Annotated in this window: 230 protein-coding genes, 3 tRNA genes, 2 pseudogenes and 2 riboswitches (2 of these 237 cut by a window edge); of the genes and pseudogenes, 107 read left to right on the top strand and 128 right to left on the bottom strand. The window is 57.6% G+C overall.

The window, feature by feature from the left end:
- A protein-coding gene (locus ABWV79_RS04275; RefSeq protein ID WP_353390578.1) for a valine--tRNA ligase crosses the window boundary here: on the bottom strand, positions 1-1,827 show its 5' portion. The gene continues 1,326 nt to the left of window position 1, outside the view; only the first 1,827 of its 3,153 coding nucleotides appear in the window; it begins with the start codon at positions 1,825-1,827; its stop codon lies off the left edge, out of view.
- A 78-nt stretch (positions 1,828-1,905) separates the two neighbouring features.
- Positions 1,906-2,637, bottom strand: a complete 732-nt coding sequence (locus tag ABWV79_RS04270; protein ID WP_353390577.1) for a dienelactone hydrolase family protein — start codon at positions 2,635-2,637, stop codon at positions 1,906-1,908.
- Positions 2,638-2,753: 116 nt separating this feature from the next.
- Here ABWV79_RS04270 and ABWV79_RS04265 point away from each other — a divergent pair, with 116 nt between their 5' ends.
- The 3 genes from ABWV79_RS04265 (at position 2,754) to ABWV79_RS04255 (ending at position 6,901) form a co-directional block, all read left to right on the top strand.
- Positions 2,754-5,045 (top strand): xanthine dehydrogenase family protein molybdopterin-binding subunit, encoded by a 2,292-nt coding sequence (locus tag ABWV79_RS04265; protein WP_353390576.1) that lies wholly within the window; start codon positions 2,754-2,756, stop codon positions 5,043-5,045.
- Positions 5,023-6,099 carry a T6SS phospholipase effector Tle1-like catalytic domain-containing protein gene (locus ABWV79_RS04260; protein WP_170354986.1) on the top strand — a complete coding sequence of 359 codons (1,077 nt, stop codon included), beginning with the start codon at positions 5,023-5,025 and terminating at the stop codon, positions 6,097-6,099. The genes ABWV79_RS04265 and ABWV79_RS04260 overlap by 23 nt, the downstream gene beginning before the upstream one ends.
- Before the next feature lie 340 nt (positions 6,100-6,439).
- A complete protein-coding gene (locus tag ABWV79_RS04255; RefSeq protein WP_353390575.1) occupies positions 6,440-6,901 on the top strand; it encodes a GNAT family N-acetyltransferase in 462 nt (153 codons plus the stop codon).
- A 242-nt stretch (positions 6,902-7,143) separates the two neighbouring features.
- On the opposite strand, the gene ABWV79_RS04250 is transcribed toward ABWV79_RS04255, so the two are convergent.
- Complete coding sequence (locus ABWV79_RS04250) at positions 7,144-7,722, bottom strand: GcrA family cell cycle regulator (RefSeq protein WP_170354987.1); 579 nt, start codon at positions 7,720-7,722, stop codon at positions 7,144-7,146.
- Between the two features lie 126 nt (positions 7,723-7,848).
- Here ABWV79_RS04250 and ABWV79_RS04245 point away from each other — a divergent pair, with 126 nt between their 5' ends.
- The 3 genes from ABWV79_RS04245 (at position 7,849) to ABWV79_RS04235 (ending at position 10,279) form a co-directional block, all read left to right on the top strand.
- On the top strand, positions 7,849-8,652 hold the full coding sequence (locus ABWV79_RS04245; protein WP_353390574.1) for an ABC transporter permease: 804 nt from the start codon (positions 7,849-7,851) through the stop codon (positions 8,650-8,652).
- 101 nt (positions 8,653-8,753) lie between these two features.
- A complete protein-coding gene (locus tag ABWV79_RS04240) occupies positions 8,754-9,863 on the top strand; it encodes a Hint domain-containing protein (RefSeq protein ID WP_353390573.1) in 1,110 nt (369 codons plus the stop codon).
- Positions 9,860-10,279, top strand: coding sequence for a NusA N-terminal domain-containing protein (locus ABWV79_RS04235; RefSeq protein ID WP_353390572.1), 420 nt, complete (start codon positions 9,860-9,862; stop codon positions 10,277-10,279). Before ABWV79_RS04240 ends, ABWV79_RS04235 begins: the two co-directional genes overlap by 4 nt.
- Here the strand turns inward: ABWV79_RS04235 and ABWV79_RS04230 are convergent.
- Positions 10,251-11,159 (bottom strand): DMT family transporter, encoded by a 909-nt coding sequence (locus ABWV79_RS04230; protein WP_353390797.1) that lies wholly within the window; start codon positions 11,157-11,159, stop codon positions 10,251-10,253. The two genes, ABWV79_RS04235 and ABWV79_RS04230, sit on opposite strands and share 29 nt — an antisense overlap.
- A 288-nt stretch (positions 11,160-11,447) precedes the next feature.
- On the opposite strand from ABWV79_RS04230, the gene ABWV79_RS04225 reads away from it, so the two are divergent.
- Positions 11,448-12,635 carry an aspartate aminotransferase family protein gene (locus tag ABWV79_RS04225; protein WP_353390571.1) on the top strand — a complete coding sequence of 396 codons (1,188 nt, stop codon included), beginning with the start codon at positions 11,448-11,450 and terminating at the stop codon, positions 12,633-12,635.
- Positions 12,636-12,663: 28 nt separating this feature from the next.
- Positions 12,664-13,590: an ornithine carbamoyltransferase gene (gene argF, locus ABWV79_RS04220; RefSeq protein ID WP_353390570.1), complete on the top strand. Its 927-nt coding sequence runs from the start codon at positions 12,664-12,666 to the stop codon at positions 13,588-13,590.
- On the opposite strand, the gene ABWV79_RS04215 is transcribed toward argF, so the two are convergent.
- Both ABWV79_RS04215 and ABWV79_RS04210 read right to left on the bottom strand, forming a co-directional pair.
- Positions 13,587-14,183, bottom strand: coding sequence for a ferric reductase-like transmembrane domain-containing protein (locus ABWV79_RS04215; RefSeq protein WP_353390568.1), 597 nt, complete (start codon positions 14,181-14,183; stop codon positions 13,587-13,589). The two genes, argF and ABWV79_RS04215, sit on opposite strands and share 4 nt — an antisense overlap.
- A gap of 3 nt (positions 14,184-14,186) precedes the next feature.
- On the bottom strand, positions 14,187-14,666 hold the full coding sequence (locus ABWV79_RS04210) for a peptidase associated/transthyretin-like domain-containing protein (RefSeq protein ID WP_353390567.1): 480 nt from the start codon (positions 14,664-14,666) through the stop codon (positions 14,187-14,189).
- 149 nt (positions 14,667-14,815) lie between these two features.
- Here ABWV79_RS04210 and ABWV79_RS04205 point away from each other — a divergent pair, with 149 nt between their 5' ends.
- From ABWV79_RS04205 to ABWV79_RS04195, 3 genes are all read left to right on the top strand, one after another.
- The gene (locus ABWV79_RS04205) at positions 14,816-15,658 is read left to right on the top strand and encodes a phytanoyl-CoA dioxygenase family protein (protein ID WP_353390566.1); all 843 of its coding nucleotides are present in this window, start codon (positions 14,816-14,818) and stop codon (positions 15,656-15,658) included.
- Between the two features lie 119 nt (positions 15,659-15,777).
- Complete coding sequence (locus ABWV79_RS04200) at positions 15,778-16,740, top strand: pirin family protein (protein ID WP_170354995.1); 963 nt, start codon at positions 15,778-15,780, stop codon at positions 16,738-16,740.
- Positions 16,741-16,807: 67 nt separating this feature from the next.
- Positions 16,808-17,776: a 2-dehydropantoate 2-reductase gene (locus ABWV79_RS04195; protein WP_353390565.1), complete on the top strand. Its 969-nt coding sequence runs from the start codon at positions 16,808-16,810 to the stop codon at positions 17,774-17,776.
- A gap of 8 nt (positions 17,777-17,784) precedes the next feature.
- Here ABWV79_RS04195 and ABWV79_RS04190 read toward each other — a convergent pair whose 3' ends face one another.
- From ABWV79_RS04190 to hrpB, 3 genes are all read right to left on the bottom strand, one after another.
- Positions 17,785-19,263 carry an inorganic phosphate transporter gene (locus tag ABWV79_RS04190; RefSeq protein WP_353390564.1) on the bottom strand — a complete coding sequence of 493 codons (1,479 nt, stop codon included), beginning with the start codon at positions 19,261-19,263 and terminating at the stop codon, positions 17,785-17,787.
- A 92-nt stretch (positions 19,264-19,355) separates the two neighbouring features.
- Positions 19,356-19,814 (bottom strand): NUDIX hydrolase, encoded by a 459-nt coding sequence (locus tag ABWV79_RS04185; protein WP_170354998.1) that lies wholly within the window; start codon positions 19,812-19,814, stop codon positions 19,356-19,358.
- A 139-nt stretch (positions 19,815-19,953) separates the two neighbouring features.
- Complete coding sequence (hrpB, locus tag ABWV79_RS04180; RefSeq protein ID WP_353390562.1) at positions 19,954-22,386, bottom strand: ATP-dependent helicase HrpB; 2,433 nt, start codon at positions 22,384-22,386, stop codon at positions 19,954-19,956.
- A gap of 153 nt (positions 22,387-22,539) precedes the next feature.
- Here hrpB and meaB point away from each other — a divergent pair, with 153 nt between their 5' ends.
- The 5 genes from meaB (at position 22,540) to ABWV79_RS04155 (ending at position 26,517) form a co-directional block, all read left to right on the top strand.
- Entirely contained in the window at positions 22,540-23,529 is a 990-nt protein-coding gene (meaB, locus tag ABWV79_RS04175; protein WP_170355071.1) for a methylmalonyl Co-A mutase-associated GTPase MeaB, read from the top strand.
- A 109-nt stretch (positions 23,530-23,638) separates the two neighbouring features.
- The gene (locus tag ABWV79_RS04170; protein WP_353390560.1) at positions 23,639-24,790 is read left to right on the top strand and encodes a Hint domain-containing protein; all 1,152 of its coding nucleotides are present in this window, start codon (positions 23,639-23,641) and stop codon (positions 24,788-24,790) included.
- A 159-nt stretch (positions 24,791-24,949) separates the two neighbouring features.
- Entirely contained in the window at positions 24,950-25,237 is a 288-nt protein-coding gene (rpmB, locus tag ABWV79_RS04165) for a 50S ribosomal protein L28 (protein ID WP_008756960.1), read from the top strand.
- A 414-nt stretch (positions 25,238-25,651) separates the two neighbouring features.
- Complete coding sequence (locus ABWV79_RS04160) at positions 25,652-26,002, top strand: hypothetical protein (RefSeq protein ID WP_353390559.1); 351 nt, start codon at positions 25,652-25,654, stop codon at positions 26,000-26,002.
- Between the two features lie 41 nt (positions 26,003-26,043).
- Positions 26,044-26,517, top strand: coding sequence for a copper chaperone PCu(A)C (locus ABWV79_RS04155; RefSeq protein WP_170355002.1), 474 nt, complete (start codon positions 26,044-26,046; stop codon positions 26,515-26,517).
- Between the two features lie 80 nt (positions 26,518-26,597).
- Here the strand turns inward: ABWV79_RS04155 and ABWV79_RS04150 are convergent, their stop codons facing one another.
- Together ABWV79_RS04150 and ABWV79_RS04145 are read right to left on the bottom strand one after the other, a co-directional pair.
- Complete coding sequence (locus tag ABWV79_RS04150; protein ID WP_170753866.1) at positions 26,598-27,206, bottom strand: HdeD family acid-resistance protein; 609 nt, start codon at positions 27,204-27,206, stop codon at positions 26,598-26,600.
- A gap of 60 nt (positions 27,207-27,266) precedes the next feature.
- Complete coding sequence (locus ABWV79_RS04145) at positions 27,267-27,962, bottom strand: NAD-dependent deacylase (protein WP_353390558.1); 696 nt, start codon at positions 27,960-27,962, stop codon at positions 27,267-27,269.
- Between the two features lie 28 nt (positions 27,963-27,990).
- Here ABWV79_RS04145 and ABWV79_RS04140 point away from each other — a divergent pair, with 28 nt between their 5' ends.
- Positions 27,991-28,434 carry a low molecular weight protein-tyrosine-phosphatase gene (locus ABWV79_RS04140; protein ID WP_353390557.1) on the top strand — a complete coding sequence of 148 codons (444 nt, stop codon included), beginning with the start codon at positions 27,991-27,993 and terminating at the stop codon, positions 28,432-28,434.
- Here the strand turns inward: ABWV79_RS04140 and ABWV79_RS04135 are convergent.
- From ABWV79_RS04135 to ABWV79_RS04125, 3 genes are all read right to left on the bottom strand, one after another.
- Complete coding sequence (locus ABWV79_RS04135; protein WP_353390556.1) at positions 28,431-29,372, bottom strand: LysR family transcriptional regulator; 942 nt, start codon at positions 29,370-29,372, stop codon at positions 28,431-28,433. The two genes, ABWV79_RS04140 and ABWV79_RS04135, sit on opposite strands and share 4 nt — an antisense overlap.
- Before the next feature lie 66 nt (positions 29,373-29,438).
- A complete protein-coding gene (locus ABWV79_RS04130) occupies positions 29,439-29,747 on the bottom strand; it encodes a hypothetical protein (RefSeq protein WP_170753872.1) in 309 nt (102 codons plus the stop codon).
- Positions 29,748-29,813: 66 nt separating this feature from the next.
- A complete protein-coding gene (locus tag ABWV79_RS04125; protein ID WP_353390555.1) occupies positions 29,814-30,077 on the bottom strand; it encodes a hypothetical protein in 264 nt (87 codons plus the stop codon).
- On the opposite strand from ABWV79_RS04125, the pseudogene ABWV79_RS04120 reads away from it, so the two are divergent.
- From ABWV79_RS04120 to lepA, 3 genes and pseudogenes are all read left to right on the top strand, one after another.
- Positions 29,982-30,206: pseudogene (locus tag ABWV79_RS04120) on the top strand (RNA ligase family protein); the annotation flags it as partial. The gene ABWV79_RS04125 and the pseudogene ABWV79_RS04120 overlap by 96 nt on opposite strands.
- A 38-nt stretch (positions 30,207-30,244) precedes the next feature.
- Positions 30,245-30,535: an RNA ligase family protein gene (locus tag ABWV79_RS04115; protein ID WP_353390554.1), complete on the top strand. Its 291-nt coding sequence runs from the start codon at positions 30,245-30,247 to the stop codon at positions 30,533-30,535.
- Between the two features lie 86 nt (positions 30,536-30,621).
- Positions 30,622-32,421, top strand: a complete 1,800-nt coding sequence (gene lepA / locus ABWV79_RS04110; RefSeq protein ID WP_353390553.1) for a translation elongation factor 4 — start codon at positions 30,622-30,624, stop codon at positions 32,419-32,421.
- A gap of 34 nt (positions 32,422-32,455) precedes the next feature.
- On the opposite strand, the gene ABWV79_RS04105 is transcribed toward lepA, so the two are convergent.
- Positions 32,456-33,403, bottom strand: a complete 948-nt coding sequence (locus ABWV79_RS04105) for an aldo/keto reductase (RefSeq protein WP_353390551.1) — start codon at positions 33,401-33,403, stop codon at positions 32,456-32,458.
- 191 nt (positions 33,404-33,594) lie between these two features.
- On the opposite strand from ABWV79_RS04105, the gene ABWV79_RS04100 reads away from it, so the two are divergent.
- Both ABWV79_RS04100 and ABWV79_RS04095 read left to right on the top strand, forming a co-directional pair.
- On the top strand, positions 33,595-33,909 hold the full coding sequence (locus ABWV79_RS04100) for a hypothetical protein (RefSeq protein WP_353390550.1): 315 nt from the start codon (positions 33,595-33,597) through the stop codon (positions 33,907-33,909).
- A 116-nt stretch (positions 33,910-34,025) separates the two neighbouring features.
- Positions 34,026-34,475, top strand: coding sequence for a hypothetical protein (locus ABWV79_RS04095; protein WP_234899443.1), 450 nt, complete (start codon positions 34,026-34,028; stop codon positions 34,473-34,475).
- A gap of 384 nt (positions 34,476-34,859) precedes the next feature.
- Here the strand turns inward: ABWV79_RS04095 and ABWV79_RS04090 are convergent, their stop codons facing one another.
- The 4 genes from ABWV79_RS04090 to ABWV79_RS04075 all read right to left on the bottom strand — a co-directional run bounded on the left by ABWV79_RS04090 (position 34,860) and on the right by ABWV79_RS04075 (position 37,097).
- Positions 34,860-34,997, bottom strand: a complete 138-nt coding sequence (locus ABWV79_RS04090; protein ID WP_209194128.1) for an entericidin A/B family lipoprotein — start codon at positions 34,995-34,997, stop codon at positions 34,860-34,862.
- A 74-nt stretch (positions 34,998-35,071) separates the two neighbouring features.
- Positions 35,072-35,866 carry a metal ABC transporter permease gene (locus ABWV79_RS04085; protein WP_353390549.1) on the bottom strand — a complete coding sequence of 265 codons (795 nt, stop codon included), beginning with the start codon at positions 35,864-35,866 and terminating at the stop codon, positions 35,072-35,074.
- The gene (locus ABWV79_RS04080) at positions 35,866-36,621 is read right to left on the bottom strand and encodes an ATP-binding cassette domain-containing protein (RefSeq protein WP_331251797.1); all 756 of its coding nucleotides are present in this window, start codon (positions 36,619-36,621) and stop codon (positions 35,866-35,868) included. Before ABWV79_RS04080 ends, ABWV79_RS04085 begins: the two co-directional genes overlap by 1 nt.
- On the bottom strand, positions 36,618-37,097 hold the full coding sequence (locus ABWV79_RS04075) for a Fur family transcriptional regulator (RefSeq protein ID WP_170355013.1): 480 nt from the start codon (positions 37,095-37,097) through the stop codon (positions 36,618-36,620). Before ABWV79_RS04075 ends, ABWV79_RS04080 begins: the two co-directional genes overlap by 4 nt.
- 92 nt (positions 37,098-37,189) lie before the next feature.
- Between ABWV79_RS04075 and ABWV79_RS04070 the strand changes: the two genes are divergently transcribed.
- The gene (locus ABWV79_RS04070; protein WP_353390548.1) at positions 37,190-38,248 is read left to right on the top strand and encodes a zinc ABC transporter substrate-binding protein; all 1,059 of its coding nucleotides are present in this window, start codon (positions 37,190-37,192) and stop codon (positions 38,246-38,248) included.
- A 15-nt stretch (positions 38,249-38,263) separates the two neighbouring features.
- On the opposite strand, the gene ABWV79_RS04065 is transcribed toward ABWV79_RS04070, so the two are convergent.
- Positions 38,264-38,605, bottom strand: a complete 342-nt coding sequence (locus tag ABWV79_RS04065) for an ArsR/SmtB family transcription factor (RefSeq protein WP_170355015.1) — start codon at positions 38,603-38,605, stop codon at positions 38,264-38,266.
- Positions 38,606-38,943: 338 nt separating this feature from the next.
- On the opposite strand from ABWV79_RS04065, the gene ABWV79_RS04060 reads away from it, so the two are divergent.
- The 6 genes from ABWV79_RS04060 (at position 38,944) to ABWV79_RS04035 (ending at position 42,693) form a co-directional block, all read left to right on the top strand.
- Positions 38,944-39,576: an ATP-dependent Clp protease proteolytic subunit gene (locus tag ABWV79_RS04060; protein ID WP_170753885.1), complete on the top strand. Its 633-nt coding sequence runs from the start codon at positions 38,944-38,946 to the stop codon at positions 39,574-39,576.
- 135 nt (positions 39,577-39,711) lie between these two features.
- Positions 39,712-40,977: an ATP-dependent Clp protease ATP-binding subunit ClpX gene (clpX, locus tag ABWV79_RS04055; RefSeq protein ID WP_170355017.1), complete on the top strand. Its 1,266-nt coding sequence runs from the start codon at positions 39,712-39,714 to the stop codon at positions 40,975-40,977.
- A 63-nt stretch (positions 40,978-41,040) separates the two neighbouring features.
- Positions 41,041-41,400 carry a RidA family protein gene (locus ABWV79_RS04050; RefSeq protein WP_170355018.1) on the top strand — a complete coding sequence of 120 codons (360 nt, stop codon included), beginning with the start codon at positions 41,041-41,043 and terminating at the stop codon, positions 41,398-41,400.
- A 79-nt stretch (positions 41,401-41,479) separates the two neighbouring features.
- Entirely contained in the window at positions 41,480-41,863 is a 384-nt protein-coding gene (locus tag ABWV79_RS04045; RefSeq protein ID WP_170355019.1) for an NADH:ubiquinone oxidoreductase subunit NDUFA12, read from the top strand.
- A gap of 12 nt (positions 41,864-41,875) precedes the next feature.
- Positions 41,876-42,325: an outer membrane lipid asymmetry maintenance protein MlaD gene (gene mlaD / locus ABWV79_RS04040; protein ID WP_170753891.1), complete on the top strand. Its 450-nt coding sequence runs from the start codon at positions 41,876-41,878 to the stop codon at positions 42,323-42,325.
- Positions 42,325-42,693, top strand: coding sequence for a DUF2155 domain-containing protein (locus tag ABWV79_RS04035; protein WP_170753893.1), 369 nt, complete (start codon positions 42,325-42,327; stop codon positions 42,691-42,693). The genes mlaD and ABWV79_RS04035 overlap by 1 nt, the downstream gene beginning before the upstream one ends.
- Here ABWV79_RS04035 and aat read toward each other — a convergent pair.
- From aat to ABWV79_RS04015, 4 genes are all read right to left on the bottom strand, one after another.
- Complete coding sequence (gene aat / locus ABWV79_RS04030) at positions 42,648-43,280, bottom strand: leucyl/phenylalanyl-tRNA--protein transferase (RefSeq protein ID WP_209194136.1); 633 nt, start codon at positions 43,278-43,280, stop codon at positions 42,648-42,650. The genes ABWV79_RS04035 and aat overlap by 46 nt on opposite strands.
- 48 nt (positions 43,281-43,328) lie before the next feature.
- Positions 43,329-44,678 (bottom strand): acetyl-CoA carboxylase biotin carboxylase subunit, encoded by a 1,350-nt coding sequence (gene accC, locus ABWV79_RS04025; protein ID WP_353390546.1) that lies wholly within the window; start codon positions 44,676-44,678, stop codon positions 43,329-43,331.
- A gap of 9 nt (positions 44,679-44,687) precedes the next feature.
- The gene (gene accB / locus ABWV79_RS04020) at positions 44,688-45,185 is read right to left on the bottom strand and encodes an acetyl-CoA carboxylase biotin carboxyl carrier protein (protein WP_170355024.1); all 498 of its coding nucleotides are present in this window, start codon (positions 45,183-45,185) and stop codon (positions 44,688-44,690) included.
- A gap of 150 nt (positions 45,186-45,335) precedes the next feature.
- A complete protein-coding gene (locus ABWV79_RS04015) occupies positions 45,336-45,872 on the bottom strand; it encodes a LuxR C-terminal-related transcriptional regulator (protein ID WP_353390544.1) in 537 nt (178 codons plus the stop codon).
- A gap of 206 nt (positions 45,873-46,078) precedes the next feature.
- Here ABWV79_RS04015 and ABWV79_RS04010 point away from each other — a divergent pair, with 206 nt between their 5' ends.
- From ABWV79_RS04010 to ABWV79_RS03990, 5 genes are all read left to right on the top strand, one after another.
- Complete coding sequence (locus ABWV79_RS04010) at positions 46,079-47,374, top strand: helix-turn-helix domain-containing protein (RefSeq protein WP_353390543.1); 1,296 nt, start codon at positions 46,079-46,081, stop codon at positions 47,372-47,374.
- Between the two features lie 78 nt (positions 47,375-47,452).
- Positions 47,453-47,833 (top strand): response regulator transcription factor, encoded by a 381-nt coding sequence (locus ABWV79_RS04005; RefSeq protein WP_170355027.1) that lies wholly within the window; start codon positions 47,453-47,455, stop codon positions 47,831-47,833.
- Positions 47,830-48,132 carry a hypothetical protein gene (locus ABWV79_RS04000; RefSeq protein ID WP_170355028.1) on the top strand — a complete coding sequence of 101 codons (303 nt, stop codon included), beginning with the start codon at positions 47,830-47,832 and terminating at the stop codon, positions 48,130-48,132. The genes ABWV79_RS04005 and ABWV79_RS04000 overlap by 4 nt, the downstream gene beginning before the upstream one ends.
- Positions 48,132-50,810, top strand: coding sequence for an ATP-binding protein (locus ABWV79_RS03995; protein WP_353390542.1), 2,679 nt, complete (start codon positions 48,132-48,134; stop codon positions 50,808-50,810). The genes ABWV79_RS04000 and ABWV79_RS03995 overlap by 1 nt, the downstream gene beginning before the upstream one ends.
- Before the next feature lie 77 nt (positions 50,811-50,887).
- Entirely contained in the window at positions 50,888-51,964 is a 1,077-nt protein-coding gene (locus ABWV79_RS03990; protein WP_353390540.1) for a FliM/FliN family flagellar motor C-terminal domain-containing protein, read from the top strand.
- A gap of 6 nt (positions 51,965-51,970) precedes the next feature.
- Here the strand turns inward: ABWV79_RS03990 and ABWV79_RS03985 are convergent, their stop codons facing one another.
- Genes ABWV79_RS03985 through ABWV79_RS03970 form a run of 4 tightly spaced genes read right to left on the bottom strand, consistent with a single transcriptional unit; the run spans position 51,971 to position 54,148 of the window.
- On the bottom strand, positions 51,971-52,402 hold the full coding sequence (locus tag ABWV79_RS03985) for a protein tyrosine phosphatase family protein (protein WP_170753907.1): 432 nt from the start codon (positions 52,400-52,402) through the stop codon (positions 51,971-51,973).
- Positions 52,403-52,411: 9 nt separating this feature from the next.
- Entirely contained in the window at positions 52,412-52,843 is a 432-nt protein-coding gene (locus tag ABWV79_RS03980; protein WP_353390539.1) for a DUF6691 family protein, read from the bottom strand.
- Positions 52,843-53,265, bottom strand: a complete 423-nt coding sequence (locus ABWV79_RS03975) for a YeeE/YedE family protein (protein WP_353390538.1) — start codon at positions 53,263-53,265, stop codon at positions 52,843-52,845. Before ABWV79_RS03975 ends, ABWV79_RS03980 begins: the two co-directional genes overlap by 1 nt.
- Before the next feature lie 19 nt (positions 53,266-53,284).
- Positions 53,285-54,148, bottom strand: coding sequence for an MBL fold metallo-hydrolase (locus ABWV79_RS03970; RefSeq protein ID WP_170355034.1), 864 nt, complete (start codon positions 54,146-54,148; stop codon positions 53,285-53,287).
- A gap of 255 nt (positions 54,149-54,403) precedes the next feature.
- Here ABWV79_RS03970 and ABWV79_RS03965 point away from each other — a divergent pair, with 255 nt between their 5' ends.
- Positions 54,404-54,619 carry a hypothetical protein gene (locus ABWV79_RS03965; RefSeq protein WP_170355035.1) on the top strand — a complete coding sequence of 72 codons (216 nt, stop codon included), beginning with the start codon at positions 54,404-54,406 and terminating at the stop codon, positions 54,617-54,619.
- Between the two features lie 9 nt (positions 54,620-54,628).
- Here the strand turns inward: ABWV79_RS03965 and ABWV79_RS03960 are convergent, their stop codons facing one another.
- Complete coding sequence (locus tag ABWV79_RS03960; protein WP_170355036.1) at positions 54,629-54,847, bottom strand: hypothetical protein; 219 nt, start codon at positions 54,845-54,847, stop codon at positions 54,629-54,631.
- Between the two features lie 162 nt (positions 54,848-55,009).
- Here ABWV79_RS03960 and ABWV79_RS03955 point away from each other — a divergent pair, with 162 nt between their 5' ends.
- The gene (locus tag ABWV79_RS03955; protein ID WP_170355037.1) at positions 55,010-55,279 is read left to right on the top strand and encodes a DUF2312 domain-containing protein; all 270 of its coding nucleotides are present in this window, start codon (positions 55,010-55,012) and stop codon (positions 55,277-55,279) included.
- A 127-nt stretch (positions 55,280-55,406) separates the two neighbouring features.
- Here ABWV79_RS03955 and ABWV79_RS03950 read toward each other — a convergent pair whose 3' ends face one another.
- Positions 55,407-56,282: a hypothetical protein gene (locus ABWV79_RS03950; RefSeq protein WP_353390536.1), complete on the bottom strand. Its 876-nt coding sequence runs from the start codon at positions 56,280-56,282 to the stop codon at positions 55,407-55,409.
- 184 nt (positions 56,283-56,466) lie between these two features.
- Between ABWV79_RS03950 and ABWV79_RS03945 the strand changes: the two genes are divergently transcribed.
- The 7 genes from ABWV79_RS03945 to ABWV79_RS03915 all read left to right on the top strand — a co-directional run bounded on the left by ABWV79_RS03945 (position 56,467) and on the right by ABWV79_RS03915 (position 61,781).
- A tRNA-Thr gene (locus ABWV79_RS03945) sits at positions 56,467-56,542 on the top strand.
- A gap of 164 nt (positions 56,543-56,706) precedes the next feature.
- Positions 56,707-57,912 carry a tyrosine-type recombinase/integrase gene (locus ABWV79_RS03940; protein ID WP_108861800.1) on the top strand — a complete coding sequence of 402 codons (1,206 nt, stop codon included), beginning with the start codon at positions 56,707-56,709 and terminating at the stop codon, positions 57,910-57,912.
- Positions 57,905-58,924 carry a hypothetical protein gene (locus ABWV79_RS03935; protein ID WP_353390535.1) on the top strand — a complete coding sequence of 340 codons (1,020 nt, stop codon included), beginning with the start codon at positions 57,905-57,907 and terminating at the stop codon, positions 58,922-58,924. The genes ABWV79_RS03940 and ABWV79_RS03935 overlap by 8 nt, the downstream gene beginning before the upstream one ends.
- Before the next feature lie 116 nt (positions 58,925-59,040).
- Positions 59,041-59,241 carry a helix-turn-helix transcriptional regulator gene (locus tag ABWV79_RS03930; protein WP_170753919.1) on the top strand — a complete coding sequence of 67 codons (201 nt, stop codon included), beginning with the start codon at positions 59,041-59,043 and terminating at the stop codon, positions 59,239-59,241.
- Between the two features lie 60 nt (positions 59,242-59,301).
- The gene (locus ABWV79_RS03925; protein ID WP_353390533.1) at positions 59,302-59,718 is read left to right on the top strand and encodes a helix-turn-helix transcriptional regulator; all 417 of its coding nucleotides are present in this window, start codon (positions 59,302-59,304) and stop codon (positions 59,716-59,718) included.
- 429 nt (positions 59,719-60,147) lie between these two features.
- Positions 60,148-61,149: an adenylate/guanylate cyclase domain-containing protein gene (locus tag ABWV79_RS03920; RefSeq protein WP_353390532.1), complete on the top strand. Its 1,002-nt coding sequence runs from the start codon at positions 60,148-60,150 to the stop codon at positions 61,147-61,149.
- Positions 61,150-61,421: 272 nt separating this feature from the next.
- Positions 61,422-61,781 carry a group I truncated hemoglobin gene (locus ABWV79_RS03915; protein ID WP_170782782.1) on the top strand — a complete coding sequence of 120 codons (360 nt, stop codon included), beginning with the start codon at positions 61,422-61,424 and terminating at the stop codon, positions 61,779-61,781.
- A gap of 114 nt (positions 61,782-61,895) precedes the next feature.
- Here ABWV79_RS03915 and ABWV79_RS03910 read toward each other — a convergent pair whose 3' ends face one another.
- The gene (locus tag ABWV79_RS03910; RefSeq protein WP_353390530.1) at positions 61,896-62,822 is read right to left on the bottom strand and encodes a DMT family transporter; all 927 of its coding nucleotides are present in this window, start codon (positions 62,820-62,822) and stop codon (positions 61,896-61,898) included.
- A gap of 1,127 nt (positions 62,823-63,949) precedes the next feature.
- On the opposite strand from ABWV79_RS03910, the gene ABWV79_RS03905 reads away from it, so the two are divergent.
- Positions 63,950-64,035: transfer RNA gene (locus ABWV79_RS03905), tRNA-Leu, on the top strand.
- Between the two features lie 336 nt (positions 64,036-64,371).
- Here the strand turns inward: ABWV79_RS03905 and ABWV79_RS03900 are convergent.
- Positions 64,372-64,869 (bottom strand): hypothetical protein, encoded by a 498-nt coding sequence (locus ABWV79_RS03900; protein ID WP_170752270.1) that lies wholly within the window; start codon positions 64,867-64,869, stop codon positions 64,372-64,374.
- The gene (locus ABWV79_RS03895; RefSeq protein ID WP_353390529.1) at positions 64,862-65,602 is read right to left on the bottom strand and encodes a helix-turn-helix transcriptional regulator; all 741 of its coding nucleotides are present in this window, start codon (positions 65,600-65,602) and stop codon (positions 64,862-64,864) included. The genes ABWV79_RS03900 and ABWV79_RS03895 overlap by 8 nt, the downstream gene beginning before the upstream one ends.
- Positions 65,603-66,201: 599 nt before the next feature.
- Between ABWV79_RS03895 and ABWV79_RS03890 the strand changes: the two genes are divergently transcribed.
- From ABWV79_RS03890 to ABWV79_RS03870, 5 genes are all read left to right on the top strand, one after another.
- Complete coding sequence (locus ABWV79_RS03890; RefSeq protein ID WP_170752272.1) at positions 66,202-68,661, top strand: beta strand repeat-containing protein; 2,460 nt, start codon at positions 66,202-66,204, stop codon at positions 68,659-68,661.
- 139 nt (positions 68,662-68,800) lie between these two features.
- Entirely contained in the window at positions 68,801-70,738 is a 1,938-nt protein-coding gene (locus ABWV79_RS03885; protein ID WP_353390528.1) for a type I secretion protein, read from the top strand.
- A 179-nt stretch (positions 70,739-70,917) separates the two neighbouring features.
- Positions 70,918-73,002 carry a type I secretion system permease/ATPase gene (locus ABWV79_RS03880; protein WP_502949848.1) on the top strand — a complete coding sequence of 695 codons (2,085 nt, stop codon included), beginning with the start codon at positions 70,918-70,920 and terminating at the stop codon, positions 73,000-73,002.
- Complete coding sequence (locus ABWV79_RS03875; RefSeq protein WP_353390526.1) at positions 73,002-74,354, top strand: HlyD family type I secretion periplasmic adaptor subunit; 1,353 nt, start codon at positions 73,002-73,004, stop codon at positions 74,352-74,354. Before ABWV79_RS03880 ends, ABWV79_RS03875 begins: the two co-directional genes overlap by 1 nt.
- Positions 74,355-74,434: 80 nt before the next feature.
- Complete coding sequence (locus ABWV79_RS03870) at positions 74,435-74,812, top strand: rhodanese-like domain-containing protein (protein ID WP_353390525.1); 378 nt, start codon at positions 74,435-74,437, stop codon at positions 74,810-74,812.
- Positions 74,813-74,887: 75 nt separating this feature from the next.
- Here the strand turns inward: ABWV79_RS03870 and ABWV79_RS03865 are convergent, their stop codons facing one another.
- On the bottom strand, positions 74,888-75,646 hold the full coding sequence (locus ABWV79_RS03865) for an alpha/beta fold hydrolase (RefSeq protein ID WP_353390524.1): 759 nt from the start codon (positions 75,644-75,646) through the stop codon (positions 74,888-74,890).
- A 91-nt stretch (positions 75,647-75,737) separates the two neighbouring features.
- On the opposite strand from ABWV79_RS03865, the gene ABWV79_RS03860 reads away from it, so the two are divergent.
- Positions 75,738-76,112: a hypothetical protein gene (locus ABWV79_RS03860; protein ID WP_353390522.1), complete on the top strand. Its 375-nt coding sequence runs from the start codon at positions 75,738-75,740 to the stop codon at positions 76,110-76,112.
- A gap of 48 nt (positions 76,113-76,160) precedes the next feature.
- On the opposite strand, the gene glyA is transcribed toward ABWV79_RS03860, so the two are convergent.
- Entirely contained in the window at positions 76,161-77,456 is a 1,296-nt protein-coding gene (gene glyA, locus ABWV79_RS03855; RefSeq protein ID WP_353390521.1) for a serine hydroxymethyltransferase, read from the bottom strand.
- 166 nt (positions 77,457-77,622) lie between these two features.
- Between glyA and ABWV79_RS03850 the strand changes: the two genes are divergently transcribed.
- Complete coding sequence (locus ABWV79_RS03850; RefSeq protein ID WP_234899338.1) at positions 77,623-78,384, top strand: NAD kinase; 762 nt, start codon at positions 77,623-77,625, stop codon at positions 78,382-78,384.
- Between the two features lie 259 nt (positions 78,385-78,643).
- Here the strand turns inward: ABWV79_RS03850 and ABWV79_RS03845 are convergent, their stop codons facing one another.
- The 3 genes from ABWV79_RS03845 to ABWV79_RS03835 all read right to left on the bottom strand — a co-directional run bounded on the left by ABWV79_RS03845 (position 78,644) and on the right by ABWV79_RS03835 (position 84,611).
- The gene (locus ABWV79_RS03845) at positions 78,644-80,083 is read right to left on the bottom strand and encodes an amidase family protein (protein WP_353390520.1); all 1,440 of its coding nucleotides are present in this window, start codon (positions 80,081-80,083) and stop codon (positions 78,644-78,646) included.
- A gap of 81 nt (positions 80,084-80,164) precedes the next feature.
- Positions 80,165-82,057, bottom strand: coding sequence for a propionate-CoA ligase PrpE (prpE, locus tag ABWV79_RS03840; protein WP_170354722.1), 1,893 nt, complete (start codon positions 82,055-82,057; stop codon positions 80,165-80,167).
- A gap of 280 nt (positions 82,058-82,337) precedes the next feature.
- Entirely contained in the window at positions 82,338-84,611 is a 2,274-nt protein-coding gene (locus tag ABWV79_RS03835) for an NADP-dependent malic enzyme (RefSeq protein ID WP_353390519.1), read from the bottom strand.
- Between the two features lie 185 nt (positions 84,612-84,796).
- Here ABWV79_RS03835 and ABWV79_RS03830 point away from each other — a divergent pair, with 185 nt between their 5' ends.
- From ABWV79_RS03830 to upp, 7 genes are all read left to right on the top strand, one after another.
- On the top strand, positions 84,797-85,465 hold the full coding sequence (locus tag ABWV79_RS03830) for a hypothetical protein (RefSeq protein WP_353390517.1): 669 nt from the start codon (positions 84,797-84,799) through the stop codon (positions 85,463-85,465).
- Entirely contained in the window at positions 85,440-86,531 is a 1,092-nt protein-coding gene (locus ABWV79_RS03825) for a cupin domain-containing protein (RefSeq protein WP_353390516.1), read from the top strand. Before ABWV79_RS03830 ends, ABWV79_RS03825 begins: the two co-directional genes overlap by 26 nt.
- 89 nt (positions 86,532-86,620) lie before the next feature.
- Positions 86,621-87,007, top strand: coding sequence for a cytidine deaminase (locus tag ABWV79_RS03820; RefSeq protein ID WP_353390515.1), 387 nt, complete (start codon positions 86,621-86,623; stop codon positions 87,005-87,007).
- Between the two features lie 3 nt (positions 87,008-87,010).
- A complete protein-coding gene (locus ABWV79_RS03815) occupies positions 87,011-88,318 on the top strand; it encodes a thymidine phosphorylase (protein WP_353390514.1) in 1,308 nt (435 codons plus the stop codon).
- Positions 88,315-89,526, top strand: a complete 1,212-nt coding sequence (locus ABWV79_RS03810; protein WP_353390513.1) for a phosphopentomutase — start codon at positions 88,315-88,317, stop codon at positions 89,524-89,526. Before ABWV79_RS03815 ends, ABWV79_RS03810 begins: the two co-directional genes overlap by 4 nt.
- Positions 89,523-90,509 carry an adenosine deaminase gene (locus ABWV79_RS03805; protein WP_353390512.1) on the top strand — a complete coding sequence of 329 codons (987 nt, stop codon included), beginning with the start codon at positions 89,523-89,525 and terminating at the stop codon, positions 90,507-90,509. The genes ABWV79_RS03810 and ABWV79_RS03805 overlap by 4 nt, the downstream gene beginning before the upstream one ends.
- On the top strand, positions 90,506-91,138 hold the full coding sequence (gene upp / locus ABWV79_RS03800; protein WP_353390511.1) for a uracil phosphoribosyltransferase: 633 nt from the start codon (positions 90,506-90,508) through the stop codon (positions 91,136-91,138). The genes ABWV79_RS03805 and upp overlap by 4 nt, the downstream gene beginning before the upstream one ends.
- Before the next feature lie 6 nt (positions 91,139-91,144).
- Here upp and ABWV79_RS03795 read toward each other — a convergent pair whose 3' ends face one another.
- Complete coding sequence (locus ABWV79_RS03795) at positions 91,145-92,158, bottom strand: hypothetical protein (protein ID WP_353390510.1); 1,014 nt, start codon at positions 92,156-92,158, stop codon at positions 91,145-91,147.
- Positions 92,159-92,306: 148 nt separating this feature from the next.
- Between ABWV79_RS03795 and ABWV79_RS03790 the strand changes: the two genes are divergently transcribed.
- Both ABWV79_RS03790 and ABWV79_RS03785 read left to right on the top strand, forming a co-directional pair.
- Positions 92,307-93,242, top strand: coding sequence for a DMT family transporter (locus ABWV79_RS03790; RefSeq protein ID WP_170752302.1), 936 nt, complete (start codon positions 92,307-92,309; stop codon positions 93,240-93,242).
- A 23-nt stretch (positions 93,243-93,265) separates the two neighbouring features.
- A complete protein-coding gene (locus ABWV79_RS03785) occupies positions 93,266-93,898 on the top strand; it encodes a sulfotransferase family 2 domain-containing protein (protein ID WP_353390509.1) in 633 nt (210 codons plus the stop codon).
- 83 nt (positions 93,899-93,981) lie between these two features.
- Here ABWV79_RS03785 and ABWV79_RS03780 read toward each other — a convergent pair whose 3' ends face one another.
- The 8 genes from ABWV79_RS03780 to ABWV79_RS03745 all read right to left on the bottom strand — a co-directional run bounded on the left by ABWV79_RS03780 (position 93,982) and on the right by ABWV79_RS03745 (position 101,768).
- A complete protein-coding gene (locus ABWV79_RS03780; RefSeq protein WP_170354710.1) occupies positions 93,982-96,183 on the bottom strand; it encodes a 3-hydroxyacyl-CoA dehydrogenase NAD-binding domain-containing protein in 2,202 nt (733 codons plus the stop codon).
- The gene (locus ABWV79_RS03775; protein ID WP_353390508.1) at positions 96,180-96,665 is read right to left on the bottom strand and encodes a cupin domain-containing protein; all 486 of its coding nucleotides are present in this window, start codon (positions 96,663-96,665) and stop codon (positions 96,180-96,182) included. Before ABWV79_RS03775 ends, ABWV79_RS03780 begins: the two co-directional genes overlap by 4 nt.
- A complete protein-coding gene (locus tag ABWV79_RS03770) occupies positions 96,665-97,876 on the bottom strand; it encodes an acetyl-CoA C-acetyltransferase (protein ID WP_353390507.1) in 1,212 nt (403 codons plus the stop codon). Before ABWV79_RS03770 ends, ABWV79_RS03775 begins: the two co-directional genes overlap by 1 nt.
- 10 nt (positions 97,877-97,886) lie before the next feature.
- Positions 97,887-98,525, bottom strand: a complete 639-nt coding sequence (locus tag ABWV79_RS03765; protein WP_170354707.1) for a glutathione S-transferase family protein — start codon at positions 98,523-98,525, stop codon at positions 97,887-97,889.
- A gap of 79 nt (positions 98,526-98,604) precedes the next feature.
- Positions 98,605-98,817, bottom strand: coding sequence for a hypothetical protein (locus ABWV79_RS03760; RefSeq protein ID WP_170354706.1), 213 nt, complete (start codon positions 98,815-98,817; stop codon positions 98,605-98,607).
- A gap of 53 nt (positions 98,818-98,870) precedes the next feature.
- Entirely contained in the window at positions 98,871-100,652 is a 1,782-nt protein-coding gene (locus ABWV79_RS03755; protein WP_353390506.1) for an acyl-CoA dehydrogenase C-terminal domain-containing protein, read from the bottom strand.
- 50 nt (positions 100,653-100,702) lie between these two features.
- Positions 100,703-101,104, bottom strand: coding sequence for a MerR family transcriptional regulator (locus ABWV79_RS03750; protein WP_170354704.1), 402 nt, complete (start codon positions 101,102-101,104; stop codon positions 100,703-100,705).
- 295 nt (positions 101,105-101,399) lie between these two features.
- A complete protein-coding gene (locus tag ABWV79_RS03745; protein ID WP_170354703.1) occupies positions 101,400-101,768 on the bottom strand; it encodes a MerR family transcriptional regulator in 369 nt (122 codons plus the stop codon).
- 113 nt (positions 101,769-101,881) lie between these two features.
- On the opposite strand from ABWV79_RS03745, the gene ABWV79_RS03740 reads away from it, so the two are divergent.
- The 3 genes from ABWV79_RS03740 to ABWV79_RS03730 are packed head-to-tail and all read left to right on the top strand — an operon-like array spanning position 101,882 to position 104,142.
- A complete protein-coding gene (locus ABWV79_RS03740; protein WP_353390505.1) occupies positions 101,882-102,301 on the top strand; it encodes a PaaI family thioesterase in 420 nt (139 codons plus the stop codon).
- On the top strand, positions 102,301-102,819 hold the full coding sequence (locus ABWV79_RS03735; protein WP_353390504.1) for a PaaI family thioesterase: 519 nt from the start codon (positions 102,301-102,303) through the stop codon (positions 102,817-102,819). The genes ABWV79_RS03740 and ABWV79_RS03735 overlap by 1 nt, the downstream gene beginning before the upstream one ends.
- Before the next feature lie 6 nt (positions 102,820-102,825).
- Positions 102,826-104,142, top strand: coding sequence for an MATE family efflux transporter (locus tag ABWV79_RS03730; RefSeq protein WP_353390503.1), 1,317 nt, complete (start codon positions 102,826-102,828; stop codon positions 104,140-104,142).
- Here the strand turns inward: ABWV79_RS03730 and arsC are convergent.
- The 4 genes from arsC to ABWV79_RS03710 are packed head-to-tail and all read right to left on the bottom strand — an operon-like array spanning position 104,139 to position 106,298.
- Complete coding sequence (gene arsC / locus ABWV79_RS03725) at positions 104,139-104,480, bottom strand: arsenate reductase (glutaredoxin) (protein ID WP_353390502.1); 342 nt, start codon at positions 104,478-104,480, stop codon at positions 104,139-104,141. The two genes, ABWV79_RS03730 and arsC, sit on opposite strands and share 4 nt — an antisense overlap.
- A complete protein-coding gene (locus ABWV79_RS03720; RefSeq protein ID WP_353390500.1) occupies positions 104,477-105,535 on the bottom strand; it encodes a quinone-dependent dihydroorotate dehydrogenase in 1,059 nt (352 codons plus the stop codon). Before ABWV79_RS03720 ends, arsC begins: the two co-directional genes overlap by 4 nt.
- On the bottom strand, positions 105,532-105,963 hold the full coding sequence (locus tag ABWV79_RS03715; protein ID WP_353390499.1) for a DUF1330 domain-containing protein: 432 nt from the start codon (positions 105,961-105,963) through the stop codon (positions 105,532-105,534). The genes ABWV79_RS03720 and ABWV79_RS03715 overlap by 4 nt, the downstream gene beginning before the upstream one ends.
- The gene (locus ABWV79_RS03710; RefSeq protein WP_353390498.1) at positions 105,960-106,298 is read right to left on the bottom strand and encodes a DUF952 domain-containing protein; all 339 of its coding nucleotides are present in this window, start codon (positions 106,296-106,298) and stop codon (positions 105,960-105,962) included. Before ABWV79_RS03710 ends, ABWV79_RS03715 begins: the two co-directional genes overlap by 4 nt.
- A 108-nt stretch (positions 106,299-106,406) precedes the next feature.
- Between ABWV79_RS03710 and ABWV79_RS03705 the strand changes: the two genes are divergently transcribed.
- Positions 106,407-107,990, top strand: coding sequence for a bifunctional metallophosphatase/5'-nucleotidase (locus ABWV79_RS03705; protein WP_353390497.1), 1,584 nt, complete (start codon positions 106,407-106,409; stop codon positions 107,988-107,990).
- 50 nt (positions 107,991-108,040) lie between these two features.
- Here the strand turns inward: ABWV79_RS03705 and ABWV79_RS03700 are convergent, their stop codons facing one another.
- The gene (locus tag ABWV79_RS03700; protein ID WP_353390495.1) at positions 108,041-109,840 is read right to left on the bottom strand and encodes a tetratricopeptide repeat-containing sulfotransferase family protein; all 1,800 of its coding nucleotides are present in this window, start codon (positions 109,838-109,840) and stop codon (positions 108,041-108,043) included.
- Between ABWV79_RS03700 and ABWV79_RS03695 the strand changes: the two genes are divergently transcribed.
- Positions 109,749-110,414 (top strand): SOS response-associated peptidase, encoded by a 666-nt coding sequence (locus ABWV79_RS03695; protein ID WP_353390493.1) that lies wholly within the window; start codon positions 109,749-109,751, stop codon positions 110,412-110,414. The two genes, ABWV79_RS03700 and ABWV79_RS03695, sit on opposite strands and share 92 nt — an antisense overlap.
- A gap of 44 nt (positions 110,415-110,458) precedes the next feature.
- Complete coding sequence (gene mnmH / locus ABWV79_RS03690; RefSeq protein ID WP_353390491.1) at positions 110,459-111,511, top strand: tRNA 2-selenouridine(34) synthase MnmH; 1,053 nt, start codon at positions 110,459-110,461, stop codon at positions 111,509-111,511.
- On the opposite strand, the gene selD is transcribed toward mnmH, so the two are convergent.
- The 7 genes from selD to ABWV79_RS03655 are packed head-to-tail and all read right to left on the bottom strand — an operon-like array spanning position 111,506 to position 119,586.
- The gene (selD, locus tag ABWV79_RS03685) at positions 111,506-113,662 is read right to left on the bottom strand and encodes a selenide, water dikinase SelD (RefSeq protein ID WP_353390489.1); all 2,157 of its coding nucleotides are present in this window, start codon (positions 113,660-113,662) and stop codon (positions 111,506-111,508) included. The genes mnmH and selD overlap by 6 nt on opposite strands.
- Positions 113,663-113,667: 5 nt before the next feature.
- Positions 113,668-114,054, bottom strand: a complete 387-nt coding sequence (locus ABWV79_RS03680; RefSeq protein WP_170354691.1) for a Na+/H+ antiporter subunit G — start codon at positions 114,052-114,054, stop codon at positions 113,668-113,670.
- A 7-nt stretch (positions 114,055-114,061) separates the two neighbouring features.
- Positions 114,062-114,331 (bottom strand): K+/H+ antiporter subunit F, encoded by a 270-nt coding sequence (locus tag ABWV79_RS03675; protein ID WP_170354690.1) that lies wholly within the window; start codon positions 114,329-114,331, stop codon positions 114,062-114,064.
- Entirely contained in the window at positions 114,328-114,828 is a 501-nt protein-coding gene (locus tag ABWV79_RS03670; protein ID WP_174821829.1) for a Na+/H+ antiporter subunit E, read from the bottom strand. Before ABWV79_RS03670 ends, ABWV79_RS03675 begins: the two co-directional genes overlap by 4 nt.
- Positions 114,825-116,360, bottom strand: coding sequence for a monovalent cation/H+ antiporter subunit D (locus ABWV79_RS03665; RefSeq protein ID WP_353390486.1), 1,536 nt, complete (start codon positions 116,358-116,360; stop codon positions 114,825-114,827). The genes ABWV79_RS03670 and ABWV79_RS03665 overlap by 4 nt, the downstream gene beginning before the upstream one ends.
- On the bottom strand, positions 116,357-116,716 hold the full coding sequence (locus tag ABWV79_RS03660; RefSeq protein WP_209194186.1) for a Na+/H+ antiporter subunit C: 360 nt from the start codon (positions 116,714-116,716) through the stop codon (positions 116,357-116,359). The genes ABWV79_RS03665 and ABWV79_RS03660 overlap by 4 nt, the downstream gene beginning before the upstream one ends.
- Positions 116,716-119,586, bottom strand: coding sequence for a monovalent cation/H+ antiporter subunit A (locus tag ABWV79_RS03655; RefSeq protein WP_353390484.1), 2,871 nt, complete (start codon positions 119,584-119,586; stop codon positions 116,716-116,718). The genes ABWV79_RS03660 and ABWV79_RS03655 overlap by 1 nt, the downstream gene beginning before the upstream one ends.
- A 221-nt stretch (positions 119,587-119,807) precedes the next feature.
- On the opposite strand from ABWV79_RS03655, the gene ABWV79_RS03650 reads away from it, so the two are divergent.
- Together ABWV79_RS03650 and ABWV79_RS03645 are read left to right on the top strand one after the other, a co-directional pair.
- Positions 119,808-120,281, top strand: a complete 474-nt coding sequence (locus ABWV79_RS03650) for a rhodanese-like domain-containing protein (RefSeq protein ID WP_353390482.1) — start codon at positions 119,808-119,810, stop codon at positions 120,279-120,281.
- A complete protein-coding gene (locus ABWV79_RS03645) occupies positions 120,278-121,102 on the top strand; it encodes a CE1 family esterase (protein WP_353390480.1) in 825 nt (274 codons plus the stop codon). The genes ABWV79_RS03650 and ABWV79_RS03645 overlap by 4 nt, the downstream gene beginning before the upstream one ends.
- Here the strand turns inward: ABWV79_RS03645 and mdoH are convergent, their stop codons facing one another.
- From mdoH to ABWV79_RS03610, 7 genes are all read right to left on the bottom strand, one after another.
- On the bottom strand, positions 121,103-122,971 hold the full coding sequence (mdoH, locus tag ABWV79_RS03640) for a glucans biosynthesis glucosyltransferase MdoH (protein ID WP_353390478.1): 1,869 nt from the start codon (positions 122,969-122,971) through the stop codon (positions 121,103-121,105).
- Positions 122,968-124,467, bottom strand: coding sequence for an OpgD/OpgG family glucan biosynthesis protein (locus ABWV79_RS03635; protein WP_353390476.1), 1,500 nt, complete (start codon positions 124,465-124,467; stop codon positions 122,968-122,970). The genes mdoH and ABWV79_RS03635 overlap by 4 nt, the downstream gene beginning before the upstream one ends.
- Positions 124,464-125,681, bottom strand: a complete 1,218-nt coding sequence (locus tag ABWV79_RS03630) for an OpgC family protein (RefSeq protein ID WP_353390475.1) — start codon at positions 125,679-125,681, stop codon at positions 124,464-124,466. Before ABWV79_RS03630 ends, ABWV79_RS03635 begins: the two co-directional genes overlap by 4 nt.
- Positions 125,682-125,712: 31 nt before the next feature.
- Positions 125,713-127,083: a tetratricopeptide repeat protein gene (locus ABWV79_RS03625; protein WP_353390473.1), complete on the bottom strand. Its 1,371-nt coding sequence runs from the start codon at positions 127,081-127,083 to the stop codon at positions 125,713-125,715.
- Between the two features lie 180 nt (positions 127,084-127,263).
- Positions 127,264-128,448 (bottom strand): CaiB/BaiF CoA transferase family protein, encoded by a 1,185-nt coding sequence (locus ABWV79_RS03620; protein ID WP_353390471.1) that lies wholly within the window; start codon positions 128,446-128,448, stop codon positions 127,264-127,266.
- Positions 128,435-130,054: a thiamine pyrophosphate-binding protein gene (locus ABWV79_RS03615; RefSeq protein WP_353390469.1), complete on the bottom strand. Its 1,620-nt coding sequence runs from the start codon at positions 130,052-130,054 to the stop codon at positions 128,435-128,437. The genes ABWV79_RS03620 and ABWV79_RS03615 overlap by 14 nt, the downstream gene beginning before the upstream one ends.
- A gap of 78 nt (positions 130,055-130,132) precedes the next feature.
- Entirely contained in the window at positions 130,133-130,591 is a 459-nt protein-coding gene (locus ABWV79_RS03610; RefSeq protein WP_353390467.1) for a DUF302 domain-containing protein, read from the bottom strand.
- Between the two features lie 127 nt (positions 130,592-130,718).
- Between ABWV79_RS03610 and ABWV79_RS03605 the strand changes: the two genes are divergently transcribed.
- Positions 130,719-131,075, top strand: a complete 357-nt coding sequence (locus tag ABWV79_RS03605) for a DUF1636 family protein (protein WP_353390465.1) — start codon at positions 130,719-130,721, stop codon at positions 131,073-131,075.
- On the opposite strand, the gene ABWV79_RS03600 is transcribed toward ABWV79_RS03605, so the two are convergent.
- The 9 genes from ABWV79_RS03600 to cbiE all read right to left on the bottom strand — a co-directional run bounded on the left by ABWV79_RS03600 (position 131,072) and on the right by cbiE (position 137,927).
- A complete protein-coding gene (locus ABWV79_RS03600; protein ID WP_353390463.1) occupies positions 131,072-131,566 on the bottom strand; it encodes a hypothetical protein in 495 nt (164 codons plus the stop codon). The genes ABWV79_RS03605 and ABWV79_RS03600 overlap by 4 nt on opposite strands.
- 65 nt (positions 131,567-131,631) lie before the next feature.
- On the bottom strand, positions 131,632-132,330 hold the full coding sequence (locus ABWV79_RS03595; protein ID WP_353390461.1) for a CbtA family protein: 699 nt from the start codon (positions 132,328-132,330) through the stop codon (positions 131,632-131,634).
- A gap of 4 nt (positions 132,331-132,334) precedes the next feature.
- Positions 132,335-132,505: a CbtB domain-containing protein gene (locus ABWV79_RS03590; protein ID WP_170354675.1), complete on the bottom strand. Its 171-nt coding sequence runs from the start codon at positions 132,503-132,505 to the stop codon at positions 132,335-132,337.
- 36 nt (positions 132,506-132,541) lie between these two features.
- Positions 132,542-132,746: riboswitch (cobalamin riboswitch) on the bottom strand.
- A 43-nt stretch (positions 132,747-132,789) separates the two neighbouring features.
- Positions 132,790-133,533, bottom strand: a complete 744-nt coding sequence (cobF, locus tag ABWV79_RS03585; protein ID WP_353390459.1) for a precorrin-6A synthase (deacetylating) — start codon at positions 133,531-133,533, stop codon at positions 132,790-132,792.
- Positions 133,526-134,254, bottom strand: a complete 729-nt coding sequence (gene cobA / locus ABWV79_RS03580; RefSeq protein ID WP_353390457.1) for a uroporphyrinogen-III C-methyltransferase — start codon at positions 134,252-134,254, stop codon at positions 133,526-133,528. Before cobA ends, cobF begins: the two co-directional genes overlap by 8 nt.
- A complete protein-coding gene (locus ABWV79_RS03575) occupies positions 134,251-135,579 on the bottom strand; it encodes a cobyrinic acid a,c-diamide synthase CobB (protein ID WP_353390455.1) in 1,329 nt (442 codons plus the stop codon). The genes cobA and ABWV79_RS03575 overlap by 4 nt, the downstream gene beginning before the upstream one ends.
- Positions 135,572-136,366 (bottom strand): precorrin-4 C(11)-methyltransferase, encoded by a 795-nt coding sequence (cobM, locus tag ABWV79_RS03570; RefSeq protein ID WP_353390454.1) that lies wholly within the window; start codon positions 136,364-136,366, stop codon positions 135,572-135,574. The genes ABWV79_RS03575 and cobM overlap by 8 nt, the downstream gene beginning before the upstream one ends.
- On the bottom strand, positions 136,363-136,731 hold the full coding sequence (locus ABWV79_RS03565; RefSeq protein WP_353390452.1) for a cobalamin biosynthesis protein: 369 nt from the start codon (positions 136,729-136,731) through the stop codon (positions 136,363-136,365). The genes cobM and ABWV79_RS03565 overlap by 4 nt, the downstream gene beginning before the upstream one ends.
- Positions 136,728-137,927 (bottom strand): precorrin-6y C5,15-methyltransferase (decarboxylating) subunit CbiE, encoded by a 1,200-nt coding sequence (gene cbiE / locus ABWV79_RS03560; protein WP_353390450.1) that lies wholly within the window; start codon positions 137,925-137,927, stop codon positions 136,728-136,730. The genes ABWV79_RS03565 and cbiE overlap by 4 nt, the downstream gene beginning before the upstream one ends.
- Here cbiE and ABWV79_RS03555 point away from each other — a divergent pair.
- Positions 137,926-138,675: a cobalt-precorrin-6A reductase gene (locus ABWV79_RS03555; protein WP_353390448.1), complete on the top strand. Its 750-nt coding sequence runs from the start codon at positions 137,926-137,928 to the stop codon at positions 138,673-138,675. The two genes, cbiE and ABWV79_RS03555, sit on opposite strands and share 2 nt — an antisense overlap.
- Here the strand turns inward: ABWV79_RS03555 and cobJ are convergent.
- From cobJ to ABWV79_RS03520, 7 genes are read right to left on the bottom strand one after another with little or no spacing between them, the layout of a single operon-like run.
- Positions 138,648-139,400: a precorrin-3B C(17)-methyltransferase gene (cobJ, locus tag ABWV79_RS03550; protein ID WP_353390446.1), complete on the bottom strand. Its 753-nt coding sequence runs from the start codon at positions 139,398-139,400 to the stop codon at positions 138,648-138,650. The genes ABWV79_RS03555 and cobJ overlap by 28 nt on opposite strands.
- Positions 139,397-140,122 (bottom strand): precorrin-2 C(20)-methyltransferase, encoded by a 726-nt coding sequence (locus ABWV79_RS03545; RefSeq protein ID WP_353390444.1) that lies wholly within the window; start codon positions 140,120-140,122, stop codon positions 139,397-139,399. Before ABWV79_RS03545 ends, cobJ begins: the two co-directional genes overlap by 4 nt.
- Positions 140,119-140,748, bottom strand: coding sequence for a precorrin-8X methylmutase (locus ABWV79_RS03540; protein WP_353390443.1), 630 nt, complete (start codon positions 140,746-140,748; stop codon positions 140,119-140,121). Before ABWV79_RS03540 ends, ABWV79_RS03545 begins: the two co-directional genes overlap by 4 nt.
- Positions 140,748-141,869, bottom strand: coding sequence for a ferredoxin-like domain-containing protein (locus tag ABWV79_RS03535; RefSeq protein WP_353390441.1), 1,122 nt, complete (start codon positions 141,867-141,869; stop codon positions 140,748-140,750). The genes ABWV79_RS03540 and ABWV79_RS03535 overlap by 1 nt, the downstream gene beginning before the upstream one ends.
- Positions 141,866-145,159: a cobaltochelatase subunit CobN gene (gene cobN, locus ABWV79_RS03530; RefSeq protein ID WP_353390439.1), complete on the bottom strand. Its 3,294-nt coding sequence runs from the start codon at positions 145,157-145,159 to the stop codon at positions 141,866-141,868. Before cobN ends, ABWV79_RS03535 begins: the two co-directional genes overlap by 4 nt.
- A gap of 3 nt (positions 145,160-145,162) precedes the next feature.
- A complete protein-coding gene (gene cobW / locus ABWV79_RS03525; protein ID WP_353390437.1) occupies positions 145,163-146,218 on the bottom strand; it encodes a cobalamin biosynthesis protein CobW in 1,056 nt (351 codons plus the stop codon).
- Between the two features lies 1 nt (position 146,219).
- Complete coding sequence (locus ABWV79_RS03520) at positions 146,220-146,594, bottom strand: DUF1636 family protein (protein ID WP_170354662.1); 375 nt, start codon at positions 146,592-146,594, stop codon at positions 146,220-146,222.
- A gap of 85 nt (positions 146,595-146,679) precedes the next feature.
- A riboswitch (cobalamin riboswitch) is annotated at positions 146,680-146,888 on the bottom strand.
- 111 nt (positions 146,889-146,999) lie between these two features.
- Here ABWV79_RS03520 and ABWV79_RS03515 point away from each other — a divergent pair.
- Entirely contained in the window at positions 147,000-147,992 is a 993-nt protein-coding gene (locus ABWV79_RS03515) for an NAD(P)-dependent oxidoreductase (protein WP_353390435.1), read from the top strand.
- 778 nt (positions 147,993-148,770) lie between these two features.
- Here ABWV79_RS03515 and ABWV79_RS03510 read toward each other — a convergent pair.
- Positions 148,771-148,844: transfer RNA gene (locus ABWV79_RS03510), tRNA-Cys, on the bottom strand.
- A 227-nt stretch (positions 148,845-149,071) separates the two neighbouring features.
- Here ABWV79_RS03510 and ABWV79_RS03505 point away from each other — a divergent pair.
- The 3 genes from ABWV79_RS03505 (at position 149,072) to ABWV79_RS03495 (ending at position 152,034) form a co-directional block, all read left to right on the top strand.
- Positions 149,072-149,725 (top strand): protein-L-isoaspartate O-methyltransferase family protein, encoded by a 654-nt coding sequence (locus tag ABWV79_RS03505; protein ID WP_170354660.1) that lies wholly within the window; start codon positions 149,072-149,074, stop codon positions 149,723-149,725.
- A 96-nt stretch (positions 149,726-149,821) separates the two neighbouring features.
- Positions 149,822-151,240 (top strand): TolC family outer membrane protein, encoded by a 1,419-nt coding sequence (locus tag ABWV79_RS03500; protein ID WP_353390433.1) that lies wholly within the window; start codon positions 149,822-149,824, stop codon positions 151,238-151,240.
- A gap of 74 nt (positions 151,241-151,314) precedes the next feature.
- On the top strand, positions 151,315-152,034 hold the full coding sequence (locus tag ABWV79_RS03495) for a hypothetical protein (RefSeq protein WP_353390431.1): 720 nt from the start codon (positions 151,315-151,317) through the stop codon (positions 152,032-152,034).
- Between the two features lie 3 nt (positions 152,035-152,037).
- Here the strand turns inward: ABWV79_RS03495 and ABWV79_RS03490 are convergent, their stop codons facing one another.
- Positions 152,038-153,495 (bottom strand): cobyric acid synthase, encoded by a 1,458-nt coding sequence (locus ABWV79_RS03490; RefSeq protein ID WP_353390429.1) that lies wholly within the window; start codon positions 153,493-153,495, stop codon positions 152,038-152,040.
- Between the two features lie 61 nt (positions 153,496-153,556).
- Here ABWV79_RS03490 and ABWV79_RS03485 point away from each other — a divergent pair, with 61 nt between their 5' ends.
- The gene (locus ABWV79_RS03485) at positions 153,557-154,126 is read left to right on the top strand and encodes a cobalamin biosynthesis protein CobQ (protein WP_170354656.1); all 570 of its coding nucleotides are present in this window, start codon (positions 153,557-153,559) and stop codon (positions 154,124-154,126) included.
- Between the two features lie 74 nt (positions 154,127-154,200).
- On the opposite strand, the gene ABWV79_RS03480 is transcribed toward ABWV79_RS03485, so the two are convergent.
- Positions 154,201-154,521 (bottom strand): DUF6280 family protein, encoded by a 321-nt coding sequence (locus ABWV79_RS03480; protein WP_108785849.1) that lies wholly within the window; start codon positions 154,519-154,521, stop codon positions 154,201-154,203.
- 218 nt (positions 154,522-154,739) lie between these two features.
- Here ABWV79_RS03480 and efp point away from each other — a divergent pair, with 218 nt between their 5' ends.
- A complete protein-coding gene (gene efp / locus ABWV79_RS03475; RefSeq protein WP_170354655.1) occupies positions 154,740-155,303 on the top strand; it encodes an elongation factor P in 564 nt (187 codons plus the stop codon).
- Positions 155,304-155,354: 51 nt separating this feature from the next.
- Here the strand turns inward: efp and ABWV79_RS03470 are convergent, their stop codons facing one another.
- On the bottom strand, positions 155,355-156,299 hold the full coding sequence (locus ABWV79_RS03470) for an ABC transporter transmembrane domain-containing protein (protein ID WP_353390426.1): 945 nt from the start codon (positions 156,297-156,299) through the stop codon (positions 155,355-155,357).
- 105 nt (positions 156,300-156,404) lie between these two features.
- The gene (gene ygfZ, locus ABWV79_RS03465; RefSeq protein WP_170354653.1) at positions 156,405-157,142 is read right to left on the bottom strand and encodes a CAF17-like 4Fe-4S cluster assembly/insertion protein YgfZ; all 738 of its coding nucleotides are present in this window, start codon (positions 157,140-157,142) and stop codon (positions 156,405-156,407) included.
- A gap of 73 nt (positions 157,143-157,215) precedes the next feature.
- On the opposite strand from ygfZ, the gene ABWV79_RS03460 reads away from it, so the two are divergent.
- Positions 157,216-157,890 (top strand): TIGR04283 family arsenosugar biosynthesis glycosyltransferase, encoded by a 675-nt coding sequence (locus ABWV79_RS03460; RefSeq protein WP_353390423.1) that lies wholly within the window; start codon positions 157,216-157,218, stop codon positions 157,888-157,890.
- 10 nt (positions 157,891-157,900) lie between these two features.
- On the opposite strand, the pseudogene ABWV79_RS22290 reads toward ABWV79_RS03460, so the two are convergent.
- Together ABWV79_RS22290 and ABWV79_RS03455 are read right to left on the bottom strand one after the other, a co-directional pair.
- A pseudogene (locus tag ABWV79_RS22290) lies at positions 157,901-158,653 on the bottom strand (hypothetical protein); the annotation flags it as partial.
- Positions 158,654-158,729: 76 nt separating this feature from the next.
- Positions 158,730-159,599 carry a MurR/RpiR family transcriptional regulator gene (locus ABWV79_RS03455; RefSeq protein WP_170752392.1) on the bottom strand — a complete coding sequence of 290 codons (870 nt, stop codon included), beginning with the start codon at positions 159,597-159,599 and terminating at the stop codon, positions 158,730-158,732.
- Between the two features lie 155 nt (positions 159,600-159,754).
- On the opposite strand from ABWV79_RS03455, the gene ABWV79_RS03450 reads away from it, so the two are divergent.
- From ABWV79_RS03450 to ABWV79_RS03410, 9 genes are all read left to right on the top strand, one after another.
- Complete coding sequence (locus tag ABWV79_RS03450) at positions 159,755-160,510, top strand: N-formylglutamate amidohydrolase (RefSeq protein ID WP_353390421.1); 756 nt, start codon at positions 159,755-159,757, stop codon at positions 160,508-160,510.
- Complete coding sequence (locus tag ABWV79_RS03445) at positions 160,507-161,091, top strand: TRAP transporter small permease subunit (RefSeq protein WP_170354650.1); 585 nt, start codon at positions 160,507-160,509, stop codon at positions 161,089-161,091. The genes ABWV79_RS03450 and ABWV79_RS03445 overlap by 4 nt, the downstream gene beginning before the upstream one ends.
- Complete coding sequence (locus tag ABWV79_RS03440) at positions 161,088-162,407, top strand: TRAP transporter large permease (RefSeq protein WP_170354649.1); 1,320 nt, start codon at positions 161,088-161,090, stop codon at positions 162,405-162,407. The genes ABWV79_RS03445 and ABWV79_RS03440 overlap by 4 nt, the downstream gene beginning before the upstream one ends.
- 51 nt (positions 162,408-162,458) lie before the next feature.
- Entirely contained in the window at positions 162,459-163,493 is a 1,035-nt protein-coding gene (locus ABWV79_RS03435) for a TRAP transporter substrate-binding protein (protein WP_170752398.1), read from the top strand.
- Positions 163,494-163,641: 148 nt separating this feature from the next.
- Positions 163,642-165,327 (top strand): Na/Pi cotransporter family protein, encoded by a 1,686-nt coding sequence (locus ABWV79_RS03430; protein WP_353390419.1) that lies wholly within the window; start codon positions 163,642-163,644, stop codon positions 165,325-165,327.
- 56 nt (positions 165,328-165,383) lie between these two features.
- Positions 165,384-166,745: a glutamine synthetase family protein gene (locus tag ABWV79_RS03425; RefSeq protein ID WP_170354646.1), complete on the top strand. Its 1,362-nt coding sequence runs from the start codon at positions 165,384-165,386 to the stop codon at positions 166,743-166,745.
- A gap of 92 nt (positions 166,746-166,837) precedes the next feature.
- A complete protein-coding gene (locus ABWV79_RS03420; RefSeq protein WP_353390416.1) occupies positions 166,838-168,220 on the top strand; it encodes an aldehyde dehydrogenase family protein in 1,383 nt (460 codons plus the stop codon).
- Positions 168,217-169,362, top strand: coding sequence for an iron-containing alcohol dehydrogenase (locus ABWV79_RS03415; protein ID WP_353390415.1), 1,146 nt, complete (start codon positions 168,217-168,219; stop codon positions 169,360-169,362). Before ABWV79_RS03420 ends, ABWV79_RS03415 begins: the two co-directional genes overlap by 4 nt.
- 58 nt (positions 169,363-169,420) lie before the next feature.
- The gene (locus ABWV79_RS03410) at positions 169,421-170,200 is read left to right on the top strand and encodes an alpha/beta hydrolase (protein WP_353390413.1); all 780 of its coding nucleotides are present in this window, start codon (positions 169,421-169,423) and stop codon (positions 170,198-170,200) included.
- On the opposite strand, the gene ABWV79_RS03405 is transcribed toward ABWV79_RS03410, so the two are convergent.
- From ABWV79_RS03405 to parE, 4 genes are all read right to left on the bottom strand, one after another.
- Positions 170,190-170,471, bottom strand: coding sequence for a hypothetical protein (locus ABWV79_RS03405; RefSeq protein WP_353390411.1), 282 nt, complete (start codon positions 170,469-170,471; stop codon positions 170,190-170,192). The two genes, ABWV79_RS03410 and ABWV79_RS03405, sit on opposite strands and share 11 nt — an antisense overlap.
- A 286-nt stretch (positions 170,472-170,757) precedes the next feature.
- Complete coding sequence (locus tag ABWV79_RS03400; protein WP_353390410.1) at positions 170,758-171,150, bottom strand: hypothetical protein; 393 nt, start codon at positions 171,148-171,150, stop codon at positions 170,758-170,760.
- A complete protein-coding gene (locus ABWV79_RS03395) occupies positions 171,147-171,467 on the bottom strand; it encodes a hypothetical protein (RefSeq protein WP_353390409.1) in 321 nt (106 codons plus the stop codon). Before ABWV79_RS03395 ends, ABWV79_RS03400 begins: the two co-directional genes overlap by 4 nt.
- A gap of 60 nt (positions 171,468-171,527) precedes the next feature.
- Positions 171,528-173,486, bottom strand: a complete 1,959-nt coding sequence (gene parE, locus ABWV79_RS03390; RefSeq protein WP_353390408.1) for a DNA topoisomerase IV subunit B — start codon at positions 173,484-173,486, stop codon at positions 171,528-171,530.
- A gap of 172 nt (positions 173,487-173,658) precedes the next feature.
- Between parE and ABWV79_RS03385 the strand changes: the two genes are divergently transcribed.
- Positions 173,659-174,471 carry a class I SAM-dependent methyltransferase gene (locus ABWV79_RS03385; protein ID WP_170354639.1) on the top strand — a complete coding sequence of 271 codons (813 nt, stop codon included), beginning with the start codon at positions 173,659-173,661 and terminating at the stop codon, positions 174,469-174,471.
- A 91-nt stretch (positions 174,472-174,562) separates the two neighbouring features.
- Positions 174,563-175,171 (top strand): carboxymuconolactone decarboxylase family protein, encoded by a 609-nt coding sequence (locus tag ABWV79_RS03380; RefSeq protein WP_353390407.1) that lies wholly within the window; start codon positions 174,563-174,565, stop codon positions 175,169-175,171.
- A 4-nt stretch (positions 175,172-175,175) separates the two neighbouring features.
- Here ABWV79_RS03380 and ABWV79_RS03375 read toward each other — a convergent pair whose 3' ends face one another.
- The gene (locus tag ABWV79_RS03375) at positions 175,176-176,051 is read right to left on the bottom strand and encodes an alpha/beta fold hydrolase (RefSeq protein ID WP_353390406.1); all 876 of its coding nucleotides are present in this window, start codon (positions 176,049-176,051) and stop codon (positions 175,176-175,178) included.
- Between the two features lie 128 nt (positions 176,052-176,179).
- On the opposite strand from ABWV79_RS03375, the gene ppk2 reads away from it, so the two are divergent.
- Entirely contained in the window at positions 176,180-177,088 is a 909-nt protein-coding gene (gene ppk2, locus ABWV79_RS03370; protein WP_170354636.1) for a polyphosphate kinase 2, read from the top strand.
- 105 nt (positions 177,089-177,193) lie between these two features.
- Complete coding sequence (locus ABWV79_RS03365) at positions 177,194-178,555, top strand: MATE family efflux transporter (RefSeq protein ID WP_353390405.1); 1,362 nt, start codon at positions 177,194-177,196, stop codon at positions 178,553-178,555.
- Here ABWV79_RS03365 and ABWV79_RS03360 read toward each other — a convergent pair.
- Positions 178,552-178,953: a hypothetical protein gene (locus ABWV79_RS03360; protein ID WP_170354634.1), complete on the bottom strand. Its 402-nt coding sequence runs from the start codon at positions 178,951-178,953 to the stop codon at positions 178,552-178,554. The two genes, ABWV79_RS03365 and ABWV79_RS03360, sit on opposite strands and share 4 nt — an antisense overlap.
- A gap of 13 nt (positions 178,954-178,966) precedes the next feature.
- Complete coding sequence (locus ABWV79_RS03355) at positions 178,967-180,169, bottom strand: pyridoxal phosphate-dependent aminotransferase (RefSeq protein ID WP_353390404.1); 1,203 nt, start codon at positions 180,167-180,169, stop codon at positions 178,967-178,969.
- A 91-nt stretch (positions 180,170-180,260) separates the two neighbouring features.
- Here ABWV79_RS03355 and ABWV79_RS03350 point away from each other — a divergent pair, with 91 nt between their 5' ends.
- The 3 genes from ABWV79_RS03350 (at position 180,261) to ABWV79_RS03340 (ending at position 181,483) form a co-directional block, all read left to right on the top strand.
- Positions 180,261-180,653, top strand: coding sequence for a helix-turn-helix domain-containing protein (locus tag ABWV79_RS03350; protein ID WP_170354632.1), 393 nt, complete (start codon positions 180,261-180,263; stop codon positions 180,651-180,653).
- Positions 180,650-180,907 (top strand): succinate dehydrogenase assembly factor 2, encoded by a 258-nt coding sequence (locus tag ABWV79_RS03345; RefSeq protein ID WP_353390403.1) that lies wholly within the window; start codon positions 180,650-180,652, stop codon positions 180,905-180,907. Before ABWV79_RS03350 ends, ABWV79_RS03345 begins: the two co-directional genes overlap by 4 nt.
- 78 nt (positions 180,908-180,985) lie before the next feature.
- A complete protein-coding gene (locus ABWV79_RS03340; protein ID WP_353390402.1) occupies positions 180,986-181,483 on the top strand; it encodes a MarR family winged helix-turn-helix transcriptional regulator in 498 nt (165 codons plus the stop codon).
- On the opposite strand, the gene ABWV79_RS03335 is transcribed toward ABWV79_RS03340, so the two are convergent.
- The 3 genes from ABWV79_RS03335 to ABWV79_RS03325 are packed head-to-tail and all read right to left on the bottom strand — an operon-like array spanning position 181,484 to position 183,332.
- Positions 181,484-182,206, bottom strand: coding sequence for a DUF1194 domain-containing protein (locus ABWV79_RS03335; RefSeq protein WP_353390401.1), 723 nt, complete (start codon positions 182,204-182,206; stop codon positions 181,484-181,486).
- Positions 182,203-182,907 (bottom strand): DUF1194 domain-containing protein, encoded by a 705-nt coding sequence (locus ABWV79_RS03330; protein WP_353390400.1) that lies wholly within the window; start codon positions 182,905-182,907, stop codon positions 182,203-182,205. Before ABWV79_RS03330 ends, ABWV79_RS03335 begins: the two co-directional genes overlap by 4 nt.
- Complete coding sequence (locus tag ABWV79_RS03325; RefSeq protein ID WP_353390399.1) at positions 182,904-183,332, bottom strand: VOC family protein; 429 nt, start codon at positions 183,330-183,332, stop codon at positions 182,904-182,906. The genes ABWV79_RS03330 and ABWV79_RS03325 overlap by 4 nt, the downstream gene beginning before the upstream one ends.
- 177 nt (positions 183,333-183,509) lie before the next feature.
- On the opposite strand from ABWV79_RS03325, the gene thyX reads away from it, so the two are divergent.
- Together thyX and ABWV79_RS03315 are read left to right on the top strand one after the other, a co-directional pair.
- Entirely contained in the window at positions 183,510-184,421 is a 912-nt protein-coding gene (thyX, locus tag ABWV79_RS03320) for an FAD-dependent thymidylate synthase (protein ID WP_170752439.1), read from the top strand.
- A gap of 87 nt (positions 184,422-184,508) precedes the next feature.
- Positions 184,509-184,781, top strand: coding sequence for a hypothetical protein (locus ABWV79_RS03315; protein ID WP_353390398.1), 273 nt, complete (start codon positions 184,509-184,511; stop codon positions 184,779-184,781).
- A 76-nt stretch (positions 184,782-184,857) separates the two neighbouring features.
- On the opposite strand, the gene ABWV79_RS03310 is transcribed toward ABWV79_RS03315, so the two are convergent.
- Positions 184,858-185,064 carry a cold-shock protein gene (locus tag ABWV79_RS03310; RefSeq protein WP_008758035.1) on the bottom strand — a complete coding sequence of 69 codons (207 nt, stop codon included), beginning with the start codon at positions 185,062-185,064 and terminating at the stop codon, positions 184,858-184,860.
- A 50-nt stretch (positions 185,065-185,114) separates the two neighbouring features.
- Between ABWV79_RS03310 and ABWV79_RS03305 the strand changes: the two genes are divergently transcribed.
- Genes ABWV79_RS03305 through ABWV79_RS03295 form a run of 3 tightly spaced genes read left to right on the top strand, consistent with a single transcriptional unit; the run spans position 185,115 to position 186,007 of the window.
- Positions 185,115-185,249: a hypothetical protein gene (locus tag ABWV79_RS03305; RefSeq protein ID WP_269149578.1), complete on the top strand. Its 135-nt coding sequence runs from the start codon at positions 185,115-185,117 to the stop codon at positions 185,247-185,249.
- Positions 185,250-185,279: 30 nt separating this feature from the next.
- Entirely contained in the window at positions 185,280-185,597 is a 318-nt protein-coding gene (locus tag ABWV79_RS03300; RefSeq protein WP_353390397.1) for an ArsC/Spx/MgsR family protein, read from the top strand.
- Positions 185,598-185,638: 41 nt separating this feature from the next.
- Positions 185,639-186,007, top strand: a complete 369-nt coding sequence (locus ABWV79_RS03295) for a hypothetical protein (protein ID WP_170752445.1) — start codon at positions 185,639-185,641, stop codon at positions 186,005-186,007.
- Position 186,008: 1 nt separating this feature from the next.
- Here the strand turns inward: ABWV79_RS03295 and ABWV79_RS03290 are convergent, their stop codons facing one another.
- The 7 genes from ABWV79_RS03290 to ABWV79_RS03260 all read right to left on the bottom strand — a co-directional run bounded on the left by ABWV79_RS03290 (position 186,009) and on the right by ABWV79_RS03260 (position 191,802).
- On the bottom strand, positions 186,009-186,527 hold the full coding sequence (locus ABWV79_RS03290; RefSeq protein ID WP_170354610.1) for a DoxX family protein: 519 nt from the start codon (positions 186,525-186,527) through the stop codon (positions 186,009-186,011).
- Entirely contained in the window at positions 186,524-187,285 is a 762-nt protein-coding gene (locus ABWV79_RS03285; RefSeq protein ID WP_353390396.1) for an HvfC/BufC family peptide modification chaperone, read from the bottom strand. Before ABWV79_RS03285 ends, ABWV79_RS03290 begins: the two co-directional genes overlap by 4 nt.
- Positions 187,282-188,139, bottom strand: a complete 858-nt coding sequence (gene bufB / locus ABWV79_RS03280) for an MNIO family bufferin maturase (RefSeq protein ID WP_353390395.1) — start codon at positions 188,137-188,139, stop codon at positions 187,282-187,284. The genes ABWV79_RS03285 and bufB overlap by 4 nt, the downstream gene beginning before the upstream one ends.
- A 72-nt stretch (positions 188,140-188,211) precedes the next feature.
- Positions 188,212-188,514, bottom strand: coding sequence for a BufA1 family periplasmic bufferin-type metallophore (locus ABWV79_RS03275; protein ID WP_170354607.1), 303 nt, complete (start codon positions 188,512-188,514; stop codon positions 188,212-188,214).
- Between the two features lie 221 nt (positions 188,515-188,735).
- Complete coding sequence (gene thrS, locus ABWV79_RS03270) at positions 188,736-190,694, bottom strand: threonine--tRNA ligase (protein ID WP_353390394.1); 1,959 nt, start codon at positions 190,692-190,694, stop codon at positions 188,736-188,738.
- A gap of 183 nt (positions 190,695-190,877) precedes the next feature.
- The gene (locus ABWV79_RS03265) at positions 190,878-191,252 is read right to left on the bottom strand and encodes a hypothetical protein (RefSeq protein WP_353390392.1); all 375 of its coding nucleotides are present in this window, start codon (positions 191,250-191,252) and stop codon (positions 190,878-190,880) included.
- A gap of 154 nt (positions 191,253-191,406) precedes the next feature.
- The gene (locus tag ABWV79_RS03260; RefSeq protein ID WP_353390390.1) at positions 191,407-191,802 is read right to left on the bottom strand and encodes a hypothetical protein; all 396 of its coding nucleotides are present in this window, start codon (positions 191,800-191,802) and stop codon (positions 191,407-191,409) included.
- 260 nt (positions 191,803-192,062) lie between these two features.
- Between ABWV79_RS03260 and ABWV79_RS03255 the strand changes: the two genes are divergently transcribed.
- A complete protein-coding gene (locus ABWV79_RS03255; protein WP_353390389.1) occupies positions 192,063-192,737 on the top strand; it encodes an SOS response-associated peptidase in 675 nt (224 codons plus the stop codon).
- 142 nt (positions 192,738-192,879) lie between these two features.
- Here ABWV79_RS03255 and ABWV79_RS03250 read toward each other — a convergent pair whose 3' ends face one another.
- Positions 192,880-193,824 (bottom strand): aldo/keto reductase, encoded by a 945-nt coding sequence (locus tag ABWV79_RS03250; protein WP_353390388.1) that lies wholly within the window; start codon positions 193,822-193,824, stop codon positions 192,880-192,882.
- A gap of 270 nt (positions 193,825-194,094) precedes the next feature.
- Between ABWV79_RS03250 and ABWV79_RS03245 the strand changes: the two genes are divergently transcribed.
- Positions 194,095-195,327, top strand: a complete 1,233-nt coding sequence (locus ABWV79_RS03245; protein ID WP_353390387.1) for a flavin-containing monooxygenase — start codon at positions 194,095-194,097, stop codon at positions 195,325-195,327.
- Between the two features lie 55 nt (positions 195,328-195,382).
- On the opposite strand, the gene ABWV79_RS03240 is transcribed toward ABWV79_RS03245, so the two are convergent.
- Complete coding sequence (locus ABWV79_RS03240; protein WP_170425575.1) at positions 195,383-196,255, bottom strand: LysR family transcriptional regulator; 873 nt, start codon at positions 196,253-196,255, stop codon at positions 195,383-195,385.
- A gap of 183 nt (positions 196,256-196,438) precedes the next feature.
- Here ABWV79_RS03240 and ABWV79_RS03235 point away from each other — a divergent pair, with 183 nt between their 5' ends.
- From ABWV79_RS03235 to ABWV79_RS03220, 4 genes are all read left to right on the top strand, one after another.
- Positions 196,439-196,849, top strand: a complete 411-nt coding sequence (locus ABWV79_RS03235; protein ID WP_170425572.1) for a GFA family protein — start codon at positions 196,439-196,441, stop codon at positions 196,847-196,849.
- A 31-nt stretch (positions 196,850-196,880) separates the two neighbouring features.
- Positions 196,881-197,075 (top strand): DUF1059 domain-containing protein, encoded by a 195-nt coding sequence (locus ABWV79_RS03230; RefSeq protein ID WP_170425569.1) that lies wholly within the window; start codon positions 196,881-196,883, stop codon positions 197,073-197,075.
- A 217-nt stretch (positions 197,076-197,292) separates the two neighbouring features.
- Positions 197,293-197,928 (top strand): DUF1326 domain-containing protein, encoded by a 636-nt coding sequence (locus tag ABWV79_RS03225; protein ID WP_353390386.1) that lies wholly within the window; start codon positions 197,293-197,295, stop codon positions 197,926-197,928.
- Between the two features lie 28 nt (positions 197,929-197,956).
- Complete coding sequence (locus tag ABWV79_RS03220) at positions 197,957-198,727, top strand: DUF2182 domain-containing protein (RefSeq protein ID WP_171126091.1); 771 nt, start codon at positions 197,957-197,959, stop codon at positions 198,725-198,727.
- A 181-nt stretch (positions 198,728-198,908) separates the two neighbouring features.
- Here the strand turns inward: ABWV79_RS03220 and ABWV79_RS03215 are convergent, their stop codons facing one another.
- From ABWV79_RS03215 to ABWV79_RS03195, 5 genes are all read right to left on the bottom strand, one after another.
- Positions 198,909-200,618, bottom strand: a complete 1,710-nt coding sequence (locus ABWV79_RS03215) for an adenylate/guanylate cyclase domain-containing protein (RefSeq protein ID WP_353390795.1) — start codon at positions 200,616-200,618, stop codon at positions 198,909-198,911.
- 193 nt (positions 200,619-200,811) lie between these two features.
- Positions 200,812-201,432 carry a class I SAM-dependent methyltransferase gene (locus ABWV79_RS03210; protein WP_170558291.1) on the bottom strand — a complete coding sequence of 207 codons (621 nt, stop codon included), beginning with the start codon at positions 201,430-201,432 and terminating at the stop codon, positions 200,812-200,814.
- Between the two features lie 364 nt (positions 201,433-201,796).
- Entirely contained in the window at positions 201,797-203,053 is a 1,257-nt protein-coding gene (locus ABWV79_RS03205; RefSeq protein WP_353390385.1) for an adenylate/guanylate cyclase domain-containing protein, read from the bottom strand.
- Positions 203,050-203,436 (bottom strand): response regulator, encoded by a 387-nt coding sequence (locus ABWV79_RS03200; RefSeq protein WP_170385089.1) that lies wholly within the window; start codon positions 203,434-203,436, stop codon positions 203,050-203,052. The genes ABWV79_RS03205 and ABWV79_RS03200 overlap by 4 nt, the downstream gene beginning before the upstream one ends.
- Complete coding sequence (locus ABWV79_RS03195) at positions 203,433-207,017, bottom strand: PAS-domain containing protein (RefSeq protein ID WP_353390384.1); 3,585 nt, start codon at positions 207,015-207,017, stop codon at positions 203,433-203,435. The genes ABWV79_RS03200 and ABWV79_RS03195 overlap by 4 nt, the downstream gene beginning before the upstream one ends.
- Before the next feature lie 462 nt (positions 207,018-207,479).
- Between ABWV79_RS03195 and ABWV79_RS03190 the strand changes: the two genes are divergently transcribed.
- Entirely contained in the window at positions 207,480-208,085 is a 606-nt protein-coding gene (locus ABWV79_RS03190; protein ID WP_353390383.1) for a histidine phosphatase family protein, read from the top strand.
- Positions 208,086-208,231: 146 nt separating this feature from the next.
- Here the strand turns inward: ABWV79_RS03190 and ABWV79_RS03185 are convergent, their stop codons facing one another.
- The 6 genes from ABWV79_RS03185 to ugpB all read right to left on the bottom strand — a co-directional run bounded on the left by ABWV79_RS03185 (position 208,232) and on the right by ugpB (position 213,902).
- Entirely contained in the window at positions 208,232-208,681 is a 450-nt protein-coding gene (locus tag ABWV79_RS03185; RefSeq protein ID WP_353390382.1) for an NUDIX hydrolase, read from the bottom strand.
- Positions 208,682-208,786: 105 nt separating this feature from the next.
- Positions 208,787-209,734 (bottom strand): glycerophosphodiester phosphodiesterase family protein, encoded by a 948-nt coding sequence (locus tag ABWV79_RS03180; protein ID WP_171123591.1) that lies wholly within the window; start codon positions 209,732-209,734, stop codon positions 208,787-208,789.
- Positions 209,734-210,789 carry a sn-glycerol-3-phosphate ABC transporter ATP-binding protein UgpC gene (gene ugpC, locus ABWV79_RS03175; protein ID WP_171125965.1) on the bottom strand — a complete coding sequence of 352 codons (1,056 nt, stop codon included), beginning with the start codon at positions 210,787-210,789 and terminating at the stop codon, positions 209,734-209,736. Before ugpC ends, ABWV79_RS03180 begins: the two co-directional genes overlap by 1 nt.
- 3 nt (positions 210,790-210,792) lie before the next feature.
- A complete protein-coding gene (gene ugpE, locus ABWV79_RS03170; RefSeq protein WP_171123913.1) occupies positions 210,793-211,629 on the bottom strand; it encodes a sn-glycerol-3-phosphate ABC transporter permease UgpE in 837 nt (278 codons plus the stop codon).
- Positions 211,630-211,649: 20 nt separating this feature from the next.
- Positions 211,650-212,531 carry a sn-glycerol-3-phosphate ABC transporter permease UgpA gene (gene ugpA / locus ABWV79_RS03165; protein ID WP_353390381.1) on the bottom strand — a complete coding sequence of 294 codons (882 nt, stop codon included), beginning with the start codon at positions 212,529-212,531 and terminating at the stop codon, positions 211,650-211,652.
- A gap of 60 nt (positions 212,532-212,591) precedes the next feature.
- Positions 212,592-213,902, bottom strand: a complete 1,311-nt coding sequence (gene ugpB, locus ABWV79_RS03160) for a sn-glycerol-3-phosphate ABC transporter substrate-binding protein UgpB (RefSeq protein WP_171123596.1) — start codon at positions 213,900-213,902, stop codon at positions 212,592-212,594.
- 179 nt (positions 213,903-214,081) lie between these two features.
- Between ugpB and ABWV79_RS03155 the strand changes: the two genes are divergently transcribed.
- Positions 214,082-214,996, top strand: coding sequence for a LysR substrate-binding domain-containing protein (locus ABWV79_RS03155; protein WP_171123598.1), 915 nt, complete (start codon positions 214,082-214,084; stop codon positions 214,994-214,996).
- Between the two features lie 401 nt (positions 214,997-215,397).
- Here the strand turns inward: ABWV79_RS03155 and ABWV79_RS03150 are convergent, their stop codons facing one another.
- Positions 215,398-216,804, bottom strand: a complete 1,407-nt coding sequence (locus ABWV79_RS03150) for a metal-dependent hydrolase family protein (RefSeq protein WP_271950340.1) — start codon at positions 216,802-216,804, stop codon at positions 215,398-215,400.
- A gap of 170 nt (positions 216,805-216,974) precedes the next feature.
- Here ABWV79_RS03150 and ABWV79_RS03145 point away from each other — a divergent pair, with 170 nt between their 5' ends.
- The gene (locus ABWV79_RS03145; protein ID WP_353390380.1) at positions 216,975-218,039 is read left to right on the top strand and encodes a helix-turn-helix domain-containing protein; all 1,065 of its coding nucleotides are present in this window, start codon (positions 216,975-216,977) and stop codon (positions 218,037-218,039) included.
- Positions 218,040-218,362: 323 nt separating this feature from the next.
- Here the strand turns inward: ABWV79_RS03145 and ABWV79_RS03140 are convergent, their stop codons facing one another.
- From ABWV79_RS03140 to ABWV79_RS03110, 7 genes are all read right to left on the bottom strand, one after another.
- Positions 218,363-218,806, bottom strand: a complete 444-nt coding sequence (locus ABWV79_RS03140; RefSeq protein ID WP_353390379.1) for a hypothetical protein — start codon at positions 218,804-218,806, stop codon at positions 218,363-218,365.
- Positions 218,807-218,976: 170 nt separating this feature from the next.
- A complete protein-coding gene (locus tag ABWV79_RS03135; RefSeq protein ID WP_353390378.1) occupies positions 218,977-220,512 on the bottom strand; it encodes a primase-helicase family protein in 1,536 nt (511 codons plus the stop codon).
- On the bottom strand, positions 220,509-221,882 hold the full coding sequence (locus ABWV79_RS03130; protein WP_353390377.1) for a hypothetical protein: 1,374 nt from the start codon (positions 221,880-221,882) through the stop codon (positions 220,509-220,511). The genes ABWV79_RS03135 and ABWV79_RS03130 overlap by 4 nt, the downstream gene beginning before the upstream one ends.
- Before the next feature lie 317 nt (positions 221,883-222,199).
- Positions 222,200-222,421 carry a helix-turn-helix domain-containing protein gene (locus ABWV79_RS03125; protein WP_353390376.1) on the bottom strand — a complete coding sequence of 74 codons (222 nt, stop codon included), beginning with the start codon at positions 222,419-222,421 and terminating at the stop codon, positions 222,200-222,202.
- Positions 222,418-222,705 carry a helix-turn-helix domain-containing protein gene (locus ABWV79_RS03120; RefSeq protein WP_353390375.1) on the bottom strand — a complete coding sequence of 96 codons (288 nt, stop codon included), beginning with the start codon at positions 222,703-222,705 and terminating at the stop codon, positions 222,418-222,420. The genes ABWV79_RS03125 and ABWV79_RS03120 overlap by 4 nt, the downstream gene beginning before the upstream one ends.
- A 100-nt stretch (positions 222,706-222,805) precedes the next feature.
- A complete protein-coding gene (locus ABWV79_RS03115; RefSeq protein ID WP_353390373.1) occupies positions 222,806-223,237 on the bottom strand; it encodes a hypothetical protein in 432 nt (143 codons plus the stop codon).
- Positions 223,234-224,062, bottom strand: the 3' portion of a protein-coding gene (locus tag ABWV79_RS03110) for a tyrosine-type recombinase/integrase (RefSeq protein WP_353390372.1). Its footprint extends 473 nt past the window's final position; only the last 829 of its 1,302 coding nucleotides appear in the window; its start codon lies beyond the right edge, outside the window; the stop codon is at positions 223,234-223,236. Before ABWV79_RS03110 ends, ABWV79_RS03115 begins: the two co-directional genes overlap by 4 nt.

Genomic DNA, 224,062 nt, shown 5'->3' with positions numbered 1-224,062 from the left:
CGGATAGACCAACTTGGTCGGGTCTTGTTCGACCGCGTAATGGGCAAGGCTTTCAGCGAACTGATGGATCGCTTCATGCTTGTCTGCGACTTCGATGACCGTCGCGTGGCTCAAAGGGCTAGGAATGTCAGCGTTATCGTCGAGGAATTTTTCAGTGACGGCTTCAAGGCTTGCGGCACATTCCATGACATTGCCACGATGCAGCATGCCGCCTTCGTTCAGCAAACGGCCCAATTCGACCAGATCAAGGTTGCCGTCGTTTTCGTCATCCTTGAAGTTCTTGGCCGACAGATCGAGCCCATACCAAACCGGAATCTGATGGCCCCACCACAGCTGACGCGAGATGCACCAGGGCTCGATGTTTTCCAGCCAGTGGTAATAGGTCTTCTCGCCCGACTCCGGGATGATCTTGACCGTACCGTTCTTGACTGCATCCAGCGCAGGGCCGACGACCTTTTCGGCATCCACAAACCATTGGTCGGTAAACATCGGCTCAATCACCACCTTCGAACGATCGCCGAAGGGCTGCATGATCGGTTTGCTTTCGACCAGCGGGACCAGCGCCGCCGGGTCGTCATCCTCGCCCAGCTTGGTGCCCAGACGCGGATCATCGGCGCGGGTCATGACGGCCAGACCGTCGGCGGTGATTTCCTCAACGACTTTCGCACGCGCTTCGAACCGATCGAGGCCGCGCAGGTGATCGGGGATCAGGTTGATCGCGTCGATCTCGTTCTCGGTGAATTCGCGACCACGCGCGTATTCCTGTGCCTTGTCGGCCTCATCGGCATAAGGCGCGCCATCGGCCCGCATCGCGCCTTTGGTGTCCATCAGGCGGTACATCGGAATGCCGCCGCGCTTGGCGACCATGTTGTCGTTGAAGTCATGCGCGCCGGTGATCTTCACCGCGCCCGAGCCGAAATCGGGATCGGGATACTCATCGGTGATGATCGGAATCTGGCGGCGATGTTCTTTCGGGCCAACCGGGATTTCGCAGAGTTTCCCGATGATTGGGGCGTAACGCTCATCCGACGGATGAACCGCAACCGCGCCGTCTCCCAGCATGGTTTCGGGGCGGGTCGTGGCGATCGAGATATAGTCGCGGTCTTCCTCCAGCACGACGTTCCCATCCTCGTCCTTTTCGACATAGGTATAGGTCTCACCCCCGGCCAGCGGGTATTTGAAGTGCCACATGTGGCCGGGCGTTTCGATGTTCTCGACTTCCAAATCCGAGATCGCAGTCTCGAAATGCGGGTCCCAGTTGACCAACCGCTTGCCGCGATAGATCAGGCCCTTTTCGTACATATCGACGAAAACCTTGATGACCGCGTCGTGAAAGTTCGCAGAATTTTCGTGGCCGGTACGCGGATCACGCGGTGCGCCCGCCATGGTGAAGGCGTTGCGCGACCAGTCGCAGGAGGAGCCCAGACGCTTCAGCTGTTCGATGATCGTGCCGCCGTATTCGCCCTTCCATTCCCAGACCTTGTCGAGAAACGCCTCGCGCCCCAGTTCGCGGCGACCGGGTTGCTGGGTGGCGGCCAGCATCTTTTCCACCTGCATCTGCGTGGCGATGCCGGCGTGGTCCTGACCAGGCTGCCACAGCGTGTCGAACCCGCGCATCCGGTGCCAGCGGGTCAGGATGTCTTGCAGGGCGTTGTTGAACGCGTGGCCCACGTGCAAAGCGCCCGTCACGTTGGGCGGCGGGATCATGATGGTAAAGCTTTCGTCGCGCGAGCGGTTCGCGCCTGCCTTGAAGGCTCCGGCCTGTTCCCAGGCCTCGTAGATGCGGGCCTCGGCCTCGGCCGCGTTGAATGTCTTTTCCATCGCCATGGGGTGCGTCCTGCGTCATCAATCTCGGGTCAGCGATTGCAATAGCGAATGGAGGCGGGAAGGGGAAGGGTGCGTGTGCTATCCGGCCTGTGCAAAACGGGCGTGGAAGTAGTCCTGCACCCTCTGATAGGCCGGTTCGTGGAAATCCAGCGTCAGCAGAGAGTGATCCTTGCCCTCATATTCCTGCGTTTCAAGGTCGTCACCAAAGGCGTCTTGCAGAGCACACATCAGACGTTTCGGGGCCAGCTTGTCATCCGCATAACGCATCGCAAGCCCAGGGCCTTTGGCAGCCATGCCCCCGCGGGCTTGTGCGATGTCATCGGGGCTCATGTGCAGTTCATCGCCGCCAAAGATCGGCAGGGCGGGCTGACTGGCAACGCCGCCCACAACCGCATCCTCGGCCATCAGGGTCAGGGCAAAGCTTCCGGTCAGGCACATACCGATGACACCCACGCCTGCTGCGTTGTCGCGGGACTTGATTTCGGCCGCCAGCGACCGCATCCAGCCTGCGATTGGGCTTTGGCGACCTTTGAGGAACATGTTGAACTCGCGCCGGACGCAAAACAAGCGAGCCATGTTGCGGCCCATTGTGACTTTGCCATAGGTGCCGAACATATGCGGCAGGTAGACACGAAACCCCGCCCCGTTCAGGCGTTTGGCCACATCCAGCGTTTCCGGCCCAATCCCGGGCAATTCCTGCAGGATCAGGATGGGTGGGCCTTCGCCCCCGGCATAAACGTCATGGGTTGCGGTCTTGCCGCTCGTCATCGCGGCAGAGAAAGGGAAAACGGTATCATGTGTCCAGGTCATGGGGTCTGAGGCTATCGGAATCCCGCAGAACTTAAAGTCCAAACCCCTGTCTTTTTCTGGACATCGCCCACACGCGGGCTAGGGTCGCCTTCGGAACCGCGCAGGAGGGTCGCCCCATGGAAAAATTCGGCAGAAGCCAGCCCGTCAAACGGACCGAGGATCAGAGGTTTCTGACCGGGCAGGGGCACTACATGGACGATGTCGTGCCAGATGGTGCCCTGCGCGCCGTGTTTGTCCGCTCGCAGGTGGCAAATGGAGTGATCACGGCGCTTGATCTGGACGCGGCGCGCGCTGCTGATGGGGTTCGGCTGGTGATGACGCTGGAGGATCTGAAAGAGGCCGGGATTGACACCGTGATCAACGCGACGACGGTCAAGAACCGGGACGGCTCGCCCGCAGCAGCGCCTGCGCGTCACATGCTGTCGACCGACCGCGTGCGCTTTGTTGGCGAACCGATCGCGGTGGTCATTGCTGACAATCAAGCCCAGGCCCGTGACGCCGCCGAACTGGTCTTGGTCGAGATTGACGAACGCCCCGCCAAGCTGGACGTGGACGCGGGTGGAGAGACCTTGCACCCCGAAGCGCCGGATAATCGCGCCTTTGACTGGGGTCTGGGCAACGAGGCCGCGACCAAGGCCGCGTTTCAGGCTGCGGCGCATACTGTATCGCTCAATGTGGTGGATAATCGGGTCATCATTGCCTCGATCGAGCCGCGCGGCTGTCAGGCCAACTGGGTCGATGGTCGCCTGCATTTTGCCTATGGCGGACAGGGGGTTTGGGCCATGCGCGCTCAACTGGCGCAAAAGCTGCGGGTCGAGCCTGAAGACATCCGCGTCACCACTCCGGATGTGGGTGGCGGCTTTGGTATGAAGGTGATGCCCTACCCGGAATATTTCTGCACGGCCGTTGCGGCGAAGAAGCTGGGAAAACCCGTGCACTGGATTTCCGACCGGTCCGAGGCGATGCTGTCTGACCATCATGGCCGCGACCTGACCTCGCTGGCCGAACTGGCGTTTGATGCCGATCACCGGATCACGGCCTATAGCGTTCACAGCAAGATCAATCTGGGGGCCTATAACAGCCATTTCGGGCAGGCGATTCAGACAAGCCTGTTTAGCAAGGTTTTGATGGGCGTTTACGACGTCCAGACGACCTATCTGCGGGTTGAAGGGTTCTTTACCAACACCACACAGGTCGATGCCTATCGCGGTGCGGGCCGCCCCGAGGCGATTTATGTGCTGGAGCGCGTCATGGACCGCGCCGCGCGCGAATTGGGCGTGGACCCGTGGGAGCTGCGCCGCAAGAATTTCATCCGCCCCGAGGCGTTTCCCTACACTTCTGCCACGGGCGAGACCTACGATGTGGGCGACTTCAATATGATCCTGTCCCGCGCGGGCGAACAGACTGAGGGGTTTGCTGCCCGCAAAGCAGCCGATGCCGAACGCGGCCTGATCCGGGGGCAGGGGCTGTGTTACTATATCGAAAGTATTTTGGGTGATCCTTCCGAAAACGCGAAAGTGGAGTTCTGCGAGGGTGGCACCGTGAACCTCTATGTCGGCACCCAATCGAACGGGCAGGGGCATGAGACGGTTTATGCCCATTTCCTGTCAGATCAGACCGGGATTCCGGCGGACCGGATTAATGTGGTGCAGGGCGACAGCGATCAACTTCCTCATGGTGGCGGTACTGGTGGGTCTCGGTCCGTTACGGTGCAAAGCACGGCCACACTGGCGACAATCGACGTCATGATCGCCGCATTCACGCCCTATCTGGCCGATAAGATGGGGGTGGAGGAAAGCGATGTGACATTCGATCACGAAACCTTTCGCGCGCCGGGGTCGAACCTGACGCCCACCCTGACCGAGGCCGCGGATATGGCCCGCGCCGATGGCCGCACTGATCTGCTGCAACATCACGCGCGCGCCAACCTGGATGCGCGCAGCTATCCCAATGGCGCACATGTTGCCGAAATCGTCATTGATTCTTACACCGGAGAAACCTGGGTCGACCGCTATACAGTGGTCGATGATTTTGGTAACCTTATCAACCCGATGCTGGCCGAAGGGCAAGTACATGGTGGTGTGGTCCAGGGGATCGGACAGGCGCTGACCGAGCGTGTTGTGCATGATGCGCAGGGGCAACTGCTCACGGCTTCGTTGATGGACTATGCCTTGCCGCGCGCCGCCGAGATACCCATGATTAAGTTTACCTCGGCGCCGGTTCCGTCAACTTCAAACCCGATGGGTATGAAGGGATGCGGTGAGGCAGGCACCGTGGGCGCGCTGGCCGCAGTGGCAAATGCGGTTCAGGATGCGCTCTGGGATCACGGGGTGCGACAGGCGGATATGCCTTTCACACCTCAAAGAGTATGGGAGTTGCTGACGCATGGATCTGTCGCGGCTGAGTAGAAAGGTACTGGGATGGCTCGGACGGCCTCTGCGGTCCGAACACTCAGCCGAATCGCGCCACCGTGAACCGATCAGCCATGTGATTATCCTCGACGGGACCATGTCGACGCTGGAACCGGGGTATGAGACCCACGCAGGCCAGACCTTGCGCCTGTGTTGTGAAATGGGCAGCAAGGTTTCTGTCTTTTACGAATCCGGGGTGCAGTGGGAAAGCTGGAAGTCCTCGCTGGACGTGATGATGGGGCGGGGGATCAACCGCCAGATCAGGCGTGCTTATGGCTATCTGGCATCGCGCTACAAACCAGGCGACCGGATTTATTTCATCGGCTATTCGCGCGGGGCATACGGCGTGCGCAGCCTTGCCGGGGTGATCGATTTGATCGGGTTGCTCAAGGCCGAACACGCGACCGAGCGGAACATCAAACAGGCCTATCGCCACTATGAATGCAACGCCAACGGCAAAGCGGCGGCTGAATTCCGGCAAGCCTTCTGCCACGAGGATGTGGCGATAGAAATGGTTGGTGTCTGGGACACGGTTAAAGCGCTGGGCCTGCGCCTGCCGCTGTTGTGGCGCTGGGCCGAAGAACGCCACTCCTTCCACAACCATCAGCTCGGCCCCGCCACCCGCCACGGCTATCACGCCATGGCGCTGGATGAGACCCGCGAGGTGTTCGAACCGGTTTTGTGGAAATGTACCCCCGATTTCAAGGGTCATGTAGAGCAGGTCTGGTTCCGCGGTACGCACGGGGACGTCGGCGGCCAGTTGAACGGGTTCGAAGAGGCCCGTCCGCTCAGCAACATTTCCCTGATCTGGATGCTGGACAAGGCCGAGATGCACGGCCTGCCTCTACCTGACGGGTGGCGCGAGCGGTTCCCGACCGATACATCGGCGCGGTCGGTGGGCACATGGCGCGGCTGGGGCAAGATTTTCCTGCTGCGTAAGTACCGAAAAGTGGGGCGCGACCGGTCCGAGCGACTGCATGTCTCGGTCTCGCCGGATGATCTGCCGGGGTGGGTGCCGATTCCGGATTTGCCGTCACATCCGGCGCAGTGAAAGTTTGAAGTTGGGCCAGTGCCTCTAAGATTACCGGAACCTCAATGTCGGGGTTTATCCCAATCTTACTTCGCCTTGCTCGTAAGCTACTGTACTGATACCCTAACTATACGCTTGGCACTTAAGCTGGGCAGTGGAGATTTCATGTTTACGATTGCGGGAAACCGCTAAGTCCTGAATGCAGGACGACCAAGCCAAATAGTGCCTGCACGAAAGTGTTAGGCTTTCATTTTCGCATGGCTCGTGAACGCTCAAATTAACATCACCGATGCATGAGCTTTGCGCCCGTCACATCACGCGTATTTGCTTGATTGACGGCACGAAGAAAGACGGAAAATCAATGAAAATTCGACTAACAAAGCAAAACGATATCGCTGCCTTACAGGAGGTGCTTAACGGCACAGAGCTTTTCCCCAGTGAAATGCTCCCTGACATGGTGGATGGATTTCTATCCGACGGTCAAAGCCTCGAGATTTGGCTGACATGTGAAAAAAACAGTAAGGCTGTTGGGTTTTGCTATGCTGTCCCCGAGGAACTTGCCGAAGGTGCATGGAACATGCTCGCCATCGCAATTCTGCCAACCGAGCAGGGTAAAGGTTTTGGCGGCGCAATCATTAAGCATCTAGAAGTCGAACTCAAGAAGCGTGGACAACGCATTTTGATAGCCGACACTTCGGGTTCAGACGAGTTCGCAAAGACACGCGCGTTCTATCGCAAAAACGGCTACAGCGAGGAAGCTCGTATCAGGGATTTCTGGGCGGCGGGGGATGACAAAGTCGTTTTCTGGAAGTCGCTGATCTAATCCTCAGGTGTCGTTCTTGACCTGTCCTCAAACAGGTCAGTTTCACGTGTTTGCCCAACTTGGTAACGGCAGTTACGTCATGCACGTCCGACGCCTTGATTTGAAACACCCTCGCAGCTTTCTGCGAGGGTGTCTTCCTAGAAAGAGTCCGTGATTTTGCGAAACTGCCGATAAGAGGGTCGGAGAAACGGCTAAAGCCTTTCCACATCCTACAATACAGATTTGGGTTCTGTCGTTCCCAATCACCGCCGCCGGTCGCGGCGTGAACTCATGGGCTGGAACGCCACGCCCACATGCGCCTCGCAATAGGGTTTGCCGGCTTCAACCGGCAGGCCGCAGAACCAGAAATCCTCGGTCGCGGGGTCGCCGACGGGCCATTTGCACGTCTTCTCGGTCAACTCCATCAAGGTCAGCTTCTTGGCCTTTTTCTCGACCTCGTTGACCTTGGCCAGTGCCTCGGGGCTGATCTCATTGGCTGAGGGCTGCGGTGGCAGGGGCTGACCGGCCGGGATGATCTGACGGCGGGCGGGCACGGCGGGCTTCGCCTCGGCCGCTGGGGCAGGCGCAGGGCGCGCGGGTTCGGTCTTTGGTGCAGGTTTCGGCTTGGCCTCGGCCTTAGGGGCTGCGGGGGCTGGTTTTTCCTTGGGCTCGGCCTTGGCGGGGGTGGCTCCGGTGGCGCGGTTCGACAGACCCAGACGGTGGACCTTGCCAATAACCGCATTGCGGGTCACACCGCCCAGTTCCTTGGCGATCTGGCTGGCCGACTGGCCCTCGCCCCACATCTTTTTAAGCAGCTCTACACGCTCGTCAGTCCAGGACATCATTTGCCTTTCAAAAGCGGAAAGCGGCCCCGGATTCGGGCCGCCTTGGGAAATCGTCTCAGCCCCCTATTTTAATCACTGCCGCCCGAGTTACAAGCGGTCTTCGAATCAGGTCAGAGGCAGAGCATGCAGATTCCCGCAGAACACACCGAACGTCGCTTTGGCAGGGTCAACTGGATGGGGCTTTACACGCTGTCCAGACGTGAGACTCTGAGGTTCATGTCTGTTTGGACCCAGACTTTACTTGCCCCGTTGGTCACTGCTGGATTGTTTCTGCTGATCTTCAATATTGCCATCGGCCCCAGTCGATCAGCAGTGATGGGGGTACCGTTTTTAACTTTTCTGGCGCCAGGGATCATGATGATGACGGTGATCCAGAACGCATTTGCCAATACTTCCTCTTCGATGATGGTTGCTAAAGTACAGGGCAACATCGTTGACACCCTCATGCCACCTCTGTCGCCGTTGGAAATCCTTCTGGGCTATCTGGCCGGAGCCATCGTGCGCGGGGTGCTTATCGCATCGGTCGTGGCCATTGCGCTGGCTTTGGTGTTGGGAATCGTGCCGAAGTATCCTCTGATCGTGCTGGTATTTGTTGTCTTCGGTGGAGCATTGATGGGTGCTTTGGGCTTATTGGCCGGGATTTTTGCCAACAAGTTCGACCAGATGGCCGCGATTACTAACTTCATCGTGACGCCTTTGGCCTTCCTGTCAGGCACGTTTTACTCGGTTCAGGCATTGCCACCAGTGCTGAATGTCCTCAGCCATGCAAACCCGATTTTCTACCTGATCGACGGATTGCGCTTTGGAATGATCGGGGTTTCTGACAGCCCAGTATGGGTAGGGGTGGTGATCTGCGGTGTGGCTACGCTCGTGATTGGCGGTTCCGCGTGGACAATGCTGCGGACAGGTTACAGATTGAAGTCGTAGAAGCGGAAAAATCTTTAAAGTGAGAAAATTTGGTTAAATGTTAACGGCTTGTGTGTTAGGCGGTCGTTGCAGATAACAAGGCGCGGTCTGAAAGGCTGAACATGCAGGAATTGATTGTTGGGGGCGACTTTGAAAGCCCCGGTATTTCGAATGCCAGCAATTTCCAGATTTTCGGATCCTATGGGTCATGGACAGGCACGGAAATTGAGGTTGGCCGCGAAAACCTGTTTCTGAACACAGGCGATACGACGAACTTGGTTCTGGAACTGGATGGTAACCGAAACGAAACCTCTGTCGCGGAACAAACCTTTACAGTCACTGGTGACAACAAATCCGCAACACTGAGCTTCGATATCGCAGCTCGTCAAACCGGCAGCGGTGGTCCTTTTGATGATCCTGTGTTGGTCGAAGTTCTCGATTCCAATAACAACGTTATTTTTACGCAGACCGTGACGCCCACTTCTGACGGGTCATTCACGCGGGTAGAGTTCAATTTCGATTTTGGCGCCGAAGACGACTATACTTTGCGATTTACCGAAGGGGGGGATGACAACAGCCTTGGCAGTATCCTCGATAATATTTCGCTTATGGTCTGTTTTGCCGCCGGCACGCGGATCAAAACACCGCGCGGTGATGTAAAAGTCGAAGACTTGCGGGTCGGTGATCTTGTGTCGACGTTGGAAGGTGAAGCAAAACCGATCCGGTGGATTGGCTCTAGAACCCTGGATCGGTTTGATCTTTTGGCCAATCCGAACATGCGTCCGGTTCTGATCCGCCAGGGCGCTCTGGGGCAAGGGATGCCCAATCATGATCTGAAAGTGTCACCACAGCACCGGTTGATGTTGCGATCCAAGGTGGCTCAACGGGTTTTGGGCGACGCGGAGGCGCTGGTTCCTGCCAAAAAGCTAACTCACCTGCCCGATATCGACGTTCAGGCGGACTGCACTGAAGTCCAATACTTTCATTTTGTGCTTGAAGAGCATTCGATCGTCATTGCTGAACACGCGTACACCGAGTCGCTGTACACCGGACGCGAAGCGCTAACGATGCTGGGTCCTGACGCTTTGGAAGAGCTGGCATTCCTTTTCCCGGATCTGGCCGTTACCCAACCGACACCTGCAAGCCCATTGCACTCGCGCGGCAAGCTAATCGAAAAGATGTGCCTGCGGCTTGTGCAAAACCAGAAACCGGCGGTGGAGCTTGCGCAATGACCTCATCGTCTCTTGTCGAAGGCGGCACCACGATAACGCTTGAGACGGACCGGACGCTGCTGACCTTGGCTGCCAAGCTCGCTGAGAAACAAAGGATGTCGGCGCAGGACGCCATTGGCGAAATCGAGCAGGCCTATACACGTGCCGCCGAGGCCGAGCACGGCCCCGAATATCTGTTCTGGGCAAAGATTGGAAAAGATGGTGCGATTTCTGTCGCTCAAGTCCTAAAAATTGTTGAGGTATTGACTGACCAATACCGCGAAGTTGCTCTTTCAGACGTAAGAAACAATTTCCCGGATGCGCAGATTGGCCAGTTTGTTGTCAATGCAATTGACCCGGTCCACCCACCTAAGGTCGCACATTGGCTCAGCCCGCGCGCCACGGATATCAGCGGTTTGGATCTTTCCTTGACGTGATCGGGGGGGCGGTACGCGCCTCGCGCCAGACCAGCACCAGTCCACCGAACAGGATGATGGCAGAGCCGGTCAGGCTGATATGATCCGGCACTACGCGAAACACGGTAAAATCGTAAAGCGCAGCGAACACCAGGGTGGCATAGCTGATCGGCGCCACAAACGACGCATCGGCGCGTGCCATGCCATTGACGAAGCACGCTTGCGCGCAGGCCATCAACACGCCGATTCCCGCCAATGCTGCCCATTGTTCTGATGTAGGCGTTCGGAAAACAAAACTGACTGCGACTGAGGCGATCGTTAGTCCCATCGCGTTGTTGATCAGCAGGATCTGCAATGGCACCTCGCGACCCGCAAGTTTTTTAATGAAAATTAGTTCCATCCCGATTGATGCAGCAGCTGCCAGCGCCAACAAGGCCGCAGGTTGAAAGCTGTCGGGCGTAGGGCGCAGCAGAACGAGAGCCCCGGCCAGAGCGACGGCGGCGGCGAGCCAGCGCCACGGGCCAATGCTCTCTTTTAGGAGTGGTATGGCCAGGATCATCGCAAAAACCGGGTTCAGGAACGAGATCGCCGTGGCATCCGAGATTGGTATATACGCAACGGAAGCAAACATCAGCGTGATGCCGACCCACCCAAAGCTGGTGCGCCCGATATGTAGACCCCAATGTGGACGACTGAGGCGCGGACGCAAAACGCCAACTGTGCAGGCGATCACCAGAAATGCGAACAGAAAGCGGCCGTGGCTGATCTGCATCGGGTGCAGGGGCGGGCCAAGCTCGTCGGTTCCAAGGGCTTTGGCCAGGAGGGTTGTTCCTGCCAACAGCGCACTGGCGGCAAGGATCAGAAGTGCCGCAAGGGGCGGGTTGTGGCGCGCAGGTGTCATGCTCAAGCGGTGGGGCACTCTTGGTCAAATGACAAGTGTCAATTTCACACAACAATCGCATTTTGAGCCGTGCGCAATTTTGGGGTTCCCTGACCGGGCGCGCGCCGTTATACGACGGGCATGATCAAAAACGCGCATATTCTGCTACTCCGACGCCGACGCATCGCTGCGTAACCGGCCAGTTTGATCTATTGCGCTGTAAATCCGCGCAAACCTCACCAAATCAGTTGACGACAAGGGCCTTCGTGTATCACTCACGGGGCTTAACATATCGAAAAGGATGATCCGATGATCCCGTCCGTTCTGCCGACCTATAACCGCGCGCCCCTTACCTTTGTGAAGGGTGAAGGCGCTTGGCTGACCGAGGCGGATGGCCGACGTTTTCTGGACTTGGGCGCCGGGATCGCGGTGAACGCGCTGGGGCACGCGCATCCGGCACTGGTCAACGCGCTGACGGAACAGGCGCACGCGCTGTGGCATGTTTCGAACCTTTATCACATCCCGCAACAGCAGGCGCTGGCCGACAAGCTGGTTGAACATACCTTTGCCGATACGGTGTTCTTCACCAATTCCGGGACGGAATCGTGCGAGTTGGCCGTAAAAATGGCGCGCAAGCATTTCTACGACAAAGGCCAGCCCGAGCGGGTCGAGATCATCACCTTTGACGGCTCGTTCCACGGTCGGTCTTCGGCCGGGATCGCAGCGGCCGGGTCCGAGAAGATGACCAAGGGCTTTGGCCCTCTGCTGCCCGGTTTCGTACATGTCACGTTCGGCGATCTCGACGGTGTGACCAACGCAATCACCGCCCAAACTGCTGCGATCATGATCGAGCCGGTGCAGGGTGAGGGCGGTATTCGTCCCGTGCCAGATGGAGAACTAAAAGCCCTGCGCCAGATTTGCAACGACAACGGCCTGTTGCTGATCTTTGACGAAGTGCAATGCGGTGTTGGCCGCACCGGCAAGCTGTTCGCCCATGAATGGGCAGGTGTGACGCCGGATGTCATGATGGTCGCCAAAGGCATTGGCGGAGGCTTCCCCTTGGGTGCCGTTCTGGCTACCGAGGATGCGGCCAATGGCATGACTGCGGGCACGCATGGGTCGACCTATGGCGGCAACCCACTGGGCTGCGCCGTGGGGTGCGCGGTGATTGACCAAGTATCGACGCCTGCATTCCTTGAGGGTGTGAACCGCAAGGCGGGCCTGCTGCGGCAAAAGCTGGAAGGTCTGATCGCCGATCATCCTGATGTATTCGAAGAGGTGCGTGGCGCTGGCCTGATGTTGGGTCTGAAGTGTAAGCCGGTCAATATCGACGTGGTGAACGCATGTTATGACAACGAAGTTATCACCGTGCCTGCCGCCGACAACGTGATCCGCCTGTTACCACCGCTGACCCTGACCGAGGACGACATCGCGCAGGCCGTGATCCGTCTGGAAAAAACGGCCGCGCAGGTTGCTGCAAACATGGCCTCGGCCTGAGAGATACTTGAATAAAAAGTGACATGATATGAACCACTTCCTTGATATCCACAAAACCGACGCCGCCGCGCTGCGTGGCATGATTGATCAGGCCAGCGCGATGAAACAGGCGCGCCTTGGGCAGCCCAAGGCGGCGCAGGATGATGAACAACCGCTCAAAGACCGTATGGTCGCGCTGATCTTTGAAAAACCCTCGACCCGAACACGTGTGTCTTTTGATGTGGGCGTGCGCCAGATGGGCGGGCAGACAATGGTGCTGTCCGGAAAGGATATGCAGCTGGGTCATGGCGAAACGATCGCCGACACCGCCCGCGTGCTGTCGCGCTATGTGGACATGATTATGATCCGTACATTTGACGAGACGATCCTGACCGAAATGGCCGAATATTCGGACGTGCCCGTTATCAACGGCCTGACCGATCGTACCCACCCCTGCCAGATCATGGCCGACGTCCTGACGTTTGAGGAACACCGTGGCCCCATCGCGGGTAAAAAAGTGGTCTGGACCGGCGACGGCAATAACGTCTGCGCATCGTTCCTGCACGCGGCGGGTCAATTCGGCTTCAACCTGACCTTCACTGGCCCTGCGCAGTTCGATCCCGAGGAAGAATTTATGGGATTTGCCCGTCAGAAGGGGTCGCGGATCGTTGTGGAACGTGATCCGTTCAAAGCGGTTGAGGGGGCCGATCTGGTCGTAGCTGACACTTGGGTCTCGATGCATGACAGCCAATCCGCCAAAGAGCGTCGCCACAATCTGCTACGCCCCTATCAAGTCAATCCCGAACTGATGTCCCATGCCAAGCCCGATGCACTTTTCATGCACTGCCTTCCTGCCCACCGTGAGGAAGAAGCCACGTCAGAGGTCATGGACGGTCCGAATTCGGTGATTTTCGACGAGGCCGAGAATCGCCTGCACGCGCAAAAGGCAGTCATGCGCTGGTGTCTGGGCGTTTAACGTCTGGAAACATCCCAGACGCGTAATCTGACGAGCGTTCGCGCGCTCGTCAGTAAGATCAAAACGCAGAGTATGATCTTGCTCATGATCTCCATCGTGCCTTCGATCAGTAGCGCGTGGATGATGCTGCCTGCGATAGTTACTGATGCCAGCGTGGTGTGTGTCAATCGCCAGACTCGAAATCGAAGGGCTGTGCGCTGACGCAATATCCCCAACGCAGCGGCCGCGAACGCCGTCCACATCGCGATCACGCCCCAAGCCGAGAATGGCGTAGGCGACGTGAAGGTGAGGGCATCAACGACGTCCGGCGGGCTGGTGATCCATAATCCTCCGACGTGGATCACAATCGCGCCCACCAATGCCAACCCAACCCAGCGATGCAGATGGCGGCTGAAAACAGGCGTAAGACCGGGCAAGTCTTTTGCGGCCAATAGTGGCTGCAACAATAAAAGGCTCAGGCAGGCGACACCCGCAAAACCCGCCGCGATATAGACCGGATCCCGCCACGCGAGGTATGGGCTGAACCCAGCGGCAATGACCGGGATCAAAACGACGGCGATCAGAACCGCCCAAATCGCCGTGATCTGACGCATGTATCAGGCAGGTTGAAGTACGAAATGTGCGGCAAGTGTTTTGTCCCTCGCACTGGACATCACCGGGCGCAGGAACACCGTTTTGAATTCGCCGCTGTCATAGGCAAGATGGCCATGCGGTTGGCCAAATGCAGGCACAATCTGCGGCATCTCCAGCCGAAACTCTCCGTTAGCATCTGTCAACGTGGCCCCGTGGCTTTGAGGGTCGCGTTCATGGCCTTCGGTTGTGTGGGCCCAGATCTGGATGCGCTGACCGGGCAGGGGCGCGCCATCGCCGGCGCGGCGTACAGTTCCGGTCATCCAGAACCCGCCGCCTCCGATCCGTTCAACGATCGGCGCGCCCGCGCGATAGTTGTTGGACCCGCCCCTCATGGAGGGTGTTGCCGCCAAGCCCTTTGCCCGAGCAGGCACAAACAGACCCGAGGCCAACACGGCCCCTCCGCCCGCGATCAGAGAGCGACGGTTGAGTGATGAACGGGTCATGGAAACCTCCTGAAGCCAGCAACCGTGTAATAGATAGCACGCTTGCCATCCATTCCGAGGGCTGTTTGCGAATTGTGAATTCCTTTGACGGATGGCCAGTCGGCTGCAATCGTGACCTAAAGGACGTTGTTGCCCATGAGGCCCGCCACATGACCCAAACAGATCGCATCACCTCAGACGAAATTGCCGCTTTTCAGCGCGATGGGGCAGTTGTTCTTAGATCCAAGTTCTCGACCAATTGGCTTGATCTTTTGCGCGCCGGGATCGATGCCGATCTGGCCAACCCGACCGACAATTTTGCCCGTCATACCAAAGACCTGCGTGCGCCCGCGTATTTCGAGGATTACTGGGCTTGGAACAAGATTCCTCAATTCCGGGATTTCGTCCAAAACTCGCCCTGTGCGTCGCTTGCTGCACAGCTTTTGGACGCCGAAGCGATCAATCTGGTCATGGACAACTGGTTCCTGCGAGAGGCGGGATCCACCTCGCGTCCACCGTTTCATCAGGATTTGTCCTATTTCGATTTCGAAGGGACAATGTGCGTTTTGTGGCTGCCGCTTGAACCCGTCACCAAGGAAAACGGTATTGCCTTCGTCAAAGGCTCGCATTTATGGGACAAACTGTTCATGCGCGTTCGTTTTGCTGACGGCCACCCAAGTTATGAACCGACCGAAGTTGCCGGACGTACATATCATCCACCGCCCGACGTAAACGCGGACCCAGATGCTTTTGAACTGTTGCAATGGGATATGGCGCTTGGGGATTGTATCTTTTTTGACATGCGAACTCTGCATGGTGGGCTGTCCTCGGTCACACCAACCCAGACGGTTCGGCGGTTTACTTTGCGAATGACGGCACCGGACGGGGTGATCCGGTATCGTGGGGACTGGGCCAAAGGCGAACGCGCACAGTTCGAGGCCGCAGGATATCGCGAGGGTGATCGCATCGCGGGGCCGTTTTTTCCGCAGTTGTGGCCTGGTCAGGCTAGCTGATCTCATCAACTGGGGTGGGGGCCGGCGCACTGGTGGTGTGCGTATAGGATGATATTATTGCCAATCAATGTGTCGTACATTGCAAAAATGCACGAAACTCAGATCGCAGGAGCATAGCAATGAGTTGGAACCCGACCCACAGCCCCGAATGCATGTCCGAAAACACCTCTCTTGAGACGTTGATCATTCCTCGCGCGCGTGATCTGGGCGGGTTCGAGGTGCGCCGGGCTTTGCCCTCGGTCCAGCGGCAGCTTGTGGGGCCGTTCATTTTCTTCGATCAGATGGGCCCGGCTGAATTCATAACCGATGGCGGCATCGATGTGCGCCCGCACCCTCATATCGGGTTGGGCACTGTGACCTATCTGTATCAGGGAGAATTTGAACATCGCGACAGTCTGGGCACCCATCAGATGATCTATCCCGGTGAGGTCAACTGGATGGTGGCCGGGCGCGGCGTGACCCATTCCGAGCGGACAAGCGACCAGACTCGCGGTACACGTCACAGCCTGTTCGGCATCCAGACCTGGATCGCCTTGCCTGAACAACACGAGGATATGGCGCCGGATTTTGAACATCACAAGCAAGGCGCGCTGCCCCATATCCAGGATCACGGCGTGTCCGCCCGCTTGATTCTGGGTTCGGCCTATGGAGAGACCAGCCCTGTGACGATGCTGTCCGAAACGTTTTATCTGGATGTGCAGCTAGATCCGGGCGTGTCCTTTCCCTTGCCAGATGATCATGAGGACCGAGGGGTTTATGTCACCCAAGGCGCGGTCGAGATCGCAGGCGATACATTTGATGCGGGCCGCATGATGGTGTTCCGCCCCGGCGACCGGTTGTCTGTGAAGGCCGGCCCGACCGGCGCGCGCCTGATGCTGCTGGGGGGCGCAACGCTGAACGAGGATCGTTACATCTGGTGGAACTTCGTGTCGTCCTCGAAAGAAAAGATCGAGGTCGCGACACGGGAATGGAAAACGGCAGATTGGGCGAACGGGGCGTTCCACCTGCCTCCCGGCGATGATCAAGAGTACATTCCGATCTCGGCCGAGCTGGAACGCACCCGCCCAAGGCTTGCGCGCTGACGAGGCGTCAGGGGGTCTTGTCCACGACTTCGATCCCGGCGATCTTTACCGAAAGGGGAGGGTCGCCATGAAAATTGTGATCGCTGGCGCGGGCAGTATCGGGTGTTATTGCGGGGCTTTGCTGTCTCAGGGCGGCCACGATGTCACACTGCTTGGACGTGCGCGCGTCTTTGCTCCGATCAAGGACCGAGGTCTGACGGTCACCGACTTCTCGAGTCTGCAGCAACATGTCTCGGACCTGACCCTGTCCGAGGTTCCGGACTGTCTTGCAGATGCCGAAGCCGTCATCGTGACTGTCAAAACCCCGGCGACGGCCGAGATGGCTGCATTGATCGCGCGATACGCACCGTCGTCAGCGCCAATATTGTCGTGGCAGAATGGGATGGAAAACATCCGGACTCTACGCGCGGCCCTGCCGGGGCGGGATGTGCGGGCCGGGATGGTTCCGTTCAATGTGGTCCCGACCGACCCCGGCAGTTTCCACCGAGCGACTTCGGGAGAGATTATGATCGAGAGCGGTGCCAGCGCGCTGGGGCAAAAGCTGAGCAGTCCGAACCTGCCAGTTATTGAAAGCGATCAGATCGAGGCGGTGCAATGGGGCAAGTTGCTGATCAACCTCAATAATGCGCTGAATGCCTTGTCGGGACTGACGTTGAAGGACCAGCTTTTGGATCGGGAATGGCGTAAGCTGATGGCCGATCAGATGGCCGAAGCCCATGCGGTTCTGAAATCAGCAGGTCTTTCCGTGGCCTCGACCACACCGCTTCCGGCTTGGATGACGCCCTTCATCCTGCGCCTGCCGACCCCGCTGTTTAGTCGAATAGCCGCCCGGATGTTGACGATTGACCCTTCGGCGCGCACATCCATGGCCTATGATCTGATGGACGGCAGACCAACCGAGATTGACAGCCTGCAAGGTGAGATCATTCGCCTCGCAGCTGTCCAGGGCCGGGCTGCGCCGATTTGCCAGAAGGTTCGCGACCTTATCGAAGGTCGACCCACCACGTCGATGACCCCACGGCAAATCAGGGGTTGAGCATTGCTTTATTGAAAGGCCGTCAGCATCCAGAAGATCACGGCTGACATAGCAGCAGCAGCCGGAACCGTAACAACCCATGCCGCGATAATGGTCATGAAATGCGAACGCCGCACCAGTTTGCGCCGTTTATGCTCTTCTCGCGCCAAACGACGCTGGGGCGGTCGCTGCTGGTTCGAGGCTTTCCAACGGCGATCTGAATGCCATTCACGATAAAAACCAACGCCGAACACAGCGCCAACAGCGATATGTGTCGAACTGACGGGCAGACCCAGCCAGCTTGCCACGATCACAGTAATAGCAGCCGATAGGGCAACGCAAAACGCGCGCATCGGGTTCAGCTTGGTGATCTGGCTGCCAACCATGCGGATCAGTTTGGGACCGAACAGGAACAGGCCGAAAGATATCCCGAAGGCCCCGATCACCATAACCCATGTCGGAATCGCAACTTTCGAAGCAAAGTCACCGAACTCGGCCGCGTGCACGATTGCGGCCAAGGGGCCGACTGCGTTGGCGACATCGTTGGCGCCGTGGGCGAAGCTCAGGAATGTAGCCGAGATGACCAGCGGCAAACCGAACAAGGACTTCAGTGATTTGGTCCGGTTTTCCAGCCCTTCGGATTTGCGGCGCACCCATGGAATAGTTGCCGACCACGCCAAAATTCCCGACAGCAGCCCAACCAGTAGTGCGATTTCCAGATCGACTTTCACGATCCGCTTCAGCCCTTTAACGGCCAAATATGTCGCGAATGCTCCGGCCATGACGCCGACCAGAATGGGAACCCATCGCCGTGCAGCAGCGATCTTGTCATCCTGATATTGAATTTTGGCCTTGATCAACCCAAGGAAACCCGCAGCAATCACCCCACCCAATACCGGAGAGATGACCCAGCTTGCCGCAATGGCGCTCATGGTTGCCCAGTTGACGGCGCTTAGACCGGCTGCGGCAATACCTGCGCCCATAACCCCACCCACGACCGAATGTGTGGTCGAAACCGGAGCGCCAACCCAAGTGGCAAGGTTAACCCACATCGCCGAAGAAATCAGCGCAGCCATCATAGCCCAGATAAACACGTTGCTTGTCTGAACCGAGGCCGGGTCGATGATGCCTTTCGAAATCGTGGAAACCACGTCTCCTCCGGCGAGCAATGCTCCAGCGCTTTCGGCAATCGCTGCGATAACAATGGCGCCACCCATGGACAGCGCATTGGCGCCGACGGCTGGGCCCATGTTGTTGGCCACGTCATTGGCGCCGATGTTGATTGCCATGTAAGCGCCGAACGCGGCTGCTGCGACTACGACTAGTCCACCATCTGCCTGGCCAAACAGAACTGCCGCCGACAAACCGGCAAGGGCAATAAAAGCCAGCGCAATCCCCGGCGCCAGCATGGGGCGTGCCACGTGGACATTCGCGGTTTCAACGCGTGAGATACGATTCAGATCGCTGTCCAGCGTTTGCCATCGGGTTTTTGAGCTTTGGTCTGACATAGTGTTTCATACCGAAAATCGGATCGACGCATGCCGCTATCCGGTTTCCGGTTCAAGGACAACACCAGTGTCATCAATTTGTCGCTAAATTGTTACAATCGTCTCAGCAAGTCACGCAACTCGGGCTCATGCACCCTCTCGGCTGCGGTCGTGGGCGATACCCACTCGCGTGTGCGCTGGTCTTTTTCTGGGAAATCTTCGGCCAGGTCCTGAACCTCGATGCGGAAAACCGTCGTCAGAACGGGTTGTGCCGAGCCATCCTTGAGGATTTTCTCGTATGCAAATTGCCCGACGGGTTTTTCCTGAACGGTTCGCGCCCTTACCCCGGCTTCTTCCCAGGCTTCCTGTCTTGCGGTCTGTGCACCATTGAGCCCGTCAATCGGCCAACCTTTTGGTATGATCCAACGTCCGGTATCGCGGCTTGTAATCAGCAAAACCTGCACGCCTTCGTTTGTATTCCGGGTGCACAACGCGGCAAATTGCACCCTGCGCGGGCGCAGGATCAGAGGTCTTGCGACCTCTTCCCAAATATTGTGCAGCCATTTTGTCATGCTCTTACGCCCTGTGGTCAGGGCGCCTCCTCAGAGCAGCACATAACAACGAAATGGTATATGTTCAATGAACGGGTGAAGGTTTGATCCGTGTTGGCGGTCTTTGTGCCCGGAAAAGGATCAGACTGTCACAAGCGGATCAACGTCGGCGTTTTGCGCGCAGTGTCGGATCAGCTTGGGTTGGATCCTCTGGCCACGGGTGTTTGGGATATTGGGCGCGCATATCTTTGCGAACGTCTGCGTATGAGCCGGCCCAGAACCCCGGTAAGTCCCGTGTGATCTGGATTGGGCGCTGGGCGGGGGACAGCAGAGTGATCTTGAGGGGCTCGCCGCCCACGATCGGATGGCGGGTTACTCCGAACAGCTCCTGCAACCGGACCGAGATTTCGGGGGCCGCACCGCCGTAGTCAATCGGCACTTTCCGACCCAAAGGTGTTTCGAATGATCCGGGTGCGCGCCGGTCCAGTTCCTGTGTCTGGTTCCAATCCAACCGGGCGCGCAATGCAGGTAGCAGGTCGAACTTTTTCCAGTCGTCAGCCGATCGCACGCCCGAGAGCATCGGCAGCAACCAGTCCTCTAACGACGCAGCCAGCCCGTCAGGTGAGAAATCGGGCAGGTCGACGCCCTCGGCCCTGACCAATTCGACCCGCGCGGCCAGACGCGCCGATGCGCCGTTCAAGCGCAGACCCAGATCGTGCACTCCGTCCAGCATTGCCATAGCCAGGATGTCTTCGGGCACGTCTTTCCAAATGCGGTCGTCCAGAGTTATGGCACCCAACCGCTCTTGACGACGCGCAATAACGCGGCGGTCCCGTTTGGACCAGACGCAGCTATCAACCCAGTCGATCTGATCCGCGAACAGATCGCGAATTTCGCGCTCGGATATTTGCGCGGCCATGCGCACACGCGCCTCACGTGGGTTGCTGTCGGTGTCTGTGACAACCAGATAAGGGCTCGCTGCCAAAGTGTCGGCACTGTCCAACACTACACCTTTTCCGCCAGACAAAACATATCGCGGATCGTCACCCTTGCGACGCTGGCCGATACGGTCGGGGTAGGCCAGCGCAGCCATGGCTGCGGGGCTCAGATCAGATGGCTTTCCATTTCGGCGCAGCCGCTTGGCTTCGGCCTTTATGCGGTCAATCGCCCCCGAACTCACTTGCCAGATGCGATTGCGTTGAAAGGCGCGCAGATCGCGTAGTGCTTCTAGCCGCAGCAACATATCGGTCGGCGCGCCGCGCAGCGGGTCTCGTTCGGCCATCAGCGCAGCCAGAGAGGATGCGTCCGGCCCGGCACGCTCTAGCATGTGGCCTAACCGGGGATGCAGGGGCAAGGCCGATAGGGCGCGTCCGTGATTGGTGATCCGCCCCTTGCCGTCCAAAGCGCCCAACATGGTCAACAAGCTGCGGGCTTCGGCCATGGTGCCTTCTGGCGGAGGGGTCAGAAAGGCGAGGTCGTTTGATTCAGCCCCCCAAAGCGCAAGCTCCAACGCCAGACCGGTTAGGTCGGCGGCTTCGATCTCGGCTGGGGGGTAGGCCGCGAGCGCGCCCTCTTCCCCTTTGGACCAAAGGCGATAGCAGACCCCTTCTGCCACGCGCCCCGCGCGGCCTGCGCGCTGGGTGGCCTCGGCACGTGTGACGCGTTCGGTTACCAACCTGGACATCCCCGAGCCCGGATCAAACCGCGCGCGTCGCGCCTGCCCCATATCGACCACAACACGAATATCTGGAATGGTCAGAGAGGTTTCGGCAATCGACGTGGCAAGAACGATCTTACGCCCGTCCTCAATCGGAGCTATGGCCTTGCGTTGTGCTGCAAAGGGCATTGCGCCGAACAAGGGGCGCAGCGTGCATCCGTTAGGCAAGCGTCCGGCCAAAGCGGTCTCGGCGCGGCGAATTTCACCTTCCCCCGGCAGGAACACAAGCATCCCACCTGCCGTTTCACGCTCGGCCTGAACCACCAGATCGACCAACGCGTCCAACCGCCGTGCTTGCGGACCAAGCGGGCGGTCCAGCCAGCGTGTCTCGACCGGAAAACTGCGGCCCGCAGACGTCACTAGCGGAGCGCCCATCAACTGTCCGACCGGTTCAGCGTCCAATGTCGCGGACATTGCCAGCAGGATCAGATCGTCGCGCAGCGCGTCCATCACTTCGAGGCAAAGCGCCAGCCCTAGATCGGCATTTAAGGACCGTTCGTGGAATTCATCAAAGATCACTGCGTTGACGCCGGGCAAGTCGGGGTCGGATTGCAGCATCCGGGTCAGAATGCCTTCGGTCACAACCTCGATCCGGGTGGATTTGGAAACTTTTGCCTCGCCACGCACCCGATAACCTACAGTCTCCCCCGCGCGCTCGCCCAGCGTTTCGGCCATGCGTTCCGCTGCGGCACGGGCAGCCAGCCGACGGGGTTCCAGCATCACGATCTTGTCAGCGCACAGCCCCGCCTCGAGCATTGCTAAAGGCACACGAGTCGTCTTGCCCGCGCCCGGGGGCGCTTGCAGCACGGCGCGCCCCGAAGCTCGTAGGGCGTCCAGCAGATCGGGGATGGCGTCTTCAATGGGCAGGCGAGTCATCCGGGCTTTATCCGCCAAGCATCGGGCCGCGTCCAGTTCTGTGGTTTGCAGGTGACGACCTGCTTACATCCAAACGGATTCCGGCGCAGTCCGGTCTGGACAAATCGGCTTCAGCGACGGCAAGTAGTCGTGCCGCAAAAGATCGGGGTTAAAATGGAAATAGACAGCCTGAGTGACAGGATTTTAAACGGAGATCGGCGCGCGCTGGCCCGTGCGATAACCTTGGTAGAAAGCGGCCGCGCCGATCATCGAGCGCAGGCCAGCGAATTGCTGGCGCGTCTCGCAGGCGCGGGGAAACAGGCATTGCGGATTGGGCTGTCAGGTACGCCGGGCGTCGGTAAATCCACGTTCATCGAAAGCTTTGGCATGATGCTGATCGGTCAGGGATTGCGCGTGGCGGTTCTGGCCGTCGATCCCAGTTCGACCCGTTCTGGGGGCTCGATTTTGGGCGACAAGACCCGGATGGAGCGCCTAAGCCGGGAACCTGCCGCCTTTATCCGACCTTCCCCCAGCCAAAGCCATCTGGGCGGTGTTGCGCGTCGAACGCGTGAAGCCATCGCCCTGTGCGAGGCAGCTGGGTTTGATGTGGTTTTGATTGAAACGGTTGGAGTAGGGCAGTCGGAAACCGTGGTGTCCGAGATGTCAGACCTGTTTCTTTTGCTGCTGGCCCCTGCAGGTGGGGACGAGCTGCAAGGGGTCAAGCGCGGTATTATGGAGATGGCCGACATCATCCTTGTCAACAAGGCGGATGGAGATCTCAAGGCAACGGCCACACGGACCTGTGCCGACTATGCCGGAGCGCTGCGTTTGCTGAGAAAGCGCCCGCAGGACCCTGAAGGTTTCCCCAAGGCCATGACGGTCTCTGCGGTTGAAGAGCATGGGCTTGAGCAATCCTGGGACGAAATGCGCTCTTTAACAAATTGGCGCAAGGAAAGCGGGTATTGGTCCACGAACCGAGCGGAGCAGGCGCAGTTCTGGTTTGAACAGGAAGTGCGTACAGCGCTCTTGTCGCGGCTTGCGACCCCACAGGCCCGCGCCGAGATGGAACGGCTGGGCAACGCGGTTCGAGAAGAGGGACTAAGCCCGTCAGTGGCGGCAGAAACACTGTTATCGAACCTGATGCCGGGCCAGGGATACTCCTGAAGACAAGAATTGCGTGATGTGAAACCGAGTTTCCCGTGCTGCGTGCGGGGGGCTGTCGAATGCGCGTAAAGATGGTATCCTGATCGTATAAATCGCAGGACCTGAGACTATGCCTCGTATCAATGGGACCAACAGTGGCGATGATATTGACGTCACAAACGACAGCGGGACGCTGAACGGCACTCCGCAAGGGTCTCCTATTGATAACATTCGCGGTCGAGGCGGCGATGACGATATCACGGTCACGGACAGCACGATTTCCGACAACGTTGTTGGGAATACGGGTAACGACAACATTGTCATTTCCAATAGTACTGTGATTGGACGAGTCTCGGGCGGTGCAAATTCCGATACGATAACAGTCAGCGGGTCTAATGTCGGCTCTATCAGGCTTGGGGCGGGTAATGACACGCTCAATTTCAGCAGTACGACCGTCAGCGACGACGTCGTCGGCGGAAGCGGTACAGACACGCTGAACCTACCAGAAGGCACGGTCGTTAACGACGCCACATTCGGTACGTTCACGGTTGAGGCCGGGGTTGCCTATTCGGTGTCCAGTGGCACGTTCACGCTGCCGTCGGGCACAACCGTCACATACAGTGCTTTCGAAAACGGGTCGGGCGTGCCGTGCTTTACTCGAGACACCAAGATTTTGACGACCAAAGGTGACCGTTGCATCCAGACGCTGAGGGTTGGGGACGAAGTTCTGACGCTGGGACAAGGCGTGCAAGCGCTGCGATGGATTGGGCGACGCAGCATTTTCAAGGCAAATTTACAGGCCAACCCTCGTCTGCGACCAGTTCGTATATCAGCAGGGGCGCTTGGTGATGGCCTGCCGCACGAAGACCTTTTGGTATCGCGACAGCATCGAATGCTAGTGCGGTCCCGGATCGCGCAGCGAATGTTTGGTGCGCCTGAAGTTCTTGTTGCCGCGATCAGACTTGTTGATACGCCCGGAATTTTCGTTGACGAGAACGTGGATGAGGTAGAGTATTTCCACCTGCTGTTTGATGAGCATCAAGTTGTTTTTGCCGGAGGAGCGCCGACTGAAAGCCTTTTCACCGGTGTTGAGGCGTTGCGGGCGTTGGACCCCAATGCGCGGCGTGAGATTTTCGAGATTTTCCCAGACTTGGCCAAGGGTCTTCCCACACGAGAAACCGCCAGATTGATACCTGAGGCACGGCAGCAAGCCCGGTTGTTGGAACGCCATCGTAAAAACGGTAAACCGCTTTTGTGGTCGCAATCGGGACCTGCTGGCTGACAAACGAAGTTGGCGTAAAGATTCCGCGCGATCCGTCTTGACCCTTCCGGCGATTCCCACTAAACGCATCCAACCAGTTTTCGGGCGCGACTTCGGGTTGCGCCCCTTGTGATTTGGCCGAGGTGTTATGCCGGGCCTCCAGAAACAAAGGAAAAAACCATGTCGCGCCGTTGCGAACTGACCGGAAAAGGCCCGATGACTGGCAACAATGTCAGCCACGCCAAAAACAGAACTCGTCGTCGTTTCCTGCCGAACCTGAACGACGTTACCCTGCAGTCGGAAACCCTGGGTCGTGGCGTAAAGCTGCGTATCTCGGCGGCTGCTCTGCGCTCGGTCGACCACCGCGGTGGTCTGGACGCGTTCCTGGCCAAAGCCAAGGACGACGAACTGTCGGCTAACGCGCTGAAAGTGAAAAAGGAAATCGCCAAGGCACAAGCCTCGGCCTAAGCCGTTTTCACATGCAAAATATTCGGCCCTGTACCCATGATGGCGCAGGGCCTTTTCTATTGCATCAAAGCCAAAAATCGCGATTTGGTGACAATCCGTGGATATGGAGTGATTTTGTTCACATACCTCCGCTCTGAATGACGTTATGTTTAAGCATATTCATCCGACGGAGATCATTCTCATGTCTTTCAAATCTCTCGAGTCTTTCTCCCTGTTGGCCGCTTTTTTCGGCAAAACCTTTGGGACATGTTTTCGGATGCAACGTCAGGTGAACAGGTTGCATACAAGCCTGACCAAAGGGTCCGTCAAGCGTACCGAACGGGACGGTTGATACTTTCCTCCTGACCCACGGGCTTCAAGCGTATTCGATTGCGCTTGAAGCCCTCTTAACGTCCGGCCTATATCAAGGGCGAAATGAAAGCTGTTCTGCATAAGACGTTGCCTTTTGTATTGTCGCTGCTTGTCTTGCTCACCGGGCAAGGAGTAGCCGCGTCAAGGGGCATGGAAACTGCCGTTGGGCAGATGATCTTGTGTACCGGAGACGGCCCTGTGGTCGTCTATACGGATGCGGATGGACAACCCACGCAGCCTCCGCATTTCTGTCCGGACTATGCGATGACGTTGCTTGGGGCGGTCCTTGATGTTTCGTCCCGCGTGCCCGAAGCGCCAAAGCCCGATCAGGTTCAACCCGCACGGACACGCCGCAACCTGATTGCGGCACCAATTCCACATCACCCTGCGCGGGCTCCTCCTGTCGTGTTCTGACAATCAACTTATTCTCAGACACTTAAAGCAGGAGAAGCCAGATGCGCTTTTCATTCAAACTATTGGCCACTCTGGCCGCCGCCACCATTGCAACCGCTGCGGTGGCACAGGATTCGATTGCAGTCGAAGATGCTTATGCGCGTTCGTCCGGCAAGACTGCCAAAGCCGGTGCGGCGTTCATGATGATCGAAAACACCGGTGACGCAGATGACCGGTTGATCGCCGTTGAATCTGAGGCTGCGGCGCGGGTTGAACTGCACACGCATGAGGTTGATGCCAACGGCGTTGCCAAGATGATCCATGTCGAGGAAGGGTTCGTGATCCCGGCGGGTGAAGCTCGTGCGCTGAAACGCGGAGGGGACCACGTCATGTTCATGGGGCTGACGGCGCCTTTCGAAGAAGGATCCACTGTCCCCGTCACTTTGATCTTCGAAAAGGCAGGTGAGGTCGAGGTCGACATTCCGGTTGATCTGAAGCGTCACGACGCTGGTGGGCACGGGTCGCATTCGCACTGAGGCTACGCGCGTCTTCGCGCCGCTTTGCGGCGGTCATCCACGCGTCAGGCCGGGCTGAGCCCGGCCTGTTTGCGTCGAGTCTAGCGGTTGACGACGCGCATCGAAACGCGGTCGCGGGCGGATTTGAAACGCAATGCGAGGAAGATCATGACCCCCGAGAAGGCCAGCGCCGAGAACGCAATGGCCCAGCCCAGTGCCACCATTCCGCTGCCCGGCCAGAACATCAGAACCAGCCCAATCAGCAACGCGACGATCCCTGAATTGCGGAAGGTTGCCGAATCTGGATGCTGATCCGGTATTTGTCGCCACGCCGCCAGCGAACCGACGCCAACAATCAGGGCCCATGCACCCAAAAGGAAGAAGGTCAGTCGCGCCACGCCCTCGGGCCAGATCAGAAGGACCAGCCCAATAAGCAAAGCGCCTATTCCGAATCCTCCGATCAGGCCGCGTCGACCGAACCCAAACAGGGTGACGCCGCCGTCAAGCACCAGTAGCAGACCGACTAGACGCAACAGAAGCGAAATGCTGCCCGTCGGCCAGAACAACGCTGCAACCCCCAACACACCGGCGAGAATGCCGCGCAACAAAAAAGTCCACCACAGATTGGCCAGCTGCTCTCCCATCGCTTCGCGACCGTCCAGGCTGTGGCTATCAAGGATTTCTTCGTGCGGCGTATGAGGGTCGGTCATGTGGGCCTCCGGTTGTGGTCGCGGGTTCAGTATACAATAAATCTCTTTTGTATCTGGCGTCTATTGTTGCCCCAGCAGGTCGTCGACCCAGCGTGGCACTGTCTCCGACGCCGGGCCGAGGATGACCGTTTCAAAGCTGGATGCGCCATCCGAGGGTTCAAGGTTTAATTCGACGGTCCGTGCACCAGCTATGGCAGCCTCGTGCACGAAAGCGGCGGCCGGATAGACCTGCCCAGAAGTGCCGATCGAAGCAAAGATCGCAGCCTCGGAAAGGTGATCGTAGATGGTTTCCATGTGATAAGGCATCTCTCCGAACCAAACTACGTCGGGTCTGGCAGACGGTGCGGCACATGCGGGACAGGATTCACCCACGGACATCTCCGGGGGGGCAACCCAGCGGTGGTCGCACGCGGTGCAAAGCGCCCCTGCAAGGGTTCCGTGCATATGAATAACGTTTTTGGCCCCGCCGGCTTCGTGCAGGCTATCTACGTTTTGGGTCACGATCACAACATCACCGGGCCAGTTGCGTTGCAACCGGGTCAGCGCTTGATGGGCCGGATTAGGTTGCGCGTTCGCCGCCTGAATGCGGCGGGCATTGTAGAACCCCTGTACCAAGGCCGGGTCACGTGCAAACCCTTCGGGTGTAGCGACATCTTCTATCCGATGCTGAGACCAAAGCCCGCCTTCGTCCCGAAATGTGCCCAACCCGCTTTCGGCCGAGATTCCTGCTCCGGTCAGGATGACAATCTTTTCCATTCCTACCTCACACGTTACACCTTGGTGCATGAGCCACCGTATCCTGTTTGTCTGTTTGGGCAATATCTGCCGTTCACCCGCTGCCGAGGGCGTGTTTCGCGCCCGAGCACCACATTATGCGACTGATAGCGCCGGGACCTCGGGCTGGCATATCGGCGACCCGCCCTATGGGCCGATGCAGAAGGCAGCAATGGTACGGGGGGTAGCACTGGGCGATTTGCGCGCCCGGAAATTTGTGGCCGAGGATTTCAATCGGTTTGATTTGATCCTTGGCATGGATGCCGACAACATCGCCAATATCGAGGATCTGCGCCCCGAGGGCAGCGACACTCCGGTCCGCTTGCTGACCGATTTTGCCCCAGAAACCGGCGCGGACCATGTGCCCGACCCCTATTACACCCGTGATTTTGACGGAGCTTTGGACTTGATCGAGGCCGCTGTGGAAGGCCTCGCCGCTCATCTGCGTGGTTAGGCCATCACCTTAAGCCGACCGTCCAGCCAAGGCAGTTGCGTCAAGGCCGGGTCCACGATCTGGCTGCGCATCAATCGGCGCATCATATCGGCCACCTCTTGCGGAACCTGATCGGACCAGTCGGTGCGGGTGAACAGCGAGATCATTCGAGAAAAGTCCCCAAACGGGGCAGGGTGCGCCTCAAGCCCGTCGTGGAACCGGGCGGCGCGCATGAAACCCAAGGGCGTGGTGATGGCCCAGCCAAGGCCGCGCGCTACCATTGCCATCAACGCAAGGTGCGAACCGATCTCGAACCGTTCCTCGAACTCTAGTTTCTGGCGGGCCAGATGTGCCTCGATCTGGCGGCTGATAAGCTGTTCACGGGCGTAGCGCAGAAAGGGTAAGGTCTGCACTGCATCCTGCGCTCCTTTAGGGGTGACCAGAATGAACGGGTCCTGCACCAGCGGGTATTCGGCAACGCCTTCAAGCACTTCACCTGAATGGGCTGATACGGCCATGTGCAGGCGCTGTGCCTCGAGATCGGCGAACAGATCAAGGCTGGGCAGGGTGATCAGCTTGAATTTCGAACGCGTCAGGCTGTCGGCCAGCAATGTCGCCAGTCTGGGTGTCAGGTCATTGTCGAAATCGTCGATCAGCCCGATGGACAGGGTAGTCAGATGGCCCAGATCCATCACGGTCAATTCGCTCTGGGCCATTTGCAATTCGGCCAAAACCGTCTCAGCGCGGGCCAGAAAGCTGCGCCCGGCCTGCGTCAGCCGCATTGGGCGGCGTCCGTGGTCGACCAGTTCGGTGCCCAACGCGTTTTCTAGATTGCGTAATTGCTGGCTTACCGATGGCTGGCTGAGCCCGGTGATCTCGGCCGCCTGCGCCACCGAACCGGTGCGCGCCAAGGCCTCGAACACTTCAAGGCCCCGCAAAGTCAGCCCTTTTATCACCATCGCACACCCCTTTCACTGCGCCTTTTCTGCGGCGCAGGACGGGTCAGGTCAAGGATGCTGAGGTGTTTAGCTACAGATCGCCTGCGCCATCTGGCCAAAATTCTGATATCGATCCCATAGCGCATCATCCCGCGCGGTGCGTGACATTTTCAGCTCCTGCGCCTGATGGGGGTCAGCGAACCATTTCGAGACGGTCTTTTGGTCGCTGCGCGTCAGCGCCTGATCGGCCACGCGTTGAATGCAACTGCACCGATCCCGCGTCGCAGCCGAACGGTCCGACGCCAGACACGCCCGCTTGATTTGCGCGGCCTCAACCGCCAACGGAGAACTTGCCACAGACGCAGCACAGAATGCTATTAAGAGGAACTTTTTCATGCTCGAGCCTCGTTTTTGCCTGCCCGGAGGGATCTGCGCCCCTCTCGGCCTTTCGCGGAGTATGAATCAAACTGGTTTCGGGATCAATCGGGGGGTGCGAAAATGTGATTGGGCAGTGGAGCAAAGTCGCATTTGCTTAGGCAAACCAACGAATTTGAAAACAAAATGCTTAAGAAATACGGCCGCACATTCCATTTGCCACAATCCCCTGGGGCTAGCAGCGATGACAAAATCATGCGCAGTGTCGACGGGCTGGTTGCCGCCGATGAGGTGGTCTTCACCGAGAAAATGGACGGTGAGAATACGACTATTCACAACCAGGGCTGCCATCCACGCAGCCTTGATGCCCGATACCATCCGTCGCGCGATTGGATGAAAGCTTTTGCGGCTGGCATCTCACCTCAACTGGCCGAGAATGAGCGTATTGTTGGCGAGCATCTCTTTGCACCCCACTCTATCGTGTATCGCGCTTTACCATCCTATTTTCTGGGTTTTGTATGGATCAAACAAGAGGAGTTCAGGCCTGGGACGCGACTCTCTTTCGCTTTGCCGAACTTGGGATCGCGCCGGTACCAGAACTGCATCGCGGGCCGTTTTCGGATCAGGTTGTTAGCACTGTTCTTTCCAACCTCGATCTCGATAGGCAAGAGGGTTTCGTGGTTCGTGATATGGCTGCATTTTCGGAACAGGATATACCAACCCGCCTGGCCAAGTATGTGCGCGAAGATCATGTGCAAAGCGACACGCATTGGATGAATGCTGAACTGATCAAAAAAGAGCTTGCATGACATCCGACAAGCCACGCGAACAAAGGCGTTCGCATGGGGCTGTCCCACCTTGACCAGCGACTGTTTTCGAACCATATCCCGTCGCTATGACAGACCTCGCTCATATCCGCAATTTCTCCATCGTCGCGCATATCGACCATGGCAAATCCACCCTTGCTGACCGGCTCATCCAAGAGACCGGAACGGTCAAGGATCGCGACATGAAGGAACAGCTGCTCGACAGCATGGATATCGAGCGGGAACGTGGCATCACCATCAAGGCCAACACGGTCCGCATCGACTATACCGCGGACAATGGCGAGGCATATGTGCTGAACCTGATCGACACCCCCGGCCACGTGGACTTTGCCTATGAGGTCAGCCGGTCGATGCGCGCGGTCGAGGGCTCGCTGCTGGTTGTGGACTCGACCCAAGGGGTCGAGGCGCAGACGCTGGCGAATGTGTACCAAGCCATTGACGCCGATCATGAGATCGTGCCGGTGCTGAACAAGATCGACCTGCCCGCGTCCGATTGTGACCGCGTGGCGGAACAGATCGAGGACGTGATCGGCATCGACGCGACCGACGCCATTCAGGTCAGCGCCAAGACGGGGCAGGGTATCCATGAGACGCTTGAGGCTATCGTCCAGAAACTGCCCGCACCACAAGGCAATCTGGACGCGCCGCTCAAGGCGATGCTGGTGGATTCTTGGTACGACGCCTATCTGGGAGTGATCGTTCTGGTCCGCATCATGGACGGCACGCTGAAAAAGGGGATGCGGGTCAAGTTCATGTCGAACGGGACCCTCCATCATGTGGACCGCGTCGGCGTCTTCCGCCCCGAGATGGAGATGGTCGACAGCCTCGGCCCCGGTGAGATCGGCTTTCTCACCGCTTCAATCAAACAGGTCCGCGACACCCGCGTTGGTGACACTATCACCAATGATCGCAATGGGACTGAAGACGCGCTGGACGGGTTCAAACCCGCGCAGCCGGTGGTGTTCTGTGGCCTCTTTCCCGTCGACAGTTCCGAATTCGAAGACCTGCGGGATGCGATCGACAAACTGGCGCTGAACGACGCCTCGTTCTCGTTTGAAATGGAAACATCGGCGGCACTTGGTTTTGGCTTCCGCTGCGGCTTCCTTGGGCTATTGCACCTTGAGGTCATCCGCGACCGCATCGAACGCGAATATGATATCGAGCTCATCACCACTGCGCCGTCGGTGATCTATCACGTCTACATGAAAGACGGTGAGATGATCGAGCTGCACAACCCCGCCGATATGCCCGACCCTTCGAAGGTCGATCATATCGAGGAACCGCGCATCAAGGCGACCATTCTGGTGCCCGACGAATACCTCGGCGACGTGCTGAAACTGTGCCAGGACCGCCGTGGCATCCAGCTGGACCTGACCTATGCCGGGTCACGTGCGATGGTCGTCTATGACCTGCCGCTGAACGAGGTCGTGTTTGACTTCTACGACCGTCTGAAATCGGTAACCAAGGGCTATGCGTCCTTCGACTACCAGATGACCGGCTATACCGAGGATAATCTGGTCAAGATGTCGGTGCTGGTGAATGACGAACCGGTCGATGCGCTATCAACCATGGTTCACCGCGACCGGGCCGAGATGCGCGGCCGTGCGATGTGCGAAAAGCTCAAGGACCTGATCCCGCGCCACATGTTCAAAATCCCGATCCAGGCCGCCATCGGAGGCAAGGTCATCGCCCGCGAGACCCTCTCGGCGCTGCGTAAGGACGTGACCGCGAAGTGTTACGGCGGCGACGCCACGCGGAAACGCAAGCTGCTGGACAAGCAGAAGGCGGGTAAGAAGAAGATGCGTCAGTTCGGGAAGGTCGATATCCCGCAGGAAGCGTTTATTTCGGCGCTCAAAATGGACAGCTAAGGCTGTCCATTTCTTCCTCTTGGTTTGTCTAAGTTTACGCGGATTCTGGATCGGCGTCCGATTGTGCGAGGTCGGTGAGTTCAGTCCAGACCGCCTCAGGTATGTCCCAATCGGCCCACTCAAGCGTTTGGTTTACATGCTGGGGCCACGTCACCCCGCAAACTGTTGAAGCAATGTTTGCATCTCGAAGCGAGAATTGCAGCGCCAGCGCGCCCATTGGAACGTCGTATCGGGCACAGATATCTTCGACCGCGCGCACAGGCGCGAGCATTTCTTCTGTTGCTGGCCGGTAAACGTAAAAGTGGTGAACCGCGCTACCTCTTGCCAGAATTCCTCCCGCGTAGGGTGCTGCATTTAAGACGGTGACACCCTTGGAAACGGATTGTTCGATTAGGGGCGAAGCATTCACGTTTACAAGTGTGTGCCGGTTATGCGTCATCACAACATCGAAGTCCCAGTCGCGCAACATAGGCGACAGGACGTCCAGCCGTCCGCCGGCCAAACCAACGGCAGTTGCAAGGCCTTCCTCTTTGATTTTGAACAATTCGTCCAGCGCACCTCCGCTGCGCGTGATTTCTGAAATATCACCAGCGTATTCCGGGTCGTGGAGGTGAAGGATGTCGACGCTGTCTACGCCGAGTGCCATCAGGCTTTGCTCTAGCGACCGCCTAGCTTGATTAGCGTCGAACACGCTCGTCTCCATGTCTCGGTCGATTTTCGTGGACAATACACAGCCTTCTGGCAAACCACCGAGTTCACGAATTACGCTCCCAATGCGGTCCTCACTTCGGCCCATAGCATAGCCGCGGGCGGTATCGATAAACCCGTCGGGGCGGGTAAGTATTGTGCGCAAGGTTTCTCGCGCCCTATTCTCATCAACTTCGTAACCATAGATTTGCGGAATGCTACCTATCCCTGTTGACCCAAAACCAATTCGAGGAATTCGCACCCCGGTTAGACCGATTTCGTGAAACGTCGTCATTGCTCCCCTCCCTGAAAATTCGAATCAGAATATATGAATATTCTGCGGGACCGTTATGCACTTCAAGCTTGAGGGCTGAGTAAAATCACTTGAAACCCAAACAGGATATCCGAATCTGTGATCCAGCTCACAGCCCAACTTTTTAAAACTTGTTAGTGTTGACCTAGCGGCAACTTCGGCAGGAGGCCCCTATGTCCATGGTCCCCATAATCGCCCTCGGATCGGCAAGTCTCTATTCCATTGCCATGATCTCGATGAAGTTCTGGTGGAAAATCCCCGGCCTCGGCCTTAGCCTGTTGATCGTGGCAACCCTGCTGGCCGCCGCAACGCTGGAGCTTGCCGCGCTGCGCGAGGAGCGGTTGGGCATCATCTATACCGGCATTCTGGGGGCCGAGGTTGTGCTGATCGCCACCGCCTCGTTCTTCTTGTTCGGTGAAGACTTTTCGATGCGGGAAGGGGTTGGGATTGCCTTAGTTGTCGCCGGAACCGCCTTGGCGTGGGCCTGATTAACCGCAGTCTAAACCCTTCATGAAGCTTCCTTCACAAATGTTGTAACGCGTCTGCACCCTCCCAATCTGTTCAGCAGGCCAGCACCGGCCTGGACAAAACGGAGGAAGAGACAATGACCAGATTTATGACTGCCGGAGCAGCCGCTCTGGCCACGAGCCTTACTCTTGCAACAACAGCCATGGCCGACACGCCCGACCTGCGCGGCACGTGGGTGGGCAGCTATACTGCCGTCGGCCCGAACCGGACAACGACCGGCGATGTGCCCCGGTTCAACAACGCCGAGTGGGTGCTGGATATCCAAAAACAGCAAGACAATGTGTTCTGGGGGCCCAGCAAGTGGCGGTCGAGTGCCGCTCAGGACTGGCGAATGCTGGATGCTACTGGGACCATCAGCCTGGACGACCCAACCCGGATCAGCATCGTTGAAAGCTCGGCCAACCCCGAGATCGGTGTGAACGCATTGATCGATGCCCGGTATGAGGACGGCAAGATTTATGCGGATTTCCGTAGCCTGCGTCGCGGAACGACCTACAGCACCGTTCTGGAACGTCAGGTGAACTGAAGCGTTTCCGGTCCGGTTGGGCTGTAGGGGGTACCGGCTGTAGTTAATCTGCAGCGCTTAGTGGGTAATTCCGGCCGGGTCGGAGCGCTTCTCAAATTGGTCTCCACAGGGAGGAGACGGGTCGGGCGGTGGTTGGATCGCTCGCGATAAGGGCAGGATGGTCCGATGTCGGAATGTGTCCCCGGCATCGGTTTCCTAACCCGTGCGGACCTTCAGCGCAGCCTCGTGTGGCGAAACGAAGCCGCTGTCCGACCCAACTTGTTGAAAATCCTGAAAATGGTGCGGCTGCGCGTTCGCCAGATTTTTGGTTGCCCCGGCGATCGCGTCACCGAGTGTAGAGAATGCGCTGCTGTATCACCGGCTTCAGATCACAAGCCGCAGTCGTTAAATAGCCTGCTGTACGTCACTTGCAGTGTTGCTAATCGCGTCGCCAGCTTTGCCGATGTCTTTCCCGACACCTTTTGCCGTTTCACACGCTGTCAAAGTCAATAGGGCGGCCCCAATCAGTAGAGTGCGGATCATCGTTTGCTCCATAGGTTTTGTTCTCTGAGCGTCGTAGCAGTTTTTCCCATATGTAACCAGCGGTTTGGGCGGTTTCAGTTTCGGTAAAGATAGGGGCCGCTTACCCCGGTTACCAGAAACACCAGGGCCGCGGCGCAGACAATGCTGGGACCGGCGGGCGTATCGGCCATATAAGCCCCCGCCAACCCACCCAACGCCGCCAAAGAGCCAAGGATCGCAGCGCAGACAGCCATGGCTTCGGGGGTTCGGACCAAAGATCGCGCAGCCGCTGCAGGGATGACCAGAAGCGCCGCAATCAGCAGAATACCCACGACTTTGATCGCCACGGCCACAGCCAGGGCCATAGCCAATGTCAGCCAGAGTTCCTCGCGTTTGGGATCAATTCCAGACGCATAGGCCAAGTCTGGATTAAGTGTGGAAACCAGCAGGGCAGACCATCTCTGAACCATCACGGCCAGAATAAGAGCGCCACCGACCCAGATCGTCAGCAAGTCTGTTTTTGCCACGGCCAAAATGTCGCCGAACAGAAAAGCATCCAGATCAAGCCGGACGTCCGACAGAAGTGCGACGCTCACAAGTCCGGCCGCCAGTGCGGTATGGGCGATGACTCCTAACAGAGTATCCATCGCGAAGCCTTTTCCCCTCAGCAGCGTTACGGTTAGTCCCATTGTAAGGGCTGAAACGATGATCGCGGGCAAAATTGGCAGGGAAAATGCGAGGGCCAGAGCAATTCCCAACACAGAAGCGTGCGCGGTTGCTTCGCCCAAGTAAGCCATGCGGCGCCAAACCACGAAACATCCAAGCGGAGCGGCTGCGATGGCTACTCCGACACCAGCGAGGGCCGCGCGTACCATAAAGTCATCCAGCATCAGTCTGCCTTTTCCTGCGAGAGTGTCGAGCCGTGATCATGGTCGTGTGAATGACTATGTTGGTGTTGGTAAAGCGCCATTGTTCCCTTCGTCCCACTTCCGAACAAGGCGCGGTATTCCGGTGCGTCTGCGACCGAGCGCGGAGAGCCCTCGCAGCAGATATGCCCGTTCAGACACAACACACGGTCTGAGGCCGCCATAACGACATGCAAGTCGTGGCTGACCATTACGATCGCGCATCCCAGATCGTGTCTAACCTGCTCGATACGTTGATAAAACGCGGCGGCACCCGGCTGGTCTAGCCCCTGGGTTGCCTCGTCCAGAAGAAGCAATTGCGGCTTCTCCAGCAACGCGCGCGCCAAAAGGACACGCTGAAACTGGCCGCCGGACAGCTTGGTCATCTGACGGTTTCGCAAGTCAGGTACACCCGCATGGTCCAACGCGGTTATGGCGTCACGTGCGGAAACGCGGCGGGGCAGGCTGAGGAACCGTTGAACCGTCATGGGCAAAGCCGCGTCCAGTGCCAGCTTTTGCGGAACATAACCAATCCGCAGGTTTTTGGCCTGTTTGACAGTCCCATGTGCGGGCAAAGCCGCCCCGATCATCGCGCGCAGTAACGTTGACTTACCTGATCCGTTTGGCCCGACAATCGTTACGATCTCACCTTCCGAAACAGTTGCGTTTACATGTTCAAGGATAGTTCTGCCGTCCGCGCGGATCGACAGGTCTTTCAGCGTAATCAGAGTTCTTTTCACGCCTGCAATCCTATGCATTCGGGGCACAGACCCTCGGCTTCGACAACGACGCGTTCGATCTGGAAGCCCGAAGTGTTCGCGGCAGCGCCCAGCCTGCCCTGAGTCAGTTCGGTTTCTGTTTCCGCGACGGCCTTGCAAGCCCGGCATATCAGGAAGGCCGGCACATGGTCGTGTGTCGGATGTGCGCAGGCAGCATATGCATTAAGTTGTTCGATACGGTGGACAAACCCGTTTTGAACCAAAAAATCCAGGGCTCGATACGCGACAGGCGGTTGCGACCCCATCCCTTCGGTGGATAGCACTGCAAGGATTTCATAGGCTCCCATGGCCTTATGTTTTTCAAGCAGGATCTCTAGGACGCGCCGCCTGACAGGCGTAAATTGCAAGCGTTTCGCTTTGCATTTTGCCTCGGCTTGCGCAAGGGCAGTCTGAACGCAATGCGTGTGATCATGTTGCCTGAAACCGACTGTACTCATTAGGGGCTCCGTCATTTTGTGGCTTGATATGTTATAACGTGGGGCATATCAAGCGACCAGTAAATGTAATAACATATCATTCAGGAGGCATTATGCTGCGTTCCACGCTATGCGTTCTTGGCGCTGTTATGGCTAGTCAGGTTGTTGCGGAACCCCCCAAAGTAGTTGCTGATATTGCGCCGGTTCATTCGCTTGTTGCGCGCGTTATGGATGGTGTCGCGGAGCCGGTACTGATCGTGCCGCCTGGGGCGTCGCCTCACAGCCACGCGATGCGCCCGTCCGAGGCGCGCGCGTTGCAATCTGCTGACATTGTCTTTTGGGTTGGTGAGGATTTGACGCCTTGGATGGACAAACCGCTGAGCACTTTGTCGGCAGAATCAAAAAAGATCTCATTGCTGGAGGTTGACGGTACGATCCTGCATGAATACCGCGATGTTGTTGAAGAGAGTGGTCATGAAGACCACACGGATCACGACGACCATGGTCATGAAGACCGCACGGATCACGACGACCATGCTGGTCACAAGGACCACGACGACCATGGTCACGAGGACCACGCGGATCATGATGACCATGCTGATCACAAGGACCACGACGAACATGGTCATGAAGATCATGCTCATGACCACGACGGAGTAGACCCACATGCGTGGCTTGATCCGGAGAATGCGCGGACATGGGCTTTTGCGATTGCCAATATTCTTGCCGAGGTCGACATCGAAAATGCGCAGGCATACCAAGACAATGCCAAAGCGTTCGACAATGAATTGACTCTGCTTGGCGACCAGATCAACGCAGATTTGGCCGACATGAAGGCGCATCGTTTCATCACGTTCCACGACGCCTATCAGTATTTCGAAAAGCGTTTTGGGTTGGAAACATCAGGCTCTGTCAGCTTGGGGGACGCGGCCAACCCCGGTCCCGCGCGCTTGGCAACGCTTCGGGAAAAAGTTTCAGAAGATCAAATAGACTGCGCTTTTGCCGAGCCTCAATACGACACCCGGCTGGTAGAGACCGCGATTGAGGGGGCAGGCGCCACGATCCTTGATCTGGACCCTGTCGGAATCGCTGTTGATCCAGGTCCGAAGCTCTATCCCACGTTGCTGCAGGCTATGGCACAGAGCTTTCTGGTTTGCGCAAACGGGTCGTGATTTTAACAGTTCGGCTCAGGCTGTCTGTTCCTCACAAAACAATTCATAGACCACTTCGAGCATGCGTTTGGGGCGGTCATCAGCAAGGCGGTAATAGATCGCCTTGCCCTCGCGGCGCGGCATAACAAGCCCTTCAAGGCGAAGTCGTGACAACTGTTGTGACACAGCAGCCTGACGCGCTGACAGCAACTCTTCTAGCTCTGTCACAGATTTTTCGCCGGATATAAGATGACATAGGATCATCAGCCGTCCTTCGTGGCTGATCGCCTTCAGAAAATTCGAAGCCCGCGTCGCGCTTCCTGCAATGAGCTCGATGTTATCGTTTGGTATGTCCTGCTTAACCTGCGCCAGTGCCATTATCTTGTCCTTTATGCCCAGTCGGGCGATGGTCTACGTAAAATCCGGACTCGGTTACTCGAGCCGCTTAAGTGCACATACTGACCAAATCTGTCCATATGCATGAATCAAAATGACGTGATGGGAAAGAGAGCATCCGCAGACAAAAGAAGCCCCTAGTTGAAAACGGGCAGTGGCGGTGTCGCGCCACGCAGAAACAACTGCCGATGGCCGACAAAAAGCAATGTGTTGATCAGAAGTCTCCGGCCCCCCTTGCAGCCCCTCTATGGCAACACTAAGACTCAGGTAACGTTTCTTCGGGTAAAGTCCCGATCCATAGCAAAGCAGGCAGGTTCCTAATGTTTGATCCCGTTGATACCTACATGAATACGCTCGTCCCCATGGTCGTTGAGCAGACCAGCCGGGGTGAGCGCGCCTATGATATTTTCTCGCGCCTGTTGAAAGAGCGGATCATTTTTATCAATGGCCCGATCCATGACGGAATGAGCCATCTGGTGGTGGCTCAGTTGCTGCATCTTGAGGCCGAGAATCCTAACAAAGAAATCTCAATCTACATCAATTCGCCTGGCGGTGTCGTGACAAGCGGTTTGTCGATTTACGATACAATGCAGTATATTAAACCTAAGTGTTCGACATTGGTGATCGGTCAGGCGGCCTCGATGGGGTCGGTTCTGTTGGCCGGGGGCGAGAAAGGAATGCGCTTTTCGCTGCCCAACAGCCGCATCATGGTGCACCAGCCCAGCGGCGGATATCAGGGGCAGGCGAGCGATATCATGATCCACGCCGCCGAGACGCAAAAGCTGAAAGATCGACTGTATGACATCTATGTGCGTCATACAGGGCAGACAAAAAAGGCTGTTGAGAAAGCATTGGACCGCGACAACTTCATGAGCCCGGAAGAAGCAAAAGACTGGGGTCATATCGACGAAATCGTCGAAAATCGTGCGAAAATGGACGGCGAAGAGAGCTGAGAATAAGTCCTCGCGTGACGTGCGCGAGGTACATTTTTGAGATTGTAGCCGCCTCAGTGGTGGCCTAAGCTGCAGCAACATGCGGCAAGCGCGGCCCCGGGCGGGGCCGCAGGGACGAAGCCCGAAAGGTAGAACATGGCGACGAATTCAGGCGGTGACGGCAAAAACACGCTCTACTGCAGCTTCTGCGGCAAGAGCCAGCATGAGGTGCGCAAGCTTATTGCCGGACCCACAGTGTTTATCTGTGACGAATGCGTCGAACTGTGCATGGACATCATCCGCGAAGAGACAAAGGCCAGCGGCCTGAAATCCAGCGACGGAGTGCCGACGCCCAAGGATATCTGCGAAGTGCTGGACGATTACGTGATCGGTCAGGCCACGGCCAAGCGGGTCCTGTCGGTGGCCGTGCACAACCACTACAAGCGTCTGAACCACGCGCAGAAGGCGGGCAGCGATATTGAGCTTGCCAAGTCCAACATCCTGCTGATTGGCCCCACGGGTTGCGGCAAGACGCTGCTGGCCCAGACACTGGCGCGGATTCTGGATGTGCCGTTCACCATGGCGGATGCGACGACACTGACCGAAGCGGGATACGTGGGTGAGGACGTCGAAAACATCATTCTGAAACTGCTGCAGGCGTCCGAATACAATGTCGAACGTGCGCAGCGCGGCATCGTCTATATCGATGAGGTCGACAAGATCACGCGCAAATCCGAAAACCCGTCGATCACGCGCGACGTATCGGGTGAGGGTGTACAGCAGGCGCTGCTGAAGCTGATGGAAGGCACCGTGGCCAGCGTTCCGCCGCAGGGCGGGCGTAAGCATCCGCAGCAGGAGTTCCTGCAGGTGGACACGACCAACATCCTGTTCATCTGCGGCGGTGCATTTGCCGGTCTGGACAGGATCATTGCGCAGCGCGGCAAAGGCTCGGCCATGGGTTTCGGGGCAGACGTGCGTGACAATGATGAGCGTGGCGTCGGTGAGATTTTCAAGGATTTGGAACCTGAGGATCTGTTGAAATTTGGCCTGATCCCTGAATTTGTTGGACGTCTGCCGGTTCTGGCAACGCTTGAGGATCTGGACGAGGATGCTTTGGTCACGATCCTGACCAAGCCCAAGAACGCGCTGGTCAAACAATATCAGCGCCTGTTTGAACTGGAAGATGCCGAGCTGGCCTTTACCGATGACGCGCTCAAGGCGATTGCCAAGAAAGCCATCGAACGGAAAACCGGGGCACGTGGTTTGCGCTCGATTCTGGAAGACATCCTGCTGGATACGATGTTCGAGCTTCCGGGTCTTAAAAACGTGACCGAAGTTGTGGTCAACGAAGAGGCCGTGACATCTGAATCGCAGCCGCTAATCATTTATGCGGATGCGGCCGAATCTGCTTCGGCGGGTTAAGACCTTACAGATCTGATCCATGCGGCGCGGTTCTCCGCGCCGTTTTCTTATGAGGATACTGAAATGATCAAGCGCATCTCATCAGGTGGCGAATTTGAACCTAAGCTAGGGTATTGCCGCGCCGTGGTTGCCGGAGGTTGGGTGCACGTCTCTGGTACTGTCGGGCAGGGTGATACCGTGGTCGAGCAGTGCCGCTCGGCGCTGACGGTGATTGAAAAGGCGCTGATCGAAGCTGGTGCAGGCTTTTCAGACGTCGTTCGTGTAACTTACATGTTACCCGACAAGGCTGAGTTTGAGCCATGCTGGCCAATTTTGAGCGAGACATTTGGTGCGAATCCTCCGGCCGCAACAATGATCGAATGCGATTTGATCGACCCGAAATACCGAATTGAAATAGAAGTGACCGCGTATTTGCCGGAATAGGGGGTGCGGTCCTTGTGACACTGGACCTTGGCGCGCCTTTGGTCCATATCTGCGGAAACAGAATTGCCGGAGGCAGCCCATGGGGATCCTGAACAGTCTTTTGCGAGCCGTGACCTGGTGGAACGGGGCCACTCTGAACACGCAGATTTACACCGCGCGCAAGGGTGAAAAAGTCGGCGAGGACAACCAGGGCAATGTGTTCTACCGCAATGCGGATGACAGCAAGCGCTGGGTCATTTTCAATGGCGAAGCCGAGGCGAGCCGCGTCGACCCTGACTGGCATGGTTGGCTGCACCGTACATGGGACGAGCCTCCGACTGACAAACCATTGCCGCACAAATCGTGGGAAAAACCACATCAGGAAAACCTGACCGGTTCGGCGCTTGCCTATACTCCTGCCGGGTCCCTGCGTCGCCCGGACCCGATTGAACGTTCCGATTACGAGGCTTGGAGCCCCGAATAAACGAGGCAAATTATGTCGAGCTACAATGTTTCCGAAGTCCTGGTTGGCGGCGCCGTTTTGGCCTGTGCCGTCGCTTTTGGGGTCTATGCCAGTCAGTCCACCGGCCTGTCGCAAGGTGGTACGGGTTACGAACTGGGCGCATCTTTCCGGTCGCTTGAAGGCGTCGGTGTTGGAACAGATGTGCGATTGGCCGGGGTCAAGATCGGTACTGTAACGGACGTAACGCTCAACTCCGAAACCTACCGGGCGGATACTACGTTTTCGATCTCGGACGGTATTCTGGTTCCGGATGACAGCGCGATTGTAATTTCGTCCGAGGGACTGTTGGGCGGTAACTTCGTTGAAGTGATGCCAGGCGGCTCGCCTTTCTACTTCGAGCCTGGGGATCAGGTCACTGATACCCAGGGCGCGGTCAGCCTGATTTCGCTTCTGGTCAAGTTTGTCGCCGGGGATGGCAGCTAATGCGGCGTCTCGCCATTGTGCTTGCCATGCTGGCCGCCACGGGCGCATCGGCGCAGCAAAAAGTCCAGTCGGGGCCGGGTGCGATGCTGCGTGGGTTGGACAAGGTCAGCGGCCAAACCGTTGACGTCGAGATGCGGAACGGTGAAACACAGCCCGTTTTTGGTCTGGACGTCGCGTTGGGCGATTGCCGCTATCCGGCCGAGAACCCGACAGGTGATGCTTTTGCCTATCTCACGATTTGGGAAAATGGCAAGACTGACCAACTGTTTGACGGTTGGATGATCGCCACGTCACCGGCGCTGAATGCGCTGGACCATTCGCGCTACGACGTTTGGGTTATTCGTTGTATAACGCCATCCGGCGATTGAGTTAAGTCGGCGGTAAAATCCGCGCTGGCGCTGATCGCCTCTTCCAGTTCTTGCCGATATTGCGTGCGGGGTATTTCTATCGCACCCAAAGAGGCCAGATGCGCTGTCAGAAACTGGGTGTCGAACAGATGAAATCCTGTTCTGCGAAGCCTGTCTGTCAGATAGGCCAATGCGATCTTTGACGCATCCGTTCGTCGCGAAAACATGCTTTCGCCGAAAAACGCTGCCCCAAGGCAAACGCCATAGACGCCGCCTATCAAAGCCGATTCCTCCCACACTTCCAGCGAGTGTGCATGGCCCGTGTGATGTAGGTGTTGGTACAGGTTGCGCAACTCGTCATTGATCCACGTGTCGGCGCGGTCGGCGCAGCCATCAACGACCCCAGCGAAGTCCCGGTTGATCGTGATGGAGAACCCGCAGTTGCGTATGCGCCGTGCCAAACTGCGGGAAATGTGGAATCCGTCCAGCGGAAACACACCACGAAATTTGGGGTCGACCCAGAACAACTCGGGGTCATCGCGGTGCTCAGCCATCGGGAAAATGCCGATGGAGTAGCCATGCAGTAAGAGGTCGGGGGTCAGGCTCATACTGGAATCTCAAAGGGCGAAAGGTAAAAACCCTTCGCCCTTAGTATGTTAGTCTGCCATGTTCTCGGCAAGCCACTTTTCCAGCCAATGGATGTTGTAGTCACCGCTGTGAAGATCAGGCTCTTGCAGCAGGGCGTGGAACAGAGGCACGGTGGTGTCGATACCGTCCACGATCAGCTCGCCCAAGGCACGTTCCAGTCGCGCCAACGCCTCGGCCCGGTCGCGACCCTGTACGATCAGCTTGGCAATAAGTGAGTCGTAATAGGGCGGGATCGAGTACCCGTCATAGAGCGCCGAATCCATCCGCACGCCCAGACCGCCGGGTGCATGATAGGCCGTGATCTTGCCGGGGCAGGGTGAGAAGTTGGGCAATTTTTCCGCGTTGATCCGAACCTCGATGGCGTGGCCGTTGATTTCCAGATCGTCCTGGCCGAAGGACATATCCTCGCCAGCGGCAACGCGGATTTGTTCGCGCACCAGATCGACGCCGAAGATGCCTTCGGTCACCGGGTGTTCCACCTGCAGACGGGTGTTCATTTCGATGAAATAGAACTCGCCGTTTTCATACAGGAACTCGATGGTGCCCGCGCCGATATAGTTGATCTTGGCGACTGCATCGGCACAGATCTTGCCGATCTTCGCGCGTTCTTCGGGGGTGATGCAGGGGCCGGGGGCCTCTTCGAACACCTTCTGATGGCGACGTTGCAGCGAGCAGTCGCGCTCACCCAGATGAACGGCTTTGCCTTTACCGTCGCCAAAGACCTGAATTTCGATATGGCGCGGCGTGGTCAGGTACTTCTCGATGTAGACCTCGTCATTGCCAAAGGCGGCTTTGCCTTCGGCGCGAGCGGTCATGAAGGCGCTTTCCATCTCATCCGCCGTCTGCGCGACTTTCATGCCGCGCCCACCACCACCGGCAGTGGCCTTGATAATGACGGGATAACCGAATTCCTCACCGATGCGCTTGGCGTCCTCCAGCGTCGGAACGCCGCCGTCGGAGCCGGGAACACAAGGAACACCAAGGGCTTTCATCGTGTCCTTGGCGGTGATCTTGTCACCCATCACGCGGATATGTTCTGCGGTCGGGCCGATGAAGGTGATGCCGTGGTCCTCGACGATCTGCACGAACTCGGCATTCTCGGACAGAAAGCCATAGCCGGGGTGGATCGCCTGTGCGCCGGTGATCTCGCAGGCCGAGATGATGGCGGGCACGGACAGGTAGCTTTGTGGGCTGGGCGGAGGGCCGATGCACACCGATTCGTCCGCCATGCGCACATGCATCGCGTCACTGTCGGCTGTTGAATGCACGGCGACCGTTTTAATCCCCATCTCGCGCGCGGCGCGGATGACGCGCAGGGCGATCTCGCCTCGGTTGGCAATCAGGATTTTGTCGAACATGGGCCCGCCTTACTCAACGATGACCAGAGGGGTGCCGAATTCCACAGCGTCGCCGTCACCGACCAGAATACGCTTGATGGTGCCCGATTTGGGCGCGTGGATGTGGTTCATAGTTTTCATCGCTTCGACGATCAGCAACGTGTCGCCTTCGGACACCGATGCGCCAACCGAGATGAACGAAGGCGCGCCCGGTTCGGGCTGCATATAAACGGTGCCCACCATGGGCGAGGTCACGGCACCGGGATGGCTGGCCGGATCTTCCTGCGCTGCGGGGGCCTCGGGTGCGGCAGGGGCTGCTGCTGCAGGGGCTGCTACGGGTGCAGCAGCGGGAACGGCCATCTGAACCGGCGCGGCCGCAGCCTGGGTCATACGGCTGACGCGGACGTTCAGGCTGTCTTCTTCGCCATACTCGCGTTTGACCTGCAATTCGGTCAGGTCATTTTCGCGCAGCAGTTCAGCCAGAGCTTTGATGAATGCCACGTCCGCTTCGTGTTTGGTGTCTGTCATGAGTGTCCTCGACGGTTCCCCTTTGGCCCGTCTGTGCGTTGCGGGCTTTGGTCTGATTACGCAGCGTTATAAGCCAAGCGCACTGCCATGAAAAGCGCGTCTCGACCTGTCGCGGTGCGGTTTTGGTCGAGTAATTCAAGCAAAAAGTCGCTAAAGCGGCATTCCAGAGAGTTTTGCCACAAGTTCAGGTAGTTTTCGGGCGCCGAATTTCTCAAGCAGGCGAGCGCGGTAGGCTTCGATAGTGCGGTAACTCAGGCCCAGTTCGGCGCCGATTTCCTTGGCGGATAGGCCGCGGCATGAAAGAATAGCAACCTCGCGTTCGCGCTGAGTTAGCTCGACAAGAGGGCGTTCCTCGGAGATGTCTGAAAAGCTCCAGATCCCGTGGCGGAACGGGTCGTCAGGGGTCAAGGATCGTCCTCGCGCGCGGCACCAGAACAGATCGCCATTGCGTCGACGCATGACTCGTTCATCCGTGTAGTAGCCTGTGCCGCGCATCACCTGCAGGCTGCGCGCGCCGATCCTCTCCCAATCCGCGACTGATGGGTAAAGGTGCAGCAGCGGCATACTGCGGTACTCTGTCTCTTCCCCGCCAAACGTACGCGCGAATTGCAGGTTGCAGCGCCGGATGATCCGGTTCTCCAGCTCTACAAGGCCAATGGGGGCGTATTCGAACGCAGGGTCACTCATTCTTGCATCGTGCCGGGAATTGACACGGAATTGAAGGGGTTGGGCTCAGAAACTGACGGTTGGGGCGCGAGCGTGCGTTCTGTCAGAATTGTTAACTATGTAAATATAGATTGAAAACTGGTCCTTAAGTAAAAGTATTTATTGAATAGTTCTGAAAATAGAAGGTAGGTTAGTCGCGAAATATGCCTTTGGGGAGGGGCCAAAACATGCGCGATACACTGACAGGTAGCCGAATTCGCGAGCGGCGTCTGATCGCGGGGTTGCGGCAGGCGGAATTGGCCCGAAAGGTCGGGATATCAGCGTCTTATTTGAACCTTATCGAGCATAATCGCCGAAGGATCGGGGGCAAGCTGCTTGTTGACATTGCATCGGCTCTTGCTGTCGAACCTTCGGTGCTGACGCAGGGGGTCGAAGCCACCTTGATCTCGGCATTGCGGGAAGCGGCGGCGGATGCAATCGGACAAAACGCCGAAATCGATGCGGTTGAGGAGTTCGCGGGGCGGTTCTCCGGTTGGGCAGGTGTGCTAGCACAGATGCATCGGCGCGTAGTCTCGCTGGAGCGCACAGTCGAAACGCTGTCGGACCGTCTAACCCATGATCCGCATCTTGCGGCTTCGATGCATGAGGTCTTGTCGACCGCCGCCGCCATTCGTTCGACCGCTGCAATTCTGGCTGAAACTCAGGAAATCGAGCCGGAATGGCAGGACCGTTTTCACCGCAACCTGCACCAGGATGCAGAACGGCTTGCAGACAGTTCGAAATCGTTGGTGACTTATCTGGACGATGCTGACTCGGCGGATGACCGACGCGGCGTACCATTGGAGGAGGCGGAGGCTTTTTTCGAGGCGCGCAGCCACCATTTTCCTGAAATCGAAAGCGGCGGCAGCAGTAGCGAAGTCGATCTTGAGGCGCTTGATTCCGCCGCGGTAAAAAACGTGACCCGCGCGTTTCTGGATGTGTATGCACAGGATGCGCTGGCGATGCCGTTGGAGGCTGTAAAGGCTGCACTTAAAGGGTCTGAACCTGACCCGCTGCAGCTGTCGCAGCAGTTTTCGGTGGATATTGCGACCGTCTTGCGCCGGTTGGCTGCTTTGCCGCCGGGCGTTCTGTCGCGACCGACTGGGTTAGTGATATGTGATGCCTCAGGCAGTATTCTGTTCACCAAGGCGGTGCCGGGCTTTGCGATGCCACGCTTTGGCGAGGCGTGCCCGTTGTGGCCCTTGTTTCAGGCATTAAACAGACCTCTTGTGCCCATCCGAAAGCGGATTGTTCAGCTGGGGCGTTCAGCGGCCGAATTTGACTGTTTTGCCTATGCATGGCCGCAAGCGGCTTTGGGCTATGACGACGCACCAGTGTATCGTTCCGTGATGTTGGTGCGATCAGTGGATGAAGGCCCTCAGGATGCGCAGAATGTGGCTCGTGTTGGCCCCAGCTGTCGCGTGTGTCCGAACGCTGAATGTGAATCTCGTCGTGAACCGTCAATTCTGAGCGAAGGTTTTTGACAGTTTCCTGACAGACGGCGTAAGCTGGCCTAGACAGGTTTACGGATGGGTAGCCCGTCACGGGGAGGAATACTACAAATGAGCCGTAAGGTTCTGTTAATTGAGGATGAGCCGAACATTGCCGAGGCTATTCGGTTTTTGCTGACGCGCGAGGGTTGGCAGGTTGAAACGCATGCCGAAGGGTTGGACGCATTGCGGGTTATCCAAAGCGCCGACCCTGATCTGGTTATTCTGGATGTCATGTTGCCGGGCAAGAGCGGGATGGAAATCCTGCGCGACCTGCGCGAGCTTGAAGACTTGAAGACCTTGCCGGTTCTGATGCTAACCGCGCGCGGACAGCTGCGGGATCGCGAGATGGCCGAAAATGCCGGAGTCAGTCGTTTCATGACCAAACCGTTCTCGAATGCCGAGGTTTTGACCGCGGTGCGGGATTTGCATGCTCAGGCTACGCGGTCATGAGCATTAGCGAAGATCGACGGCCTCAGGGTGTTCGGCCTTCGCTGTTTTTGGAACGTCAAAGCTATCGCCGTCGCCGGCTGTCGGATGCCGCTCGCTTTTTGCCGATTCTAGGCGCCGCTTTGTTTGCCATCCCATTGCTGTGGCCGGGGTCTGATGAGGCAGGAGACGGCATTCGTCTATCTTCGGCCATTCTTTATATTTTCGTATGCTGGGCCGTTCTGATTGGCATCAGTTTGGTCTTTGGTTTTGCAGCCAGACGTATGGCCACTCAAGACGAAACCGATCAGAGACCAGATTAATGGCAACGCTTAACGTCCTGATTCTGGTGTGTTTGGGCTATGTTGTACTGTTGTTCTGTGTAGCCTTTGCGGCCGACAGGCTGGCAGCTGCAGGCCGTGGGGCGTGGCTGCGATCCCCCTTGTTCTATACGCTGTCGCTGTCGATCTACTGCACCGCCTGGACATTCTATGGCGCGGTGGGGAACGCTGCGCGGTCGGGGTTGGAATTCGTGACGATCTACCTTGGTCCCACGCTGGTCATGATCAGCTGGTGGTGGGGCCTTCGCAAACTGGTAAGGGTGGGGCGCAGCCAGAGGGTGACCTCGATCGCAGACCTTATTTCTTCGCGCTACGGAAAATCCAACACCCTGGCGATTTGTGTGACCGTGTTGGCCGTTTTGGGGGGCACGCCCTACATCGCCTTGCAGCTTCAGTCCATCACCCTGTCTTTCTCGATTTTCGCCGAGGCCGATCCGACAGGTCTTTATCGCGAAGGATCCAGTGTGTTTTGGGTCGCTGCCGGATTGGCAGTCTTCGCGATTCTGTTCGGAACACGGAACCTTGACGCCAATGAACGGCACCACGGGGTTGTGACCGCCATCGCGCTGGAGTCGGTGGTCAAGCTGTTTGCCCTTCTGGCTGTTGGAATCTTTGTGGTTTGGGGCGTCGCGGGCGGGCTTGGTCCTATGTTGGACCAGATCGATTCGTCCGAAATCGGTCAATGGAACGTGGATGCGGGGCGCTGGACTACTTTTGTGTTTCTGTCGGCCGCATGTTTCGTCTGCTTGCCTCGAATGTTTCAGGTCATGGTGGTCGAAAATTCGGACGAGGCGCATCTGAGGACAGCCGCATGGGCGTTTCCTCTGTACCTGCTGCTGATGAGTTTGTTTGTCGTGCCCATCGCAGTTGTGGGGTTAGATCTTTTACCCGAAGGATCAAACCCTGACCTTTTCGTACTCACCGTACCTCTGTCTCAAGGGAATGAGTGGCTGGCGATGCTCTCGTTCATCGGCGGGTTCTCGTCCGCTACATCCATGGTGATTGTCACTGCCATGGCGTTGTCGACGATGGTGTCGAACCATGTTGTCATGCCGATCTGGCTTAGCACGCAAGGGGGGGCAGGATCGGTTTCGGGGGATGTCCGGCATGTTGTTCTTATGGCGCGGCGGATATCCATTGCAGTCGTCATGGCGCTTGGGTTTTTTTACTACCGTTTGTCCGGTGGCGGTGCGGCACTGGCTTCTATTGGCTTTATAGCTTTTGCCGGAATTTCCCAGATTTTGCCTGCCCTTGTGGGTGGTTTGTTCTGGCGCGGGGCGACTCGGACAGGGGCTCTTGTCGGGTTGACCGTTGGGTTTGTGTTGTGGATTTACACCTTGTTGCTGCCGGAGATGGGTGGCGGGTTCATGTCCGGTGCCATCATTCAGAACGGTCCTTTCGGTTTGGAGTGGCTGCGTCCTCAGGCGTTGTTCGGGATCGAAGATATGGACCCGATCGTGCATTCGGTCATGTGGTCACTGTCTTTGAACACGGTGGCGTTTTGCGTGGCCTCGCTGCTGAGTTTTCCCAGCCCGCTGGAGCGCTTGCAGGGTGCGCAGTTCGTCAATGTGTTCGACCATTCCGTAGCGCCTCGGGGCTGGAGCGGCTTCGTGGCGCAGAGCGAAGATCTGATGATCATGACCCAGCGTATCCTGGGCGCGGGGCCGGCGCAGGATTTCTTTCAGGCCGAGTCGGAACGGCAAGGTGGACGTTCCAGTCTGCCAGAGCCGACACCTGCCTTTCTCGAACGGCTTGAGCGAGAGCTCAGCGGCTCTGTCGGCGCGGCGACGGCGCATGCGATGATCGGGCAGATTGTGGGCGGCTCGTCGGTCTCGGTCGAAGACCTGCTGGCTGTGGCCGATGAATCGGCGCAACTGTTGGAATACTCCAGCCAGTTGGAGACAAAGTCGGCCGAGCTGACCCGCACGGCGCGCCAGTTGCGGGATGCGAACACAAAACTGACTCAAATTTCTGAGCAAAAAGACAATTTTTTGGGCCAGGTCAGCCATGAATTGCGCACGCCAATGACTTCAATCCGGGCTTTTTCTGAAATCATGCGCGACACTGACGGATTAAGTCCCGAGGAACAGACGCGCTATGCTGCGATCATCCACGATGAGGCGCTTCGATTGACCCGACTGTTGGATGATCTGCTGGACCTGAGCGTGTTGGAAAGTGGCAGGGTGAACCTGAACATGGGGGGCGATACGCTACGCTCGGTTTTGGACCGGGCCGTCTCGAGCGCCCTGGCTGGATCAAGCGCTGGTATCGAGGTGCGGCGATCCAAGTCCGCCGAACGTATTCCGCTTCACACCGACCTGGATCGGCTGGGACAAGTCTTTATCAACCTAATCTCGAATGCGCAGAAATACTGCGATGCGGATGAACCTGTGCTGACCATCTCGGCTCATGACGTTGGTGGGCAAGTGGTGGTTGATTTTGCCGATAATGGCAGCGGCATCCCTCCGGAAGCTCGTTCAATGGTGTTCGAGAAATTTGCCCGTGTGAGCGGTGAAAAGGCCGGAGGCGCGGGCCTGGGTCTGGCAATTTGCCGCGAGATCATGCAGCGGCTGGGGGGCGAGATCACCTATCTTCCCGGTCAGGGCGGCGCTGCGTTCCGGGTTCGCGTTCCATTGGCCTACCGTCAGGCCGCTCAGTAGTGGGCGCGTAAAGACATTCGTAACCTCAGCTGGGTTAGACCGGATGTCAGGCACAGGAACGAAGGGCGGTTTTGGGAATGACGCAACCGGTCGGCACGGCGTTGGCGCGCAAGCTCTCGGCAAGTCAGGAGGAGCGGGGTGACAAACCGCGCTCTGTTCTGCGGGCTCTGCGATTGGCATTCGCACGAGCGGCAGGGGATGTGATGAAGCTGCCCCTGACGGTGATCGGCGCAAAACAATCATGTCGACCGGTGGATACATTGGCTGAAGTTGCCAAGGATGACTGGCTTTTCGTGCTGTTGGGAAATGGGGATGGTGTTTCAGCGGCCGTGTGCCTTGATCCTGGCGCAGTGTCTGCAATCGTTCAGGTGCAGACATTTGGGCAGGTCATGTCGGACCCGCCTTCCGCGCGCGTGTGCACGGATACGGATGCGGCTATGGTCGCACCTCTGATCGAAGAGGTACTGACCCGCGCGTCCCGTATCGTCGAATCCTCGAGCGATCAGGCCGGTTTGACGGGGTATGAATACAAGGCGCGTTTGCCGGACAAGCGCACGCTGACACTGGCTATGGTCGAAGATATTTATGACGTATACGAACTGACGGTCGAGCTTGGCGGAGGTGTGCGACAGGGACAGATTTCCCTGTTTCTGCCGGATCGTCAAAAAGATGGTGACCTTGATGACCCAGACGAACAGGTCGCAGGCCCCAATCTCGAGCAGTCGTCGGGCGTATTGCGAGCGGAGCTGAACACGGTGATCTGCCGTATGTCGTTGCCCTTTGCGTCATTGTCTGGGTTATCGGAAGGTGATGTTCTTCCGCTGGTCGGGGCGCGTGTAGACAAGGCCGAAGTCTTGACGATTGACCGATCACGGGCTGCTGTGGGTCGCTTGGGCCAATGTGGCGGAATGCGTGCGGTGCGATTGAACGAACACGAAACTATACCCAGCCCGCTAAACGCGGCTGAGCATGAGTTTCTTGAAGCCCGGTCGCCAACGGCGCAGTCCAAACCCGAGCATGATCTTGAAACAGATATTGTTCCGATCACCCCAAAGGCACTGGAAACGATTGAGGGTGAGTTGACCCTGGGCGACTCAGATCAGATTGCAGCCGAGATTTCAAAGCTTGCGGGGCTGGATGGCAAACCCGACTAATGCTGCCTAGTCACTCACGCTGCGAAGTTGATCCAGCGCCGGTCTGAGGTTCTCAAGGGCGTAACCGGCTTTGGTGGTTGCATCCAGAATGTCATCCGTGCTCATCCGGTCACATTGCCCAAGGGCCCAAACAACCGAACAGCGCGTGCCCGAGGCGCAATAGGCCAGAACCGGGCCGCTGCAGCGTTCGGCAAGTTCGCGTTGAAGGGCGACGTTTTCCGGCGTCATCGTCTGGTGAGTCAGTTCCAGCACTTCGTATTCCATTCCAGCCGCGCGAACGGCCTGTCCAATCGCGTCAGATTGCAGGTCCATCGGAACTTCACTGTTAGGTCGGTTGCAGATAACCCGAACAAAGCCTAAATCAGCAATGGTCTGAACGTCCTCGACCGAAATTTGCGGCGAGACAGCGTAGCGGGGGGTAATTGGTCGAATCTCCATGACAATTGATTAGGCCGGGTTTGCGGCTCTGTCCAGTTGCGCCCCGACGACGGGTGCGGCGAACATCCCGGCAATCATGGCGATCAGGAACACCACTCCACCGATGCCACCATAGGTGACAGAGGCAATCGCGGGGCCGGGGCATAAGCCGGACAGACCCCATCCCATACCGAACATCACGGAACCTACGACCAGTCGACGATCCAGCTCGGGCCGGGACGCTTGCGGATACTTGCCCCCTGTCAATGGTTGACCGCGCGCGGCGATTTTCCAGGCGACCAACATCGGCAGGATCGCCCCGCCCATTACGAAGGCAAGCGTCGGGTCCCAGTTGCCGAACACATCCAGCCAGCCCTGCACCTTCGTCGTATCGGTCATGCCCGAAATCAGCAAACCCGCTCCGAACAGCGACCCAGCTAGCAAAGAGATCAGAACCCGCATCAAACCCATCCCAACATGTGTCGCAGCAGGTACAGAGTTACAGCACCTGAACCGATATAGATAAGCGTTGCCACGATACCGCGAAGCGAGAACCGCGATATACCGCAAACTCCGTGCCCCGAGGTGCAGCCATTCGCGATCCGGGTTCCGACACCAACCAGGACTCCTGCGATTATAACGACAGGCAGATTGCCGGTCAGATGAGTTTGCGGGGCAGGGGACATGAACAGCCACAGCACCAGGGGCATTCCGATCAGCCCCGCGACAAAAGCCAGCCGCTCGGCGGTGCGATCCGTGCTGTCGACCAGCCCCCCGAGAATTCCGCTGGCCCCCATTATGCGACCGTTCCCAAGCAGGTAAACTGCGGCGCCCAAGCCGATCAGTAGGCCCCCCGCCAATCCCAAAATCCACGCGATTTGCATTGTTCGCCCCCTTTCGACGCTAAAGCTTGTTGATGGGAAGCTTTAGAAAAACATCACCTTTTTCGTCCGCAGGCGGCATCTGACCTGCACGCATGTTGACCTGCAGAGACGGCAGGATCAGGCGTGGCATACCAAGGGTCGCATCACGCGCGTCGCGCATCTCGACGAATTCCTCGACTGGTCGTCCCTGACCAATATGCACATTCAGAGCTTTTTGCTCGCCCACTGTTGTCTCCCACGCGTATTCGTCCCGACCGGGTGCTTTGTAATCATGACCAACGAACACTCGGGTTTCATCCGGCAGAGACAATATTTTTTGGATCGATGCATACAGCATCTCAGAAGACCCCCCAGGGAAGTCACACCGCGCGGTGCCGAAATCCGGCATGAACAATGTGTCGCCGACAAAGGCCGCGTCTCCAATCACATAGGTCAGGCAGGCTGGTGTATGGCCCGGTGTGTGCAACACATCTCCGCGCATCTGGCCAACGTGAAAGCTGTCACCTTCGCGGAACAAGGCATCAAATTGGCTGCCATCGCGCTGAAACTCGGTTCCTTCGTTGAAGATCTTGCCGAAGGTTTCCTGAATGGTCACGATTTGGTCGCCGATGCCGATTTTGCCACCAAGTTCCTGCTGTAAATATGGAGCGGCCGAAAGGTGATCGGCGTGCACGTGGCTTTCCAAGATCCATTCTACCTTGAGGTCGTGCTTTCGGACGAAGTCTATGATCATGTCGGCCGAGTTGGTGTTTGTCCGCCCCGAGGCATGGTCGAAATCCAGAACGCTGTCGACGATCGCACAAGCTTGACCTTCGGGTTCCTGAACCAGGTAGGACACTGTGAATGTATCTGTATCAAAAAACGCTTTCACCTTAGGTGTCATTTTGCTCTCCGTACGTGCCTCAGTATTCATATATTAATTGCGGAATATAAGGCAATCAACAGTTCGTGACTTGATGTCTGTCAAGGCAGCTTAGGCTGGATTGGCATAGAATTTAAACAATCCGCAAAACCACGCGATGACCGGGCACTTGGCAGGCGAGTTTTCGCCCGTATGCGGGCTAAGATCGGCAAGTCTTAAAACGGTTACCTATATTACCTATATGAGGTTAATCAGACAGCATTTGGGAGGATGAACATGTCTACAAGCAATTTGTATTCCGAAGCTGAGCAGCTTGAAGCGAAGTTGCAGGGTGCCTGTCTTGAGACGCGGCTGGCTCTTCAACCCAGCGTGACCAAAATCATCGAGCGTATGCGTCAGCAAGGTGTCCACATCCCATCGCGGTTGCGGCGTTTGGATGCGGCGTTGTGCGAAGACGCAATGGAAGCGCGATTTGATAATCTGCCAGTCTAAGGCACATTCTCAACTGAACGAAATTCCAAGTATCACAAGCATCAGCCCGAGAACCGACAGGAAAAGCGAACCCAGGTTCCAAGGCAGAACGCCCTGAACAACGGCGCGCAACTCATCATCCGACAAACCGGACTTGCGCGCCTTCATCACCCGTAAAATGCACCAGACCAATCCCAGAAGGCCTGCGAGCGAGAGGGCAGCACCGCCCCATGTGATGATTTGAAACATGGTTCCCCACAAACGGTTCACTGATTTCCTCAGCGCTTATCGGATCGTACTGCGTCACACAAGCCTGACCATGGATTGTGCGCTTGCGGTAGGTGCAGAGGCAAGGTATCCCGCGAAAGCCGCTGTTACAGCATCAAACCGCAATCGCTGAGAGAGACGAAAATGGAAGATATGACCGAAGATCAGGCCACCGCCAACTATCGTGTGACAGCGGGTGAATTGCGCCAGTTCATTGAACGCTTCGAGCGATTGGACGCTGAGAAAAAAGACATTGCTGAGCAGCAAAAAGAGGTCATGGCCGAGGCCAAGGCGCGCGGCTACGACACCAAGGTCATGCGTAAGGTTATCGCTCTTCGCAAGCGTGACCAGGATGATATTGCCGAGGAAGAAGCTGTACTTGAAATGTACAAAGAAGCGCTGGGCATGAACTGAGTAAGTCCGGGAAACTTACAGCCTAATTTAGCGGGCGACAGGTCCCTATTTGACCGAAATTGTAGGGGCAGTAGAGGTGGCATCTCGATCATTGAGGTGCAAAGAATGCGTTTATCGATTTTCTTGTCTACGGTCGAAGAAAGCGGACGCCGGTTGTGGTCTCCAACCGGTCGATATCCTGTTCGTAAAGCTCTGAAAACGCGTCCACAATATCCGAATTCCAGCCAGAAAGGTCGAGTTCTTCTTCGATTTTGTCCGGCTGCGCATTCTCTGTCAGAATCAGTGCAAGGGCGTCCGTGACCTCACCGCGAGTCAGGTTTGAATCTGGCTGCGTTAAATCTGCTGCCTTCTGCTTTCCTTCGTCCGTCAGCAAAGACAGAAGCAGATCGAATTCCTTGTTGATCGGAGTATCGTCCGGCAGATCCGCAATCGCGCGGATAATGTCGCCCCAAATGAACGGCGTGTCTTCGTTGCACCAAAGCGTTATTTTCACGTTGGGGGCAAGGTCGCGAATATCGTCAATCATACCGATCCAGCTGAGACAGCTCAGGTCAGTGTTGTCGATAACCGCCGCGCGTTCCGCTTCTGGCAATGACATTAACAACTTGGGGATGAAGCTCCCAAGGTTTTTTAGGGCCAAAAAGATCTCGACCTGATGGCCATGAAACGCGTGCTCGAGCAGGGCCATTCTTTCGCCCGCGCGTGGGTAAAGCTGCCCGTCCAAAAGAGTTGCTCCGCGATCACCAGCGAACTCGTTGCTCAGGAAGATCGCGCGTTGAGCGTTTTCGTCCGAGGGCAGCACATTTCGCAACCGATCCTCGCCTTTTGGGGTCAAAGAGCCCGAGTGCAACGCCTGAAACACCGGATTAAAAACTTGCCGAAATCTTCTGGGGCCAAAAAATCGGGTTCCTGTTTGGGACAGAGTTGTATTGTTGGTCTGTAAAGACGTGAGTAGCCGGCCTTCGTCGGTAAAAGCAGCACCGGCGTGGATGGCAACCTGCATCGTTGGTATACGTCCTTACGTCTTTGGCCTTGTCTGCTGGATTACAGTCTGAGCGTGGTACAGTCAAACCCGGGCTATTACAAAGCGCTTGCCCAATTGGACAAGAAGAAATCGGACTTTCCTTAAGCAAGGATGAAATTTGAGGCTTGCAGTCCCTCGCCAGAGCCATTAATCGACACTCAATGCCCCTATAGCTCAGCTGGTAGAGCAACTGATTTGTAATCAGTAGGTCCGCGGTTCGAGTCCGTGTGGGGGCACCACTTTAACATCCAGTTGCGTTCAATTTTGACTGATAGTAGCTTGTAGTTGCAGGATTTCTACTTTCGGATTGTCCGATGTTGTCCTGCCACGTGCGCTGTAATCTGCCCCCAAATGGGGTACCAAATTGGGGTACGTGCCACACGGTGACTGGAAGGTACCCCCAATGCCTGTTTTGAGCGACGCACGGATTCGGGCTCTGAAACCTAGGGAGAAGCCCTACAAGCAGGCCGATTTTGACGGGCTTTATTTGCTGGTGAAGCCGAACGGTTCGAAACTCTGGCGCTTCAAGTATCGTTGGTTCCAAAAGGAAAAGCTGCTGGCGCTGGGCAAGTATCCAGAAGTGACACTGGCCGATGCGCGACGGAAACGGGACGACGCCCGCAGCCTGATCGCAAATGGCGAAGATCCTTCCAGCGTGCGCAAAGACAAAAAAGCCAGAGAAGAGGCAGAGAACAACGCTACCTTCTCCAAGTTGGCGGCAGAACTGCTGGAAAAGAAGCGCAGCGAAGGCCGTGCCGAAGCAACGCTGACAAAGACCGCCTGGTTTCACCGGCTACTTTCCGCAGACATCGGGAAAATGCCGATCACGCAAATAACAGCACGGGATATTCTGGTTCCGCTGCAGAAGATGGAAAAAAAGGGCAATCACGAAACCGCCGTACGGATGCGGTCTGCTGCCGGGGCCGTCTTTCGCTATGCCATCGCCCTGGGACTCGCGGATAACGATCCGACCTATGGTTTGAAGGATGCCCTGATCAGGCCCCAAGTACAGCACCGCGCGGCAATCACTGATCCGGCGCAGGTCGGTGCATTGCTCCGGGCTATCGACGGGTTTGCTGGTCAAAGAACTACGCGCCTCGCGTTGCAACTGCTCGCATTGACTGCCCTGCGCCCCGGAGAGTTGCGAATGGCGGAGTGGGATGAGATCGACGAGGCCAGAATGGCGTGGACCGTTCCGGCACATCGCGCCAAGATGCGGCGGCCTCACACAATACCGCTTTCCCGCCAAACCTTCGATCACTTGAAGGAACTGCGCGACCTGACGGGTTGGGGCAAGTTGCTCTTTCCATCGGTGCGTTCATCCAAGCGCTGCATGAGCGACAATACTTTGAATGCCGCGCTGCGCCGCATGGGATACGAGAAGGACGAGATGACGGCGCATGGCTTTCGGGCAATGTTTTCCACACTGGCCAATGAGTCCGGCCGCTGGCATCCGGACGCCATTGAGCGAGCCCTCGCCCATGTGGAAAAGAACGAAATCCGCCGGGCATATGCACGCGGAACACACTGGGATGAGCGAGTTGATTTGACACAGTGGTGGGCAGATCAACTTGATAAGATGAAGAAGGAAAAACTGGGACATGATTGAATGTGAACAAGCCCCGGTAAAACCTACCGAACAATTGATCCAAGCTTGGGTCTATCAGAGCAGTTGGTCCCTCAAAGACGCGGTCCTACTTGCGTTGGGCATTTCGCCGGATGATGCCGGAGCCGCAAAGGAGCTGGATGACCACAGTGCGCTACTAACTAGAACGAAGCGGTCGGGTGAACGATTTGGCGCGCCTGTTTTTTGGCTTTGGTGGGCAGAGCGCAACAACCTACCGTTCCATGCAGATTGGTGGCTAGCCATCACACCGGAACGCCCGATCGTATTTGACGGTCAGCATTTTGCGCATCGAAGGAAGGAAATTCTTTCCCCTGAATACGCTGGGCAGGAACGGATTCTGATCGGGGAATGGATCCGAAAACCTTATTGGACAGCCCGCGAGGCAATCGATTTGTCGCTGAACTTTAAGCCATTCCGCACAGAAAGCTGGCGCGGTAACGCCCCGGAAACCGGAGAGACGATACGTGAGCGTGACGACAGGTTCCTGATATTGGAAAGGGCGTTAGAGATCGGGGAAATCAGTGAGAAGGCGCCTGCAAAGGACTATCTGCTTTGGCTGGCGAAAAGGGGGTATTATGTGTCCTTAGCGTGGCGGCGTGCTGTGGGGATGCCGCCTCACGATGGCCAGCATCCGGATACCGTTGCCGAGAATGCGGAAATCATCGCGGAGAACGAAAAACTTCGAGATATGCTGCGAGCGAAAGATGAGCGCCTGTCTGCTTTGGACGCAAAGCTTGAGGCCTCTTCCTCCCCCGAAAACAGCCGGGCGCAAAAGTCTGCAAGCACTACACGGATCGCAACGCTTCAAAAAGCCCTCATTGCATGCGCAGTGGACGGTCACAGTTATACGCCCATCCAAAAACGCTCTGACGTGCCGAAGCAGATTGCGGACAAAGCTGCTGAACTTGGCTGCGGGGTGGATCAGCAAACGGTTCGTAGGCTTCTAAAGGAGGCAAGTGAATTGCACGTCAACAGCAACTATTGGAGCGACTGAACCCTTAAAAATATAATTCACATCGTGGATCCACGATCGGACTTCGTGGATAATCGCTGCACAAGACCGGACCTCGTCAGCCTTGGACCATCTGTAACAAACATAGATGGACTACGATGCAATTTGACGATCTTCCCAACGAAGCGCTGCTGCGCGAAAAGCAGATCCTGCACCCTCACGGTCCCGTGCCTGTATCCCGTTCGACGTGGTGGGCAGGCGTCCGTGCTGGGCGCTTCCCTCAGCCTGTACGTCTCGGGCCTCGCACAACAGCTTGGCGTGTTGGTGATATCCGCGAACTCTTGCGGGAGGGCGCTTAATGCACCAGCTCCCGAACCTTTCTCTTTCCCATAACTGGGCATCTCTGAATGGGGGTGCCGATGGCTAAATTCAGCTACAATTCTGCTATAGGGGATCTGTTCGCAGATCCCTCTACTGCCGGTTCGCAACCGCCTGCGTATGACACCAATCAAGGCGGGGTTCAGACTCAAGTTCAGCTTCATTCCAATCCGCCCGCTCTGACGCCAGTGCAGGTTGCTGCATTGGAGGCGATAGAAGCTGAAAACCTCGGCGAAGACGAACGTTATCTCAAAGACGTTGAAGTGGCCAAACGCTTCGGCATCGCTCGCCAAACAGTTTGGAAACGCGTGGAGCTTGGCGTTCTACCCGCACCGATCAAGCTGCCTCCAAACAGCAGTCGCTGGCGCCTATCCAGTCTGCTGTCGTTTGAGAAAAAACTGGCTGAAGCATCACGCCAAACCAAAAAGAAAAATCGCAAGTCGGGGCGCGAAATATGACACGGGCCCACTACAAGGTGAAGGTCTGCCAAGACCAAGTCTATTCGGTAGATGAACTGTGTAAAATCTACAATGTTCGCCGCAATGCCATCACCGACTGGATGAAATCCGGCCTGCGGAAATCAGACGATCTGCGTCCTTTTATTTTTCGTGGGGCTGAGCTGCAACGCTACCACAATGGCCAGAAGCGCAAACCGCTCGCTAAACTGAAACAGGGTGAGTTCAATTGTTTGAGCTGCGGCAGCGCATGTTATCCCGCTCCACAGTCGATCTCGCTGATGACAACCTCCAGTCATAGGTACATGGCGGTGGGCGTCTGCGCTACCTGCGATGCCCAGGTAACAAAGTTACTGAAAGCGTCAGAATACGACAGAATAGAAAAATGCCTTATGTCGGGTACCAGCCTGGCTCTGATAGACGAAAGTAATTGTGAGATCCCAGCTGATACCGGGAATAAACCCGGCTTTCGCGAGACGGTTTGGTACCCTGAAATCAAATATTCAGGAAGTTGCCGAACTCGAAACAGCGATTGCAAGTATGAAAGCTGGAGTGTCGAGTTTCGGTGCGTTCGTACCAAAGGAGCTGGTGCGCTCTATCCTTTCAAAAGCAGAGAGAATTAGCGTTGGGGGAGAGTCGCGCGACGTTACCCTGATGTTCGCCGACCTTAAAGGGTTTACGCGCCAGACCGAGGGACTTGAACCAGAAGTTCTGATGCCTGCTTTGTCCGAGTATTTCGAAGCAATGGAAAAAGAGATATCTGGTAATCAGGGTACAGTGGATAAGTACATTGGAGATGCCATTATGGCTCTATGGAACGCTCCGCTCGATGATGCTGATCACCCTGTTCACGCTTGCCGAGCAGCTTTGGCGTGTTTGCAGGCTGAGGCGAGTCTCAATTCTGATAATGGAGCGTTACCGTTGCGTCCGTTGCAAACACGTTTCGGCCTACACACAGGTCGCGTAGTTGTCGGCAACGTTGGGTCTCTTTCGAGATTGCAATACACAGCACTGGGTGCTGCCGTAAATTTTGCTTCCAGACTGGAGGGGTTGAACAAAGTTTACGGTACAAGGATTCTCGTGTCGTCAGATGTGGCCGTTCATGTCGAGAGCATGTTTTTGCTGCGCGAAGTTGACCATGTTGTGCCTGCCGGAACTAGTTTTCCTAGTCGTATCTTTGAACTAATCGCGGAAAAAGATGATGAGAGTGGCTTTCTGGCAAGCGTAGCCAAGAAACGCGAACTCGAAGAATGGCGTGTATGCTATGACTTGTATCAGTCTGGAAAATGGGCCGATGCATTAGAAGCCCTCCAGACGCATCGAGAAATTGCAACTAACAAGCTTGTTGTAGATGTCTTTATCGAACGTTGCAGCCGTTTCGCGTTTAAACCACCGGCCGCTTGGGATGGCGTTTACCGTTTCGAGAAGAAATGAATTTGCAGCGCATGAAACAACCATCCTGATGGGTCTCAGGCCAATGATGCGCTTACAATCAAAATGGGCCGGTCAAATCCGACTAACCAAAAAACGGACATTGCTTCAGGTAACGGCGTTCGTCGGTTGTGAGCTCAAAAAAGACATCGCATTTGGTGATGGATTCCGATGAAAAAAATCGCCTAAATGCTATAGATTTGGCGCCAATCAGTGCGGCATGCTAGCATTCGCAAGAGATCGAGGTTTGAGGTGAGCCAGACACGGGGGGCACCATGTCAAAGACGCTATATGAACGTCTGGGAGGAACGGATGGTATTCGGCGAATAGTCGACGTTCTGGTGGACAATCACTCTAAAAACCCAGTTGTCGCTGCACGATTTGCGGGAACTGAGATGGAGCACCTCAAACAAATGGCAGGAGACTTCTTCATAACTGGTTCTGGCGGGCCTGAGATCTATACGGGCAAGGATATGGTTGCTACGCATCGGCACATGAACATCAGCGGAGATGAGTTTGTCGCAGTTCTGGACGACGCCATGAATGCCCTAAAGGCCAACGACGTCGGCCAACGGGAACAAGAAGAGGTCTTATACATTCTATATAGCCTCAAGGACCAAGTTGTAGGTATCTGAATTTCGCCACAACCGCGTAGAGTCGGCAATCTTCAAAATCTTCAATCAAAGCTTGTTTTCCCCGCATGGTGGTCGTTCGCGAAATTTAGACCAACGTCTTCCTTGAGCCCAGTACTACCGCTTCGGTGATTTTGCGAGCACGGTAGATACGGTGCGCGTCTTTCTACTTCTTGTGATCGCGATTGCGCCCAGCACTAAGGCACATGCCAAAGCTTGAGGTAAAGAGATGGCTTCGCCAAAGGCAAGATATCCCACGGCAAACATCGTGGGCAATTCGATGCTTCCGACGACCGCCGTTTGGGAAGCCCCAATGACAGGTGAGCATATCGTGTAGATAAGCTGGGGCACGAAAGCAGTAACCAGACCAATACCAACAATGAAAAGCCAATCGGATTGTTCCCTTGGGAGAAGCTCTCCAACCTCAGCACCCAGGATGAGCGGTGCGAGGCCCAGTACAGACCCCAGAGAAACTGACGCGATGCGTGCCAACGGCGTAATCCGTGACAACCTATGTACCAGGACGCAGATTCCGAAGCCAAACCCAAATGGGGCGGCAAGGGATAGCAGCAGCGTCGGTAGATGTTCCGCAGCCACTGACGCAGGCGAGCCAGCAATGACAGCAGCCACCACAATCAGGCCAGCGGCCAACACGGCGCGTCGCGTGGGTGCATCGCCAAAAACAGCCCAAGCAATAACTAAGGTGAACACCGGATAGGTCATGTAAAGCACACCCACTGTCGATGCGGGCAGCTTCTCCAGCGCCGTTACATATCCGATCCAACCAAGCCCCATTACGGCTCCGGCGGAGAGACCCCAAATGATCTCTCGCCATTCTTTTCGGTGCCCGATGAGAACAGGAAGCAGAAGAAGAGCCGCAACAATGTATCGGTAGAATGCGACCGCATAGGGTGCAACGCCCTGATCGGTCAGGCTGCGGCTAAAGTAGGGAACCAGCCCGAAACAGATTGATGCAAAAAGAACACCAATACCCGCAAATGCGTAAGGGATGGGCGTTCGATTTCGCGCAGATGCCGTGGCCATAATCTGGAGCTATCACGCATTTGCTTCTTCGTCTTTAGAGATTCTACGAATGACTGCTTTGTCCGCACAGCGGTCACTAAAGCATGCATCTGCGATTGATCAGATTATATACTTCAATGTTCAAACCTATAAAGCTGGCTCGTTGCCAGATTGATCCCAAAGCTCGTGTCATACTAACGACTATTTTTTTTGAGGGCGTAGCTTTGTTCGAGGTCAAAATTGACTTCTAAATGGTGAATCGTCGTCGCAAGTACACTGCAAGTGCAGGCGAGGCAATTTTGCCACTGGGGGTACTATTCGGGGTATCGTATGGTATGTGTTTATGTTTTATACTTTAAAAATATATATTTACTTTGGTTTGTGTATTCCGTGTGGGGCACCACTTCCCTTGTCAACTCATTGATATACATCGGCTTCTTAAGAAAGCTGCGCAGGCAACGGACATTTCAATGCCCTACTGTTTCAAAAAGAACGGCACATACTATTCCGAACTAGGAGTGCCACAGGAACTCTCACACCACTGTGACTCACCGAAAACCACCTACTCTGTGGGGATCCGTTCGGCTTCAGTGGCAACCCAACGTGAAAGACGGGCTGCGGAACAACTGGACGAGTACGGGTCCCACTTGCGGGTTCAGAGTGTGGATCGGCCCAGGAAGCACCGTTTGAGGGTTGCCTTGGGCGGTTAAGCTGGGGAAAACCCACCGCCCGTGAGAGAGACTATGAAGCTCTCGGGCACAGTAGGCATCTATGGCTTGTTTTCAGTGCGTTGCCGACTAAGCCCCGATCAATTCCTCGTCTATGTTGCCATCCATGCATTGTAGGCGTGCTTAGTCCGTCGACCGACGATCAAGTTTGTGGTCTTCGTAAGTGGAGTTTCATCTCTAAACCGAGATTCATTTGCCGAGATGGACAGCACAAAGGGCGTTAGCAAACGAAGAGAGCGGTCTATTCGAGTGCGCAACTTGAAATTCTTTGCCTAGTCAAATCGATTCAGATTGCGAGATGTTTGAAACAATATTCTAGAGGTTGCGTTTTTTAACACTTCAGGTCGCCGAAAGCGCATTGTACTCATAGCCTTGTGGCCGTATTGAGATTTTCAGGACCGAGTTAGGCCCGACACGCTCGCCCGCGTGGTGGAATGGTAGACACAAGAGACTTAAAATCTCTGGGCCGGAAGGCCGTGCCGGTTCGAGTCCGGCCGCGGGTACCAACTTCTTAGGCGACAGCAAGATTTGCGCATGCCTCAGAATAGCCTGAGGCCTTTCGCCTCGCTGTCGTAAATCTGGGTGTCCGATGGATGGTCCTCGGCCAGCCGGTGCACTGTCGCCTGAGTGAGTTTCGTGGTCATCTTTGATCGCCGCTATAGGCCATGTTTCGATTGGATCCTGAGAGACCTCAGGACGCGCTATGAGACGACCAGTTTTGTTTTCTTGACTGCGCGGACCTTCGGCAGGTGCTATTAAGTCATAAAATGATTTAACAACAGAGACTTAAAATGCATCTCCCTAAGGCTTTCGGGCTCGATCCCAGCCATCCGCACCATTTGTCATACCGGAAAGCCAAGCTGCCCAATAAGTCGCCAGATATCGCGGTTGGCTTCGGATAATTGGGTGACAACTTTTTCAATTTCCCGCATGGCCTCGTCATCGACTGTGTCTTCACGTCCCAGTCTGATGTCGGTTTTTCGGTCAGCGATGCGCATAAGAATCGTTTTTGGATTCCCGCTGTCTGGATCGAAGGAATAGATGCAGTGATTATACCTATTCCGGATGCCAGACAGTTTAGACAGGCGGTGTGTGTGCTCGAGTATCGGGTCCCGTATTTCGGCAGGCCGCCCTTCCATTTTGGCCAGACGTTCTACAAGGTCGATGCGCGCCCTTGTTGTATTCAAGGTTAAAAAGATGATGACGGCTGTGTCTTTGGGCGTGCCAGACAGGCCGGCGATTAAATGGATCAAAAGGCTTTCGGTGTTGGTCCACATATAATTCAGCCTGCCGACAAGCAGGATGAGACGATCGAAACGGGCTTCAAAATCTTCAGTCAATTGTAGTGTGCTGCGCCTCTTGCGGGGCGACCTCAAAAAAGAACTGTGCCGCCGCGGTTCGGTTGCTGACACCGATTTTTCCCGCGACATTGTGTATATGTAACTTCACCGTATGTTCAGTGATCCCAAGATTTGATGCAATAATCTTGTTGCTTTGACCTTTTGAGACCAATCGCAACACCTGCTTTTCCCTTCGCGTCAGTTTGGAATAAAGCGGGTGCGGGTCTGTCGACTCAACCGAATGTTTCTGCGTTGGAGAGGTTGAGTTGCACACTGAGTTGGCGAGAAAACTGGGAAGATAAAGTTCTTCATGTAACAGAAGGCGAAGGATCGACCGCCACGCGTCAGGTGCAATATTCATCGGAAGGTAGCCTATGTCCCCATGTGCACCGGGATCCCAACGGTCAAATACAAACCGAGCCGCATCCTCCTTGCGATACGCAAATACGAGGCTACCTAGCCCTGCACTGTCCTTATAGTGTCGCGGACGGGCTAGAAAATCTTCTGTCAACATCTGGTCAACAATCAGAATTCTTCCGGGACCATTGTTTTCCGCGCCGTAAATTGGCAGGGACGCAATCGATTCGAAGCGATGCGTAGAGACACCAAATTCAGATTGAACACTTTCGATGGTCTGCTCTGAATAAAACAGTTCCTTGCCGATGAAATTGATTGAGAATTCTTCCAATAAATATTGACTATTCAGGGTATTATCCTGAAGCGGAATGTTCATAACCTCCCCCTTATCATTACCACGCCACACAAGCGGCGAAATCATTAACTGAACATTAGATTAATATTAACTGAATATTAACGCACTTGGGGAGATGACCATAGAAGAAAGTAGAATTTTCTTCCGTGTCCAGTCGTTCAATTGTGAAGAGTTCTAGAACTTTCGGATAGGCGTCATCGGTGCGATTTTCCAAATTAAATCTGGATATTTGCGGGAAGTAACTTGCAGGTTTTAAACCAATTTTTTGTTTCGTCTCGACTGCTCGCTGATGGCCAATCGAAATTTTTGCATTACAAAATATAGAGTTAACCGTTCTAGCGCTTACGGCTAGCTATCCAGATCACCTTACTGCTGCAACCATGATTGCACTCCAATTTGCGGAGTTGAATTTCCTATTGCGTCTGCTCATCGCGCATTTTCGCGACGTTTTTCTTCAGACGTAGTTTCGGCTTGGCCGAGAAAGGAGGGTGGGAGAGGAATCACTGAAAAGACACGCACCCATGCGCGGTTTGCGCCTGCGTGCCTCATTGTTTCAACGCGCCAGTCACCGTTTTGGAGATGAATGACGGTCCGTGCGCTCAGTAAGTGGAATTATTGATATGAGTAAACGTCAACAACCGCATAACAGCATCACTGACATTGATGAAGTTAACATCGGTACGGCATATGTTCCCGTGGACGCAGATGTTCACGTTGATGACGCCTATATTGAAGCTGATCTGACTGATCAGGACACCAATGTCGAAAATGAACAGGGTCAAGGCCAGGATCAAATCCAGGGTCAGGCGACCGTGGTCGAGAATGGACAGGGTCAGGATCAGGGACAGGGCCAGGATCAGGGACAAGGCCAAGACCAGGGTCAAGGTCAGGACCAGGGCCAGGGTCAAAGCCAGACCAATGGCAACAATGATAATTCGAACTGGGTCAACATCGACTTTGGCGATGCCGAGCCTTTGGGCCGTGACGACGATCTGGTCGACGTCGACGTATCCGGCGGGTCGTCGATCGATGATGTGATCACTGTTGGAAACGATTTCGACTACGATCCGGGCGACGATTTGAACCTGGATATTGATCTGAGTGGTGAGGGCAACGACATGTCCGCCATCAACCACCAATACGCCAATCTCAGCGACGATGATCATCTGGGATCGGCTGCGGTAACCAATACCGGTAGCTTTGACCAGAACGGCAACGCGCGCGGCGGCTCAGCGACAGCCGATGAGGGCATCAGCACGCATTCCGACGGCGGCAATTCGGGCCAAGGTGGCAGCACCCATGCGGGGAATGCCTCGGGCAATACGACTGGCGGCGATGCATACGCACTGGGTGGTCACACCGGTGATGCCGATGGTACCGGTGTCGGTGGTGACGGTGGTAACGCGGGTGATGCGTCTAATGTCGGTTTGGGCGTGGGCTTGTCTGGTGCGGAATCCAACGGCAGCAGCAGTGCAGGCGCAGGTGGTCAAGCTATCAGTGACTCGGCCGCGCATAACAGCGGCGCTTCGGTTTCCGATGGCACCAGCGTAGCCGGAGAAGGCGGTAATGCGGGATCCGTCGGCTTGGGCCTGGGCCTGGGTCTCTCAGGCGCCGAGAACGGCGGTCTGTCCAGCGGCGGAGATAACGTATCGCACGCTGGTGCGCTGGGTGCTGGTCAGGGGACCAATGACTCTGACGCAAACGGTGCAAATGGTGGCGACGGTTATGCCGACACCGATGGTGTCGCGATCAACGCCGGAAGCAGCGAGACCGAGGCCAATGACGCAGACGCCGGCAATCTGGGCCTTGGGCTTGCAGGAAGCCTGGCTGGCAGTGCGGCCGATGCGGATACCGGGAATGGCACGGGTGCAAGTGGCACTGGTGGCAACGGTAACGGCAGTGGCGGTACCGGCGGCAACGGCAACGGTGCAACCGGAACGGGCGGCAGCGGTAATGGTGCAGCTGGAACTGGCGGTGCCGGAACTGGCGGCGCGGGTACCGGTGGTGACTCGGGTCAGGTTGACGCAGCTCTGGCGGCTTTGAATCAGCAGAATGGTCTGATTGGACTGAATGCTGGTCATGCTGATGCCAGCAATGGTGGCGGAGACACAAATCACGGTAATCCTGGCACCGGTGGCGTTGGTTCGGGCGCAGTCGGCTCTGGCGGCGATGGCACAGGTGCCTTCGGTTCGGGTGGCGACGGAACTGGCGGTGGCGCCGGTGGCGGTGACGGGACCGGTGGCGTTGGTTCGGGCGGCGATGGCTCGGGCGGAATGGCAACCGGAGGTACCGCGGGTGCGACTTCTGGCGCGCAAGGCGTTGGCGATCAAACCACGACTGGCCCGAACGTCACCCAATCGCCCGGCGATGTGAACGGAACCGCGAGCCTGCCGCAGAACAACAGCGGTGACGGTGGCGCGGCCGGTAGCAACACCACCGACGGGTCGGCAACAGGTACCGGTACCGGAACCGCGACTGCCGATGGTTTCGGTGGCGGTGGCGGCGCGATCCAGCAGGATGCGATGTCCAGCGGCACAGGTGCGGGGTCTGCTGATGCAACCAACACCGCAGGCGAGGGCGGCGACTCTGGTCTGTTCTCGGTCGCGGATACGGACGGGTCTGCAGACAGTCTGGCAAGTGCCATTGCAGGGTATGGCGGTGACGCGATGTCCGACAATGACGCAACCTCGACGGGCGCGGGCAGCGCGACCGGGTCGGCCATGTCCGGCTTTGGTGGCGGCGGCGGCGCTGGTGCCGGTAACGGCGGAACCAGTGGCGACGCGATCGGCACTGCGACCTCGGGTGCGACGACCGGCGCAATGGTCAACGGCGGTGACGCTGCGGGTGCCTATTCGGGTGCTGGCGGGACCGGTGGCCATGCAGGCGAGTGGGGCTCTGGCAACGGCGGAGACGGCATTGTGAACGGCGAGTCCTATGCCTCGGCGGCTGCGGTGGTCGACACGTCGGCGTTCAACCAGTCGATTGTCATGGGCGCCAACGTTCTTGGCAACTCGGTCGACACAACCATGGTCGGTGGCTCGATGACCTCCAGCTTCGCCAGCGACGACGCCGACGCGTAACTTGCGTGGTGGCCGGGTCAGAGCTTGGGTTTCCAGGCTCTGACCACTTCTGAAAAACTGTCGGGGCCAAGGACAGATGGCCCCGACTCAACTTAACCCAAGGCAGTTGATTTTGAACGCCGCGGGAAAGGAAATTGAAATGTCGTTTGATAGTATCAGTGAGACGATTGCCCATTTCATCGGAACTTTTGATCTGACGACCGAGCAAGCTCGGTTGCGAGATCAATATCAGGAATTTACTGCTCTCAGGCGCAAGGCTGAGATGGAAGAGCTGGAAGAAGGTGCTGCCGTGAAAGTACGGGCAGACCTTAACCTTGACCCCGGAAAATACGACGCTTTGCCCTATGCGCCATCGGTTAGTCATACTGACATTCCGTTGGCTTCAAACCCGCAACCGTTGGGGCCGGTTCCCGATGGTCCATTGCAGACTGGCCCGGGTCCCGATCAAGTGCTTCCCGATACGGCGATCGCGTCGACCTCGATACCGATCTTGGTCGCGAAACCGGTTTTGATCCCCGAACTGATCGGCTCGGCTGTCACCTATGCGATTCAGACATTGGACCTGAACGACAACGACACCATCGGTCAGGGGGATTTCCGCGATGTGGACTCATTGGTGCAGCAAGGTCAGGAACTGGCTGATGTTGCGCTTTCTCTACACGCGGTATCGTCCCCATCCTTTAGCATTTCCGATTATCAGTCGATTGAGCATCTCGAATCGATTGTTGCCGAGATGCAGGCCCCGTTCGAAGCCCCGTCTGAGGATGCGACTGTCCACCAGTTCCAGGGCGAAGAAGCCATGGGAACGATTGTGAACGGTGAAAATGTCGAGGAACTTCCGGATTTTCTGGAATTGGTCCCAAGTCACCATCTTCCTGATGAAGAAGACGACAGTGACCACCCTGATTTGTTGCCAACTGAGTGGGATCAATCAGACGATGCCGATTTTGGCGATGGTCACACCGTTACCGCGGGGGGCAACCTAGCGATAAACGAGGTCGCCATTACCGTCGGTTGGGTCGATGCGCCGGTAATTGCGGTCGGTGGGCAGTCGGTCAACCTAACCGTCGTAAGCCAAGTGGCGATTGTCTCGGATGTCGACGAAGGGCCCGAGGATAGTCAAAGCAAAACCACAGTGGTTCAGTCGTCAAGTATTGCAGTGGAATCCAATGAGGCGTCCTGGCTTGATGATAATGTCTCGGAAGAGGGACAGGATCCTCTTGTCGCGATCACTTGGATTTCGGGTGATCTGTTCGTCACAAACTTCGTAAAACAAGAAATCAACGCCACTGATATCGACCATATTGAAACCCAGATCGACGCCACAACCAGCCTGTTTGTGTTGGGTGACAACGATCTGGTGAATGAGGTCAGCGTCGTTCAGCTCGGCAGCTATTACGATCTAGTTTTAATCGGCAGAGACATGGTTTCGGTGGATTTTGTCCATCAGACGATTGCGTTGGTGGATGACGATGTGGTCTCGGGGGTGATCGCCGAGGAAGACAATGACAACCTTGTCATGAACCACGTGGAACTGACGACCATTGGGGAAGACACTCATGAAGAGTTGTCGGAAACGCTGGCCGAAGTTTTACCTCTTCAGGAGATGGATACCGACGCTTTGGAAAATGCACTGCTGAACGATCCTCAATTTGCGGGGATGGAGCAGGTGCGGGTTCTTAAAATCGAAGGTGATCTGGTGCAGGTCAACGTCGTCGAACAGGTGACTACCCTGCAGGACCAGGATGATATTCACATACAAGGAGGGAATGGTGCCATCGCTTCAGCGCTGGGTGCTGGAAATGCGGTGCTGAATGCGGCGAGTATCTCGACCATCGGAGTGGACTCGGTCGTTATGGCATCGGAAGGCGAATATTCGGACGTCGTTCTGCATCAGGCGAGCCTGATTGACACCCAAGACGAAGATCTGGGTACAGAGCTGGCCAATGAAGCCATCGCGATCCTGATGCAGGAAACATCTGGACCGGGGAAGTCAGACCTTGCCCCGGGGCACAACAAACTGACGCCCTCTGAAATGGCCAGCGTGGATGATGCGCTGTCCTCAATGTTAGCTTAATTTCCCAGTTTTTTTACGAGTGAACCGAAAGTCTGAGTATGTCGAGAACGTTTTCGTCGCGTCGCTCTGTCTTTGCCAGTCCTATGGACGGCGGGGGTGGGGCCAATCCAGTCAAATCAGTTGCCGCACGAACGGCGACGGCGTCCGGCATATTGCCCGAATTACGATTAAGCGAAGACATGCGTGTGCGGCCTTTGAAAAAAGGGCCCGAAAAACCGGAAGCAAACAAAATCAGAGTGGACCCCGATCAAAGGTCCGAAACTGACGAAATTCAGAAACGCGCTGAATATTCCCTTCGGCGCGCTACGTCGCAGCCTGATCAAGGTCACAGCACTAATGGCTGCGATGCTGGGGTGGCCGATGCTGAAGGGTTCGGTCCTGAAACCGCCAGAAAGGAGACCGCGCGGGTCCCCCCCCTGTCGCGCTCCAAAGGCGGTGCGAGTATTGGCACCACTATCGAGGCCAAGGCGAACCAACCTTTGCCGTTGAAGAAAAGCGGCGGCGGAGATGGTAATGGGCCACCCCAGACCTTTCACAAACGCACCCCGCCCGAGGATTTTCAGCGTACCCTGCAAGTCTCGCTGCGTGCTATTCTGCGCAACCTTGCCTTTGTACTGGTCCTGACCTGTGCGACGAATATCCTTATTCTGGCGATCCCGATTTACCTGTTTCAGATCAGTGACCGCGTGCTGACCAGTCGATCGCTGGATACGTTGATCATGCTGACCGCGATCGTGGCTGGCGCTGTCATCTTTCAGTCGGCCTTCGATGCGGTGCGTCGATTCATGCTGATGCGTACCGCGGTCGAGGTTAATGCGCGGCTGGGTGCTCCGATCCTCAGCGCGGCCGCTCATGCTTCGTTGCATGGCACAGGGCGCGAATATCAGACATTGGGTGATCTTCAGCAGGTACGAGGTTTTCTTGTATCGGGGACTTTGATCTCGTTTCTGGACGTGCCATTTGCACCGTTGTTCATCCTTATGATCTTTCTGGTTCATCCCCAGCTGGGCATGATCGTGATCGTCACGGCGGTGTTGTTGATGGTCATTGCCCTTATCAACCAACGTATGACCGCCGGACCCTTTGCCGAGGCCAACCGGGCGCAATCCATGGCCAACCAGCATTTGGATTCGATGTCGCGCAACAGCCAGATTATAAATGCTCTGGCCATGATCCCCGAGGCCGTGCGTATTTGGGGCCGAGACACTGCGCAGTCACTGACGTGGCAAGTGCGGGCACAGGACCGGAACGTTATTTTCGCCGCTATTTCGCGAGCGGTGCGTTTGCTGACACAGATAGCCATTCTGGGGTGGGGGGCATTTCTGGCCCTGCAGGGCGAAATCACGGGCGGGATGGTGATCGCGGCGTCGATCATTGCCGGGCGGGCTTTTGCACCCATCGAAGGCTCCATCGAAGGGTGGAACGGTTTCCTGCTGACACGTGGGGCTTACGGGCGGATCAAGAACTTGCTGTCCAACTCGGCGCTTCAGTTCGAGAAACTGCGCTTGCCGCGGCCAGAAGGGCGGTTGGATGTGGAACGGCTGCTTTTTGTTCCCGGCGGCACCAAGCGCGTTGTATTGAATGGGATCAGCTTTGCGCTGAATCCGGGTGAGACTCTGGCGATCATTGGCAACTCGGGCGCGGGTAAGACCACGTTGGGTAAAACACTGGTCGGATCGATTTTGCCGACGTCCGGCAGCGTGCGTCTGGACCTGATGGATATCCGCAACTGGGATCCGCGCCAATTCGGCGAAAGCATCGGCTATCTGCCGCAGGATGTGCAGCTGTTTCCGGGCACCATCAAGGACAACATTGGCCGTATGCGCGAAGATGCAACGGACGAACAGATCCACGATGCTGCCGTTCTAGCTGATGTCCACAACATGATCGCCACGTTGCCCCAAGGGTATGAGACTGTTGTAGCCGCCGATGGCTCGCCACTGTCTGGCGGTCAAAAGCAGCGGATTGCCCTTGCGCGTGCCTTCTTTGGAAATCCGCGGCTTGTGGTTCTGGATGAGCCGAACTCGAACCTTGATGTGGCCGGAGATCAGGCGCTGGCACGGGCCATCGCTCAGGCCAAGGAAAACAAGATTACGGTCGTGGTGATCACGCAGAAGCCAACGCTGTTGAACGTGGTCGACAAGATCATGCTGCTGACGGATGGACGTGTTGCTTTGTTCGGGCAGCGCGAACAGGTGCTGCAACAATTGAACGGCCCGCGCAAACAGGCCGGGATTGAAGGCCAGCAGAAAGGGGATGCGTAATGAATGATCTCGTGCCGGTCAATAATGACCCCAAGGACCCAACTGTCTGGTACGCTGAAGTACCGCGCTCGATCAACCGATTGGTCGTAGTTGGTTTAGTCATGCTGGTCGTCTGCTTTGGCGGCTTTGGCGTCTGGTCTTTCAGCGCACCGCTAGCTGCTGCGGTGATTGCGCAGGGAAGTTTCGTGGCCACTGGTCGCAACAAGATCGTACAGCATCTTGAGGGCGGGATCATTGAAAACATCAAAGTGATTGAAGGCCAGTCGGTTCAGGCGGGGGAAGTGTTGATGACGCTGGACCAAACTTCGGCCGAGGCCAATGAACGAGAACTGTTCATTCGCAAAATCCGCTTGCAAGCCATGTCTGAACGTCTTGAGGCCGAACACAATGAGATGGATCAGTTGGAGTTTTCCGCCGAGTTGCTTTCGGCCACTGACGATGTCGAAGTCATGACCATTCTTGATGGCCAGAAAATCAGCTTCGAAGTATCCCGCAAAACCTTGCTGAATGATATCGCATTGTTGGAACGCAACATGGAGGCCCTCAGGATCAGGTCCAGCGGGTTCGAGGCGCAACTGGACAGTATGAAACGTCGCGCGGAAATCCTGCAGGAAGAATTTGAAACCAAAAAGTCTTTGTTTGACAAGGGCTTGGTTCGAAAGGGAGATTTGAACACGATCCGTCGCGTGCAGGCTGAGGCGGAGGGACAGCAGGCGAGGCTGGCGGCTGAGACGGCGGAAATCAACCAGATGTTGCTGAAGTATGACGAACAGATCACGCGGACACGTTCGGCCTATCGCGAAGCCGCGTTGGATGAGTTGGGTGTGATTGCAGCCGATCTGGAAAGTGTCCGCGAAAAGGCACGTCAGGCGCGTAGTGTTCTGGATCGTGCCGTTGTTCGCGCACCAGTCACTGGGACTGTTGTAAGGCTTCACTATCACACACCTGGGGGCGTGATCGAAACTGGCGAGCCTATTGCTGAAATCCTACCTGCCGATGCGCCCCTTATCATCGAGGCGCAAATTCCTCGAACTGAAATTGACAGTGTGGGCAAGGGCCAGAACGCTACAGTGCGTTTGGTGGCGCTGAACCAACGCACGACGCCAGTACTAAGCGGTGAGGTGTTCTATGTCTCGGCGGATGCTCTGGTCGAAGACTCGTCAGGAACGCCTCAAGAAGTATACTTGGCCCGGATTTCACTGGCCCCGGACGAGATTGACCGGGTACGGGGCTTTATCCCCACACCGGGTATGCCTGCCGAGATCATGATTCAAACCGAAGAACGCACTTTTGCGGCTTATATCGCCAAACCGGTGACGGATAGTATGTCGCGAGCCTTCCGCGAGCATTGATCACGGGTGTAGGGTCTTCAACCTACACCTTCCAGTTTTCGCATGTTATCTTGATGGGAACACCAACAGGAGAAACGCCTATGTCCTTAACCGTGAAAGAGATGATGGAAGCCGCGAACGCCGCTGTTGAACGGATAGATATGGCCCGCGCGACCGAAGTTCTGGGGCAGGGTGGTTTACTACTGGACGTACGTGATGGGGCTGAATTGCAGAAAACGGGTCGGGCTGCAGGCGCGCATCACATCTCAAGGGGGATGTTGGAGTTTCATGCCGACGATGCGTTGCAATCTCATGACCCCGAGCTGCGTAAGGATCGTCCCATTGTTCTGTATTGCGCAGCCGGAGGGCGTGCGGCGCTGGCGGGCAAGTTGTTAAAGGATATGGGATACGCGCAGGTTTATAACCTGGGTGGATTCAAAGACTGGGTTGAAGGTGGCGGCGACGTCGCGGGCTCCTGAAGCGAATGACTTGAAGCTGAATGTCAAAGGATCGACGCGGTAACAGCCGCGCCGGTCGCTTTTGCGGACTTTCTCCTAGGCGTTCAGGAAGGCCCGAACCGAAGCCTCGAATTCACGCGGTTTTTCGGCGTGCAACCAATGTCCCGCCCCGGGTATTTTGGCGAAACGCCCAGTTGGAAATAGCGCCCGGATCGCGGGGCGGTATTCGGGCAGCACATAGTCAGATTCAGCCCCGGAAAGAAACAGGGTCGGTTTGTCCCATGTGCCTGTCAGCTCGGGAAAGCCCATGATTTTCGGCATCTCGGCAGACAGAGTGTCCAGATTCAGCAACCACCGTTGACCCTTGATGTCCAGCGACTGTGTGAAAAAGCTCTGTAAGGCTTTCTCGACACCTTGTTCGGCCAGTTGCTGTTCGGCATCTGACCGACGCGTGACAGATGACAGGTCAACGGCGCGCATTGCCTCGATGAACTGGATCTGGCTATGCGTATAAGTAACGGGCGCGATGTCAGCGACCACCAGCTTGCGCAGCTTCTCGCCATGCAGCAAGGCCAGCGTCATGGCCGCCTTGCCGCCCATCGAATGACCGAGCACATCCGCCTGTCCACCAAAATGATCGATCACCTCTGCCAGGTCATCGGCCATGCTCGGGTAGTCATGTTGTGTCGTCCACTTACTGTTGGAGTGGTTTCTCATGTCGACGGCCACGACCTGTCGCTCATCAGACAGTCTGCGTGCAATGACACCCCAGTTTCGACCCGAGCCATATAGCCCATGGGCAATCAGCAAAGGCGGGTTTGAAGTCGGTTCACCATGGATGATCGTGTTCAGCATGTCCGTGTGATACCTGTCGTGCCGACAAACAGCCAGCCCCATTGTGGCGCGTGTCCGGCCCGGATACAGTGCCGCGGCAGGAGGTCCCGATATGGCGCAAAACCCCGACATCCAAACTCAAATCGCGCAGACCGTGCAGTTGTTGCGCGACAAGTTGGGTGTGCAGGACAAGACTCTGACGGCCTCGGTCAGAAAAGCCAAACGTCAATTGCCCCGGCGCATTTACAAACAGGCGCTGCTTTTGGCCGATGCCGAGCAGATGGCGGCCCATCCCAAGCTGAGGCTAGTGCTGGATACGCCCAAACTGGCCCGCGCGTCAGAAGAGGTGCAGGATCATCTGACCGGCATCAATCTGGCCGACCGCAGGCTGGGCTGGTTTCTGGGAATGCTGGGTGGGTTGGCTTTCAACTTGTTGGCCCTGTCGGTTCTGCTGCTTGTGTTTCTGCGGTGGCAGGGCTTCATATGAAAAACGGCGCCGCTGGGGCGCCGTTCAACTTTTTGATATCCTGACATTCTACAGGTTCGGATAGATCGGGAAGCGCGCGCACAGTTCGGCCACTTCAGCCTTGACCTTGGCTTCGACCGCGCCGTTACCTTCTTCGCCATTAGCGGCCAGACCGTCGACCACTTCGATGATCCAATCCGCGATCTGGCGGAACTCGACCTCACCAAACCCACGAGTGGTTCCTGCGGGCGAGCCCAGGCGAATGCCCGACGTGATGGTTGGCTTTTCGGGGTCGAACGGAACGCCGTTCTTGTTGCAGGTGATGTGCGCACGACCCAAGGCTTTCTCGGTCGCGTTGCCCTTAACGCCTTTGGGGCGCAGGTCGACCAGAACCACATGGGTGTCGGTGCCATGTGTAACCGTGTCCAGACCGCCTTTGATCAGCTGGTCCGACAGCGCCTGCGCGTTGTTCACGACCTGTTGGATGTAGGTTTTGAACTCGGGGCGCAGCGCCTCACCAAAGGCGACAGCTTTACCAGCGATGACGTGCATCAGCGGGCCGCCCTGAATGCCGGGGAAGATGGCCGAGTTCACTTTCTTGGCGATAGCCTCGTCATTGGTCAGGATCATGCCACCGCGGGGACCGCGCAGGGTCTTGTGGGTGGTGGTGGTGGCCACATGCGCATGCGGGAAGGGGCTCGGATGCTCGCCTGCTGCAACCAGACCTGCGAAATGTGCCATGTCCACATGAAGGTAAGCGCCGACCATATCGGCGATCTCGCGCATGCGGGCAAAGTCGATCTGGCGCGGGATGGCCGAGCCACCTGCGATGATCAGCTTGGGCTGGTGCTCTTTCGCAAGCGCCTCGACCTGGTCATAGTCCAGCATGTTGTCCTGCTGGCGTACACCGTATTGAACAGCCTTGAACCACTTGCCGGACTGGTTCGGGGCCGCGCCGTGGGTCAGGTGGCCACCTGCGTCCAGGCTCATGCCCAGAATGGTGTCGCCGGGTTGGATCAGCGCCTGGAACACACCCTGGTTGGCTTGGCTGCCCGAGTTCGGCTGAACGTTGGCAAATCCGCAACCAAACAGTTCTTTGGCGCGATCGATGGCCAGATTTTCGGCGACATCAACGAACTGACAACCGCCATAATAACGACGACCCGGATAGCCTTCGGCATATTTGTTGGTCATCACCGAACCCTGCGCTTCCATCACCGCGGCAGACACGATGTTCTCGGATGCGATCAGTTCGATCTCGTCGCGCTGACGTCCCAGCTCGGATGTAATCGAGCCGAACAGCTCGGGATCACGGTCAGCGAGGGATTGGGTGAAAAATCCGGTATCACGAAGATTGGCGTTCATGGGGGCTCCACATACTGGGGGGTAATTTGCGGATTTCCTATCGGAAACTGGCCAGCGGCAAAAGGCTTAAAGCGACGATTTGGCCGACTGCGGCGTCAAGACTGGCCTATCGGGGAAAGGTATGGTTGTTTCGGAACCAAATGTGCAGCACCGGAAACCGCAACAGATGATTCAGAGAATCGCTTTTCTTGCCAGCGACGCGAAAGTGGCACAAACCGCGCGCGACACGCTGGTCAGGCGTTATGGCAACGCAGCGCCGCGTGATGCAGACGTGGTCGTTGCGCTGGGCGGCGATGGCTTCATGCTGCACACGCTGCACAACATGCAGCATCTGGATACGCCTGTTTACGGCATGAACCGTGGCACCATCGGATTTCTGATGAACGAGTTTCATGAGACTGACCTGATGGAACGCCTTGATGTAGCGATAGAAGAGGTCATCAATCCACTGGCCATGCGCGCGATGGACCAGTCCGGCAAGATGCATGAGGCGCTTGCGATCAACGAGGTATCCCTGCTGCGGGCCGGTCCGCAGGCCGCACGGCTCAAGATCAGTGTGGACGGGCGGGTTCGCATGGACGAGTTGGTCTGTGATGGGGCGCTGTTGTCTACGCCTGCGGGGTCCACGGCCTATAATTACTCGGCCCATGGTCCGATTCTGCCGATTGGGTCCGATGTTCTGGCCCTGACCGCGATCGCCGCGTTTCGCCCGCGCAGGTGGCGGGGTGCTTTGTTGCCCAAGATCGCCAAGGTTCGGTTTGATGTGCTGGACGCGGATAAACGCCCGGTCATGGCCGACGCCGATTCTATCTCGTTCCCGGATATCGACTGGGTCGAGATCAGGTCCGAGCCTTCGATCCAGCATCGCATCCTTTTCGACCCCGGTCATGGACTGGAAGAACGGCTGATCTCGGAGCAATTCACCTGATTTTGCATGTCGATGGCAGATTTTTCGCTCTTTTGTGAACCAGTTCACAGGAGATTGATTAACCATGGATTAATGTGAACTTGCCCGGAGACACATCAACGGCGGGAGTGAGTGGCCGCCAACGGTGTTTTCGAAATGAACGCGCAGTTTTCGCGCTGGCAAGGGTAGGTGGTGCTACGCTTGTTATCGGATCTCCGGGCATATTTTAGAAAGTGGGCCCCGGGTACAAAACCCCGGGGTCAATTTCTTTTGGCAGGGGTCAGTTGACCTGATCCATCCTTTCCCACAGCGGTAGGCACATCTGTCCTACACGTGCTTCGATCGCGGCGGCAGCATCTACAGCCATATCTTCGCGCCAACGCGCGGCAGCAATCTGGACGTTTATCGGTTGTGGCCCGTTTGGTAGATCGGCCAGACGCGCTGGAACACTGGCGGCGGGAAGGCCAAGGAAATTCATCGCGTAGGAATAGACCGCGCAGCCCAGAACTTCGTGGACGCCTTCGGGGCCTTCGGTGTCACGGTCGGGGCCGAAAAAGGGTTGCGGCAGAAACGGTGACAGAATCAGCGGATAATCCAGCATGAATAGTGCCCATTCCCGCGCGTACTGTGTTCGCCTGGCCAACATACCGATCAACTCGGCTCCGGTGATGGGCGGAAATTCCTGGAAGTATACTTCAAAGATATCGCGGATGGTTTGCGATCCGGCGGCCTCGATGTCTGTTTTCAACAAGGTCAGAACTTCACCCATCAACGCGCGATACCCACCGCGCGCGCATTCGAACACGTCGGGTATGTTCACCTCTTGCACGTCATACCCCGCGTCCATCAGCGCGTCACGGGCGGTGTCCAGCGCTTTGTCGACCTCGGGGTGTAAATCATAGCCGTAGGTGTTCTTGGTAAAGGCAACCTTGATGGGCCCGTCGGTCTTTTCTCCGCGCCACGACATGGCAACATGAAACGGATCGCGGGGATCAGCCGCGATCAGGCTGGGCATCGACAGGTGCAAATCCGCAGCCGAACGGGTGATCAGCCCTTGCACTGACATGGATTGCGCCAGCAAGCCACGCTCAACCTTTTGACTTGGGTTAAACGCGGGTACGCGGCCCAGACCTGGCTTCACGGTCACCGCACCGTTGGCGGCCGCTGGAAACCGCAGGCTGCCGCCGATATCATTGCCATGCGCCAAGGCCCCGATCCCCGCCATCACCGCCGCACCGGCACCACCCGAAGATCCACCCGGCGAGATATGCCGTCCCCACGGGTTATACGTGCGGCCGTGCAGTTCGTTATCCGTGTCGGCACGAAACGAGAATTCGGGTGTATTGGTACGGCCGATCACAATAGCACCTGCGTTTTGCAGATTTCTGACGACCGGGGCATCATCGGGTGCAATCACATCCTTTAAAGCAACGACGCCGTTCGTGGTTGCATGCCCTCTTTGATCGATGTTGATCTTGATGGTGACAGGCACGCCGTGCAGTGGGCCGGGTTCCGCGCCCCCGGCGACTGCATTGTCCAGTTCACGCGCATGGCTGACGGCCTCGGTACTGAGGTCTTCGACGACGGCATTGAGGTCGGGATTGACCTGATGCATCCTGTCGATCGAGGATTTTATGGCGTCTTCCGCGCTGATCTCGCCCTTGCGGGTCAGGTTCGTCAGGTCGGTGGCGTTTAGACGCCATAAGTCACGTAATGTCATGGGGCCTCACTGTCTTAGTCAGACTGTAGAGGCCCCAAGGCGGGTTGCAAGGGCAGGGGTGCAGCAGCGCTGCACTGTGCTCTATTTCTGGGCGTAGCCGAGTGTTTTCAGGGCGTCTGTGATCTCATCCAGAATGGCCGGATCGTCGATGGTTGCGGGCGTTTTGTAGTCCTTGCTGTCGGCAATCGACACCATCGTCCCGCGCAAGATCTTGCCCGACCGCGTCTTGGGCAGGCGATCCACCACAACAGCCTGTTTGAAGGCTGCGACCGGGCCGATCTTGTCGCGCACCAGCTTGACCACATCCTGCACGACCTCACCGTGGTCACGATCACAACCTGCATTCAGGCATAGGAAGCCAACCGGCATCTGGCCCTTCAACTGATCGGTTACGCCGATCACGGCGCATTCCGCTACGTCGGGGTGAGAGGCCAGAACCTCTTCCATACCGCCAGTAGACAGGCGGTGACCCGCGACGTTGATCACGTCATCGGTGCGGGCCATGATGTATAGGTACCCGTCCTCATCGATCATGCCCGCGTCGCCGGTTTCATAGTAGCCGGGGAAATGCTCAAGATATGCGCTTTTGAACCGTTCTTCAGCATTCCACAGTGTTGGCAAAGTGCCGGGGGGAAGGGGAAGCTTTACTGCGATTGCGCCCAGCTCTCCGGCTTTCATGGGGTGGCCGCCTTCGTCCAGGATCTGCACGTCATAACCAGGCATAGGCTTGGCGGGTGACCCAAGTTTGATCGGCAGTTCCTCGATCCCAAGCGGGTTTCCTGCGATGGGCCAGCCGGTTTCAGTTTGCCACCAATGATCGATCACCGGCACTTTCAGTGCATCCTGCGCCCAGACGATCGTGTCCGGGTCAGCCCGCTCACCGGCCAGGTAAAGCGCGCCCAAATGGGACATATCGTAATTGTTGATCAGTTCACCTTGCGGGTCCTCGCGTTTGACCGCACGGATCGCTGTTGGTGCGGTGAAAAAGCTTTTGACCTTGTGTTCGGAAATAACGCGCCAGAACGTGCCGGCGTCGGGTGTGCCCACCGGCTTGCCTTCGAACACGATCGTGGTGTTTCCGTGGATCAAAGGCGCGTAACAAATGTAAGAGTGACCCACGACCCATCCCACGTCGGATGCTGCCCAGAACACGTCACCGGGGTCCACATTGTAGATATTCTTCATCGTCCAGTTCAGCGCCACCAAATGGCCTGCGGTGGGGCGAACGACACCTTTGGGCGCACCTGTCGTGCCCGAGGTGTAGAGGATATAGGCCGGGTCGTTGCCGGCGACCGGAACACACTCGGCCGGTTCGACACCGTATTGGAAGCCATGCCAGTTGAAGTCGCGACCTTCAATCAGTTGTGCAACCTCTTGCTCGCGTTGGAAAATAACGCAGAAATCGGGTTTGTGCTCGGCCAAATCGATGGCCCCGTCCAATAGGGGTTTGTAGTGGACAACGCGCCCGGGCTCCATCCCGCACGAGGCGGCGATGATTGCTTTGGGCTTTGCATCGTCGATCCGAACAGCCAACTCGTTGCTGGCAAAGCCTCCAAAGACCACCGAATGTACGGCCCCAAGACGGGCGCAGGCCAGCATGGCCTCCAACGCTTCGGGGATCATGGGCATGTAGATAATGACCCGGTCGCCTTTTTCCACACCCTTGGCCCGCAATGCACCGGCCAGCATCGCGACGCGATTGCGCAGCTCAACATACGAGATCTCGCGCTTGGTGTGGGTGATAGGGCTGTCGTAGATTATTGCCGTTTGCTCGGCGCGGCCGTTTTCCACGTGGCGATCCACGGCGTTCCAGCATGTGTTGACTTGGGCGTCCGAGAACCATTCGTAGATCGGAGCATTGTCGTCGAACAGGGCTTTGGTCGGTGGACGAACCCAGTCGATGCTTTTGGCGGCCTCCATCCAAAATTCGTCCGGGTTGGATTTCCAGCTGTCGAAAACGTCCTGGTAAGCCACGATGATCTCCTCCGATAGTTCAGTGCGCTTTGTGTAAAGTGGCCGAAGGGTAACGGACAAGCGACGCTTAAGTCGGAGCGTCACTTTATCGCAAAATATTTGCATATCTTTGGGAGTTGAGGTGCAAATTTTTGCAAATGCACTTTTTGGACGCAGTATGGTGGGTATCGTGGGGAATTTTTGCAAAGTTGCAAAGAGGGCTGAGCAAACAAGTCTCAGAATCATACCGGGCGCCTTAGCTGGCGCCCGGTTCGAATTATTGAGAGATCAGGTTACACGACTACCCGTAGTGGGTAACGGGCGTACCCGCTATTGCGGCCATGTTCAGCAACCCACGCGCGGTGATTGATGGCGTCACAATATGCGCCTTGTTGCCCATCCCCATCAGGATCGGCCCAACCTCCAGCCCGTCCGCCTTCATTTTAAGAATGTTTCGCACGCCACTGGCCGCGTCGGAATGCGCGAAGATCAACACATTCGCGGCACCCTCCATGCGGGAATTCGGGAAGATGCGCGAGCGCAGCTCGGGGTCTAGCGCAAGGTCAAGATTCATCTCGCCTTCATAGGTAAAGTCACGTGGCTCCGAGTCCAGAATATCCAGCGCCGCCCGCAGACGTTTGCCTGACCCTTCCGCCTGATTGCCAAACTGGGATTGCGAGCAAAAGGCGATTTTGGGTTCAAGCCCAAAGCGGCGCACGTGACGCGCTGCCCCGATTGTGCTTTCGGCCAGTTCCTCGGGTGAGGGCAGTTGCCGAACATGGGTGTCAGCAATAAACAACGGCCCGTCTTCCAGGATCATCAGCGACAGCGCCCCGTGCGGACGTAAGTCTCCGTCGCTCAAAATTTGTTGCACATAGTTCAAGTGCCAGCGGTACTCGCCAAAGGTTCCGCAGATCATACTGTCTGCATCGCCCCGATGAACGGCAATCGAGGCAATCGCAGTGTTGTTGGTCCGCATGATCGCCTTGGCCAGATCAGGCGTAACGCCACGGCGCTGCATCAGTCCGTGATATGTATTCCAATAATCATAATAGCGCGGGTCGTCTTGCGGGTTTACGATCTGGAAATCCTCACCCGGCCGGACGGTCAGACCCAGCCTTTCGCATCGGGCATCGATTACATCGGGACGACCGATCAGAATCGGGGTCTCGGTAGTTTCTTCCAAAATAGCTTGGGCTGCGCGCAGGACGCGCTCGTCTTCGCCCTCGGCAAAGACGATCTTGCGGGACGCGGCCGAGGCGGCCTCGAACACCGGTCGCATGATCAGCGCCGATTTGAAAACGGTTTGGTTGAGCTGTTCTTTATACGCTTCGATATCGGCAATCGGGCGTTTGGCCACACCGCTCGCCATAGCGGCCTTGGCCACCGAGGATGACACCACGCCCACAAGGCGCGGGTCAAAGGGTTTGGGGATCAGATAGTCGGGACCGAAGGTCAGTTGTTCACCCTTGTAGGCGGCAGCAGCCTCGGCACTGGTGGTGGCGCGGGCCATTTCGGCGATACCGTCGACACAGGCGATCTGCATCTCATCGTTGATCTCGGTTGCGCCAACATCCAGCGCGCCGCGGAAGATGAAGGGAAAGCACAGGACGTTGTTCACCTGATTGGGAAAGTCGCTGCGGCCCGTGGCGATGATTGCATCCGGCGCAACTTCGCGCGCAGCATCGGGCAGAATTTCCGGGTTCGGGTTGGCCAGCGCAAAGATGATCGGGCGGCTGGCCATTTTCGCGACCATCTCGGGCTTGAGCACATTCGGCCCGCTTAGGCCAAGGAACAGGTCCGCATCCCCGATCACGTCATCCAGCGTGCGCAGATCGGATTTCTGTGCGAACTGGTCCTTGTGCGGATTCATATCCTCGGCGCGGCCTTCGTAGACCAGACCGTGAATATCGCACAGCCAGATATTCTCGCGCTTGACGCCTAGCTTGACCAACATGGACAGACAAGCAATCCCCGCCGCCCCGCCGCCGGTCGAGACGACTTTGATATCTTCGAACGATTTGCCGGCAACGTGCAGCGCGTTCTTGGCGGCCGCCCCCACAACGATGGCAGTGCCGTGCTGGTCGTCGTGAAAAACGGGGATATTCATCCGTTCGCGGCAGATTTTCTCGACGACGAAGCAGTCGGGGGCTTTGATGTCTTCAAGGTTGATCGCACCAAAAGTGGGCTCTAACGCGCAGACGATATCAGCCAGCTTTTCGGGATCGGGCTGATCGACCTCGATATCGAAACAGTCAATATTAGCGAATTTCTTGAACAGAACGGCCTTGCCTTCCATCACTGGTTTTGAGGCCAGCGCACCGATGTTACCCAGTCCCAAAACCGCCGTCCCGTTTGAGACCACCGCCACAAGGTTGCCGCGAGCCGTATAAAGCTCGGCATTTTGGGGGTCGGCCTTAATCTCAAGGCTCGCTTCGGCCACGCCGGGTGAGTAGGCGCGCGCCAAGTCGCGACCGTTGGCCATCGGCTTAGTGGCTTTGATCTCTAGCTTTCCGGGCTTTGGATGGGCGTGGTAGTCAAGCGCGGCCTGCCGCAGGCTGGGGGTGTCAGACATTGGCGATTTATCTCCGTTCCGAAATTTGATTGACCGTTAAACCATTTTTTCCGGCTTGGCTACGTTACGTCATTTTGCAGCATGTTTTCGGCGACATGAGCGCGTGAGTTGCATTTCAATTCAAAGTAACTAGTTTCGAGCATCTTCGAAAACCTGTCTTTCAGACGCAAGAACAAAGGCCAGACATGAGCTTTAATGAGGATCTCCGGACTGATTCCAAAGGGCATATTTACTTTGGGCTTCCTGCTGCTCTGGCCGCAATGGCGCTTGTGTTGGTCGTTATCTCTATCTGGCCGGAACAGGCATCGCGTTTCAACCAAGAGGGCGGCTTGATCGAGACTGGCTCGGCTTTTGCTTTGCTGGCGGCGGGCTTTGCGGCGTTTTACCGCTTTCCCGGCGTCAAGCGCCTGTACATCGGCGTCGTGTGTCTTCTGTTGGCCGAGCGCGAGCTTGAAGCGGATGTCTACTCGGTTGGAACCTTTCCTCATACGATCCTCAGTGGTTTGGACGTGATGCTGGACATGACTGCCGTGCGCATAGTGCTGGCGGTGATCGTGTTGGGTGGGTTGATTTGGCACGGAATTCCGACGGGTTGGCGTGCTTTGAAGGCACGCGCGCCGTTTTTGCTTGTGTTTTTCCTGGCGGGGATGTCGGCGGTGGTCGCGCAACTGCTGGAAGAGGTGTCCGGGATGATGGGCGCGGATATGTCTCAGACCATGATACTGCGCCTGTTTGTGCTGGAAGAAACGCTTGAGATGTTCTTTTCGATTGGCATTCTGGCCGCTGTTCTGATCGGATGGCCGAAAGCCAAGACCGAAGAGACAGTGAATGACCAACAACCAGACCAAAGCTGAGATTCGTCTGCCCACGCAGGAGCTGCGCGACGATATCCCCTTTTTTACCAAGGTGCTGGGGATGCGGATGGATATGATCTATCCCGCCGATGACCCTCGGGTGGCGGTGTTTTCCGGCCATGGGCTGCGGTTGCGTGTCGAAAAGGACGCGCCGGAAAGTCCCGGAACTCTGCGCATACTGACCGATGACCCCGACAGCTTTGCCGACGGGCAGCGCAGCCTAGTGGCCCCGAACGGCACAAAGATCGAGATTGATGAGCTGAATCCGCCCATGGTCATGCCCGACACCGTTCATTCCTTCGTGGTGCGCAGGCTCAAGGATCAGGCCCCGTGGATCATTGGTCGCGCCGGCATGCACTATCGTGATCTGGTGCCTGACCGGCTGGGCGGATCGATCATCGCCAGCCATATCCGCATTCCTGATGGCGGGCCTGTGCCGGACATGGTGCATTTCCACAAGGTCGGGTTCCAACTGATCTTCTGCATCTACGGCTGGGTGGATGTGGTCTATGAAGATCAGGGCGACAAGATGCGCCTGACCGCTGGTGATTGCTTTATCCAGCCACCCGAAATCCGTCACCGCGTGCTTGAGGCCTCGGACAATGTGCAGGTGATAGAGATCGGCGTGCCTGCCGAACACGTCACCGAGATTGACCACGACATGGACCTGCCCACTCAGCACTACCGCCCCGATCGTGAATGGCAGGGGCAAAAGTTCGTCTTCAATCGGGCCGAAGGCGCGGATTGGGTGCCGTTCCGCCTGCCGGGCTATATCTGCCGCGACACCACGATTGCGGAAAACACCAAGGGCGTGGCCGGGGTGCAGGTGGTGCGCAAAGGGCAGGGTGATCCGCAATGGGCTGCCCACGACACAGATATCCATTTCACCTTTGTAATGAACGGCGCGGTCACGTTAGAGGGTGAAGGGCGCGAGCCATACCCGCTGGAACAGGGCGACGCGTTTGTGATCCCTCCGGGGATGCGGACGCGCCTGTCGGACCCGTCGGATGATGTGGAACTGCTTGAAGTAACGCTGCCCGGCACGTTCAACACACGGCTGGAGTAAGAATTGCGGCGCGCGGGGCTTCACCTTGGTGCCTCGTTTCACTAGAACAGTATTTTTCTGACCAGATGATCAAAAATTGGGGAATCGCCATGAGCCTGAAAGACGCAGCCCTCTTAGTCCGCGAAAACGCCTATGCACCCTATTCCAATTTCAAGGTCGGAGCGGCGATCCGATCTGCCTCGGGCGAGATTTATTCCGGATGCAATGTCGAAAACGTGGCCTATCCCGAAGGCACCTGCGCTGAAGCAGGGGCGATTGCCGCCATGGTTGCCGCAGGTGAGCAGGAACTGACCGAGGTTTATGTGGTTGCCTCATCGCCTCAGCCCGTGCCGCCCTGCGGGGGGTGCCGTCAGAAACTGGCCGAGTTCGGCAAGCGCGAAGTCAAGGTGACGCTGGCCTCGGTCGAAGGGTCTGAGATGAAAACCACCATCGGCGATCTGCTGCCGGGGGCCTTTGGCGCCTCGCATATGGAGTGAGCCATGGACGCCCGTTCGATCAATGCCAAGCTGCGCCGGGGTCAGGTGCCCACGGCCGAGGAATTGCGCTGGTTCGCGCAAGGTCTGGCTGATGGTGGCGTCAGTGACGCGCAGGCTGGGGCCTTTGCAATGGCCGTTTGCATGGGTGGTCTGGGCGCGCAGGGCCGCGCTGATCTGACCGTTGCGATGCGCGACAGCGGCGACGTTCTGACATGGGACGTGGATGGCCCTGTGATCGACAAACACTCGACCGGAGGGGTGGGGGATAGTGTCAGTCTGGTGCTTGCGCCTGCACTGGCTGAGATGGGAGCCTATGTTCCAATGATCTCGGGTCGTGGGTTGGGCCATACCGGCGGGACGCTGGACAAGCTCGAGTCGATTCCGGGCGTGACCACTCAGATCAGCGAAGATCGTCTGGCGCAGATTTTGCGCGAAACCGGCGCGGCCATCGTTGGTGCAACGGGGCAGATCGCCCCTGCGGACAAGCGGCTATATGCAATCCGCGATGTGACGGCGACTGTGGAAAGCCTGGACCTGATCACCGCGTCGATCCTGTCCAAGAAGCTGGCCGCCAGCCCTGATGCTCTGGTGCTGGACGTCAAGGTGGGTAGCGGCGCGTTCATGAAAACCCACGAAGATGCGCGCAATCTGGCACAGGCCCTGACCCAGACCGCGAATGCTGCGGGATGCCGGACCTCGGCGGTGATCACGGATATGAACCAACCTCTGGCCCCGGCGCTGGGCAACGCGTTAGAGATCTGCGAGGTCATGAAGGCCATGACCAACGGGCGCAACACGCCCTTGGCCGAAATCTCGGCCGAGTTGGGCGGCGTTTTGCTGGTTGATGCCGGGATGTGTGCGACCTTGGATGAGGGGCGCGAGAAACTGGCCGAAATTATCCGCTCTGGCCGCGCGGCCGAAAGGTTCGGGCGCATGATGGCCGCCGTCGGCGCGCCACTGCATTTCGTCGACAACTGGTCGCGGTACTTGCCCGAGGCCAGCGTGATTCTTGAAGTTCCTGCGCCAAGCACGGGCTATGTCACTGCGATGGATGGCGAAGCGTTGGGGCTGGCCGTCGTTGCGCTTGGCGGCGGGCGGCAAGTTGAAAGCGACGTGATCGACCCCGCCGTTGGAATTTCCAATATCGTCCGGCTGGGCGACAAGCTGGACAAAGGCGCGCCGTTGGCCGTTATCCACGCCGCGCGCGAGGACGCGGCGCAACAGGCGGCGCAGGCCGTCCTGCAGGCGATCAGCCTCGGGCCGGACAGCCCCTCGCTGCCGGGGATCGTGCATGAAAGGATCACCGCATGACCCGCGCGTTTCTGGTCGTGATGGACTCGGTCGGCATCGGCGGCGCGCCGGATGCGGATCACTTTTTCAACGGCACGGTGCCCGATACGGGGGCCAACACGCTGGCCCATATTGCGCAGGCCTGCGCTGACGGGCGGGCCGAGGATGGGCGCTCGGGCCCGCTGCACTTGCCTCATCTGGACGCTTTGGGGCTGGGGGCGGCGACCCGTCTGGCCTCGGGTGCGGATACACCGGGGCTGCGGGCGGAACCGACCGGCCTATGGGGCTGCGCGCGGGAACATTCGCCGGGTAAGGACACGCCCTCGGGCCATTGGGAACTGGCCGGGCTGCCGGTGCCGTGGGACTGGCATTACTTTCCGGATACGCAGCCAGCCTTTCCTGCCGACCTCAGCCGGGCCGCCGCCGAGGCTGCAGGAACCGACGGCATATTGGGCGATTGCCACGCCTCGGGTACGGCTATCATTGCAGACCTGGGCGCCGAACATCTGCGCACCGGCTGGCCGATCTGCTATACCTCGGCTGACAGCGTGTTCCAGATCGCGGCGCATGAGGAACATTTTGGCCTCGACCGCCTGCTTGAAATGTGCCGAACTCTGGCCCCGCGCCTGCATGAGATGAAAGTGGGCCGGGTCATCGCGCGACCATTCGTGGGAACGCCGGAACAGGGCTTCACCCGCACCACCAACCGCAAGGATTTCGCCATCCCGCCGCCCGCGCCGGTTTTGACCAACTGGGCGCAGGATGTCGGGCGGCGTGTGCATGCGGTGGGAAAGATCGGTGATATCTTCTCGATGCAGGGGATCGACGCATTGCGCAAAGGCTCGGACGCGGAGCTGATGCGTCACCTCTCCGATCTGGTCGATGAGGCGGAAGAGGGCAGCCTGACCTTTGCCAATTTTGTCGAGTTCGACAGCCTCTACGGCCACCGCCGCGACATCAGCGGCTATGCAAGCGCGCTGGAATGGTTTGACCGGGAAATCGGTGCGATTATCGCCCGTCTGCGGCCCGGAGACATGGTGCTGCTGACCGCCGACCACGGCAATGACCCCAGCTGGATCGGCACCGACCATACGCGCGAACAGGTGCCCGTTCTGATCGCCGGGCGAGGCGCGGGCCAGGTCGGCGCAGTGAATTTCACCGATATTGCGGCTAGCATCGCACACCACCTGAACATCCCGGCGCAGGGGCCGGGGCGGAGTTTTCTATGAGCGTCGCAGACCTTCCCAAAATCGAATTGCACCTGCACCACGAAGGCGCGGCCCCGCCTGCCTTTATCCGGCAGTTGGCCCATGAAAAGCGCATCGACCTGAGCGGGATTTTCAAACCCGACGGCAGCTATGATTTCCGCGATTTCGCCCATTTCCTCAGCGTGTATGAGGCCGCCTGCGAAGTGCTGAAATCGCCCGAGGATTTCCGCCGCCTGACACTGGCCATCCTCGAAGAAAGCGCGGCGAACGGAGTGGTTTATTCGGAAACCTTCCTCAGCCCCGATTTCTGTGGCGGCGGCGACCTGCACGCCTGGCGCGACTACCTGACCGCCATTCAGGACGCGGCGGATGAGGCCGAGCGCAAATACGACATCACCCTGCGTGGGGTCGTGACCTGTGTGCGCCATTTCGGTCCTGAAAAAGCAAAGCTCAGCGCCCATTGTGCAGCGGAAACCGCTGGTGATTGGATCACCGGCTTTGGCATGGGCGGGAACGAGGTTATGGGAGCTCAGGGGGACTATAAGTGGTCCTTTGACTGCGCCCGCGAGGCTGGTCTGCGCCTGACCACGCATGCCGGAGAGTTTGGTGGCCCCGAAAGCGTGCGTGATGCTATTCGAGACTTGCGTGTGGAACGTGTGGGCCACGGTGTACGCGCCGCCGAAGACCCAGACCTGATCCGCGAGATTGTGGACCGCGACATCACGCTTGAGGTCTGCCCCGGCTCGAACGTAGTACTGGGGCTATACCCGGATTTCGCGGCGCATCCGATTGCCAAATTGCGCGATGCGGGTGTGAAGGTCACAATTTCCACGGACGATCCGCCGTTTTTCCACACCACAATGCGGCGTGAATATGAGATGTTGAGCAAAGCGTTCGGCTGGGATGCTGAAGTTTTTGCCGCGCTGAACGAAACCGCACTGAACGCGGCTTTTTGCGATGAAGAGACCCGCGCGCGGGTCAAGACAAGACTGGAGAGAACATGAGCGAACACCTGACCGTCGTTGACCACCCGCTGGTGCAGCACAAACTGACGCTCATGCGGGACAAGGGCACCTCGACCGCCAGCTTCAGGCAGTTGCTGCGCGAGATCACTCAGCTGCTGGCCTATGAGGTCACGCGTGAGATGCCGCTGACCACCCGCCATATCGAAACTCCGATGGAGGAGATGGACGCTCCCATCCTGGCTGGTAAGAAACTGGCGCTGGTGTCGATCCTGCGGGCCGGAAACGGGATGCTGGATGGGGTGCTGGAGCTGGTGCCCTCGGCCCGCGTGGGTTTTGTCGGCCTCTACCGCGATGAGGAAACGCTGAAACCTGTTCAGTACTATTTCAAAGCGCCCGAGGGGCTGAAAGACCGTCTGGCCATCGCGGTTGATCCGATGCTGGCCACCGGGAACAGTTCGGCCGCGGCGATTGATCTGCTGAAAGAGGCGGGTGCCACCGATATCCGATTCCTGTGCCTGCTGGCTGCCCCCGAAGGCGTTGCGCGGATGAAAGAGGCGCATCCGGACGTGCACATCGTAACGGCGTCACTGGACCGAGAGCTGAATTCAAAAGGCTATATCATGCCCGGCCTCGGCGACGCGGGCGACCGGATGTTCGGCACCAAGTAAGTCGGATCATCCGCCGCAGATATTCTGCAGCCGGACCCAATCGCGGTCCGGCAGGACCTGCTGTTGGGGACGGCCTGCCATTGGGTCAGCCTCGATCAAGCCCAACACCGTCTCACCGGTTACATCCTTGGCATAGGCAAAAGGTGTCGAGGGCAGAGCGGCTTGGGCAAAGACTTCCAGCAGGTCATCATCCGGCAGGGAAGGGCGGGGCTCTGACAGGACCTCTTCGGTATAGGCATCCACGATGTCGGGCGTCAGTTCGCCGGTTGTCAGCAGTCTAAAGGCAGTGCCCGCTCCGGTGCGGTCCAGCAGATCCTCAAGCGGATCCTGTGCCTGCATTCGTGCGCGTTCTGCAATGATGTACCCGGCGGCAACCGAAGGATCTTCGTGATCTTCGACTAGCGCCCGGTTTAACAACACGATCCCGCCCGGCAGGCTGAGACTGCTTTGCACGCCCGCCGGAAGGATGACGACTTCGCGTACACCTGTGCGTGCGGCCAGTTGATCTAACGCTTCTTGCGCGTCTTCGGACGTGCAGGCCCGCCCCGATACGCGCTCGATCCGGTCAAGGATTGCACCACCGATATCTTGCCGTTTGATATCGGGAACAACCGAGACCACGTGGTTCTGAAGCGCAACCGGAACCCAAAGTAAAAGCAAGGCCAGAACAGCGACAATGACACCCGCAACGCTGAGCCACCGCAAACGCCCGGGATGCGGGCGCGCGCGGTCGATGGCGCGTTGCAAACGGTCTATCGCCTCGATCATGGTGGTTTCGGTTTCTTCCAGCTCCAGCGTCTCATCCGGGTCGCCATCGGGGTTGAAGACCGCCGGATAAACACCCGGATTCTGCCGTTCCAGCGCCGCCAGGGACCAATGTGTCAGCGCCTTGTCATTGAAATCCGAGATCGTCAGTGTGGCTTCGCCGATGGAAACCACGACCTCGCGCCGTTGAACGTCGGGCGAAGGACGCCACAGACCGGTGGCCTCGATCCGTTGGTACTGTTTCAGGGCCGTCATCACGGTGAGAACTGCTCATTATTGATTGAGGTCAGTTTAGCACGCAAAAATCCAGTGGCGCAAACCTGTTGCGCCTGGTTCTGTAAATGTGCTGGATGGTGCAGGGCCTTGGGGACAAGGCTTTATTGGTTTAACAACAAGGCATACCATGTCGCCCGACACGCAGACCTCACCGATCTTGGCCTCGATCCTGATGATAAGCTCGATGGCGATCATTGGGGTGGTGGATAATGTGGTGATCTTGTTGGCCGAGACGATCGGCCTTTGGCAGTTCCACCTAAGCCGCGCCGCGTTGATGCTGCCGTTGATCGTAGGATTGTCGCTATTGGGTTTCGGGAAGTTGCGCCCAAATCGTCTGGGGCCTGTGATGTTGCGCAGTGTGCTGATCACGTTGGCGATGTTGTTCTATTTTGGCGCGTTGGCCCTGATGCCCATTGCACAGGCCTTGGCGGGGCTGTTTACCTCGCCGATCTTTGTGCTTCTGATATCGACGCTGGCGCTGGGGCAAAAGATCGGGCCCTGGCGTATTTTCGCTGTTTTTCTGGGGTTCACCGGCATTCTATGCGTGCTGCAACCGAACCCGTATGAGTTCGATGTAAAGACGCTGCTACCTGTCGCCGGGGGGCTGTTCTATGCGCTGAGCGCTGTCATCACGCGCAGTCACTGCGCAGGGGAAAGCACGGTCGCTCTTTTAGCGGCCATGGTCGTCACTTTGGGGTTGGCGGGGGCAACGGGTGTGATCGCCTTGACGGTGTTTCCGCTGGCATCGCCCGAGGGGCCGGATGGGTTCGTCACACGCGGATGGGTTTGGCAGATTCAACCGGCAATCCCCTGGATCGTCGTTCAGGCCGTTGGATCGACAATCGCCGTTTTCATGCTGATCAAAGCCTATCAGATCGGAGAGCCGTCCTATGTCGCGGTATTCGAATACTCGGTCATGATTTTTGGCCCCCTGTTCGCCTGGCTTGCCTTCGGCCAGTCGGTCGGCGTCATGCAGATCGCAGGGATTGTCCTGATCGCGACGGCGGGCGCCGTATTGGGCTGGAGAGCCGGGCGCACATCCCCCGAAAACGCCATCGCATGATCATTTCCAGGGGTCGGCGATACGTGTTTGTTCATATCCCCAAAAGCGGAGGGACATCGCTGTCTTTGGCTTTGGAAGGCCGGGCTATGAAAGATGACATCCTTGTGGGCGATACACCCAAGGCGCTGCGACGCCGCAAGCGGTTAAAGGCGATGACGGGCGCAAAACGTCTCAGGAAACACGGCGTTTTATCTGATATCGACGGGATAGTATCCGCGGACGAACTTCTGTCGATGTTCACCTTCACTCTGGTTCGGAATCCTTGGGACCGGATTGCCAGCTACTATCACTGGTTAAGGCATCAAACCTTCGAGCACCCTGCGGTCGGGCTGGCTCGCAAACTGCCGTTCACAGAGTTCGTTCTGCACGCTGATACAGCGCGGTCTTTCGCATCCAACCCAGCGCGACGCTATATGACACTGGCGAACGGGGTCGAGCATTGCAGCGCGTATATCCGTTTGGAACAGTTCGAGAAAGACGCCGAGCCTTTGTTCGAACATCTCGGGTTCAGGCTGTCGCTGCCACAATCGAACTGTTCAGACCGTGTTGCAGATTACCGAGGTTATTTCACGCCAACGACACGCGCCGCTGTTGCTGCGACGTGTGCCGAAGATATCGAAAGGTTCGGCTACGGCTTTGATGATTTCGGGATATGATCACGGGTTGATTTGACGTCAACATTGCGCCAACCCGCAGACACGAAAACTGGCGCATGCAGAACATGCGCCAGTTTTTTTGTTCAGGCTGCTTTCGCTTCGGGGTCGAAGCGGCCGTAGAAGGTCTGGCCTTTCTCGGCCATCTCGCGCAGCAGCGGCGGGCAGGCGAACCGATCACCATATTTCGCCGTCAGTTGGTCGCAACGCTCGGCCGCATAAGGTGCGCCGATGATGTCGACCCAGCTGAGCGGACCACCGGACCAGGGCGCAAAGCCCCAAGCCAGGATCGCGCCAACATCGGCCTCGCGGATGTCTTCCACTACGCCTTCTTCCAGCGCACGGACAGCTTCCAGAACCTGAGCGAACATCAGGCGTTCCTGAACTTCGATCAGATCGGGCTGGTCCTCGGCCAGCGGGAACTTGTCCTGCAGACCTTTCCAGTATCCCTGACGCTTGCCCTTTTCGTCATAGTCAAAGAAACCGGCCTTGGACTTACGGCCCAGACGCCCCTGTTCTTCCATCCAGAAGATCAGATCGTCGGCGCTGCTTGCCGGATAGGCATCGCCCATCGCGGCCTTGGTGGCGCGGGCGATCTTGGCCCCCAGATCGATCGAGGTTTCATCGGTCAGGGTAATTGGCCCCACCGGGAAGCCCAGCTGACGTGCGGCGTTGTCGACCAGCACGGGGCTAACACCTTCGGTCACCATACGGGCGCCTTCGTTCAGGTAGGGGATGATGCAACGGTTGCAGTAGAAGAACCGCGCGTCGTTGACTACGATGGGCGTTTTGCGGATCTGGCGCACATAGTCCAACGCTTTGGCAACCGCACGATCACCAGTTTCCTTGCCCTTAATGATCTCGACCAGCAGCATTTTCTCGACCGGCGAGAAGAAGTGGATACCAATGAACTGATCAGGGCGCACGCTGGCCTTGGCCAGATCGGTGATCGGCAGGGTCGATGTGTTCGAGGCAAAGATGCAGTCGTCCGAGATAATCGCCTCGACCTTTTTGGTCATGTCGGCTTTGACGGCGGGGTCTTCGAACACGGCTTCGATGATCAGGTCACAGCCTTTCAACTTTTCCAGATCAGGTGTCGGAGTGATCAGGCCCAGCATGACGTCTTTCTTGTCTTCTGAGATCTTCCCCCGCTTGACCGACTTGTCCAGATAGGTCTCGGAATATGCTTTCCCTTTGTCCGCGGCAGCCTGATCGCGGTCAATCAGGACAACCTCCATACCGGCTTGGATCGAGACCAGCGCGATACCGGCCCCCATCATGCCTGCACCCAGAACACCGACTTTCCTAACCGACTGATCGGGGATTCCGGCAGGGCGCACGGCGCCTTTGTCCAGCGCCTCTTTGTTCAGGAACAGCGAGCGGATCATTGCACCTGATGACGGGTTCATCAGCACAGTGGTAAACCAGCGAGCCTCGATCCGCAGGGCGGTGTCGAAATCGACCAGCGCGCCTTCATAAACCGCGCTCAGCAAAGCCTTGGCTGCTGGGTAAGCACCCTGAGTTTTGCCGTGCACCATCGCAGAGGCACCGACGAAGTTCATGAAACCGGCTGGGTGGTAAGGGGCACCACCGGGCATCTTGTACCCTTTGGCGTCCCAAGGTTTGACCAGATCAGTCTCCTTGGCGTTCAGAACCCACTCTTTCGCGGCGGCCATTGGGTCGGCGGCGATCTCGTCGATATAGCCAGCACCTTTGGCTTTTTTGACGTCCAGCATCTTGCCTTCCAGCAACAGCGGAGCTGCAGCAATCGTACCCATCTTGCGGATCATGCGCGTGGTGCCGCCCGCGCCGGGGAAGATGCCGACCATGATTTCCGGCAGGCCGTATTTGGCTTTGGGATCTTCACCGGCAAAGATGCGGTGGGTCGACAGGGGCAGTTCCATGCCGATCCCGGCGGCGGTGCCGGGCAGAACGGCTGCAATCGGCTTGCCGCCCTTCTTGGTTTTGAAGTCCATGCCTGCCAATTCAATCTTACGCAGCAGGGCGTGAATTTTCATCGTGCCTTCGAACAGGCCCTTGGCGGGATCGTCACCGGCCTCTTCCTTCATGACGGCCAACAGGTTCAGGTCCATGCCGCCGGCAAAGGAACCCTTCTTGCCCGAGGTGATGATGATGCCTTTGATCTCGTCATCGGCCAGCGCCTGATCGATGCAGGCGTCCAGTTGCGTCAGTCCGTCAAAGGACATCACGTTCATTGATTTGCCGGGAACATCCCAGGTGATCGTGCCGACGCCGTCGGCGTCTTTGGTCAGGGTAAACTCGGTCATCCGTCGTCTCCAATCTGGTCAGCCGTCAGCGGGCTGCCGTCTTTCCGGGTGAAGGATTCGCCATCTGCGTCGTCCTTCACCATCATGTCGATATCGCTATAAAAGCCGGTCTCGGTCGGGGTCCGCGTGCCCACCACCAGAAAGGTCGCGGGCGCATCGGTTTTGTTTACAAGGTGGTGGCCGTTGGGCTCACCTGCGGGCCAGGCCGCGCAGTCACCGGGCTGCATCTCATGCTCACCATCGTCGTCGATCAGGGTGCAGATGCCGGAAAGCACAATGGCGAACTCGTCCTGCTCCATGTGGTAGTGCCGCAGCGAGGACATCCCCGCAGGCTCCAACCGCACGATGTTGACCCCGTAGTGGGACAGACCGCCCGCATCCCCCAGCCGCTGAACGAAACGACCTGCGGTCGCTTCGGCCAGCTTGCCAGGATAGGACGATCCCCCAAAAAACGGGATCTGAGAGAGATCCAGCTTGGGCATCAGACCCGCTCGATGATGGTCGCGGCACCCATGCCCGACGCAATGCAGAGCGTGGCCAGACCGATTTCTTTGTCCTGCCGCTCCAGCTCGTCCAGCAGGGTGCCGATGATCATCGCGCCGGTTGCACCCAGCGGGTGACCCATCGCGATCGAGCCGCCGTTGACGTTGACCAGCTCGGGGTCCACATCAAATGCCTGCTGGAACCGCAACACGACCGAAGCGAAGGCTTCGTTCACTTCGAACAGGTCTAAATCCGAAATCTGCATGCCGTTGTCGGCCAGGATTTTCTGGGTCACCGGAACCGGGCCAGTCAGCATGATGGTCGGGTCCAAACCGATCTTGGCAGTGGCCTTGATCCGTGCGCGCGGTTTGATGCCGTGCTTTTCACCGAATTCCTTGTTGCCGATCAGAACGGCCGCAGCCCCGTCCACGATGCCCGAGCTGTTGCCCGCGTGGTGGATGTGGTTGATCTTTTCCAGGTGCGGGTATTTCAGCAGGGCGACTTTGTCGAAGCCCGGCATCTGCTCGCCCATCATCTGGAAAGCGGGGTTCAGGCCGCCGAGGCTCTGCATGTCGGTGCCGGGGCGCATGTATTCGTCATGGTCCAGAATGGTCAGGCCGTTGCGGTCTTTGACGGGGACAATCGACTTGGCAAAGCGGCCTTCTTCCCACGCCTGCGCGGCGCGGCGCTGCGATTCCATCGCCAGCTGGTCTGCCTGATCGCGGCTGAAGCCGTATTCGGTCGCGATGATGTCCGAGGAAATCCCCTGCGGCACGAAATACGTGTCCATCGCCAGCGACGGATCAACGGCAATCGCCGCACCGTCCGACCCCATGGCCACGCGGCCCATCATCTCGACGCCGCCGGCGATGTAGCCGTCACCGGCACCGCCTTTGATCTGGTTGGCAGCCAGATTCACAGCTTCCATGCCCGAGGCGCAGAAGCGGTTGATGGCCAGACCGGGGATTGATTCATCCAAATCCGATGCCAGAACTGCAGAACGGGCCAGACAGCCGCCCTGTTCCATCACCTGCGTGACGTTGCCCCAGATCACGTCTTCGACGGCGTGGCCTTCCAGGTTGTTACGCTCTTTCATGGCGTTAAGGGCGACGGCGGACAGTCGCACCGAGGTTACCTCGTGCAGGCTGCCATCCTTGCGGCCCTTTCCGCGCGGTGTGCGCAGGGCGTCGTAGATGTAAGCTTCGGTCATGATGCTCTCCTTAAGCTCGATCCGGCACTTGGCCGGGCATCAGGTCGTAGGGGTGTTGCCAACCCGGCTGTTCAGACAGCCGCGTCAGCCATTTGTCGATATTGGGCCATTCGGAACGGTCAAAACCGAAGGGCTCGGGGTAATACAGGTATCCGCAGCAGCTGAGATCGGCGTTTGTCACGCCGTCGCCCACGATCCAGTCGCGGCCATCCAGATGTGCGTTCAGAATTTGATAGGCCGACTTCAAACGGCCCTGATTAAAGGCAATGACGTCAGCATTCCGATGCTCTGCGGGAAGGAAATTCATCAAAAATCGTGTCATTCCAGCTCCTGAACTGAGCTTGTGATTGTCCCACAAAACCCAGCGCAGAACTTCGTACCGCTCAGCGTGAGAATTACCACCAAACTTTCCGGTCTTTTCGGTCACATACGCTTGAATGGCTCCAGACTGGCTGGTGCTGAAATCACCGTCCACCAAGACGGGCGCTTCGCCCATCGCGTTGACATTTGCCCTGTATTCCGGTGTGCGGGTCTGGCCGTTAAAGAAATCAACTTCGATTGGCTCCCAGTCCAACCCGGACATCTCCAAAGCCAGCGCAGCTTTGTACGAGTTTCCGCTGACGCTGAAACAGTGCAGTTTGATGGTCATCCTTAGCCTCCCTTGACGTATGCCCGACCGAATGGTGCCGTTGGCTTTCGCCCGCCCTGTGTCGGGCGGTTGCGGTTCTTTAACGTTTGCGCGCTTCGAGTTCCGAATTGAAGATGCGCAAGCGGTGCGTCAGGTTCTCCTCGTGAATGACGCTGTTGAAGTTTTCAAACAGGAAAGACAGTGCTTCGCCTTCGTCCAGACCGGCCTCGCGGGAAAAGGCCCTGAGGCGGCGATATCCATCTTCGGTCATGGCAACCGGAAAACGGCGGGTCAGTCGAAAACGTTTCGGCATGTCTATCCTTTCGAAAACCCGGCTGCGGGAACAGCCCCGCAGCCGGTTTCAGATCAGAAGCTTGCCGCCTCGAGCGCCATGACGGTGTCGGCACCGGTCTGAATGCGTGCAAGGTGCAGCGCAGTAGCCGGCAGGCGACGGGCCATGTAGAACTGACCGGTGGCAATCTTGGTCTGGTAGAACTCGGTATCCGAGGTGCCGCCGTCAAGGGCTGCATAAGCCGCTTTTGCCATTTGTGCCCACACCAGGCCCAGGCAGACATGGCCGAACATGTGCATGAAGTCGTTCGAACCGGCCAACGCGTGGTTGGGGTTCTTGGCGCCGTTCTGCATGAAGTACATGCCAGCTGCCTGCAGATCCTTCGAGGCCGCCTTGAGCGGTTCGATGAACGCCTTGTCCAGCGCTTCGTTCTGGCCACCGTTTTCCTTGCAGAAATTCTTGACCATCTCGAAGAAGGCCATCACGTGCTTGCCGCCATCCGTGGCCAGCTTACGACCCACAAGGTCCAGCGCCTGAACGCCGTTTGCACCTTCGTAGATCATCGCGATGCGGGCGTCGCGGGTATACTGCGACATGCCCCATTCCTCGATATAACCGTGGCCGCCGTAGACCTGCTGTGCCTTTACGGTCATGTCATAGCCTTCATCGGTCAGGAAACCCTTGATGACCGGCGTCAGCAGCGAGATCAGGCCGTCCGCATCCTTGTCATGCGCGCGATGCGCCTTGTCGATCATCGTGGCACCCCACAGGGCAAACGCACGCGCGCCTTCGGTAAAGCTTTTCTGATCCATCAGGCTGCGGCGGATATCGGGGTGGACGATCAGCGGATCGGCTGGACCATCGGGGTTCTTAGCGCCGGTTACATCACGACCCTGCAGACGGTCCTTGGCATATTCTACCGCGTTCTGATAGGCAGCCTCGGCCTGTGCCAGGCCCTGCATACCCACACCCAGACGCGCTTCGTTCATCATTGTGAACATGGCACGCATACCTTTGTGCAGGTCGCCCAGCAGGAAGCCGGTAGCTTCGTCATAGTTCATCACACAGGTCGAGTTGCCGTGGATGCCCATTTTCTCTTCGACCTTGCCGACCGAAACGCCGTTGCGTTCGCCCAGCGAGCCGTCTTCGTTGACGATGAACTTGGGCACGATGAACAGCGATACGCCCTTGATGCCCTCGGGGCCGCCGGGGATTTTGGCCAGAACCAGATGGATGATATTGTCGGCCATGTCGTGGTCACCGGCCGAGATAAAGATCTTCTGACCCGACACCTTATAGCTGCCATCGTCCTGCGGTTCGGCCTTGGTGCGCATCAGGCCCAGATCGGTGCCGCAATGCGGTTCGGTCAGGTTCATGGTGCCGGTCCACTCGCAGCTGACCATGTTGGGCAGGTAGGTGGCTTTCTGCTCGTCGGTGCCGTGGGCCAGAATGGCCGAGGCCGCGCCATGGGTCAGGCCCTGATACATGGTGAACGCCTGGTTCGAGGATGAGAACATCTCACCCACCGCACTGCCGATCACGTAGGGCATGTTCTGGCCGCCGAACTCTTCGGGCATGTCCAGACCTGTCCAGCCACCTACTTTGACTTGCTCGAAAGCGTCTTTGAACCCTGTAGGGGTGTAAACGACACCATTTTCGTGGCGAACGCCTTCAGTATCGCCAACCACGTTCAGCGGATGCAGAACGTTTGATGAAATCTTGCCTGCTTCTTCCAGCACGGCAGCTGTGAAATCCGCGTCCAGTTCGTCGTAACCGGGAATGTCCGATCCCGATACGTTCAGCACTTCGTGCAGGATGAATTGCATGTCTTTGGTTGGCGCGTTGTAGACGGGCATTTGAAGCTCCCTTTAAAATTCGAATGTCCGGTGATTGGGACCGCCGGGAGTTACTCGGCGGCCTTTTTGTCGTTTTTCATCGAGGCGATCACTTTCTCGCCCCAACGCAACTGTTCTTTCAGATCGTCGATCGCCTGGGTCAGTTCTTCCCGGCGTGCTTCCATGTCGGCTAAGCGTTCACGGGCGATCTCAAATGTGCGGGTCATCTGGGTCATCTGCTGATCACCCACATGATAAAGGTCCAGCAACTGCCGGATTTCCTCGAGGCTGAATCCAAAACGCTTACCGCGCAGGATCAGTTTCAGACGGGCGCGGTCACGTTTGGTGAACAGACGTTTCTGTCCTTCACGGATCGGGAACAGCAGTTCCTTGGCCTCGTAAAACCGCAAAGTTCGCGGCGTGACATCATAAGTCTCGCACATTTCACGAATGGTCATCAGATCTTCGGTCATGGCTTCAGCACTCTTGTTCACTGGCGTTGATGTGGTTCAGTTGCGCAGTTTGTGCGCCACTTACAACACGGAGATGGCGTTCGCGTAATCCAAACGCTACGTCACAAATAAGTTGACGTAACTTCCGTTTGCGTCAAGTGGATTTGAGGGTGGGCGGCCGTAACGTCACGTCACGAATAGTGTTGGAAACAACCAGATTGGGGCGTGGAGGCGCAACAAAATAACCCTGCCAGTCAACAGCGCGACAGCAGGGTTGAAAGGAATAGCACTATATCGAAGGGCTGGGTGGCCGCGATCAGTTCAGGGATTTCGCGGTCTGATCGCGCATCTGTTTCAGGGCGTCGATCGCATCGTCAAGCTGTTGTTTCTGTGAATTCAGCTCGATCAGTTGAAGGTCAGCCATCTCGACAAACGTCTTCATCTGCGCCTGATTCCCCTGATCTTCATAGATCAGCAACCACTGCCGGATGTCTTCCAGAGGGAACCCGTATTTGCGCCCCCGCATGATCAACGTCATACGCGCACATTCGCGCGGACCGTAAAACCGCGAGCGGCCTTCACGATCGGGCTGCAAAAGCTCGATATATTCATAGTAACGCAGGGTGCGCGGGGTCACATCGAACTCGGCACACATCTCTTTGAATGACAAACGGTCGTCAGACATTCCTGATCTCCTCTGCGGCAGCCTATGACCTGTCGGCTTCAAGCGCAACAGGCGGGCTTGCTCTTTTGCGGGTCACACGCTCATAAAGGGATAAATCAAGAGGACACAAGCAGATGGTCGACAAAGCCGCTATCGCGCGCCAGTTCATCGAAGCGATTCCGCATGCGCGCGCGTTGGGTATGAAGTTGAACAAAATCGGGAATGGCGAGGCTGAAATAACGATGCCGTATAATGCCGAACTGGTCGGCGATCCGCGCACTGGCGTCATTCACGGAGGTGCGGTTTTTGCGGTACTAGACACGTGCTGCGGAGCCGCCGTCATGAGCCATCCTGCCGCCCCCGGCGGCACGGCTACGATTAACCTGAGAATAGACTATATGAGGGCTGCGACGCCGGGTCAGAGCATCACGACCCACGCCACATGCTACCACTTGACCCGCAATGTCGCCTTTGTGCGCGCGACCGCGATGGACGAGGATCAGGAGTTGCCTGTTGCCACAGCCTCGGGGTCTTTCACGGTGGAGGGTTTGTGATGGCGCGGCAACGTCCCGAACCCATGCAGGTGGTCAAGCAGAGGCGCGATGCGGCGCTGAACGCGATCGTTGATGGTGTCCCCTATATCCGGTTCCTCAATATTGCCTTCGACCGGCGCGGGGACGAGCTGACCGGTGTGCTGAATTTTGACGAAAAGTTGATCGGAAATCCCCTGCTGCCAGCCCTGCACGGCGGGGTCACCGCCGCTTTTCTCGAAGTGACGGCCGTCATCACGCTGAGTTGGGAGTACTTCTTGCCCAGTATCGAAAGCGGTGAATTGGACGCCGATGCAATCGTCAAGGACGAGTCGATCCGGTTTCCAAAAACGGTCGATTTCACGGTCGACTACCTGCGATCCGGTTTGCCACGCGACGCCTATGCCCGCGCTTTTGTCAGCCGATCAGGGCGGCGTTATGCATCGGTTCGGGTTGAGGCGTGGCAGGACAACCACGCGCGTCCCTATGCGCAGGCATCGGGGCATTTCCTGATGCCGCAACCTAAGGCCAAGGGCAGCTAGAACACCATGCAGGACGCTTCGGCACCTATAACGCATGGACGGGTGCTGAAGATTGCCCTTCCTATCGTGTTGTCAAACGCAACCGTTCCGATTTTGGGCGCGGTCGATACCGGCGTTGTGGGTCAGATGGGGCAGGCGGCCCCCATCGGAGCCGTCGGCATGGGTGCTGTCATCCTGTCTGCGATTTATTGGATCTTCGGGTTTTTGCGCATGGGGACCACCGGTCTTGCAGCGCAGGCGCGCGGGGCAGGCGACACGGCCGAGACCGGTGCGCTGTTGATGCGCGGCCTGCTTCTGGGCGGTGCGGCGGGTCTTGTCTTTATCGTTACGCAAGTGTGGGTGTTCTGGGGGGCCTTCGCGTTGTCCCCGGCCAGTCCCGAGGTCGAGGCGCTGACCCGCGCATACCTTGAAATTCGTATCTGGGGCGCGCCCGCGACGATTGCGCTTTATGCTGTGACCGGCTGGTTGATTGCCATCGAGCGCACCCGTGGCGTGTTCCTTCTTCAGATCTGGATGAACGGGCTGAACATCCTGTTGGACCTATGGTTCGTTCTTGGGCTTGGCTGGGGTGTAGAAGGTGTCGCTGTTGCGACCCTCATCGCCGAGTGGACTGGTCTGGCGTTGGGTCTATGGCTGTGCCGCAGCGCGTTCGGCGGCAATCAGTGGCGCGATTGGCCCCGGATTTTCGATTCGGCACGCCTGCGTCGGATGCTCCAAGTGAACACCGATATCATGATCCGGTCGGTCCTTTTGACGGGCTCATTCACCACCTTTCTGTTTGTGGGGTCCGATCTGGGCGATGTCAATCTGGCGGCCAATCAGGTCCTTCTGCAGTTTCTTGAGATCACAGCCTTCGCGCTGGACGGCTTTGCCTTTTCAGCCGAGGCACTGGTGGGGGGCGCAGTTGGTGCGCGGAACCGGTATCAGGTGCGGCGGGCTTCGGTCATGGCGTCGCAGTGGGGTGTGGGCGGAGCCTTTGCCTTGGGCGCAGTATTCTATTTTGCAGGGCCTGCGCTGATCGACCTGATGTCTACCTCGCCCGAGGTCCGTCTGGCCGCGCGAGAATACCTGATCTGGGCGGCGCTGGCCCCGGTGATCGGAGTGGCAAGTTGGATGTTCGACGGCATCTATATCGGGGCAACCTGGACGCGGGATATGCGCAACGCGATGATCCAGTCGGTTGCGATCTACGTGGTCGCCCTTTTCTTACTGGTGCCGACGCTGGGCAACCACGGCCTTTGGGCCGCGTTGATGGTTCTGAACATTGCACGGGGATTGACCTTGGGATGGCGCTATCCCCGGCTTGAGGCGAAGATCGCTTAGAGCAGGTCCAGCAGGTTCTCGGGCGGGCGTCCGATGGCGGCCTTGTCGCCATTGATCGCCAGAGGACGCTCGATCAGGATCGGGTGTTCCGCCATGGCCGCGATCAGCGCTTCTTCTGGTGAGTTCTTGGTCAGCCCGAGTTCCTTGAACTGTTTCTCACCCGTCCGCATCATGTCGATGGCGGGTACGCCCAAAAGGGCCAGTGTCGCGCGCAATTCATCCGTCGAGGGCGCGTCTTCAAGGTATTTCCGCACCTCGATCTGCGCGCCTTTTTCCTCGAGCAGCGCCAGCCCGGCGCGGGATTTGGAACAGCGGGGGTTGTGCCAGTATTCGATCATAACCAGTCCTCACGTTTGCTGCCCACGGCTTGCGCGACAGTGTCGAACCCGTCGCGCGCCAAAAGCTTGTCCAACCCCTGCGCGATCTCGGCGGCCAGTGAAATGCCGCCATAAACCATCGCTGTGTAGAGCTGCACGGCAGAGGCTCCGGCGCAAATCTTGGCATAGGCCTGTTCCGCCGTACTGATCCCACCAACACCGATCAGGGGGATCTGGCCGTCGGTCAACTGGCTCAATCTCGCCAATACGCGGGTGGATTTCTCGAACAGAGGTGCTCCGGACAGACCTCCGGCTTGATCCTTGTGCACACTGCGCAGACCGTCGCGGGACATAGTGGTATTGGTGGCGATCACCGCATCCACGCCGGTTTCGCGAGCGACCTCGGCGATATCCTGCAGCTCGTCTTCGGTCAGATCGGGGGCGATCTTCAAGAACACAGGCAGGGGGCGCGGTAGAGCATCGCGGGTCTCGATCACTCCCGCCAGCAATGCGCTTAGCGCGGCCTTGCCCTGCAGGTCGCGTAGTTTCTCGGTATTGGGGGACGAAACATTGACCGTCGCGAAATCCAGATGCGTCGCGCAATGGGCCAGCACCTTGGCAAAATCGCCAGGGCGGTCGTCGCTGTCCTTGTTCGCACCCAGGTTCAGGCCAATCACCGCGTCTTTGGGACGATCCGCCAGACGAGTGGCCATGACCTCCATGCCTTCGTTGTTGAAGCCAAAGCGGTTGATGGCGGCCTTGTCTTCGCTCAGGCGAAACAGGCGGGGTTTGGGGTTGCCGGGCTGCGGGCGAGGGGTCACGGCGCCGACCTCGATAAACCCGAAGCCCACGCGAGACAGGGGTGTCAGAACCTCGCCGTTCTTGTCGAACCCAGCGGCCAGCCCGACCGGGTTGGGCAGGTCAAGCCCAGCCACCTGCGTGCGCAATCGGGACGAGATCACAGGACCGGGTGCAGGGGCCAGCCCCGCTTTCAATGCTTTGATCGACATCCCATGCGCGGCTTCCGGATCCATCCGGTGCAGGGCGGCAAGGCCCAGTTTCTCGGTCAGTTTCATCCGAAGCTCTCTCTGCCTTGGGTCGGAGCGCAACGGATCAGGCGCGACGTGTCCACCGCCGCCTGACGATGCACGACCGCTTTTTGGTAATCCGGGTCTGTGACCATTTCCATGAACGCATGGGCGGTGGGATAACGGGCGATAAAGACTGCGTCCCAAACCTCGTCCTGCGGGCCGATCAGAGTTGTTTGAAACGCGCCGCTCCATAAAATATGCGCGCCGATACGAGCGATGATCGGGGTCGTCTCGGCCCCGTAGTTGCGATAGGCCTGCGCGCCGGTCAGACCGGCATCGGCCAGATCATGGTCATCCGGGTACGCGGCCTTGACGCGGAATTTCACCAGATTGAGCATCTCGATCGGATGATCACGGTCCAGATTCTTGAACGCCTCGAACTGAGCGCGCTCGGGGTCGATGTAGCGGGTCATTCCATCTCCTCGGGGAACTGGTGGGCCTGCCCGTCATAGGGCAAAGGTTTAGCCCAAAGCACATCCGTCAGCCTGATCTGTCGGTAGAGATGCGGGAACAGCGCGCCCCCGCGCGAAACCTCCCACTTCAAGTCGTCCCCCATCGCCTCGGCGTCACAAGCCAGCAATGTCAAACCGTCGACCCCAGCGAAGTGCTTGGCGGCCGTCTCGGCCGCCTGTTCCGCTGTCGAGAAATGGACATACCCGTCGGAAACATCAATTGGAGCGCCATCCGTCGCCCCGTTGGATTGCAACGCGGCCCATTCGTCGGACCGGAAAATCTTGTAAATCAGCATAGGGCCGTGATGCCCCGCGCGGCAGGTAGAATCAAGCCGGATTTCCCCCTTTGACTCTTCCCGCAACACGGCGCACCATCACGGCAAATAACAATAGGGAGTTTGAATATGTTCACCCGTTTGCTGACATCGGCCGCCGTTCTGGGCCTGACCGCAGGCATGGCCGCGGCCGAGTACAAGCTGACCATTCTTCACACCAATGATATCCACAGTCGTATCGAATCGATCAACAAATACGATTCAACCTGTGACGCCGAGGACGAAGCCGAGGGTAAGTGCTTTGGCGGTATGGCGCGGTTGAAGACGGCAATTGACGGGCGCCGCGATGCGTTGAACGGACAAAACGTTCTGGTGCTGGATGCAGGCGATCCGTTTCAAGGCTCGCTTTTCTATACCACCTATAAAGGTGCGGCCGAGGCAGAGTTCATGGAGGCCATCGGTTACGACGCGATGGCGGTCGGCAACCACGAATTCGACGATGGCCCCGAAGGTCTGGCGGCTTTCATTGACGCGGTGAGTTTTCCCGTAATTTCCGGCAACCTTGATCTGTCATCTTCGGCAGAGTTGAAAGATCGCGTACAAGGGCATCTGGTTCTGGATGTCGGCGGGCAAAAGGTTGGTATCGTATCCGCTTTGGCAACCGATACCGTAGATACATCCAGCCCCGGCAAGGACGTTCTGTTCCAAGATGAAATCGACAGCCTGACAGCAGATGTAGAGGCGTTGCAGGCCGAAGGTGTCGACATTGTCATTGCGCTGAACCACGTCGGTCTGGCCAAGGACATCGAAATTGCCGAGAAGGTCCCGGGGCTTGATTTGGTCGTCGGCGGGCACTCGCATACGTTGCTGTCGAATACGCAGGAAGGGGCCGCCGGATCTTATCCTCTGATGGTAGGTGATGTGCCCGTGGTTCAGGCTTACGCTTATTCCAAGTATCTGGGTGAGGTCACTCTGACTTTTGACGATGATGGAAACCTGGTTTCGGCAGAAGGCGAACCGATCCTGTTGGATGCGTCTGTGACGCCGGATCCGGACATCGCTGCACGAGTCGCCGAGATGGGCGCACCGATTGAAGAGATGAAGAAACGAGTCGTCGCCAGCTCGGCTGCGTCGATCGAAGGCAATCGCGATGTATGCCGGGTTCAGGAATGTGAAATGGGCAACCTCGTTGCAGATGCAATGCTGGCGCGCGTCGCGGATCAGGGTGCCCAGATTGCGATTGCAAACTCCGGTGGCCTGCGCGCGTCAATCGACGAGGGTGAAGTGACTATGGGCGAAGTCCTGACTGTTCTTCCATTCCAGAACACTCTTTCGACTTTCGAGATCAGTGGTCAGGGTGTCATCGATGCGCTGGAAAACGGTGTGAGCCAGGTCGAAGAGGTCAAAGGTCGTTTCCCTCAGGTGGCCGGTATGACCTTTACGTGGGACCCATCGGTTGCGCCTAACGAGGGACGTATCACCGAAGTTATGGTGGCCAAGGATGGCGGCTATGTGCCGATTGATCCGGAAGCGACTTACCTTGTGGTGACCAACAACTATGTTCGCAACGGCGGCGACGGATACAAAATGTTCGAGGGTGACGACAAGAACGCCTATGATTTTGGCCCGGATCTGGCGGATGTAACTGCTGAATATCTTGCGGAAAACGCGCCTTACACGCCGTACGTGGACGGGCGCATCAAGCAGAAGTAACCCGTTATACTATTGGAAAAGGCCGCGCCATGCTGCGCGGCCTTTTTTGGTCAGTCAAAATCGTATTCTGGCCAAAGCTCGGGATCGAGGCCTTGCAACATCGGCTGAAGGTGGTCGGATACACTGCGCCAGCCGCCGATCGACTTAGTTGAAATCTTCTTACGCACCTGATCGATGCTAGCCGTCCTGACCTGCTTGGTGTTTTCCTCCGGATGCATCATCGTCTCGGTCCACTCGAGGTCACAGAACGCAGCAACCTGTTGGCTGTAAGTCTTTGGGTCTTCAACCAGTTTTTCGTATTGGACTGTCAGTATTCGGTCGCCAAACACCGCGTTCCAATGCGTCATGTAGCGTCGATACATATTCGCGGTATGCGCGATCGCCTTTTGGTTCGAGGCATACCGCATTCCACCCGCTGGAAAACGCCTGATCCATTTTGACAAACCGACGTCCCGCGGATCCCGAAGCATGTTAATGATCTTTGCGTTCGGAAAAGCTGCCAGCAAGAATCCAATTCGCTGGAAATTGTGTGGCATCTTGTCGACAAACGCGACCGATCCTTCTGGGATTGGGGGCATCAGGGCGCGAAAGTCCTGTGCGAACTCGCTTGCATTCTGCGAGCTGAAAGCATGAGACGCCTGCTCAAAATCACGCGAAAGATCGGCGGCCACCGTCAGCTCGCCACATCCTGCAACCCCGGGGGCAGAACTGAGCATCATCTCCATCAAGGTCGTACCCGAACGGGGCTGTCCCAGAACGAAGATTGGTACAGGGCTTTCGCTTATATCAGAGAACGGAAGATCGGTATTTTCACGGAACTGCCCGGTGATCACTTCGAACTTTTGCTCTTCTGCCGCGAAATCGTACGGGATTGTTTCGTGTTGAATTGCGTTCGCGCGCTCGAATTGAGGCAGCGCAGCGTTAAGTCCCTGAGTTTTGGACAGCAAATGTGCCTTCGCAAATTCAAGCTCGGACAGCTTGTGCTCGCTATTTGCAATGGCTGTCTCAACCTTCTCGATTAAGTCGGGCGCACTGTCCTTGTTAGCCATTGTCGACAACTGAAGAAGTGAAAAAACGTGCTCGGGGTTTTGTGCTGTAATCTTACGCAGGATTTCACCGGCGGTTTCCTTGTCGCCGCTCTGGTGCAAATTGATTGCCTTTTGGAACGCGATGCTCTCGTTGTCCGGAGCAAGCTCGAAAGCTCGGGCAATGTCGCGTGTATTTTCTTCAACAAAGCCAATGCGCCCATAAGCTCTGGCGCGAGACGACAACAGGCTGGCATTGTCCGGGTCGCTCTCTAACTTCTTGGTTGCGTTGTCGATGATGGCACGCCAGTTGCTGCCTTTAAGCTCAATTTCGTCAATAACCCGGCTCAACTCTTTGTTATTGGGAAATTTCTGCAGTTTTTGCTCGGCATACTCCAATGCTTTTGGAATTTGCCCGGTCTGCATCAAAGCGTTCGCAAGGTTTTCCGCAAACTGGGGATCGTTTGGCTTTCGTTTGGATGCCTCAACGAAATGCGGAATGGATTTTCGATACTGTTTCAGCTCGGTCAGGACAAACCCGGAAATGGCGTGAAAATCCGTGTCAGCTGGAAATTTCTTCAGACCCAACTGCGCCTTTTTCAGTGCCTGTTGAAGCTTGCCAGCCTCTAAAGCGGCCACAGCCTTGCCTTTTATGGTTTTCGCTGTTTGATTTTGCATGAGACCCCGTGAGAACCTTTGCCCGAACGAAACGAATATTGATGGTTCATCTCCTATGTGCGGACGGTTTGCAATAACTCTTCCAAACGACGCTATGGCGCAGCTGTTTTCAGCGCGGCCCGCGAATACGTTGCCCGCAGTGCCCAACTTTAACGTTTGCCCGACAAATCAAGTGCATGTGGTCCGCTCGGATCAGGCCGGGCGCACCCTTGATCCCTTGCGCTGGGGTTTTATCCCGCACTGGTACAAATCTGAAACGGCCGGGCCGTTGCTTATCAATGCCCGGTCAGAAACCCTGGCTGAAAAACCTGCCTTTCGCGCAGCCTGCCGCGAGAGGCGGTGTCTGATTGTGGCGACAGGGTTTTATGAATGGATGAAAACTCCAAACGGTGACCGCCTGCCATGGTATATTCATCGTCAGGATCACGCGCCGATTGCTTTTGCGGGGGTCTGGCAGAATTGGGGCCCTGACGAGAACCGACAAGGGACATGCGCCATCGTGACCACGCCCGCCAACACGCGTCTTGGAGCCATTCATCACCGTATGCCATTGATCCTTGAACAACAGGACTGGCCACTGTGGCTGGGTGAGACCGGGAAAGGGGCCGCGCGACTTATGACGCCGGGTGCCGAAGATGTCCTGACATACCACCGCGTTGACCCGGTCGTGAATTCGAACCGGGCCGGCGGGTCGTCACTGATCGAGCCTCTGGTCGAATGACGGCTGTCCTTTTCAAGCCCGCTTGCGCAAGATAGATCGTTTGCATGGCTTTGACATTTAACAGTTTGCCCGATCTCTACGCGCACGACTTCGACACTGTGATCGACGTGCGCAGCCCCGCTGAATTCGCCGAGGATCACCTGCCGGGCGCCATCAGCCTTCCCGTTCTGGACAATGATGAGCGCGCGCGGGTCGGTACAATTTACGTGCAGCAAAGCCCATTTCTGGCGCGTAAACTGGGGGCTGCGCTGGTCTTTCGAAATGCCGCAAATCATATCGAAAACAGCCTGTCGCATCACGAAGGCGGTTGGAAGCCGCTGGTCTATTGCTGGCGCGGCGGTCAACGATCCGGGTCGTTTACTTGGATGTTGCAACAGATCGGTTGGCGGGCTGAGGTGGTCGAGGGCGGCTATCGGACATATCGCAGGCTGGTGAAGCGGTACCTCTATGATGAACCGTTGCCCCACCGCCTATATGCGCTGGATGGCTATACCGGAACCGCCAAGACGGAGCTGCTTACGCTTCTCAAGGCCCAGGGCGTTCAAGTGCTGGACCTTGAAGGCTTGGCCAATCATCGTGGATCTTTGCTGGGCGAGATGCCCGGAGGACAACCCAGTCAAAAGGCCTTCGAATCCGCGCTGGCCTGTGCTCTGTGCAATCTGGATCCAAGCCGCCCGGTCGTTGTTGAGGCGGAATCGTCTAAAATCGGAACTCTGATCCTGCCGCCCTCGGTCTGGTCTGCTTTGCGCAACGCATCGCGCATACTTGTGCGGGCATCGATTGCGGCCCGGTCGGATTATCTTGTGTCCGCCTATGAGGATGTCCTGGCAGATACCGAACGGCTCAAGGATCGTCTGTCGCCATTGCGCTTCCACCGGGGCCATGACGTGGTCGATGGTTGGATCAAACTGATCGAGGCCGGAGACAAGCGTGCTTTGACCAGCGCTTTGATGCAGCAGCACTATGACCCGGCCTATACCAAGTCCAGCCGTACTCGGGTGTCGAACGTGATCGCAAGTATCGATGCTGCGTCATTGGACGCTGTTGGTCTGAGCGATGCAGCGGAGCAGATCAAAGCGGTTTTGGACCAGCTATGAAAGCCGCACGCCGGCCGTTTCCGTAATCTGTCCGATCACAACAGCTGGATACCCTGCCGCGCGCAGGCGCTCGCAAATTCCATGGGCGTGGTCGGCGCGGACGGCGGCCAATAAGCCTCCGGCGGTTTGCGGATCAAAAAGCAGGTCGGCCTTGCCGCCTTCGGGCAAATCCGGAGCCGCGACTCGGTTATCTGCAAACAGGGTCGAGCGCACTCCGGTCCGGGTCAGTTCCAGCGCGCCTTTCATCAAGGGAATTGCGTCCAAATCCAGTGTCGCGCCACACTCCGAGGCCTCGCACATACCCAGCAGATGCCCGGCCAGCCCAAACCCCGTCACATCGGTCATTGCATGGGCGTCGGCCAGAAGCCGGGCGGCCTCACCCTGCGGATGAACCATTTGGTCAAAGGCTTGCGCCACCCATTCACCTTTGGCCATCCCCGCCATTTCCGCAGCCATGATGACACCGCTGCCCAGTGGCTTGGTCAGGATCAAGGCGTCTTGTGCGCGGGCGCCGGACAGAGTGATCGGATCGCGCTCGCAAAGCCCTGTCAACGTGAAGCCGATGGTCATTTCATCCCCCATCGAGCTGTGCCCGCCAACGATCTCGGCGCCGGCCTTTCGCATCACAACATCGGCGGTCGCCATGATCTCGGCCATCGTGCGGTGCTGCAGGTCAGCAGACATACGGGGCAGAATAAGCGTTGCCGTCGCGGCCTGCGGCGCGGCCCCCATCGCCCAGATATCCCCCAACGCGTGAACTGCGGCGATACGGGTCATCATTACCGGATCATCGGTCACAGCCCGCAGGTGATCCGAGGTCATCACCTGGCGCGTGCCACCGGTTGTCAGAATTGCAGCGTCGTCGCCGGGCAGCGATAAGACGTCTGGTCTTTCCGATCGGAGCAGCGCCGACAGGGCAGACCGCAATGCGCCACGACCAACCTTGGCTCCACAACCACCGCACATGGGTTTGTCACCAGCGGTTTCGGCAAGTCCAGCCGCGTGCTGCGCCGGTAGAGCAGTCTGTGCCATTTCAGGCAGGTTGCGGAATTTGTTCATAAAAGACTGGTCGATGTGGTTTTTCCAACGCCACATCAACGGGCCGCTGAACGATGTTCCCAACCTCTCCCCCAGTGCGGATTTTCCGCCCAACGAGATTAGTTTCAAATAGTCTTTTTGGGGTGCATAGCGGCGCATTTTTCCGGCCCCAAGCGCGGCTCGGAGGTTGTTGAACAGGATTGGCGCCTCGCGGACTGCATAAACACCTGCCTTGGGGCGGGGGTTTTCGGACAGATGGGCGCAATCCCCGGCCGCAAAAATAGCCGGATCGCTGGATTGCAACTGGCCGTTTACGGAAATGAACCCGTCTTGCAGATCAAGCTCTGTGTCGGCGACCCAGCTGTAAGGGCGTGCGCCTGCTGCGCCGGTCACGAAACCTGCGGGAACTGTGCGCCCGTCTTTCAGTGCGACATGATCGTTTGCGATCCTGTCGATTTCGGCGTCTTCGATCACGTCGACGCCAAGCTCAGCCATGGTACGGCGGATAGTGGCGGCTGCCTTTTCCCCAGTCGCGGTCAGAGCTTTCGCATTGTCGATCAGGCTGACCAGCGCCGTTCGACCTTTGGCCTTTAGGGCGTGGGCCATTGCCATGACCAGTTCTACGCCTGCGACGCCGCCTCCGATCACGGTAACAGCGGCAGGGCCGGTGCCGTCCAGATAGGCCGCCCATTGTGCAGCAAAGGGGCCAAGCGGTTTCGCGGGGATGGCGTGTTCGGCAAAACCGGGCAGTGCCGGCATGTCAGAGGTGATCCCCACATTCACCGACGCCACATCGAACACGACCGGAGGACGTCCGGGGACATGGACGGTACGGTTTTTGCTGTCGATGCCCTGAACGGCCCCCAATATAACTCGCGCGCCTGCGAAACGGGCCAGTTTAACAAGATCGATATCCAGTTCCCAACGCTCATAGTGACCGGCGACAAACCCCGGCAACATGCCGGAATATGGCGCAGTCGGGCCGGGGTTGATCACGGTGACCCGGGCGCCGGGCAGGGGGTTCATCCCCCACATGCGCAGCAGCAGCGCATGCGTGTGGCCTCCGCCAATGAGAACCAGATCGCGGGTCAGGGGCAGCGGAGGCATGTGCATGGTTATCAGGTCTTGCTGTGGTCCGGGACGTCTTCGACCTGTTCGACCGCGTGGGTGGCCCAAAGCTCATCCTCGCCAGCATCCGGCAGATCGTCAGGCTTTTCATGGCGGTGAATATGCCATTTGGCAATGAACAGGGCCGTGATCGGGGCAGTCAGGAACAAAAACAGAGTGATCAGCAGTTCATGAAGGGACAGCTTGCCTTCCAGAAGTACCGAGTGGCAGATTGAGGCCAGCAAAACGCCGCCCACCCCCAAAGTGGTCGCCTTGGTCGGTGCGTGCAGGCGCGACATCGGGTCTTTTAACTTGATCATCCCAAACGAGCCGACAAATCCAAAGATGCCCGAGATAACCAGAAAGAAGGCGATCAACAGTTCGAAAATGAATGTCATTCCGCCCTCATTCAATAATGTTGCCGCGCAGCATAAAGCGTGCGTAGGCCACGGTTGAGACAAAGCCGAGCATGGCGATGATCATGGCGGCCTCGAAAAAGATCTCGGTGCCGAGATACAGGCCGTAAAGCACAATCAAAGCGATCGTATTGATCACCATCGTATCCAAGGCCAGAACCCGGGTACCCACGCCATCAGCAGTGATGATCCGCCAAAGACACATCATGATTGCGGCCCCGAAACAGACAAAGGCAAATTGTATCGCTAAGTCGATCATTCGAAAATCTCCTTCAGCCGCCGCTCGTAACGTTGTTTGATCTGGTCGCGAACCGCATCCGGGTCCGGCGCATCCAGGCAGTGAACCAGAAGACAGTGACCCTGAGCGGACAGGTCGCTGCTGACGGTTCCGGGCGTCATCGTGATGGTGCCGGCCAGCACAGTGATCGCTTCGGGTGTGCGCAACTCCAGCGGGACACTGATCCAGCAGGGTTTCCGGTCCGCGTCACGTTTAAACAGGATGATCATGGCCACTGTGACGTTGGCAACAACGATATCCCACAGCACAATCAGCATATATTCTGCGATCATTGGCCAGTTGCGCAGTTTCGGGCGGTCGGGCCAATAAGGTTGCGTGATGAAGGGGATAATAATTCCCAACAGCAGACCAAACACGACCGAGTTCAACGATCCCGTGTTGGCAAGCAACACCCAGACGACCGTAAGCAGAAACGTCAGGTGCGGGTGGGGGAAAATCCGGCGCAGAAGTCTGATCATTCTTCTCCTCCCAATACAGCTGAGATGTAGGCGTCAGGCGTGTAAAGCTGCTCGGCCGTTTTCGTGGCATAGGTCAGGGCAGGGCCGGCAAAAAGAGTAAGCAGAACCAAACCCAAAACCAGCCCGAAAACCGAGGTCAGAGCAAGAGCAGGATTGGGTTCGGGGGCTGGCTGCTCGGCCACGTCACCCTGGCTGCCATCGCCGATATGCTGCGCGTCGTGGCTTTTCCAGAAGATCAGCGTCCCGGCACGGGCCAGTCCGACAATCGTCACGAAGGACCCGATCAGCACGACGGCCCAGATGGCGTTTGCGTCCGGTGCGTCCCGTGCTGCGTCCAGTACCAGCAGCTTGCCGATAAACCCGGACAAGGGCGGCATGCCCGCCAACGCAATCGCACCGACGAAGAACAGGGCCGAGACCAGCCCGCTTTGCGGCATTGGCGCGGTGGGGGCGATAGCTCCGCCGCGACGCTCGACGACCAGATCGGCCACAAGGAACATCAGGGCGGTCGCCAGTGTCGAGTGATAGACGTAATAGAGAGCCGCGCCAGTTGCCGCTTCGGTGAACAACGAGATAGCGACCAGCAGCGTCCCCATCGAGGCGATGGCGCAGAAGGCCACCATCCGGGCGATGTGCTGCGCGCCAAGGATACCAATCGCTCCGATGGCCAGCGTCACCAGTGCGGCGGGTTGCAACCATGCTCCTACCAGGCCCTGCGTGGCTTCGACCTCGGGGCCAAAGCCAAGCGTATACATCCGCAGGATAGAATAGGCCCCGACTTTGGTCATGATCGCAAACAAGGCCGCGACCGGCAGTGGCGCGTTGGCATAGCTGGCGGGCAGCCAGAAATGCAGGGGCAGAACAGCGGCTTTGATACAGAAGACCAGCAACAGCAGCACCGCGCCCACACGCAACAGAGCAGTATCCTCGGCAGGCAATTCCGCAACGCGCACCGCCATATCCGCCATGTTCAGCGTGCCTGTCACCGCATAAAGCGTGCCCAGCGCGAACAGGAACAGGGTCGAGCCCAGCAGGTTATAGGCGACGTATTGCACACCTGCCTTAAGGCGAACCGCGCCGCCGCCATGGGTCATCAGGCCATAGGACGCGATCAGAAGGACCTCGAAGAACACGAACAGGTTGAAAGCATCACCCGTCAGGAAGGCGCCACACACGCCCATGAGCTGAAAGTGAAACAACGCGTGAAAATGCTTGCCCCTGTCGTCCCAACCTGAGGCGATGGCATATAGCACGATAGGCAGGGCCAGCAGCGCGGTCAGCAGGACCATCATGGCTGACAGCCTATCCAGCACAAGAACGATACCAAAGGGTGCAGGCCAGTTGCCCAGTTCATAAACCTGGATATCACCGCTTGCAGCTTGCGCCGTGATGGTCAGAGCGATCCCCAGCAAGCCCACCACACCAGCGACCGAGAAGATGCGCTGCAGGTCAAGGTGGTAGCGCAGGACCATGATGATGAATGGGGCCAGGATCGCGGGCAGGACGATCGGCGCTACGATCCAGTGGTTCATGCGTCATCTCCTGCCGGGTCGGTATTGTCTTGCGCGGTCATGTCGATGTGGTCATTGCGCGCCGACAGATAGGCGGATAACGAGATCATCACGATCACCGCTGTCATGCCAAAAGAAATGACGATTGCCGTCAACACCAGCGCTTGCGGCAGTGGATCGGTGTAAGGGACATCCTCGTATTTGTTCAGCACCGCAGGCGCGTTCAGCGCCAACCGACCAGTGGCAAACAGAAACACGTTCACTGCATAGGTGATCAGCGACAGGCCCAGAATAACCGGGAATGTACGACGACGCAGGATCAGGAAAATCCCGGCAGTGGTCATGACGCCTACGGCAGAGGCAACCAGCGCTTCCATCAGACCTGCTCCTTCTCTTGTTCTTCTTCTGGCGGATCGTCACGCAGCGGGTTGATATCCATCGGGAATTCCTGCGCCATACCCGGCTGCCACGCAAAACGAGACAGGCTGTCCAGTGCCAGCATGACCGCACCCAAAACCGCCAGGAAAACGCCCGTATCGAACAGGATTGCTGTTGCCCATTCGAACTCTTCGAGCGGGGGCCAGTGAATATAGCCGAAGTCGCTGGTCAGGAACGGCCGTTCATTGAACCAGGCGCCGATGCCTGTTGCCGCAGCGATCAGAACACCCCAACCGATTGTGCCGTGGTAGTAGAACCGCTGACGCTCGATCGCCCAAGTATAGCCGCTGGCCATGTACTGCATCAGGAAGGCGATTGCCACGATCAGGCCGGCGATGAACCCTCCACCAGGCTGGTTGTGGCCGCGGAAAAAGATGTAGGCACCCACCATCAGGGCAATGGGCATCATCATACGCGTCACCACTACCATCATCAAAGGATGTGAATCCCCGGATTGAGGCCAGTGCGGCTTGCGGTTCAGCAGATAGGCCCGAACGTTGGTCGCCAGAACGGATTCCGTCAGCGCAAAGATAATCAAAGCGGCAATGCCCAGCACGATGATCTCTCCGAACGTATCAAACCCTCGGAAGTCCACGAGGATCACGTTGACCACATTGGTTCCGCCGCCACCTTTGTAGGAATTGGCTAGATGGAACTCTGAGATTGTGGGAAAGGCAAAGTCTCGCAACATCAGTGCATAGACTAGAGCGCCTGTACCGATCCCGGCCCCGACCGAGATTGCTGCATCGCGCCACCGCCGCGCCGCGCTGCTGTCCCATGGTGTGTCCGTGGGCAGGAAGTTCAGGGACAACAAAAGCAGGATCATTGTCACCACTTCGACCGAGATCTGAGTCAGCGCAAGGTCAGGTGCCGACAGATAGTTGAACGCCATCGAAACAATCAGGCCAACGACGCCGATCAGAACCAGCGACAGCAGGCGGTTGCGGTGGAACCACATGATAGCCAGTGTCGCGGTGACCAGACAGATCCAGCCGACGACCGGAATGATCTCAAGCTTAAGCGGTTCGCGGGTGACCGGACCGATCGTGCCTGTGGCATAGGCATAGTATCCCAAACCCACGGTGAACACGATCAGGATCATGGCATAGCGGCTGATCACGCCGTTATGCAGCGAGTCCGTGATGCGGCGGCTAAGCGCAGTCAACGCTGCGATCACAGCTTCAAAGATCACCTTGGCCTCGGGGCGGGGCAGGGCGTTCCAAAGGCTTTCCGCCCGGCGATGCTGCGACAGCAGGAACAAGCCACCCAGGGTTGCGACGACTGACATGTAAAGTGCAGGCGTGAATCCGTGCCACAGCTTGAGCGAATAGTAAGGCAGTTTTTCGCCGCCAATCACCGCGCTGGAAACCACGGCGACCAGTGGGCCAACAATCGCTGCGGAATACAGGCCGATCAGAACGACCAAAACAATCAAAAACGCAGGGGCCAGCCAAAGACCCACAGGTGGATCATGCGGATGCGCAGGATAGTCGTCGCGTTTTGGACCCAGGAACACATGGCTGACAAAGCGGAAGGAATAGGCGGCCGAAAACAGCGCCGCCAGAAGGGCCAGCCCAGGCACCAGGTAGTGCGAATGCAGCCAGGTGGTGTGGACGGTTTCCTCCAGCATCATTTCTTTCGACAGGAAACCGTTCAAAGGTGGCAGACCGGCCATAGACAGGGCCGCTATGGTGCCAATCGTGAAAGTGATTGGCATCAGGTGACGCAACCCGCCCAGCCGCTTTACGTCGCGCGTGCCAGTTTCATGATCGACGATCCCTGCGGTCATGAACAGCGCGGCTTTGAACGTGGCGTGGTTGATGATGTGGAATACGGCAGCCACGGCAGCAAATTTGGTGCCAAAACCAAGTAGCATGGTGATCAGACCCAGATGCGACACGGTCGAAAAGGCCAGCAACGCCTTTAGGTCATCCTTGAACAGCGCAATCACCGCGCCCATCAGCATCGTCACCAGCCCGGTGGTGGCCACGATATAGAACCACGCATCGGTCCCGGCCAGAACCGGCCACATCCGCGCCATCAGGAACAGCCCCGCCTTAACCATCGTGGCCGAGTGCAGATAGGCCGAAACAGGCGTCGGGGCGGCCATCGCGTGGGGCAGCCAGAAATGGAACGGGAACTGCGCCGATTTGGTGAAACACCCCAGAAGGATCAGGATCAACGCCGGCAGGTAATAGGGCGAGGCTTGGATCAGCTCTTTGTTCTGAAGGATCACGCTCAGGTCATACGACCCGACGATATTGCCCAAAATCAGCATCCCGGCGATCATCGCCAGACCGCCCGAACCGGTGACAGCCAATGCCATTCGTGCGCCCTGACGGCCTTCGGGCAGATGTTTCCAATAACCGATCAAAAGGAATGAGCTTAAAGACGTAAGCTCCCAGAAGATAAGCAAAAGAAGAATGTTGTCGGAGAGGACGATTCCGACCATCGCGCCCTGAAACAGCAGCAGATAGGTGTAGAACTGACCCATTGGGTCCTCACGCGACAGATAGAACCGCGCATAGAGAATGATCAGCAGACCAATGCCAAGAATCAGCAGAGCAAACAGGAAACCAAGCCCATCCAGCATGAAATTCGCGTTCAGGCCCAGAAGGGGGATCCAGTCGAACCGAGCGGTCACGACATCCCCGCGCATAACAGACGGAATGTGGATCAGCAGACCAGCAAGGGCCAGAAACGTGGTCAAACCCGCGGCCGAGGCTGCTGCATTTCGTCCTGCCCTGATCAGCAGGGCTGGAAACACAGCGCCGAGAAAGGGAAGGGCCGCGATGAGGAATAGGGACAAGTGCGATACTCCGGTCTTGGCGGTCAATGTATTACTGTTTTTGTAAGGGAAATTTTTCGACTGTCCAGCTATTGCAAGTTTTTCACTTCGTTCTAAAGGCGCAATCAAATGCATTTTTTGAAAAAATCTCTGACAAGAACTTGATCCCTACTCGCAAATTCTGCGCGGAATTGACTGTCTCTGTGTGATAGAACGTCGAAGACCGTTCAGGAGGGTCGGACGTGACAGACAAAACAGTCAAAAACCGCAGGTGGGTATTGGTTGGCGGTGGGGCGCTTGTCGCCACCGGTTTCGCAATCCGGGAATACCGGTTGATCCCGCCCAGCTATGCTGGCGGACATCTCAGTGTTGAAGCCGCGCACCAGCAAGCCCTGTCTGGAGACATTTTACTGCTGGATATCCGAACGCCTCGGGAATGGCAGGCGACGGGCGTGGGCGAAGGGGCCCATCCGCTGGACATGCGTCGTGACGATTTCGTTGCAGCGTTGGATCAATTGACCGACGGGAACAAGAACGCGCCGGTTGCGCTGATTTGCGCGCGCGGAGTGCGGTCTGCGCGGCTCAGCAACAGGCTCAGCGAGGCGGGGTTCACCAATATTATCGACGTGCCGGAAGGTATGTTGGGCTCCGCAGCCGGGTCGGGTTGGGTGCGTGCCGGGCTGCCCGTCGGCGCATATGTCGAGGCAGGCCAATGATCCGCGCTGTCGCGATGGCGGTGGCCGCTGTATTTGCGGGGCAGGCCAGTTATGCCGCTTGCGCGGATCAGGATGGGGCGTGTCAGACCGACTCGGGTGCGTATCACATCGAACTGCCCAAAGCAGACAACCCACCTCTGGTCGTGTTTCTGCACGGGTACGGGGGCAGCGGTACTGGCACCATGAAGAACCGCAGCATGGTCAAGCCCCTGCTTGCACGGGGATATGCTGTGATGGCGCCCGAAGGGTTGGAGCGACCAAGCCGCCCCGGAATCAAAAGCTGGAATTTCTATCCCGGTTTCGGTGATCGGGACGAGACCGCCTTTCTGACCGAAGTGGTAGATGACGCTGCCGAACGATTTGGTATCGACAGGGACCGTGTAATATTGGGCGGATTCTCGGCTGGCGGGTTCATGGTCAATTATCTGGCTTGCGATGCACCCGAGACATTTTCGGCCTACGTGCCCGTGTCAGGCGGGTTCTGGCGGCCGCATCCCGAAACCTGCGAAGGTCCGGTGCGCCTGTTCCATACTCATGGCTGGATTGACAATGTGGTGCCGCTGGAAGGGCGGCTGTTGGGTGGGGGCCGGTTCCATCAGGGCGATATCTTTGCCGGGCTGGAAATCTGGCGCTTGGCCAATGGCTGCGTTGATACCAAACCCAGCGGTTTTTCGACCACGGGCCCCTTTATGCGCCGCTATTGGAGCGGTTGCGCAGATGGCAGCGCGCTGGAATTTGCGTTGTTCCCAGGCGGACATACCGTACCTAAAGGCTGGGCCGATATGATGGTGGATTGGTACGAGGGCTTGCCCGGCGGGTGATCATTCTGCCGGGGTCATCACGCCTTTGCCCTCGATCACGCGCCTCAACTCGTCTCTGTGACGGCGGGCAGACCGGGTGATCGCGGGTTCCTTGACGTCTTCTCTCATCCCGACCATGCGGCGCGCAGAGGCCGAAGATACCCCGCTGAGCGCAGACAGCGGGATCGCAAAGGCCAGGCTGATCGCTATCGGGGCCAGCCAGATGGACACCAGGCCCGACAGAATGCCCACACTCAACGCAATGCCACTTACCGTTTCCAGTGCGTGACACAGGACCAATGTGCGCAAGCCATAGCTGCCGCCATCGCGCGTCTGCGGAGACCACCCCTTTTGAACACCGAAGGCGGTGCGGAAGACGGCAATCATCTGTTGTACCATCAGGATGGGTGCATAGAGGATTGACAGCACCACTTCGGCAAGAAACGAGGTGACGAATTTCAAGCCACCGCCGAACTCGGCATAGCGCACACCGCTGAGCGGCAGGGCAAGAACGCCCAGCACTTTGGGCGCCAGCAGCATGGCGTACATGACTAGGATGATCAGCACATGGCGGGTTTCCGACATCTCGGGCCATTGCGGGAACAGAGGGTTGTCAGGGCTAAAGTAATACAGGACCGACGCGTCCTCACCCTGACCGATCAGCGCCCACATCACCAGCAGGGCAAACCACAGCGGCGACATCAGATAACCGACTGCGCCGTGGAACATGTGGAAGCGGGACACCGCGCGGAACCCGGTCGAGCCCAGCAATTTCAGGTGTTGCAGGTTGCCCTGACACCAGCGCCGATCCCTCAGCGCGTGGTCGATCAGCGTAGGGGGCGTCTCTTCATACGACCCGCGAATACGGGGTAGGAAGCGCACGGCCCATCCGGCACGGCGCAGCAGGCCTGCTTCGACGAAATCGTGGCTCATGATCAGCTTTTCCTGACCATTGAAAGCGCGCAGCTTAGGCAGACCCGCGCTTGAGGCAAAGGCGCGCGTGCGGATGATGGCGTTGTGGCCCCAATAGTTGCCTTCTTGCCCGCACCAACGGGCCAGGCCTTCGGCAAAGGCAATGCCGTAGACGCCGTTGGCAAATTGCTGCATCCGGGCAAAGACCGATTGCGCGCCGATCAGCTGCGGGTAGCTCTGGATCAGACCGGCTCCGGGGTCACGCGCCAAGGCGTCGGTCAGGCGGGTGATGGCACGACCGGTCATCAGACTGTCAGCATCCAGCACCAGCATGGCGTCCCAATCAGCCCCCCATCGGTTGACCCAATCGGCGATATTGCCCACCTTGCGGTCAGTGTTTTCAGGACGACGGCGGTAATACAGCTCAAGGCCAGGGGCGAGTGTGGTGCGCAGCGCCTCGACGCTGGCCTGTTCCTGTGCGGCGATCTCGGGGTCGCGCGTGTCGGACAGGATGAACATGGCATAGTGATGCTGACCACCGCGCTTACTCAGATCTTCCAGCATGGTGCGGGCATTGCCCAGCACGTTCCATGGCACCTCGTTGTAGACGGGCGTCAAGAGCGCCACGCGCAGGGGCTGAGGGCGGCCTTCGCGTTTCGGCTGTTCCTGCCGAGACAGGGACACCATGCCCAGCAGCACGGTGCAGACAGTGAAAGAAATCCAGAAGAAGTTAAACGAGATCAACGTCAGCAGGATGCCTTCGATCAGGTTGATCCCTTCGGCCCCGAACCAGTCGGACATCACCCAAAGCAGCCCCAGAGTGGCCGCCATCGCCGGCGAAAAGGCCAGCGCGCGCCAGAACCCGGCCGAGGCGCGCTTGCCATTCGGCACCTGTGCATCCCGAAACCCGGCGCTGAAATCCTGCGCGGGCATCGCCAGAGGGGCCTCTGGCGGCATGATATGCAGATCGCGGCTCATGTGGTCCAACGGTAGAGCCAAACCTCAGAGGCGGGCTGTTTGTCCTTCAGAAGCTGCGCGCGCAGTTCTACGTGGTTCCGCTCGCCCGGCTGGAACGAGAAGGCTAGCCGCAAGCCGCCGGTATCGGGGTTGCGTTGCAGCACGCCGTCCGAGGTTTCGGCATGGGGCGAGTCAACAAAGATGGTCATCGCATCGGGGTCATCGAACAGGTCCGAGGCCTCAAAATCGATCACTGCCAGACGTCCGTCGCCGAAGGTATTGTCGCCCATCGCGGTGTTGATCACGCGTGGCATGGGCGTGCGCTGGGGTTCTTCGCCCCAGATCAAACGATAGGACATGTCGATCTGGCTGCCGGCGGCAAAGGGCTCGGCCGGGCGCCAATAGGCGACGATGTTGTCATAGATCTCCTGATCCGCCGGAATCTCGACCAGCGTCACGGTGCCTTTACCCCAATCGCCCTTGGGTTCGACCCACAGGCCGGGGCGCTTGTGGTAATTCGCCTCAAGATCCGCATAGTCCGAGAACTCGCGTTTCCGCTGCATCAGGCCAAAGCCGCGTGGGTTCGTATCTACGAATGAGGATATCTGCAGGCGTGTGGGATTGGCCAAAGGCCGCCACAGCACCTCACCGGCGCCATTGCGAACCATCAAGCCATCGCTGTCATGAACGGCGGGGCGGAAGTCGTCAAACCGGCTGTGGTTGGTCTGGTCGAACAGGAACATCGAGGTGCCGGGCGCGATGCCCACATGGGGCAGCTCTTCGCGGGGGAAGAGCGTTGCTTCGACATCCATGATACAGACGGCCCCGGCGGTGACGTTGAACCGATAGGCCCCGGTCACGCTGGGGCTGTCCATCAGCGCATGCACGACCATGTTTCGCTGGCCGGGTTTGGGGCGTTCCAGCCAGAAGCGGATAAACTCCGGGAACTCCTCCCCATCCGGATCGCCGGTTTTCAGGGCCAGACCACGCGCGGACAGCCCGTAAACCTCGTACAGACCAATGGCGCGGAAATAGCTGGCGCCTTGCCAGACGCAGAACTCATCGGTCTTACCGGGGCGGTGCATTTCGGTGCGAAGGCGCAAGCCCGAGAACCCCAGCGTGTCGTCGATGGGCAGGGTCGGCACGTCTTCGGATTTGTCGAACATCGACAGATCGAACGTAACCGGGGTGGTCATACCGTCCTCGACCGTTGAAACCTTAACAGTACGCGGGAAGTACAAGCCCGGCGTAAAGAAATCTACGTTGAACGGCGTCTGGGTTTCATACCACAGCGCGCGGTCCAGCCTGAACCGGATCGAGCGATACTGTTGATAGGTCAGGTCCTGCCATTCCTGCGGAACCATTTCACGCTCGGCATAGGGTTGGCTGGCCAGTTCACGGGCCAGCGCGATCACGTCATTGCGGTCAAAGGGGACCTCGCCACCGGCAGCAAAGGTGGCCGGAGCGAAAGCAAGCGCCGAAGTTGAGGCCAGAAATGCGCGACGTGTGAAATTCATTTTTTAGACTTCCAAGGCTGTGACTTGAACCAACCGGCCAGATAGGCCACGCCGATGATCATGGCAAAGCCAATCATGTTGGCGATGAAGACGCTGGCAACATCCCGCCCACTCAGGTCCAGCCCAACGCCGATCAGGCGCGCTGCTGCCATGGAAAAGACGAAGACCGCCAAGGATTGCTGCCCGACCTTGGTGATGACGGTCAGCAGGAACTCCCAAATTTTCGCGGCTGCACCCTGACCGGTTGCGATCAGGCGATGGCCATGCTCACCCGCGACGACCCAGCCCAGATAGGCCAGTGAGAGGAAGTGAACATAGCGCAGCAGGCCAAACTCGGTCTTGCCCCGCAGTTCCGAGGTCAAGGGCCAGCCCTTGCGCAGCACGGCACCTAATTCCGGCGCGGCATTGTTGATCCAGGTGAAGACCTTCCACGATCCAAACGGGGCCGACAGGATGAGGAACAGTACGGCAGCCCAGATCAGGGTTTTCGATACAGGGGGGGCAGGGATCCACCCGCGCATGAAGGCAAAGCCGGTAAAGAACAGCAACTGCCAGCCGAAGGGATTGAAGAACCACTGACGGTCTGACCAAGGCTCGGCCGGCAGGGCCAGCGCACCGGTTTGTGCCACCAGCCAAATCGCAATCGACGTGGCGGCCACGGCCCAGAACCCGATGCGATAGAGGCCCATGTAAACAGGCATCAGCGCCAGAACCACCAGATACATCGGTAGGATGTCAAAGTAATTCGGAACATAGGTCAACGTGAACAGACCGACCATCTGTGGCGCAGGATCGTTGAAGAAATGCTGGAGGTTCAGCGAGGAAACATATGTTTTCTCGAAGAAACCTGTCTGGTCCAGCGCCGCCATCGACATGGCCACAAAGAAGAACAGGCAGATATGCGCCCAGTAGACCTGCCAGATGCGGAACGCCACGCGAGCCGTCCCCATCCACCAACCCTTGCGGGCAAAAGCCCCGCCGAACGCGATTGCCGAGGCCATGCCCGAGCAGAACACGAAAATCTCGGTTGCATCCGAATAACCGAACCGCGCCGGAATCCATCTGGCCCAAGGGTCGTTCGGGATATGGGCGATCAAGATGATGAACATCGCGATGCCGCGATAGAAATCCAGCCGCGGGTCGCGCACGCGGGCAGGGGCGGCTGCTTGGGCCGCCACAGGCGCAAAATCAGAAGCGGGCGATGCTGTCGCCATACGTGTTCTGTCCTTCTTTGGTCTTTTTTTGTTATTCAGCCGGAACGCTTTGTGCATCCCGATCATCGCGTGCCGCGTCGATCAATGCGCGGCGCGCAAGGGCGTAATTGTCCTCGCCACCGGCCCGTTTTGCGCGGCGATCATCCAGGATGCGCTCGACCGCATCCAGACGCCCGGCGCGCAGGCCGGAATCAATTGTGATGCGCTCGAATACATCACGTTGCGCGTGACTGCCACCTGCCATCTGCATTCCGTCACGTGCAGTGGTCAGGAAATCAAAGGCTTGACCATATAGGCCGTCACCAAAGGCTTCCAAACCCTTGGCCGCCGCGATGCCCGGATCGGACATGCGGATCGGGGTGTCGCCCTGATTGCGTTGGGCGTCTTTCTGGATGCGTTTCAGCATCTTTCCGGTTGCTTCGTCCCGGTTATCGCCAGTCAGAGCCAGCAAATAGTGCAGGTCGGCAAAGATCAGGCAGCCGTCTTCGGTGCGATTGGCGCTTAGGTCAGCCAGTTCTTCCCAGCGATTGCCGACGTTTACGCCCTCAAGTTCCAGACGGGACAACAACGAGGTCGCGTTCGAGATATCGCGGTAATCGTCGGTTTTGTCCTGACGGATGTAGTTGTCATACAACTCCATCACCTGATCGACCTGGCCCAGATCCAGGTGCATCAGCGCCTTGTGCCACCAGACGTGATAGCGGAAGTTGTTACAATGCGCCCAAGCGTCCTCGCGCCCGGCCAGCCAATCCAGACCCAGCTGTGCGTTTCCGGTCATTTCATGCACGTGGGCCACCGCGTGCAGGCCCCATGCGTCATCTGACACCATCCACAGCGCCTGACGGCCTGCAATCTCGGCCTTCTCATAGGCGCCGGTTTCTTCCAGCGCGAAAGAATGGCAGCCCAACAGATATCCACGGCCCGCGTGATCAGGCTCATACGCCGGCACCACACGTTCGATCGAGCGACGCATGCCTTCGGCGTCGCCCAGAACAAAGCGGGTGGCATGGCTAAGCTTCATCGCCAGCGAGTCTTGCGGATGGGCGCGCAGGATTTCCTCGAACTTCTGAACGGCTTGCGAGGGCAGATCGGACAGATACAGCTCCAGCGCTTGTACATAAAGGCGTTCGCGTGCGGTTACCGGTTGACGCTCCATCGCGGCATTGGCAGCGGCCAGAGCATCGACGGCGACTGGCATCATCTCGCGGCGGCCCAGCAGAACCATGAACAGACCTTTGATCGCATGGCCCAGGGCAAAATCCGGCTCGAGCTCCAAGACTTTTCCCAGATGCTGAGGCGTCACCGCCGCATGCGCCATGAACCCAAGCAGCACGCCATCCCATGCCTCGGCGCTTGCCGAATGGCTCAGGGTGTTCATCTGTCCGAAAACGTCTTGTTTCATGCTCGTGGTCCGATCCGTTGAGAATTAGTACATTATTCGACTTATCAGAGACTCTAGCGGGGTCGTATCAGTATCGACCGACCTCTCGAATTGGTGAAATGCTGTGTGTGCAAAACGTGAAAAAAACCGCCGATTCAACGGCATGTTTCAGCAACATGCCGCCGAATTAGGCATTGTGTTTCAATCTTCAAACGGGTTTTCGGCGTTCAAAACGGCCTGAGTATCCGCGCCAAAGGTCGGTGGAGCACTGCGATATGTTACAGGCGTTTTGGACAGTTTCAGTGGATTTCCGATCAGATTTACCTGTGCCGGGTCGGCTTGCATGGCGATCTGCATCTGCCTTGCGGCGACCTGATCGGTGGCAAAAACCTGATCCAACGTCTGCACCGGGCCCACAGGCACTTTGCGACTCTCAAGCTCGGTAATGACGGTTTCAGTGTCATAGTTTTGCACGGCTGGGCGCAGAATTGCATCCAGCGCATCACGATGTTCCAGACGTGATGGGTTGGTCGCAAAACGGGGATCGTCCGCCAGGTCAGGCTGTCCGACGAAGTCACAGAACCGTCTGAACTGGCTGTCGTTGCCAACGGCCAGGATCACGTGCCCGTCTGCCGTCTGATAGACGTCATAGGGCACGATATTTGGGTGCCCGTTTCCGCGCCGTTGAGGGACATTGCCCGAAGTCAGATAATTTACGCCCTCATTGATCAGCCATGCAATTTGCGCGTCAACCAGCGCAAGGTCGATCTGCTGGCCCTCGCCCGTTTGATCCCGGTGGCGTAGCGCCGCCAGAATGCCGACGGTCGCGTACATGCCGCACATCACGTCAGCGATGCCAACGCCTACTTTCATGGGCGCGCCCTCGGGATCACCGGTCAGAGACATGATCCCGCCGTAACCCTGTGCCATCAGGTCATATCCGGGCTTCGACGCGTTTGGTCCGTCCTGTCCGTAGCCTGAGATCGAGCAATAAACGAGGCTGGGAAATTCCTGGGACAGGGTTGCATAGTCCAGCCCGTACTTCGCCAACCCGCCGGGTTTGAAATTCTCGATCAGGATATCGGCATGCGAGGCGAGACGTCGGATTTCCGCCTGACCCTCGGCTGTTGTGATGTCGATTGCCACTGATTTCTTGTTACGGTTGGCCGACATGAAGTAGGCGCTCAGATCAGATGCATTGCCATCAGCGTCAGTCACATACGGAGGGCCCCATTGCCGCGTATCATCGCCGCCGGTTGCTGGGTTTTCGATCTTGATCACGTTTGCGCCCAGATCGCCCAGCAATTGCGTGCAGGTCGGTCCTGCCAGAATGCGGGACAGGTCCAGAACCTTGATGCCCTTCAGCGGCCCCTCAGATCCGGCCATCATAGCCTCCACGGTCGATCTCGGCGGCGATGACGGTAAAGCCGTCGGCCTTGACCGCCGCATCCAGCGCCGCGCGCAGTTCTTCGCGGTTGCGCACCGTGTGGCCGTTACCGCCGAACGCGCGGCCCATGGCGGCAAAGTCGTGGCGGTCGAAATCCACGCCTGTGTTGCCCATCTGGCGCTGGCGCTGTTTCAGCTCGATCAGCGCAAGGCTGGCATCGACAAAAACCAGAAAGATTGGGTTGCCGCCCATCTCGGCGGCGGTCGACAGCTCTCCGGCGACCATCAGGAACCCGGCGTCACCCGAGAAGCTGATCACTGGGCGGTCGGGTTCGGCCAGTTTCAGGCCAATCGCCATCGGCACGGCACAGCCCATGGTACACAGGGCCGAGGATTGGATCAGCCCGCGTTCCTCGGAGCAGTCCCACATCTGGCTCAGCAAAATACGATGCGCGCCGCTGTCGGCGGTCGCCAGCGTGTTGGCGGGCAGGGCAGCGCGGGTTTCGGCGATCACCGCCGCGGGCCCCCAGTCGTCATCCGTGGGAAACGTCTGCGCCAAAGCGGCTTTGACTTGCGCGGGTTCGCCACCCAGCCATGTCTTGCGCGACGGGGTGCCTTTGGCGATGGCCTCCAGCGTCTCGCCGGTATGTGCCACCAAATTCAGCCCCGCCTGATGCATGTAATGGTCATTGGGCACAGCCGAGACGTCGATCACGCGCTTTTCCGCTGGGTCCCAGATCTCACGCCAGCCGGGGCGCATTTCGATCGGGTCATAGCCCAGACACAGCACCAAATCGGCCTTTTCGACCAGCGGAACCAGATGTTTGTCAGCCAGCGGGGAAAGGCCCGCGCCACCTAGGCACAGAGGGTGATCCTCGGGGACTACGCCCTTGGCCTTGTATGTCGTCACGAAGGGGATGTCGAAATGCTCCAGAAATGCCTGCACCACGTTGCGCGAGTCGTCATAGAGAACATCCAGCCCGACAATTGCGATGGGCCGTTCGGCCTGCGAAACCCAACGGCGGGCTTTCTCGACGCAGTCGCCCGCAGGGGATACAGAGGCAATCTTGGCGCGGCGGCGCGGTTTCACGCCCGACACGCGGGTATCCGCGACCGAGATCGGCACGTCGATATGCACGGGACCGGGGCGCGGCTGATTGGCCAACGTAACCGCCTTATCGGCAATAATGTCTGCGCCTTTGGCGGTCAGTGTAAACGTCCCTTTGGTGATCGAGCGATAGACCTGCGCGTGATCCATCACCTGATGGGTATAGGTCAGCGCCTCATCCGCATCGACGCAGCCGGTCAGCACGATCATCGGCACCCGGTCTTGCAAGGCATTGGCGACCACGTTGATCCCGTTCATCGCACCGGGGCCAAGGGTGGCGACCAGAATGGCAGGCGCGCCATCGCGGTGATGCACGGCCTCGGCCATGAAACCGGCGGCGTTTTCATGCTTGGTCAGATGAAAGGTGATTCCGGCCTGTTCCAGCGCATCGACAAGGGTCAGAACCTCACCACCGGGCATTCCAAAGGCGTGGCGACATCCGGCCTCGTACAAACGTTGGGCCAGAAGGTCCGCTGCGCGGGGCGAGAGGTCTTGCATAAGTCATGCTCCGAAAAACTGTTTCACAGCAGATTGCGGAGGACGGCCCCAGACGCAAGGCGGATCACGCCAGTGTGACTATTTGACTGCTGTTTCAGCGACAGCTTGAAACTTGCCATCTAGTTCCTCGGCGATCTCACGTAAGGGGGCTCCGCCCTCAGAAACGTAGGGCGCGAAGACAAAACTGGGAGTCTTGTAAGACAGGGTGGCGGTGCCGTCCTCATTCTCGGTGACATAAAAGCGGATCGGCGCCTCGATCATCGCGTTCACCGAGGTTTCCAGCACGCGCACGGCGTAGTCGTTATTGAAGGCGCCGATAACCCGATTGCCGGGGATGGTGATCCCGCGCGATGCAGCGGCCTTGGTCGGGCCTGCCTGCGTGACCACGATCAGACCATTGGCCTTGATGGCATCCTTGGTGTCGGCAACCAACGCGTCATAAGTCTTGTCGGTTGCGTAGCTGGCCCAGCCCGAACGGAGCTCGTCTGCCAAAGCAGGGGTCGCTAACAGGGTTATCGCAGTCCAAAGGGCTTTCATCGGGGCCTCCTGTTACGGGGTTGAGACTGTGATGCCAGAAAGCGGTACAGGGCGCATTCACAATCTTGTGCGTTTTCCCGATTGCGCCTGTGGCCGGAAACCCCCAGAAACAGGCAAATGCCACCCGATGAGGTCCGAATTGGATCAGATGCGCCTGTTGATATGTTCGTCCTGTGCCGGTTCCCGCGATTGCGGGGCTGAGGTCAAAGCTGTCGAATTCGCTCTGACTCGCGCGGGGATTGAGGGAAGGGTTTCGGTCGATCAGCACGCCTGTTTCAGCGGATGCTCTGAACCCGTGGCCATCGCGCTGCAGGCCGATGGCGGGGCGTCATATGTGTTTTCAGGGGTCGATGTCGCTTCGGACGCCGATGATATCGTGGCGACCTGCCGGACCTATCTGGAAAGCCCCAAAGGCTGGATCGAAGACGCCCGGCCTTGCGGGAGGCTCCGAATGTGCTTGCGGGCGCGTATCCCGGCGCTTTAGTCGACCTGTAGTGTGACCGCCGCGCTGACGGGGATGTTGTCGACCATCAGCGGGCTGTGGCCGTTTGCGTTCAGAGAGACCGAGACTTCGACCTCGCCCTGCGGCAGATGGCCGATATGCATCCAGTTACCGTACAGCCGGGCCAGTTTCTCTCCATTTACGTAGACATGTGCATGCCCCTCGCCGTCGACATCGGTCTTTGAGGCATTTTGTGGTGAGAACCGAAAGTTCTGCGGCATGACATGCAGGTTCCAGCCCGCCATAGGATCGGGCGTAAGAGCGATCTCAAGCCCCGGAGCATCAGCGCCAGCAGGCAGGTTGATGGCAGTCGAATGATCGTGTGCGGCTGCCTCGGCGTGAGATGGACTGTGATGTGCAGGATCGCCATGGTCATGGCCGTCGAAAGTGACGCCATTTGCAGCCGCAATTACAAATCCTGCACCACTGCCAAAAACTATGCCGATTGCAAACAGGGCAAGTGAGCGTGCCATTTTATGTTCCTTGATGGTAGTAGAAACACGCCGAGCTGGTCTCGGCGTGTTTATAGGCGTGTTGGTCAGGCCGCAGCTTCGGCACGCTGGCTTTCATGTCGCCAGAAGTATCCGGCGAATGCCCCGACCAAAACCCAGGCTACCAGTCCGATGCCAAAGGCGCGTGCGGCAAACAGCGCGCCGATCTCAGTCGGAACGGGGCCGGTGAACACGTCCGGCTCGGGCGCGCCGATCAGATGTGGGGCCAACAGCAGGGCGGCTGCGATCACATAGCTGATCAGGGTGCCGCCAAAAGCAATCAGCCACATGGCAACACCTGCTGCGGCGACGGTCGCAAACCACCAGATTTGACGCGCAGCGACATCGGCTGCTGCCACGCCGGGCACTTCTGGCGCGAGCGAGAATCCGGGTGCGAGGTGTACGGCAATGAACCCCGCAAGCCCCCACAAAACGCCGGTGCGCCCGTCAATCTTGTGGCCGTTGCCCTCAGCCACGGACATCAGCGCAATCATCATCAGCGCATAACCTGTATAGATAAGCATCGTGAAAATGACGCTCAGCGCATCGCGGAACAGGTCCGAGAACATTCCCGGCAGCTCGGGGTGAGCACTTACGACGTCACCGCCGAAATGGACCAATTCGCCTGATTCATACAGTTCCGCGTGCAGCAACACAGGTTGCACAAAGACCAACTGCAGCAAGGCGGCAATCAGCCCCGCTGCAGCACCAGCGAACAACGCGCTGGTCAGGATACGGCTAAACATGGGTTTAGTGGCAGGGGAAGCCGGTCGCGTGGCGCACATCGTGGGCTGCGTCATGCAGGGCCGCGGCCTGAACGTGGCCGGTCAGCGTGATGACGCCAAGGCCCAGAACCACAGCGAACATAACCGGCAGGATACCAACGCGTGAGGTCGATGCGGTTGTTGCTTGAGTTGCCATTTTTAGTTCTCCTTTACCGTCGCACCCGACGGTTGGTGTTTTCATTCGTGCCTGGCAGGTCTCCTGGCTCGCGGGTCGATGCCTCTGTTCGCCTTCCCCCTGAAACTCAGGAGTGGCTGGTTGAACAGGGCTCACCGCTTACAGTCGCGGGGGCGGCTGTGGATTCGATCGCGCGCGGTCTCACCACATTCCCTCTTAGCTTGCCGGTATTGCCGACAGGACCAGACAGGTTCATTTAGCCGTTACATCTGCTGTCGCGCAATCGCCATTTGCGACGTTTTAGGTCAGATCACGCGCTTTTTGAGAAGATAAATATCCATGATCCACCCATGATCAGCGCGCGCAGTCGCTCGGGTGTCCAGAATCGACTGTGCAACATCGATCAGAGTGCCGTTGATCAAGATTTCTTCAGTCATGCCCACATAAGCCCCCCACCAGATGTCATAATCTGCCATCTGAAGATGTTGGAACGAGCACTCACCATCCAACATGACCGCCACGTTTGATGCACCGTCCGGCCACCCTTCGTCGCGAATCCGCCGCCCCGTGGTCACGATGTAGGGGGCACCCAGATCGTTGATCGGAATCGCGTGGGCCGCCGTCAACGCCTGTAGCGCTGTGATGCCAGGGATCACCCGCGTCGTCGGTTGAGGGTCCAACCGCGCCGCGATTCGCAGTGAGCTGTCGTATAGCGACGGATCGCCCCAGATCAGCAGCGCCACGTGCTGTGCGCCGGGATGGGCGGTAATCGCCTCGCGCCAGCGCAGCGCAATCGCGTCGTGCCATTCGTCCACCCCGCGCAGATACCCGTCTTCCGAGCGGCGCTTGGGGATGTCGAAATAGGCGATCTGCGGCGGTGTGTCGGTCACCTGCGCGATGATCTTTTCGCGCAGTCCGGCCAGATCGGCTTTGTTCTCGCCCTTGCGGGGGATCAGGATCAGGTCCGCCGAGCGGATCGCCTGCGCGCCCTGAAAGGTCACGTGGTCAGGGTTCCCGGTGCCAATGCCGATCAAGGTCAGGTCAAACATCGTCAAACTCTGCCAGCGGGCCATAAAGGATCAGCGCCGGGGCGGTGCCTATCTCGTCCGCCAGTTTTTCGGACAGCACGCCTACAGTACTGCGATGCAGCTTTTGTTCGGGGGTCGAGACGGATTCGGCCATTAGTGCTGGCGTCTCCAGCGGCAGGCCATGGGCGTGCAGCGTCTCAACCAGCAGGGGGAAGGTGCGCTTACCCATAAAGACCACCGTGGTCGCGTCCGGGTCGGCCAAAGCGGCCAGGTTCAGGTCCTTGGGCAGTTTGCCGCTGACATCATGACCAGTGACAAATTGCACCCGCCGCGCGGTCAGCCTGCGGGTCAGCGGGATGCCCGCCGCCGCCGCTGCCGCCACGGCCGAGGGGATGCCGGGTACGATCTCGTATTCGATTCCAGCCGCGCGCAGGGCCACCAGTTCTTCTTCCAGACGCCCGAACATGCCGCCATCGCCGGATTTCAACCGCACGACCCGCTGCCCGGTCAGGGCGTAATCCACCAGCAACCGGCTGACATGGTCCTGCTTGGGCGAGGGGCGCCCCGCCCGTTTGCCCACGCCCACCAGATCGGCATCGTCGCGCGCATGGGTCAGGATCGGCCCGCTGCTGAGGTCATCAAACAGCACCGCATCCGCCTTCTGCATCCGGTCCACAGCCTTCAGCGTCAACAGCTCCGGGTCGCCGGGGCCTGAGCCAATGAACGAGACAAACCCACTCATACTGAGGCCTCCGCGATCAGGTGAAAGAACGTGCCGGTCACGTTGCCACGCACCGATCCGGTCTGCGGCCCTTCGGCCCCTTCTGCGTCAAACACACGGGCCAAAGGCGCGTCAGGTTGCTCGATGATCGAGGAATAGTGGAACTCATGCCCCCGCAGGCCTGTGCCTACGGCAAAGCCGGGCATCGGGGCCAGCAGTTCGGCGCGGCGATAGCCCAGATTGAACTTGCGCTTTTCATAGGACGTCACCAGCCCCAACAACCCGGCCATCTGGTGCGAGACACCCTCTTTATCGATCAGAGCCTGTCCCAACGCCATATAACCCCCGCACTCCCCATGCACGGGCTTGGTTTGCGCGTGGTTTCGCAACCCTTCCTGAAAGACGGATGCGGCGGCCAGAATGCCTGCATGCAACTCGGGATATCCGCCCGGCAACCAGACCAGATCTGCATCCGCCGCCGGGGCTTCATTCGCCAATGGCGAGAACGGTAACACCTCGGCCCCAGCCGCCCGCCAGCCTTCCAGCAAATGCGGATAGGTGAACGAAAACGCCGCATCGCGGGCCAGCGCGATCCGTTGCGCCGGTGGCCGCGGCAGCGCGGCGGACGATGGCCCATTCGGGCCTGAGGACGCCGCCCGCTTGATCGCCTCAACATCGACATGTTCGCGCAGAAACGCGGCATAGCCCACAATTGCGCTTTCCAGATCGGGATGTTCAACCGCCTGGATCAGGCCCAGATGCCGCTCGGGCAGGGTCAGGTCTCCACGACGGGGCAGCACGCCCAGAACCGGCAGGCCCGCGCATTCCATTCCCAACCGCGTCAACCGCTCATGCCGAGGGCTGGCGCAGCGGTTCAGAATCACGCCCGCAAAGGGCAGATCGGGGTTATACATCTTGAACCCCAAAGCCGTTGCCGCCGCCGATTGCGCCTGACCGCCCACATCCAGCACCAGCACCACCGGCCAGCCCATCCGTAACGCGGTTTCCGCACTGGACCCATGACCCAGTTCGCCGGGCTTGGCGACGCCGTCGAACAACCCCATCGAACCCTCGGTGACCACAATATCCGCGCCCTCGGCCTGCGCTGAAATCGCGTCCAACAAAGGCTCACCCATGGCCCAGCTGTCCAGATTGAACGAGGCCCGCCCCGCCGCCGCCCGGTGAAAGGCTGGGTCGATATAATCCGGTCCGCTTTTAAAAGGCTGAACGGTCAGACCATCCTCGGCCAGCGCACGTAACAAGCCCAGCATGACCGTGGTCTTGCCCGTTCCCGAGGACGGCGCGGAAATCAAAAGGCCCGGAGGGTTAGTCATCGCGTCATTCATCCTCGGGGCTCCAACTGGACCACGGGCTATCGGCGCTTTGCGGGCGATAGCGGCGGTCGTAATCCTTGGAATACAGACAGCTTTCGTCGAACCCTTCGCCCGCCAGCGCGGGGCCGACCATGATCAGAGCGGTGCGGGCGATGCTTTCGTCCAGCACGTCTTTCAGGGTGTCCAAAGTGGCACGGATGATGCGCTCATCGGGCCAGCTGGCGCGATAGACCACGGCCACCGGGCAATCGGCGCCATAGGCCGGGGTCAGGTCGGCAATGACCTTGTCCAAATTGCCGATGGACAGGTGAATGGCCAGCGTTGCGCCGGTGCGGGCGAAGTTCTCAAGCGTCTCACCCTCGGGCATCGAAGACGCGCGGCCCGGCGTGCGGGTCAGCACCACCGATTGTGCGAGGCCGGGCAGGGTCAGCTCGGTGCCCAAGGCTGCGGCAGCCGCAGCGAAAGAGGGAACGCCGGGGGTGACGCTGACCGGGATACCCATTTCTTTCAACCGGCGGATTTGCTCACCCATGGCGGACCAGACCGACAAATCGCCTGAATGCAGTCGGGCCACATCTTGACCGGCCTTATGCGCGGCGTCGATCTGGGCCATGATCTGATCCAGATCCATCGGCGCGGTGTTGATGATCTTGGCCCCCTTGGGGCAGTGGCTCAGGATCTCTTCGGGAACCAGCGAACCCGCATAAAGGCACACGGGACAGGACGCGATGATATCGCGCCCGCGCAGGGTCAACAGGTCGGCAGCGCCCGGTCCGGCGCCGATGAAATGAACGGTCATGTCTGTCCTCCGATGGCGATGGCGCAGGTGGCCAGCCGGTCGTCTGATATCTGTCGGGGTGAAAGCAGCCGCGCGCCCAGTCCGGCGGCGGCAAGGGCGGACGCTTCGGCCACGCTGCCGGCGCCGTAACTGGCGCGGCTGCGGGGCGAGCAAGTGAGCGTGCGCTGCCCGGCCAAATCGGCGGGTGCGATGAAATGCAGGGGCAGGGCGGTTTCGGCGGCGAATTCTGCAAGCGCGGCGTGACCTTCCTTGTCCGCGACGGTCGCCAAGGCGCTGACGGGGTGGTCCGCGGCGGCCGCCGTAAAGGCCGCGCGCAGGCTGTCCATGGTGGCGGCGGAGGAAAAGCCAAGGCCCGCGACGATCATAGCGTGACGCTCCACTGCACCACCGGATAGGCAGATTTCCAACCGCGTCGGGGGCCCAAAGGCGCAGCCTGAGCCAGTTCGATCCGCAGAAGGTCGCCGCCTAATGCGTCGTGCCATTGCGCCAGTAACGTTTCGCTTTCCAGCGTCACCGCATTAGCGACCAACCGCGTGCCTTCAGGTAGCGCATCGCGCAACCATGCCAGAAGGTTTGCGTTCAATCCGCCGCCGATAAACACCACATCGGGCAACGCAAGCCCGGTCAGGTCAACAGGGGCAGTGCCGTGGACTACACTCAGCCGATCCTGTCCCAGCGCATCCGCATTGCGGCGAATACGCTCGGCACGATCTGCGCGAGGTTCAATTGTGGTGGCCGTCAGTGTCGGATCACACATCAGCCATTCTATACTGATCGAGCCGGTGCCACCGCCGATATCCCACAAATGCTCGCCGCGCTGTGGGGCCAGCGCAGACAGGGTCAGGGCGCGGATAGGGCGTTTGGTGATCTGTCCATCGGTCTCGAATATCTCATCCGGCTTGCCCGAGGATTTCGGCAGTGCGTGCCCATCACCCGCGACCTCTAGCGCGACGCAGACCGGGTGATCGAACCCGCCCAGCAGCGCCTCGGTCAGGGACACACTGCGGGAACGCTCACGAGGGCCGCCGAGCGCCTCCATCACATGCAGGCGGGTGTCAGCAAAACCGGTCTCGGTCAGGTAGGTCGCCAGTTCGGCCACCGCCGCGCCGTTGCGCAACAGCAGGATAGCGCGCAGCCCCGGCGACAGATGTGGTCGCAACCGGGTAAGGGGCGCGGCGTGCAGGCCAAAGGTCAGCGTTGCTTCCAACGGCCAGCCCAGCCGGGCGGCGGCCAGCGAAAACGTCGATTGGCCGGGTAGGGCGGTCCACTCCCCGACCTCGAAATTGCGCGCGATGACAGACCCCGCGCCAAACCAGAACGGATCGCCCGAGGCAAGCACTACAGTGGGCTGCCCCCGGAACCCCGTCAGCACGGGCAGACCATCGGCAAAGGGCACCGGCCATTCGACCCTTTGGGCGGGGCTCTCGGGGATCAGCGACAGATGGCGCGGCGGACCCATGATGATTTCAGCGCGATCCAGCACTTGACGGCTTGCGGGCGACAGGCCATCAAGCCCATCCTCACCCAGGCCCAGAACGGTCAGCCACGGAGCTTCATGCATGACACATCTCCTGATCCTTGGCGGCACCACCGAGGCCAACGCACTGGCCAAAACCGTGGCCGAGTTGGGCATCCCAGCGACCTACTCTTATGCCGGTCGCGTCGGCAACCCGCGCCCGCAGCCGCTGCCGGTGCGCGTAGGCGGGTTCGGGGGCGTTGCCGGTCTGGCCGCCTATATGCGCGACCATACTGTAACCCATGTGATCGACGCCACGCACCCCTTCGCCGCGCAGATGAGCGCCAACGCGGTGGCCGCCTGCCATCAAAGCGGGGTGCCGCTGGCCGCGCTGACCCGCCCGGCGTGGGTGGAAAAGGACGGAGACCATTGGCAGCACGTTCCGGATATCGACGGCGCGGTGGCCGCCCTGTCCGGTGCGCCGCAGCGGGTGTTTCTGGCCGTGGGCCGGATGCATCTTCAGGAGTTCGCCACACAGCCTCAGCATCGCTACTTGCTGAGGCTGGTCGATGAACCGGGTACTCTGCCGTCGCCGAACTGCGACGTGGTTGTCTCGCGCGGGCCGTTCACTCTGGCCGATGATCAGGCGTTGATGCAGCGTCATAAGATCCAGTTGGTCGTGTCCAAGAACGCAGGCGGCCTTGGCGCGCGCGCCAAGCTGGACGCGGCGCGGGCGCTGGGTCTGCCAGTGCTGATGATCGACCGTCCGGCCCTGCCGCAGCGGGTCGAACTGTCGAGCGTCGCTCAGGTTCTGGACTGGCTGGCTCATTCCGGGGTGAACCTCGGGGTGTAGACGATCGGCGCCCCGTCGCGCTCGATCACGCGGGTGCGGGACGAGCCAACGATAACCACCGTCTGCATATCCGCCATCTCGGGCGTGGCTTCGGCTAGTGTTGAAATCCGAATGGCTTCATCGGCACGGGATACGGCGCGGGCAAACAGGATCAGCCGTTCGGGCTCGCATTCCTCACGCAGGATTTCCAGCGTCTTTACAAAGCCCTCGGGGCGGGACTTCGAGCGCGGATTGTAAAACGCCATCGAGAAATCTGCCTGCGCGGCCAGCCGCAGGCGCTTTTCGATCAAGGACCACGGCTTGAGGTTGTCACTCAGGTTGATGGCGCAGAAATCATGCCCCATTGGCGCGCCCGCACGGGCCGAGGCCGCCAGCATCGCCGTGATCCCCGGCAGCACGTCAATCTGGATATTACGCCACTCAGAAGGTCCATCCTCTAGGGCCTCGAACACGGCCGCTGCCATTGCAAACACGCCGGGATCGCCCGAGGACACCACGACCACGCGTTTGCCCTCGGCCGCCATTTGCAGCGCGTGCTGCGAGCGGTCGATCTCAACTCGGTTATCACTGGCGTGCAGCGTCAGCCCTTCGCGTTCGGCCACGCGTGCCACGTACGGAATATAGCCGACCACGTCCGTGGCCTCGGCCAAAGCAGCGGTCACCTCGGGCGTCACCAGCGCCTCATCCCCCGGTCCAAGACCGGCGATCTTGACCCAGCCGCTCATGGTCTGCGCCCCTGTCCATGCACGATGATAATCGAGAAATAGGGGGTGATGCCGTCGCAGTTTTCAGACAGCTTGCAGACGCGTTGATTGGGCATCTGGGCATATTCGACGATCCACGCTCGGTCATACAGCCCAGCCGTTTTCAGCGCGCGTTTCACTTTGTCGATATTGCGGCCGATCTTCATCACGACCAGCGCGTCGGTCTGCGCCATCTGCTGGGCCAGAACGTCTTCGGACAACGTGCCTGCCAGAACAGTCAGGATGTCATCGCCCCATGTGATCGGGTCGCCTGTCGCTGTCCACGCGCCGGACATGCCAGTGATGGCGGGCACAACTTCTACATCAGAGACGTCGCGTAAACGATTGTAAAGATGCATGAAAGAGCCGTAGAAGAACGGATCTCCTTCGCAGAGAACCACCACATCCTCGCCTTTATCAGACAGCGCCTTCAGATGCGCGGCGCAGTCTTCGTAGAACGCTGCAAGCAGTTCGTTATAACGCGGATCGGTCAATGGGATTTCGGTCGTGACCGGGTATTCCATCGGGAATTCAACGGCATTCTCGGGGATCATCCCATTGACGATTTTGCGCGCCTGTCCACTGCGACCGGGCTTGCGGAAAAACGCCACATGGCGGGCATTGCGCAGCAGGCGATCAGCTCGCACGCTCATCAGGTCGGGATCACCGGGGCCGAGGCCCACGCCATAGATGGTGCCGCTCATTCCGCGCGGCTCGCGATGGCGTTGATGGCGGCGACGGTGATGGCGCTGCCGCCCAGGCGGCCCTTGACGATGCAGGAGGGAACTGGCTGTGCCTCCCACAGGGCGTCTTTGGATTCGACCGCGCCGACAAAGCCCACGGGGCAGCCGATGATGGCGGCTGGGCGTGGGCAGTCGGGGTCTTCCAGCATGTTCAACAGGTGGAACAGGGCAGTGGGCGCGTTGCCGATGGCGACAACGGCACCTTCCAGATCGGGACGCCACAGCTCCAGCGCAGCAGCGGAACGCGTGTTGCTCATCTCGGCGGCCAGCGGGCGCACGCGTTCGTCATGCAGGGTGCAGATCACTTCGTTGTCGGCGGGCAGACGGAACCGGGTCACGCCCTCGCTGACCATGCGCGCATCGCAAAGGATCGGCGCGCCGTTTTCCAGTGCGGTGCGGGCGGCGGCCACAAACCCGGGCGAGAAATGCACGAACTCTTCCAGCCCTACCATACCAGCGGCGTGGATCATGCGGACAGCGACCTGTTCTTCGTCGGCGTCGAACCGAGCCAGATCAGCCTCGGACCGGATGGTGGCAAAGCTCTCCTTATAGATCGCCGCGCCATCGGTTTCATAAGTATAGGGCATCAGGTGAAGTCCATATTCATAAGTGTTTCTTCGGTCAGGCCGGTCTGGCAGGGCTCATCCCCCGCGCGGCCTTGTTTGACAAGATCAAATCTTCCGGCATTGCCGATCAGGGTCACATCTGCCGGGCCTATGCGCGCGCATCCCTTGGCGCAGCCCGAGACATGCAGGCTGCCCGGTACGCGTGCCGCCAAAGCGCGCGCGATGTCGCGGGTTTCCACCTGTGCCTGCGGGCAATATGGCGCGCCGGGGCAGGCGTCGGTGATCATCAGCGGGTCGGTGCCATCTGTGACAAAGGCTGGGGCGGATATCGCCGCCCCGCCCTCCAACAGGATCAACCGCCACGGGGTGACGCGTAAGGCAACGGCCCCGCTTTGCGCGATCAGGTCCTTCAGTGCGTGCGCAGGCAATTGCCCGAAGGCCGCACCATAGAGCTTTCCCGGATCGCAGGGGCCGGGTTGCAACGGAGGGCCAATAGATCCCGGAGCTGCGCCCTGCCACTCCGGTGGCAGAACCGAGACCACGCGTGACATGCGTCGCGTCTCGGGCGTGCAGGTTTGGGCGAACCATGCGGCCAGGGCGATCACCTGTTTGACGGCTTCGGGTTCTTGGACCAGACGTCCGGTCTCGGCCCCATCGGCGCGTAGGATCAGGCCATCCGGGGCTGTTTCCAGCCGAATGTCGGCTGAATCCCCAGCCAGCAGGCGCTCAGGTCCGGTGTCGATGGCAAAGCCGAACTTGGCGGGCAGGGCGGGCAGTTCCGCCAGCCGGTCAATAAGCTCTTGCGCCAGCCGAGCGGTCAGGTCTCCGGCTTGGTACAGAGGTGAGACCAGAATGTTGCGGCGCACCTCGATCCCCGGCTCGGCGTCCAGCAGGTTCAGCGCGGCCAGTTCGGCCAGCAGGGATTGATGATCCGCCTCGGCCACGCCCCGCAGCTGCAGGTTGGCGCGGTTGGTCAGGTCGATGGTGCCATTGCCGAAGCGTTCCGCCAGATCACACAGACCCATGGCCTGCTCAGCTGTCAGACGGGCCAGCCGCGGCCGCACCCGGACCACCAGCCCATCGCCCGACATCATCGGACGGTGCGCGCCGGGACACCAGCCCTGGACGATGGGAGCGCTCATCCCAGCCCCTCCAGATCGGCGCGAATCGAGTTGCGGCGCGTGTTCCACAGTCCCGCCTCCAGCAAGGTGCGGAACCGGTCCTGCATGGCCTGATGGGCCTTTGGGTTGGCCTCGGCCAGAAAGGCGTCGACGTCTTCGTTGCCCAACGTGGCATCGTGGTAGAGGTCGAACAGATGCGGCGCGACTGTGCCAGATAGATGCGCGAATGAGGCCATATGATCCAGCGTCGCGGCGATCTCGGCTGCGCCCCGGAATCCGTGGCGTTGCATCCCGGCGATCCAACCCGGATTGGCGGCGCGGGCGTGGACCACGCGGCTGATCTCTTCGGGCAGGGTCCGCGCGCGCGGGGTGTCGGGGTTGGTGTTGTCCAGATGATACAGCTGCGCCGTGCCGCCTGTGATCTTTTTGGCGGCGGCAAATCCGGCTTCATGCGTGGCGTAATCATTGGCCAGTAGCAGGTCGGTCTCGGTCAAATCTTGCAGGTGGACGAAACTGTCGGCGTTGGCGACGCGCTGGGTGATGCCGTCCTTGTCCTGCGCGACATGCTCGCCTTCCAACGCGTAAGAGCTGGCATCCAGCCATGCCTCGCCCGCCTGTGTGCGCGCCTCATCGGTATAGATTTCGGACAATTGCGTCATGTTCACGCCATAGCTTCCGGGGGCGGGGCCATAGACGCGGGCGGCGGGTTTCTGACCGGCATAGGGATTCCAGTCGGCCGCCTCATCGCGCGCCGACAAGGCCCGGATCGCCTGACCGTACAGCGCCGAAAGCGTCGGGAACACGTCGCGGAACAGGCCCGAGACCCGCAGCGTTACATCCAGACGCGGGCGGCTGAGGTCGGTGATGGGCAGAACCTCGATGCCCGAAACCCGCTCGGACCCTTTATCCCAGACCGGTTTAACGCCCAGCAGGTGCAGCGCCATGGCGAATTCCTCACCCGCCGTGCGCATGGTGGCCGAGCCCCAGAGGTCAACGATCAGCCCCTTGGGGTAATCGCCTTCCTCTTGCAGGTGGCGTCGAACCAGTTCCTCGGCCAGTTTCACACCTTGGGTATAGGCCGCGCGCGTGGGCACGGATCGCGGGTCGGTGGTGTAAAGGTTCCGCCCCGTCGGCAGCACGTCCGAGCGGCCACGATAAGGCGAACCGGACGGCCCGGCCTCGATCCGTTTTCCAGCCAGCGCATCCATCAGCGCGCGGCGCTCAGACTGGGCAGAAGGCGCGGGGTCGAAATTACCGGTGACTTCGGGCACCCGGCCAAAGATGTGCAGACCGTTACCGAACTGGCTCTCTTTGATGTCGCAGACGAAGCGGTCGATGCGAGTAATCGCCTCGGCGGTGCAGGTGGCCTGATCCAGACCCAGATCGCTCTCCAGCCCGATGGCCTGTGCCTCGTCGCGGATATCCTCTTGCAGGCGGTCGCGGCGTTTGGGGTCTAGACCATCGGCGTTCGAGAACTCATCCAGTAGGGATTCCAGCCGGACCATCCGGTCGGGCGTGCCGCTTTCTTTCAGCGCGGGCGGGATGTGCCCCAGCGTGACGGCTCCGATCCGACGCTTGGCTTGCGCGGCCTCGCCGGGATCATTGACGATGAAGGGGTAGATCACGGGCAGGTCGCGGATCAGCGCCTCGGGCCAGCATGTGTTGGACAGGGCGACGGATTTTCCGGGCAGCCATTCCAGCGTGCCATGGGCTCCGATATGGATCAGCGCGTCGGCGTGCAGGCTTTTGCGCAACCACAGGTAGAAGGCGACATAGCTGTGGCGCGGGGTGCGTGACAGGTCGTGATAGTCGTCATCGCGCAGCTCGGGCGTGCCGCGCTCGGGTTGCAGTGCGACCAGAGCTTTGCCCCGGCGCAGCGCGGTGAAGTGGAAGGCACCATCCGCGAAAGCGGGATCACTCTCGGGCGCACCCCAGACGGTTTGCAGGTCGATGCGTAGCTGTTCGGGTAGGTCGGCCAGCGCGGCCTGATAGTCGGCAAGGGGCCATGCAATCCGCGCGTCCAACAGCGCGTCAGAAATTGGCTCGGCGGGGGCGGTGTCATAGCCTTCGGCCTGTAGGTCGGACAGCATTGCCTCGGCCGAGGCCAGCGCGTCCAGACCGACCGCATGGGCCATCTGCCAGTCCTTGCCGGGATAGGTGGACAGAACCAGCGCGGGCACCTGATCGGATTTGGGTTTGCCTTGCAAGTTCAGCCAGCCGGTCACACGGTCAAGGATGGCCTCGATCCGTTCCTCCTCGGCCCGGTGGGCAAAGCGGGAATATTCCAGATGCTGGTCGCGCTTGCCCGGCTCCTTGAACGAGGCGATGCCTGCTGAAATCCGCCCGTCCACCTCGGGCAGCACCACATGCATGGCGAGGTCGGCGGGCGAGAGACCGCGTTCCGCTTCGGCCCAGGCTTTGCGGCGCGAGGTGGCTAGTGCGACTTGGAAAACGGGTACATTGGCGGCGTCCAAGGGCGAGGTGCCAGATGCGCCTTTACCCGAGAAGGAGGTGGCGTTGATGATCGCGGATGGGGCCAGAGATACGATGGTGTCGCGCAGCCAGTCGGCGGCGGTGGGAGCTTTCAGCGAGGGAGCGAATAGGCCTACGGCGTCCAACCCGCGTGCGCGCAGACTGCGGATTAGGGCGGCCACGGGGGCGGTGTCGGCGGATGTCAGATAAGCGCGGTAGAAGGTGACGAGGATGCGTTTCGCATCCCCGGAAAACGCCTGTTCTGCCGGGATCACACCGCGGTCCGGGCACCATGCGCCGCAGTCGGGCAAGGACTTGGCGCCCATCACCGGGCCCGCATACAGACCGGCTGCCAATGCCATCTGCGCCAAAGCGGCTTGTGCTGCAACCTCGCCACCGGTGTCGCAAAGATGCGCCAAGCGGCGCAGGGTGGAGACGGGCAGGGTCGAATAGTCATCCAGCCGCGTATCCTCGCGCCCGTCCGCCGGCAGCACGGCCACAGCAATCCCTTTGGTCTGCGCAAGCGATAGAACCTGCTGCAGTCCGTAGGACCAATAGGGCACCCCGCCGATCAGTCGGATCAGGATGCCCTTGGCGCCCTCCAACGTCTGCTCGACATAGGTATCCACCGAGAGGGGATGTTTCAGCGCCGTCAGATTGGCCAGCCGCAAGGTCGGCATCCGACCCTCGGGTCCGCCGCCACGATGCCAGCCTGCCGCGAAAGCACCAAGGTCGCTGTCCGAGAACGACAGCACCACCAAATCCGCCGGGCTCTGGCCCAGATCGGTTGGGGTTTCGGATTCCTCTAACCCGTGGCTTTCGCGGAAGACGACGTGCATGGTTTACTCGGCAGCCTCGGTGACGCCCACGAGGATGTCGCGAATTTCGGCCTCTTTGATGTCGTCATGCTCGGCAATCACCACCAGACGCGAACGGCGCTCTTCGCCGGGCTGCCACGGACGGTCGTACTGATGACGCACGCGCGCGCCCACAGCCTGAACCAGAAGGCGCATTGGCTTGCCCTGAACAGCGGCATAGCCTTTGACGCGCAGGATGTTCAGTTCTTTGGCAAGACGTTCGATTTTCGCTACCAGATCGGCCGGGTCGGTCTGTTCCGGCAGCTCGACGATGATGCTTTCGAAATCATCGTGCTCGTGATCATGGTGGCCATCGTGATGGCTGGGCCGCGCCTCCATGTCATCCTCAGCGGCAGCCTCAAGACCCAGCACGACGCGCACGTCCACAACGCCTTCGGCCACTTCGACGACCGGCAGAGGGCGCGGGGCCTCTGCGGCGATGATCTCTTTGGCTTTGGCGACACCTTCGGGGCCGGCCAGATCAGGCTTGGTCAGCAGGATGATGTCGGCGCAGGAGATCTGATCCTCGAACACCTCGGACAGAGGCGTTTCATGGTCGATGGAATCGTCGGCCATGCGCTGGGCATCCACTGCCTCGACATTCGGCGCGAACCGGCCGGCGGCGACCGCCTCGGCATCGGCCAGCGCGATCACGCCGTCCACGGTGATTTTCGACCGAATATCGGGCCAGTCGAACGCTTTCAGCAGCGGTTTCGGCAGCGCCAAACCAGATGTTTCGATCAGGATATGCTCGGGGCGCGGCTCCAGCGCCATCAGCGCCTCGATCGTGGGGATGAAATCATCGGCCACGGTGCAGCAAATGCAGCCGTTTGCCAGTTCCATGATGTTCTCTGCCGGGCAATCGGGGATGGCGCAGGATTTCAGGATATCGCCGTCCACGCCGACATCGCCAAACTCGTTGACCACAACGGCCAGACGCTTGCCCTGCGGGTTCTGCATCAGGTGTCGCACCAGCGTGGTCTTGCCCGAACCCAGAAAGCCGGTGATCACAGTAACGGGGAGTTTGTCCAAAGTGGACATGTCAGGCTCCAATCGGGGGAATGCGCGAGGCGCAGTTTTTGCGGAAATGTTCGGGGCGCTCGCGCCATTTGACCAGACCGTCTTCGGTGGCCAGATACTTGGTGGCACCGTCTACGATCACGTCGACATGATCGACTTCGTTCAGGTTCTCATAAACAAAGGTCCAGCGTTCCGGCCCGCCGCGCAGCACGATGGAACAGCCCTGATCGCAATTCGACAGGCATTCAACGGCCTTCAGCGCCACGCCCTCGGGCAGTTCAGCCTGTTCCAACGCCTTGTGCAGCAACGTGCCGGGGCGTTGGGCGTCATCTTCAATGGGTAGGCCGCGGCGGCAGGTGGTGCAAACCAGCAGCTCGACCGGAGCGGTTTCGGTCATGTCTCTCATCCCCCTAAATCCTCATCGTGGGGGACGGGGTTTCATGCGGGTCGTGCGTGACCCGGCACCGGAACACCCCGTCCGGTTTCAATCGCGGGTGCTGGCAGGTCTCCCGGCTTGCGGATTTCAGGGCGGTTGCCCTGTCGGATGACCCGCCTTCCCGGCCTTGCTGGCCAGTGGCTTGGGCACCCTCTCCGGTCACGGTCGCGGGGGCGGCTGCGTTTGACGGATGACCCGCTGACGCATTCCCTTTTCATCCATCTGCAGATGGACACCAACGGATCGGACATGCGGCACCGGGCAGGCCCTTGTCAAGCGAGTCGCAAACATCTTTCGCACCTCGGGTTAAAAGCGACCTGACAGCGTCGCTGGGCGGCATGACTTTGGGTGGGGCGGCATGCTGCCATGAACAAAACGGCGCCAAAAAGGGAGGTGTATCGCATGAAGGTGGGCTTTATCGGCTTGGGCAATGTGGGCGGCAAACTGTCAGGGTCTTTGCTGCGCAACGGGATCGAACTGACGGTACATGATTTGAACTCTGACCTCGTCGACGGTTTCGTGTCACAGGGGGCCAAGGCCGCCGAAAGCCCGGCCCAGCTGATGCGCGATTGCGACGCGGTTATTACCTGCCTGCCATCACCTGCCGCTTCGGACGCGGTGATGCAGGAGATGCTGCCTGAGGTCAGCCCCGGCAAAATCTGGATGGAGATGTCCACCACTGATGAAGCCGAAGTCAAGCGATTGGGCGCCCAGGTGATCGAACGTGGCGGCGCAGCGGTAGACTGTCCTGTGTCGGGTGGCTGTCATCGCGCCGCGACGGGCAATATCTCGATCTTCGCGGGCTGCGACCGGGCCACGTTCGAGCGCATACTGCCCTTTCTGACCACCATGGGCCGACGGGTTCTGCATACCGGTGACCTCGGGACTGCTTCGGTGTTGAAAGTGCTGACCAATTACCTCGCCACCGCCAACCTGATCACCTGCGCAGAAGCACTTGTGACCGCCAAAGCCGCCGGGATGGATCTGAACACCACATATGAGGCAATCAAGATCTCGTCTGGGACATCCTTCGTGCATGAAACCGAAAGCCAAGTCATTCTGAACGGCTCGCGGGACATTTCGTTCACGATGGATTTGGTGAAAAAGGACATTGGCCTGTTTCAGGATGTGGCGGACCGGGCGGGGGTGCCGCTCGAGATCAACCCGGTGATGATGCGCATCTTTGACGACGGCATCGCCCGTTATGGCGACCGAGAGTTGTCCCCTAATATTATCAAGCGGTTGGAAGAGGCCACCGGGCTGGATATCACAGCCCCCGGCTTCCCGTCCGAAATGGAAGACTACGAGCCGGAAGCGTCCGGATACGAGGTTATTCCGCAGGGACGTCGGGCCGAATGACGCAATTGCACTGCGCGAAAACGCTTTGACCAGCTTGGAAAAGAGGCGGCGAGTATTGGGCTCGCTGCCACTTTGTCAGGCCACTGAACTACCTGAACCAACGGGGCAAGAGTCAATTTGTGTGCGGATAGACCCAAGTATGGTGAATAGACAAACCCTAGGAAAACCTGTTCGAAGACTTCAAATACTAAGTGCCAATCATGTCGCAAGTTACGAGCTTGCATTCCCGCGAGCCGCCCGTTTTCCGTAGATCCGGTTCTGCCCGCTTCGTTCATGCCTATGCGTTCAGTAGGATTTCGCCTGCTTATTTCGCGACCACAAGGTCGTGCGAGCATGTACGCCAAGTTCCTTTTTTCTTCCAGTCGCACATCCAAAAACGCCTGTGTCCTGGTGAACATCAGCGTCCTTTGTCAGATCAAGGACCGTATTTGTGACTTTCGCTTGAAAGCGGTAAGCCTAACATCAACAGGCGCACGCCAACGCCGCGCAGCGTTGCCCTGAGTTCAATGGCGCCCTCGGCTAGCCAGATTGTCACTTATGGTTTTTTATCCATCCCGGAGGGCGTGGGCGTTGCATAGGGCAACCCAGTAGTATTCGCTGACTCAGCGATAGTCTTACAGATGTTCGCTTTCGTTTTATGGACCGAGGGATTGGCCACCGGAAGTAATAAACGCCATGTCTTGAGAGGGTTAGATAGGATGACAATTTCATTGTAGGTGTGTCCCACTTTGTGTCACACCCGAGCACCACAGGGCTAAGTCAATGATTTAGAGTAAAATGGAGGCGAGTACCGGAATCGAACCGGTGTACACGGATTTGCAATCCGCTGCGTCACCACTCCGCCAACTCGCCTTTTCAAGTAAAATCAAATACTTGTCGTGGTGTGACCGGCGTTTTAGCAGCTTTCGTCTGGGGCGTCCAGAGGGGTGGGCGCAAATTTCAGTCTGCTTATTTGTCACAGCAGTGCTCTTGTCCTGAATTATTGCCTGATATCGTAAGTTTGAAGGCACTGAGGCGTTGCCGGTTTCTTCTGGATATGGCACAAGCCACGCACACTAGGGAACAGAACGAGCGATCCAATGACAGATTTCGCAGCCCGTCGCCGTACGATGGTTGACACGCAAATCCGACCCTCTGACGTCACGAAATTTCCTATCATCGACGCGATGCTTACCGTCCGGCGCGAGAATTTCGTCCCGGATTCGCAGCGCGAGGCGGCTTATGTCGAGGAGCTGATCGACCTCGGGAACGGTCGCTGTATGCTTGAACCCAGAACTCTGGCTAAGATGCTGGACGTGTTGAATATTTCTAATGATGAAGCCGTGTTGGATATTGCTCCGGCCATGGGGTATTCGACAGCAATTGCAGCGCGAATGGCCGAATTGGTCGTGGCCGTGGAAGACGACGAAGACTTGGCAGCAGAGGCTCAGACCATACTTATGGATGCAGACGCCGACAATGCCATCGTCCATGTCGGACCGCTCGAGCAAGGCGCGACCGAGCATGGGCCATACGACGTGATCATGGTGCAAGGAGGGGTCGAGCAGATTCCGGACAAGCTGATTGATCAGTTGAAAGACCACGGTCGAATTGCGTGCGTGTTCATGGAAGGTGCACTGGGCACCGTTCGGATCGGTCATAAGTCGAATGGCCGTGTGACCTGGCGTCATGCGTTCAACGCCAATGCGCCGGTTTTGGCAGCATTTTCCACAGAAAGTGTATTTTCGCTATAATTCCGTGATAGTTTTTTCTGCCGCCTTGATTAGTTGAAAACAAACGCGCAAACTGTCGACAGGGCAGCGTAATTTTTGATTTGAGAGGATTTCGTGATGAGTTCCAAAGCGGGAGGTAAACTGGTCAAGGCGATGGCGCTGACGGCCGGAATTGCGCTTAGTGTTTTACCCGGGCGGTTCGCCTGGGCGGATAATCTGACGGATGCGTTCATCGGGGCATACAATACGAGCGGGTTGCTCGAGCAGAACCGGGCTTTGCTGCGTGCGGCTGACGAAGACGTTGCGATTGCGCTGGCAGCTTTGCGGCCGATCATCAACTGGACCGTGCAAATCAGTCAAGACTACACTCGCTCGACTGTTGATGACGTTGTGAACCGTCAGGAACCGACTAACTTCTTTACCGGCCTGACGTTGAGCCAATTGATCTATGATGGTGGTTTTTCGGTACTGGGCAAACAGTCTGCGCAAGAAATCGTTCTGTCCACGCGTCAAAATCTGATTGATATCGAACAAGCCGTTTTGTTCCGGGCTGTGAACGCTTATCTGGATGTAGTTCTTCAAGAAGAAACTGTCCAAATTCAGTTGAACGATGTCGAAGTCTCGGCCGAAGAACTGCGTGCGTCGCAGGACCGATTTGACGTTGGTGAAGTGACTCGTACTGACGTGGCGCTGTCCGAAGCACAGCTTGCTAGTGCACAGGCAGAACTGGCGGTCGCGCGCGGTAACCTCAGCACCGCGCAGGCCGAATATGTGAACGCTGTTGGTAATGCCCCCGGCGCTACGGCGGGTCAGCCCAATTTGCCGAGCCTTCCCAATTCAGAATCTGAGGCCATTGCTTTTGCGCAACGCAACCACCCGGCGATCTTGTCCTCGCAGCATGAAGTGCGCGCTTTTGATCTGCTGGTTCAGCAGCAAAGGGCCAATCTGGGTCCGAACGTGTCGCTTAACGCCGATGCGGGTATCACCGAAAGCTTTGACAATGATGATGACCTCGAAGATGCAAGGATCGCGTTGAACTTCAACCAACCTATTTACGCTGGCGGTGCGTTGGCCGCTCAGGTCCGCCGCGCTATGGCGACACGTGATGCAACCCGCGCCAACTTGCTAAACGTCCAAAAGGACATCACTCAGGGCGTTTCGGCATCTTACGCCAACTTTCAGGCTGCAGCGGCTAGCCTCCGGGCCTCGACAGAACAGGTTCGGGCCTCGCAAGTTGCCTTTGATGGTATCCGCGAAGAAGCAACATTGGGTGCTCGGACCACGCTGGACGTGCTTAATGCGCAGCAAGATCTGTTGGATGCGCAGTTGAACGAAGTTGCTTCGCGCACTGAACGGTCGCGGGCGGCATATCAGCTGCTGCAAGCGCAAGGCTTGCTTACCGCTGAACGCCTGGGTCTTGCGGTGCAGATTTATGATCCGACGCTTTATTACAATCTGGTGAAGAAAGCCCCAGCTCAGGTTAGCAGGCAGAGCAAGGATCTGGATCGCGTCCTCAAAGCATTGCGGCGTGATTAAACGCCGCGACTATCTGTTGTGAGGTTGAAAGTGTTTGGCTACACTCAATCCTGAGGAAAGAGTGGTATTCAAGAATGTCGGACAATGTCGCAAACGGGAATGTAGAGGACGTCCTGTCCTCTATTAAGCGGTTGGTAAGCGAAGAAGGCCGCAAAATCCCGGATATCATGCAATCCACTCGTGCGCGTAAGCCTGGCCGGTTGGTTCTGACCGATTCCTTACGAGTAAGCGAATCCCAAGGTGATAAGGAAACTCCGTCTGATACGGTGGTATCAGGCTATGCGGCCGAGGTCTCTGTGAAGCCCATGGTTCTGCGGGCGTCCGACTCAGTGAAAGAAAACGAGCCACGCATTGAAGAGCCAACAGAACGCGTAAACGATCCTGTTGAAAGCCTGAGCTCGAAGATCGAAGCGCTGGAGGCGGCGATCGCCAAGACAGAGGATCAGTGGGAACCCGACGGTGAAGGCCAAGATGCCTATGCTGGGACCTTGACTCAGTCGTTGAGTTGGCAGGCCGAGGCTGACGAAGACGAAGCAGACGCCGCTGACGCACCGCTCGTCTCGGAAACCAAAGCCACTTTCATCCGCGATCCGAAGGTGACGGCGAAGGCTGACCCGGTGCAAGACGTTAAAACGGAGCGCACACCGCTGGATGAAGACGCGCTCCGGGACTTGATCGCACAGGTGGTTCGCGAAGAACTGCAGGGCGTATTGGGTGAGCGGATCACGCGCAACGTTCGCAAACTGGTGCGGCGCGAAATCTACCGCGCGCTGGCTGAACACAAGCCCGACTAACGCTCATGCCCTACGGGGTGTTTCGGCCAGCGAAAGCAGTCGGTCCAAGTCCATGTTCTGTTCCAAATGATCGGCCAACGCGTTCAATGTCTTGTCGACACCGTCCTCATAGGACAGATCGGAAGTTACGCCTAGTTCCAACAAATACCGCGCGCGGAACGCATCCGATGCGAATATGCCGTGCAGGTAGCTGCCGCGGATGCGTCCGGTTGTATCAGTGGCACCTTCGGCGCGGCCTGCAACCTCGAGCCAGGCGCGCGCGCAATCGGGGCCATCCGTGCGACCCATGTGGATTTCGTATCCAGTTACCGGCTCGTGTCCCGGTAGGGCGCGCGCCGTTCGGAGTGTCACTTTTTTCTGTCCGACCATGACGGTCTCAACATTCAAAAGACCCAAACCTTCGACAGTACCGGGTCGCCCATCTACGCCCTCGGGGTCAGAGATGGTCTTGCCAAGCATCTGGTAGCCGCCGCACAGACCCAGCACATGCCCCCCGCGCCGCACATGGGCATAAAGGTCAACGTCCCAACCCTGTGCGCGGAAATAGGTCAAATCACCGATGGTGGATTTGCTGCCGGGCAAAAGCACGAGGTTTGCGTCACCGGGTAGGGGGCGACCAGCTGGAATGACCTCGACCGTGACGCCGGGCTCGGCAGACAGCGGGTCCAGATCGTCGAAGTTTGCCATGCGTTCTAGTTGCGGGACTACAACTTTGCATGCCCCACCGGTGTGAGAGCGGATGTCCATCATGTCTTCGGCGGGCAGCTTCCAGGCGTCTTGGAACCACGGCACGACGCCCAGGCATGGCCAGCCGGTACGTGCGGCGATGTCATCGCGCCCCTCGTCGAACAGGGACACATCGCCCTTGAAACGGTTCACTGCAAAGCCCTTGATCATCGTAAGGTCACCGGCATCCAGCACAGCCTGCGTGCCCACGATCTGCGCGATCACGCCGCCGCGGTGAATGTCGCCGACCAGCACTACGGGTACGCCTGCAGCGCAAGCAAATCCCATATTGGCAATATCACCCTTGCGCAGGTTGGTTTCAGCCGGACTGCCTGCGCCCTCGACCAGGACAAGGTCGGCATCACCGCACAAACGGTCAAAGCTTTCCAGCGCGGCGCTCAACAGCTTGGATTTGTCCTTGCGGTAGTCACCCGCCTTCATCGTGCCCGCCCTTTGACCCTGAACGATGATTTGAGCACCTGTATCGGTCTCGGGCTTCAGCAGGATCGGGTTCATGTCGGTGTGAGTTGGCCTGTTCGCAGCCCACGCCTGCAGCGCCTGCGCACGCCCGATCTCACCTCCGTTTTCGGTTACGGCTGCGTTGTTCGACATGTTCTGCGGCTTGAACGGAGCCACCCTAAGCCCGCGCCGTGAATAAGCGCGTGCCAGGCCGGCCACTAGAACCGATTTGCCCACATTGCTGCCAGTACCTTGTATCATGATGGCGCGAACCATGATTGATCTCCTATAACCTGACGGGCACATGACCCGATTTGACGGCAGAGGAAAAGACCGGATGAACACACCCGCCCATCTTTTGATCGGAGCCGCCGTCTTTGCCCGCCCGCCGCAAGGGCGCATTCTGCGCGCGGTGTTGATCGGATCAGTTTTGCCGGATCTGTCCCTTTACCTGATGGCTGGTGTGTCGCTGTTCATTCTGGGTATCCCCGAGCAAGTGGTCTTCGGGCGACTGTACTATTCCGATGCATGGCAAACAGTGTTCGCCATCGACAATTCGTTTCTGGTTTGGGGGTTGGCTTTAGTCGTGGCGCTGTGGGTGGGCGCGCGGCCTGTGGTCCTTGGGGCCTCGGCCGGGTTACTGCATTTGATAACCGACTTTGTATTGCATGCCGGGGATGGGCGGCCGCAGTTTTGGCCGATAAGCAACTGGGTCTTTCATAGCCCGGTCAGCTATTGGGACAGTGCGCATCATGCGCAATGGGTTGTTCCCGTCTCGATCACGGCGTGTGCGGCATCCTACGTGATACTCTGGCGGCGCGGGTTAGACGCTTCGACCAAGATGTTCTTTGGGGTGTTGCTTGGAGCGGAAATATGGGTCGCGCGGCAATGGCTGATGTTTTTCTGAGATAGCCACTGTCCAAAAGAAAAGCGCGCTCTGCAATGCACGAGCGCGCTTTTTCTTGGAAACAGCGGCTTAGGTCAGGCGGCTTCGGCCTGCTGAGCAGCGTTACGGCGTTCGCTTTCTTCACGCGACAGTGCAACCGAGGTGCGCACACCACGACCAACGAAATCCATTAAGCCGCTCACAACCCGTTCGTTCGGGTCGATACCGGCGCAGGACAGCACTTCGCGGCCATCGCGCGAACGTGCCCAGCGGGCAATTTGTTCGGGGCCATTGCCATATTTCTTGTCATCGGCAATAGCATCATCCAGCGCAGCCAACACAACGGCTGCAAAAAGTTTGCGCGCACGGTTGCCTTGTTCGTTGTTAAAGGCGGTGCCGTCAACGAAATCTCTCATCTCGTCTTCCTTGTTGTTCTTGCTCTTGCATTTTCGGCGTGACGGTCCTTATGACCGATAAAGTGTGATTCGGATACAGCTAATATGCATAGTTGCGTTGCGTCATCTGCATGGCTCGCTGCGCCTGCAACACAAGGTTTCGTTGTCTTGCCACGTGTTGCCACGCCAGATATAGGAAGCGCAACTGACGCATCAACCGTTTGTGAAGGATTTATGTCATGCCCAAGATAAATGGGAACGAAATTCGCCCCGGCAATGTGCTTGAGCATAATGACGGTCTTTGGGCCGCTGTCAAAGTTGATCACGTAAAGCCCGGAAAAGGCGGCGCTTTTGCTCAGGTCGAACTGCGCAACCTGCGCAACGGGTCGAAACTGAACGAACGGTTCCGCTCGGCGGACAAGGTGGAGCGGGTGCGGCTGGAACAGAAGGATCAGCAGTTCCTCTACGAATCCGACGGGATGCTGGTGTTCATGGACTCCGAGACCTATGAGCAGATCGAACTGCCATCGGACCTGTTGGGGGAGCGTCGCCCTTTTCTGCAGGACGGCATGACAATTGTGGTCGAGTTCTACGAATCCGAGGCGCTGAACGCCTCGTTGCCCCAAAAGGTGACCTGCAAGATCGTTGAAACCGAACCGGTCGTAAAAGGTCAGACCGCGGCGAACTCGTTCAAGCCGGCCATTCTGGACAATGGCATCAAGGTCATGGTTCCCCCCTTTGTTGGTCAGGATGAGATGATCGTGGTGAACACTGAGACCATGGAATATTCCGAACGCGCCTGATCCGCGTTGAAATCACCAAGAGGCCGCGTCAGCAACGATACGCGGCCTTTTTTATGTGCGGCGCTTGATGCGGCGGTATTGCTCGGGGTTGGGGCCGAACAGTTCCAACATCAGCTCGTACTTGATGCGGTTGGCGCTGACCTGTCGGTAGAAGGCGATCAGAAACGCGGTCGGTCCCTGTATCCGGGCCAACCCGCTTGTCGCAGCGACCACAGTGCCAACATCTGTGCGGCCTTCTAGGACCAGCCAGCCACCCAGCATCAATATGCCAACAGTACCTGCGCCATTGATAACGCTCAGCAGGAATTTGGCGGATAGTTTCCAGATGAACATTTTGCGCCGGGTTTCATAGATTGAATCGAATTCAGTCTCGATCTCGCGCGAGGTTTCCTCGATCTGCTCAGTGGTCAGTCGGTCGGTCGCATTGCGCAGGATGCGGACTCGTTCTGCGACAAAGACGTTCACCTTGCGCTGTGAAGCCAGCACGATGACGATCTGCGGAACGATCATCGAGAACGCGATCAGCCCCAGCCCCGGTTGCGTCGATGAGATATAGCCGATCACGCTGATCAACGTCCCGATCTGCACGACGGGGTCAGAAAAAGCACCACCTGCGAATTTGCCAAGCTCTTCGGCCTCGGCGGAAATGGCGGTGGTCATGGTGCCCTTACGTACATCTTCGCCGGTTTCTTTCAGATCGGCCGAACGCAACAACAGCCGTTGGCGGATCAGGCGGACCATGTCTTCGCCCAGTGTTCCGGCGCGATAACCCAGAACCCATTTCAGGCCGAGGCTTAGAAGAATGACCGCCATCATACCGGCCCCTAGCCATAACAGGCGGTCAGCCTGCACATCGTCGGTTGTAAGGTGATTGATAATGTCGCGCTGAAATTCAAGCGGTACAGCCGCCAAAGCGGCCACGGCGATCGAAAGAATGATAAGGATGATCTGCCGTCCGGCACTGGCACGCCAGATTGCCCTATATAGTTTGAACATGCCCGCACCCGTCTTGTGACCTGCCCGTATTGTGACAGGGCCAGGGTAGGGGGTGCAATCTATACGCGCTGTGCCGCAGTTCAGCCGTGCCGCTTGCGCAACAATTCAATCGCTTAGACCAACGTTGGCCAGATCGGCCTGCATATCCCCTGTGGCGCGATCCAGTCGCAGATAGGCAATTCCGGCGCCGCCAGATTGGGTGAACAAGGTTCCCACTGGCTTGCCGTTTGCAAAGATTTCAGTCCCGACCGGGGCGCTTCCATCTACCGTCACGCGACGCAGTCCCTTGCGCAGCTCGGTTTTGTGCTTCATCCGAGCTGTAACCTCTTGCCCGACATAGCAGCCTTTCTTGAAATCGACACCGTTCAGCAGTTCGAACCCGGATTCAAGGATATAGCTGTCCGACGTCAGTTCGATTCCTGTTTCCGGGATGCAATGGCGAACGCGGATGTCATCCCAATCGGAGCCGTCATCACTTTCGGGAGCTGCGGTGTAGGCCCGCCAGCCCATGTCAACGTGACGCGGATCAGGTAAGGCACCTTGTGGTGCCGGGCCGGTGCCTCGCTGCAGGTTCAGCCCACTTTCCTCGATGGTGACGTCTGCACGCAGCTTGTACATCCCAAGACGTTTGACCAGCCCTTCGGCCAAAATCTCGGCCACATCCAGCAGAACAGCATCGTCCTCGCGTTTGAGGAAGAAATCGGCAAGATATTTGCCTTGCGGAGTCAAAAGCGCAGCATAGACCAGGCCATCCTCAAGCCCGCCGATGTCATTTGTCACCAGCCCTTGCAGAAAACTGTCAGTGTCTGCACCGCTTAGGCGCAGGATGCGGCGATTGGGCATGGGGGTATCCTCGTGCTTTCCCTCGGTCCCGTGATATAGGAGTTCGCGCCGACAAGACCAGAGGGTAATCCACGTGCCAGCACCGATCTCGATTGTCATTCCGACTTTGAACGCGGCCGAGACCTTGCCTGCGACCCTTCAGGCATTGATGGAAGGGCTGCACACTGGGCTGATCCGCGAATTGATCGTTACGGATGGCGGATCCACCGACCAAACTCTGGAGATTGCGGATGAGGCCGGTGCCGAGATCGTCACCGGCGCCGCCTCGCGTGGCGGGCAGTTGCGTCGCGGGTGTAAACAGGCGAGAGGCGAGTGGCTGCTGGTTTTGCATGCCGACACGGTTCTCGAGGATGGTTGGACCAAAGCTGTCGGCGACCACCTTCGATCAGGCAAGCCAGCGGTTTTCCGACTGGCGTTTCGCGCTGCGGGATTTGCGCCCGGTTGGGTTGCTGGATGGGCCAATCTGCGTAGCCGGGTGTTGGGGTTACCCTATGGGGATCAGGGGTTGCTGATCCCGCGACGGACTTATGAACAGGCCGGAGGGTTCCCGGATCAACCCCTCATGGAAGACGTTGCACTTATGCGCCGGGTGCGGGGCGTAGCGTTATTGCCTTCTCGTGCGCTTACGAGCGCGGATCGATACCAGAAGGCGGGGTGGATGCGCCGAGGGGCGCGGAATCTGTGGACTCTGTTGCGGTATTTTCTGGGGGCAGATCCTGCAAAACTGGCGCGGGCGTATCGGCGCTGAAGGCAGTGCACAATTCTACGATCGACTTGCCCAATCGGAACGGGGCGGCGAAGCTGACAAGGCACAAAGCGATAATCTGCAGCACCAGGATATGTGCGTTGGCCTGCAGGTATTCCCATTCGTCTTTCAACTTCCCGACTTGCGCAATCAGATCCTCATAGCTTCGGGCAAGGATCAGATAGTCACCGGCAATCGCAGGCACCTTGCGGCGCATATTGTCGATGGCAATCTGGGTCTTGTCGTCAACGGTCGTAAAGACAAGAAACTGGTCAATGTCGAAAGCGTTGGCCTTTGCGGCCATCGCGCGTGCGTCGTCCATATCGTCTTTTGCCTGACGTCCGAATAGGAAATGCAATCCTTGCAGCGGCGCGACTTCGTTGGTCACGGCGATAAATAGGGGCAGGTCAGCGTTGCTGGCGGTTGAGGCCGATAGGAACTCCACCTTTTCGCACAGAACACCAATGTCATCATCATAGGCCGGGTCGCAAAACCGCAGGCGAAAGCGGGCAGCGTCTCGGTCAAAGGCCAGGGTTGCGGCATAGGCTACGTCGATCTGCCGGTCCAGCCGAGAACTGTCGGCGGTGTAAAGGCCGGCCAAAACGGCAACCAACGCACCGATACCGCCCAACACGACCCAGACCAGATCGGCCAGTTTCCACGCCCGATGCCCCGCAGGTTTGCGGAACAGAAACCCGGTGCCCACGAGTCCGACCAGAAAGAACAGGATCAGAAGCGGCAGTTGGTTATCGGCGATAAAGCTCATGCCCATAAAGTGAACGCGCGGCCCCGAAGTGGCAACACTGATCACGGGCAGTTGTAAATTATAGCAATTTCAGATGTTAAGAACCCGAGCTTTGGCCGAATTTGCGGAACAGCTTGGTGCGGTCAAAAGCGGCCTCAAGCTCGTCGGTGCGGTTCTTGACTGAGTCCCAAAGGCGTTCTTGAACCTCGGCGATGGCGCATTCCATCAGTGTCAGGATTGACGCCATCGAATCCCAAGCGGACGGCACCGCGATCCGTGCGGCAAAGGTATGTTTGGCCAGCCGGTGAATGGGGGAACGCCACTGGTCCGTGAACAGCACAATTTCGGCCCCGCGTTCCTGACAGAGCTGACCGATCAACATGGTCGAGTTTTCATATCGTCGCACGTCCAGCGCGATCAGGACATCATCTTTGCGCACATCCAGCAGATCATGGGTCCATGACGCAGCCACCGGTAGCATTCGGACGTCGGGACGGATCATTTGCAAATGCAGGTACAGGTACTGCGCCATTGTACCCGTGATGCGCCCTCCAGTGATGAAAATGCGCCGATCGGGATCAGATAACAGGTTGCAAAAACTATCGAATTCTTCCGGGTCAACCTCATCAATCGTGCGCTTTTGATTGGCGAGGGATTGCTGGGAGTAGCGGTTGAGTATGTGTTCCTCGGGCAAGTCGTTTTGCCAGACGTCGCGCTTGGCGATGGGGCCCGAGATCATCTCTTTCACTTCGCCCCGCAGGGCGGCCTGAAACTGCGGATAGCCGTCAAACCCGGTCTTTTGCAGCATCCGCGCCACCGTGGTGGTCGAGACCGAGGCGGTACTGGCCAGTTCTGTAATGCTGCCCAAGCCGGCCATGGGATAGTCATCCAGCAGAACACTGACCAGTTGCCGTTCCGAAGGCGTCATCTTGTCCCGATGGGCCAGCAGCCTGTCCGTCACCCGCACTGAACGATCCTCCTGTATGCGACAAAGGCATAATGTGAATAATTTTTCATCAAGATCAAGTCTGGAGAAAATTGTACAGGAAAATTATTGACAGGTGATCGACGTGTGTGGAAATTTTTCCGCAATGATGATTTTGGGAATCGCAGGGCAGTAGGTTGGATTTCGGAACAGTCGTTCACACGGATATGGCAGACGGTGCGCCAAAGGTCGTTTTTGTCTGCGAGCACGCGTCGAACCGGATCCCGGCGTTTCTGGGGGATATGGGGCTAAATGCTGAGGCACGTGAAAGCCACATCGCATGGGATCCCGGAGCTTTGGCGGTGGCCAAGCGGATGTCGGCGCAAATGGCTGCACCGCTGGTACATGGTGGTGTGTCGCGGTTGGTCTATGATTGCAACCGGCCGCCCGAGGCAAAAGGCGCTATGCCGTCGCGCAGTGAAGATATCGACATACCCGCAAATACTCGGATGACGCAGGATCAACGGCAGGCGCGGATTGAGGGCGTCTACGAACCGTTTCGCCAAGCCCTCTCCAAGCTGATCCTGCAGCACCGGGAAACGCTTGAGCTGATGGTGACGGTCCACAGTTTCACTCCGGTCTATTTGGGCAAGCGCCGACAGGTCGAACTGGGTATCCTGCACGGCGCCGATGACCGGTTTGCAGCAGCGATGATGGCGCATAAGGCGGTTGAAAACCCTTATGTTACCATGTTGAACGAGCCATACTCGGCCGCTGATGGTGTTGCACACACTCTGGATGCGCAGGCTTTGCCGATTGGTTTGCTGAACGTGATGATCGAGGTTCGAAACGATCTGATCCGCACGACCGAGCAGCAAAATGCGGTGGCGGGCTGCCTTGTTCCTTGGATATCGCGAACCCTTTCGGGGTTTGAAGAAAGGGCGGCAGAATGATCCGGGCCATGCGCGTATATGTCCGTGTTGTTGACGCGGTCAATTACAGGATCGGACGGGTGATGATGTGGGGTCTGTTCGTTATGATGGGCATCCTGCTGTGGTCGTCGATCTCGAAAACCTTCTTCCTGCCATCGCTATGGACCTTGGAAATGGCGCAGTTTGCCATGGTGACCTATTACATCATGGGCGGGCCGTATTCGATCCAGCTGGGCTCGAACGTGCGGATGGACCTGTTCTATCACAACTGGAGCCACAAGAAAAAAGCGTGGTTCGACGCCTTCACCGTTCTGCTGTTGATCCTGTATTTGGGCGTGCTGTTTTACGGCGGGCTGGGGTCCACCGCCTATAGCCTTGGATATTGGGGGGATTCTCCGATCTCGTACTTCACTGGTCTGTTGACCGGCAGTGAAGAGATCGGGCGGCTAGAACGCTCGTCCACCGCATGGCGGCCTTACATCTGGCCGATCAAGGCGATCATGGTGCTGGGCTTCTTCCTGATGCTGCTGCAGGCAATTTCGGAATTTTTCAAAGACATTGCCCGGATCAACGGGCAGGAAATCGGGGTCGCTCGGGCATGAGCCAGGAATATATCGCCATTTTCATGTTCGCGTCGATGATGCTGATGCTGTTCACAGGTCAGCGCGTCTTTGGCGCGATCGGAGCGGTTGCCACAGTGGCCGCACTGGCCCTGTGGGGTACAGGCGGGCAGGACATCACGTTCTCGGCCGCGATGAAGCTGATGAAGTGGTATCCGCTGCTGACGCTACCAATGTTCATTTTCATGGGCTACGTGCTGTCGGAAAGCCGTCTGGCCGATGACCTGTACCGGATGTTCCATGTCTGGATGGGTCCGGTGAATGGCGGGCTTGCGATTGGCACGATTGGCCTGATGGTGCTGGTATCGGCCATGAACGGGCTGAGCGTCGCGGGGATGGCCATTGGCGCGACCATTGCGCTGCCGGAACTGCTACGGCGGGGCTATGACAAGACGATGGTCACGGGTGTCATTCAGGCGGGGTCCAGTCTGGGCATCCTTGTACCGCCCTCGGTCGTGCTGGTTCTCTATGCGATGATTGCGCGGCAACCGGTGGGGCAGCTGTGGCTGGCGGGGATCGTGCCGGGGCTGCTGATGGCGGGTATGTTCATCCTCTATATCTGGATCCGTTGTCGCATTCAGCCCGAGCTTGGCCCCGCGATGAAAGACGCCCATGAAGTGCCACGCGCGGAAAAGCTGCGGCTGCTGGGCGCGGGCGCACTGCCGCTGATCATCTTTGCCGCTATGATGGTGCCCTTTGTGAATGGCTGGACCTCGCTGGTGGAAAGCTCGGCCATCGGGGCGCTGACGGCGCTGGTGGTGTCAGTCGTGAAACGCCGCATGACGTGGAAGATTTTCGAAGACTGCACCAAGCAGACACTGGCGATTTCGTGCATGTTTATGTGGATCATCCTTGCGGCTCTTGGCTTTGGCGCGGTGTTCGACGGGCTGGGTGCGGTGAAAGCCATCGACAACCTGTTCACCGAACAGCTTGGCCTGTCGCCCTGGGTGATCCTGATCCTGATGCAGCTCAGCTTTATCGTCATGGGTACGTTTCTGGACGACACAGCAATGCTGGTCATCGTGGCGCCGCTCTATGTGCCTTTGGTGGGCGTGCTCGGATTTGACCTGATCTGGTACGGGGTGCTTTATACGATCACCACCCAGATCGCCTATATGACGCCGCCCTTCGGCTATAACCTGTTCCTGATGCGCGCGATGGCCCCGCCCGAGATCACGCTGCGCGACATCTATCGCTCGATCTTCCCGTTCGTGGCGGTGATGGTGCTGGCGCTGACGATAATCATGATCTTCCCGGAACTGGCCCTGTGGCTGCCCGGATATGTCTACGGAAATTAACAAGAATGCCCGCTCAAGAGGCACGCAAACCTGCAACAGAGAGGAAATGACATGACAACAAGACGTAAGTTTCTGAAAACAGCCGGGGTCGGCGTTGCCGCTGCCCCTCTGGCCGCGCCGGCATTGGCGCAAAGCACGATCACATGGCGGATGCAGACCTATGCCGGTCCTGCGCTGGCTGCTCACGTGATCGACCCCGCGATCGAGATGTTCAACAAGATCGCTGGTGACCGGATGCAGATCGAGCTGTTCTATGCTGATCAGCTGGTTCCCACCGGAGAATTGTTCCGCGCCATGCAGAAGGGCACGATTGATGCGGTTCAGTCAGATGACGACTCGATGGCGTCGCCCACCGATGTGACCGTGTTCGGCGGCTATTTCCCATTTGCCTCGCGCTACTCGCTGGACGTGCCGGTGCTGTTCAACCAGTACGGCTTGAACGAGATCTGGGATGAGGAATATTCCAAGGTCGGCGTCAAGCACATCAGCGCGGGTGCTTGGGATCCGTGCCACTTTGCCACCAAAGATCCGATCAACAGCCTAGCCGACCTGCAGGGCAAGCGAGTCTTCACCTTCCCGACAGCGGGCCGCTTCCTGTCGCAGTTCGGTGTTGTGCCAGTCACTCTGCCGTGGGAAGACATCGAGGTCGCAGTGCAAACCGGCGAGTTGGACGGCATCGCGTGGTCGGGCATCACCGAGGACTACACCGTGGGTTGGGCCGATGTGACCAACTATTTCCTGACTAACAATATCTCAGGTGCATGGGCCGGGTCGTTCTTTGCCAATATGGACCGCTGGAACGAGCTGCCCGAAGACCTGCAGACCTTGTTCCGCGTTTGCTGTGATCAGTCGCACTACTATCGTCAGTGGTGGTATTGGGGCGGCGAGGCCAGCCTGCGTGTCAATGGAGACAAGATGCAGCTGACCACGATCCCAGATGAAGAATGGGCGCAGGTCGAAGAGGCCGCCGTTGCCTTCTGGGATGAGATCGCGGCTGAATCCGAAACCAAGGCCAAGGTCGTCGAAATCTTCAAGCAGTATAACGCCGATATGCTCAAGGCCGGACGGCCTTATCGCTACGGCTAAATTCCATACAATTTCGGCGCGCGGCCTCGGTCGCGTGCCGGTATTGGACCTCTGGACCCCCGATCCCTGATGCTAGGCTTGCCTCTGAAACAGACAAGAACACTCTGGTCGCGCGTTGGCGCGAACCGGGCGAGGGGGATATAGACCAATGGCGATAGCTGGGTTTCTGATCGAGATTTTTGCGGCGACCATGTTGCTGCTGTTTGCGGTTCGACTGGTTCGCACGGGCATCGAAAGGCGCTTTGGCGCATTGTTCCAATCGCTGTTGACGCGTCATTCCAACACGTTTGTTGCCGGCGGGGCTGGCATGGTTCTGGCAACGATCCTGCAAAGCTCGGCTGCGGTTACAGTTTTGCTGACCGGTTTTGCCGCGGCAGGCATGGTCAGCTTTGGCCTTGCATTGGCCGGGGTGCTGGGCGCGGATCTGGGTGCAGCGCTTGTCATTCAGGTTCTGTCTTATGATCTGGGCTGGCTGCAGCCCGTGCTGTTGGCGCTGGGCGGGTGGCTGTACCTCAAGTCCGACCGCGCCAATGTGCGGCTGATCGGGCGCATTGTTCTGGGCATCGCGTTCATTCTGGTTTCATTGCAGTTCTTGCGCGATGCGGTTGATCCGATTCGCGAGAGCGCCTTTTTGCCCGCCATCGCGGGCTATCTGGAAAGCGACTATTTCAGCGCCTTTATCGTGGGCGCGGTACTGGCCTTTGTCATGCACAGTTCGGTTGCGACGATCCTGATGTGCGTGACACTGGTTCAGATCGGAGCCATCCCTTTTGCTGCCGGGCTGTCGCTGGTTCTTGGGGCCAATCTGGGCTCGGCCTTTATTCCGATCTGGCTGACCCGTGACCTTACGGTTTCCGCGCGTCGTATTCCACTGGCCAACCTTCTGCTACGCGGCAGCGCGGCGCTGGTGATGCTGATTGTGGTCAACGTGACTGGCACGCATCAGACGTTGATGGTCGCAGGGGCAGGGCAGTCGTTGATCCTGGCTCATATCGGATTCAACCTCGCCGTTTTTGTGCTGGCCACAGGGTTCGTGAACTGGATGGAGCGACCGATGGCGCTGCTGCTGCCCGAGCCCGAGGTTAAGGCGCACGCGATGGACCACTTCTCTGACGCGCTTAGCCCACTGAACGATCCCAGCGTTTCGGGGGCGAATGTTGCGATGTCCTCGGTCCGGCATGAGCTGTTGCAGATGGTCACGCAGGTTGAGCGCATGTTCCGCCCGGTTCTGGATATCTATGAGCAGGATGACAGCGATGCGATCTCGGCCCTGTGGCAGCAGGATGAGAGGGTGAACGCGCAGCTGACCGAAATCCGACGCTTTGTTGCCCGACTGCCGCGCCAGAACATGAACAAAGCGCAGATCAAGGCGGCGCGCGGCCTGGTCGAATACGCGATCCGGCTTGAGGCGGCGGGCGACGTGGTGTCGAACCGCATGACCCGAACCGCGCAGATCAAACACACCGAACGCACCGATTTTTCGGCACAGGGCTGGAAAGAACTCAAGGATTTGCACGCGGCGGTGCTGGCCAGTTTCTCTCTGGCTCGTCATGTGCTGCTGGTGGATGACATGGATTGCGCCCGCCGTCTGGTGCTGGACAAAGCCGAGGTTAAGCGCCTGTCGCGGAACAGCCGAAAGGCGCATTTGAAGCGGCTTGAGAGGGGGCAGACCGAAAGCTTTGCCTCAAGCGATCTGCATCTTGAGACGTTGCGCGCCATGCGCGACCTGCACGGGCATATCGCCGCCATCGCCTATCCGATCCTCTACCAAAGCGGGCAGGTTCTGGAGACACGTCTGGTGATGGAAATGGATAACGAAACGGTCGAGGACTAAGGCCGAGGGCAAGAGCTTGGGACAACAGTCCCGGAAAGTGACAAAGGATGAACGGGATGGGCAATGAAGCACGTTTGAACGACCTGAAAACCAAGGTCGAAGCCGGTGAGGTCGATACCGTGCTGGTCTGCATGGTCGACATGCAGGGGCGTCTGATGGGCAAGCGGTTCCACGCGGGGCATTTCGTGGCCGGTGCGTGGGAAGAAACCCATTGCTGCAACTACCTGCTGGCAACCGATCTTGAGATGGCGACACCCGATGGCTATGCCGCAACCAGTTGGGAGCGCGGCTACGGCGATTATGTGATGAAGCCCGACCTGAGCACTCTGCGCCCGATTCCGTGGCTTGAAGGCACCGCCATGGTTATGTGCGATGTGCTGGATCACCACACGCATGAGGAAGTACCCCACGCACCTCGGTCCATCCTGAAAAAGCAGGTGAACCGGCTGAAGGCCATGGGCTATGACGCCATGTGCGCTACCGAGCTGGAGTTTTTCCTGTTCGAGAAGAGCTTTGACCAGATCCGCAAGGAAGGGTTTCGCGATCTGGAGCCGATATCGGGCTATAACGAAGACTATCACATCCTGCAGACCACCAAGGAAGAGCATGTGATGCGCCCGATCCGCAATCATCTGTGGAACGCGGGGATTCCGGTCGAGAACTCCAAAGGTGAGGCTGAGACCGGGCAGGAAGAGCTGAACATCAAATACGCTCTCGCGATGGAGACGGCCGAGTATCACTCGATTGCCAAGAACGCAGTGAAAGAGATCGCGTGGCAGCATGGCCATGCCGCGACATTCCTTCCGAAATGGCATCATGAGAAAGTCGGTAGCTCGTCCCACGTGCATCAGTCGCTTTGGGCGGATGGGGTGCCAGCCTTTTTCGATGAAAAAGATCCGCTCGGGATGTCGGGTATTATGAAAAGCTATATGGCGGGTTTGCTGAAATACGCCGCTGATTACACCTATTTCATGGCCCCCTATATCAACAGCTACAAGCGGTTCATGAAGGGCACGTTTGCGCCAACGCGGATCATCTGGTCGGTGGACAACCGCACGGCGGGCTTCCGTCTGTGCGGGGATGGCACCAAGGCAGTTCGGGTGGAGTGCCGTATTCCGGGCTCGGACATGAACCCCTATTTGGCGATGGCGGGGATGCTGGCTGCTGGGATTGCCGGGATCGAGGAAGCGCTGGAATTGCAGCCTCCGACACAGGGCGACGTCTACCAGGGGGAAACGGGCATGATCCCCGGCAATCTGGGTGCGGCGCGTGATGCGTTGCATGGGTCGGCCATGTTGCGCGCGGCCCTGGGGGATGACGTGGTCGATCACTACGCCCGCGCGGCAGAGGTCGAGATTGAAGAGTTCGAGCGTGTGGTGACCGATTGGGAAATCGCGCGCGGGTTTGAGCGGGCTTAGAGGTGGAAGCGAGGGGCCAGCCCCTCGCGCTCCCCGAGGTATTTTTGGCCAGATGAAGCAGGGATCCTGTTTCTTTCGGAAATGGAGTGAAGATGGGGCAGATGTTGAAATGTGTCTCGCCGATTGATGGATCGGTTTATGCAGAGCGTGAAGTGCTGTCGGCTGAGGCGGCATTTGAGGTCGCCGCGCGGGCACGTACCGCGCAGGCGGAATGGGCGGCGCGGCCGTTGCAGGAGCGGATTGATCTTGTAATGGCAGGTGTGGCTGCTGTGGGCGCGATGAATGATGAGATCGTGCCAGAGCTTGCGCATATGATGGGCCGACCGGTGCGCTATGGCGGTGAGTTTGGCGGGTTCAATGAGCGCGCCACTCATATGGCCGAAATTGCCTCAGACGCTTTGGCTGATATCGCCGTGGGTGAGGATGAGACCTTTAAACGCTATATAAAGCGCATCCCGCACGGGGTCGTTTTTGTGGTGGCGCCGTGGAACTATCCCTACATGACCGCGATCAACACGGTGGCACCAGCGTTGATTGCGGGCAATGCGGTGGTGCTGAAACACGCCACGCAGACCTTGCTGGTGGGTGAGCGGATGGCGCAGGCCTTCCACGCGGTGGGTGTGCCCGCCGATGTTTTCCAGAATGTGTTCCTCAGCCATGACATGACCAATGATTTGATCGCGGGCAAGGCGTTTGATTTTGTGAACTTTACCGGTTCGGTCGGGGGCGGGCAGGCGATGGAGCGCGCGGCGGCTGGCACCTTTACTGGCGTTGGCACCGAGCTGGGCGGCAAGGATCCAGGCTATGTGATGGAGGATGCCGATCTGGATGCGGCGGTTGATACGCTGATCGACGGGGCCATGTTCAACTCGGGCCAGTGCTGCTGCGGGATTGAACGGATTTATGTGCATGAGAGCCTGTTCGACGATTTCGTCGCCAAGGCGGTGGAGGTCGTAAAGGGTTATAAGCTGGGCAACCCGCTAGACACTGAAACGACGATCGGCCCGATGGCCAATGTTCGTTTTGCTGATGAGGTACGCGCGCAGATTTCTGAGGCGGTCGCGGCAGGTGCCGTCGCTCATATCGAGACCTTCGCCGAGGACGATGGCGGTGCCTACCTGACGCCGCAGATCCTGACCAATGTCAGCCATGACATGCGCGTGATGCGGGATGAGAGCTTTGGCCCGGTTGTGGGCATCATGAAAGTGTCCTCGGACGAAGAAGCCATCGCGCTGATGAATGACAGCGAATTTGGCCTGACTGCCAGCCTCTGGACCCGCGATGTGGATCGTGCGGCGCAGGTGGGCGATCAGATCGAGACCGGCACCGTGTTCATGAACCGTGCTGACTATTTGGACCCGGGCCTGTGCTGGACCGGCTGCAAGAATACCGGGCGCGGGGGCGGATTGTCGGTCATCGGCTATCACAACCTCACACGTCCCAAATCCTACCATCTGAAAAAGGTGACATCATGAGCCTTGTTGGAAACTGGTCTTACCCGACCGCGATCAAATTCGGCGCTGGCCGGATCAAGGAATTGCCCGAGGCCTGCGCGGCTGCTGGGATGAAACGCCCTCTGCTGGTGACCGACAAGGGGTTGGCCGATCTGCCGATCACCACGGTCACTCTGGATATCCTCGAGGCCGCAGGGCTGGGACGAGGGCTGTTCAGCGAAGTAGACCCGAACCCCAATGAAAAGAACCTCGAAGCCGGGGTTGCCGCCTATAATGCGGGTGGCCATGACGGGGTGATTGCCTTTGGTGGCGGTTCGGGGCTGGATCTTGGCAAGATGGTTGCCTTTATGTGCGGCCAGACCCGCCCTGTTTGGGATTTCGAGGATATCGGCGACTGGTGGACTCGCGCGGATGCCGACGCCATCGCACCGATCATTGCCGTGCCGACCACCGCCGGGACAGGGTCCGAGGTGGGACGCGCCAGCGTCATCACCAACTCGGAAACGCACGCGAAGAAGATCATCTTCCACCCCAAGGTTCTGCCCGCGGTCGTGATCTGCGACCCCGAACTGACCGTCGGGATGCCTAAGTTAATCACCGCCGGCACCGGTCTGGACGCGTTTGCGCATTGCGTCGAGGCGTTTAGCAGCCCGCATTATCACCCCATGAGCCAGGGCATCGCGCTGGAAGGGATGCGGCTGGTCAAGGACTACCTGCCGCGCGCCTATGCCGATGGCACCGACATCGAAGCCCGCGCCCAGATGATGAGCGCGGCGGCAATGGGCGCGACGGCGTTCCAAAAGGGCCTCGGCGCGATCCACGCGATGAGCCATCCGATTGGCGCGGTGTTCAACACCCATCACGGCACCACCAACGCGGTCTGCATGCCTGCCGTGCTGGATTTCAACGCGCCCGCAATCGCCGATCGGTTCCAGCAGGCGGCGGCGTATCTGGGCATCGAAGGCGGCTTTGACGGCTTCCGCGCCTTTGTGCAGGCGTTCAACGACAGCTTTGCCATCCCGCGCAAACTGTCCGAACTGGGCGTGACCGAAGCGTCGATCCCCGAACTGGTCAAAGGTGCGATCACCGACCCGTCCTGTGGCGGCAACCCGATTGAGCTGACCGAAGACAACCTGACCGCGCTGTTCAAAGCCGCGCTGTAACAGGGTTGCAGACCCGCTCCCTCACCTCGCATACTGTGTGCAGGTGAGGGAGATTTTCATGACCAAAGAGATTGTTCTGATCCACGGGGCCTTTGCAGGGCCGTGGTGTATGGAGGATTACGCGGGCTTCTTCCGCGCGCACGGCTGGACGGTTCACACCCCTGCGCTGCGCTACCATGGCGGCGACCCTAAGGCCGAGCCCAATCCCGGCCTGACCGACACCAGCGTTATGGACTACGCCGACGACATTGCGGCCTTTGTGCAGGGGCTGGACAGCAAGCCGGTGCTGCTGGGGCACGCCATCGCCGGGGTTGTGGCGCAGCAGGTGGCGTCTCGCGGGCTGGCCAGCGCCATTGTCCTAATTAACCCGAACGCAGCCTGGGGGACGTTGCCTGAAACCGATGATGAGCGCGCCGTGCCGCGTGCGCTGATGGAGGGCGGGGCGTTCTGGAAACAGCCCATGCGCGTTGATTTCGACCTGATGGCCCCCTTTGCGCTGAACAAATTGCCCGAAGCGCAGCAGCATAAGGTGTTCGACCAGCTTGGCCCCGAAAGCGGGCGGGTGATGTTCGAGATGTTCTTTTGGATGTTCGACGACCACCACGCGATGAAAGTGGATATCGACAAGGTGGACTGCCCCGTCCTGATCGTTTCCGGCACCGAGGATCGGGCCGTGAACCCCGACACCTGCCGCGCGTTGGCGAAACTCTACGGCGACCGCGCGACCTTTCTACCCGCCGAGAACCACGCGCATTTTCTGTTTATGGAGCCCGGCTGGGAAGGACCGGCCGGACAGATCGCGGATTGGCTGGATCAGACGCCGGGTGTCACCGACTGATCTGAAAGCTGCTTTGAGGTTTCCAGATGAGTGAGCCGTCGTCGTTCTTGACACAGCGCAGCAGGTGCTCTTCACGGGTACTGATCGTGTCGGTCACAGTATTGTCGCCGAAGATCACGACAAAAGCGTCCTGTGAATAGGCCATGCCTGCGTAATAGCAAAACCGGGTCTCAGCCCCGTCAGGGATCGGGGATGCGGTGGTCAGGGTTTGCTGCGCGGTCACTTGGCTGGCCAGCAGGGCCAGCGCCAGCCCAAGGGTTACTGTCTTCATGTCGTCCTCCCGTTGATAAATCAGTTGGTCAAATGGGTCTTGGACGCTCGGGAACCTCAAATGTCGTTCTTGAATGACGGGTTGAGGGTAAGTGTGAACGAGATCAACGGGTTAGGCAAGGGGTTTAACTGCGCGCGCAGGGATGGTTCGCGACCTCCGCCGATTGCTTGATTCAAAGCATCAAGCACGCGCCTGACCAGCACCTATGGGCGGGCGCGTTCTGAACCCATCCTCAGACTAGGTGAAATTTAGAGTCTAGAAACGTGGCTCAATGAACTTTCTAAGTTCAACTTGGGACAGCCGCAGGCACTCCTAAGCTTCGGTCCAGAACTAAAATGCCAATGAGCAAAAGAATTGAGAAAAAGAAGAGCATCTGTTGAAGCATGCAAGTAGTTGGGGCTTCCGGACCATCAAACATTGAGACGAAATCCTTGTTCTTACCTTCGTGTTCTCGGCGTTCTGCTTTTTCAGCGAGGTTCGTGACTGCTCCTAGATGGAAGATTCCGGCTAATATCGACAGCGACAAAAAAACATAAAGAAACACCAATGCGGTAAATACTCGTCCATCGGCCTCGTTATTCAATATTTCCCCGGCAAGCGCGGCAATACCTACGAGCATCGCGCTACAAATAGCTATCAGCTGTTTGGATATCTCAAGCGCGACTTCAAATCGTTTCATGGTGTAGGTCGGCAAAATGGGTAAATACAGTTTGTTGAACGCTCAATAAAACCGCGCACGGCAGTATCGTCAATGCTCTTGGAGACGCGGTTTTCGACAAGTGGTGAAAGGTTCCGCAACAAAACCTGAGCGTTTCTTGTTGCTTTTTCTACTTCGGTATCACGATTTTGTTCCGCAAGATAACGTGCGTAGATATGTTGAATTGCGCGATTAACGAAGATAGCTCTCGCTTCTGCAGTAAGTAAAACTCCTTGGATTCTCGCTGCATCATCCAGAGCTCTTCGTAGTTGAATTCGATGAATTTCTTCGGAGGCCATTGTTCTCTAACTCTTTTATCTAAAATAAGCTTGCTAAGCGTGAGCGGTAGCAATCAATTTTCAAACATCCAACTCCTCCACAAACCGCGCGTTTTCCTGAATATATTGGAACCGCAGTTCTGGCTTCTTGCCCATCAGACGCTCGACCAGATCGCCGGTCTCGCCGGGTTCGTCCTCGTCAATCGTGACGCGGATCAGTTTGCGCGAGGCCGGGTCCATCGTGGTCTCTTTCAGGTCCTTGGCGTCCATTTCGCCCAGACCCTTGAAGCGTGAAACGTCGATCTTGCCCTTGCCGCCCAGGCCTTTTTCCAGCCACTCGTCACGCTCGGCCTCGTCCAGGCAATAGACGCGTTTGGCGCCTTGGGTCAGGCGATACAGAGGCGGGCAGGCCAGATACAGGTGGCCCGCGTCGATCATGGGCCGCATCTGGGTGAAGAAGAACGTCATCAGCAAGGACGCAATATGCGCGCCGTCCACATCCGCGTCGGTCATGATGATGATCTTGTCATAGCGCAGGTCGTCGACGTTGAACTTGGTACCAAGCCCCACACCCAGCGCCTGGGTCAGGTCGTTGATCTCGGCATTTGTGCCCAGCTTGGAACTGGCCGCGCCCAGAACGTTCAGGATCTTGCCGCGCAGGGGCAAAAGGGCCTGCGTTTTGCGGTCACGCCCCATTTTGGCCGAGCCACCGGCCGAGTCGCCTTCGACAATGAATAACTCGGTGCCGTCGCGTGTTGAACTACTACAGTCCACCAGCTTGCCGGGAAGACGAAGTTTCTTAGTGGCGGATTTACGTTGTGTCTCTTTCTCGGCTCGTCGGCGCAGACGCTCCTCGGCTCGGAGTATCACAAAGTCGAGGATCGCGCCGGCGGATTTCGTGTCCGCGGCCAGCCAGTTATCGAAATGGTCGCGGACCGAATTCTCGACCAGACGCTGCGCCTCGACCGTGGCCAGACGGTCTTTGGTCTGGCCGACGAATTCCGGCTCGCGGATAAAGCAGGACACCAGCGCGCAGCCGCCGGTGATCAGGTCTTCGCGGGTGATATGCGCGGCTTTCTTGTTGTTGATCAGCTCACCATAAGCCTTGATCCCCTTGAGGATCGCGGCCCAGAAACCCGCCACATGGGTTCCGCCTTCGGGGGTGGGCACGGTGTTACAGTAGGATTGGATGAACCCATCGCGCGAAGGTGTCCAGTTGATCGCCCATTCGACCTTGCCCGGTGTCCCGAACTTCTCGGTGAAGTCCACGGTGCCTGCGAAGGGCTGCTCGGCATAGGTGGACGAGCCGTTCATCGTCTCCTTGAGGTAATCAGACAGGCCGCCGGGGAAATGGAACGTAGCCTCGGTCGGGGTTTCGCCGTCGTCGATGGCGGATTTCCAGCGGATTTCCACGCCTGAGAATAGGTAGGCTTTGGAGCGGATGGATTTGAACAACCGCGCCGGTTTGAACTTGTGGTGGCCAAAGATTTCCGCATCGGCGTGGAATGTCACGGTGGTGCCGCGCCGGTTGGGGGCCGCGCCGATTTTCTCGACCGGTCCCAAGGGGATACCGCGCGAGAAGCGTTGTTCGAACAGCGTCTTGTCCCGCGCCACCTGTACGACCATCGAGTCCGACAGGGCGTTCACCACCGAGGCACCAACCCCATGCAGACCGCCCGAGGTCTGATAGGCCTTGCCCGAGAATTTACCACCCGCGTGCAGGGTACACAGAATGACCTCAAGCGCGGACTTGTCCGGGAATTTCGGATGCGGATCAATTGGGATACCGCGCCCGTTGTCGCGCACGGTCAGCGCGTAATCTGCGTGCAGCTCGACCTCGATCCGGTTGGCGTGACCGGCGACCGCCTCGTCCATCGAGTTGTCGAGGATTTCGGCCACCATGTGATGCAGCGCGCGCTCATCCGTGCCGCCGATATACATGCCGGGGCGTTTGCGAACGGGTTCCAGCCCTTCAAGCACCTCGATCGAGGAGGCGTCATAGGTGGAAGTCGCTTCAGGCGTCAACAGATCGTCGGGCATCGGTGCTGCTCTTGTTTTTGAGTTTTATCCATTATGGCAGGTGATGTGGTCCGGGGGAAGAGGGGCGCGAAGTGTTGTAGAAAAATGCGAGGATCACGCGGGTTTTCGCATATGGCCTGTTTTCGACTAAGATGGGGGCAGTTTGTATTTTCTATCAACTAGGGGCAATTGGATGACGGCAAATTCCGCAGAGTTTATTGGTGACATTCCGACATATTATGACACTGGTCTTGGACCAAATATTTTCGTCGATTACGCACAACACTTGGTCGAGACATGTTGCAGCGAACCCGCTAGCGAAGTGGTCGAACTTGCAGCCGGAACCGGCATAGTCAGCAGAATGCTCCGAGATCAGTTGCCTGCAGCAGCAAACCTGCTGGTCACTGATTTGAACGCGCCGATGTTGGATGTTGCCAAGACTAAGTTTTCTAGCTCGGAAAACGTTCGTTTTGACGTTGTCAACGCGATGGAACTGCCATTCGAAACACCAAAGTTCGATTTGATGGTGTGTCAGTTTGGCGTGATGTTTTTTCCTGACAAAGTCGCCTCGTTCCGTGAGGCCGCGAGAGTGCTGAAACCCCAAGGGCGTTACGTTTTTAATGTCTGGAGTTCTATGGCTGAAAACCCGGTTTCGCAGATGGCTCAGGACGTTGTTGCGCAGGTCTTCCCGGACGACCCTCCGGGCTTTTACCAAGTTCCGTTTCACTACGGAGACCCGCAGGCCGTATTGGCTGACTTGTCCGCCGCCGGTTGGCACAATGTGACATTCCAGACGAAACGGTTGAGTAAAAAGATCCTGGATCCCGCGGCATTCTCGCGCGCTTTGGTGTTCGGAAACCCTTTGGTGGACGAAATAAAAGAGCGGGGCGGTGCCGATCCCGAGGAGGTCGCGGTGGAAATGGCAAAGGCATTGGATCAGCGTTTTGGGTCAGAGGATATGGTGATGCCCTTGTCGGCCACGACTTTTGTCGGACAAATGGATTAACCCCACCTTTGAAATCGAAGCTTGCCTCCTGGGGCATCGCCGGTAACAACTCAATCTGTGATTGACGCGACCAAAATCGTAAGGAAGTGGAATGAGTTGGATCAAGACGGTGCCCTACGAGCAGGCAACAGGTCGATTGAAGAAACTGTATGAACGGGTCACCGGGCCGGGGAACAACGTTGACAACATCATGATGGTGCATTCCCTGCGCCCGCATTCGATGGAAGGCCACATGGCGTTGTACAAAAACGTGTTGCACCATTCGGCCAACACCATTCCGAAATGGTTTCTCGAGGTTCTGGGCGTCTGGGTCAGTTCGTTGAATCGTTGTGGATACTGTGTCGAGCATCACTTCAGTGGTCTACAGCGTTTGCTGGACGATCCTGCACGCGCAGAAGCTATTCGTGCAGCGATTGAGGCCAAAGCGCCAGATACCGCCCCTTTGGATGCCGCGCAGGTCGCGGGGATGCATTATGCGCGCATGTTGACTCAGGCACCGGCGGATATGACAGAAGCAGATATCGACGCGTTACGCGCGGCGGGGTGGGATGACGGCCAGATACTCGAGATTAATCAGGTCTGCGCCTATTTCTCGTATGCCAACCGCACTGTTCTGGGGCTGGGGTGCGACACCGATGGGGATGTTTTGGGACTATCGCCCAACAACTCCGAGGACCCGGCGGATTGGGGGCATCGCTAGGCCGTCAGGCACCGCTCCAGTCCAGAATTGCCTGCGCCATTGCATCAGGTCGTTGGTGATGCAGCCAGTGATCGGCACCGGGAATGTCGACACGCTTCAGGTCAGGCGCGAAGGTTTCGAGCCCAGAGGTCGCCTCTGGCAGCAGCGCTTTGTCTTCCGGTCCCCAAAGAAGCAGATGCGGGCATCGGACCATCAGGCGCTCTACCGGCAACTCGGGCAGGTCCGTCAAAGGCTCGCCCGGTTTGGCCACCACCAAAGGAGAAGCGCGATACCAGTTCAACATGGCGTTCAACCGACCGGGCCGGGCCCATTCGGTGCGATAGTCTTGCATCTGATGATCAGACAACCAATCCAACCCCATGCCGTATCTGAAGAAACGTTCAAGCAGGGCGAAGCTATTGGCTGAAAAACGATCGGCTGCGTCCTCGGCGCGCAGGTCATTGATATATTGCGAGGCTGCGGACTGCGCGCCTCCGGCCGCCATGGCGCGCTGAAACGGAACCGGATGAACTCCGTTCGCGATGATCAGGCGGTCGACCAGTTCGGGCCGAAACATAGCCAGGCCATAGGCCACCGAAGCCCCCCAATCGTGACCCAGAACCGTCACAGGCCCGCCCTGCATTTCGATCAGTGCGGCCATGTCCGTCACCAGGTTGGACAGGGTGTAGTGGCCAACGCTTTCCGGCACCCAGCTTTGCCCGTAACCGCGCTGATCGGGCGCAACACAATGGTAGTGCGGGGCGAGGTGCGGTGCCAGATCGGCCCATGCGCCGCCATATTCTGGAAACCCGTGCAGCATCAGCAGCGTGGGCAAATTGGGATCACCCCAGCTGCGTAGAAAAAACGGCTGACCGTTGAGTGTGACAAACCTGCTGTTCATGGGGCTAACCCTATGGTCTGAAATCGAAATACAGAGCACCTAAGATACAGCAATTTGACACCAATCAAAGCGCGAAGTGCCGGTCCCTGTTAGCCTTTCATCTAACAAGCTTAGCAAGGAGAAACTGAATGGAAACAGCGGCACAGATAGAAAAGACAGAAACGCCCGTTACTGTGGTGCCCGCCTCTGCAGCGCCCAGTCCCGAGAAAATTCGTCTGGCTTTTGAAAGCGGCAAATACCCCTATGGTCGCAAAATGGCGCGCAGGACGTATGAGGCGCAAAAGGCCGAGTTGCAGGCCGAGTTGCTGAAGGTTCAGCTGTGGGCGCAAGAGACGGGTCAGCGGTTTGTGTTGTTGTTTGAAGGCCGCGACGCTGCTGGAAAGGGTGGTACGATCAAACGGTTCATGGAGCACCTGAACCCGCGTCAGGCCCGTGTGGTCGCGTTGAACAAACCCACCTGGGAAGAAAAGGGTCAGTGGTATTACCAGCGCTATATTCAGGAACTGCCGACCGTGGGCGAAATGGTCTTTTATGACCGCTCCTGGTACAACCGCGCGGGCGTTGAGCGGGTGATGGGCTTTTGTTCGCCCAATGAGTATCTGGAGTTCATGCGCCAGACCCCGGATTTTGAGCGGATGCTGGTGCGCTCGGGCATTCAGCTATACAAATACTGGTTCTCGGTCACGCAGGAAGAGCAACAGCGCCGGTTCAAAAGCCGTGAAACCGACCCGCTGAAACAGTGGAAATTGTCGCCTATCGACAAGGCGAGCCTTAGCAAGTGGGACGACTACACCGAGGCGAAAGAGGCGATGTTCTTCTACACCGACACGGCCGATGCGCCCTGGACGATCATCAAGTCCAACGACAAGAAACGTGCCCGTCTGAACACGATGCGCCACTTCCTGTCGACGCTGGACTATCCCGGTAAGAACCATGACATCGTAAGCGACCCGGATCCGCTGATCGTCGGACAGGCACATCACGTGATCCATCGGTCCGAGCACATACTGGGTACGTCTCTGCATCCGGACGCTTGAAAGGGCCATTCGAAGCTGATTACCGGCTCTTGATTGAGAGTCTCACCTTGAAATTTCGTTGATCTGGTCTTGTCCCGGCTTCTAGCCGGGCATAAGGCTGGGGCAATGAATAAGGTGATGACATATCGCGGCCACTTCCGGGCCATCGCAGTGCTCGGCCTGCCGTTGGTGGGCGGGCATCTGGCGCAGTTCGCGATCGGCCTGACCGATACGGTCATGCTGGGCTGGTACGGGGTCGAGGCTTTGGCTGCTGTAACCTTGGCCAGCAGCTACTATTTCGTGCTGTTTCTGTTCGGGGCCGGGTTCGGCTGGGCCGTTATGCCTATCGTCGCCACGGCCGCTGCGGAAGAGGACGAGACGAGTATTCGCCGCTCGACCCGCATGGGGTTGTGGCTGTCACTGATCTATGCGGCTCTTATGATGCCGTTGCTATGGTGGTCCTACCCGATCCTGATTGCTTTGGATCAATACCCTGATGTTGCGCGAACGGCTTCCCAGTACCTGCGGGTCGCAGGGTGGGGCCTGTTCCCGGCGCTTATCGTGATGGTCTTGAAGTCTTATCTGGCCGCGTTGGAACGGACCCAGATCGTTCTTTGGATTACGGTCACAGCTGCCGTGGTCAACGGCCTAACTAACTATGCGCTGATCTTCGGGAACTGGGGCGCGCCCGAGATGGGCGTGATCGGCGCCGCCGTTGCATCGGTGGTTACACAGATCGTTTCGTTGGTCTTTGTGGTGATCTATGCGGTGCGTGTCTTGCCCGAACACAGCCTGTTTCAGCGTTTCTGGCGCCCGGATTGGGAGTTCTTCTTCAGCGTCCTGCGTCTGGGCGTGCCCATCGGATTGACTACTCTGGCCGAGGTTAGCTTGTTTGCGATGTCCGCGATCATGATGGGGTGGCTGGGTCAGGTGCCGCTGGCGGCGCACGGGATCGCGCTGAATTTGGCCTCGGCCACGTTCATGGTGCATCTGGGCCTGTCGAACGCAGCCACGATCCGAGCGGGTAATGCGCTGGGCCGCAAGGACCGGGCGCATCTGGAAAAAGGCGCGATTGCCGTAACGGGCATGTCTTTGGTGATGTCGGTGCTGACGGTCATCCTGTTCCTGACCTGCGCCGAGCCGTTGATCTCGTTGTTTATGGAAACAGACGATCCGCAGCGGGGGGAAATCCTGTTGATTGGCACCGGGTTGCTGGCCATGGCGGCCCTGTTCCAACTGGTGGATGGCGCGCAGGTGATTGCGCTGGGCCTGTTGCGTGGTTTGCAGGACGCCAAAGTGCCGATGGTAATGGCGGGGCTTAGCTATTGGGTCGTTGGCATTCCAGCGTCGTATTACTTTGGCTTTGTCCGGGGGATGGACGGAATTGGAGTCTGGCTGGGTGTTGTTCTGGGGCTGGCTTGTGCGGCGGTGCTTCTGATGGCACGGTTCTGGATGCGATCGGTTCGGTCTGTACCGGTGGCGGCTTAGCCCTTGCTGAGTCGATCCGCCTTTTTGCGCACGAGGACGCTGCGCAGGTCATGCATGGCCATCAACAATCTGTCGGTCACATCCTCAAGCTGATCATCGGTCGCCTTTGACTGTGCCCATTGAGTCGTCAGGTTCAGGTAATCCACGGCCCGGTGGATATCATCAATGTCGCGCTGGGCCAGCAGGGCCTTGCGCGCCTGCATCCAGCGCGCGATTTCGGCTCGGTCGGCTTCGGTCAGGGTGCGCTGGCCTTGCGGTTTGACCTCGCCATTTCGGATGTTGATGACGGCGATCTGGTCCATCTCGATCCGTTGCTGGCGGTTTTCCGTGTCGATCCGGAATACCGCAGCTCCATTCTCGCGGATACGGAAATAGTATTCGGGCAGTTCAGTCGCCATACGGCCTCCGGGCTCAGGTCAGTGCAGCGCAGAAATTTTGGATGCGGGTGCAAGCCTCGGTCAGCGCCTCATCCGATGTAGCATAGCTGACACGGAAATTCGGAGACAAGCCAAACGCGGCACCAAAAACAACGGCAACGTCCGCCTCTTCCAGCAACGCTGTCGCAAATGCCTCATCCGATGCGATCACGCTACCCGCCGGGGTTGTTTTTCCGATCAGACCCGCGATCGAAGGATAGACGTAAAAAGCACCTTCGGGCGTGGGGCAGGTGATGCCGTCGATCTGGTTTAGCATCTTCACCACAAGATCGCGGCGTCGTTTGAATGTCTCGGCATTGGGGGCCAGAAAATCCTGCGTGCCGTTCAGCGCCTCGACCGCAGCCCATTGGCTAACCGAACAAGGGTTCGAGGTCGACTGCGATTGGATCTTGCGCATCGCTGCGATCAACTCGGCCGGGCCTGCGGCATACCCGATCCGCCAGCCGGTCATGGCATAGGCTTTGGACACACCGTTACAGGTTAGTGTGCGCTCATACAGGCCGGGTTCGACCTCAGCCGGGGTGCAGAATTCGAACCCGTCATAGGCGAGATGTTCATACATATCATCAGACATGATCCAAACATGCGGATGGCGCATCAGCACATCGGTTAACGCCTTTAGCTCGGTCCGGCTGTAACCCGCACCAGTAGGGTTGGACGGAGAGTTGAAGATGAACCACTTGGTGTTCGGCGTGATCGCGGCCTCAAGCTGTTCGGCCGTCAGCTTGAACTGGTTTTCCAGGGTTGTTTCCACTACGACCGGCGTACCGCCTGCCAGCAGAACCATATCGGGATAGCTGACCCAGTAGGGGGCGGGGATGATCACCTCATCGCCGTCGTTCATGGTGGCCATCAAGGCGTTATACAGCGTCTGCTTGCCGCCGGTACCTACCGAGATCTGGGCGGGCGAATAGTCCAACCCGTGATCACGTTTCATTTTGGCACAAGCCGCCTGTTTCAACTCGGGGATGCCATCGGGCGCGGTGTATTTCGTTTTCCCCGCGGCAATGGCGGCGACAGCCGCGTCCTTGATGTTCTGCGGCGTATCGAAATCGGGTTCGCCCGCGCTCAGTCCGATGACGTCGCGCCCTGCGGCCTTCAATTCGGCGGCTTTCGCTGTCATTGCGATGGTCGGTGATGGTTTTACGCGTGACAGTGTCGCAGACAGGAAACTCATGATCGGCCTCGGTTTGTATGTTCAACCTGTCTGTCATAGGGTGCGCCCGAATGACGATCAAGCGATATGCACAGTGGAATTGGAGACGCGAATGAACGACGAAAGCGACTGGTACGGCCCGGAATCAGCAACTTTTGGCGACCGGCTGGCAGGCGCGCGTGAAGCGGCAGGTATGACGCAATCGCAGCTTGCGCGGCGGCTTGGCGTCAAGAAGGCCACGATCGTCGCTTGGGAAAACGACCTTTCTGAGCCGCGCGCCAACCGTTTGTCGATGATGGCTGGAATGATCAACGTCTCGATCATGTGGCTTTTGACTGGCGAGGGTGAGGGCATGGATGCCCCGGTTGAGGTGGTGGAAAACGCGCCTGAGCTTGTTGAAGTCGTGACCGAGTTGCGCGCTATCCGTGGCGAGATGCGGGCCAGCGCCGAGCGGGCCGCCAAGTTGGAGAAACGCGTGCGCCTGATGTTGGAGCGAAATCAATGACCGAGCTGCGTGACGTTCAAATCAAGCGATTGAAAATGCGCTCCATGCGCCGGGGGATCAAGGAAATGGACCTGATCCTGCAGGCGTATGCCGAACGCAATTTGGCGGCGATGGACAGTGCGGGGTTGGAAACCTATGACGCGCTGCTGCACGAAAATGATCAGGACCTGTATCAATGGGTGACTGGGCAGGTCGCCGCCCCAGAACGGTTCGGGGATCTGATAACTGATATCGCACAAACATTTCAAAAATAAAGAAAAAGACAGTTTAACCGAATTTTCGGTTTTTCGACTCATTCTGCCTGAAACAGCGCGATTGAATCGGAGGATCGGATGAGTATGGAAATGCAGGTCTCCGCGCACGGGGCCAAGGGCTTCATGACCAGTTATCTTGAGGCGCTTGCCCTTGTCGAACGGCTGCACCGTTTGCTTTTGGACGTCATCAAGGACGAGTTCGAACGTGTCGGCGTACTTGAAATCAACGCGGTTCAGGCATTGCTGCTTTTCAACATCGGCGATCATGAAGTCACGGCAGGTGAGCTGAAAAGCCGGGGATATTACCAGGGCAGTAATGTCAGCTATAACCTGAAAAAGCTGGTTGAGATGGGCTATATGCACCACCAGCGTTGCGAGATTGACCGCCGTTCGGTCCGTGTGCGTCTAACGCCGCGTGGACGTGAAATTCGTGACACTGTGTCCAAGCTGTTCGCGCGCCATGCCGATGGGTTGCAGTCACGTGGCGTGTTGGGGCTTGAGGGGATCGAGGACATCACCACCTCTCTCCGTCGGGTTGAACGCTATTGGACGGACCAGATCCGCTACATTTACTGATCAGGGTCGAGTGTGTGGCCCGGCGTCGGACAGGACCAAGTCCTCAAGCTCGCGGATTAGCTTGCGGGTCATCGCATCCTCATAGGCTTCGAACCCGACGGCAACCTCGACAAAGGCGTCGGGGCCTAGAATGACCCAGGCATTGTAGTAAGCGGATAACTCACTGATCTGTACGTCGCGCTTGTCCCCGACATTGGCGTCATCGGGGCCGATGACTAGTCCGTTGATGGTGATCCCGCTGACTTGCAGTGCTTGTTTCACCTCGCGGGGGTGAGGGCCAATGTTGTGCTTTCCGTCGCCAGAAAGGTCCAGCGTTTGCTTCCAGCACTCGGGCTGTTGGGACAGTAATTCAGCCCCAAACAGCATTGCCGATCCAACTGCTGTCCCCTGAGGCGCCGAGCTGCGCGTTACCGAGTCTAACAGGTTTGAAATGCCAGCTAGTTGTTCGTCGGATCGGATTTCTGTCCAGTCCAGCAGCATGCGCTGATGACTGGCCTCACTCCATTCGAATACGGCGAGCCGCACCGCAGGGCCAAGGCCCGAAAGAAGCAGTTGCTTGACCTTGGGTCGTTGCAGGGCAGCGGCCAGACCACCGAGTTGCAAACTGTATTCGGCGCTATCGACCGAGCCAGAGACATCCAGACCCAATGCCAGAGCCTGTCTGCACTCAGACAGGGCGGGTGTTCCCAAAAAGGCTGCGACAGCGGCAAGGTACCGGATCATTTTGGCGCTTCACCGGACAGAGCGCCGATTTGCAGGCCCTGCAATTCCCTCTCAAGCTTCCGGCGCATGGCGCGCTCGAAGTCTTCGAAACCTTGCGCCACTTCAAGAAAAGCGCCGGGGCCATGCAGGACATTGTTCTCGAAAAACGGGATAAGGAACAGCTCACCTTCGAAATCAGCAGCGTTGATGACCAGCCCGTTCACCACGACGTCCTGAAACGGAAAGTGGCGGTAGGCCGAATCCGGCCCGTACCCGTCATTGTTCGACCCATCACCAGACAGATCAATGGTCTGGAAAAGGCAGGGCGGGGCTTGCTGCATCAGTGTCGCGCCAAAGGCCAACGCATATCCCATCGCCGTGGCCGATCCGCTGTCGGATCGCACCGACTGCTGCACCGTCGTGGCTGCAGCCAGCAAATCCGCCCGTGTACGGATCATCGACCAGTTCAGAATGACGCGCTGCGTGCTGCGCCCGCTCCATTCATAGACCGCAAGCGCGACGGGCATTGGCGATGAGAAAAACGCCTCGGTCACTTCAGGCGCCACAAGAGCCGCGGCCAGACCCTGCCTTTGCAATGTGTCTTCAGTGGCGTCTACCGAGGTCGATATGTCCATCGCCAAGGCAAGCGCCAGCCGGCACGTCTCGGCCCGCAGGGGGCTGGCCAGCGCGGCCAGTCCCAAGGTTGCCAGCCAGCGGATCACCAATGACCGGTGCTCTCCATGCTGGCCCAGGGTTCGGCGGGGTCCAGCGCGTCGCCGTTTTGCAGCAGCTCGACCGAAATGTTGTCTGGCGAGCGCACAAACGCCATGCGCCCGTCGCGCGGCGGCCGGTTGATCACCACGCCATTATCTTTAAGCAGTTGGCACATTTCGTAGATATTATCGACCCCGTAGGCCAAATGACCGAAATGGCGGCTATCGCCAGGTAATCCGTCGTCGCCATCCCAGTTATATGTCAGCTCGATCGGACGATCTTCTTGCCCCGGAGGCGCCATGAAGATCAGCGAAAACCGCCCCTGTTCACTGTCATACCGGCGGGTTTCTTGCAGCCCCAGCAGTTCGTAAAACGCCATGGATTTCTCAAGATCTTTCACACGGACCATGGTGTGGAGGTATGTCAGCCCCATTGCGGTTTCCTTTTTTGTTCAGGTGATGCCATGCACCTTAGCGCGCTAACGTAGTCTGTCGAGGGGCGCAGCGGACACAATTTAGAGTTTGCGCAAGTTAGCGCACATATCGCGGTTCCTGTCGTGGTTTTGCCGATATATAGTGGTCTGCGACTCATTTGCTGGAAAGGAAATTTCATGCCGCTGTCCTCTGACCAACTGACCGAGATCGAAGCGCAACGGGCGCAATCGTATCAAACGCGTCGTGTTGTTGCTCCGGGGATGGAGGATCACCTGTACACCGCGCATCAGGTTCTGGACCACGGTTTTGTACGTGTGATCGACTATATGGGCGATGACGCGGCGATTTGTCAGGCTGCCCGTGTGTCCTATGGCAAGGGTACCAAATCCGTACAGAATGATGAGGGCCTGATCCGTTACCTGATGCGTCACTGGCACTCGACCCCTTTTGAAATGTGCGAGATCAAGCTGCATGTGAAACTGCCTGTCTTTGTGGCGCGGCAATGGATCCGGCATCGGACGGCGAATGTGAACGAATACTCGGCACGCTATTCTATCCTGGACCGCGAGTTCTATATCCCCGCGCCCGACCATGTGGCGGCGCAGTCCGAGGTGAACAACCAGGGCCGGGGCGACGCGTTGCAGGGGGAAGAAGCCGCGCGCGTTCTTGAGATGCTCAAGGCAGACAGTGCCCGGTGCTATGACAATTACGAGGCGATGATCAGTCAGGATGGTCAGCAGGGTCTGGCACGTGAACTGGCGCGGATGAACCTTCCGGCGAATATCTACACTCAATGGTACTGGAAGGTGGACCTGCACAATCTGTTCCACTTCCTGCGGCTGCGAGCGGACCCCCACGCGCAATATGAAATCCGGGTATATGCGGACACGATGTGCAAAATCGTCGCCGACTGGGTTCCTTTCGCTTACAAGGCGTTTGAAGATTACCGTCTCGGCGCGGTGAATCTATCCGCGCAGATGGTCGATAGCCTGCGGCGGATGCTGGCCGGAGAGGCCGTGACGCAAGAAACTTCGGGCATGACCGCCCGCGAATGGCGCGAGTTCGAAGCGGTCATTCGCGAAAATTAAGCGCATATCGTTTGTCTATACGTGCTGTCATGAAGCTGTTACATTGGCTCCATGGCTTTTCCTTCCTGTATCCGATACGTGTGCTTGATGTCGTTGCTTGGCGCTCCGGCTTTGGCCAAATCCCCTATTGCTGAGGTGCTGTGTGAGCCGACGTCCCGGTTGCATGACAAGCTTGAACGTCAGTTCGGCTCGCAGCGCGCGGCCACCGGGGTGCGCAGTCCCGAACAGATCATGGAAGTCTGGACTAGCGAGAAAGGTGATTGGACGATGGTTGTCACTTATTCGACCGGCACGTCCTGCATCGTTGCGATGGGTCAAGACTGGTTCACGCACGCCGACGCAGATCCGGCGCGCGGTTAACATTGGTCGAACCATAATTGGTCAACGGCCGGAAATTGGCCGTTGCCCTGCTTTGTCTTCCCGTCGGGAGGGGGCCTTACAACGGTTTCAAATCGGCGGCCATCTGGCGACCGTCGCGTCCGTCCTGCAATTCGTATGAGACTTTCTGATTGTCTGCGAGCCCGGTCAGACCTGACCGTTCAACAGCCGAGATATGTACAAATACGTCCTTGCCACCTTCATCGGGGGCAATAAACCCATAGCCTTTAGTGGTATTAAACCATTTCACGGTGCCAGTTGGCATTTCCCGTGTCTCCTTCTACTTACACGTTGTCCCACAAATTGGTGGGGGAAGTGATTGACGCCACCGCCTTTCATCACCGCCGCGCTCACACGCTTCGGCCCGAATTGCGTATTTCGTCTTTTTCAACATTGCACGGTGAAGTAAAAAATCAAGAATTACCGGAACACCTTGGCGAATTTGCCTAAAATTCACACAAGCACAGGAAGCCCCCTAAAATGCGCCTATATGGACTAAAGAACTGTGATACCTGCCGTAAGGCACTGAAATCATTGGGAGGTGTTGATTTTGTCGACGTGCGAGCGGATGGGGTGCCCGAAACAGTGCTGTCACGGGCATTTACACAATTCGGCGAGGCTTTGCTCAACACCCGGTCCACGACATGGCGGGGCCTAAGCGAAGACGAGCGCGCGCGGGCACCGTTGGAGCTGTTGCACGATCATCCGACCTTGATGAAACGTCCTTTGATCGAGCGTGACGGGCAGTTTTTTCTTGGTTGGACGGCGGCGACGAAGGCTGCTCTTGGCGTCGACTGAGCGGATGCTTATCTGCAAAGGCGCAAGCAAGAGGGCGAAAGATGCGTAACGCAGCGATGATTTTGGGTGTGATTGCCGGGCTAATCGGCATGTTGGTCGGTTTTGTCGGCTATGGATATGTCGAACTGATCGACCGGTTCGGAGAGATCGACGGCCTTGCCGAGCAGGTCGACAACGCGCAGCTTATCCAGGCTATGTCGATCCTGGCACCTTTGCTGGCGATTGCCGGAGGGGCTATGGCCAAGGCGAGGGCATTGATTGGCGGGGCATTGTTGCTAATTTCAGCCGGCGGCATGTATTACGCGTTTGGGTTCAATGCCTTTACCATGTTCCCGGTTGCATTTGCCGGGGTGGCAGGGGCCCTTGGGCTGGCCGCAGGTAAACCGGACGAGCCCAAGGCGCATTTCTAAATCACTTTAGACGCAAGATGCGGTCTATTGAAATGGGGCCTGCACCGTTGATCACGATGACCAGGAACAGGAAAGTCCACATGACGCGTTGGTCCATCAAGGTGATGGCATTGTCGAACAGCCCACCCAGTTTAACACCGTGACCGGCGACATCAACGATGGTTTGAACCCATACGAAGCCGATCATGGCCAGGGCTGCGACGCGGGTGAGTAGACCGACCAGCAGCAATGCCGGCAGAACAAACTCGGCCACGGTGCCTAAAAAGATCACGATACGCTGGAAGAAGGTCATCTGGGTGACGTCATACAAAACGGCTTCAGCCGCTTTGGGGAAGATCTGGCCAAAGGCACCGGCTGACGCCGAGAAGATCGACCCGTCAATCTTCAGAGTGGCCGAATTCCAGTAGTAAACAAGCAATACAGCAACAAAAACAAGCCGTGCCAGGGTCGGTGTCAGCCAGTTGGCCGAGCTGTCCAGCCGTCCCAGGACATTGTTGTGAAGAGAGATCAGGGCAGTCATTGTGCCAGCCTTTCGATAGTCACAGAAGTAATGGCGCCACCTTGAAGCAGAGGCGCCAGAGTGGCCCCAAGGTCAAACTCGGGGGTGGTAGCGGATACGCTTTCGAATGCTTGACCGATCGTATGACCAGTCTGCATCTTAGATATCCAATCTGCGCCGCCTGCAGGCAGCAGATGCGGCGCGGGATCAAATTCGGGGCGGGTAACCAGCACGTCTTCAGCACCGGGCTGGGGTTTGGGGGCGTCGTCTATGGTGTTGAACCGCCACAAAGAGAATATTGGCCACTCAGAGCGGACCACCTGCATTGATGGTGCGAATTCCAGCTTGGCCCGCATGACCTGTTCTGGGTCCACGGCCAGTGCATCACCCGGTGCAGGCGTGCTGTCCGCCGCGTGGTAGGAGCGACGCAGGGCCAGTTCCAACCGGGCAACGTCGGGCAAATATCCCAGGTGCGAAAGCTGCTCCATTCCCGCCAGAAATTCAGGGAACGCTTCGCCGTAGAACATCATCATCGGCGTCGTCGGGGGATGCTGGCGTAGGAAAATTCCCGACAGACCATCCATGTTCTGAGCGCCTAACAGCTTCGCGATTACCGGGAAGGCCTGATGCACTGCTTCGGTCAGGGACACCGCAACATTGTTGCGATAAACGCTGAACCGTCGGCCTGCCGGTTGGGCGCTGGCATCCACCAACCCCTCTGGAACCGCCTCAGACGGGTTCAAAAGGGCAGTGTGAAAGGTGGATTGAGACACGCTCATGCCGGGATGCGGTCCAATGCCGCTTGTGCCCGGTCAGCCTCGGCTCGAAGAACAGGCCAGTCGGGAACATCTGTATCCCATTCGATCAGGACTGGTTTCGGACCCGATCTTTCCAGCACGTAGTCCAGCAAGGCCCAGACGGGGTCCACGACCTCGCGCCCGTGGCTGTCGATCAGCAGGGGGCGACCGTGGTCGTCCTCGTCTTCGTCGTGGCCGCCTAGATGAATTTCGCCAACTTTTTCCAGTGGATAGGCGTCAATGTAGCCCTGTGGTGAAAAGTCCAGGTTGGTGGCCGAGACAAAAACGTTGTTCACGTCTAGCAAAAGGCCGCAGCCAGTGCGGCGCGAGATTTCGCGCAGGAAGTCAGGCTCGGACCACGTACTTTCCTCAAACGCCAGATAGCTGGAAGGGTTTTCCAGTAGCATCTGCCGCCCGACAACCTCTTGCACCTGATCGATGTGTTCGCAAATCCGGGCAAGTGTTACGTCAGTATAGGGCAGAGGCAACAGGTCGTTCAGGAAGTGACTGTCATGGGTTGACCACGCCAGATGCTCGGAGAAACTAGCCGGGTTCAGCCAGCCGACCAGATGTTTCAGACGGGCCAGATGATCGGGGTCCAATGGGCCTTCGCCGCCAATGGACAGGCCGACACCGTGCACAGAAACAGGAAACTGTTCCGACAGGTGGCGCAGCTGCGCCAGCGGGCGTCCGCCATCGCCCATGTAATTCTCGGCATGGATTTCCAGCCATGCCACCGGATGCGCGTGATCCAGAATCTGTTGAAAATGCTGGGGTTTGTATCCGACACCCGGCGCTGCGGGCAGTCTGTTTGATCGAATAGCGTTGTCCAGCATTACAATAGTCTCCGGTTCGCGACAAAGAGGCGGGCGACAAGGCCCGCCCCTTCGGTTTTCCTGTGCGCGGGCTTATGCCGGCAGGTCGCGGTCCAGCGGCTCGAGCGAGCCTTTGCGGTCCGAACCGTCTGCGGTTTGGGGTAGCTCGATATCGGCGCAGGTGCCTGCGTCGACCAGCGTCCATGCGTTACCCTGATAATCAACGGTCGAAGTACCGGCGCAGGTGGTGCCGGGGCCGGCTGCGCAATCGTTTTCACCTGCCAGCGAAACGCCATAGCACTTTTCTTTGGCTTGGGCGGTTGCGGTGGTGGCGGCACCGGATACGGCGGCTGCGACTGCGGTTGCGATAACCAGGGATTTAGCGGTGTTCGACATCTCGGTAATCCTTTTGATGACTGCGTATGTCCGTGTTTGACACTAACAAAGGTAGTAGCTTGCGGGGCAGAGTTGAATTCACGAGCCCGTGTCTCACAACCCCGTCAGGCACTGTCATGCCCTATTGCAGCGTAACACATTGTTTTTGAAATCTAAAAAGGAAAATATTTCAACCCGGCCCCTATCTCGGGGCCGGATCAGCGGTGAATTTTCACCGAATGTTACAGCAGATCGGGCGGAGTTGCCGACTTGGAAAGTTCAATTGTTACAGCCTCAAGTGATTGAACCTGCGTTTGTTTCTCACCCAGACGGCGAACGCTGACGGTGCGTTCCTCAACTTCACGGTGTCCGACGGCCAGAATGACAGGCACTTTGCCGACTGAATGCTCGCGAACCTTGTAGTTGATTTTCTCGTTGCGAATGTCGGCCTCGGCCCGGACACCAGCGGCGCGCAGGGTTTCGACCACTTCATTGACGTAGTCATCCGCCTCAGAGGTGATCGAGGCGACAACCACCTGACGCGGGGCGAGCCAGAAGGGCAGTTTGCCTGCGTGCTCTTCGATCAGAATGCCGATGAAACGCTCGAACGATCCCAGTGTTGCTCGGTGCAGCATGAAGGGGCGATGTTTTGCGCCATCTGCGCCGATAAAGCTGGCATCCAGACGCTCGGGAAGGTTGGGGTCAACCTGCAGCGTGCCGCATTGCCACGTCCGCCCGATCGCGTCGGTCAGGGTGAATTCCAGTTTGGGTCCGTAAAACGCGCCTTCGCCTTCGAGGATCTCATAGTCATACCCGGCCGCCTTGCAGGCATCACCAAGGGCTTTTTCCACCAGATCCCAGCTTTCATCCGACCCGATCCGCTTTTCGGGACGGGTGGACAGTTTGATGGTCCAATCATGGAAACCCAGATCGGCATAGACCTTTGAGAGGAAGGCGATGAACTTTGCGGTCTCGGATTCGATCTGATCCTCGGCACAGAAGATATGGCCGTCATCCTGCGTAAAGCCGCGCACCCGCATGATCCCGTGCAGCGCGCCCGAGGGTTCATAACGTGCGCAAGACCCGAACTCGGCCATGCGTAGGGGTAGGTCGCGATAGGATTTCAGACCCTGATTGAACACCTGAACGTGACAGGGGCAGTTCATCGGTTTCAGGGCGTTGATCGCCTTTTCGCGGGCGTGATCTTCGTCAACCTCGACGATGAACATGTTTTCCTGGTATTTGTCCCAGTGGCCAGAAGCCTCCCACAGCTTGCGGTCGACAACCTGCGGGGTGTTCACCTCAACATAGCCGTCGCGCTCCTGCATCCGGCGCATATAGTCCTGAAGGGTGGTGTAGATTTTCCATCCGTTCGGATGCCAGAAGATCTGGCCGGGGGCCTCTTCCTGCATGTGGAAAAGGTTCATCTCGCGGCCCAGCTTGCGGTGGTCGCGTTTGGCGGCCTCTTCCAGCATGTGTAGGTGGGCTTTCAGCTTTTCCTTGCCGGTGAAAGCCACGCCATAGATCCGCTGCAACATCGCGCGGTCGCTGTCGCCGCGCCAATAGGCGCCCGCGATGCTCATCAGTTTGAACGCATCGCCGGGCAGTTGGCCGGTGTGCTGCAGGTGCGGGCCGCGGCACAGGTCCTGCCAGTGGCCGTGCCAATACATGCGCAGTGGCTCATCGCCCGGAATGGATTCGATCAGCTCGACCTTATAGGGCTCGTTATTGGCCTTGTAGAATTCGATCGCGCGGTCGCGGTCCCAGACCTCGGTTGTGACGGGGTCGCGCTTGTTGATGATCTCTTTCATCTTTTTCTCGATGAGGCCGAGATCTTCGGGCGTGAACGGCTCTTCACGGTCAAAGTCATAGTACCAGCCGTTTTCGATGACGGGGCCGATGGTGACTTTGGTCGCGGGCCAGATTTCCTGCACCGCCCGGGCCATGACATGCGCCAGATCGTGGCGGATCAGCTCATTGGCCTGGTCTTCGTCCTTCATGGTGTGGATGGCGATTTGGGCGTCGGCGTCAATGGGCCATTGCAAGTCCCAATGCTTGCCGTCGACCGTGGCCGAGATTGCCTTTTTGGCCAGCGAGGTCGAGATATCGGCGGCCACCTGCGCGGGTGTTACGCCTGCGTCATAGGAACGTGCATTGCCATCGGGGAAGGTGAGAGAGACGGATTTCGAATCCAGGGCCATGTTGGCTCTCCTCGTCGGTTTGGCGCCCACTGAACGCCCGGTTGCGGGTATCGCCATTTAAGGTTCTGAAAACAGTAATTTTTCTGGACGTTTCGGCGTCACTCGTCACTGTTTTGTGGCTTTTGGCGACAATAAAGCCACGACGCGTCTCATATAGCGATTGTCTGGGCGGTGCAATCACTGTCATGCACCGTATGGCCCGCCCTCCTGTAAGTCGCCGAACACTGCCCATGCCTCGTGGCAGGCGTTTGCTAGTAGTTTGTCATCCTCGGGAATGCTGCTCTTGAAATTGGGGTAGGACATGTGATTGCCCAAGTTCATCAGCACGGTCACGAGGTGGTTGCGTGGAATGAACGCACGGAAACGATAGTCGCCGCTCGGTGTTTCGATCACCTCGCCGTCCATACCATAATCGCGCAGAAGTTCGGCGTCCTGAGCGCGGCGGAACCGCAGACAGACGCGAGAACCGATGTTCGGCCCGCTGGTCTTGCCGTCCTCATCCTTTGCAACGGCAGAGAAAAAGCCCGAACCCTCGGGCGTCGAGAATGCTACCCACATATGCAGGTCCTCCTAATTTTTTGGAAAAGGGCGCCTTCGATATCAAATACAATATAGGGTCGTCAACTCGAGGCGGCTTACGTGTGCGGGCGCATGGCCTGTAGGCACAAACCCAAACCTCTAAACCCGGCAGTAGCTACGTGATGGTTGGAGACTATTCGTCGTCATCCAGTTTTGACTCGATCCTTTTCTGCTGCGCCAATCTCTCTGGAAGACGATCGCTGATATCTTTGAGACGCTGTGTTGGATTGACGCTCATGCCGACTGTTCCGCTGTGGGTATGGGTGATGCTAACGCCATCAGCGCGTCCGAATGCTCGGTCCTGAGCTAAGGCCAGCAAGGCAATTTGTTCTTTCCCCGAAAGTTTTCCTGATACAAATTCACCATTCTCATCCCGGCGATTGAAGAGTTCGTCCATCGACAACAGATCGTTCATGCGTTTCACAGCGATCTCGCCGTTCGACTGGATCAACTTTCTTGTCTCGGGATCCAGTTTAGGTCGTCCACCGGGATTACCAGAATGACCGGGCTTGAAGAGAGGTGTTGGCACAGTGGACTCCTCTGTTCTCAGAAGGTGAAGACACCAAGAGATATGTATATCTTTTGTATAGCATAATGGATGCCAAATTGCGATCATTTGCGCACTCTATAGACGCACCAGGCAAGGCCGCAATTATGTCTCTCTCAAATTTCCTAGGGAAGCTGTACAAATGCATTCAGGATTAGCGTAGCCGTGGCTTTCGTCATCGTGGGCTGAACTGTTGTTCGCCATCTATTTATCCGAGAGGCTGAGGTAAGTGAGGCAGATTAATGTGTAACCTCTATTCGAATACGACCCCGGCAGATGCGATGCGGCAGCTATTCGACGTCGCTGTAGAAAAAGACAGGCTCGGAAACGCGGAACCGCTTCCAGCAATCTACCCAAAGCACATGGCGCCCATCGTCAGGAAAGACGAAGACGGGGCGCGTGAACTCGTGTCTCTGTCCTGGGGGTTTCGAACGACCAAGAAATCAAAAAAGACTGGCGCCATCCTGCAACCTCATGCCTGGAACAATGCGCGGGACGACAAGGTCCTGAAGAGCGGGCTGTGGAAGAACAGCTTCGAAGAGCGCCGTTGTCTCGTACCTGCAAGTTCGTTCTGCGAGGCGCAAGGGCGCAATCCAGCCACATACCACTGGTTCGCGCTCAAGGGCTCCGGGGCTCGCCCACCATTTGCGTTTGCCGGGATGTGGCAAGTATCGCGATACGATGGCAAAGAAGGGCGAGAAGAGGTTCCAGCATACACAGTGATAACCACCTCAGCGAATGACATTGTGCGTCCAATACATCCGCAGAGAATGCCAGTCATACTCCGTCCTAGTGATTATGAGGCCTGGTTGGGTGGCAGCGCCGCGGAGGCCTTTGAACTGCTAAAGCCCTATGCCTCAGATGAGATGGATATCGTCAGATCGGGCGTAGGAGAAAAGTCTGACACTTGTCTTTGAACGGCACGGTGTTGGAGAGAGTTCACGTCAATGAATGTCCGCTTACCATCTCGCCTCAGACATCCGACGATTTTTGTCAGATGACTGCACCGAGCCCAAAAGCAGTCAATTGGCAGAACAGTATCCTATCCGAAAATCACCTCTAAGCTTCTGGGTCGCTCGAAGATTTCCCTAGCTCAGCGAGGTCCTGCCAAACGCCTTCAGGGATGGACCACTCTGCCCATTCCATCGTCTGTTGAACGTGCTGAGGCCATGTCACTCCGCAAACAGTTGAAGTTATGTCGTCATCTTTCATCGAGTATTGCAGTGCCACTGCTCCAACCGGGACATCGTAGCGCCCGCAAATCTCTTCAACAGCACGTATTGGGGCAAGTACTTCATCATCTGCTGGTCGATAAACATAGAAGCGGTGGATTGCGCTGCCTCGGGCCAATGCACCTCCGGAATACGGTGCTGCGTTCAAAATCGAAACGCCTCGTGATTTTGCGAGTTCTATTAGAGGTTCCGCGTTATCGTTTACCAGCGTATGCCTGTTGTGTGTCAGGACCACGTCAAAATCCCAACCCTCCAAAATTGGCATCATTAAATCGATACGTCCCGCCGCGACGCCGACCGCCTTTGCCAGACCTTCCTCCTTGATACGGAACAACTCTTCAATTGCGCCACCCCGTCCTTTGACTTCAGATAGGTGATTTGCATATTCGACATCATGGACGTGGAGTATATCAACGCTTTCGACGCCAAGTGCCGTAAGACTTTCCTCGAATGATCTACGTGCCTGAGAAGCATCGAAAGCACCGATTTCCATGTCCCGGTCGATTTTGGTGGAAAGCACCCGGCCGTCCGGCCACCCACCAAGCTCGCGAATGACTTTTCCTATGCGCTCCTCACTTCGCCCCATGGCATAGCAACGCGATGTGTCCAGGAACGCATTTGGCTGCGAAAGAATTGCCCGAATTGTATCTATCGCGCGGTCTTCCTCAACTTCATACCCATAGATTTCCGGGATACTTCCCAACCCGGTAGATCCAAACCCGATGCGAGGAACCCGTATCCCTGTCTTACCAATTTCGCGTAACTCTGCCATGCCAACCTCCCAATTGGTTCCGGACATTCGCAGATGTTGCGCGAGTAGTTTTTTGAAAACAAGTCAGACTTGTCGCTGGAGTTACTCTCCGGCCTAAACGTAATCTTTTAAGCGGCAAATTCACTAGGCTTTTTCGCGAATGGCAGAAATGTCCGCATAACGGTCACTGATGCACTGCGCAGCGAAGGTCCGGATAGAGCCCTGAGCGGACATTGATACGTTGAAGCAACTAGCTGTCGCCGATAGAGTTTCATAGAAAGGTTTGCTGCTATGTACACCCTGATTGACACTGTGGTTGTGGGCGGAGGTCAAGCTGGTCTTTCCGTTAGCTGGCACTTAAAGCAGGCTGGTCATGATCACGTTGTTTTGGACCGCGGGCAGATTGGCGATACATGGCGTAACCGTTGGGACTCGTTCTGCCTGGTCTCTCCTAACAAACTCTGCAGACTTCCCGGTTTCCATTACGATGGGGATGATCCCGATGGTTTCATGCTCCGCGATGAGATCGTCAAGTACATCGAAGACTATGCGAGCAGTTTTGGTCCGCCCTATCGAGGGGGCGTCGAGGTGGCTAGAATCGAGGCAAGTGCAGGACCGGGTAGGTTCAAACTAACCACATCAGATGGCGAAATCAGAGCGCAGAACTTGATCGTCACCGTAGGCACGCATCAACACCCGAATATACCAAGTTGGCATTACGATCTGCCCGAAAGGGTTACTGGCATACATACGTGTGACTATCGCAACTCAGCGAGCCTACCGGATGGTGCGGTATTCATTATTGGAAGTGGTCAGTCAGGGTGTCAGGTCGCTGAGGACCTGCACTTATCCGGGCGCGACGTACATCTCGCAGTGGGCAGTGCTGGCCGCATCCCACGTCGCTATAGGGGTCGCGACATTTTTGAATGGGACTTGGCGACTGGGTACATGAACATGGCGGTAAAGGACCATCCCAAAGGGACAGCTATCCGGTTCAAAGCCCATCCACATCTCTCTGGGCGAGAGGGTGGTCGTATAATTGATCTGCGCCAGATGGCGCTCGACGGGGTCAAACTAGCCAGCAAGGTTGAGGGTGTTCAAGACGGGTGTCTGATTTTGGCGGGCGGACTTGAAGAAACACTCAAGGCAGTGGACGATGTGTGTCTCGCGGAAATGGAGAGCATCGACACGTTTGTTGCAGAGAATGGACTCGATGATCCCAAGGAAATTGTTGACCCGATCAACTGGCAGCCCAAACCTGAACCACCGTTCTTCGACTTGGATGCGGCGAATGTTTCGACCGTCATATACGCAACTGGGTTTCACCGCGATTTTGGATGGATCGACTTGCCGGTCTTCGATGAGACTGGCTATCCGCAATATGAGCGAGGTATTACGGATATAGCAGGCCTGTACTTCTGCGGGCTGCATTGGATGCACACACAAGGGTCTGGCCTGTTTTATGGCGTGGGCGAGGACGCGGAGTATGTAGTTGATCACTTGATTTCCACTTCGAACAAATGAGGTGCGCGACAACCTCGAGCCTAGCTTGGTTCGAAAGTTTCCAACTGCAACTGGATCAGTTTTCGGACGTGTTCGCCGATACGACTTGCGACTGAGATTTTAGCCAATTGACGAAAACCTTAGCCTCGGGGCGCTGAAATTCTGCCTGCGTCTGGATGTAATAGACGCCGAAGAGAGGCTCAGAGAACAATTCAATCATCCGACCAGATGATAGATCGTCCTCGAAAAAAGCTCTGGCGGTATACGTGATACCGTCACCCCGGCGAACCGCAGTCATGATCAGGTTCCCCGGCATGTGATTTATGGTCAATGGTTCGGCAGGAATAACCCCGTGATAGGTGAACCAGTCAGCCGCCTCGTTGGTGCCCAGTTCCTGCAACCAGGGCAGCTTCGTTAAAGAGGCCGGGTCACGTAGATCTTGGCCTCCCACCAGTGAAGGTGCCCCGATCACGACCATGTCGGAAACAAGGACAGTATCCTCTTCTTTTCTCGGCATGCGTCTGTCGTGATACCGAATGGCGACATCGATACCACCTGGTCTTATCTGAACCAGTTCCGAAGTTGGGTTCAGCATCAAAGTGATCTCTGGATGTTCACGTTGAAACTCTGCCATTCTCGGCAATAGCCACTCCACCGCGAATGCGGGTGACATGGTCAATTGAACTGGGCGCTGCGCTGTGTGTTCTGTCAGTCGTTCGACACCCCTTCCGATAATTTCAAAGCCGATACCCAGTTCACGCGCAAGAATCATGCCTGGCTCTGTCAATTCGATGCTGCGCCCACGTCTGGCAACGAGAGCTACACCCAAATGTCTTTCCAACGATTTCACCTGCTGGCTGACAGCCGCTTGGGTAACGTTCAAGCGTTCAGCCGCCACGGTGTAACTCCCTGCTTCCGCAACTGCTGAGAAAGCGCGCAAAGCGTTCATCGGGGGAAGGTGCAACCAATCCATACTGTAGTTTTTCTAAAGCTTTGTTAGACTATTTGAGTCGCATGATATCGGCATTCTTGACATTATTCACAGTGAAACCTGTTCTAAAATCATGAGATATTAGAGCAGATGCCTCACTATCGATGTAAACCTAGCCGCACGTTATGAGAGCTTGATACGATGAAAAAACTTCAAGGTGGATGTTACTGTGGTGCTGTTCGATACCAGATCGCGACACCACCTGTCTGGTCGGGACATTGCCATTGTCGTTCATGCCAAATGGCCCTTGGCGGCGCCTTTGTAACTTGGGCTAAAGTAGCAGCGGAAGACTTCGCCGTTATCAAAGGCGAAATCCAACACATTGAGAAAACTCCGGGTATTCGCCGCGGGTTTTGTCGGGACTGCGGAACGACGCTGACCTATGCCGCACTAAATGAAGTTGAGGGCCAAGACTGGAGTGCTGACGCTTGGTTTTCTGCTGTAACGTTGGACGACCCATCGATTGCGCAACCCAAGGCCCACGTCTTCGTGTCACATCAGCAGCCATGGATAAAACTCGACGACGGGCTGCCGACGTTTCCTGAGTTCTAACCAACTTTTCGAGCGAACGGAGGAGAAAGCGATGAACACTGTTTATTCATATGCCTGCAAGGATTGCGAGGGCATGGAGGCCTGCCCAGGCAAAGTGGTTGCAGCGACCAAGGACGAAGTCTGGAAGCTCATGGAACTGCACGCGGTGGTCGCCCATGGAGAGGACCCCAGCTCATGGGACGCCGACACTCGAGAATATCTGGAAACACTGATAAAGCCCACGTGATCAAATAAATTAGGCTTCGAACCCAATGATATTTCGGTATGGCTCGCTTGGTGACGAATGGCGGCTTTGTTGCGAAGGACCGGCTTGGGCTGCCAACCAGCTAATCATGTAAGCTGTAGGGATAGGCAGCTCTGTGCCCTGAGGAGACATGGTTAACCTTCTGGTTGATTGGTGAAAAGCAGCCTTTCTGCTAAAATGAATCCGTGGAAAATGTGGGATGGGAGGAGAAATCATGTCTTGGAATGTTTCAGGGGAGCTCGTCGAAACCTGCAATTGCAACATGCTTTGCCCATGCTGGTTCGGACAAGCTGACCTTATGCTCTTGGACCAAGGGTATTGCGCGACGTCGCTGTTGATACGCATTCGCGAGGGCTCTCATGAAGGCGTGGACCTTTCTGGCCAAAACGCGATTGTCTCATTGCATTTCCCCGGGCCGACACTATTCGACGCCAACGGCACCGGGCGAGTGTACATTGACGAAAACGCCAGCGATGCGCAGGCGGCGGCATTGGAGACTATCTTGCAGGGTGCGTCCGGCGGCGGCATGGAGGTGCCGGCAAGCCTGTTGTCGACCTGGCTTCCGACCAAACGCGCCGAGATCAGCGTGACCGAGGCCGATGGCGAAGTAACTGCAAGCGTGGCCGATGTGGGCGAGATGAAATCCCGTCGCCTGGTCAATGACCTCGGCAACAAGATGAAACTGCAGAACGCCGCGTTCAGCCTGGCCTTCGGGCATGAAGGGCATGAAGGTGATCTGGCCCCCAGTGAAGGAACCACCTGGAACGACGCGGATATGCCCGTGACCTGGACGGGCCGGTCGGGTGTGGTCGGACAAGTCGCTTGGGCCGGCTGAGGCCGGGCCGGATCGTCAGGCCGTCATAATGAATGCTGTAGGAGTTGCACGACGAGATCGGGCGCTGGTGCTGGCAGCGCTAGCCGCGCTCACGGCGCTGACGTGGGCCTATATAATTTACCTCGGGCTTGGTTCGTCCTCGATGACGATGGTTGGCGACATGGCCATGCCGATGATGATGCAGTGGTCCGTCGCGGATTTTGTCTTCATGCTTGTCATGTGGGCGGTAATGATGTTCGCGATGATGCTGCCTTCAGTTACACCCGCCGTAATGATCTACGAGCGGGTCCGCGCGAAGCGGGAGGAGGCAGGGCGACCCTTCGTGCCAACGGGCAGCTTCGTGGCGGGGTATCTGTTGGTTTGGCTGGTATTCTCGCTGGCGGCGACGGTATTGAATTGGTGGCTGCACACGGGTGGCGCGCTTTCATCCATGATGGGGAGGGTTGCGCCGACTGTGGGCGGCGTGATGTTGATACTTGCCGGTTTGTTTCAATGGACGCCACTCAAGAACGCTTGCCTAGAGCATTGCCGCTCGCCCATGAGTTTTCTGACGGCTCATTGGCACGAGGGAACCCTGGGTGCCGCGAAGATGGGGCTTCACCACGGGGCCTACTGTCTTGGCTGCTGCTGGATGCTGATGGTGCTGTTGTTTGTGTTGGGCGTCATGAACCTGCCGTGGGTTGCCGTACTTACAATCGTAGTGTTGGCGGAAAAGACGTTGCCATTCGGGCGGTTTCTGAGCCGAGGATTGGGTTTGGTTTTGATTGCCTGGGGCGGGTGGCTGATCACGATTGCCTGAGGAAACATTGGTGTATTCACAGGCTGGATAAAGGCCACCGCAGAGCGATCTTCAACACGTCACCGGACAAGCAATTTCTGCGGGAGTTTAAGTCCCGCTCCGAATCCTTTGCGGTCATTCGGCTTGACCTGACGCAAGCATTCAAGACAAGCGGCAAAGCAAGGGCCGATCACAGGAAAAATCAGGCGGGGATACCTGCCTTTGCAAGCCCTGCAAGGTAAAGTTCCATTTGATCCTCCCGCTTCAGATAGAACAGCTTATTTTTTGCGAATGACCGCGAGAATTTCGGCTCTTCCACCATTAGGTTATGTACCATCTTGGCCAGATCTTTGTCCCGCCCGAGATTGGCAAGCGCCACGACTGCATGCGCGGTGGCCCAGTATTGGCAATTTGGCACATCGCGAGCCCGCTCTGCCCAGTCCAGAGCTTTCTCGAACTGGTGATCGAAAAGCAGAGTCAGCGCGCCATAGCTCAGAAAGGCCCAAAGCTGTGGATGGTTAGGGCTCATCTCCACGGCTTTTTCGAAATTGGCAATCGCCTCTTCGTATCGTCCCTCATAAGAAAGTGAGTCTCCCAATCCGCAATATGCTGGAGCCAGCGTCGGGTTCAATTTGATTGCAGTTTCATTCTCAGCCAGCGCGCTGCGGTATTCCCGGCGGGCCAGTTGGACTCTGCCCATCAGCATGTAGAGCAGCGCATTCTGGTTATCCATTGAAACGGCGGTGCGTGCGGCAGCCAGCGCTTCGTCCATAAGGGCAGAATCCGGTTCCGTGTCCCAATACACCATCCCGAGAATCGTGGCATAGGCCCACCAGGCATGTGCCTCGGGAAAACTGGGGTCCAGTTCGCGGCTTTGGAGAAACAACCTCTGAGCTTCACGGTTGCTTACGGCAGTAAACTTGTAAAAGTGCGCAAGCCCAAGATGATAGCAGTCCCAGGCATGGGGGTTTCGGCGCGGCGTATCTTCTAACTTGCGCCGGATCGCATTTCCGACCTCGGGCTCCAGCCTGCCAACAATTTTTTCCGTGATCTCGTCCTGAACATCGAAGATGTCTTCCAACTGACGGTCATATTTTTCCGCCCACACGTGGTTGCCAGTCGATGCGTCAATCAGCTGAACCGTGACTCGAATGCGCGCGCCCGCTTTCCTGACTGAGCCTTCGACAACGTAGTCGGCGTCCAAGTCATCGGCGAGCTGCCGAACATTCGGGGATTTTCCCTTGTAGGCAAAGGTCGTGTTGCGCGCGACGACCTCGAGCCAGTGGTGTTTCGACAGAGCCGTAATTATGTCTTCGGACAACCCGTCCGAAAAATATTCCTGTTCAGGGTCGCCTGAAATGTTGTCAAATGGTAATACGGCGATCGCAGTTCCGTCAGGGGACCCGGGCGGTTCAGAATCATAAAGCGGATCTACAGACTCGGCGTCCCCCCACCACCAGACTGGCACCGGTCGATCAATGTTCTTAAGCTCACGGTTTTCTCCGCCTTGGAAGGCGCAAGCCGTTTTGCTGTCCAGGCATTCATAGGCGGAGCCGGAGATGAGAACCTGCCCGGCTTCGGCAAGCGCTTCCAAACGAGCGGCGACGTTAACGCCGTTACCAAACACATCATCCTCCTCGAAAACGACTTCACCTGTGTGTATCCCAATTCTCAACTTCAGTGTATTCTCGCTGGCCAAAGAGTTCTGAATGGCGACAGCACAGGTCACAGCGTCAGAGACTGATGGAAACTCGACTATCCAACCATCCCCCATGCATTTCACTAAATTGCCGCGATGCGCGACTACAGAAGGGTCAAAAAGCCCAGATCGAAGCTCTCGCAACGCGCTGAGAGTTCCGCTTTGATCCGAGTTCATAAGGCGGGAATACCCAACCAGATCGGCTGCTAGTATGGCGGTCAGCCTGCGTTTCAGAGGTCATCCTCCTCCGAGCAAAGTGCAATTATCAAAGATTATCATGCGCAGGCTTGGAAAGAAACCGAAGGGCGACTTCGTCCGCAAGACGGCCGCCGGATGAGTAAAGTTGCAGCGAAGGCATGAGCAAGGCCATTGGATGTCACAGTCGTGCCGAAGCGCAACAGCAGCGCTACTGGCCCACGCGTAACAAGCTGAATTGGAAGGACTGAGAGCTTCCCCAAGGAGTATGGTGTGTGTGCTTCCGATGCGTGACCAGGGAAATACGATCGCCTAATACCTCACATAGCCCCTCTGGATCATAGCGAACGATCGGCAAACCGCTGCACTTCTTCGGACCGTCGAGCGCAAACGTTGCGATAATCGCATGGCTACCTGGGAGAAGGCAGCGGTACAACTGGTCCCGGTAGGCGGAACGGTCGTCCGCATCGACAAGGAAATGAAATACTGCGCGATCGTGCCATAGATCATAGCTTCTCTCCGGGCTCCAGGTTGTGACATCGGCTGCGATCCATTCAATCTGCTCGCCTACGGCGCCAAGTTGTCCACGAGATCGATCAAGCGCAGCTTTGGATACATCGAGCACAGAAACGTCGCTCAGTCCTCTTTCGATCAGGCGTTCTGCGAAGTGTGAAGTGCCTCCGCCTATGTCTATCACAGAGGAGGCATTATCGACGCCGACCACGTCGCAGAGCTCCAATGAGATCGAGGGATCATCCTGATGCCAACTCAGCTGGGTATCGTCTTTCTCGCGGTAGACCTCCTCCCAGTGGCTCACTCTCTCGTCTGCCATGGTGTCTCCACTTGATCCCGTCAGGTGGTGATCATGTAACTTTAGGTCAATGACTGCAATGTCCGCACAGCGGCCACTGATGCACTGCGCAGCGAACGACCGCATTGAGCCCAATGTTGCCGTTAATTAGAATTGTGCGCGAAGCTCCGCAGCGAAAGACTGTTAAGAGCCCGAAGTGGACATGCGCTGGTTAGTAAGCTGTGTGGTAGTGCTCGTCTATGAAACGTCGCATAATCGCAGTTCTTGCCGCCGATATAGGCAACCCTATTGTTATTGTTGGGTCGGGGTCGACCGGCTCGCGGCGAGTGTTGGGCAGCCTTATCATGGTTGTTTAGCGGTAATGACGTTGGGACAGGTCTGGCGATCAACCCACTGCTACAATGTCTGCACCAGTTTCACCGGCCAGCAATCGACCAAGGTGAAACAAGATCAAGGGGTCGTCTTCGCACTCGACCAAAAGCGCCGCAAAGGATTGGCGCGCTTTGGGGTCACTCGCCTCTAGCAGCTCATACGCCGCCTTGTAATCTCTCACTTGATCGCTGTCGACAAGCGCCTCTGACAAGGGTTCATAGCAGGTCACCGCTTGCGTTTTGCCTTTCAGCAAGAGTCTTCCAATTGGGCGGCCAGAGAAGTTGTCGATCCCCTTGGCAACACTTTCCGAAGTGCAGATGCGCGTCCCTATCGTCTTGTTAGCCTGTTCCAGCCTTGCCGCAGTGTTCACAGCATCGCCATACGCTGTATAGTCGAAATAGCTCTTGCCGCCGAAATTGCCAATGATCGCACCGCCGCTGTTCACACCTATGCGCGTGTCTCCCAACGCGATGCCGCGATCCAGTAGTTTCTTCTGAAAACCTTGGGCAAATTCGTCGAGCGCCAAGGCGCAGGCCACCGCGTGCGCGGCATGTTCCGGGTCGTCAACTGGCGCACCGAATATTACTTGGATGGCGTCGCCTATGATTTTCATGACTGTTCCGCCGTGCGAAAAGATTGTTCGGGTCATGCCATCTAGGTATTCGTTGAGAATTTCGACGATCAGGTCGGAATCCGAGCTTTCTACCAGCTGAGTGAAATCGGCCAGATCAGTAAATAGAAAGGTTGCTACGCGGCGCTCGCCCTTGGCCTCTATTGCCTCTGGATCACGCGACAACGTCTCAACCACCGTAGGAGAGAAATACCGTGACAGCGTCAATCTCGCTTGCTCGGCATTATCACGGGCCGTGCGCAATTGGCGGAGCAACTCAAGGTGTTCCAGCGTCTTGGCAATGGTCCGGTCGAGATCATCGAACTCGATCGGTTTGGTCACGAAATCGAAAGCCCCGCGGTTCATAGCCGCGCGGATATTGTTCATGTCGCCGTAGGCCGAAACCATAACAGTTTGCAGATCAGTTTCCATCTCGCTCAACCGCTCAAGCAAAGTGAGGCCATCCATCCTGGGCATGTTTATGTCGGAAAGGACGATATCTATTTTAGGGTTCTCTTCGAGAACTTCGAGGGCGTGTTTGCCGTCATGAGCAAACAATAGATCCAGTTCCCCTTTGCGTACGCGACGCCGAAACTTTTGCGAAATCAACGCTTCAAGGTCGGGCTCGTCATCGACAACAAGAATGCGTGGCGGCGTCACGTCGCATCTCCGACAAATCGTGAGAGCCGCTCTTTCAGTTCAACAAAATCGACGGGCTTGGTCAGGAACTGTTCCGCTCCCAGTTCCCGGACTTTCGCCTCGGTCGCTGCATCACCATAGGCGGTGATCATCATAACCGGTAATTCAGGCCAGCGAGCGCGCAGTTCCTGCAAAAGCTCGATTCCTGACATGCCGGGCATGTTGATGTCCGAAAGCACCAACATTACTTCTTCTTTCGAATGACTTATTGCGTCCAAGGCGGACTCGCCAGACCCGGCAAACCCAAAACTGTAGACTCCTTTTCGTATCTCCCGCCGAAAATTCTGTCGAATCAGGTCCTGTGCGTCGGGTTCGTCATCTACCATCAGAATTTGTCCTGTCATGCTAGGTCCCCCTGAGAATGGACCGGGACCGAAACGACAAAAATTGTGTGATCCCCTGGCTTACTGTCCACAGTCAAAGTTCCACCATGCTGCTTGACGATGGTATCATAGCTCAACGAAAGGCCGAGCCCTGTGCCTTCACCCGCGGGTTTTGTGGTGTAAAACGGTAGAAAAATTTTCTCCCTCATTTCTTCTGGAATGCCCGTACCATTATCGCGAATAGTGACGTTGACGCGGTCACCATTGGCTCGCGTCGACAGCCAGATCGTCGGTGAAAAGTCACCTTCTTCCGCGTCTTTACGTTTGTTGGCCGCATACATGCCGTTGCTGATGAGATTAAGAAAAACACGCATCAAATCCTGCGGATAGCAATCGATTTGGTCAACGTCGGGATCAATGTCGGCTCGTATTTCGACATTGAAACTGGAGTCCTCCGCCCGAGCACCGTGATAGGCAAGGTTCAGCGCTTCTTCTGCGATCGGGTTTAGTGCAACACGTTGCAACTCGCTTGGCCCCTCACGGGAATGCAGAAGCATGTTTTTAACGATGCTGTCAGCACGTTGACCGTGTTGGTTTATCTTGCCTAAGTTGCCGCGTACTGTCTGCCATAGGTCCTTAGCTTCCTCGCGATCCTCTTCCTCCAGAGCCGCGATCGGGTCTTCTAATATCTCGTGTAATTCTTCCAACAACTCGCCAGACAATTTGGCAAAGTTGTTGACGAAATTCAGCGGGTTCTTGATCTCGTGGGCAATGCCGGCAGTAAGTTGGCCTAGGCTGGCCATCTTCTCGGACTGGATGAGCCGTTCTTGGGCTTGCCGCAGATCGTTGAGGGCTTGTTCAGCCGCATCACGCGCGTTGGAAATCTCCGCTTCACGCCGTTTTAGTTCGGTGATATCGAAATAGGTCAGCATGCGACCGCCATCCGGCAGGTCCACGCATTGGAAACTCAAAGTCATGCCATCAGCCCGACACAACTCGCCCGGTGTCATGTTTCCTGCCCGTATTGCCTCGACCCGCATGGACAGCCAGTCATCCCAGTCCTTCGGCGCGACATCATAGACTCCTGTGCCCTTGTTGTACTCTATCAGCTCCTGCATAGTTGGGCGCTGGTCGATGAATTTCTGATCGATGTTCCAAATTCGCGCAAATGCCCGATTTATTATACGCGCACGTAAATCCGGTCCCATGAACAGAATTCCATAGTCGACGTGATCGATGACCGCGTTAAATTCTGCCAGTGCCGCTTTCAGTGCTTCGTCAGCCAGTTTGCGGTCCGTAATGTCAGTGTAGGTTGCAACTAGGCCGCCACCTTGGATAGGGTTGCCGATAATCTCAATCACCGTACCATCAGGACGAATACGCTCAAATTTGTGCGGTAAGAATTTTGCGGCCAGTTCCACCCGCTCGCGCACTTGGGTATCAATGTCGCCCGGCCCATATTCCCCTCGTTCAGCATTGAACCGAAATGCCTCTTCCATTGTGAATCCGGGGCGAAAGCGTTCGCGAGGAAACTCCATGAGGTCGAGGAATTTCGAATTCAACGCAATTGTGCGCAGCTCTTTATCTACCAGCGTAATCCCCTGGCCCATGTTCTCCATTGTTAACTCGAGGATCGCTGATTGTTGTTCGATCTCCAGCTGTTTGGTCTTCAGTTCGGTAATGTCGGTATAGATCGAGACGATGCCACCATCCGAAGTGCGGTGATCCGTAATCTGCAGCCAGTACCCGGCGACTAGCTGTTCGCGTGGTTCGCCCGAGGCTTTCTTGCGTTTTTCGGCAATTCTCTCAAGATACCCTTCTACTTCTCCTTCGGAAAGTGGAAATAGGCCGCGCTTGATGCCGGCACCGATGATCTCTTCGAATTTCACGCCGGGTACGACCTTGTCGGCGAGTTCGCTCATGTAGGTGCGGTAGCGCTCATTACATACAACTAGCCGATCCTCGGCATCCCACAATGCAAAACCAGACGAAATCGCTTCAATTGCGTCTTCAAACCGCTGCCGTGCGGCCTGCGCATCTGCCTCCCTGCGTTTGAATTCGGTTATGTCGTTGTAAACCATGATGCGGCCACCATCAGGCAGGCGACGTTCGTTGAGCATGATCCACACACCGTTGCCCAACTCTAGTTCCCAGTTCGCCTTTGGCTTCTCCCAAGCGACGCGGCGGGCAGCGATCCAACCGTCAACGCCGTCTGGATGTTCGGTAAACATCCCAAGCTCATAGCCGTTGCGGATCATGTCGAAGAATTCGCGGCCCTCATAAATTAGGTTGCTCAAATCGGCGCCGCCAGCGGCGTCGCTGAAGATCTGGACGTAGCGGTCGTTGAATAACTCGACGCGATTTTCAGGTCCCACCAAAAGCAAACCATCGGCGATCGTTTCAATTGCTCCGAGTAGCCGACCTTCAATTCGGACAATTCGTTCCCGTGCATCCCGGATTTCAGTTATGTCGCGCACGGCACCGACAAGCCGAACGACCCGGCCTTCGGCGTTTCGCACACCAACGCCTCGGTCGTGAACCCAACGGTAACCGCCATCACGCGCCCTCTGCCGGTAGTCACATTCAACGGCATCAGTCCCGCCCTTGAAATGGTTAACGATTGCCTTGACATAAGCGTCGTAATCATCCGGATGGATCTGCTCGGCCCATCGTGTCGAAGACGAATTGGCCTCGTCCAAACTGAGTAGATCGTTCAGGTCAGCAGAGACAAACAGAACATCATTGGTCACGTCCCAATCATAAATTCCATCGCTGGTAGCTTGAGTGACCAACTGGTATCTTTCCTCACTTGCGGCAAGGGCTGCATCCCGTTCAATCTTGGGTGTAATGTCCCGAATTGCGGCCACCATACGCGTCGCGTAGCCGTTAGTATCGCGAATCGAGGTGCCGTGATCCGATACCCAGCGCCACTTTCCGCTGGCTACTTTGAGTCGGTACTCACATTCCCATCGTTTCTTCTTACCGGATATATGCGCCTCCAACGCTGACAAGTAAGAGGGCAAATCGTCGGGATGAATAATGTCTTGCCATACCCACGTTCTCTCTCCCTTAGGACCGGTCTCAAGCCCTAGGAAAGTCTCAAGTCGTGGGGACGCATAAAACTGGTCGTCGGTAATGTGCCAATCGTAGATTGCCTCTTCCGCAGCGTCTGAAACAAGCGCGTAGCGCTCCTCACTTTCTCGCAATGCTCTTTCTGCTTTTCGTTCGGCGGTGCGGTCCTGATAGGTGACCATCGTTCCTCCAGAGGCCGTTCTGCGATAGCTGATCGCTAGAATCTGCCCGTCTGCCATCTCATGCTCGAGCGCGCGCTCACCAGAGGCACCAATCTCATTCATTCGATCGGCCACTAGCCGATCAGTTTTGCCCGCGCCAAAATCTCCGCGTTCGGCGTTGAAATGCAGCAAATCTTCTAGACTAACACCACGGCGGCAGAGCTCTTGTGGGTAGCGTCGCATCTCGCGAAATGCGGGGTTGCAGTAAACCAGTCGGAGTGCGTCATCGAATATGCCGACACCCACATCCAGAAGCGCTATACCTTCTTCGTACCTGTCTGCTTGGCTTTTCTGGTCAGCGCCATTCATATCGCGTTCCCCCCCCTGGAGAAGAATGACTGAGTCAAAGAGTTGAGTCAAAAAATCAACCGTAGAAGCTTGGTTTTAGAGAACACGAGCTATTGTAGAAAGTTCTTGCAATTCAAAGGGTGACGTAGCTTGCCGCTCCAGAGCTTACCAAGCCGACCAACCCGTTCCACCAGCCTTTAGGTCACGTGCGTTAGTTAAGACATCCCCGTAAGGTCCGCTTTGTCCGCAGAGCAGACATTCGCCGCGATTGAGTGAATGACTGCTTCGAGCCCAATGCGGAACAAGTGCAGCGACAAAGCACTGGACGCGAAGATTGTATGACCACGTTGTTTTACGCCCTAGACTTAATCGCACAAATCCGAAGCTTCTATTGAATTCTGGGGCTTCCGTTTAAACTTGCACTGCGTGGAAGATAAATCAGGTTTTTCGGTTTGCTTCAGTACAGGAAGGCTTCGATACGTTTTGAACCAAAAACTCAACCCTACTATTTTCTTGCTTCGCCATGGTGAAACCGAATGGAATTTTCAAAAACGACGTCAAGGTCGGCAGAATTCGCCCTTGACCAAGCGAGGGGTCGCTCAGGCAGTGGCGAGTGCAAAAAGACTAAGGCACCGCCTATGCAGCCGTCACCCTCTGACGGTATTTTCAAGCCCACTTGGTCGAGCGGCACAGACGGCTTCCATCGTTGTCGAGGAACTTGGCCTCCCCCCGGAAGCCATCGAGTATGAAACCAGTTTGATGGAATGCAGTTTCGGGCGATGGGAAGGCTTGGCGGAAAACGAGATCAAAAGACGATTTCCCCAAGAATGGGAGGCGCGTTGCGCTGACCGTTGGAACTGTTCCGCACCGGGCGGAGAGTCTTATGCTGACGTACATGACCGGGTTTCTTCTTGGTATTCCAGCAAGTCTTTTGAGGGGGCTGTCATAGTTGTTGGCCACGGCTTAACCCTGCGCGTCTTTCGAGGGATTTACTTGAACTTGCCTTCAGAAGAGGTTTTTGAATTGAACGAACCTCAAGATGGTTTCATCGAGTTGCGATGCGGACATTCAACCTTCGTTGAAAACTGAGGCTTTGATGTTTGGCGCTCGTCCCAAGAGATCAGATTTCCGCTGGTTTCAAGCCTAGATAGCAATTTCTGAATGAAAGGGTTAGGTCGGTTTTCCAGAGCAAAGTAGCTATCGACCTGAGTCTGGATAAAGTACGCGGTATCGGCTCAAGGTAGCAACTCGCGGATTGATTTGTTCTTTCTAGGATTGCTTTTTAGTTCGAGGAGCAAGTCTTCCAGCTCTGGCTGTTTGAGTGCTTTCGCAGCACTCTTGGGCGAGAACCAATGCCTTTTTCTTTGGTGCCTTTCCTTCCACCGGCGCTTCACCTTATCGACGTAGAGAGGGTAGACCGTGGCTTTCACTTGGACACTGGTTCCGTCGTTAAAAACCTTGGCGTACTCAAACTCACCGATCGGCTTGCGGGAAATTGTACCTTCTACCCCAGCCTCCTCCAACGCTTCAATTTCCGCCGCGCGCCAGTCTTGCTCGCCGTCCATCGGCCAGCCCTTGGGCATGATCCAGCGCCCTGTGTCACGTGACGTTATAAGGAGCACCTTGAGGCGGCCGCCGAACAATTGCAGAGGCAATGCTGCAACTTGTTTTGTACGCTGATCCACTATGGTTCTCGCCCTCCACAGCAGGTTGAAGTGATGATGTGATCGATCCTTTCCGATTGTGACTGGCAGAAACACAAAAAACGTCACGAATTAGCGACGCAGAATTCACCCGTTTTCGATTTGCCATCCCAGGCCTAAATCCGACAGATGCCTTTGAACCCGGCCGGGGTAGTCAGATACGATTGCATCCACGCGCAGGTCGATCATCCTGCTTATATCTTCGTGCTCATTGACCGTCCAAACGGCAACACATAGGCCCAGATCTTTTGCGCGCGCCACATTTTCAGCTGTTGCATCAGCGTAGTACGGGCACCAAAGCGAACCGCCAGTTTGCTTGACCAAATTTGGAATTTCATCGCGACGACCGCGAAGGTCTGGGCAAACCGCTTTCGAGGAATCCTCGCCCACATCGTCCTCGTTTTCCGGAAGCTGCGTAAGGTAAGAAGACGGCATATCCGGAGCCTGTCGCTGGCATTCTTCTAAAAGGTTCCAGTCAAAACTGTGCAAAACCGCGCGCATAGATAGACCTTTGGCGCGAACCTCTTGGAGAACTCGCCCAACAAAGTTCTCTCGATACACTGCATCGTGAGCCAGGTCAGGATCCGACTTCAGTTCAAGCATCAGATAGGCATTGCCGTATTTTGGTTCGGCGACCAAATCGAGCAAATCTATCAGCCTTGGGACACGAACACCGTCCAGTTGCGCCTGATCTGGGAAGCGTTGACCATAGTCAGAATGCCCGTCTAACCGTCCAATATCGAATTGCTGGATTTGGTCGAAAGTCAGAGATGAGACTTTCGGCTCCTCTCCAGAAAGAAACAGGCCATTGGCGTCGCGAAAGCCAGATGCGTGCAGACGATGATTGTGGGTAATAACCGGAACGTCATCAGCCGTCAGAACGACATCGAATTCAAGAAGCGGTACGCCAATGGACAGCGAGAAGTCGAAGCCAATCATGCTGTTTTCAGGCAAAACGCCTCTTGCCCCTCGATGGCCCACGACCCGGATCAGGTTTTCTCCACCACGAAAGGCTTCGACTTGAGGAAACGCCATTAGCCGTCCAGCCTTTCGCCGGTTGATTGGTCAAACAGATGCATGTGTTCTGGGTCGACCGAAAACCGCATGTTCGGATGCCTGCCTTCGATCGGATGGACGCCTGGAAGGCTTATCGTGATCGCTCCGCCGACGCCCGCGAGTTGACCGTGCAACAGAGTGTTGGCCCCTAACGGTTCTGCCATCTGAATCGCTGCTTCCAGCGGACCATTATCATCCAACAGCAGATGCTCTGGGCGAATCCCCAGATTCAACGCGGTATCAGGACCTGCAGATCGGCCGACTGAAATTTCACCGATCTTGATCGTCCCGTTTTCACGCAAGGCGTCAAACACATTCATCGCAGGGCTGCCAATGAACTGTGCCGCGAACAGAGTTCTGGGCGTTTCGTAAACCTCCAACGGCGTTCCAATCTGCTCGGCAATGCCACCATTCATCACGATCATCCTGTCGGCCATCGTCATGGCCTCGACCTGATCGTGGGTCACATAGAGCGCCGTGATCCCCAGCTTTTCTTGGAGTTCGCGAATTTCCAGACGCATCTGGACCCGCAGCTTGGCATCAAGGTTTGAGAGCGGCTCATCAAACAGGAAAACTGCTGGCTCGCGGACAATAGCCCGACCCATCGCCACCCTCTGACGCTGACCACCTGACAACTGTCTGGGTTTGCGATCCAGCAAGGGTTCCAGCTGCAACAGCTTGGCGGCCTCGGTCACTTTCTGATCAATCTGGACCTTCGGCAACCCGGCGATTTTCAGGCCATATCCCATGTTCTGGCGCACAGACATATGTGGGTAGAGCGCATAGTTCTGGAAGACCATCGCGATGTCACGATCCATCGGCTCTTTGTCGTTGGCTCGTTCCTCTCCAATTCGGATTTCGCCATCAGTCACGGTTTCAAGTCCCGCAACCATCCGCAACAGCGTGGACTTGCCGCAGCCCGAAGGCCCAACGATCACGATGAACTCACCATCAGCAATATCGATATCGATGCCGTGGATGACGTCCGTTGGGCCAAAGCTCTTTTTGACGTTCTCTAGGGTTACTGTTGCCATTTCTTACTTCTCGCTATCGACAAGGCCACGGACAAAGAGCTTTTGCATCGACACCACCACGATGACCGGTGGGATCATTGCCAGAATTGATGTGGCCATGATGACCGGCCATTCGGCCACATCATCGCCGGACGGGAACATCTGTTTGATGCCCATCACAATGGTGTTCATTTCAGGGTCGGTGGTGATAAGCAGCGGCCAAAGGTATTGGTTCCAGCCATAGATGAACAGGATTACGAATAGCGCCGCAATATTGGTCCTGCTCATGGGTACAACGATATCAATGAAGAACCGCATCGGGCGAGCACCGTCGACTCGCGCTGCTTCGGCCAGCTCATCTGGGATGGTCAGAAAGAACTGCCGGAACAGGAACGTCGCCGTAGCCGAAGCGATAAGTGGGAAGATTAATCCGTAATAGCTGTTGAGCATACCGAAGCCGGCAACAACTTCAAAGGTTGGAACGATACGGACCTCTACCGGGAGCATAAGGGTCAGGAAGATCAGCCAAAAAAACGTCGTGCGCCCGGGAAATCGGAAATAGACAATCGCAAAGGCTGACAATAGTGAGATTACGATCTTGCCCACCGCAATACCAATGGCCATCACGAGGCTGTTGAACAACATTGTAGCGACCGGGACATTCACACCGGAAAACAGCGCGGCCTTGTAGTTTTCCCAGAACTGGTCACCCGGCACCAACGGCATAGGCGGTGACACGATCTCTGGCTGAGTGACAGTCGAGGCGACAAATGCCAGCCAGATTGGGAAAAAGACGATCAGCACTCCAAGGATCATCAATGCGTGGGTCAACCAGATCCCCATCCCGCGTTTTTCGACCATTCCGTGTTGTTGGGCCGCCATCAGTAATGCACCCTTTTTTCCACGTATTTGAATTGGATGACGGTCAACAGGCCGACGACGATAAGCAAAATGACCGACTGCGCCGACGATGAGCCAAGATCCTGCCCAACGAACCCGTCCGAGAAGACTTTGTAGACCAGAATAGTCGTCGCTTGCTGCGGCCCGCCTCCGGTGATCGTGTGGATAACGCCAAAGGTTTCAAAGAAGGCGTAGACGACATTCACCACCAGCAGGAAGAATGCAGTCGGAGACAACAGCGGCAGCACGATCGTGAAGAACCGACGCCAGAAGCGCGCGCCGTCGATTGCAGCGGCCTCAATCACGGACCTTGGAACTGACTGCAATGCCGCGAAGAAAAACAGGAAGTTATAGCTGATGCGCCCCCAGGCCGAGGCGACAACAACCAGCCCCATGGCCTCGGTTCCGTTAAGGACATGGTTCCAGTCATAACCGAGTTGGCCGAGGTACCACGAGACGACGCCAACGCGTGTGTTGAACATGAACAGCCAAAGCACGCCTGCGACCGCAGGGGCAACGGCATAGGGCCAGATCAGCAACGTCCGGTAAACGCCCGATCCTTTGATCAAGCGGTCCGCGATGACCGCCAGAAACAACGCCGGTATCATCGAGCAGAATGTGACGAGCGTTGAAAACACTGCCGTCGTTACGAAGGAGGCTCGGTAGAATTTATCGCTCAGCAGGAATTCAAAGTTGCCGAGTCCCACGAACTGGGACGACAGCCCAAAGGGGTCAGGTATGAACAGAGATTGCCAAACAGCCTGGCCTGCGGGGTAAAAGAAGAAAACGGCGGAAATGATGACCTGAGGGGCAATCAGCGCCAATGGCAAAAGCCAGCCGCGGAAGGTGACGCGTTTTTCCATCCTGATATTCCACCGAAAAAGAAAATGCGGGCCCTTAACAGGCCCGCATCAAATTAAGACTTATTGATTGGCGGATTCGAACCGGCGCAGCAGTGCGTCACCGCGCTCTTTTGCGCTGTCCATCGCTTCCTGAGCGGTCTTTTCACCGGACCAGACGGCCTCAAGCTCTTCGTCGATGATGCCGCGAATCTGGTCGAACGATCCAAGACGCAGACCTTTCGAGTTTGCGGTTGGTTCCTTCGCAGTCATCTGGATCACCGCGATGTCGGTGCCTGGGTTTTCGTCATAGAAACCTGCAGCACGAGTAGCTTCACCAGCTTCGGACGTGATTGGAAGATAACCGGTATTCTGGTGCCAAGAAGCCTGAACGTCCGACGACGAAAGGAAGCTCAGGAACTCGCCAACGCCTTTGTATTCCTCGGGATCATGGCCTTCCATTACCCAAAGCGATGCGCCGCCGATAATGGTGTTCTGAGGCTCGCTGGTGACGGCCTCCCAATAGGGTAGCGGGCGCACGTCGAACTCGAACTCAGCTTCAGAGCTGATACCGGCATAACCAGCCGAGCTTTCGGTGAACAACGCGCATTCACCAGCCCGGAAATTTGCGCCACCTTCGTTTCTGCGCCCGGTGTAGATGAACTTGCCATCCTTGGCCCAGTCCCCCATTGCTGTCAGGTGTGCGACCTGTGCCGGACCGTTCAGCATCAGCTCGGTATCCAGACCGGCAAAACCGTTGTCCTGCGATGCGAACGGAACGTCGTGATAGGCGGACAGGTTCTCGAGGTGAATCCAGCTTTGCCATGCGGTCACCAGCGGGCAGTCCTCACCGCCAGCCTTCAGCTGTTCAAGCACGTCGCCAACCTTTTCCCAGGTCGATAGATCTGTGTCCGGATCAACACCCGCCGCTTCGAAGGCATCACGATTGACCCACAGAACCGGTGTGGACGAGTTGAAAGGCAGTGAGAGCATTTCTCCGTCCGTTGTAGTATAGTACCCTTTGACAGCGCCAATATATGCGTCAGGATCGAACGGCGCACCGCTTTCAGCCATCACTTCATAGACGGGTTTGATCGCACCTTCGGCCGACATCATCGTTGCAGTGCCCACTTCGAAAACCATTAGAATGTGGGGCTGCTCACCGGCGCGGAAAGCCGCAATTCCTGCGTTCAGAGTTTCTGAGTAATTGCCTTTGTGGCTTTCGACCACGACGAACTCATCCTGGCTGGCGTTGAACTCTTCGACCTGCGCTTTAACAAGCTCACCCAGTCGGCCGGTGAAGGCGTGCCAGAACTGAACTTCAGTTTGCGCCATCGCCGCCACGGGGGACAACGCAGTGGTTACGGCAAGAGCGCCGAGAAAATGCTTATTCATGATTCCTCCCATGCATCAGTTTTGATGCTTCGTTGAATGCCAACTGCAACGCGTAATCAGCACACATGACGATTTCACGACGTTAACGTTACAAATTTATAATTCAAGCATTTAATTTTTGAGAAAAACATAACATTACATTATAAACTGACTAAGAAACAACGAACCAGGTTCAAAGTATGAGTCAAACTTTGAGGATCCGCCAATTGGAAGCGCTCATGGCAGTTTCCACAAATGGGTCGGTCACCGCTGCAGCTACGGATCTTGGGATAAGCCAGCCTGCGGTCAGCCGACTGCTTTCTGATCTGGAAAAATCGCTTGGCTTTCAACTTTTTGATCGCCGTGAAGGTCGCTTAGTTCCTTCGCAGGAGGTGCGTTATCTGCAACCCAGCGTAGAGCGCGTTTTGGAATTGATGAAGCAGATCTCGGACGTTAGCCAAGACATAACCCAACGCAAAGCGGGACACATCCGCATCGCATGTTTGCCCGGGTTCGCCACCAGTCACCTTCCCAACGTCATTGCCACGTTTTTAGAAGATCGGCCAGGTGTAACAATGACGATCGAACCTGACAGACCGGAACGCATTCTCGAGTGGATGATCGGTGAGCAATATGATTTCGGAATCACAGATAACTTTAACGGGCATCCGGCCGTCGAAAGCAGAGACATCGATGTCCGTACAGTTTGCGTGTTTCCTACCGGGCATGAATTGGAAAAACTCTCCGAGGTGACACCCACGGATCTTGCAAACGCCAAGATTATTCACACACGGCGCGACAGCGATTTTTTTGGACAGCTTTCAAAAGCGTTTCAAAACGCCAACGTCAAATTGAATTCCCACATCGAAGTCAGGCAGTTCACGGCGGCTTGTGAATTGGCTGTAAAAGGTGTCGGGATTTCCGTGGTCAGCGAGTTGGACGCCGTCCAATATGCAGACAACGGATTGAGCTACCGACCGTTCAAACCGCTCTTGTCACATACGCTTTCCCTTGTGCGTCCGATTTTGAAGCAACCGTCACTAGTGACGCTTGAGTTCATCGAGCAGTTCCAAGAGAGCCTAGCCCCGTTCAAGGCAGACAAGCGCCATCACTAGTTGTAGGGCGGCAAACGCTAATGTTCGCTGCCAGCAAGCCGTATATTTTCCATCTTCTTAGCTTGAAACCAATTCTTGAGTGTTTGGAATAACCCCCGAGATCGATCTCGCACTAACTGCAAAAAACGTGGAAATACTGAGTAGTTTTGCAGTTGAGCTTGGATGATCTAGCTTCTTATCCCAGAACAGTCTAGCGACCGCTTTGTCCGCACAGCAGTTGTTGATGCGCTGCGTAGCGAACGACCGCTCCGAGCCCAAAGTGACGGCTACAGAGGGACAGGTTGAATGTCCGCTAAAGATGTTTAGCACATGTAGAAGGCTCTGAAAATCAATTCACCGTAACATTCACAGGGGCGAGGTCGCGCAGGGTGGCCGAGGTAGGCCACCACCCTGCGCTATACTCAGTTCAGAGTATTCTTGTAGATCACGCCATCTTTCATGATCAGTCGCATCGTCGGGATGTCACGAGGACGCGGTTCGGCGTCGTACCATTTCTCGTTGCCGCCGATGACACTGATGTCTTCAAGAGGGTTTCCATCGACAATGAGAACGTCGGCGTAAGCGCCTTCGACAATCACACCAAGAGGACCTTCGAGGTAAGGGTTGGCTTTTCCCGAGTATGCCAGAAGCTCCCCTGCCGAAGAGGTTGCCGCAACAAGCATCGCGTGGTTTCCAAATAGGTGGGCATGGAACCATTTCTCATAGTCCAGCTGGGTTCGCAGCAACTCTCCCGTGGCAAACACGACGTCGGACTGAAAGGCCATCTTAGGACGGATCGCCTTGACGTTCTCGACGAAGTCCTTGGATTGATCGGTCGCAAGTGCCAGCTTGTCCTGATTTGCCTTGGTTTGCAGGCCGGGATTTTGTTCCAGATAGGGCGAGATACCGGTCATCTGCGAAACAAGGAAAACGTCATTGTCTTTCATGAGCTGCAGCGTCTCGGGGCTGGCGAAAAACCCGTGCTCGATGCTTTTTACGCCGGCCTCGACGGCCCGCACGATCCCTTCATCCGAAAAAACATGAACGCCGACATATGTGTCCCAATCGGCGGCAACGCGTACTGCTGCGTCAAGTTCTTCGGGCTGGTATTGCAGAGTGTGCAGCGGATCCAGGATCGAGGCGACGCCGCCCCCGGCCATCAGCTTGATCTGCGTTGCCCCCTGGGACAGGTTCTGCCGTACGGCTGTCATGACGCCATCCACACCATCAGCGACATATGTGATGCCGAGCCGTTGCGCGCTGCTGTCATTGGCATAGGGCGGCAGGTTCGGGTTTCGCTGTGACGCGTTGCGAAAATCACCATGCCCCGAGGTTTGCGACACAAAGGCGCCACTCGGGTATATGCGCGGCCCTTCAACCAGCCCCGCGTCAACAGTTTTCTTCAGACCGGAACCTCCGCCACCCATTTCGCGGACGCTGGTAAACCCGCTGTAGAGATACTCGTTGGCCATATGCGCAGCCCGAGGACCGATTTCGTCCCACGCGCCACCCTCCATGCCGCCAACACCACCGGGCATGTTCATGTAGAGGTGCGTGTGCGCATCAATCAGCCCAGGCATCAAAGTGCGTCCATCGCAGTCAATCTGGTTTGCCCCTTTTGCCTCAAGCGACGTATCGCCGACAGCCGAAATCAGATTGCCTTCAATCAGAATATTTTGCCCTTCAATCAAGGTTTCGGTGAGACCATCAAACACCGCACAGTTCGTGAATAGAACCAGTGCCGGTGAAGCCTCTTCCTGAGCGAGCGACGACGTAGCCGTTGCTGTCGCGAGCAAAACCCCCGCAACAGATTGTAGAGTAATTTTCATTTCCATCTCCCATTGGATCAGCCCCCCCGCTCGGGGCGTTTGAACTGAGAGACAGTATAACGAGTGACGGAACTCTCGCCTGTCTTCGAGGTGCGCGAAGGACAGTATTTTGCCCCATAGGGACAATTTTGAGCAATTTTTTTCCCTTTTAATTGTTCTGCGTCGCTAGAATGAAACTGAACATCAAAGCGAACCCTGGATCGATGAAGCACACTTTACCACTCGTAAAACTGAGCGTTTTGCGCCCCTTCGCCATGGAACTCCGCGAATGCGGCATTGAGCCGGAACCAGTGTTCGAGAGCGTCGGATTAACTGAGAGTGCAATCTATGAGGCTGACCTCTCAGTTCACGTCATGGTCATCCACCAGTTTGTCGAGAACGCCGCCAAGTCTGCCGAAGATCCCTTTTTTGGGGCCCGCGTTGGAAGCAAACTCGATGTTCAGGGTTGGACGATACTTGAGGACGCTGAGGCGCGCGCGACAACGGTTGGAGACTTCCTGTCGATCTTTATCGCGCGGTCCAACGAGATTGCCAGTTCTGTCACAGAACATCTTAATATAGTCGGCCAAACTGCAGTTTTTGGAGAGACGCGATCTTTTGCACCCCAAATTCTGCCCGCTCAGAACGACGCATTCATGGTGGCGCTCGGCTTGGCCGTTCTCCGGCGGGCTCTACGCAACCGGCTGGACCCATCGAAAGTAACAGTTACTGTAAGCGACCCCAAGGTTCTGCCATCGGAATTCGACCTGATGCACCCAATGAAGGGGAACAGAATGGGGTTCAGTATTCACTTTCCGTCGTCTTGGTTGTCCCTAAAACTGGATCCTGCGTCATCCAGTTTAGCCACGGAGGAAAAATCCGGCACGGCTGCCGACGGGTTTGTTCAATCTTTTAGGCAAATGCTCCGGGCGCACATCGAACAGATTGACCTTAGCGCTTCAAAATGTGCGGCTCTCGCATCGATGAGCCAGCACAAGCTGAAACGACGACTAGCTGAGAACGGGACCAATATTACCAACGAGATAAGCTTCGTGAGGCAGCAATACGCAAGAGAGGTTCTAGTCACGACCAGTAGGTCGGTTTCCGATATCGCTACAGCGCTGGGGTTCACGGATGCCGCCAATTTCGCTCGAGCCTTCCGCCGCGCAAACGGCATGACGCCAACCGCTTTTAGAAAATTGCAGGAAGTCGAGAACGGCGAAAAAACTGAGTTGCTCGCCGAACCGGACACTTAACCTGGCGGGTTCAACGGCGGCTTCGTCCGCGTTTCGGTCATTGCTCCAATTTCCGCCAGCGTCCGCTTTTGAGAGCAGCTGCCATTCACGGTCGGAACTTCAACAATTGTGCCCTGAGCGATCAGCCTTCCGCTTTCTGAGGTTTTGTATTCGGGAAAAATCGAAAAATTTTTGGGCAGAACGCAATACGTAAAAATCGAAAAAAAATTTTGAAGGGTGAAGCGATGTGGGGAGGCCCAGTTCCACTGGCCCCCGTGTTTTTGTCGGGGTGGGGGGGGGTATTTTCGGGATTTTGCCTGGCCTGACAAAACCCACCCCGACGCCTACCGTTCGAACGACGAAGCCTCACTGCATGCTGGTACTAGGTCGATCTCTTTGCGCACCCCGATCGCCGTTGGTTTTGGGTTTCGCGGGTTGGATGACGCAGGCCACGTCGCGCGTATTCTCATTACGTCAGCGGCGCAGTAGCACTTTACGCCATGTCGCTGGATACACTCGTGGTATTCTGCCCCGACATATGTCCGGTCACGGCGCTTGCCTTCTCGAATGCGGATTAGGAGAACAGGTTGCAGGTCGTAGTGCCAGCGGATGTCACAGGCCGCACAGGCATGGATATCTCTGCCGAGGCTACCGAACACCCGTGTGGCGACCTCCACGGCGTCGGGATTACCGTCCAGAAATTCGAATATGAGGGGCGTCGCCTCAATGGTGACGACACCGGACTTGCGGGCCTGTGCGGCGCGCTTCCTGCGCTCGTGCCGGTTCATGTTAAAAGGCCCGAGAGGAAGGAAACTGAGGAAGGAATGGGTATTTTTTATATTTATGACGTGCGCGGTGCGTCTGTATGTATATACACCTCCCTGTCATACAGTTCGGGAGGGAGCGCGCTCTCGGGTATTATATGATTATATATATTGATTCCTTCCGTTCCTTCCTCTCAAAACTCGTCAGGAAGGCCCAAAAAAGCATTTAACTTTTTGATTTGTTTTTGTAATTCCGAAAAAATGCTCTTTTGGTCGCTGTTCGAACCTTCCGGCTCTCCAAAGTCCGCTATCTCTCCCAAGGTGTTCCAGAACGCCTTGAAGCCGTGGTCTGAGTACCGCTCACCGACATTGCTCAAAGTCCACTTTTGGTACGCCTCTCGAACCTTTTTTCGGGAAATTCGGACTGGTTCCTTCCTCCAATCGGGGGTTTTTTCGCCGATTCTGTGCTCAAAAAAGTACCCCTCTACCGGGAATTCTCCGCTGTGAACGGCTTCCATCCACCATCGGTGGACACCTTTGAGAGACTGTTCTTTCTGGTGGATGGTTTCAGCTGTGAGGGGGCGGTCGCGCTCTGGGTTCCAGTCCGACACGTCGCGGTTCAGCATCTTTTGTAGGAAGTGCGCCGCGCCGTCGCCTTCAATGTGGTTGGACAGGCGTTCGAAGTATTCATAATCACGCTTCCGGTCATCACTGGTCCGACCCACTACGACGCGACGGTCATCATGCTCCACGTGGACGGCGTGACTTTCGTTAGTGGCGGCGACGATGCCCAGATATGAGGGGGTGGTTTCGCCGTCGAGCCCCTTGGCCTCAAGCAGCATCGTTTTGGCCGTGATGCGCCGTTTCATTTTCTGGTTGGCCTTCTTGTCACCGACAAAGAAGCACTCGTCTGCGAACACGTAGCAGGCGCTCATGAGGTGCTTATTGAATTTCCCCAGCAGGTGGCCGCTTTCTTCGATCACCACGGCGTGTTGGTTGAAAATACGCTGCGCCAACAGGTCGTCAAAGATGATGCCTTTACCCGTGCCCTGCCCGCCGAGAAAGGCGGGCATGACGCCCATTACACGGGCCGGGTCTTGGATTTTGGCAGCGATGAAATTCAGGGTGTATTCGTTCAGCGCTTCGTCGCCATTGCAGATCACGTCGCGGATGTGGTCGAGGATCAGGTCGCACGGCCCCTCTTTCGGCTCAACACCCCAACCCATCCACAGGTTCAGGAAACCGTCAGGAACCTCGCCTGTGGGCATCATGACTTTGCCCTTGTACTGGCGTCGGTCGGGTGATGCCATCCAAAGTGGACCGGCAGGCACCAACCCTTCGGGCGTCGCAACGGTGATGTTTTCGACCAGAGCCAAGAAATCTGTCTTGGTGAGCAGCGAAAGAACCTTGCGCATTTTCATGTCGCCGGTCGTGTTCTTCTTGAGCCGCATCGGCTGCTCAACCCAATAACCAACGCGGAATTTGCTGCCGATGATTAACGCGAAGAATTCTGCGTTTAAAAGTTCCGTGGCCTGTTGCGCGGCGTCCTGTCGTTCGTCTGCGTCGCGGTGCTTGATCATCCGCTTGAGCGACTTTTCGAGGTTCTTCTTGGTCATTCGAACACCTGCGTCGGTGCAGTCGTCCCGTAGCGCGTCGAGCGCGTCGTCATGTTCGAGCCAGTCCATCTCAGCGATTTCCGCCAGACGCCGTTTGATGTCCTTTTTGTTCATTTCAACCTAGTCTCCATCATGCGGGAGATTCTCGCCTCGCGGGTGTCTTGTTCGCGTCTCGGGAGCTTTCTGAGCGCGTCGAACCGGCGGGCGAATATGTCCCGGTACTCCGCGTCAGTGCCGAGGATGTACTTGCGCACTTTCCCGTGTGCGTGGGACGTGAGGCGTCGGCCATAAGCAAAGATCATGCCGGTGATGGCACCGCCCCGGTAATCGGGTTCCAGCGGGTCGCGGGTCTTGGCTTTCTCGTAGGCGCTGGGTTGCATCAGGACATCACCCACGGTCACGAGTTGCCCGTCGGCCAGGTGCAGCACGAACTCGGACCCAAGGACCATGTGTTCCGTCTCAAACATGTCCAGCAGTTCTTTGCGCCGTCCGCGCTGCGTGGCATCGGTCACGTGCGCGGTGATGGCTCGTGGCGTAGCCGCGACGCCCAGAGAAGTGCGCGCCTCCACTTCAAGCCGTTCGTCTGCCCAGACCTCGCGCTGGGCGTGTGCGTCGTCGCGTGTCCGTAATATTTCACGCGCGACACGCTCTGTATACTCACGCTCTTCATCGGATGTCAGGTCTGGAAAGACCCGCCGTGTATCGGCTAGTGCCAGCCCTTCGCTGATCAGGAAGGCGTTAGGGCTGCGTTGCTCCAATCCCTCGCCACACACGGCCCCGGCGGCGTAGTCCAGCCGTGAGGGTTGGTACATGCACGGGTCAAGCGTGGCACGGATGAGTTGCGCACCATTAGCTGAGATGAGGATGTAGCCGAACCCGTTCAGCCAGAGGCGTTTGAGCAGGACCTCGGCTGCGCGGGGTATGTCCGTGCCGTCCTCAACGCCCATGTACAGGCGCTGCCCTTTGAGCCCGACCACCTCGCAATCGAGAACAGTATCGAAAATATAGGAGGACGATGAGCAACCCCACAACACGTCGTGGTCGGCATATCCCGGCACGGCGGTCACGACCTGTCGCCACAAATCGTCACGGCTCAGCGCGGCGTGGTCGGGTCGTGGGTCATAGTCGGCAGCGAGGATGGCTGGACCCTCGGGCCATGCGAAATGGTCCTCGCTGCGGGCGATGGTGCCGGTTGTGAGCCGTTCCTTGGTAACCAGCGGCACACCATCGTCGGGCATGTCGATTGTCGGGACTCCGTAGGTCAGCACGTCCCGCCCAGCGCGCAGTTCAGTGTTCAGCACTGTAGCGAAATCCGCCATGTCGGTGGCCTCGTCCACGAACGCCCGCCCCGCGCTGAGCCAGCCAACGGTTTCCTTATCCAGTTCGTTGTCAGCGCCCCAGCGGTAGTGTTTGCCACCCGTCTCGGGTTTAGTCAGTTCAATCCGCGTGTAGCTGAGCGGCGGGGTGTTCTGATTACGCGCCATTTCACCGTTTTCCTTCATCTTGCGCCCACAGAAGCTTGTGTTGCGGGCAATTCGTCGTTTTCCTTTGCGTTTCGAAGGCGGGGGCACGGGGCGTCACTGTTCGCGTTACTGATGCCCCTCCGAAACGGCACTTATCTGCCCGCTGCGTGTTGGTAGAGCAGCGCAAGAGCCTCGCTCAGCGCCTTGTCCGCTGCCCGTATCAGGTCGCGTGCCTCCGGAAGCCGTGGGGTCTGCTCAAATGTGCGCAGCGCATAGACCCGATCATTGTGGGCGTTGCGGACGTGTTCACGGCCTTGATGCGCAGAGTGATGTCTTTGTCAGGCGACATCGCTAGCCTCCGACGGCTGGATGCGGTTGCGCGCCTTGAAGGCGTCGATGCTCGCCCGGTCGATGCGCGTGACACGGCCCGACTTGTAGCCGCTCAGTTCACCGGAATCGAGCCAGCGCCAGACAGTCGACGGTGATACTTGCAACTCGCGGCAGGTTTCCTTCACCGACAGGTCCGATGATTGGTTGGGAGTAGGGATGGGGGCGCTCATGCCGCGTTCCACTTGGGCGCGGCGTCCGGGTCGTTTGTTTCGGGCATGTCACCCGGCTTGATGCGGTGGCGCTCTTTCATGGCCACGATGCTCTCGCCCTCTATAAGGGTGAGGCCGTTGCGGCTGTAAGCCGAGATTTCACCGCGGTTGATGAGACGGTAGATGGTGGACGGATTGCACCGGATCAGCGCCGCCGCTTCGATTACGGTACAGTCGGCCATGGGATGGAGTGAGCGGGCTTTGTCACGCGCCGGGACGCCCCGGCGACCGGTCTTTTTCGGCATTGATGTCACCTCTTACAAAACAGTGATGACACCGCATTCTGTGCATAAAACTTGACCCGGCAACAAAATAAAACGGCGCTTCCGTGGAAGCGCCGCATTTTTATTTCAGTTTCTTGAGGACTTTCGAGAACTGTTGCCAGTTCCCCTTTGCGCTGGCCCATTTCGCCGTCTCTGGTGATGCACCCAATCGGCGAGCCTTTATGTAGCGCGTGAGGCGTTGCTGCATTCGGTCTGACAGGTTGAATGTCACAGCCACCTCATCCAGCGCGTCCTTTTCCGGCAATCCGAGGCGCGCGTCCACGATTGCACACATTTCGTCTAACTCTTTCTTGCGGGCCTGTGCGGCAGCCTCAGAGGCGCGCTTGGGCAGTGCCGCCTTCTCGGTCATGTCGATGATGTTTGCGTGCATGCGCTCGAGCATCTCGCGCAGCGCCTCCGGGTCGTCGAGGGGTATTTCGTATAGGTCGATGATGTAGGTGTGTGTCGGGTCTAGTCGTGTCTTGGTGCAGACAACAGAACGCTTACTGCTCATGCGCGTCCCTCCGACAACTGCACCACGTTCTCGGCTGTGAGGCCGTCGAGGAAGTCCGCCCATTTCTGCCACCACTCGGCGGCGGGTCGGTTCAACTCGGATAGTTGGTAATGCGCGTCCGCCTCGCTGGTGTCGGGGCTGTGGGCGGACAGGCGGTCGCGAATGTCCTTGCCGCCGCCGTGCTCGGCGACCCAGCTTAGCAGCGCCTTACGGTTGGCGTGGCTGGTGTAGTCAGTAGGCAGGCCCAACTTGTCGCGCTGCCGCGCCCAGTTCAGCGAAACCGTCTTGCGACCACGACGACCAAAAACACGTCCGTCACGCGTGGGCTGGTTACGCAGCAATTCGACCGCCTGCGCCGAGAGCATAACCAGATGTTCTTTCTTGGCCTTCATGCGCTGGGCGGGAATAGTCCATCGCCCATGTTCGAGATCAATCTCTGACCACTCAGCGCCCAGCGCCTCGCTGATGCGGGTGCCCGACAGCAGTTGCAGGCGCATGATGTCCCGGTCGATGTCTTGCAGCGCGTCGAGGCCACGGGCCATCGTGCGCAGTTCGGACATCGACGGGCGGTAGTCCTTGATCTGTGATTTTGGGGTCTTGTCTAACTGCGGGACCGGTACGCCTGCGGGCATCATTTTCTTCTCGCTGGCCCACTTGAACATGCTTGCCATTGCCATGCGGATGTTGTGCGCCGCACCGGGTTTTTCGTCTATCAGGTGGGCAAACGTCGCGTTCAGGGCTTCCACGTCTAGCGCGCCGAGGCGCATTCCGCCATGGTTGGGCAGGACGTTCTTGGTGAGGATGTTCTGCGACCGCCGCCACGAC

Source organism: Ruegeria sp. HU-ET01832, assembly GCF_040371315.1.
GTDB lineage: Bacteria > Pseudomonadota > Alphaproteobacteria > Rhodobacterales > Rhodobacteraceae > Ruegeria > Ruegeria lacuscaerulensis_A.
Note: the sequence above shows the minus strand (reverse complement) of the source record. Positions and strands in the feature narration are given on the sequence as shown.

Coding starts and splice junctions, on each gene's coding strand:
- ABWV79_RS03780 (WP_170354710.1), bottom strand. CDS start 96,183: ATGACCGAGTTTACCCTGACCAAAGACGCCGACGGCGTCGGCACGATC.
- ABWV79_RS03755 (WP_353390506.1), bottom strand. CDS start 100,652: ATGCCCGTCTACAACGCGCCAACCAAAGACATGCAATTCATCCTGCAC.
- ABWV79_RS03155 (WP_171123598.1), top strand. CDS start 214,082: ATGAGTCAAACTTTGAGGATCCGCCAATTGGAAGCGCTCATGGCAGTT.
- ABWV79_RS03425 (WP_170354646.1), top strand. CDS start 165,384: ATGGGCAATGAAGCACGTTTGAACGACCTGAAAACCAAGGTCGAAGCC.
- ABWV79_RS03665 (WP_353390486.1), bottom strand. CDS start 116,360: ATGAACCACTGGATCGTAGCGCCGATCGTCCTGCCCGCGATCCTGGCC.
- ABWV79_RS03440 (WP_170354649.1), top strand. CDS start 161,088: ATGAGCCAGGAATATATCGCCATTTTCATGTTCGCGTCGATGATGCTG.
- ABWV79_RS03775 (WP_353390508.1), bottom strand. CDS start 96,665: ATGCCCAAGCTGGATCTCTCTCAGATCCCGTTTTTTGGGGGATCGTCC.
- ABWV79_RS03435 (WP_170752398.1), top strand. CDS start 162,459: ATGACAACAAGACGTAAGTTTCTGAAAACAGCCGGGGTCGGCGTTGCC.
- glyA (WP_353390521.1), bottom strand. CDS start 77,456: ATGAACGCCAATCTTCGTGATACCGGATTTTTCACCCAATCCCTCGCT.
- ugpE (WP_171123913.1), bottom strand. CDS start 211,629: ATGGTCGAAAAACGCGGGATGGGGATCTGGTTGACCCACGCATTGATG.
- ABWV79_RS04060 (WP_170753885.1), top strand. CDS start 38,944: ATGTTTGATCCCGTTGATACCTACATGAATACGCTCGTCCCCATGGTC.
- ABWV79_RS03135 (WP_353390378.1), bottom strand. CDS start 220,512: ATGAACAAAAAGGACATCAAACGGCGTCTGGCGGAAATCGCTGAGATG.
- ABWV79_RS03255 (WP_353390389.1), top strand. CDS start 192,063: ATGTGTAACCTCTATTCGAATACGACCCCGGCAGATGCGATGCGGCAG.
- ABWV79_RS03635 (WP_353390476.1), bottom strand. CDS start 124,467: ATGAATTTCACACGTCGCGCATTTCTGGCCTCAACTTCGGCGCTTGCT.
- ABWV79_RS03860 (WP_353390522.1), top strand. CDS start 75,738: ATGGCGCAAAACCCCGACATCCAAACTCAAATCGCGCAGACCGTGCAG.
- ABWV79_RS03240 (WP_170425575.1), bottom strand. CDS start 196,255: ATGAACGCTTTGCGCGCTTTCTCAGCAGTTGCGGAAGCAGGGAGTTAC.
- ABWV79_RS04130 (WP_170753872.1), bottom strand. CDS start 29,747: ATGAAAAAGTTCCTCTTAATAGCATTCTGTGCTGCGTCTGTGGCAAGT.
- meaB (WP_170355071.1), top strand. CDS start 22,540: ATGGAAATAGACAGCCTGAGTGACAGGATTTTAAACGGAGATCGGCGC.
- ABWV79_RS04195 (WP_353390565.1), top strand. CDS start 16,808: ATGAAAATTGTGATCGCTGGCGCGGGCAGTATCGGGTGTTATTGCGGG.
- ABWV79_RS03915 (WP_170782782.1), top strand. CDS start 61,422: ATGTCAAAGACGCTATATGAACGTCTGGGAGGAACGGATGGTATTCGG.
- ABWV79_RS03310 (WP_008758035.1), bottom strand. CDS start 185,064: ATGCCAACTGGCACCGTGAAATGGTTTAATACCACTAAAGGCTATGGG.
- ABWV79_RS03620 (WP_353390471.1), bottom strand. CDS start 128,448: ATGGCCGGATCTGAGGGGCCGCTGAAGGGCATCAAGGTTCTGGACCTG.
- ABWV79_RS04115 (WP_353390554.1), top strand. CDS start 30,245: ATGGATCAAACAAGAGGAGTTCAGGCCTGGGACGCGACTCTCTTTCGC.
- ABWV79_RS03130 (WP_353390377.1), bottom strand. CDS start 221,882: ATGGCGCGTAATCAGAACACCCCGCCGCTCAGCTACACGCGGATTGAA.
- ABWV79_RS03235 (WP_170425572.1), top strand. CDS start 196,439: ATGAAAAAACTTCAAGGTGGATGTTACTGTGGTGCTGTTCGATACCAG.
- ABWV79_RS03660 (WP_209194186.1), bottom strand. CDS start 116,716: ATGGAAGCGCTGGTTGCCTCTGCCGTAGGCGTCATGACCACTGCCGGG.
- thrS (WP_353390394.1), bottom strand. CDS start 190,694: ATGGCCCTGGATTCGAAATCCGTCTCTCTCACCTTCCCCGATGGCAAT.
- ABWV79_RS03610 (WP_353390467.1), bottom strand. CDS start 130,591: ATGAAAGCCCTTTGGACTGCGATAACCCTGTTAGCGACCCCTGCTTTG.
- ABWV79_RS04100 (WP_353390550.1), top strand. CDS start 33,595: ATGTCCATGGTCCCCATAATCGCCCTCGGATCGGCAAGTCTCTATTCC.
- ABWV79_RS03830 (WP_353390517.1), top strand. CDS start 84,797: ATGAGCTTTAATGAGGATCTCCGGACTGATTCCAAAGGGCATATTTAC.
- ABWV79_RS03385 (WP_170354639.1), top strand. CDS start 173,659: ATGACGGCAAATTCCGCAGAGTTTATTGGTGACATTCCGACATATTAT.
- ABWV79_RS03340 (WP_353390402.1), top strand. CDS start 180,986: ATGAGTATGGAAATGCAGGTCTCCGCGCACGGGGCCAAGGGCTTCATG.
- ABWV79_RS04170 (WP_353390560.1), top strand. CDS start 23,639: ATGCCTCGTATCAATGGGACCAACAGTGGCGATGATATTGACGTCACA.
- ABWV79_RS03285 (WP_353390396.1), bottom strand. CDS start 187,285: ATGAGCGTGTCTCAATCCACCTTTCACACTGCCCTTTTGAACCCGTCT.
- ABWV79_RS03115 (WP_353390373.1), bottom strand. CDS start 223,237: ATGAGCAGTAAGCGTTCTGTTGTCTGCACCAAGACACGACTAGACCCG.
- ABWV79_RS04245 (WP_353390574.1), top strand. CDS start 7,849: ATGCAGATTCCCGCAGAACACACCGAACGTCGCTTTGGCAGGGTCAAC.
- ugpB (WP_171123596.1), bottom strand. CDS start 213,902: ATGAATAAGCATTTTCTCGGCGCTCTTGCCGTAACCACTGCGTTGTCC.
- ABWV79_RS04205 (WP_353390566.1), top strand. CDS start 14,816: ATGACCCAAACAGATCGCATCACCTCAGACGAAATTGCCGCTTTTCAG.
- ABWV79_RS03850 (WP_234899338.1), top strand. CDS start 77,623: ATGATTCAGAGAATCGCTTTTCTTGCCAGCGACGCGAAAGTGGCACAA.
- ABWV79_RS03810 (WP_353390513.1), top strand. CDS start 88,315: ATGACCCGCGCGTTTCTGGTCGTGATGGACTCGGTCGGCATCGGCGGC.
- ABWV79_RS03335 (WP_353390401.1), bottom strand. CDS start 182,206: ATGATCCGGTACCTTGCCGCTGTCGCAGCCTTTTTGGGAACACCCGCC.
- cobA (WP_353390457.1), bottom strand. CDS start 134,254: ATGAGTGGGTTTGTCTCGTTCATTGGCTCAGGCCCCGGCGACCCGGAG.
- ABWV79_RS04255 (WP_353390575.1), top strand. CDS start 6,440: ATGAAAATTCGACTAACAAAGCAAAACGATATCGCTGCCTTACAGGAG.
- ABWV79_RS04000 (WP_170355028.1), top strand. CDS start 47,830: ATGAGCATTAGCGAAGATCGACGGCCTCAGGGTGTTCGGCCTTCGCTG.
- ABWV79_RS03120 (WP_353390375.1), bottom strand. CDS start 222,705: ATGCCGAAAAAGACCGGTCGCCGGGGCGTCCCGGCGCGTGACAAAGCC.
- accB (WP_170355024.1), bottom strand. CDS start 45,185: ATGACAGACACCAAACACGAAGCGGACGTGGCATTCATCAAAGCTCTG.
- ABWV79_RS03975 (WP_353390538.1), bottom strand. CDS start 53,265: ATGCAAATCGCGTGGATTTTGGGATTGGCGGGGGGCCTACTGATCGGC.
- ABWV79_RS04125 (WP_353390555.1), bottom strand. CDS start 30,077: ATGGCAGCCCTGGTTGTGAATAGTCGTATTCTCACCGTCCATTTTCTC.
- ABWV79_RS03760 (WP_170354706.1), bottom strand. CDS start 98,817: ATGCCGAAACGTTTTCGACTGACCCGCCGTTTTCCGGTTGCCATGACC.
- ABWV79_RS03965 (WP_170355035.1), top strand. CDS start 54,404: ATGTCTACAAGCAATTTGTATTCCGAAGCTGAGCAGCTTGAAGCGAAG.
- arsC (WP_353390502.1), bottom strand. CDS start 104,480: ATGATCGAATACTGGCACAACCCCCGCTGTTCCAAATCCCGCGCCGGG.
- parE (WP_353390408.1), bottom strand. CDS start 173,486: ATGCCCGACGATCTGTTGACGCCTGAAGCGACTTCCACCTATGACGCC.
- ABWV79_RS03990 (WP_353390540.1), top strand. CDS start 50,888: ATGACGCAACCGGTCGGCACGGCGTTGGCGCGCAAGCTCTCGGCAAGT.
- ABWV79_RS03680 (WP_170354691.1), bottom strand. CDS start 114,054: ATGACATTCATTTTCGAACTGTTGATCGCCTTCTTTCTGGTTATCTCG.
- ABWV79_RS04160 (WP_353390559.1), top strand. CDS start 25,652: ATGAAAGCTGTTCTGCATAAGACGTTGCCTTTTGTATTGTCGCTGCTT.
- ABWV79_RS03630 (WP_353390475.1), bottom strand. CDS start 125,681: ATGGCGACAGCATCGCCCGCTTCTGATTTTGCGCCTGTGGCGGCCCAA.
- ABWV79_RS04050 (WP_170355018.1), top strand. CDS start 41,041: ATGATCAAGCGCATCTCATCAGGTGGCGAATTTGAACCTAAGCTAGGG.
- ABWV79_RS03910 (WP_353390530.1), bottom strand. CDS start 62,822: ATGGCCACGGCATCTGCGCGAAATCGAACGCCCATCCCTTACGCATTT.
- ABWV79_RS03245 (WP_353390387.1), top strand. CDS start 194,095: ATGTACACCCTGATTGACACTGTGGTTGTGGGCGGAGGTCAAGCTGGT.
- ABWV79_RS04035 (WP_170753893.1), top strand. CDS start 42,325: ATGCGGCGTCTCGCCATTGTGCTTGCCATGCTGGCCGCCACGGGCGCA.
- ABWV79_RS03405 (WP_353390411.1), bottom strand. CDS start 170,471: ATGAAGACAGTAACCCTTGGGCTGGCGCTGGCCCTGCTGGCCAGCCAA.
- ABWV79_RS04140 (WP_353390557.1), top strand. CDS start 27,991: ATGAGCCACCGTATCCTGTTTGTCTGTTTGGGCAATATCTGCCGTTCA.
- cobN (WP_353390439.1), bottom strand. CDS start 145,159: ATGCACGTCGTCTTCCGCGAAAGCCACGGGTTAGAGGAATCCGAAACC.
- ABWV79_RS03765 (WP_170354707.1), bottom strand. CDS start 98,525: ATGACCATCAAACTGCACTGTTTCAGCGTCAGCGGAAACTCGTACAAA.
- ABWV79_RS03735 (WP_353390504.1), top strand. CDS start 102,301: ATGGCGCGGCAACGTCCCGAACCCATGCAGGTGGTCAAGCAGAGGCGC.
- ABWV79_RS03230 (WP_170425569.1), top strand. CDS start 196,881: ATGAACACTGTTTATTCATATGCCTGCAAGGATTGCGAGGGCATGGAG.
- ABWV79_RS04075 (WP_170355013.1), bottom strand. CDS start 37,097: ATGAGTACAGTCGGTTTCAGGCAACATGATCACACGCATTGCGTTCAG.
- ABWV79_RS03500 (WP_353390433.1), top strand. CDS start 149,822: ATGAGTTCCAAAGCGGGAGGTAAACTGGTCAAGGCGATGGCGCTGACG.
- ABWV79_RS03225 (WP_353390386.1), top strand. CDS start 197,293: ATGGGAGGAGAAATCATGTCTTGGAATGTTTCAGGGGAGCTCGTCGAA.
- ABWV79_RS03940 (WP_108861800.1), top strand. CDS start 56,707: ATGCCTGTTTTGAGCGACGCACGGATTCGGGCTCTGAAACCTAGGGAG.
- ABWV79_RS03790 (WP_170752302.1), top strand. CDS start 92,307: ATGTCGCCCGACACGCAGACCTCACCGATCTTGGCCTCGATCCTGATG.
- ABWV79_RS03875 (WP_353390526.1), top strand. CDS start 73,002: ATGAATGATCTCGTGCCGGTCAATAATGACCCCAAGGACCCAACTGTC.
- ABWV79_RS03795 (WP_353390510.1), bottom strand. CDS start 92,158: ATGACGGCCCTGAAACAGTACCAACGGATCGAGGCCACCGGTCTGTGG.
- ABWV79_RS03195 (WP_353390384.1), bottom strand. CDS start 207,017: ATGAATGGCGCTGACCAGAAAAGCCAAGCAGACAGGTACGAAGAAGGT.
- rpmB (WP_008756960.1), top strand. CDS start 24,950: ATGTCGCGCCGTTGCGAACTGACCGGAAAAGGCCCGATGACTGGCAAC.
- ABWV79_RS04015 (WP_353390544.1), bottom strand. CDS start 45,872: ATGAGTGACCCTGCGTTCGAATACGCCCCCATTGGCCTTGTAGAGCTG.
- ABWV79_RS04135 (WP_353390556.1), bottom strand. CDS start 29,372: ATGGTGATAAAAGGGCTGACTTTGCGGGGCCTTGAAGTGTTCGAGGCC.
- ABWV79_RS03295 (WP_170752445.1), top strand. CDS start 185,639: ATGCGTAACGCAGCGATGATTTTGGGTGTGATTGCCGGGCTAATCGGC.
- efp (WP_170354655.1), top strand. CDS start 154,740: ATGCCCAAGATAAATGGGAACGAAATTCGCCCCGGCAATGTGCTTGAG.
- ABWV79_RS03430 (WP_353390419.1), top strand. CDS start 163,642: ATGGCGATAGCTGGGTTTCTGATCGAGATTTTTGCGGCGACCATGTTG.
- mdoH (WP_353390478.1), bottom strand. CDS start 122,971: ATGAGCCGCGATCTGCATATCATGCCGCCAGAGGCCCCTCTGGCGATG.
- ABWV79_RS03315 (WP_353390398.1), top strand. CDS start 184,509: ATGTCGTTGCTTGGCGCTCCGGCTTTGGCCAAATCCCCTATTGCTGAG.
- ABWV79_RS03750 (WP_170354704.1), bottom strand. CDS start 101,104: ATGACCGAAGATCTGATGACCATTCGTGAAATGTGCGAGACTTATGAT.
- cobW (WP_353390437.1), bottom strand. CDS start 146,218: ATGTCCACTTTGGACAAACTCCCCGTTACTGTGATCACCGGCTTTCTG.
- ABWV79_RS04085 (WP_353390549.1), bottom strand. CDS start 35,866: ATGCTGGATGACTTTATGGTACGCGCGGCCCTCGCTGGTGTCGGAGTA.
- ABWV79_RS03555 (WP_353390448.1), top strand. CDS start 137,926: ATGACACATCTCCTGATCCTTGGCGGCACCACCGAGGCCAACGCACTG.
- ABWV79_RS03730 (WP_353390503.1), top strand. CDS start 102,826: ATGCAGGACGCTTCGGCACCTATAACGCATGGACGGGTGCTGAAGATT.
- bufB (WP_353390395.1), bottom strand. CDS start 188,139: ATGCTGGACAACGCTATTCGATCAAACAGACTGCCCGCAGCGCCGGGT.
- ABWV79_RS03925 (WP_353390533.1), top strand. CDS start 59,302: ATGGCTAAATTCAGCTACAATTCTGCTATAGGGGATCTGTTCGCAGAT.
- clpX (WP_170355017.1), top strand. CDS start 39,712: ATGGCGACGAATTCAGGCGGTGACGGCAAAAACACGCTCTACTGCAGC.
- ABWV79_RS03420 (WP_353390416.1), top strand. CDS start 166,838: ATGGGGCAGATGTTGAAATGTGTCTCGCCGATTGATGGATCGGTTTAT.
- ABWV79_RS04190 (WP_353390564.1), bottom strand. CDS start 19,263: ATGTCAGACCAAAGCTCAAAAACCCGATGGCAAACGCTGGACAGCGAT.
- ABWV79_RS03950 (WP_353390536.1), bottom strand. CDS start 56,282: ATGCAGGTTGCCATCCACGCCGGTGCTGCTTTTACCGACGAAGGCCGG.
- ABWV79_RS03470 (WP_353390426.1), bottom strand. CDS start 156,299: ATGTTCAAACTATATAGGGCAATCTGGCGTGCCAGTGCCGGACGGCAG.
- ABWV79_RS03345 (WP_353390403.1), top strand. CDS start 180,650: ATGACCGAGCTGCGTGACGTTCAAATCAAGCGATTGAAAATGCGCTCC.
- hrpB (WP_353390562.1), bottom strand. CDS start 22,386: ATGACTCGCCTGCCCATTGAAGACGCCATCCCCGATCTGCTGGACGCC.
- ABWV79_RS03885 (WP_353390528.1), top strand. CDS start 68,801: ATGTCGTTTGATAGTATCAGTGAGACGATTGCCCATTTCATCGGAACT.
- cobJ (WP_353390446.1), bottom strand. CDS start 139,400: ATGAGCGGCTGGGTCAAGATCGCCGGTCTTGGACCGGGGGATGAGGCG.
- ABWV79_RS03125 (WP_353390376.1), bottom strand. CDS start 222,421: ATGAGCGCCCCCATCCCTACTCCCAACCAATCATCGGACCTGTCGGTG.
- aat (WP_209194136.1), bottom strand. CDS start 43,280: ATGAGCCTGACCCCCGACCTCTTACTGCATGGCTACTCCATCGGCATT.
- ABWV79_RS03355 (WP_353390404.1), bottom strand. CDS start 180,169: ATGAGTTTCCTGTCTGCGACACTGTCACGCGTAAAACCATCACCGACC.
- ABWV79_RS03590 (WP_170354675.1), bottom strand. CDS start 132,505: ATGGCAACTCAAGCAACAACCGCATCGACCTCACGCGTTGGTATCCTG.
- cobM (WP_353390454.1), bottom strand. CDS start 136,366: ATGACCGTTCATTTCATCGGCGCCGGACCGGGCGCTGCCGACCTGTTG.
- ABWV79_RS03845 (WP_353390520.1), bottom strand. CDS start 80,083: ATGACATTACGTGACTTATGGCGTCTAAACGCCACCGACCTGACGAAC.
- ABWV79_RS03645 (WP_353390480.1), top strand. CDS start 120,278: ATGATCCGCGCTGTCGCGATGGCGGTGGCCGCTGTATTTGCGGGGCAG.
- ABWV79_RS03515 (WP_353390435.1), top strand. CDS start 147,000: ATGAACAAAACGGCGCCAAAAAGGGAGGTGTATCGCATGAAGGTGGGC.
- ABWV79_RS04225 (WP_353390571.1), top strand. CDS start 11,448: ATGATCCCGTCCGTTCTGCCGACCTATAACCGCGCGCCCCTTACCTTT.
- ABWV79_RS03540 (WP_353390443.1), bottom strand. CDS start 140,748: ATGCCCTATACTTATGAAACCGATGGCGCGGCGATCTATAAGGAGAGC.
- ABWV79_RS04250 (WP_170354987.1), bottom strand. CDS start 7,722: ATGTCCTGGACTGACGAGCGTGTAGAGCTGCTTAAAAAGATGTGGGGC.
- mlaD (WP_170753891.1), top strand. CDS start 41,876: ATGTCGAGCTACAATGTTTCCGAAGTCCTGGTTGGCGGCGCCGTTTTG.
- ABWV79_RS03870 (WP_353390525.1), top strand. CDS start 74,435: ATGTCCTTAACCGTGAAAGAGATGATGGAAGCCGCGAACGCCGCTGTT.
- ABWV79_RS04230 (WP_353390797.1), bottom strand. CDS start 11,159: ATGACACCTGCGCGCCACAACCCGCCCCTTGCGGCACTTCTGATCCTT.
- ABWV79_RS03180 (WP_171123591.1), bottom strand. CDS start 209,734: ATGGCGTTTCCTCAAGTCGAAGCCTTTCGTGGTGGAGAAAACCTGATC.
- ABWV79_RS03495 (WP_353390431.1), top strand. CDS start 151,315: ATGTCGGACAATGTCGCAAACGGGAATGTAGAGGACGTCCTGTCCTCT.
- ABWV79_RS04155 (WP_170355002.1), top strand. CDS start 26,044: ATGCGCTTTTCATTCAAACTATTGGCCACTCTGGCCGCCGCCACCATT.
- ABWV79_RS04005 (WP_170355027.1), top strand. CDS start 47,453: ATGAGCCGTAAGGTTCTGTTAATTGAGGATGAGCCGAACATTGCCGAG.
- ABWV79_RS03150 (WP_271950340.1), bottom strand. CDS start 216,804: ATGAAAATTACTCTACAATCTGTTGCGGGGGTTTTGCTCGCGACAGCA.
- ABWV79_RS03970 (WP_170355034.1), bottom strand. CDS start 54,148: ATGACACCTAAGGTGAAAGCGTTTTTTGATACAGATACATTCACAGTG.
- ABWV79_RS03865 (WP_353390524.1), bottom strand. CDS start 75,646: ATGCTGAACACGATCATCCATGGTGAACCGACTTCAAACCCGCCTTTG.
- ABWV79_RS03565 (WP_353390452.1), bottom strand. CDS start 136,731: ATGATCGTCGCGGGCCTTGGCTTTTCCTCCGCCGCCACCATGGACAGC.
- ABWV79_RS04070 (WP_353390548.1), top strand. CDS start 37,190: ATGCTGCGTTCCACGCTATGCGTTCTTGGCGCTGTTATGGCTAGTCAG.
- cobF (WP_353390459.1), bottom strand. CDS start 133,533: ATGTTTGACCTGACCTTGATCGGCATTGGCACCGGGAACCCTGACCAC.
- ABWV79_RS03360 (WP_170354634.1), bottom strand. CDS start 178,953: ATGGCGACTGAACTGCCCGAATACTATTTCCGTATCCGCGAGAATGGA.
- ABWV79_RS03770 (WP_353390507.1), bottom strand. CDS start 97,876: ATGACCGAAGCTTACATCTACGACGCCCTGCGCACACCGCGCGGAAAG.
- ABWV79_RS03595 (WP_353390461.1), bottom strand. CDS start 132,330: ATGTTTAGCCGTATCCTGACCAGCGCGTTGTTCGCTGGTGCTGCAGCG.
- ABWV79_RS03710 (WP_353390498.1), bottom strand. CDS start 106,298: ATGCTGATTTACAAGATTTTCCGGTCCGACGAATGGGCCGCGTTGCAA.
- ABWV79_RS04045 (WP_170355019.1), top strand. CDS start 41,480: ATGGGGATCCTGAACAGTCTTTTGCGAGCCGTGACCTGGTGGAACGGG.
- ABWV79_RS03960 (WP_170355036.1), bottom strand. CDS start 54,847: ATGTTTCAAATCATCACATGGGGCGGTGCTGCCCTCTCGCTCGCAGGC.
- ABWV79_RS03380 (WP_353390407.1), top strand. CDS start 174,563: ATGAGTTGGATCAAGACGGTGCCCTACGAGCAGGCAACAGGTCGATTG.
- ABWV79_RS03350 (WP_170354632.1), top strand. CDS start 180,261: ATGAACGACGAAAGCGACTGGTACGGCCCGGAATCAGCAACTTTTGGC.
- ABWV79_RS04240 (WP_353390573.1), top strand. CDS start 8,754: ATGCAGGAATTGATTGTTGGGGGCGACTTTGAAAGCCCCGGTATTTCG.
- ABWV79_RS03415 (WP_353390415.1), top strand. CDS start 168,217: ATGAGCCTTGTTGGAAACTGGTCTTACCCGACCGCGATCAAATTCGGC.
- upp (WP_353390511.1), top strand. CDS start 90,506: ATGAGCGAACACCTGACCGTCGTTGACCACCCGCTGGTGCAGCACAAA.
- ABWV79_RS03720 (WP_353390500.1), bottom strand. CDS start 105,535: ATGAAACTGACCGAGAAACTGGGCCTTGCCGCCCTGCACCGGATGGAT.
- ABWV79_RS04105 (WP_353390551.1), bottom strand. CDS start 33,403: ATGACGACGTTTCACGAAATCGGTCTAACCGGGGTGCGAATTCCTCGA.
- ABWV79_RS04210 (WP_353390567.1), bottom strand. CDS start 14,666: ATGACCCGTTCATCACTCAACCGTCGCTCTCTGATCGCGGGCGGAGGG.
- ABWV79_RS03695 (WP_353390493.1), top strand. CDS start 109,749: ATGTGCGGACGGTTTGCAATAACTCTTCCAAACGACGCTATGGCGCAG.
- ABWV79_RS04260 (WP_170354986.1), top strand. CDS start 5,023: ATGGATCTGTCGCGGCTGAGTAGAAAGGTACTGGGATGGCTCGGACGG.
- ABWV79_RS03995 (WP_353390542.1), top strand. CDS start 48,132: ATGGCAACGCTTAACGTCCTGATTCTGGTGTGTTTGGGCTATGTTGTA.
- ABWV79_RS03835 (WP_353390519.1), bottom strand. CDS start 84,611: ATGTCTGACACCCCCAGCCTGCGGCAGGCCGCGCTTGACTACCACGCC.
- ABWV79_RS03605 (WP_353390465.1), top strand. CDS start 130,719: ATGAGGTCCGAATTGGATCAGATGCGCCTGTTGATATGTTCGTCCTGT.
- ABWV79_RS04270 (WP_353390577.1), bottom strand. CDS start 2,637: ATGACCTGGACACATGATACCGTTTTCCCTTTCTCTGCCGCGATGACG.
- ABWV79_RS03400 (WP_353390410.1), bottom strand. CDS start 171,150: ATGAAACGATTTGAAGTCGCGCTTGAGATATCCAAACAGCTGATAGCT.
- ABWV79_RS03745 (WP_170354703.1), bottom strand. CDS start 101,768: ATGTCTGACGACCGTTTGTCATTCAAAGAGATGTGTGCCGAGTTCGAT.
- ABWV79_RS03325 (WP_353390399.1), bottom strand. CDS start 183,332: ATGGGGCTGACATACCTCCACACCATGGTCCGTGTGAAAGATCTTGAG.
- ABWV79_RS03825 (WP_353390516.1), top strand. CDS start 85,440: ATGACCAACAACCAGACCAAAGCTGAGATTCGTCTGCCCACGCAGGAG.
- ABWV79_RS03575 (WP_353390455.1), bottom strand. CDS start 135,579: ATGAATGACGCGATGACTAACCCTCCGGGCCTTTTGATTTCCGCGCCG.
- argF (WP_353390570.1), top strand. CDS start 12,664: ATGAACCACTTCCTTGATATCCACAAAACCGACGCCGCCGCGCTGCGT.
- ABWV79_RS03670 (WP_174821829.1), bottom strand. CDS start 114,828: ATGATCAGACTTCTGCGCCGGATTTTCCCCCACCCGCACCTGACGTTT.
- ABWV79_RS03300 (WP_353390397.1), top strand. CDS start 185,280: ATGCGCCTATATGGACTAAAGAACTGTGATACCTGCCGTAAGGCACTG.
- ABWV79_RS03250 (WP_353390388.1), bottom strand. CDS start 193,824: ATGGCAGAGTTACGCGAAATTGGTAAGACAGGGATACGGGTTCCTCGC.
- ABWV79_RS04065 (WP_170355015.1), bottom strand. CDS start 38,605: ATGGCACTGGCGCAGGTTAAGCAGGACATACCAAACGATAACATCGAG.
- ABWV79_RS03805 (WP_353390512.1), top strand. CDS start 89,523: ATGAGCGTCGCAGACCTTCCCAAAATCGAATTGCACCTGCACCACGAA.
- ABWV79_RS04095 (WP_234899443.1), top strand. CDS start 34,026: ATGACCAGATTTATGACTGCCGGAGCAGCCGCTCTGGCCACGAGCCTT.
- ABWV79_RS03365 (WP_353390405.1), top strand. CDS start 177,194: ATGAATAAGGTGATGACATATCGCGGCCACTTCCGGGCCATCGCAGTG.
- ABWV79_RS03275 (WP_170354607.1), bottom strand. CDS start 188,514: ATGTCGAACACCGCTAAATCCCTGGTTATCGCAACCGCAGTCGCAGCC.
- ygfZ (WP_170354653.1), bottom strand. CDS start 157,142: ATGCCCAATCGCCGCATCCTGCGCCTAAGCGGTGCAGACACTGACAGT.
- ABWV79_RS03545 (WP_353390444.1), bottom strand. CDS start 140,122: ATGAGCGGCACCATCTATGGCGTGGGCCTCGGCCCCGGTGATCCCGAC.
- ABWV79_RS03715 (WP_353390499.1), bottom strand. CDS start 105,963: ATGACCCGCTACATCGACCCCGAGCGCGCTCAGTTCGAGGCGTTCAAG.
- thyX (WP_170752439.1), top strand. CDS start 183,510: ATGCCGCTGTCCTCTGACCAACTGACCGAGATCGAAGCGCAACGGGCG.
- ABWV79_RS03290 (WP_170354610.1), bottom strand. CDS start 186,527: ATGACTGCCCTGATCTCTCTTCACAACAATGTCCTGGGACGGCTGGAC.
- ABWV79_RS03395 (WP_353390409.1), bottom strand. CDS start 171,467: ATGGCCTCCGAAGAAATTCATCGAATTCAACTACGAAGAGCTCTGGAT.
- ABWV79_RS03200 (WP_170385089.1), bottom strand. CDS start 203,436: ATGACAGGACAAATTCTGATGGTAGATGACGAACCCGACGCACAGGAC.
- ABWV79_RS03955 (WP_170355037.1), top strand. CDS start 55,010: ATGGAAGATATGACCGAAGATCAGGCCACCGCCAACTATCGTGTGACA.
- mnmH (WP_353390491.1), top strand. CDS start 110,459: ATGGCTTTGACATTTAACAGTTTGCCCGATCTCTACGCGCACGACTTC.
- ugpA (WP_353390381.1), bottom strand. CDS start 212,531: ATGGAAAAACGCGTCACCTTCCGCGGCTGGCTTTTGCCATTGGCGCTG.
- ABWV79_RS03265 (WP_353390392.1), bottom strand. CDS start 191,252: ATGTGGGTAGCATTCTCGACGCCCGAGGGTTCGGGCTTTTTCTCTGCC.
- ABWV79_RS04010 (WP_353390543.1), top strand. CDS start 46,079: ATGCGCGATACACTGACAGGTAGCCGAATTCGCGAGCGGCGTCTGATC.
- ABWV79_RS03820 (WP_353390515.1), top strand. CDS start 86,621: ATGAGCCTGAAAGACGCAGCCCTCTTAGTCCGCGAAAACGCCTATGCA.
- ABWV79_RS03705 (WP_353390497.1), top strand. CDS start 106,407: ATGTTCACCCGTTTGCTGACATCGGCCGCCGTTCTGGGCCTGACCGCA.
- ABWV79_RS03880 (WP_502949848.1), top strand. CDS start 70,918: ATGCGTGTGCGGCCTTTGAAAAAAGGGCCCGAAAAACCGGAAGCAAAC.
- ABWV79_RS03600 (WP_353390463.1), bottom strand. CDS start 131,566: ATGGCACGCTCACTTGCCCTGTTTGCAATCGGCATAGTTTTTGGCAGT.
- ABWV79_RS04150 (WP_170753866.1), bottom strand. CDS start 27,206: ATGACCGACCCTCATACGCCGCACGAAGAAATCCTTGATAGCCACAGC.
- ABWV79_RS03210 (WP_170558291.1), bottom strand. CDS start 201,432: ATGGCAGACGAGAGAGTGAGCCACTGGGAGGAGGTCTACCGCGAGAAA.
- ppk2 (WP_170354636.1), top strand. CDS start 176,180: ATGGAAACAGCGGCACAGATAGAAAAGACAGAAACGCCCGTTACTGTG.
- ABWV79_RS03140 (WP_353390379.1), bottom strand. CDS start 218,806: ATGAACCGGCACGAGCGCAGGAAGCGCGCCGCACAGGCCCGCAAGTCC.
- ABWV79_RS04145 (WP_353390558.1), bottom strand. CDS start 27,962: ATGGAAAAGATTGTCATCCTGACCGGAGCAGGAATCTCGGCCGAAAGC.
- lepA (WP_353390553.1), top strand. CDS start 30,622: ATGACAGACCTCGCTCATATCCGCAATTTCTCCATCGTCGCGCATATC.
- ABWV79_RS03520 (WP_170354662.1), bottom strand. CDS start 146,594: ATGACCGAAACCGCTCCGGTCGAGCTGCTGGTTTGCACCACCTGCCGC.
- ABWV79_RS03930 (WP_170753919.1), top strand. CDS start 59,041: ATGCAATTTGACGATCTTCCCAACGAAGCGCTGCTGCGCGAAAAGCAG.
- ABWV79_RS03675 (WP_170354690.1), bottom strand. CDS start 114,331: ATGATCGACTTAGCGATACAATTTGCCTTTGTCTGTTTCGGGGCCGCA.
- ABWV79_RS04090 (WP_209194128.1), bottom strand. CDS start 34,997: ATGATCCGCACTCTACTGATTGGGGCCGCCCTATTGACTTTGACAGCG.
- ABWV79_RS03985 (WP_170753907.1), bottom strand. CDS start 52,402: ATGGAGATTCGACCAATTACCCCCCGCTACGCTGTCTCGCCGCAAATT.
- ABWV79_RS03375 (WP_353390406.1), bottom strand. CDS start 176,051: ATGAACAGCAGGTTTGTCACACTCAACGGTCAGCCGTTTTTTCTACGC.
- ABWV79_RS04235 (WP_353390572.1), top strand. CDS start 9,860: ATGACCTCATCGTCTCTTGTCGAAGGCGGCACCACGATAACGCTTGAG.
- ABWV79_RS03220 (WP_171126091.1), top strand. CDS start 197,957: ATGAATGCTGTAGGAGTTGCACGACGAGATCGGGCGCTGGTGCTGGCA.
- ABWV79_RS03505 (WP_170354660.1), top strand. CDS start 149,072: ATGACAGATTTCGCAGCCCGTCGCCGTACGATGGTTGACACGCAAATC.
- ABWV79_RS03480 (WP_108785849.1), bottom strand. CDS start 154,521: ATGAGAGATTTCGTTGACGGCACCGCCTTTAACAACGAACAAGGCAAC.
- ABWV79_RS03445 (WP_170354650.1), top strand. CDS start 160,507: ATGATCCGGGCCATGCGCGTATATGTCCGTGTTGTTGACGCGGTCAAT.
- ABWV79_RS04265 (WP_353390576.1), top strand. CDS start 2,754: ATGGAAAAATTCGGCAGAAGCCAGCCCGTCAAACGGACCGAGGATCAG.
- ABWV79_RS03935 (WP_353390535.1), top strand. CDS start 57,905: ATGATTGAATGTGAACAAGCCCCGGTAAAACCTACCGAACAATTGATC.
- ABWV79_RS03485 (WP_170354656.1), top strand. CDS start 153,557: ATGAACACACCCGCCCATCTTTTGATCGGAGCCGCCGTCTTTGCCCGC.
- ABWV79_RS04185 (WP_170354998.1), bottom strand. CDS start 19,814: ATGACAAAATGGCTGCACAATATTTGGGAAGAGGTCGCAAGACCTCTG.
- accC (WP_353390546.1), bottom strand. CDS start 44,678: ATGTTCGACAAAATCCTGATTGCCAACCGAGGCGAGATCGCCCTGCGC.
- ABWV79_RS03490 (WP_353390429.1), bottom strand. CDS start 153,495: ATGGTTCGCGCCATCATGATACAAGGTACTGGCAGCAATGTGGGCAAA.
- ABWV79_RS03615 (WP_353390469.1), bottom strand. CDS start 130,054: ATGCAAGACCTCTCGCCCCGCGCAGCGGACCTTCTGGCCCAACGTTTG.
- ABWV79_RS03535 (WP_353390441.1), bottom strand. CDS start 141,869: ATGAGCGCTCCCATCGTCCAGGGCTGGTGTCCCGGCGCGCACCGTCCG.
- ABWV79_RS03980 (WP_353390539.1), bottom strand. CDS start 52,843: ATGCGGGTTCTGATCTCTTTGCTAGCTGGGTCGCTGTTCGGAGCGGGT.
- ABWV79_RS03895 (WP_353390529.1), bottom strand. CDS start 65,602: ATGAACATTCCGCTTCAGGATAATACCCTGAATAGTCAATATTTATTG.
- ABWV79_RS03740 (WP_353390505.1), top strand. CDS start 101,882: ATGGTCGACAAAGCCGCTATCGCGCGCCAGTTCATCGAAGCGATTCCG.
- ugpC (WP_171125965.1), bottom strand. CDS start 210,789: ATGGCAACAGTAACCCTAGAGAACGTCAAAAAGAGCTTTGGCCCAACG.
- ABWV79_RS03815 (WP_353390514.1), top strand. CDS start 87,011: ATGGACGCCCGTTCGATCAATGCCAAGCTGCGCCGGGGTCAGGTGCCC.
- ABWV79_RS03890 (WP_170752272.1), top strand. CDS start 66,202: ATGAGTAAACGTCAACAACCGCATAACAGCATCACTGACATTGATGAA.
- ABWV79_RS03145 (WP_353390380.1), top strand. CDS start 216,975: ATGAAACTGAACATCAAAGCGAACCCTGGATCGATGAAGCACACTTTA.
- ABWV79_RS03410 (WP_353390413.1), top strand. CDS start 169,421: ATGACCAAAGAGATTGTTCTGATCCACGGGGCCTTTGCAGGGCCGTGG.
- ABWV79_RS04215 (WP_353390568.1), bottom strand. CDS start 14,183: ATGCGTCAGATCACGGCGATTTGGGCGGTTCTGATCGCCGTCGTTTTG.
- cbiE (WP_353390450.1), bottom strand. CDS start 137,927: ATGCATGAAGCTCCGTGGCTGACCGTTCTGGGCCTGGGTGAGGATGGG.
- ABWV79_RS04200 (WP_170354995.1), top strand. CDS start 15,778: ATGAGTTGGAACCCGACCCACAGCCCCGAATGCATGTCCGAAAACACC.
- selD (WP_353390489.1), bottom strand. CDS start 113,662: ATGCACATGCCTCCGCTGCCCCTGACCCGCGATCTGGTTCTCATTGGC.
- ABWV79_RS03625 (WP_353390473.1), bottom strand. CDS start 127,083: ATGAAACAAGACGTTTTCGGACAGATGAACACCCTGAGCCATTCGGCA.